This window comes from Brevibacillus schisleri (assembly GCF_055685845.1).
The window spans coordinates 3,289,293-3,519,978 of the sequence record NZ_JBVNDM010000001.1 but is presented as its reverse complement, the minus strand read 5'-3'; the positions used below and the strand labels follow the sequence as shown (position 1 = coordinate 3,519,978).

The window sequence follows — 230,686 nt, the reverse complement described above, 5'->3', positions numbered from 1 at the left end:
TTGAGAATCGGGAATAATTACTTATGTTCATCCGGTAACGACGTTTCTATATTATAACATAGTATCCAGAAGGGGAGTAGCGATATGACGATTCAAGGTAAATGGGCGCTCATCACGGGAGCTTCTTCCGGTATTGGAGAGCAATTCGCGAGACAACTGGCCAAACAAGGCAGCCATTTAGTACTCGTAGCCCAATCGAAGGGCAAGCTTGAGAGTCTGGCATCAGAGCTCAGAAAGATGTATAGCATCAAAGCCGAGGTTATCGCTATGGATCTTGCGAAAGAGGGCGCACCCAGCGAGTTATATCAGCAATGTCGACTTTTGAAAGTGGATATCGAACTGCTGGTCAACAATGCAGGCTTTGCTACGCATGGTTTGTTTGAACAAGTGTCAGGCAAGCGTCAACATGAAGAAGTTATGCTCAATGTCGCCGCTGTTGTAGATATGACCCACTTGTTTTTACCGGACATGTTGCGCAAAAGCTCAGGTACAGTTATCAATGTTGCTTCAACCGCCGGATTTCAACCACTTCCCTATATGGCCGTATATGGGGCAACGAAAGCTTTCGTCCTGTCGTTTACTCAAGCGTTATGGTTTGAAAACTGCAACCGCGGCATTAAATTCTTCGCACTTTGTCCCGGTGCGACGGACACGAGTTTCTTTAATGTCGTAGGAGCGGAAGAAGCCTCCGTCGGAAAGAAAGACACTCCGGAAAGAGTCGTAGAGGTTGCACTTCGTGCGTTGAAGGAAGGGAAAGTGTACGTCGTTCCGGGTGTGCAGAATTATCTCGGGGCGCAGTTATCGCGATTCATTACACGAAAACAAAGTCTTCGGCTTGTTGGAAGCATGATTCGTCCGCGTGAAGGATCCAGCAGCAATAATAAGAATCCGGGTAATCAATCTGATCTTGCAGGGAGGACAATTCGATGAAAGCTATACAGCTGAAAAACGGCTTCGGCTTCGAGGAATTAACCATAACGGAACTAGACATACCAACGCCAGGACCTAAGGAGGTACTGATCCGCATGAGGGCAGCTTCTCTCAATTACCGTGATCTAGTGGTCCTCAGCGGATTAATGCCGATCGAAGTCAAATTTCCCTTCATTCCATTATCAGACGGAGCGGGAGAAATTGTAGCCGTTGGCCAAGGAGTAACAAGGTTCCAGGTCGGACACCGAGTAGCGGGTAATTTTCAACAGCGATTCATTGCCGGCAGCCCAAGACCTGGGGTGTTAGAAGAAAGCCTGGGGGGGCCGTTGAACGGAATAGCGGCCGAGTATGTCGTTCTACATGAAGACGGAGTCGTCCCTATTCCCGATCACCTCACTTATGAGGAGGCCTCAACCTTACCGATCGCGGCATTAACCGCATGGAGCATGCTAATCGAATAGGGCGGTTTGCAAGCGGGTGATACCGTGCTGCTGCAAGGAACGGGCGGGGTATCCATCTTTGGGCTTCAATTCTCGCTTATGGCCGGAGCACGAGCCATCATCACGTCGAGCAGCAACGCCAAGCTGGAACGAGCAAAAGCTCTTGGCGCATGGCAAACGATCAATTATTTGGAAGCTCCCGATTGGGATAAGGCGGCGTTAGAGTTGACTGGCTGCGGCGTCGATCATGTTCTGGATGTTGGAGGAGCGGCAACGATGGGAAATCCATAAATGCGCTTCGCACTGGAGGGACCTTGAGTATGGTCGGGTTCTTATCGGGCTTGACCATTCCGGAATACGATGTCACCAGCATTTTGCAGAAAGCAGCAACTGTTCGCGGCAGTCAAGTCGGCAACCGAGATCACTTCGAAAAGATGAATCGGGCGATTGCCCATCATCGTTTATATCCCGTCATCGACCATGTATTCCCGCTGGCCCGAATTGGAGAAGCATTCGCGCTCTTGGCTGAAGGAAAGCAATATTTCGGTAAAATCGTAGTCCAAATCTAAAATCTCACTTATATGAAAAAGGAGACACACTAATGCCTAATATACAAGTTCGATCCGTTAAATCTACTGAAGGCGTGAATCGTCCTAAACGCTCACTACGTGCTAAGATTTGCAGATGGGGGCTATCGGTGCTCGTTCTAGGAATACTCGTTTTCTTGCTTGTACCTTCACCGATCAAACCGGCAAAATGGTCAGCACCGACGGCCCCCTCTTTTGAGGAAGCGGGTCCGTGGAAACAAAACAATAAACTCAGCCCAGCTCAGCTTGTGACTGATGCCCCTCAATTCCCTGAATTCATTACATTCGATAAAGAAGGTCAGCTATATACAGGAGATTCAGATGGGAAGATTTACAAGGTTCCTTTCGATGCAGAGGGAAATCCGCAAAAAGCCCAAATGTTTGCAGACACCATTGGAACACCTAATGGGCTTATATTCGATGCCAAAGGCGATTTGATCGTTACTGATGTCAAGAGGGGACTGCTGTCTATTAACCCATCCGGGAGCATAGAGGTATTGGCGGATCAAGTGGACGGTAAGCCGATCTATCTAGCTAACGAGCTTGATATTGCCAAGGACGGCTCCATTTATTTTTCTGATACTTCGAATTATGGTAGTGTGACCTTCAAAGAAATTGCCGAGAACAAGCCGCATGGACGTTTGCTGAAGTACGATCCAAAGACCAAGCAAACGACCGTCCTGTTAGAAGGCCTTTATTTTGCAAACGGAGTTGCCTTGTCTGCGGATGAAGATTTTGTGCTTGTGGCGGAATCGTATCATTATCAATTGACCAGATACTGGCTTAAAGGACCGAAGAAGGGTACATCTGATATTTTCGTAGACAATCTCGCAGGTTTTCCAGACAACATTACGCGTGATGATCAAGGCCATTTCTGGGTCGGTATCTTCACGACTCGCATTTCTTTTGTAGATCAGATGCATAGCAACCCTTGGTTAGCCAGTACCATGGCCAAGTTGCCGGAGTCGCTGCTTAGCGGTGCAAGCGCACCGGCGAAGCATGGGCTTGCTATGGAGCTCAGCCCGCAGGGAGAGCTTATCGGAAGCTGGCATGATCCGGAAGGCAAACTGTATGGCGTAACTACGGCTGTAAGCCATAACGGATATTTATATATAGGAACGGCACCGGGAGGCAGCAAGGGTGTTCATCGCGTGCTTTTAACAAAATAATGTTGGAATTTGGGAGGGTGCGAAATGAATCTGGATGATTTAGAGCTATCTTGGAATGCGAAGGAGAGTCTGATCGGCAAAGTGGCCTTGGTGACAGGCGAAAGCGTTACCAAATACGGTGTTAACGCCATAGCGTCTGCGTTACGTTTGGAGACAATCGATCAGGGGATTCGCGTTACGACGATTCAACCCGGGGCGGTGGCAACGGAATTTTCTCAGGTGGCCGGGTATTCCGAGGATGAAATTCGCGCGTTTTCTTCGAAAGTCCTGCCGTTACATCCCGATGACGTTGCAGAGGCGGCGCTCTATGCACTGGAGCAACCTGAGCATGTCAACATTCCAGAACTGACCATTATGCCTTCAAAGCAAACCCAGCGGTTCAAATAATTAACCAAGAAAGTAACGCACTGATGACAAAGAATTGCGGGCTTTCGAGGTAGGATTCGTAGCTGACCATCTTCAAAGAATCTTACCTTCAGCTCGTTCAACGACATTACGGACCAAAGTTGGTTGCCCAATTAAGTGCCCTTAATTTTTTCGCCGATAGACCCGTTAAGCTGAACCGTACCACAAGTAACGGAAATGTTGATCAACTAACGGGTTCGATAGCTCAATAAACCAGGCCAGTCTAACACTTTATTTTTGTGATTTTGACTGGCCTTTTTGTATGGAAGGATTGAATAGTCTAATACCTATTTTTCTAAGGTAAAGAGCTTTCTTAGACAGTAATAGCAACCAAATCAACAACATCAGTCTAATACTTTATTTTCTTTGAACAGTCAGTACAAACCCAATTTATGGGAAAATAGGCGAACGAGATAGGCGGAAAATCCATAACGTAAAGTGTGTGAAAGCCAATGAAGGAGGGAATTTATGTACGGGTGGTATCCACAAGAGGGTTATTATCCAATTTCAGCGGGAGAAGGTAGACACTACAACAATTACGAATTGCTGAGACATATTGCCAGATTAGAACGACATCTGGCGGAGGTACAAGAGGCCATGTCAGCATGTACAAAAAAGAATGGTGGATTAAAAAAGGATTTAGAAGTGGTCAGACAGCAGAGCTCAGTGCAAACTCAAAATGATCAAACTTATCAACAGCCAGGAGTAGATAAAGTAAATGTCAAATGTATAGGAGCTACAGAGTCATCCGTAACCTTTGAAATATCAGGAAGAAGATTAACATTTGACAGCGATTATTATGGTAATTATGTAGGCGAGTATACTCCTGGAAAAGAGTACGTAGCCATGGGGGATTATGGAGCGGGGCAAATCTATCTAACCATTAAGGATGATAATGAAATTTGGCATACATTTAGATATTCACGTATCCAATCGTAATTGATAAGATGTGCTCATAGATTGCTTTTTGATTCTTGTCGAGTGATATAACCAAGGATACTGACTGCGTCTGCCAGAAAATGCTTATGTCACTCGACATTGTACACATTTTGAGATTTGCAAGGTAAGCAAATAGTTAGTCCCAACCAAAAAGTGGCAGACTGATGACATTTTGAATGTAATTGTACGCCTGAGTTAGGATGAATTGTATGTAGTCGTTGGAAAAAAATAATGTTTATGGTAGTATTGATATACAGATAAACGATCCAGTAGTGCCTTACGAGCTGGCACAAGGCATTTCTCAATTCAATATTTAGATAAATTTCTAAATATCTAAAAATGATGTATGAAAGTAGGATCGATTGATTATGTCAATGAATTATGCATTTAAGGCACTCTCTGATCCCACAAGAAGAAAAATTCTTGACCTGTTGAGGGAGAAAGATATGACGGCTGGAGAAATAGCTGACCATTTTCAAATGACAAAGCCCAGCATCTCCCACCACCTCAATTTGTTGAAACAGGCACAAATGGTTTACGACGAACGAAAAGGGCAAAACATCTATTACTCACTGAATACGACTGTTTTTCAAGACTTATTAAAATGGTTTATCCAATTTCATTAGAAAGTGAGGGAATCACATGAATAAATCCAATTTGTCTATCTTGTTTTTTTTCATCAGTGTTGTCTTAGGCGTAATTTGTTATCCCTCCATGCCAGATCAGATGGTCATTCATTGGGGACCAAATGGCGAACCGAATGGTTTTGCGCCAAAGCTTGTGGGTGTAACTTTTATTCCGGTTGTGATGCTGTTTCTTTTCGTGGCTGTTCGCAGTCAAAAACAGTATTACAAAAAGTTCCAAAGCAGTCACGATACCATCTTGCATACATTAATGATCGTACTTCTCGTCATCCATAGCGTGATCATCGCATATGGATATGGGTATATGTTAAATATTGGGATATTTGTAACCCTTATTTTAGGAATTCTCTTTGTAACGATAGGGAATTTCATGCCTCGGTTTCGACATAACTATCTGATTGGGATACGCACGCCATGGTCACTCGCTAGTGAAGAGGTCTGGAAAAATACCCACCTGTTGAGTTCCCGTGTGTTCTTCATCGGAGGAATCCTCATCATGCTCACTTCATTCTTACCAACAACCATCCATTACATCCTCATGCTGATCATTGTGTTGGTGACCATTCTGATTTCGATTGGAAGCAGTCGGTACTATTACAAAAAAACAGGAAGGGGAAAGTAAAATGAAAAACTTGAAAATAGCATTTCTATTATCGTTGGTGAGCGCTATCGGTTTTATCGCAGCTATTCCTTATTTGCTGGCAATTGGCGGGGATGCATTAGCCATGGTACCTATCCCGCTGCCGGTGGCAATGACAATTTTTGTCTTGCAGGGAACCATCATGGCGTTTATGTTTTCATGGATTGGATTGACCTTCGCAACCAAGGTTGGGATGGATGCCCCTGTCCTTCGGAAGTGGTTATATAAAACGGGCGGAGAGTCCTTTAACAAAAAGGGAATCATTCAAGCAGTCATCTTTGGATTTGCAGCAACAGGTCTTCTCCTCTTACTGGAATTCGCTGTTTTCCAACCATTACTGCCAATCTTGGCAGAAAAAGCCCAAAACGTAGAAGTATCGGTTTGGGCAGGGATTCTGACATCCATTCAAGGCGGCGTATACGAAGAAGTCATGGTTCGCTTGTTCATGATGACCATGATCGTGTGGATTTGTAGCAAGCTATTCGGACGTAATTCTTCTCCTAAGCCCTGGATGTACTGGACAGGGATCATTGGGGCGGCCCTTATATTTGGGCTTGGTCATCTCCCTGCGGCAAATGTTTATTTTGGTGAGATTACCCCGCTGTTGTTCATTCGCACACTTGCCCTTAACGGGGTGGCAGGAATCTTATTCGGTTACCTCTACTGGAAGCGCGGTCTGGAGTATGCAATGATTGCGCACGCGATAGGGGATATCATCCTTCATGGTTTCATCAAATAAGACCGCTTCCCACACGATTTTGTGAGGGTAGAAAACATACAATTTCTTTACATTTGGAGACGTTATTCAAGAAAGTAGATCAAAAACCCCGTCGGAAGATGGTTTTTGGTCTTCTTTCTGTTTGGTAAAAGAGCGAAACAGAAAACAAATTTTAATTTTTATGGAAATTTATTGAATACGGTAAAAATGAGGGGTAATATAGAGGATGGAATTTATTAGGAATGAGGGGGGCATGCCTTGCGTTTTCTAACGAATTTTTCTCTCAGAAACTCCACAGCTATTATTATTATGAGCCTGCTTATCGTAGTCAGCGGAATTATTGCTGCCATGTCTCTCAAGGTAGAGAACATGCCGGATATCACTTTCCCAGTGCTTCTAGTCAATACTACTTATCCGGATGCATCTCCAGAAGATGTTCTCGATGATGTAACGAAGCCATTGGAACGTGAAGTTGGGCATGTAACAGGCGTTAAGGCAGTGGAGTCTTACTCAAGCAACAATAGTTCCACGCTACAGGTCTACTTGGAGACGGGTTCAGATGTACAAGCAGTCAGGGACGAGCTGGAAAGAAAAATCTCCAGTATTGCGCTTCCCAGCAAAGTAAACAGACCACAAGTAATGATTCAGGGCTTCAGCAATCAACCCGTCTATTATCTGTTTGTGACAGGACAGGATAAGGAGAGTGGACTCGATCATTTTGACAACGACGTAAAAGAAACCGTGCTCAAGGAGTTAGAAGGTATTGAAAGTGTTGATAAAGTATCAACAATAGGCGGGCAATTCAAAGAAATGAAAATCCTGCCAAAGGTCGATGCGCTTAACTACTATGGAATCTCTCCATTGCAGCTGAAACAGCTTTTACTTGACAATCACGTAGCGCTGCCAATCGGTTCGATCACCGAGGATGGGGAAGAGCGCATTATTCGCGTGGTAAGCCGTTACCTTAATGTGGATGATATTCGAAACACGAAGATTTTCCTCCCAAGTGACCCCACAAATGGGCTTACCTACGTCAGGCTTGGCGATATCGCTGAGGTCAACTTTGATGAAGTCGTTAATTCGATCAGCCGCTATAACGGCAAGAATGGAATTAACATCAATATTTACAAAACACGTGACGCCAATGCGGTAGAAACCGGTGATGCGATTAACGCAAAATTATCCCGTTTGAAAGAAGAGTACCCGGACTTAACCTTTACCACGATTTATGACACTTCTGTCGACATCAAGAATTCGATTAACGGCATGCTCAAGGAAGGCTTGCTTGGAGCTATTATGGCTTCTGTAGTCATTTTGTTCTTTTTGCGTCATGTAAAAGCAACCCTCATCGTCCTAGTCTCTATCCCGACATCCATCCTAGTAAGTCTGATTTTCATGTCCTGGATGGGGATTACTCTCAATATGATCACACTATTTGGGATGGCAGTGGCTGTAGGACGAGTTGTGGATGACAGTATCGTCGTTATCGAGAATATTTTCCGCCATTTGCAATTGAACAAAGAACGCAAGGAAAACCTGATTCAAATTGCCACCCACGAAATGCTACATGCCATTACCTCATCGACTTTTACGACAACCGCCGTATTTTTACCTATTGTGTTTGTTGGAGGGATGATCGGAGAAGTATTCCGCCCATTTGCTCTAACGGTTGTATGTTCGCTGTTTGCCTCACTATTAGTAGCCGTGACGATTGTTCCACTGTTAGCCAAGTTGATGATCTTAAAAGACCACAACATCAAGGAATATGAACATGGGAAAGGGTCTGACGCGTACAGGAAGTTATTAAAATGGTCACTCAACCGCAAGCCCGCTGTCGGATTTCTGTCACTCGTTCTATTTGTCGCAAGTCTGGCGCTTCTCCCGTATATGAAATACGGATTGTTCCCCGATCCGGAAGCGAAGTACATATTCGCACAAGTAACAATGCCAAAAGGTACACAACTAGATGGACTCGATCAAACGGTTGCCCAGGTCGAAAGTAAATTGATGGAGCAGCCTGAAGTAGAGTACATAGAGATCAATCTTGGCTCTGAAAATGAAGCAGAAATCCGTCAATCGAATCAGGCCCTACTGCTAATCAAAATAGGGCAAGATGTGAATCTCGACCAAACCATCAAGAAATTTGAGGGAATCGTCAAACCGATGATTCCGCTAGGATCTGAAATGGCCTTGACGAAACCTGGTAGCAGCGATACCAACAAGTTCAAGGTGATCCTGTATGGACCAGATCTGGTTCGCTTGAAAGAGGCAAGCGAAATTGTCAAATCAAACTTGAAGGTAAGTCCCCTGTTGACCAACGTGAAGGACAATCTGAACGATTTCAAAAATGAAGTTGTCATCAAAGTCGATAGAGACAAAGCCTCGGAACTGGGAGTTTCCCCTGTACAGGTGGCTCAAGAGGTCAACCTCCTGGTCTCGGATACCCGAATTGGCAAGATCAAAGTCGACGACAAAGACTATAGTCTCTTCTTTGGTCTCGGTGAAAACCATGCGAAATCGCTAGAGGAACTGAACAATATCTACATCCAAACGCCAAGCAAGCAACAGGTTCGTTTGGTGGACTTTGCCGAGATTGATCAAGAAAAAGTTCAATCACAAATCATGCGCAAGGACGAAAAACAATTCGTACAAATTACAGCAGATATCACGAGTGACAACAAAGGAGGAGCGAGTAATTTCCTGTTTGCGATGTTGCAAGCGGAAAAATTGCCCGCCGGAGTTACACTGTCATCTGAAGGCGTCTCAAGCGACATGGAAAAAAGCTTTAAAGATATGCTTTTAGCCATTGGTGCAGCGATTTTTATCGTCTACATCGTCATGCTCATCACGTTTGGTAATGCTACAGCTCCGCTCGCGATTCTACTGTCCTTGCCACTTGCTGTGATCGGCGGATTATTTGGCCTGTTCATTTCGGATACCGTTCTCGATATAACGGCACTTATCGGCTTTTTGATGCTGGTCGGAATCGTTGTTACGAATGCAATCGTGTACGTGGACAATATTCAGCAGCGAAGACTGGAAGGGACTTCTATGCGAGAGGCAGTTGTTGAAGCTGGCGTTACCCGCGTACGCCCCATTATTATGACGGCTGTCGCGACAGTCAGCGCACTCTTGCCACTTTACCTTGGCTTTTCGGAAGGAGCCTTGATGACCAAAAGCTTAGCGATTGTGGTCATTGGCGGACTCGTTACTTCGACGATCCTGACCTTATTCGTGGTTCCTATCGGGTATGAATTACTGTATCGGATCAAAAAAGAGTTTTTTGCCCCTGATACCAAAGAAGCGGAGATCGAGCCAAGTGAGGATATGTTTATTTCCGTGCTGAGAAGTTTACGCGATATGAAAAAGTCTGGGTAAGGCAGAGGGAGGAGTTTACGAAAAATGAAGAAGACGAAGCTAATCAGCTCAGGCGTGGCATGTCTTTTAGGCTTGACCATCATCACAGGATGCAGTTCACAATCCGTAGACAATACCAATTCGAAAGAAGGAAGAACATCAAACGAAAGCCAGTCCAGTCCTGAGGTTGAAACCATTAAAGTGGAGAATTCCGTTGATGTTCAAGTAGAGGAAGTCATAGAAGGAGAACTCAAAGACTCCGGTAGATTGCTGGCGGAGGTATTCGCTAACACGGATGTGAGTATTTACGGCAAAACTACCGGAACCGTCTCGCAAATCCTGGTGAAAAAAGGGGACACCGTAAAAAAAGGACAAGTCATCGGAAAGCTGGATCAAACCGAAGCGCAATTGAAACTGCGCCAAGCGGAGGCGGCATTAGCAGTCGCCAAGGCAAATCTAGAGTATTCCAACAAAATGGGGACGTCTGGCGAATTGGCAAACAGCCAACTGAAGCAGGCGGAGCAAACCTTTGCGAGTGTCAAGCGAACGATGGAACAAGGCTTGACGCTGGCGCAGGCAAATTACAACCGCTCGAAAAAGCTGTTTGAAGAGAAAGCTTTGTCCAAAGGTGAGCTTGAGAATGCAGAAAACGCATATCTGCAAGCAAAAAACCAGTATCAAAGCCAGCTGGACCAGGCGCAAACTGCTTTACTTAATGCCAGGTCGCAAGTGAATACAGCCGATAAAAATGGACGAGTCACGCAAGCAAGTGTGCAACAGGGACAGGTTGAAGTAGACATTTCCAGGAATGCGTTGGAAAACACGCTGATCAAATCAACAATTGACGGCATTGTCACCGATATCCAAGTCCAAGAAGGCGATACGATTAATCCGCAAAAGCCTGTTGCAACCGTCATTAACCTTGACCCGATGATTGTGAAGGTGAACGTATCCGAAAAATCGTTGGCAAGCTTCCAAAAAGGAACACAACTAAATTTGCAGGTTCCCTCTCAAAATATCAAGGTCAAGGGCAGTATTACCTACGTGGGACTAAAGGCTGCTGACCAATCTAAGCTTTTCCCGGTGGAAATAGAAGTGCCAAATCCAAAAGGTACGCTACTTCCCGGAATGAAGGCAGAAGTCTCTTCAAGCCACGGACAAGCAGGGATTCTCATACCGACAGATGCCATCCTTGAGCGAAATGGGAAATCAGTAGCCTACGTTGTGAATGGCGAGAGAGTAGCTGAGAAGGAAATCTCGATTGCTTCGAAAGGAACGGAGAAGACGCTTATCGGTTCCGGAGTGAAACCAGGAGACAAGGTAGTGATCAAGGGACAATCCCAATTAAAAGATCAGGCAAAAATTCGCATTGTTCCCTAAGGAATAACGAGGAGGATACCTATGCAAAAGATGAACGTTTCCCAGAACCGATGGCTACTCTCTGCAAAAATGACAGCAGAGGCAGAAGTGCTATTATTTTGCTTTCACTATGCTGGCGGTCACGCTGGTATTTATCGGGATTGGCAAAAAAAGCTGCCCGTTCAGATTGGCGTTTGTCCTGTGCAGCTTCCCGGCAGAAGTAATCGCTTCTTAGAGCCTTGTTACACGGATTTGTCTGTAATGATTCGTGATTTGGCAGAAGCGCTCCTTCCCTATCTAAATCGACCGTTTGCCTTCTTTGGACATAGCATGGGAACGCTGGTTAGCTTTGAGCTGGCCAGATATTTACGCAAACATTACAACCTTAAACCGCAGCACCTGTTTGCATCGGGATACCATGCCCCGCATCTGCCAGATCCGGGTGAAGCCATCCATCATCTCCCAGATCAAGAGTTTCTGGAGGGCGTACGAACAATGAATGGCACGCCAAAGGAAATTTTTGAGGACAAGGAGATTCTGCATATGCTTCTCCCTACGCTTCGGGCCGATTTCTCGATATGCGAGACGTATCGCTATCAAGATGGGGAGCCGCTGGAGTTTGGAGTGACGGCCATTGGTGGTTGGCAGGACCCGGATTTTTCCGTAACACATCTCGAAGCCTGGAGAGAACATACCAACGCTTCTTTTCAAACGCACATACTGGAAGGCGACCATTTTTTCATCCATTCTCACCAGGACCAAGTCATTTCTATTGTCGGGTCAACTCTTCAAAATTATCTTGCCGGGTATAGGGGGATAGGATGATGACAGGAAAAGCAACGCGAGAGGGGACACAGCGCCTAGCACAGGCCAATCCCCATCTTTTCTATAAGCAATTTGGCAGCTTCGATGTGTGGATCAGTCAGGTTGGATTCGGAACGTACCGGATTGATGAACAGGATGAGCAGTACCAGCAGGCACTCCGCAAAGCGCTGCTCGAAGGAATTAACTTGATTGACACGAGTAGTATGTATACAAATGGCAGCGCGGAGAAAGTCATCGGTCATGTGCTGAAGCAGCTGATCAGTGAAGAAAAAATAAAGCGGGAAGAGCTAGTAATCGTGTCCAAGGCCGGTATCGTCCAAGGCGAAGATTCCGAGGAGACGACGAAGAGGACAGCGGAAGGAAAACCGTATCAAGACTTCACGACGGTGCACGAAGGAATGTCGATATGTATCCACCCAGAGTACCTTCAAGACCAGCTGACACGTAGCCTGCAGCGCTTGCAGGTGGACACGATTGATTGCTACATGCTGCACAATCCAGAGTGGTATTTGCTATGGGCCAAAATGAAGAAGATTAAACAACAGGAAGCGTATGATGAATTATTAGAGCGAATGGAGAAGGCTTTTCGACATCTGGAGAAAGAAGTCGAATCAGGTCGGATTCAATGCTATGGTGTCAGTGCCAATTCGTTTGGCAGCAATGTCAAGGAATTTGATTTTGTTGCGCTAGATACCCTTTGGGACATTGCAGAAAAGATTACACCAAATCACCATTTTCGCGTCATCCAGTTTCCAATGAACATGTACGAATCTGGTGCCATACTGGAAAAAAGTCATGCGCAAGGCAAGAGTGCCTTGTTATTTGCCAAGGAAAAGGGACTTGGTGTCATGACCAACCGGACGTTAGATGTGACAGCGAAGGATAAAATCTTCCGCCTGACGAACATCCAACTGGATCTGAGCTCGGTCATTGATGAAAAAGAAGCTACTCGTCGAATCAAGGATTGTCTGAATCGTGTAGATGATGTAGAGGATCAGATCGTCTATCGCGTCTTGCCATTACTGAAAATGGAGAAAGAAGATGTGAAAGAGCTGAAGAAAAAAATATCATCTGGTGCTACACTCCGCAAATACTGGAAAAAGCTATACTCTGCCACAAATGTGCAAAATGTGAGAAACTTCTTGTTTGAGCCGGTCATTGAAGATATTCGTAATACGATTAAAAAACATGATGGCTTGGACGACCAGACACAGCAATGGCTGGATACCTACAAGGCAGCTCTCATGGAGACAGCTGAAGCCTTGAAGAGCTACTACGCCCCCAAAGACTACCAGCGTTCACTGGATATCTCGAAAGAGCTGACGAGGGTGAAGCCGCATTTAATGACAACAGATAACCTCAGTCAAGCAGCGATTAGAACGATGCGCGCCACTCCAGAGGTACACAGCGTCCTCGTGGGGATGAGACGTGAGCATTATGTAGAGGATGTACTCATAGAATTGAAGAGACCTTTAGATACGATCATGCAAGAAGAAGACTGGCACACGATGACCCAAACCCTTAAAGCAATTATTAGCTAAAAACAATACCCAAATAGTAAAACCACCTTATGGAATCGTGTAACAACAACGATTTCATAAGGTGGTTATTTTTCATACTTTCGGTTATTTCCACTTGCTGATGATATGCTCGCGATCAAACACTTTAATACTTGTCTGGAACAAGATCAGGGCAACCACCGCACAAAGCGTAACCATTCCCAAATAGATTACCGGATTGCTCATCATGGAAAGGAAGATGACCTGACTGACAGCAAGTCCGATGATCGGCAGAACCAGTATGGCACCAAATTGTTGGGCTGCTGCGACGTTGTCAACTTTGGAGGAAACAATGACGCTCATGGATACACTGATGATCGAAATAAATGGGACCAGGAGGAGCATCGCGAGAATAAATACGATGGAAAAATACTCGCTGGCATTGTCAAAGGTTGCAAAGATGAACCCTAGAAAGATTAGCTGGACCACCCAGGTCAGAGCGATGGAAGGCAAGGAGTAAGCTAGGACCTTACCAAGCAAAAACTCCTTGGTGGAAATCGGGGTGACCAGTACGCTTTCCAATGTTCCTGTCATTTTTTCCATGATGATGCTCGTCGTGGCGAATGTTAAGGGGATCATCGCCGGTACGATCAGGAACAAGAGGAAATAGAAGCGGGCAATGGCAATATGACCATCTTCACCTGCCATGTTAAGGAGGGGATTAGTCAATTTCATCAGGTTAAGGATGAACTCCATCTTACCGTTTTGGGCAAATACTGTGGTGATCAGAGCGACAACCAATATAACGAATGGTGCAGCAAGATTCGTAATCAATACGGAGCGTGCTGCGAAAAGCTCCTTCCATTCCCGGATAATAACAAATCCCGGCATCCTAGATCGCCTCCTTTTCTTGGTTCAACAAGCTGAGATAGGAGTCCTCCAGTGACACGGAGATGGGTGCTATGTAATTGACCGTAATATCCGCTGCGACCAGCTTTTTGATCAACTGTGGGTTCGAGTCCTTCGGATTGGCTACCCTCAGGTGGAACTGGTCTTCGGTGCGCTTATACGTCTCTACTTCCTCGGCGGCTTTAATAATCTGTTCCGACTTATGCGTATCCGCTCCTACGTCAAGAAGCACATTGTAGGTGGTCCACTCCTCGCGGAACTTCTGTGGGGTCGTTAAACGAATTACTTCACCCTTAATGATGGCGAACTCATGACATAACTCATCAATTTCTGCCAGGATATGTGAGCAAAAGATGATCGTCTTTCCAGACGCAGCCCACTCGCGAATCAGGTCTTTCAGCTTCCGAGTGCTGACAGGGTCGAGATTGGCTGTGACCTCGTCTAAGAAAAGCACCTCAGGATCGTGTAATATCGCGCAAACAATCGAAAGTTTTTGTTTCATTCCTTTTGACAATCTGCCAGCAGGATCGTTTCTTCTGTCCCACAAATCGAACTGCCGTAGCAAATACTCGATTCGTGAAGCCCGCTTCGCTTTGGGCATCTGATAGCAGGAGGCGAAGAATTCCAGGTTGTCCAACAGAGAAAGCTTGTCATACACCCCGGGAGATTCTGTTACACAACCAATTTTTTTGCGAATCTCTTCTTTATTTTTGCTGATTTGGTGACCGAGGATGGTAACTTCTCCTGACGTAGGCTCAATAAGGCAGGACAGGATTCGAAGGGAAGTTGTTTTTCCAGCTCCATTGGGTCCAAGTAGACCAAAAATTGTACCTTTGGGAATCGAGAGGGAAATGCCATCGAGAACTTTTTTGTCTCCAAATGATTTTTTGAGATCCTTAATGACGATTGCAGGCTCCATAAAAAAATCCCCTTTCCTAAGATTTCTCTGTGACTCCAATTGCGTGTGCAGTACTCATATCGTAACCTTTTTATCCAATTCGGAATATTAAAAGACTGTAAAAGTGATGCATTAATTACAAAACTCGCCAGAAACAACTGGAGATGGAGACACAGAGGCAATTTCATTTCAGAGTGAAATGTCATGTTGACCGAAGAGTAGCGTTGAAAACGGAAGTTGTCAGAAAATGTCAGTTTTTACCAGTGCTAAACTTACCTCCTTTCATCGCTCAAAACTAGCAGAGTAGCGCCTTTTGGCGTTCTTTCCTCTAATTGTTGGGCACAAAAAAATAAAAAAATTTACACACAACTACTTGCAGAAAACCATATTTTTGAGTTATATGTAAAATCATGTAACAAAAAGTAAAAAAGTGGCACAACTTCCATCTAGGATGATTTTCAATCGAAGTCAACTTTTTGTCAACGAAATTATGAGAAATGCTGGTGATGTTTTTTTGAGAATACTATTCCTAACAACATTCATGAGCAAAGAAAACAGGATTGTCCAGTACTTGGAATCAAGAAACCACGAAGTCATCGTGTGGACGAAAAAATGGGACCAACAAACCGAATATTTTGAAGAAGTCGATTACGTTGTCAGTTACGCGTACGGCTATATTCTGGGTAAGGAAATCGTTTCCCATTTCAAAGGGCGCATTCTCAATCTACATACATCCCTCTTGCCCTGGAACAAGGGGAGAGACCCTGTTTTCTGGAGTATTTGGGATGAGACACCAAAAGGGGTTACGCTCCACCTCATAGACGAGAACATCGATACAGGCAATATTCTTGTTCAGGAAGAGATTTCTTTTGATGAAGAAGATACACTGATCGATTGTTACAACAAAGCGAATCAGGTGATTGAAGACCTGTTCATCCGAGAGTGGGAGAACATTGTCAGTGGGCGGATCACACCATTTCCGCAACCATCTGGTGGAACGATTCACTACAAAAAAGACCGAGATTTCTACAAAAACCTGAATATGACCACCATAAAAGAACTGCTGGCCTTAAAGCGTTTTTGTGGGGAACGAACACAAGTGGAGAAGCAGAGCGATAAAACCTATCATCAGTTGTTTGAACGACAAGTCGAAGTGTCACCGGACAGTCTAGCAGTTGTCTATCAAGACCAGTCCCTGACATACAAACAGCTTAATGAGCGAGCCAATCAGCTAGCCCATAACCTTTGTGCCAAAGGAATTAAGCCCGACGATCTTGTGCCGCTCATGATGGACAGATCACTGGATATGCTGGTGAGTATTCTCGCCGTTCTAAAGGCTGGAGCAGCATATCTCCCAATCGATCTGGATTATCCGGATGAACGAATTGCTTATATGTTAAACGACAGTGGTGCACCCGTTTTATTGACACAGACTCCGCTTACAGAGAAGGCGAAAAGCATCTGCGAAGTAGAAGTGATCGATGTGTGTGACCCTGGTAGCTTCAGCGACAGAAGAGAGAATCTACCACATTTCAATCGATCAACAGATCTCGTCTATGTCATGTATACATCGGGATCGACAGGCTTGGCGAAAGGCGTCATGATCGAGCATCGCAACTTGGTAAACTTTTGTGAATGGCATCGCCAGTACTTCGAAGTGAGCTCTGCAGACAAAGCCCTTGTCTATTCCAGTTTTGCATTTGACGGATCTGCCTTAGATATTTTTCCCTATCTGCTCACGGGCGCTTTGTTACACATCGTGCCAACTGCACTGAAGTATGATTTGATTGCCTTGAATGATTATTGTAACCAAGAAGGTATTACGATCAGCTTTTTTCCGACAGGAGCAGCAGAACAGTTCATGCAGATGGATAATCGTTCTTTTCGAGTGATGATCACAGGCGGGGATGTACTAAAAAGGGTTGAACGGCGCGGTGCTTACAAGCTTTACAACTTGTATGGTCCGACAGAATGCACGATTGGTGCTACTACTTTTGAGGTGGACAAGCAATACCAGAGTATTCCGATTGGCAAGCCTATCGCTCATACTTACATCCTCATTTTGGACGAAAAGCTGGCATTGCAGCCGATTGGGGTAGCGGGCGAGGTATTTATCCTCGGTGAAGCGTTGGGACGAGGATATGTGAACCGACCAGATTTGACCGCTGAAAAATACATCATTCATCCGCAGACGGGTGAGCGCATGTACCGCACGGGAGATAGAGCACGCTGGTTGCCTGACGGGAACATCGAGTTTTTGGGCCGCCTCGACAATTTGGTAAAAATTCGCGGATATCGAATCGAGCCAGGAGAAATTGAGCCTTTCCTCATGAATCATCCGAAGGTCGAAATGGCAACCGTTATCGCCAAAGAACGGAAGGATGGCCGCAAATTCTTAGTTAGCTATTATGTTGCTCCTGATGAAATCCCTTTTCACGAGCTGAGGGAATGGCTCGGAAATGATCTTCCTGATTACATGATCCCGACGCACTTTGTTCGCATGGAGACTCTACCGCTCACCACGAATGGAAAGGTAGATAAGCGGGCGCTGCCAGATGTACAGGGAGATGAAGAGCTGCTGAGGGAGTATTATGTCGGGCCTACTGATGAGCTTGAACAACAATTGGCTCACGCGTGGAGCAGCGTGCTAGGAATTTTGCAGGTGGGAATCGACGACCATTTTCTTGAATGCGGTGGGGACTCGATCAAGGCCATGCAGCTCATTTCCCAGTTCAAGAATATCGGTTTCGATTTGAGATATGACCAGCTTTTTAAGCATCCAACGATTCGCCAATTGAAACGTTTGTTCACAGAGCAAGAGCAGACCAACCTACAACCATTGCAGGAGCTGAGCGAACAACAGGAATACGAAACATCCGCGGTGGAGAAACGAATGTACATCATCCAGCAGCAGGATGTCGAGTCGATTGCATACAATGTGACATTCACGGTTGACTTTCCCCATTCCGTAGATGTGGAGCATATCCAGATGGCCTTGCAGGAGCTGGTGATGCGTCACGAAGGATTACGAAGCACGTATCACATGTATCATGACGAAATCGTAAAGCGAATTGTCACGTTCGCCGAACTATCCTTTGTCCGTCAGACGGGTGTAGAAGAGGTCCTGCACAGTCTACTTGCAGAGCACATCAAGCCATTCGATTTGGCAAAGGCGCCATTGCTCCGGGCTGGAATCATTGAAACTCCTGACAAAAAGGTTCTCTGGCTCGACTCCCATCACATCCTCATGGATGGATTATCCAAGTCGATTTTGTTACGGGAATTACAGACTTTACTCGAACGACAGCAGCTTCTCCCTTTACAGAGTACCTATAAGTCGTTTGCGCACTGGCAAAATGAATGGCATGCAAGCGAGGAATACAAACAGCAAGCTGCTTACTGGAAAACCCTTCTTGAGGGCGAGCTTCCTGTTGTCCAGCTTCCTACACGAAAACGTCCACCGCAGCTGACATTTGATGGGGCTACGATCACGTATCGCGCAAACAAAGAACTCACGAGAAAGCTCAAGACCACCGCAACCAAACATGATGGAACCCTCTATATGCTGATGCTCACCATCGTATCTGTCTGGCTATCCAAGATGAATAACGACAGCGAGCAAGTCATACTAGGTACCGTAACAGATGGAAGACAGCATCCAGATACGCGAGAGATACTTGGGATGTTCGTGAATACCTTGCCACTTCTACTCTCAATTGATCATGAAGAAAGCTTCTTACATAACCTCCAACAGGTGAAGCAAGAGCTTTTGTCCGCTTTGCAAAACCAGTACGTTCCCTTTGAAAAAATTCTCGAAGGCTCCGGCGCAAGACGCGACGGGAATCGTCATCCCCTGTTTGATGTGATGTTCATGATGCAAAGCGCATCGGAGACAGGGTTGGAAAATCACACACGTCATATCAATAACAGGATTAGCAAGTTCGACCTGACACTAGAAGCAGTGGAGCGGGAGAACGAGCTGCAGATTGTTTTTGAATACAACACACAGTTGTTTGATGAAAGCATGATCCACCGCATGATTGCGCAGTTTGAACATCTCCTTTTGCAAGCTGTTCACGGCTTGGAGGAGCAAGTTAAAACGTTTGAACTAATGCCCCAAGAGCAACGCCTCGATTTGTTACTAGGGGTAAACGATACATCCAAAACATACCCCAGCAAATTGATCATGCAGTTGTTAGAAGAATGGGCGACTGCTACACCGGACAAGATCGCATTGGTACTCGGCGAACAGTGCATGACGTATCGAGAGCTGAACGAACGAGCAAACCAACTGGCACATACCCTCCGAACAAAAGGGGTGCAACCAGACGATCTGGTGATGCTTATAGCGGAACGATCCTTCGAGATGATAGTGGCCATTTTCGCCGTATTGAAAGCAGGTGGAGCCTATCTGCCGATCGATCCGAACAGTCCGTCTGACCGAATTTCCTACATTTTCACAGACAGTGGGGCCAAGCTGGTGGTAGCACAGTCCCGTTTCGTTGAAAAAGCAAGCTTTACAGCGAATGTTATGGATTTGAATAGCGAGAGTAGCTTTTCCCCAGATACAAGCAATCTACCATTGGTTAACATGCCGGATGACCTCGTGTATGTCATGTACACATCGGGTTCAACCGGGAAGCCAAAAGGCGTGATGATTGAACACGGGGGACTGCTCAATGTACTCCATGCCATGCAGGATGAATATCCACTTACGTGTGAAGATGCAATCCTGCTGAAGACGACCTACATTTTTGATATCTCTGTAGCCGAAATTTTCGGGTGGATTCCTGGGAATGGAAAGTTAGTCATTCTCGAGCCAGAGGCGGAAAAGAACCCCAAAGCAATATGGCAGGCCGTAGTCAAAGACGGGGTCACCCACATCAATTTCGTGCCATCCATGTTGATTCCGTTCGTCGAATATCTGGAGGGGCGAAACGAAGCCAACCGATTGAGGTACATCCTTGCTTGCGGGGAAGCGATGCCGGATGATCTCGTGCCAAAGGTGTATGAAGTACTGCCGGAGGTGAAATTGGAAAACATCTACGGGCCAACAGAAGCGACCATCTATACGTCCCGTTATTCGCTCGCAAAAGACTCACTGGAGAGTCCTGTCCCTATCGGAAAGCCACTGCCCAACTATCGAATGTACATCGTCAATCAGTACGGACAGTTGCAGCCGATAGGCGTTCCAGGCGAACTCTGTATCGCTGGAATAAGCTTGGCGAGAGGATATTTGAATAACGAAGAGCTGACCGCGGAAAAGTTTGTTGCCCATCCATTAGAGGCTGGAAAGCGTATCTATCGCACTGGTGACCTGGCACGTTATCGTGAGGATGGCAACATCGAGTATCTCGGACGGATGGACCATCAGGTGAAAATTCGTGGATACCGCATCGAGTTGGATGAAATTCGAAGCAAACTGATTCAGGAAGAGTCCATTGATGATGCGGTGGTTATGGCCCGAGTGGACCAGAACAATCAGGCATACTTATGCGCCTATCTGCTTTCCGGGAAGGAATGGACAGTCAGTCAATTGCGCGACTTGCTTCGCCGTGATTTGCCAGAATATATGATACCTGCCCACTTCGTTCTCATGAAGGAGTTTCCCCTTACATCCAACGGCAAGCTAGATCGCAAGGCTCTGCCCGAACCGGATGGAAGTGTGAGAAGCGAAGTGGAATATGTAGCACCCCACTCTGAAATGGAAAAGATTCTTGCCGGAATTTGGGGAGAAGTACTTGGCATCGAGAGAGTAGGGATTCAAGACAGCTTTTTCGAGCTTGGTGGGGATTCAATCAAGGGTTTGCAGATCGCGTCTCGTCTGCAACGGATGAATCTCATGATGGCAGTCAATCATCTGTTTAAATATCCAACGATCGAACGAATGGCACCGCTTATCATTTCCGAGAGTATCAATTTCGATCAGGGACTGGTTACAGGGCCTGTCTTACTTACACCGATCCAGCACTACTTCTTTGAACGGATTACATCAAGCAGACAGCACTGGAATCAAGCAATGATGGTTTTCAGCCGAGAGGGCTTTCATAGCGAACTACTGATGGAGTCTCTCCATGCGCTAGTCCTTCATCATGATGCCCTGCGCATGAGCTTTACCGAATCGGATGAGGGAATTGTCCAATTGAATCGGGGCGACGAGAATAATCTGTTTGTATTCCAGGTGTTTGATTTTACAGAAGAGCTGAATGCTCGAAACAAAGTGGAAGAAGAAGCAAACCGTCTGCAAGCCAGTATGAATTTACAAGAGGGACCTCTGGTTCAAGTAGCGCTCTTCAAGACCAGAGTAGGTGACCATCTGCTTTTTGCGATTCACCATCTGGTTGTTGACGGTGTGTCCTGGCGAATCCTTCTGGAAGACTTCCGAATCGCCTATCAGCAAGTAGCCTCAGGTAATCCAATTGCTATAACGGAAAAAACACATTCTTATCAAAAATGGGCGAAAGAGCTGAAAACCTTTGCCGATAGCAAGAAGCTTGTCAATGAACTAGCTTATTGGAAAAAAGTCGAATCCATTCCGTGTCCTCCCTTACCAAAGGATCAGGAGACCATTTATCAGACCGAAATGGAGACGATAACAGCGTCGGTTCGTTTCTCCAAAACGGAGACGGAACAATTACTGCGCCATACAAATCACGCCTACCAAACGGAAACGCAAGAGATCTTGTTGACTGCCTTGGGAATGGCAATGCAGGAATGGACAGGGGCAAACGATGTAAAGGTCTTTTTGGAAGGACATGGACGTGAAGAAATTGTTAAAGGCTTGAATGTATCCCGTACGGTAGGTTGGTTCACTTCCCTTTTCCCTGTCGTGCTGCCTGTAGCCAAATCGGGCCAATTGGGGGAGCAGATCAAGCTGGTCAAAGAAACGATGCGTGCCATTCCTAATAAAGGAATCGGGTATGCCATCCTAAAGCATCTCACAGATTCCGAGCACAAACGAGACATCCATTTCACACGCCAACCCGAGGTTGTGTTCAATTATCTGGGACAGTACGATGCCGATCTGGACAATGAGCTTTTCACATTATCGGATCTACCAGAGGGTAGAGTACTAGGCCCTCATGCCGAGCGCATGCACCCGCTCGATATCTATGCCAAGATTATCGGTGGAGAGCTGGTTATCTATTTGAATTACAATCGCCATGAGTATCACAAAACGACGATAGACAAGCTCATGGGACTCTATCAATTTCATTTGAACGCTATTATTTTTCATTGTATAGAAAAGAAAGATTCTGAGTTAACACCGAGTGATTTCGTGGACAAGAAGCTCTCTCTGGAAGAACTCGACGACATTATGGACTTGATAGGCGATTTGTAAGTAAATGTACCTCAGGAGGAGAGTAGACGTGTCAAGTAAAAAGATCGCCAATATATATCCGTTATCTCCCATGCAGGAGGGAATGTTATTTCATTCCCTCCTGGACGAAGGAACAGAGTCCTATTTTGAACAATTGCGCTTTACCATTAGAGGATTCATCGATCCAGCTATTCTCGAACAAAGCTTAAACGCGCTGATCGCGCGACACGATATTCTCCGAACTGTCTTTATCCTTGAGAAGGTTCAGAAGCCACGACAAATTGTACTCAAGGAAAGAAAGACAAACGTTCAGGTGATAGATATCACACACCTCTCTGAAGACGAGCAAGCTATCTTTTTGGAGGATTATGCTAAAAGAGAACGTCAGAAAAACTTTGATTTGGCAAAAGATGTGCTCATTCGCCTCACTCTTATCCAAACTTCTTCTGACGCATATACCCTGATCTGGAGTCACCATCACATTTTGTTAGACGGCTGGTGCATTCCGATTGTGTTACATGACTTTTTCCAAATCTATCAACAAGTAAAAGACGAGCAACCAGTAAATCTCGGCCAAGTTTATCCGTACAGTAAGTACATAAGCTGGTTAGGGGAACAGGATGCAGAAGAAGCAAAAGACAACTGGTCACGGTATTTAAGTGACTATGAGCCGAGCACATTTATTCAAAAGCAGGGTACCGGAATCAAATACAATCAAGCAGAGCTGGTCTTCACGATTAGTCAGTCGTTGACGACCGAGTTGAATCATATCGCAAGACAATTGCAAGTAACGGTAAACAACCTCTTTCGTACAATCTGGGGTCTCATGTTGCAGCGCCAAAGCAATATCGATGATGTTGTATTCGGATCGGTTGTCTCTGGCCGTCCAATCGATATCCCGAACGTCGAGCAGATGGTTGGACTTTTCATCAATACCGTACCGATCCGTGTTCAAATGAGAGACAATCAAACGTTTTCTGATCTGGTGAAACAAGTACAAGAAGAGTCAAGCTCGCTGGAAAAATATCATTATCTTTCTCTCGCGGACATTCAAAAAAATCAACAACTGATCGATCATATTATTCTGTTCCAAAACTATCCGATGGGCGCAGAGCTTTTGACCCGTCTGAATCAATATAACCAAGAATTCACTCTCACAAAGCTGCATGCCTTTGAACAAACCAACTACGACCTAAACATCATGGTCACCTCAGACGATACCCTCACAGTTACGTATTTATACAATGCATCCGTATTGACTGAGGATCAACTCCAACACCTCAATCAACAACTCATTACTATCATGACGCAAGTGACAAATACACCAGATATCCTTCTAAAAAATCTAGAAATAATCAATTCCGAAGAGAAGCATCTTCAGCTTCATACTTTTAATGATACATATCGCCATTATCCCGTTGATTATCTGATTCACCAGATTTTTGAAGATCGTGCAGAGAAACAACCACATCACATTGCGCTGGTCATGGGAGAGCAAAAGCTTACGTATCGTGAGCTAAACGAAAAAGCAAATCAACTTGCTACATTTTTACGTGCAAAAGGGGTCGGGCCAGAAAGTATTGTCAGCTTGCTCACAGAACGCTCAGCGGAAATGATCATTGCCATTCTTGCGATTTTTAAAGCAGGCGGCGCATATTTACCAATCGACCCGGCTCACCCGAAGGAACGCATCGAATACATTTTCCAAGACAGCGGCAGCGTGCTGCTTCTTACAAAAAAACGCTTTTTAGAGACAATTGATTTTGCTGATCGGATCTTTGATCTGGAGGCGGATGAGCTTTATCAGGGAGCACCGGGTAATCTTGCAAATGTAGCCCAAACGAGTAATCTTGCATACGTCATCTACACATCGGGTTCGACAGGCAAACCGAAAGGCGTCATGATCGAGCATGCGAGTCTATTGAACCAAATCTTCGCACTGCAAGAGCAATATCCGCTTCAAGAAAAAGATGCGTATTTGTTAAAAACGACTTATACCTTCGACGTATCCGTCGCAGAAATCTTCGGTTGGATTCTCGGTAACGGCAGACTGGTGATTCTCGAACCTGGCGCAGAGAAAGAACCTGACAAAATTTGGGAATCCATCGTTAATTATGACGTAACTCACGTCAATTTTGTTCCATCTATGCTCATTCTTTTTGTCGAGTATCTCGAGGGGCGAAAAGAGGCAAACCGACTGCGATACATCATGGCTGCCGGGGAAGCAATGCCGAATGATCTTGCGTCAAGAGTATATCAAGTATTGCCAGAAGTGAAAGTGGAGAACATCTATGGTCCGACAGAAGCTACCATTTATGCTTCCTGCTACTCACTCACTGCAGACTTGATAGAAAATCCTGTGCCTATTGGAAAGCCTTTGGCCAACTACCAAATGCATATCGTCAATCAACATGGGCAGTTACAGCCAATCGGGGTTCCTGGTGAATTATGCATCGCCGGAGCTGGCTTGGCGAGGGGATATTTAAATAATGAAGAAATGACGAACGAAAAGTTTGTTCCCCATCCATTTGAAGCAGGCAAGCGCATGTACCGGACAGGCGACCTGGCTCGTTATCGCAAGGATGGGAACATTGAATACCTCGGACGCATTGACCATCAAGTGAAAATTCGTGGCTTCCGGATCGAGTTGAACGAAATTCGTAGCCGGTTGATCGAAGAAGAATCGATTCGCGATGCAGTGGTAGTGGCACAAACAGATCATAACCATCAAGCGTATCTATGCGCCTATATTATCGGCGATCAGATGTGGACTGTTGCCTCATTACGTACACTGCTTCGCCAAACGCTGCCTGATTACATGGTTCCGTCTCATTTCATTCAAATGGAAGAGTTCCCTCTGACCTCGAGCGGCAAAATTGATCGCAAAGCCTTGCCGCTTCCAGATGGCGATGTGCAAACAGGCAACGCGTACAGTGCGCCGCGCAATCCGATTGAGGAATTGCTCGCCCGAATTTGGGAGGAGGTCCTTGGTGTATCACGAGTCGGGATTCACGATAATTTTTTCGAATTGGGCGGGCATTCGCTTTTAGCGACACAATTGCTGTCCCGTACATCCAAGGTATTTCAGACCCAGCTCCAGATGCGTGAGATTTTTACCTATCAGACAGTAGCAGAATTGGCTGAACGAATTCAAATCACTCGCCAAGGTGCTGAGCCGACAAAGCAAAGCCCGATCAAACCGTTTTCCTTGGACAGTACTCAAGAGTTACCACTGTCTTTCGCCCAACAACGTCTATGGTTCCTTGATCAACTGATCCCGAATAGCGCCATGTACAACATTCCGGTCGGATTCCGTCTGCGTGGAGCAGTCGATACGAGTGTAATCGAACGGGCATTGAATGAAATGATCAACCGACATGAATCACTTCGAACAACGGTGAAGGACATAGAAGGACGAGCGGTCCAAGTGATTCATACACAGGTACATTTTCCACTTCCTGTCACTGACCTGCGAGACATGCCAGCAGCGGAAAAAGACGCTATCTGGATGAATATGGTAGAAGAAGATGGCGCAACTCCATTCCAACTGGATCAATGGCCGTTGATGCGGGCAGCGTTGATCCTACTGGAGGAAGAAGAGTCCGTTCTCTGGATAAATATGCATCACATCATCTCAGACGGTTGGTCCATGGATGTATTGGTGAACGAGCTAAGTACCATCTATGAAGCATTCGTCAAAGAAGCAGAAGTACCGCTTGCCGATTTACCCATTCAATATCGGGATTACGCAGTCTGGCAACGAGAGAATTGGCAAGGCAATGTATGGGAGCAGCAGCTCAGTTATTGGAAAAAGAAGCTCGGACAAAGTGAACCGCTTTTGCCCCTTCCGACCGATCGTCCACGGACAGTCGTACAAAGCTATCGCGGTGACAATTATTCATTCTACGTGCCGAGTGAAGTAGGGCAAAAGCTACGCGAGCTAGGAAGACAAGAAGGCGCGACGCTGTTCATGACGCTCTTAGCAGCATTCAAGCACTTCATGTACCGTTATACACATACCACAGATATTCTGATCGGAACACCTGTTGCTGGACGTAATCGTCAGGAAATAGAAAACCTGATCGGATTCTTTGTCAACATGCTGGTTCTTCGAACGGACCTGTCGAACGACCCTACATTCGTTGAACTGTTGCGACGTGTTCGTGAGACGGCATTTGATGCTTTTGCCAATCAGGATATTCCTTTTGAAAAATTGGTCGATGAATTACAAATTGAGCGCAGTCTCAGCTACTCACCACTTTTCCAGGTACTTTTCTCCGTACAGGGAATGTCAACGGGTGTACGTAAAGGCGAGACGATCTCCATTACACCTAATGAAGTCAGTCTCAACAAGACGACCAAATTTGATTTGACTCTCACGATGATTGAAGACGAGGATGACGGACTCAAGGGTGTGTTTGAATACAGTACAGATCTATTTGATCGTACGACGATTGAGCGCATGGCAGAGCATTTCCGCAATCTTTTGCAAGCTGTTGCGACCAATCCAGCGCAGAAAATAACAGAAGTTGAACTGTTAGGCGATGGGGAGCAAGATCAGCTGCTCGTCGGTTGGAATGATACTGAGGTTGATTATTCCCGCGATCTTTGTGTGCATGAACTAGTTGCCGAGATCGCACAAAACTTGCCTGATCAGCTTGCAGTTTCAGGTGAGCAAGGTGCAATCACCTATGCAGAGCTGGATGCCAAGGCCAATCAGCTCGCTCATTTCCTGGTAAAACATGGGATTTGCTCGGAAAACTTGGTAGGAATTTGCGTGGAGCGTTCCATCGAGATGTTGATCGGTCAACTCGCCATTCTCAAAGCAGGTGCTGCTTATGTGCCAATGGACCCTGCTTACCCGCAAGAACGACTCGCTTTTATGATCAAGAACGCTCAGATGTCTTTGGTCTTAACCCAAGAGCGGTTGGTAGGTGCGTTACCAGAAGGCTCTGCAACGTTCCTTTGCTTGGATCGAGATTGGGATGTAATGGCTACGATGAGTTCGGTTGCGCCGGCGGTTACGACGAAAGCTGAACAGCTCGCCTATGTTATCTATACGTCAGGTTCAACAGGAACGCCAAAGGGAGTCGAGATCGAGCACCGATCACTCTTGAATCTAATCCATTGGCATCAGCGAGCGTACAACGTAAACGCTGCTGACCGTGCATCACAAATAGCTGGTACAGCTTTTGATGCTTCAGTATGGGAGATTTGGCCGTATTTGACGGCGGGTGCTACGATTTGCCTGCCGCAGGAAGAGATTCGTCTCGTACCGGACAAACTGCGTGATTGGATAGTCGAATCTGGCATCACGATAAGCTTTTTACCGACACCCTTGGCAGAGAGTCTGCTTACGTTGAATTGGCCAGCTGAATCAGCATTGCGCTACATGTTGACGGGTGGAGATACTTTGCACCAGTACCCGTCTGCGGATCTACCGTTTACGCTAGTAAACCAGTATGGCCCAACAGAAAATACCGTCGTTGCTACTGCTGGCATCGTGCCCGTGCAGGGAGAACGAGAAGCGGCACCTTCCATTGGACGTCCCATTGACAACGTATCTGTCTATGTACTCGACGCAAGCAGAAAGCCTGTGCCTGTAGGAGTTGTCGGGGAGCTTTACATCGCGGGGAAAAGCTTGGCTCGCGGCTATCTGAATCGACCTGACCTGACGGAAGCCAGTTTTGTACCGAATCCGTTCTCTACAGATGAAGGGGCACGGATGTATCGAACTGGCGACTTGGTTCGATATTTGGCAGATGGAAGTTTGGAGTTTATTGGACGAGCAGATGATCAAGTAAGCATTCGCGGATTCAGGGTTGAGCTAGGGGAAATTGAGTCGGCTTTGTATGCACATGCAGCTGTTTCGGAAGCAGTGGTGATCGTCAGGGAGGATTTGACGCCTGGTGTCAAACGACTGGTGGCTTATGCCGTGCTTCATGAGGGAGAAGAGGTACAGACGAATGAATTGCGTCAGTCTTTGAAAGATAGACTTCCAGACTACATGGTGCCATCTGTCATCATACTGATGGATGCTCTGCCTCTCACTCCTAATGGAAAGGTTGACCGCCGTGCTTTGCCGTTACCTGATACTGTGCGGGCCCAATGGGAAGATGGCTTTGTTGCTCCACAAACGGAAATAGAACACAAGCTGGCCGAAATCTGGCAAGGAGTTCTAGGTGTAGAGTCAATCGGGATTCACGATAACTTTTTCGAACTGGGCGGCGACTCGATATTGACGATTCAGATTGTCGCGCGTGCCAATCAGGTGGGCATCCGATTTACACCAAAGCACTTGTTTGACTCTCAAACATTGGCAGAATTGGCTGCAAGTGTAGTAGTTCTTGAGGATGCACCACAAGTGCATAGGGAGCAGGGGGTTGTTACAGGCGAATTGCCTCTGACACCCATTCAGACGTGGTTCTTTGAGCAGGACATTTGCCATGTCAACCACTGGAATCAATCTGTCATGCTTGCTGTGCGTGAAGAAATGGATGCGAGTTTGTTAGCAAAAGCTTTTGCGGCGATTCTTGCACACCATGATGCCTTGCGCCTGCGTTTTCGGAACGTCAACGGAAAATGGGAGCAATATCATGATGTCGTTTCGGATGAGGATGTATTTCAGGTAGTAGATTTGACGACGGCTGTACGTGAAACGGAAATAGAGGAAAAAATGCAAGCCATTGCAGACGAGCTACAAGAAAGTCTGGATATCGAAAAAGGACCATTGCTTCGTGCTGCATACTTCCAATGCGAGGACAAACAGCGTTTGTTCATTGCGATTCATCATCTCGCTGTCGATGGGGTTTCCTGGCGAATTATTCTGGAAGACTTGCAAACAGCCTATCAACAATTGATAGAGTTGCAACAGATGAATTTGCCTCAGAAGACGACTTCTTTTAAACGTTGGTCAGAACAGTTGACACAGTACGCAGAGCAAAGCGTAGTCGACGAATACTGGGCGACTCTCGATACCAGTCATGTAGTAAACCTGCCTGTTGACCATCCGAATGGAAAGAACACAGAAGGTCTGGCCGTTCAAGTAAAGGTAAAGCTGGGCGCGGACGAGACACGTGCCTTGTTGCAGGAGGTACCAGCTGCTTACCGTACCCAGATTAACGATGTGTTACTCAGTGCTTTGATCCGAGCCTATAACAACTGGACGGGGCAACAGACACTTTATGTTTCAGTAGAGGGACACGGGCGTGAAGAGATTATCGATGGCGTGGACATTTCCCGAACAGTAGGCTGGTTCACAAGCATGTACCCGGTCTTGCTGGAAATGGAGCCACATACGCCTTGGGGTTCCCTGATAAAATCAGTCAAAGAACAATTGCGCTCGATTCCTGACAAAGGGATTGGCTACGGCATTCATCGTTATTTAAGCAAAAATGAACAGACGATAAATACCCTGCAAGCTTATCGGCAACCAGAGATTAGCTTCAATTATTTAGGACAATTTGATCAGGATCAAACGGCTGATTCTTCCTTGTTCCAGATCATTCCGAACTGGTCAGCATCCAATTTGAGCAGGGATGAAGCCCGAATCCATACACTTGATTTCCAGAGCATGGTGGCGGGAGATCAGTTAGAAATGACCTGGACGTACAGTGGCGATATGTACGAACAACAAACGATTGAAGAGCTCGCTCGTGACTATGTGCAATCATTGCAAGCGATTGTTGCCCATTGTCGCTCTGAAGAGGCAGGTGGCTTTACACCTTCTGATTTCGCGTTGGCGGAGTTGAATCAAACAAGCCTCGACAAGTTCATCGGAAACAATCGTCTGATCGAGAACATTTACACACTCACTCCGTTACAAGAGGGGATGCTGTTCCACTCTCTTTATGAGCAAGCAGGCGGGGACTACGTCGTTCAACTGGTCGTGAATTTGGATCACTTGAATGTGGCGATGTTTTCAGATGCATGGCAAAAAGTTGTCGAGCGTCATGCCATCCTCCGAACCTCCTTCTTATGGAGCGGATTAGAAAAACCACATCAGGTTGTTCATACAAAAGTAACAGCACATATCGAACATCTGGACTGGAGTCACTCACCGAAAGAAAAGCAAGAAGCGAACTTACAAACGTATCTCGAACAAGATCGCAAGCGAGGCTTTGATCTCGCTCACCCGCCATTGATGCGCTGGTCGTTAATTCGTCTCAATTCGAAAACCAGTCAGCTCGTTTGGAGCTTTCACCATATGTTGTTGGATGGTTGGAGTACTCCGATCGTCCTAAACGATTGGATGGCCTATTATCAGGCATCTGTTGATGGTACCAAAGCAGAACTGCCTGTCGCTCCTCCGTTTTCCACTTATATTGCCTGGTTAAAGCAGCAGAGTCTTGAGGCATCAGAGCAGTATTGGCGAAAACATCTGCGTGGCTTCCGTACAGCAACTCCTCTTAGCATGGGGAAACCGGGTGGAAGGGCTGTGCAACAAAAAGAATACGCAGATCAAATGATACTTTTATCGAAGGAAACAACTGCGAGTCTGCAAACTTTTGCCCGTAAGCATCAACTAACGTTGAATACGCTAGTCCAAGGTGCGTGGGCGTTGATTTTAAGTCGTTACGCAGGTGAGTCGGAAGTAGTATTTGGGACAACCAATCTGGGACGTCCTGCAGATTTGCGTGGAGTGGACTCCATGGTGGGGCTCTTTATCAACACGCTGCCTGTTCGCGTGCTTTTCTCAGAACAAATGACGGTGATCGACTGGCTGCAGAACATCCAACAGGAACAGAGTGAGATTCGTCAGTACGAGTTCACACCGCTCGTTGACATTCAAAGCTGGAGCGAAGTGCCGCTCGGACAGGCGTTGTTTGACAGCATACTCGTTTTCGAGAACTACATGTCTGGTGCAAATACAAATGCGAATACAGACATGTCACTAAACGCAATCAAAGCAGTTGAGCAGACGAACTATCCATTGACATTGGTGGCGGCGCCTGGCGAAGAGCTATTGCTCAAGCTGATTTATGAAACAAATCGATTCGATCAGATCACCATGGATAAGGTATTGGCTCAATTGATCAAAGTATTAGAGTCCATAATGGCTCAGCCTACGGATCATCTCTCTGCCATTTCATTCATCACAGACGAGGAACGCCACAAGCTGTTAGTGGAGTGGAACGCAACAGAAACGGAATACGCTCGTGACGCGGTAATGCACCAGCTATTTGAAGCACAAGTAGTCGCAACACCGGATGCAGAGGCTTTAATCGTCGGAGAAGAAAGACTGACGTACGCGGAGCTGAACCGCCGAGCAAACCAGCTGGCTCACTATCTGCGGGCGCAAGGAATCGGTCCAGAGGTCTTGGTGGCTGTTCTCATGGAACGTACGACCGAAATGATCGTTGCAATGCTGGGCATTCTCAAAGCTGGTGGCGCGTATGTACCGATTGATCCCGCGTATCCACAAGAGAGAATCGGTTATACGCTGGAGGATTCGCAAGCGGCAATCCTGTTGACCCAAGGAAGCCTGCTATCCATGCTACCTGAACATACAGCACAAGTGATCTGCCTGGATCGTGACTGGGAGGCTATCGCAGAGCAAAGCGAGGAGAACCTGCTTAAGCTGGTAGAGCCAACGAACCTTTCGTATGTCATATACACCTCGGGCTCGACAGGTCTACCTAAAGGGGTAGCGATTCAGCACAGTAGTGTCATTGCCTTCATCGCGTGGGCGAAAACGGTCTTTTCCGCAGAAGAAATGAGTGGGGTGCTCGCGTCGACTTCTATCTGCTTCGATTTGTCAGTCTATGAAATATTCGTGACCTTAGCCTACGGAGGCAAAGTCATTTTGGCTGACAACGCGTTGCATTTGCCGAGCCTACCAGCAGTCAATGAAGTGACATTGATCAATACCGTCCCATCTGCCGCCAAAGAACTCGTGCGGATGAACGCAATCCCAGCGACGGTAAAAGTGGTCAACTTAGCTGGAGAACCACTGCCAAACACATTGGCACAAAGTCTATATGCATTGGAGCATGTAGAAAAAGTCTTTAATCTATATGGACCGTCTGAAGATACGACGTACTCCACGTATGTACAGGTCACCAAAGGCGCCACGTCAGAACCGACAATTGGCCGTCCTTTGTCCAACACACAAGCGTATATTCTCGATGCCAACCTACAACCAGTACCGTTGGGCTTACCTGGGGAACTGTATCTTGGTGGTGACGGCTTGGCTCGTGGGTACCTAAATCGCCCAGAGCTGACGGCAGAACGATTCTTGTCCAACCCATTCCACGCTGACCCGCAAGCGCGGATGTACGGCACCGGTGACTTGGTCCGTTATCTCCCAGATGGACAAATCGAGTATTTGGGACGGATTGACCATCAGGTGAAGATTCGTGGCTATCGGATCGAGTTGGGAGAGCTGGAGGCTGTCCTTCGCACCCATCCGGCTGTCAAGGAAGCCGTGGTGATGGCAAGAGAAGACAAGCAGGGTGACAAACGTTTGGCGGCATATGTAACGACAAGAGAGGAAAGTAGCGAAGAGGCTACTGACTTAGCCGTCTGGGCAAAAGCAAAATTGCCAGAGTTTATGGTTCCATCCGTCTTTGTCTGGCTGGACGCAATGCCACTCACACCGAACGGCAAGATCGACCGGAAGCAACTGCCAGAGCCGGAGTGGGGGCAGATGGCTTCTACCCAAGAGTATGTAGCCCCACGCAACCAAAAGGAGGAGCTGGTCGCCACCATCTGGTCGCAAGTGCTCGGTATCGAAAAGGTCGGCGTTCATGATAACTTCTTCGAGTTAGGCGGGCATTCTCTCTTAGCGACACGGGTCATTTCCCGACTTCGTGAGATGTTTGCAGGAGAAGTACCCATCCGTACGCTTTTCGAAAACCCAACGGTTGCAAAACTGTCCGAAGCACTTGGAAGCTTTTCACAGGAAACAATAGGAACTGCGATCGAACCTGTTTCACGGGAAGGTCATCTGCCATTGTCTTTTGCGCAGCAACGTCTGTGGTTCCTGGATCGCCTGATGCCAGACAGCGCCTTGTACAACATTCCGTCCGCGATGCGATTGCATGGAGATCTGAATATAGAGGCTTGGAACAACAGCTTACAAGTACTGATCCAGCGCCACGAAAGCTTGCGGACAACCTTTGACCACGTAGATGGGCAAGCCGTGCAAATCATTCACCCTTACCAAGAGCAGTCGCTACGCGTAATCGACTTGCGCGAGCTACCAGCAGACGAGTGCGAAGCAGAAACACAGCGTTTGGCAGGAATCGAGGCAGCTACGCCATTCAACCTGAGCGAAGGTCCGTTGTTCCGTACCACCTTGATCCGTATAAGCGAGCAAGAGGCGGTCTTCTTATTTAACATGCACCATATCATTTTCGATGGCTGGTCAATCGGTATTTTCATCAAAGAAATGAGAGCACTGTACGAAGCATTTGTTTACGGAAAAGAACCTGGATTAGTCGATCTGACATTGCAGTATGCGGATTACTCTGTATGGCAACGGAAGTGGATGGAAGAAGATGTGCTTACGCGACAGCTAGCGTACTGGAAAGAAAAGCTAGTCGATGCCGAACCACTATTGGTTTTGCCGACAGATCGTCCGCGTCCATCCGTTCAAAGCCATGCTGGCGCGATGTATACCTTTACGCTTTCAGCTGAACTGTTAGAAAAATTGAGTATGCTCAGCCGTGAAGAAGGATCGACGCTGTTCATGACCTTGCTGTCTGCCTTCCAAACTTTGCTCTACCGCTACAGTGGACAGGAAGACATTCTCGTCGGAAGCCCGGTTGCAGGACGAAATCGGGAGGAGATCGAGTCACTCATCGGTTTCTTCATTAACACATTGGTGCTACGTACGGATATGTCAGGGGAACCGACTTTCCGTGACTTGCTGGCAAGAGTGAAGGAGACAGCGCTAGAAGCCTATGCTCATCAGGACTTACCGTTTGAAAAATTGGTCGATGAACTGGCGCTAGAGCGTAGTCTCAGCTACTCGCCGCTGTTCCAAGTGATGTTTGTCCTCCAGAACTTCCAACTAGATTTAGACGAAAAGGCTGGCATACGCGTATCGGAATTCGATATGGACAAACACCTTGTCACTGCGAAGTTCGATCTGACGTTGACGATGGCTGAAAGACCAAACGGTTTGATTGCGACATTTGAATACAATACAGCGCTGTTTAATGAAACGACGATCGTGCGTATGTCACAGCACTTCCATCACTTACTCGAAGCCATCGTTCAGATGCCGGAGCAGACCATTACCCAATTGCCGCTTTTGCCTCAGGCAGAGCGGGAGCAGTTGCTGGTGGAATGGAACGACACCACGACGGCTTACCCACGGGATCAACGCGTCGATCAATTGTTCCAGCAGATCGCGATGCGTTACCCGGATCGTATTGCGGTGGTAACGGGAGACCAGAGTCTCACCTACACCCAATTGGAGACACGAGCCAACCAAGTGGCCAACTACCTGCAAAAACAAGGCGTTCGCCCAGGTTCACTCGTTGGTATTTGCGTAAAGCGCTCGCTCAAAATGCTGATCGGGGTGCTCGGGATTCTCAAAGCTGGTGGGGCTTACGTACCGCTCGATTCAGATTATCCGAAGGAACGTCTGGCATACATGATGGACGACGCTCGAGTCACCGTTTTGCTCACACAGGAGCAACTTCTACCGTCACTCCCATCCAGTGAGCATACTGTGATTTGTCTGGATCGCGACTGGGCGATGATAGCCGAAGAAAGTGAAAGTGCACCTGACATTGACACTACAGCGGAAAGTCTCGCTTACGTGATCTACACCTCAGGCTCTACCGGGTTGCCAAAAGGAACGCTTGTCATCCATCGCGGCATTGTCCGTCTCGTCAAAGAAACCGACTACGTGACGATCACAGAGCAGGATGTTTTCCTGCAAGCATCGACAGTATCGTTCGACGCGGCGACCTTTGAGATTTGGGGCAGCTTGCTGAATGGGGCAAAGCTGGTGCTGATGCCGCCTGATCTGCCTTCCCTGGAAGAGCTGGGACAAGCCATTCAGGCGCACAAGGTTACGACGCTTTGGCTGACGGCGGGACTGTTCACACTGATGGTGGATCATCACAAAGAATCGCTGACAGGGGTTCGCCAACTGCTCGTGGGTGGAGATGTCGTCTCGGTTCCTCACGTAAGAAAAGCGTTGGAAGTAGAAGGACTCACGATAATCAACGGGTATGGTCCAACGGAGAACACGACATTCACCTGCTGCTATCCAGTCACGGAGTTGCCAGAGACGATCAGTTCATTCCCAATTGGCCGTCCGATCAAGAATACGACTGTGTACGTACTGGACAGCAACATGCAGCCCGTCCCGATTGGTGTAACAGGTGAGCTGTACATTGGCGGAGATGGTCTGGCGCAAGGATATTTGAATCGCCCTGATTTGACGGAAGAACGCTTTGTACCCAACCCGTTCTCAACCGATCCGCAGGCACGACTTTATCGGACGGGTGACCTGGTTCGTTACCTGCCAGATGGCCTTATCGAATTCATCGGCCGAATCGATAATCAGGTAAAAGTCCGCGGATTCCGCATCGAGCTGAATGAAGTAGAGGCAGTATTAGCCAAACATCCTGCTCTTGCTGCATCCGTCGTCATTGTCCGCGAAGATGAACCGGGCAAGAAACAGCTCGTCGCTTATGCGGTCAAGCAAGCTGAGCAAGAGATTGACACAGCCGAGCTGCGCCAGCACTTCAAAGCGCATGTTCCGGATTATATGGTGCCATCTGCTTTCGTCATGCTGGATGAATTGCCGCTTACGCCAAACGGGAAAGTAGACCGTCGGGCCCTGCCAAAACCTGACTATGCGCACTCAAGTGATGAGCATTACGTGGCACCACATACCTTGATCGAGCGCAAGCTGTCTGAGATTTGGCAAGACGTTCTCAGAATCGAAGAAATCAGTATCAACGCTAACTTCTTCGAACTCGGAGGAGACTCGATCCTGAGTATCCAAATCGTCTCACGGGCTAACCAAGCAGGGATTCGTCTTACACCTAAACAGATCTTTGAAAACCAAACAATCGCTGAACTGGCAGCTCTTGTTTCCACAACTGGAAACGGGGAAAGTGCTATTCAACTGGCGGAACAAGGCCTCGTGATTGGCAATGTGTTGCTTACGCCAATCCAGAAGTGGTTCTTTGCCGCTAATCAACCGTCCATCCATCACTGGAATCAATCCTTCTTGTTGACAGTCGAGGAGCCGGTTGATACGAGCGCATTGGAGCGTGCCATTGCCGAGTTGCTTGCACACCACGATGCTTTACGCATGCGTTATACCAACAACGACGGCATATGGTCACAACACATCGAGGGCTTGGGCGAACCTGTACCTTTCCATTCGGTTGATTTGTCTGGCATCGCAGCAGAGGAACAATTCGCGCGATTGGAAGAAATTGCAGGCGAGAAGCAGGCAAGTCTCAACATCACAGAAGGCCCGATGTTCCGAGCAGTGTACTTCCATCTTGGAAAAGAACGCGCGGGACGACTCCTGCTCGTTATTCATCACTTGGTAGTCGATGGGGTATCCTGGCGTATTTTGCTGGAAGACTTGCAGTTGGCCTATGAGCAAGCGGTGAATGGTCAGGCGGTGCATTTCCCGTCAAAAACGACGTCGTTTAAGGCATGGGCTGAACAGTTACACGCTTATGCCAAGACTGATTCGCTTGATAAGGAAAAAGCCTTTTGGGCAAATCAAGCGTATGAAGTGGATCCACTTCCTGTCGACCGTACGTATGAGCCAGCTCAAAACATCGAGGCATACACGAAACAGATTACATTGACGCTGACCGCCGAAGAGACGCGCAACTTGCTTCACGAAACGCTCCCTTCCTACCGTCTGCAAATCAATGACGTATTGCTTGCTTCCTTAGCAAAAGCGTTGAATCGATGGACAGGAAAAGAGAAGATGGTCGTTACGCTGGAAGGACATGGACGCGAGGAGATTATCGAGGGGGCAGATTTATCCCATACGGTTGGCTGGTTCACAAGTATGTACCCGATACAGATTTCTATCGAGCAAGAAAAACCTTGGGGGCATACGCTGAAGGCAGTCAAGGAACAGCTCCGCCAGATTCCAAATAAGGGTGTCGGCTATGGAATTTTGCGCTATCTAAGTGATGATCTCGAGCTACAACACCAACTGAACGCCCAACTTAAACCGCAAATCAGCTTTAACTACCTCGGGCAATTTGACCAGACCGTGGCGGTTTCCTCTACATTTGGCATAGCGTCTGAACGGAGTGGAGCCAATCTTGCCCCTGATTCGATTCGAGAGAACTTGCTCGATATCATTAGTGCGGTGACAGGAGATCAGCTACACGTCACCTGGTTGTACAACGAAAACATCCATGACGAACAGACGATTGCGGCGGTTGCTGATCATTACATGGAAGCACTGCGGGAGATTATGACTTACACCCAATCGGCAGAAGAAATCGGCTACACACCGTCAGACTTCCCGCTGGCTAATCTAAGTCAGCAGTCAATCGACAAATACATCGCTTCGGATCGTCAGCTCGAAAATGTATACTTGCTGACCCCATTGCAAGAGGGGATGCTTTTCCACTCCCTGTATGAACAAGAGGGCGGCGATTATGTTGTACAGTTCCTCATGACAGTGCGAGATATTAGCTTGACAGCATTCGAGCAAGCTTGGCAGAGAATCGTCGACCGTCATTCGATTCTTCGTACCTCCTTTATCTGGGAAGGCTTGGAACAACCGCATCAAATCGTTCGAAAACAAGTAAAAGTAAGCGTGGAAAAAATCGACCTACGCCATGTGGATGCCGATAAGCAGGAAGCTGAAATCCAATCGTATATAGCAAAAGACCGGGTGCGAAACTTCCAGCTTAATCAGGCGCCATTAATGCGGTGGACATTGTTTTCCACAAACGATAATACGTATCGCTTCTTATGGAGTTTCCATCATATCTTGCTAGATGGTTGGAGTATGCCACTTGTCTTGCAAGATTGGCAAGCAAGTTATCAAGCGATCGATAAAGGCGTAGAAGAAAAATTAGAAGCAGTCCAACCATTCAGTCGCTATATCGCATGGCTCCATAAGCAAGATAAACAAGTTGCGGAGCGCTATTGGCGCGAGCAGTTAAAAGGATTTTACGAATCAACGCCACTTGCTATGGGAAAAGCAGGCAGTCATGCCATACAGCCTAAAGCCTACAGAGATCGCACCGTTTCCTTATCCAAGGAAGTAACGGAGCATCTGCAAGCTTTTGCCCGCAGGCAGCAGTTGACGCTAAATACGTTGGTGCAAGGGGCATGGGCACTCATCCTGAGCGGTTACAGCGGATCAGACGATGTTGTCTTTGGAACGACGGTTTCTGGTCGTCCAGCAGAGCTGCCAGGAGTGGAAAACATGGTAGGACTCTTTATTAATACGCTACCTGTCCGCGTCATGTTTGACTCAAGCCAAACGATTCAGGAATGGTTACAACACCTGCAAAAGACACAATTAGACATCCGCCAGTATGAATACACACCACTTGTAAACGTCCAGGGCTGGAGTGAGGTTCCACATGGACAATCGTTGTTCGATAGTATTCTCGTTTTTGAGAACTACCTGAATAGCACAAGTGAGGGATCAGATTCCGGTGTGTCGCTGAGTGAAGTCGAAGCAGTGGAGCAAACCAATTACCCATTGACATTGGTGGTAGCTCCTGGCGATGAACTTGCTCTCAAATTGATCTATGAGCAAGGACGTTTTGATCCGGAAGTGATTGTGAAAGTATTGGAACAGATGTCTCAGGTTCTACAAGCCCTAACTGCACAAGCGAAACAGCCGTTGACTACACTTTCATTTATTACAGACGAGGAACGCCACAAGCTGTTAGTGGAGTGGAACGCAACAGAAACGGAATACGCTCGTGACGCGGTAATGCACCAGCTATTTGAAGCACAAGTAGTCGCAACACCGGATGCAGAGGCTTTAATCGTCGGAGAAGAAAGACTGACGTACGCGGAGCTGAACCGCCGAGCAAACCAGCTGGCTCACTATCTGCGGGCGCAAGGAATCGGTCCAGAGGTCTTGGTGGCTGTTCTCATGGAACGTACGACCGAAATGATCGTTGCAATGCTGGGCATTCTCAAAGCTGGTGGCGCGTATGTACCGATTGATCCCGCGTATCCACAAGAGAGAATCGGTTATACGCTGGAGGATTCGCAAGCGGCAATCCTGTTGACCCAAGGAAGCCTGCTATCCATGCTGCCTGCACAGACAGCACAAGTAATCTGCCTGGATCGTGACTGGGAGGCTATCGCAGAGCAAAGCGAAGAAAACCTGCCGAATTTAGTGGCACCAACGAACCTTTCCTATGTCATTTACACCTCGGGCTCGACAGGTCTACCTAAAGGGGTAGCGATTCAGCACAGTAGTGTCATTGCCTTCATCGCGTGGGCGAAAACGGTCTTTTCCGCAGAAGAAATGAGTGGGGTGCTCGCGTCGACTTCTATCTGCTTCGATCTGTCAGTCTATGAAATATTCGTGACCTTAGCCTACGGAGGCAAAGTCATTTTGGCTGACAACGCATTGCATTTGCCGAGCCTACCAGCAGTCAATGAAGTGACATTGATCAATACCGTTCCATCTGCCGCCAAAGAACTCGTGCGGATGAACGCGATCCCGACAACGGTACGAGTGGTCAACTTAGCTGGAGAGCCACTGCCAAACACATTGGCGCAAAGTCTGTACGCGCTGGGGCATGTGGAAAAAGTCTTCAATCTTTATGGTCCGTCTGAGGATACGACCTACTCCACGTATGTACAGGTCACCAAAGGCGCGACGTCAGAACCGACAATCGGTCGTCCATTGTCCAACACACAAGCGTATATTCTCGATGCCAACCTACAGCCTGTACCGTTGGGCTTACCTGGGGAACTGTATCTTGGTGGTGACGGCTTGGCTCGTGGGTACCTAAATCGCCCAGAGCTGACGGCAGAACGATTCTTGTCCAACCCATTCCACGCTGACCCGCAAGCGCGGATGTACGGCACCGGTGACTTGGTCCGTTATCTCCCAGATGGACAAATCGAGTACTTGGGACGGATTGACCATCAGGTGAAGATTCGTGGCTATCGGATCGAGTTGGGAGAGCTGGAGGCTGTCCTTCGCACCCATCCGGCTGTCAAGGAAGCTGTGGTGATGGCAAGAGAAGACAAGCAGGGTGACAAACGTTTGGCGGCATATGTAACGACAAGAGAGGAAAGTAGCGAAGAGGCCACTGACTTAGCCGTCTGGGCAAAAGCAAAATTGCCAGAGTTTATGGTTCCATCCGTCTTTGTCTGGCTGGACACTATGCCGCTCACACCGAACGGCAAGATTGACCGGAAGCAGCTGCCAGAGCCGGAGTGGGGCCAAATGGCTTCTACCCAAGAGTATGTAGCGCCACGCAACCAAACGGAGGAGCTGGTCGCCACCATCTGGTCGCAAGTGCTCGGTATCGAAAAAGTCGGCGTTCATGATAACTTCTTCGAGTTAGGCGGGCATTCTCTCTTAGCGACGCGGGTCATTTCCCGTCTTCGTGAGATGTTTGCAGGAGAAGTACCGATCCGTACGCTTTTCGAAAACCCAACGGTTGCAAAACTGTCCGAAGCACTTGGAAGCTTGTCACAGGAAACAATAGGAACTGCGATCGAACCTGTTTCACGGGAAGGTCATCTGCCATTGTCTTTTGCGCAGCAACGTCTGTGGTTCCTGGATCGTCTGATGCCAGACAGTGCTTTGTACAACATCCCGTCCGCCATGCGATTGCATGGAGACCTGAATATAGAGGCGTGGAACAAGAGCTTGCAGGTACTTATCCAGCGCCACGAAAGCTTGCGGACAACCTTTGACCACGTAGATGGGCAAGCCGTGCAAATCATTCACCCTTACCAAGAACAGCCGCTACGTGTAATCGACTTGCGCGAGCTACCAGCAGACGAGTGCGAAGCAGAAACACAGCGTTTGGCAGGAATCGAGGCAGCTACGCCATTCAACCTGAGCGAAGGTCCGTTGTTCCGTACCACCTTGATTCGCGTAAGCGAGCAAGAAACGGTCTTCCTTTTGAACATGCATCACATCATCTCTGACGGTTGGTCGATGGGCGTATTCATTCGCGAATGGTTCACTTCCTATGAAGCGATTAGCCAAAACGACTTACCCGCATTGGTTGATTTGCCTGTACAGTATGCAGACTACGCGGTTTGGCAACGGGATTGGCTCCAAGGTTCGGTATTAGACGAACAGCTTTCTTACTGGAGTGAAAAATTAAGTGGTGCTGAACCGCTTCTGACCCTACCGACAGACCGTTCACGTCCAGCTGTACAAACGTACGAGGGAGCGATTTACTCAACAACCCTCGCAGGTGAACTTCTCGACAAATTACAAACACTTAGCCGTAAAGAAGAATCGACGCTGTTCATGACCTTACTAGCTGCGTTCCAAACTCTGCTCTACCGCTACAGTGGACAGGAAGACATCCTCGTCGGAAGCCCTGTCGCAGGACGCAATAGACCAGAGACGGAACAATTGATTGGATTCTTCATTAATACAATGGTGCTCCGTACGAACATGTCAGGGGAACCGACATTCCGTGACTTGCTGGCAAGAGTGAAGGAGACGGCGCTAGAAGCCTATGCTCATCAGGACTTACCATTTGAAAAATTGGTCGATGAACTGGCGCTAGAGCGTAGTCTCAGCTACTCGCCACTGTTCCAAGTGATGTTTGTCCTCCAGAACTTCCAACTAGATTTAGACGAACAGGCTGGCATACGCGTATCGGAATTCGATATGGACAAACACCTCGTCACCGCCAAATATGACCTGACGTTGACGATGGCAGAAAAACAAGACGGATTGATCGCGACGTTTGAGTACAATACAGCGCTGTTTGATGAAACGACGATCGTACGTATGTCACAGCACTTCCAGCACTTGCTCGAAGCCATCGTTCAGATACCGGAGCAGACCATTACCCAATTGCCGCTTTTGCCTCAGGCAGAACGAGAGCAGTTGCTGGTGGAATGGAACGACACCACGACGGCTTACCCACGGGAGCAACGCGTGGATCAATTGTTCCAGCAGACCGCGATGCGTTACCCGAATCAAATTGCAGTGGTAGCGGGAGACCAGAGCCTCACCTACTCCCAGTTAGAATCACGAGCCAATCAAGTGGCCAACTACCTGCAAAAACAAGGCGTTTGCCCAGGTTCACTTGTTGGTATCTGCGTGAAGCGTTCGCTGGAAATGCTGATCGGGGTGCTCGGGATTCTCAAAGCTGGTGGGGCTTATGTACCGCTCGATTCGGATTATCCGAAAGAACGTCTGGCATACATGATGGGCGACGCTCACGTTACTGTTTTGCTCACACAGGAGCAGCTACTACCGTCACTCCCATCTGGAGAGCATGCAGTCATTTGTCTGGATCGCGACTGGGCGATGATTGCCGATGAAAGTGAACAGGCACCTGACATTGACACTACAGCGGAAAGTCTCGCTTACGTGATCTACACCTCAGGCTCTACCGGGTTGCCAAAAGGAACGCTTGTCATCCATCGCGGCATTGTCCGTCTCGTCAAAGAAACCGACTACGTGACGATCACAGAGCAGGATGTTTTCCTGCAAGCATCGACAGTATCGTTCGACGCGGCGACCTTTGAGATTTGGGGCAGCTTGCTGAATGGGGCAAAGCTGGTGCTGATGCCGCCTGATCTGCCTTCCCTGGAAGAGCTGGGACAAGCCATTCAGGCGCACAAGGTTACGACGCTTTGGCTAACGGCGGGATTGTTCACGCTGATGGTAGATCATCACAAAGAATCGCTGACAGGGGTTCGCCAACTGCTCGTGGGTGGAGATGTCGTCTCGGTTCCTCACGTAAGAAAAGCGTTGGAACTCGAAGGACTCACGATAATCAACGGGTATGGTCCAACGGAGAACACGACATTCACCTGCTGCTATCCAGTCACGGAGTTGCCAGAGACGATCAGTTCATTCCCAATTGGCCGTCCGATCAAGAATACGACTGTGTATGTACTGGATAGCAACATGCAGCCCGTCCCGATTGGTGTAACAGGTGAGCTGTACATTGGCGGAGATGGTCTGGCGCAAGGATATTTGAATCGCCCTGATTTGACGGAAGAACGCTTTGTACCCAACCCGTTCTCAACCGATCCGCAGGCACGACTTTATCGGACGGGTGACCTGGTTCGTTACCTGCCAGATGGCCTTATCGAATTCATCGGCCGAATCGACAATCAGGTAAAAGTCCGCGGATTCCGCATCGAGCTGAGTGAAGTAGAGGCAGTATTAGCCAAACACCCTGCTCTTGCCGCATCCGTCGTCATTGTCCGCGAAGATGAACCGGGCAAGAAACAGCTCGTCGCTTATGCGGTCAAGCAAGCCGAGCAAGAGGTTGACACAGCCGAGCTGCGCCAACATTTCAAAGCACATGTTCCGGATTATATGGTGCCATCTGCTTTCGTCATGCTAGATGAATTGCCGCTTACGCCAAATGGGAAAGTAGACAGAAAAGCACTTCCAGAACCTGTCTATGATCGCGGGCAAGATGTTGATTCGTTTACAGAGGCTACCAACCTCATCGAACAAAAACTGGTGGAAATATGGTGCGGCGTTCTGCGAATGGATCGCATCGGCATTCACGATAACTTTTTTGAGCTTGGGGGCGACTCCATTCTCAGTATTCAAATCGTCGCACGTGCAAACAAAGCTGGCATTCAACTGACTCCGAAGAATCTTTTTGACCATCAAACGATTGCAGAGTTGGCAAAGGTTGCAGGCCAAAGCACGAAAGTGGAAGCAGAACAAGGAATGGTCACAGGTGAAGCTCCACTATTGCCGATCCAAAAATGGTTCTTCGAGCAAGAGCAACCAACACCACATCACTGGAACCAATCGATGCTCCTGCAAGTGAACGAACAATTGGACGAAGAGCATCTGGAGCAAGCCATTACCCACCTGCTCGCTCACCACGACGCACTCCGCCTGCGTTATACCTACACAGATGGCCAGTGGAAGCAGACACACGCAGAGGTCGAATCGGAAGTTTTGCTCGTGGTGGAGGATCTTAGCATGGTCTCGCCAGCTCAGCACATGAGAAGAATCGAAAAACTTTCAAACCAAGCACAAGCGAGCCTAGATTTGGAAAACGGACCGCTCATGAAGATCATCTATTTCGATCTCGGGTATGATCGACCTGGCCGTTTGCTGATTGTCATCCACCATTTGGCGGTAGACGGGGTATCGTGGCGAGTTCTGATCGAAGACTTGCAAACCGCATACAGACAGGCTGCGGATGGAACAGAGATTCACTTGCCAGCAAAGACAACCTCCTACAAAGCATGGGCAGAAAAAATGAATGAGTACGCATCTTCTGAACGTATTGTCTCTGAAAAGGAGTACTGGGTAGCTGCAGCAGACGAGATGATGTCAACTACAACGCCAATCCATGACAGTGAGCCGAACACAGAAGGGAACTGCCGGACGATTACGATTGCAATGGAGGAGCAAGAGACAGAAACCCTGCTACAAAAAGTACCGTCCCGTTACCGCGCGCAAATCAATGATGTTCTATTGACCGCGTTAGCATTGGCACACGCCAAATGGACGGGAGAACAAGCCCTACTAGTCAACCTAGAAGGTCACGGTCGTGAAGAATTGTTCTCGGAGGTCGATCTCTCTCGAACGGTCGGCTGGTTTACGTCCATGTATCCACTTTTGATTCGACTGGATCAGAACATGTCTCAGGAAGATGCGCTGGTAAGAGTCAAAGAGAAGCTTCAACAAATTCCGAACAAAGGGCTTGGATACGGCATCCTGCGCTACCTGACGAAAGATAATGAGGCATCCGAAAAGCTAGCGGCTATTCCGCAACCACCGATTAGCTTCAACTACCTAGGACAATTCAATCAGGCGGGAGAAGGAGATTCCCTGTTTGGATTTGCGGAAGGAGAAAGAGGCTCCAACATCAGTCCGGACAACAGAAGGGCTCATCTGATTGATGTGGTAGGGGCAGTCACAGGAGGCAAGCTGAACCTAAGCTTCCTCTACAGCGAGTCATTGCATAGCGAAGCAAGCATCGAGACTTTCGCTCGTCATTTCACGGAAATCCTGCGTTCACTGATACAAGCGGAGAAACAAAGCTATAGAGCCGAAGACTTCGAGGATGCAGACTTGAGTCAGATGGCGTTAAACAAGGTACTCTCCAAGCTGAAGAAAAGAAAGGGGAATTAATCCAATGGGGGATTTTACTGATCTATACACCTTATCCCCGCTGCAAGAAGGGATGTTGTTCCATTCGCTGTACTCAGAGGGTTCAGCCTATATGGTACAGAACATTGCCATTCTTACAGGCGAGCTTGATATCGTCAACTTTGAAAAAGCCTGGAACAAAGTGGTTCAAAGACATTCCATTTTGCGTACTGGATTCCTTTGGGAGGAAGTAGAGAAGCCACTTCAGGTGGTCTTCGAAAGTGTTCCTTTTTCCATACACCAGGAAGACTGGTCACATCGCACTGATGAAGAGCAACAAACCATGCTGACATCGTTTTTGCAAACAGAAAAAGAGGCGGGCTTCGACTTGAGCGAAGCCCCCCTCATGCGAGTGACGGTCATCAAAAAGGCCAAAGATGTGCACCAGTTCATCTGGACCTTTCATCATTTGCTCTTGGATGGATGGAGTAGCCCCATTCTTTTTCAGGAAGTCCTCGATTTCTATGAGGCGTACTGCCAAGGCAAGGACTTGAGACTTCCACAGCCAAAGCCATTCAAAGATTATATCTCCTGGCTTCGCCGTCAGGACAACAAGGAGTCTGAAAAATTCTGGCGCGAGTTCCTAGCGTCCGTCGAGAGTCCCACACCTCTTCCCTTTGAATCTTATCCCTTGCAAGGTTCAGAAGAGGAAAAAGGGATTCATGAATCGACTCGAACCTTGACAGATGAAGTCTCAAAAGCTCTCTTAAAATTATCTCGAACATATAAGGTAACGATCAACACCATCGTGCAGGGAGCGTGGGCCATTCTCCTCAGCCGTTTGAGCGGGGAAGAAAGCGTGGTATACGGCGTAACTGGTTCCGGGCGCCCAAGCGACCTGCCGGGTGTAGAGCAGATGGTTGGAATGTTTATCAACACGTTGCCGATGAAAACGAAAGTCGAGCCTGAGCAAACGTTGGATCAGTGGTTCAAAGAGTTGCAGGATCAGCAATCGAGAGTCCGCCAATATGAATACTCGCCATTGGTGGATATCCAGGGCTGGACGGATGTACCGCGTGGACTACCACTGTTTGAAAGTATCTTCGTTTTTGAGAACTATCCGCTGGGAGAAGGAGAAGAGAAGGAATTCGGTTTTTCCATCTCCAATGTACAGCACTTCCAAGAGGTGGATAACCCGCTCACGATTGTCGGGGTTCCGGGTGAGCAGTTTAGCATCAAAATGATATACAGGACTGACCGCTTTGAGCAGGCGGCAATCGAACGAACACTTGACCAAATGGCATCCATTTTAATGGCCATCGTCGAGAATCCAAAACAACGCCTGTCCGCTATCTCTTTTCTCAGTCAAGAAGAAAGACAACATCTACTAGTCGGGCTAAACGATACGAAGAGCGATTACCCTCGGGAAAAAACCGTTCCCCAGCTGTTTACCGAAACAGCGGCCCAATACCCAGACCATATCGCCGTCGTTGCGGGAGAAGAACAGTTGACTTACGCAGAGCTGGAGGTAAAAGCCAATCAGCTTGCCCACTACTTGCAAAAGCAAGGAGTAGGAACAGGTACTTTTGTCGGGCTTTGCGTAGAGCGCTCGTTAGATATGCTCGTGGGTATGCTCGGGATTCTCAAAGCAGGTGGAGCGTATGTGCCACTCGACCCTGCGTACCCAGAAGAACGTCTGGCTTTCATGCTAGCAGATGCCCAAATATCCATTTTATTGACGCAGGAGCATTTGGCTGACAAGTGGCAAGGACAAGAACTTACCATTCTCAATCTCGACCATGCTGGGGAAAAATGGGCAGATGAAAGCACACTTGCTCCCCAAGTAGATATGGCAGCCGACAGCCTCGCTTATGTCATTTACACTTCAGGTTCAACTGGTACACCAAAAGGAGTGCTAGTCGTCCATCGCGGGATTGTTCGCCTGATCAAAAACACGAACTACGTGACCATTACCGAAGAGGACGTGTTCCTGCAAGCCTCTACCGTATCGTTTGATGCTGCTACCTTTGAAATTTGGGGGGCGTTGTTAAACGGAGCGAAGCTGGTGTTGATGCCGCCACATCAGCCTTCACTCGATGAACTGGGAGAGACGATTCAGAATCACAAGGTGACGACACTTTGGCTAACGGCTGGTCTGTTCACGGTCATGGTTGACCACAAGGTGGAGTACTTGCGTGGCGTGAGCCAGCTACTTGTTGGTGGGGATGTTGTCTCTGCATCTCATGTACGGAAGGTACTTTCACTTGGCGGGATCACGGTGATTAACGGCTATGGCCCGACGGAAAACACGACGTTTACTTGCTGCAATCCCGTCACGGAGCTTGCGGAAGGAGTCAACTCCTTCCCAATCGGCCGACCGATCAGCAATACCACGGTGTACGTATTGGACAAACATCAACAGCCTGTCCCTCTAGGTGCAGCCGGCGAATTATTTATAGGCGGAGATGGTCTCGCTCTAGGCTATTTGAACAATCCAGAGCTAACCGCAGAGCGTTTTGTGGAGAATCCCTTTGATCCACAAGGAGGTTCTCGCCTGTATCGCACTGGTGACTTGGTTCGTTATTTAGCTGATGGCACGCTTGCGTTTATCGGTCGTATCGACAACCAAGTAAAAATCCGCGGCTTCCGGATCGAATTAGGTGAGGTGGAAGCAGCACTCAGCTTGCATCCGTCTGTGAACGAAGTTGTAGTCATGGTCCGTGAGATGAAGTCGGGCGAGAAGCATGTAACGGCGTATTTTACCGTTTCAGGAGACAACACGCTCGAAACTTCTGATTTACGTGCATGGACAAAAACAAAGTTGCCAGAATTTATGAGGCCATCATTTTATATTTTCCTTGATGCGATGCCTTTGACGGCAAATGGAAAAATCGACCGCAAACGATTGCCGGAACCGGAATGGACAAATCCTGCTTCCGACAAAGGCTACATGGAGCCGCGCAATCAGGTAGAAGAACTGATTGCCAACATTTGGTCGCAGGTGCTCGGAGTCGAAAAAGTAGGGATTCACGATAACTTTTTCGAGCTGGGTGGACATTCACTTTTGGCGACACGAGTCATTTCACGCCTGAGAGAGGCGTTTGGAATAGAGCAAACGGTACGCTCCATTTTTGAACATCCGACCATTGCAGCATGGAGTGAACAAGGAGCAGCCCTTCATTTGGGAGAGAAAGAAGCGATTGGTGGATCGATTCAGCCTGTTTCAAGACAGAACAATCTGCCGTTGTCTTTTGCCCAACAGCGATTGTGGTTCTTTGATCAATTCATGCCAGGTAGCCCGATGTATAACATCCCATCTGCCCTCCGCTTGCAAGGCGAACTCGACGTAGTGGCATGGGAGAAGAGTTTACAGGCGATCATTTTGCGTCACGAAAGCTTGCGTACCACGTTCCACGAAATAGACGGACAATCCATACAAGTGATTCATCCGCAGATCGACTGGAAAATGGACATTCTGGACTTACGCGACCTACCAGCTGAGAAGAAAGAACAAGAGATAGAGCAGTTGGCCGAAGCAGAAGCGGCCCGAGCATTTACTCTCGGACAAGGACCGCTGATACGCGCGACGATGATCCAAACAGATGATCACGCATATGTCTTCTTGATCAACATGCACCATATCATCTCTGATGGTTGGTCGATGGGCATCTTCTATCGCGAATTGCTTGCCAATTATGAAGCCTTCCGTAAGCAAGAAACACTAGAGCTAGCTGAACTACCGATTCAATATGCGGATTTTGCCTCATGGCAGCGTGAATGGCTGGAAGGCGAACGCTTAGAGCAGCAGGCTACTTATTGGAAAGAAAAACTGAGTGGGGCAGAACCGCTTCTAGCACTGCCGACTGACCGTTCGCGCCCTGCTTTGCAATCCTATAAAGGAGCCATTTACACCAGGACCTTTTCCGCGGACTTGCTTACTAAATTGAAAGTACTTAGCCAGGAGTCCAATTCTACCTTGTTTATGACATTGCTGGCTGCCTTCCAAATCCTTCTATACCGCTATAGTGGTCAAGAAGACATCGTTGTGGGAAGTCCGGTAGCAGGACGCAATCGGCAAGAAACCGAGAATTTGATCGGATTCTTCGTCAACACGTTGGCGCTCCGAACCAACGTAACAGGAGATGTAACCTTTACGGAATTACTGGCACGCGTTCGCGAAACAGCGTTGGAGGCCTATGCACATCAAGATTTACCTTTTGAAAAATTAGTCGATGAGCTACAGCTAGAGCGTAGCCTCAGCTACTCGCAGTTGTTCCAGGTCATGTTTGTCCTGCAAAACTTCCCGCTGGAGGAAGCAGTAGCGTCCGGCATTCAGCTCACACCATTGGATTCTGAGCGACATTTGACGACCTCCAAGTTTGACCTCACATTGACAATGAGAGAGCAGGCAGACGGACTCGTGGCTTCCTTTGAGTACAGCACAGATTTGTTCGACAGATTGACGATCGAGCGGATGACTGGACATTTGCAAAATCTGCTTGAGGCAATCATCTCTCAACCAGAGGAGTCGATTGAAAAACTTGATCTTCTAAGGGAGAGCGAACGAAATAAACAGGTGGTAGAGCTTAACAACACAGCGAGCGAATACCCTCGGGAAAAAAACGTTCCCCAACTGTTTGCCGAAACAGCGGCCCAATACCCAGATCGTATCGCTGTCGTTGCGGGAGAAGAGCAGTTGACCTACGCCGAGCTAGAGGCCAAAGCCAATCAGCTCGCCCACTACTTGCAAAAGCAAGGAGTAGAAGCAGGTACTTTTGTCGGGCTTTGCGTAGAGCGTTCGTTAGATATGCTCGTGGGTATGCTCGGGATTCTCAAAGCAGGTGGAGCGTATGTGCCACTCGACCCTGCGTATCCAGAAGAACGTTTGGCTTTCATGCTGGCAGATGCCCAGATTTCCATTTTATTGACACAGGAGCATTTGGCTGACAAGTGGCAGGGTCAAGAGCTTACCATTCTCAATCTCGACCATGCTGCGGAACAATGGGCGGAGGAAAGCACGCTTGCTCCCCAAGTAGATATGACAGCCGACAGCCTTGCCTACGTTATTTACACATCAGGTTCAACAGGTACACCAAAAGGAGTGCTAGTCGTTCATCGCGGGATTGTTCGCCTGATCAAAAACACGAACTACATGACCATCACGGAAGAGGACGTGTTCCTGCAAGCCTCTACCGTATCGTTTGATGCTGCTACCTTTGAAATTTGGGGGGCGTTGTTAAACGGAGCGAAGCTGGTGTTGATGCCGCCACATCAGCCTTCACTCGATGAACTGGGAGAGACGATTCAGAATCACAAGGTGACGACACTTTGGCTGACGGCTGGTCTGTTCACGGTCATGGTTGACCACAAGGTGGAGTACTTGCGTGGCGTGAGCCAGCTACTTGTCGGTGGGGATGTTGTCTCTGCATCCCATGTACGGAAGGTACTTTCACTGGGCGGTATCACGGTGATTAACGGATATGGCCCGACGGAAAACACGACGTTTACTTGCTGCAATCCCGTCACGGAGCTTCCAGAAGGAGTCAACTCCTTCCCGATCGGCCGACCGATCAGCAATACCACTGTGTACGTATTGGACAAACATCAACAGCCTGTCCCTCTGGGTGCAGCAGGAGAATTATATATAGGCGGAGATGGCCTCGCTCTAGGCTATTTGAACAATCCGGAGCTAACCGCAGAACGTTTTGTGGAGAATCCGTTTGATCCACAAGGAGGTTCTCGCCTGTACCGCACTGGTGACTTGGTTCGTTATCTACCTGATGGCACGATTGAGTTTATCGGGCGTATTGACAACCAAGTAAAAATCCGTGGCTTCCGCATTGAGCTAGGCGAAATCGAGACCGTACTGCAGAGCCACCCGGCTGTAAAAGAAACCGTACTCATGGTGAGAGAGGAAACTCCTGGGGACAAGCGCTTAGCCGCCTACCTCGTTTTTGCAGAAGAAAAAGAGGTTACTCACATCGAGATGCGATCTTATCTCAAGGATAAGTTGCCTGAGTACATGATCCCATCTGCGTTTGTGAATATGGACAGCTTCCCGCTGACACCAAACGGTAAAGTGGATCGGCGGGCACTACCAATCCCTGACTATTCCCGAAATGAGGCGGATAGCGGTTATGTAGCACCTGCAACGGATCTGGAAGTGAAATTGGCAGAAATCTGGAAAAGTGTGCTGGGTGTTGCGAACATCGGTATCTACGACAACTTTTTCGAATTGGGTGGCGACTCCATTCTCAGTATCCAGATCGTCGCGAGAGCCAATCATTCCGGAATTCGCTTCACACCTAAGCAACTTTTTGAAAATCAGACCATTGCAGAATTGCTACGTGTTGTTACTGATTTTAACCAGGAAACGGATACAACATGGAAAAATGAACAGGGCACTGTTACTGGAAATGTACCGCTCACTCCCATCCAAAAATGGTTCTTTGACTCCAATCAACCGTCGCTGCACCACTGGAATCAGTCGGTACTTCTGACTGTTCAGCAACCAGTAGACCTTATTGTCCTGGAGCAAACAATTGAGAGCCTGCTGGCCCATCATGATGCGTTGCGTATGCGCTTTTCACACCATGACGGCATGTGGACACAAATGATGGAAGGTCTAGAAGAGAATGTTCCATTCCGTAGCGTGGATCTTTCTCATCTCCCTAAACTGGAACAGGAGTCTAGGCTGGAGGAAATTTCACAAGAAGTACAAGCGAGCCTAAATATCACGGAAGGTCCCATCGTACAGGCTGTGTACTTCAACATGGGCGAAGAGCAAGCTGGCCGACTGCTGCTCGTCATTCACCACTTAGTTGTTGACGGTGTATCGTGGCGTATTTTGCTGGAGGATTTGCAACATACCTATGATCAAATAGCGAGTGGTCATGACGTACAAATGCCAGCAAAGACGACTTCGTTCAAGATGTGGGCTGAGCAATTAGTCGCGTATGCCAATTCAGAAGCCATCCAGCAAGAAAAAGAGTACTGGCTCAAACAAGATCAAGAGGCGAATCCGCTCCCGATTGATCACCTTTATGAACCGAGCCAGAACACGGAAGCGACAACCAAACAAGTAACGTTCTCTTTAGATGCAGAAGAAACCCGTGCTCTGTTGCAGGAAACACTTTCTCCTTACCGTTTAAAAATAAACGATGTCTTACTCGCTGCCTTAACAAAAGCAATGCATCGCTGGACAGGAAAACAGACGTTATCTTTCCATCTCGAGGGGCATGGACGCGAAGATATTTTGGAAGGAGCAGATTTATCCCGCACAATTGGCTGGTTTACGAGTATGTATCCTGTACAACTTACACTTGACCAGACAAAAACGTGGAGTGAACTGCTAAAAGCGGTCAAAGAACAGCTTCGAGCCATTCCGAAAAATGGAGTTGGCTATGGTATCCTGCACTACTTACGTCAGGATGACGAACTGAAAGAGCAGTTGAAGTCTCGAATGAAGCCAGAGATCAGCTTCAACTACCTCGGTCAGTTTGATCAAGTCGTTTCGTCAAATGCTAAATTTGGCATGGCTGCTGAATCGAGAGGCTCGAATCTTGCACCTGATTCCATTCGCGGGCATTTAATCGATGTAAACAGCGTCATTTCCGGAGAACAACTGCATGTCACTTGGTTTTACAACGAAAACATCCACGAGAAAACTACGGTGGAAGCAGTTGCTCGTGATTATATGGACGCCTTGCGTGAGATTATGGCACATTGCCGCTCCGAAGAAGCAGGGGGTTATACTCCTTCTGACTTCCCGTTATCCCGTCTGGATCAGCGTACAATCGACACATATGTGGGTAGAGATCGTTCCATCGAGAACATCTATCCACTGACGCCGTTGCAGGAAGGCATGCTTTTCCATTCCCTGTACGAGCAAGAGGGCGGAGACTATGTGGTTCAGTTCTCCATGACGATCCATCATTTGCACGTCGATGCACTCCAGCAAGCATGGCAAAAAGTCATCGATCGTCATTCCATTCTGCGTACCTCGTTTATCTGGGATGGAGTAGTCAATCCGCATCAAATTGTCCGCAAGCATGTACGGGTGACAGTTGATGAAAGAGATCTGCGACATTTACCGACGGATAAACAGAAAGCAGCGCTAGACGAATTTTTGGAAGAGGATCGGAAGCGGAACTTCTCGATTACAGAACCACCTCTCATGCGTTTGACTTTGTTTAGGATTAGCAACGAAGCGTATCGCTTTATCTGGAGCTTCCACCACGTATTGCTGGACGGCTGGAGCTTGCCGCTCGTCTTAAAAGACTGGTTTGCCGCTTATCTAGCGCTGGCAGATGGAAAAGACATTCAGCTTGGGGCTGTACAGCCATTTTCCCAGTATGTAGCGTGGATTCAGCGCCAAGACCTGCAAGCTGCGGAACATTTCTGGCGCAACCATTTGAAGGGGATATACGGGCCGACACAAATCAATCTCGGACAAGCTCACCAATCCATGGGTGAACCAAAAACCTACGACGAGCGCATTATCCGATTCTCGGCCGAGTTTACCGAACAGCTGCAATCATTTGCCCGTCAGCATCAGGTAACGCTGAATACCTTTATACAAAGTGCGTGGGGCATGATCCTTGGAGCTTACAGTGGGGAAGCAGATGTCGTATTCGGGGCAACTGGTTCAGGACGTCCAGCCGATTTGCATGGCGTAGAAAATATGGTGGGTCTGTTCATTAATACGCTCCCGGTTCGAATCACAATCGATCCAAGCAAAACCGTTCGGGTATGGCTGCGCGAATTGCAAGAAATGCAATTGGAGATTCGCCAATATGAGTACACGCCGCTGGTTGACATCCAAAGCTGGAGCGAATTCGAGCGCAACACCTCTCTGTTCGAAAGTATTTTTATCTTTGAGAACTACCCGATCGATGAGTCTGTGAAAGAAGCGGACATCAGTATTCAGATTTCTGATGTAGACTCTGCGGAGCAAACAAACTATCCACTTACCGTAGTATGTGGGCCTGGCAAAGAATTTGTCCTCAAAATCGTTTTTGATCAAAACCGATTCGATCATGTACGGATCGAACGTGTGCTAGAGCAAATGACGCTTCTGCTCCAATCGATGATAGCAAATCCTGATCAACCTCTGGCTAATGTGTGCATGATCAGCGAAAGCGAACAGGAGCAGGTTTTGGTCGAGTGGAACGATACGAAGGTCGATTATCCAACCGGGCTTTGCATTCATCAAGCATTTGAACAACAAGTACAAAAGACGCCAGATGCGATCGGACTCATGTACAAAGAGATGGAAATGACGTATGCCGAGCTGAATCAGCGAGCGAACCAATTGGCGCATCATCTCCTTGCCCAAGGCGTGAAACCAGATACACTCGTCGGGATTTGCATCGAGCGCTCTCCTGAGATTATCGTCGGGATTCTCGGTGTGATGAAAGCAGGTGCCGCTTATGTTCCAATCGATCCGGCACATCCGCTAGAGCGTATTGCCTACATGATCGAGGATTCGCAGGCAAACATCGTGTTGACCCAGCAATCTCTGGCAAACCAATTGCTCACAACGAAGGCCCAGGTAATTTGCCTTGATAGTAATGCGCTTGAGAATGAACCTGTTCATGATGTGATGTGTGGGGTTACCGAACAAAATCTTGCCTATGTCATTTACACATCTGGTTCCACTGGCTTGCCAAAAGGCGTGATGGTCGAACACCAAAGTGCGATGAATATGGCTCATTACCTGGTGGAGTTGTTCCAAGTCCAGTCGTCTAGCCGCGTCTTACAGTTATGTTCGTTCAGCTTCGACGTATCTGTCGCTGAGATCGTCATGGCTTTGATTTCGGGTGCGACCCTAGTCATTGAGGATCGAGAAATGCTCATGCCAGGTCCTGAACTCATCACGGTCTTGCAAGAAAAACAAATCACGACTGTGATGACGGTACCCGCTGTACTTGCGGCATTACCTGACGCCGACCTACCTGATCTGAAGACACTCGTGATCGGTGGCGAAGCACCAAGCTATGAGCTCATCACTCGCTATGCAAATCATCGTCAATTTTTCAATTGCTACGGTCCAACGGAGGCAACCGTTTGCACCACGCTGATGCTTATGGATACAAATCTGGCGAACACGCCAATTGGCCGTCCTATCGCCAACGCGACCATCTACGTATTAGATGCCAATCTAAAGCCGGTCCCTATTGGCGTACCAGGTGAGCTGTACATTGGTGGAAAAGGCTTGGCACGCGGTTACTGGAATCGTCCAGAGCTTACAGCGGAACGCTTTATCACTCATCCGTTTGGAGTGGAAGGCGAACGTCTTTATCGCACAGGCGATCAGGTGCGCTATCTGCCAGACGGTAACCTTGAATTCCTAGGTCGTATCGATAATCAGGTGAAAATTCGCGGCTTCCGCATCGAATTAGGCGAAATCGAAAACGCATTGAGAAAGCACGATGCGATTCGGGAAGCTGTCATTACCGTACGAGACAATCGCTTGGCCGCTTATCTGATTGCAATAGGTGAAGAGAAGCCAGCTACAGAGGAGCTCGCTCTCTATCTGAAAGAAACATTGCCAGATTACATGATTCCAGCAGGTATGGTCTGGATGGAGGCGATTCCGCTTACCGTCAACGGAAAGGTAGACCACCGGGCACTGCCCACACCAGATTGGGGACTTTTGACCACACAACAGGCGTATGTCGCACCTCGCACACCAACAGAAGAAATAGTGGCGAACATTTGGACACAGGTGCTTTCTGTTGAGCAAGTCGGGATTCACGACGATTTCTTTGCGCGTGGGGGACATTCCCTCCTAGCTACCCAAGCGATTTCCCGTATGCGTCAAGCTTTTGGCGTAAACATGCCGCTTCGTACGCTGTTTGATTATCCGACAACGGCAGCGATTAGCGAAAAAATAACGGCATTGTTACAGGGGGAAGCGGGTCTCACTGACATCCCGCTCGTGCCAGTGTCGCGTGAGGAACACTTGCCGCTCTCGTTTGCACAACAACGTTTGTGGTTCTTGGACAAGCTGCTGCCAGACAGTTCCGTCTACAATATCCCAACTGCTGTTCGTCTGATGGGTGAGCTGGAAGTTGAGGCGTGGGAACGTAGTCTGAAGCTGATCATCCAACGTCATGAGAGCTTGCGTACAACTTTCTCTGATAGCAATGGGGAAGCCGTTCAAGTCATTCACCCGCAGATTGAGTGGAACATGGAACGAATCGACTTACGGGACTGGAACGAAGAGGAGCGAGAAGCCGAAGTATTGCGTCTCGCCATAGAAGATGCAGAACAATCGTTTCATCTCAATCAAGGGCCGTTATTGCGTGCAAAACTGATTTGCATGGATGAACAAGCGTATGTATTTTTGCTCAATTTACACCACATCATTGCGGATGGCTGGTCCATGAGTGTATTCATGGGTGAGTTAGTCTCCATCTACGAAGCGTTATCTGCTGGGGAAACACCACCTCTTGCCGAAATGCCGCTGCAATATGCAGACTATGCCACATGGCAACGCAACTGGTTGCAAGGTGAGGTATTGGAGCAACAATTGGCGTACTGGAAAAAACAATTAGGCGATGCGGAACCACTTCTGAGATTGCCGACAGATCGTCCACGCCCTGCCGTTCAGAGCCATAAAGGGGCGATGCACACGATTAAGCTCTCAGAAAAACTGCTTGCCGATCTAAAAGCGCTCAGCCGTGAAGAGGGATCAACCTTATTCATGACCTTGCTAGCTGCCTTTCAGACCCTGCTCTATCGCTACAGTGGTCAAAAAGACATCCTTGTTGGGAGTCCGGTCGCAGGACGAAATAGACAGGAACTGGAGTCACTTATTGGTTTCTTCATTAACACCTTGGTAATGCGTACAGACATGTCTGGGGAACCGAACTTCCGAGACTTGCTAGCAAAAGTACGAGAGACTGCACTGGAGGCTTATGCGCATCAAGACCTGCCATTTGAAAAACTGGTAGATGAACTGGAGCTGGAACGAAGTCTAAGCTACTCACCGTTGTTCCAAGTGATGTTTGTCCTGCAAAACATCCCGATGGAAGTACAAGAATTGTCCCAGATTCGCATCGAACCTTTCCACCGAGGTCAGGAGGGCGTAAGCGTCAAATTTGACATCACCTTGACCACCGTAGAGGCACCAGATGGACTAATCGCAACGTTCGAGTACAATACCGATCTTTTTGATCCAGCAACGATCGAGCGCATGGGGAACCATTTCGCCAGCCTGCTAGAGGCGATTTCGGTAAATCCGATGCAACCAGTCACAGACATCCCTCTCCTGAGCGATAGGGAAAGGGAGCAGCTTCTCCATCAATGGAATGATACAAATGTACCTTTTGAACCTGAAACATGCGTGCATGAAATTGTTGCACGGATAGCACAAGAATTGCCAAATCAATTAGCCGTTGTTTCCGAAGAAGGGCAAATCACCTATGCAGAACTGGATGCCAAAGCGAATCAGGTGGCGAACTACCTGCAAAAACAGGGAGTATCCTCCGAAACACTTGTCGGTATCTGCGTAGAACGTTCGATCGATATGCTCATCGGTCAACTGGGAATTCTTAAAGCTGGCGGTGCTTATGTCCCAATGGACACAGCTTATCCACAGGAGCGTCTTGCTTTCATGATGAAAGATGCCAATATGCCAGTTGTAGTAACCCAAGAACGACTGTTAGGGCGATTGCCAGAAGGAACGGCATCATTCATCTGCTTGGATCGTGATTGGCATATCATTTCGGAAGAGAGCAGCGAGGCGCCGACCGCAGCAATGACAACAGAGAATCTGGCGTATGTCATCTATACGTCTGGCTCTACTGGAACGCCAAAAGGGGTAGAGATCGAACACGCCGCCTTGTTAAATCTGATTTGCTGGCACCAGCGGTCGTACAGCGTAGATTCAAATGATCGAGCTTCACAAATCGCAGGGACAGCCTTTGATGCATCTGTTTGGGAAATCTGGCCGTACCTGACAAAGGGAGCAACACTTTATCTCCCATCAGAAGATATTCGTCTGGTACCAGAGGAACTAAGAGATTGGCTTGTTGCATCGGGTATCACGATTAGCTTTTTGCCAACGCCTTTGGCAGAAAGGCTGCTTACCTTGGAATGGCCTATCGACACGAAGCTGCGGTATATGCTCACAGGGGGCGACAAGCTACACGATTACCCACCAGCAACCATGCCGTTTACTCTTGTAAACCAATACGGTCCAACCGAAAACGCGGTTGTTGCCACAGCAGGCGTCGTTCCACCAGAAGCTGCTCATGTTTTCGCACCATCAATAGGACGGCCAATAGACAATGTACAGGTATACGTCCTGGATGAAAAGCGAAATCCTGTGCCAATTGGGGTAGCCGGAGAGCTCTATATCGCGGGAGACAGCTTGGCACGGGGCTATCTGAAGCGCCCTGATCTAACCAAAGAGCGGTTCGTAGCCAATCCATACTCACAAAAACCGGGAGCACGCATGTACCGAACGGGAGACCTGGTTCGTTACCTGCCAGATGGAAGCATAGATTTCATTGGTCGCGCAGATGATCAGGTGAGCATCCGAGGATTCCGGGTCGAACTGGGCGAAATTGAAACCGCTCTGTACACGCATCCTGCGGTAAAAGAAACCATCGTCCTCGTACGTGAGGATATGCCGGGCGTAAAACGACTCGCTGCCTACGTGGTACTCGGAGAAAAACAAGAGATTCAAGCAAGTGACTTCCGTAGCTATCTGAAGGAAAAGCTTCCTGAGTATATGGTACCAGCTGCATTTGTCGTCATGGATAACCTACCTCTGACGCCAAACGGTAAGGTAGACCGACAAGCATTGCCTGTACCTGATTTCTTACACAATGAAACAGAAGGCAGTTTTGCTGCTCCTACAACTGCTATTGAGGCTACGCTTGCAGATATATGGAAAAAAGTCCTAGGTGTTGACAATGTTGGTATCTATGACAACTTTTTCGAGCTTGGTGGAGACTCCATTTTGAGTATCCAAATTGTTTCTCGAGCCAATCAGGCTGGAATTCGTTTGACACCGAAACAGCTCTTGAGAAATCAAACCATCGCGGAACTGGCAAGTGTCGTGACAACGACTGACGGCATACAAACAGGAAAAGTCCAAGCAGAACAAGGAATCTTGACGGGAGAGGTGCCGCTCACGCCAATTCAATCGTGGTTCTTCACGACTGAACAACCGTCGATCCATCATTGGAACCAATCCTTGCTTTTGACGGTGCAACAACCCGTTGACCTGACCGTTCTAGAGCGTGTCATCGAGAGCCTGCTCAGGCATCATGACGCATTACGTATGCGTTATACCCAGTCGGACCAAGGCTGGACCCAACATATGGAGGGACTTCCTGAGACCATTCCATTCCGTAGCGTGGACCTGTCCGCTGTTCTAGAAGAAGAACAAGCCGATCGTCTGGAGCAAATCGCAAACGAGGTGCAATCAAGTCTACATGTTAGTGAAGGACCCGTTTTCCAAGCCGTATACTTCCATCTTGGCGCGGACCTACCTGGCCGTCTGCTGATTGTTGCCCACCATCTGGTGATTGACGGTGTGTCCTGGCGTATTTTGCTAGAGGATCTGCAAGCTGCTTATGAGCAGCTGGTAAACGATGAGCCGGTACAATTCCCAGCGAAAACGACTTCATTCAAGTCGTGGGCAGAGCAATTGCAATCCTATGCGAATTCCGAAGTGATCGAGCCGGAAAAAGCGTTCTGGCTGGGCCAAAGTGATGAAGTGAGTCCACTTCCCATTGACCGTGCTTTCGAGCCAAGCCAAAACACAGATGCAACCTCCAAGCAAGTCAGTCTTGCACTTACTATTGAAGAAACTCGCGCGTTGTTGCAGGATACGCTTTCGCCTTACCGTCTACAAATCAATGATGTATTGCTTACTGCTTTAACCAAAGCAATGAATCGTTGGACAGGTGAAAAGAGAGTAGCCGTTCATCTAGAAGGGCACGGACGTGAAGAAATTATCGAAGGAGCAGACTTATCCCGTACCGTCGGCTGGTTTACGAGCATTTACCCGGTACAGCTTTCAATTGATCCGTCGAAGCCGTGGGGTGACGCGTTGAAAGCGGTCAAGGAACAGCTTCGTCGTATTCCAACGAAAGGTGTCGGCTACGGCATCCTTCAATACCTCAGTCAGGATGAGGAGTTGAAAAACCGTCTAAGTGAAAAGCCGAAGCCAGAAATCAGCTTCAACTACCTTGGACAGTTTGATCAGATGGTTCAAGCCGAATCGAGATTTGGCATGGCGCAAGAATCAAGAGGCTCCAATCTGGGGAAAGACACCATACGCCAGCACCTGATTGATGTAAACAGTGTCATAACCGGGGAACAACTCCATGTTACGTGGATCTATAGCGAAAACATTCACGAGGAAAGCACGATTCAAGAGCTTGCTTGCAACTATCTGGAAGCTTTACGCGAGATCATTGCGCACTGCCAGTCCGAAGAAGCAGGCGGCTATACGCCATCTGACTTCCCACTTGCGCGAATGGATCAACGGGCTATCGACAAGCACCTGGGACAGGATCGCCTGATCGAGAACGTCTATCCACTCAGTCCATTGCAAGGTGGCATGCTGTTCCACTCCCTGTACGAGCAGGAGGGGGGAGACTATATTGTTCACTTCGCCATGACGATGGAGGGCTTGCACGTTGAAGCGTTTGAACAGGCGTGGCAAAAAGTAGTGGATCGCCATCCGATTCTACGTACCTACTTTGTTTGGGAAGGTTTAGAGGCGCACCAAATTGTACGCAAACAAGTAAAAGCAACTGTAGAAAAAATCGACCTGCGTCATTTAACAACGGAGCAGCAAAAAACCGAACTGGCTGTCTATCTAGAAGCTGATCGCAGACGAAACTTCGAGATTGCGTCACCACCACTCATGCGTTGGACGCTGTTCCACTTGCGTGAGGGAATCTATCGCTTCACTTGGAGCTTCCACCATGTATTGCTTGATGGTTGGAGCGTCCCGATTGTACTAAAAGACTGGTTTAGTGCTTATGTGTCCATAGCAGAAGATAAAGAGGTTTCGTACAGCTTCGTTCAACCGTTCTCTGCGTACATCGATTGGGTACAACGCCAAGACTTGAGTACTGCCGAACATTTTTGGCGCGAACAGCTTAAAGGCTTCCACGAGTCGACACCATTAGCGATGAGTAACCAATCAGGCGGCAGGGATCATATGCCGAAAGTGTACGAAGAGAAAGAAATTCGCTTATCGGCGGAGATGACTTCACGTTTGCAAGCCTTTGTCCGTACACATCAGTTGACCTTAAATACGCTTGTCCAAGGAGCATGGGCTCTCATCCTGAGCCGATACAGCGCAACGGATGATGTCGTCTTCGGAGCAACCGTTTCTGGTCGTCCGGCTGATCTGCCTACGGTAGAGGGCATGGTAGGTCTCTTCATCAACACCCTGCCGATTCGGGTTTGGATCGATGCGAACAAATCGGTGCGGGAATGGCTACGTGAGATTCAAGAACATCAAGTGGAGCTTCGCCAGTTTGAGTACACGCCGTTGGTTGACATCCAAGGCTGGAGTGAAATGGCGCGTAATACCGCCCTGTTCGAAAGCATCTTCATTTTCGAGAACTACCCGATTGGTGAATCGGTACAAGCTGAACATAATGAGCTGCAATTATCTGACGTGGAGACGATGGAACAAACGAATTATCCAATCACCGTCGTCTGCGGTCCGGGTAAAGAGTTCATCCTCAAGATCAAGTACGACCAGAGCCGATTCGCGTCTGAAAATATCGAACGTGTTCTGCACCAGATGTCTTACTTGCTCGAATCCATGATGGCAAAACCTGAACAGTGCCTCGCAGAGGTGTCGATGATCAGTGAAAGCGAGCTCCAGCAGGTAGTAGTCGAATGGAATGACACGCGCGTGGATTATCCGACCCAGCTTTGCATCCATCAGGCATTTGAGAAACAAGTGGAAAAGACACCTGATGCGATTGCCCTCGTCTACAAGAAGATGGAGCTGACCTATGCCGAGCTGAACAACCGTGCAAACCAGCTGGCACACAGGCTGATTGCATCGGGTGTGAAACCGGATAAGCTAGTTGGCATTTGCGTCGAGCGTTCTTTCGAGATGATCATCGCATTCCTCGGCGTGATGAAAGCTGGTGCTGCTTATGTACCTATTGATCCGGCGCATCCGCAAGATCGCATTGCCTACATGATCGAAGATTCGCAAGCGAACATTTTGTTGACGCAGGTATCGCTGAAAGATATGATACCATTTTCTTCCAAACAGGTCATTTGCCTCGATAGCGATGAACTGGCAAATGAGCCTACCACAAACGTGGATAGCGGCGTCAATGAGCATCATCTCGCTTACGTGATCTATACTTCTGGATCAACCGGATTGCCGAAAGGGGTAATGGTCGAGCACCACTCCGTTGTCAATTTAACACATGCTCTGATCCATTCGTTCCAAATCGATCCGACGAGCCGGGTTTTGCAATTCACATCCTTTAGTTTCGATGTTTCAGTCTCCGAGATCGCTATGACCCTGCTGGCTGGAGCCACGCTCGTCATGGAGGATCGTGAATTACTTTTACCTGGTCCGGAATTGATCCAAGTCCTACAGGAACAGCGCATCACGACCGTGACAATGGCTTCCTCTGTCGTATCGGCCTTGCCACAAGCGGATTTGCCAGACCTGAAGACGCTGATTGTCGGTGGGGAAGCGTTAAGTCGTGAGCTTGTTGCCCGTCATGCCACGGATCGCCAGTTCTTTAACTGCTACGGACCAACGGAAACAACCGTCACTGCTACTCTCACACGTTGTGAGAATAACGGCCAAAATCCAACAATCGGCCGACCTATCGCCAATGTGGAAGTGTATGTACTGGATGCATACCTGCAACCTGTGGCAATAGGTGTACCAGGAGAGCTCTACATCGGCGGAAAAGGAATAGCCAGAGGGTACTGGAATCGTCCTGAGCTTACGGAAGAACGCTTTATCAATCATCACTTCGGCAAGGAAGGAGAACGCCTCTACCGGACTGGGGACCTGGTTCGCTATACGGAAGACGGGCAGCTCGAATTCCTCGGACGAATCGACGACCAAGTCAAAATTCGCGGTTATCGAATCGAGCTGGGCGAAATCGAGAATAGGCTGAGACACCATCCAGCCGTTCAGAATGTCGTCGTTATCGCGCGTGAGGATCGAGAAGGAGACAAGCGTTTGACGGCTTACCTCGTTGGAGCAAATGAACAACAACCGGGTGATGCTGAGCTTATCCACTACCTGAAAGAGACCCTACCAGAATACATGGTTCCTACAGGTTACGTTTGGATGGCAGAGATTCCACTCACGGTCAACGGGAAAGTAAATCGCCGCGCTCTTCCCGTACCGGATTGGGGACAAGGGGAGAAAGAGAAGGAATATGTGGCACCACGTACACCAACCGAGGAAATCGTTGCCCATATTTGGTCGCAGGTTCTTTCCGTTGAGGGAATGGGAATCCACGATGACTTCTTTCAACTGGGTGGACATTCGCTCTTGGCTACCCAAACCGTTTCCCGCTTAAAAGAAGCATTTGGTGTGGAAGTACCGCTCCGTACCTTGTTCGAAAACCCTAGCGTGGCACAAATGAGCGAAAAGTTAACGGGTCTACTGGAAGCCAAATCGAATGTTGCCAGCATTCCACTCGCACCTGTTTCTCGCGACCAGCATCTACCGCTCTCCTTTGCACAGCAACGCTTGTGGTTCTTGGATCGCTTAATGCCGGACAGCGCCTTGTACAACATCCCGTCTGCCATGCGGATGCAAGGACACCTCAACATTCATGCATGGGAACGCAGCCTGCAGATGATTATCGGGCGACACGAGAGCTTGCGAACAACCTTCACTGACATCAACGGGGAAGCGATACAAGTCATTCATCCCGAAATCGCGTGGAGCATGGGCAAGATTGATTTGCGTGAGCTACCAGAAGAGGAGCGAGACACCCAGGTACATCGCCTGGAGAGAGAAGAGGCAGCCAAGCCATTTGATCTACGTACAGGACCGTTACTGCGGGCCACGATCATCCAGATTGGCGAAGAGAATTTCGTCTTCCTGCTAAATATGCACCATATCGTATCTGACGGCTGGTCGATGAACATTTTCATACGAGAGCTGGTTACGATCTATGAAGCGCTTTGCAAGGAAGAGACGCCACAACTCACGGACATGCCACTACAGTATGCAGATTTTGCAGCTTGGCAGCGTGAATGGCTACAAGGTGAAGCGTTGGAGCAACAGCTCGCATACTGGAAAGCAAAATTGAGTGGTAGTGAGCCGCTATTGGCCTTACCGACAGATCGTCCGCGTCCACCTGTACAAACCTATAATGGAGCCTTACACACGACGAGCTTCCCAATTGAGCTTGTGGAAAAATTACACTCGCTCAGCAGACAAGAAGGCGCCACGCTCTTTATGACCTTGCTCGCTGCCTTCCAAATCCTGCTTCATCGGTACAGCGGTCAAGACGATATTATCGTCGGAAGTCCGGTTGCTGGACGCAATAGACAAGAAACGGAATCATTAATTGGCTTCTTCATCAACACGTTGGCGATGAGAACTGATATGTCTGGCGCTCCAACCTTCCGTGAACTACTTACGAGAGTGCGCGAGTCTGCACTGGAAGCCTATACCCATCAAGACCTGCCCTTTGAAAAGTTAATAGATGAGCTGGAGTTGGAACGTAGCCTAAGCTATTCGCCACTCTACCAAGTCATGTTCGCACTGCAAAACTTCAACATGCAGACGCATGAACTGGAGGGCATTCAGATTGCACCGTTTGAAAGCCAAAACCAAGAAGTGATGTCCAAATACGACATCAGCTTGACTATGGCAGAAACGCCAAACGGCATGATCGCTACGTTTGATTACAATACAGATTTGTTCGACCAAACAACGATGGAGAGAATGGTGAATCATTTCCATCATGTACTAGAGGGAATCGTCGCCCAACCTGATCGATCGATCATGGCGCTACCATTGCTACGTCCGAATGAACGTGAACAGCTGATACTTGGGTGGAACAACACAGCTGCAACATACACGTATGAAAAGACAGTACATGAGCTAGTCGCCGAAATGACAAGGGAAATGCCGAATCAACTGGCAGTCGTCTCCAAGGAAGGCTCGCTCACCTATGCAGAGCTGGATTCGAAAGCGAATCAACTGGCGAACTACTTACAACAACAGGGGATTACGTCAGAGACTCTCGTTGGTATTTGTGTCGAACGTTCCGTCGAGATGCTGATCGGCCAATTAGGGATTCTCAAAGCAGGCGGTGCGTTTGTTCCGATGGATCCATCTTATCCAAAGGAACGCCTTGCCTTCATGATGGATGACACGAACATGCCGATCGTCTTGACCCAGGAACGCTTGCTGGAAGCATTGCCAACAGGTGATGCAACGTTTATTTGTCTCGATATCGATTGGGATTTGATTGCCAGTGAGAGCACAGAATCACCCGAAATCACGACGACAACGAACAATCTCGCTTATGTCATTTACACCTCTGGTTCTACCGGAACACCAAAAGGAGTGGAAATCGAGCAACGCGCTCTATTGAATCTCATCAATTGGCACCAGAACGCTTACAACGTCACGCCAGAAGATAGAGCATCACAAATCGCCGGAACAGCCTTCGATGCCGCTGTCTGGGAAATCTGGCCTTATTTGACGGCTGGAGCCACATTGTATCTGCCACAAGAAGAGATTCGTCTGGTACCGGAAAAACTGCGTGATTGGCTCGTCGACTCAAGAATCACAATCAGCTTCCTGCCAACGCCATTAGCAGAGAGCTTGCTATCTATTGAATGGCCGTCCGATGCAGATTTGCGCTACATGCTAACAGGCGGTGACAAACTGCATCACTATCCATCGGCACAACTGCCATTTACATTGGTAAATCAGTATGGGCCAACGGAAAATGCCGTCGTAGCTACAGCAGGCATCGTTCCTGTACAAGCTGGTCAGATCGCAGCCCCAACAATCGGACGCCCAATCGACAATGTGCAAGTATACGTTCTTGATGCAAATCTGCAACCTGTGCCGATCGGTGTTGCAGGCGAACTGTACATCGCCGGGATCAGCTTGGCTCGCGGGTATCTAAAACGTCCTGATCTGACCCAAGAACGCTTTGTCGAAAATCCGTTCGCACACATACGAGGGGCAAAAATGTACCGCACAGGAGATCTTGTCCGCTACCTGCCGGACGGCAACATCGAGTTTATCGGTCGTGCCGACGATCAGGTGAGTATCCGTGGTTTCCGTGTCGAGTTGGGCGAGATTGAAACCGCCCTGTACACGCACCCTTCTGTCAAAGAAACGATCGTCCTTGCCCGTGAAGACATGCCAGGTGTGAAACGTCTGGCGGCGTATGTCGTGCTAGAAGAAGGGGTAGAGGACCAAGTGGGCAACTACGACAGCTACCTGAAAGAACTATTGCCGGAGTACATGGTGCCGTCCGCATTCGTAATCATGGATGCTCTACCACTCACTCCAAATGGCAAAGTAGACCGTCGTGCATTACCTATACCGGAGTACAGAGTGAGTAATGGAGAATTCGTTGCTCCGGAGACGTTTGTCGAGCGAGTATTGGCAGAAATATGGAAAAAGGTTCTAGGAGTAGAGCAAGTCGGAATTCACGATAACTTCTTCGAACTCGGTGGTGATTCGATTCTGAGCATTCAGATCGTGGCCCGCGCAGCCCAATCTGGAATTCGCTTGTCACCGAAGCTCTTGTTCGAAAATCAGTCGATTGCCGAGTTGACACAAGCTCTCGGGGAGTCGGTTAACATTTTCGCCGAACAAGGCATTGTCACTGGGGAAGTGCCACTCCTGCCGATTCAACGCTGGTTCTTCGAGCAAAAATTGGCAAATCGCAACCACTGGAACCAATCTGTACTTTTAACTGTTAAACCGATCGATCCAGAAATTTTGAGACAAGCTTTCTATCACTTGCTCGGACATCATGATGCCCTCCGCCTCCGTTTCTACCATCAGGATGGAAAATGGAAGCAAATCCACGAGGAATGGACAGATATCATTCCATTTACCGTAGAGGAATTGGGTCATTTGCCGCATGAAGAGCAAGTCAAGCGAATCGGGGAAATCTCTGAGGAAGCCCAGGCAAGCTTGCATCTCTCGGAAGGTCCGTTGCTCCGTGCCGTCTACTTCGATTTGGGCAGTGAACAGGAAGGACGCTTGCTTATCGTCATTCACCACTTGGCAGTCGATGGTGTGTCTTGGCGCATCATCACGGAAGACTTGAATAAGGCCAGCACCCAACTGCTACAAGGCAAACAAGTGCAACTACCGCCAAAAACCAGTTCCTACAAGTATTGGGCTGAAAAATTGACGGAGTACGCACAATCAGACAGCCTGCGAGAGGAAGCCGATTATTGGTTAAGTAGCCTCGATACAGAAGTAAACGCTCTGCCAAAAGATTATGAGAACGGAAAGAACCGAGAGCTTACTGCCAAGATGGTTTCTGTTGCCCTTACGCAGGAAGAAACCAAAGTGCTCTTACAGGAATTGCCTTCGATCTACCAAACGCAGATCAATGACGTCTTGCTCACTGCATTGGCAGAAGCGATCTTCGTATGGACCGGAAATCAAACCTCCCTCGTCCATTTGGAAGGGCACGGACGTGAAGAGCTCTTCGATGATGTCGATCTTTCCCGTACCTTGGGGTGGTTCACGAGCATGTATACCATCCTCTTGGATACAAGGAAAACTACCTCGCTCAAAGAAGCGCTACAAACGACCAAAGAACAGCTGCGTAGCATTCCGAACAAGGGAATCGGCTATGGCGTTCTCCGTTACCTGAACGAGGAAATGACGGAAACGTTCAAGTCTTTGCCAAAAGCGGAGATCAGCTTCAACTACCTTGGTCAGCTTGATCAGTCAGTCGATGACACAGAATCCATGTTTGGCTTTGCAAACGAAGCGAGGGGCGACAACTTCAACCGCAACTCAGAACGTCAGCACCTACTGGATTTCGGTAGCTCTGTCGTCGGGGGACAATTGATTGTAACGATCGCCTTCAGTGAAGAGATTTATCGCAAGGAAACTGTCAAAGATTTAGCGGAATACTATGTAAACGCACTACGACAATTGATCGAGCTAGGTCAGACGGAAACGGCCGCAACCTCAACAACAAGTGATCTGTCCGAATTCGGTTGGGATGATGAAGAGATTGCCGACCTACTTGATCTCATCCAAGACAAGTAATGAATCAAAACTGCATAGAGGCGTCAACCACGGCGCCTCTATGGCAAATTTTTTATGGGAGTGGGCAGGAGAAGATGAATAACATTGAAACGTATTATCCCGTTACTCCTTTGCAGCAAGGTCTCATTTTCCACAGCTTGTTGGAACCAGAGTCCGGAGCCTATATCGTACAGATGGGGTTGAAGCTGCAAGGTCCCTTGAACATTCCGTTATTCGAACAGGCATGGCAATGCCTCGTGGACAGACACGCTATTTTTCGCACCAGATTTATTGGCGGTAAAGTAAAAGAATACGTCCAGGTTGTCTTAAAAGAGTTGAAGGTTTCCCTGGTGGAACATGACATTATTCATCTTTCCTCCTCCGAACAAGAATCGTTTCTTCATACCTTTACCAAAGATGATCGCAAACGTGGTTTCAATATCGAAGAAGCGCCGTTGATGAGATTAAATATATTCCATTTAAGTAGTAATACCTTTCATTTTTCGTGGACATTGCACCACGTGCTGATAGACGGATGGAGTATGCCGCTAGTCTTCGGGGAAGTGTTTGCGGCGTACAATATGCTATGCAAAGGGCAGCCTGTGCAGTTTCCTCCGGTTAAATCTTACCGTGACTACATCGTCTGGCTGAAAAAGCAGGACTTGAAGCAAGCGGAGGCGTTTTGGCGCACGTATCTACAAGGCTTTACGGAAACTACACCACTTTCATTCGGTCGAGCGTATAAAAATCCGTACCTTGATCAGAAAAATTATCGGGAGCTAGATCTGACTGTTTCCGAGGAAATCTCCAAATCATTACAGACATTGGCTCGTCAACATCGCCTGACAGTCAACACGATTGTGCAAGGCGCTTGGGCACTTCTGTTGAATCGCTACAGTGGGCAGGACGACATTATTTTCGGTGCCACTGTATCCGGACGTCCTGCCGATTTGCCCGGGGTCGAGACAATGATTGGTCTGTTTATTAATACACTCCCTGTCCGTGTGCAGGTAAAAGCGGAGGAGAGCGTAATCAATTGGCTCAAATCGCTGCAACAACAGCAAGCCGACTTCCGCCAGTACGAATATACCCCACTCGTGGAAATTCAGGGCTGGAGCGACTTGCAGCGTGGACAATCTCTGTTTGAGAGTATTCTCGTCTTTGAAAACACTCCTGTCGGTAATGCTAGCGGCGGCGGTGGAGAGAGTGAGCTTTCGATCGTGGATGTACATTCCGAGGAGCAAACCAATTATCCATTTACCTTGGTTGCGGCGTCAGGCAAAACAATCGACATCAAAGTCAAATTTGATGAAAGTCAGTTTGAGCAATCGTCAATTGAGCGAGTTCTGGATCAGCTTCATTCACTTCTGATCTCTATCGCCAAAAACGCTAAGCAACGGATTGCTGACCTTTCGATGATCAGCGAAAACGAACGTGAACAGGTTCTCGTTCAGTGGAACCAGACGGCGGAGGAATATCCGAGCGGCCTGTGCGTTCATCAGGCGTTTGAACAACAAGTGGAGAAATCACCAGATGCGATTGCCGTTACCTATAAAAATGTAGAGCTCACCTACAAGGAACTAAATGAGCGAGCAAACCAACTGGCCCATCAGCTCGTGAGTAAAGGGGTAAAACCGGATACACTCGTCGGCATTTGCGTGCATCGTTCCCCTGAAATGATCATCGGTATACTCGGCGTCTTAAAATCGGGAGCTGCCTACGTACCGATTGACCCGGCTTACCCGCAAGAACGCATCGCCTATATGATCGAGGATTCGCAAACAAGTGTGCTCCTGACCCAGCAGTCTCTCATGGACATCTTGCCAGCGACACAGGCGACTGTCATTTGTATAGACAGCCATCCTTTAACAAATAAACCTATCGCCAACGTTGCTTGCAAGGTCACAGAACATAATCTTGCCTACGTCATCTATACGTCTGGTTCAACAGGACAGCCTAAAGGGGTAATGGTAGAGCACCACAGTGTGATAAACATGGCTCACGCCTTGATCCATTCGTTTGATATTCAGCCAACGAGTCGTGTGCTGCAATTTACCTCGTTTAGCTTCGACGTATCGGTGTCCGAGATTGTAATGGCCTTACTCGCTGGTGCGACGCTAGTTATCGAGGATCGAGAGTCTCTTTTGCCAGGCCCTGAACTGATCCAAGTATTGCAAGAACAACGCATTACCACCGTATCCATGGTTTCTTCGGTACTGGCAGCACTGCCTGAAGCTGACCTGCCTGATCTACGAACCTTAATTGTAGGCGGAGAAGCTCCGAGTCGTGAGCTCGTGGCACGCTATGCAGCAAATCGTCAGTTCTTCAACTGCTACGGTCCAACGGAAGCAACCGTCTGCTCCACAATGATGCGCTGCCAGGCTGGCATGAGCAATCCGCCTATCGGTCGACCCATTGCCAACGCGACGATGTACGTTTTGGATGCAAATAGACAGCCCGTGCCTATCGGCGTACCAGGTGAACTGTATATCGGGGGAAAAGGCTTGGCTCGCGGCTACTGGAATCGTCCAGAACAAACAGAGGAGCGCTTTATCACTCATCCGTTCGGAAAAGAAGGGGAGCTACTCTATCGGACGGGCGACCTGGTTCGCTATCTGGAAGACGGCAACCTCGAATTCCTTGGACGTATGGATGATCAAGTCAAAATTCGCGGTTTCCGCATTGAATTGGGTGAAATTGAAAATTCGCTCAGACAGCATCCTGCCGTCCATGAAGCTGTGGTCATCGTCCGTGAAGAAAAAGCGGGAGGCAAACGCTTGGCCGCCTATCTGGTAGCAACGGGCGACATGCCAACCGCGGAGGAACTCGTTCTTTTCCTGAAAGAATCCTTGCCTGAATACATGATACCAGCAGGCTTTGTATGGCTAGAGACGATTCCGCTCACGGTTAATGGAAAAGTAGACAGACGAGCACTACCAGCACCAGATTGGGGACAACTTTCCACGCAGCGTACTTACGTTGCCCCCCGTACTCCTACAGAAGAGTTGGTAGCCAACATCTGGTCGCAGGTTCTCTCGGTAGAACGAATCGGCAGCTACGACGATTTCTTTGAGCTTGGAGGCCATTCTCTTTTAGCAACGCAAACCATCTCCCGCTTAAAAGAAGCGTTTAGCGTAGATTTACCGCTCCGTGCTTTATTTGAATATTCGACAGTCAACCGACTCAGCGAATTGATTGTATCCATGAACGAGGACAAATCTGGACTCGCAAGCATTCCGCTCGTACCCGTTTCACGTGATCGACATTTGCCGCTTTCGTTTGCACAGCAGCGCTTATGGTTCTTTGACCGATTGATGCCAAACAGTTCGCTCTATAACATCCCAACTGCCGTTCGCTTGCAAGGAGAGCTAAACATAGAAGCGCTCGAACAAAGTTTGCAAATGATTATCTGCCGTCACGAGAGCTTGCGTACAACGTTCTCCGACATCAACGGGGAAGCCGTTGCGGTCATTCATCCAGAGATGGATTGGAAACTGAGCAGAATGGATATACGAGAGCTGCCAGATGATAGACGAGACGAAGAAGGACAACGCTTGACCAAAGAAGACGCGAACAAGCCGTTTGACCTCGTCACAGGCCCGCTCATGCGTGCGACGATTATTCAAACAGGCGAGCAGGATTTCATCTTCCTTCTAAACGTGCACCATATCATCGCCGATGGTTGGTCAGCGGGTGTTTTACTGAGCGAATTATTTACCTGCTATCAGGCATTTAGCAAATCAGAAGTTCCGCAACTTACCGACCTGCCTATACAATACGCAGATTATGCGGCATGGCAGCGTGAATGGCTTACAGGAGATGTATTGGAAAAGCAACTGTCCTACTGGCGTGCAAAGCTGGGTGGAGCAGAACCGCTTCTCGCCTTGCCAACAGATCGTCCCCGTCCTGCTGTTCAGTCCTATGAAGGAAGCAGTATCACACTGATGTATGACAAAGAATTGATGACGAATCTGCTTTCTTTGAGCAAACGCGAAGGTACGACGTTGTTTATGACGTTGCTCGCCGCTTTCCAAGTATTTTTGTATCGATATACAGGACAGGACGATATCCTCGTCGGTACTCCTGTAGCAGGACGCAGTCACCAGGAGACAGAAGCATTAATTGGATTTTTCATCAACACATTGGCGATACGAACAGATTTGTCAGGAGACCCTAGCTTCAGAGAGGTACTTAGCCGTGTGCGGGAAACAGCCTTGGGAGCCTATTCCCATCAAGATCTACCCTTTGAAAAGCTCGTAGACGAGCTGCAATTAGAGCGCAGTCTCAGTTACTCGCCATTGTTCCAAGTGATGTTTGTTCTGCAAAATATTCCGGTTCAGGTAGAAGCACTTGACGGAATTCGCATTTTGCCACCAAAAGGGGATCAACAGGTAGAGACAACCAAGTTTGATCTCACCTTGACGATGGCAGAGACGACAGAGGGTTTGTCCGCAACATTCGAGTACAACACCTCTCTCTTTAATCAGCATACAGTAGAACGAATGATCGAACATTTTACCCAGCTGCTCAAAGCCGTTGCCGCCAACGCGAATCAAGCCATCACCACTCTACAGTTGATGGGAGAAACGGAGCAGCATCAGGTCGTAACGGAATGGAACAACACTGTAATTGCCTACTCCAAGGATCGTTGTGTGCATGAACTGGTGGAACAGATCGCTCATGAAATGCCCAACCAACAGGCTGTTCTCACACACGACCAATCCATTACCTATGCGGAATTGAATGCCAAAGCGAATCAACTGGCGCATTTTCTGCAAAAACAGGGAATCGGTCAGGAAAATTTGGTAGGGATCTGCGTTGAGCGTTCTATCGAGATGCTGATTGGACAACTGGCTATCATGAAAGCTGGTGGTGCCTACGTACCAATGGACCCAGCGTATCCAAAGGATCGTCTCGCCTTCATGATGCAGGATGCAGGTATGTCGATTGTACTTACCCAAGCCAGACTGGCAGAAAAGCTCCCAGCGGGTACGAGTCAATTGATTTGCCTGGACACAGACTGGGAGTCGATCGCCCAAGAAAGTACGACGACTCCAATGAACTTGACTACGACGAACCAGCTTGCTTACGTCATCTACACATCTGGTTCGACGGGTACGCCAAAAGGGGTTGAGATTGAGCACGCCGCGCTTCTCAATTTAATTTCTTGGCATCAACGCGTATATCATGTCACGTCCTCAGATCGAGCCTCGCAGATCTCCGGGACGGCATTTGACGCATCTGTTTGGGAAATTTGGCCGTATTTAACAAAAGGAGCCACACTTTATTTGCCAGAAGAGGATATCCGCCTCATACCGGAAAAACTACGTGATTGGCTCATCCATTCTGAGATCACGATCAGCTTTTTGCCGACGCCTTTAACAGAGAGCTTGCTGGCTCTGAATTGGCCAAGCCATACTAAGCTTCGTTATATGCTGACAGGAGGAGACAAGCTCCATCACTATCCAAGTGCGAATCTGCCGTTTACCCTGGTGAACCAATACGGTCCAACCGAAAATGCAGTTGTTGCAACAGCAGGTATCGTTCCGGTAGGGGCAGGACAAAGCTTTGCACCATCCATCGGTCGTCCGATTGACAATGTGCAAGTCTATATTCTCGATGCGCGGATGCAGCCTGTACCTGTAGGAGTCACTGGTGAGCTATACATTGGTGGAAGTTCCTTGGCACGCGGCTACCTGAACCGTCCCGAACTGACACAAGAGCGCTTTGTCGCTCATCCTTTTAGTGAGATAGAAGGGGCACGTCTCTACCGTACAGGGGATTTGGTGCGCTACCTGGAGGACGGCAGCATTGAGTTCATTGGTCGTGCAGATGATCAGACAAGCATTCGGGGATTCCGCGTCGAGCTAGGCGAAGTAGAAACAGCCATTCTCGCTCACCCTGCGGTAAAAGAAGCAGTGGTTACTGTCTGCACGGATCATCAAGGAACGAAGCGCCTTGCCTCTTACTTGGTTTTGGAAGAGGGCACGGAGGCTGCCACAAGCGACATCCGCAAAGAGCTAAAGGAAGTACTGCCTGATTACATGATTCCTGCGTTTTTCATTCCGTTAGCATATCTGCCGCTCACACCAAACGGAAAGGTAGATCGTAAAAATTTACCTGCACCTGATTTCAATCGTCCTGAGTTGGAAGGGAAATTCGTCTCACCAACAACGGAAAAGGAGCAACACCTTGCCGCGATATGGAAAGAAGTTCTCGGTATTGACCAAATTGGCATACACGATAATTTCTTCGAGCTTGGCGGTGATTCGATTCTCAGTATCCAGATTGTGTCACGTGCCAATCAATCAGGTCTAAGGCTCACTCCGAAGCAATTATTCGAGTACCAAACCATCGCTGAATTAGCAGAAGTCGTAGAGGAAAAAGAAGCGATCCTTGCTGAACAAGGTCCGATTATCGGCGAATTGCCGCTCTTGCCGATTCAGAAGTGGTTCTTCCAGCTTCCGTTGAAGAACAGACATCACTGGAATCAATCCGTGCTGCTCTCCATTCAGGCAGGCATTGATCAGGGGGCACTGAAACAGGCGGTAGGACACTTGCTCGATCAACACGATGCTTTACGCATGCGCTATACACAGACAGAGCTCGGCTGGAAGCAAGAGATGGATGCGCCAAGAAATACGATTCCATTCCGGATCGAAAATCTGTCCCACCTTACACCAGATGAACAATTCAAGGCCATCGAAAAGATTGCCGATGAGACGCAGGCAAGTCTGAATTTGTTTGAAGGGCATGTGGTTCAGTCCGTTTATTTCGATTTGGGTCAAAACAAACCCAATCGTCTTTTGATCGTCGCCCATCACTTAGTCATAGACGGAGTATCGTGGCGCATCATTCTCGAGGACTTGCAAAACGCCTATCAACAAATTGCCGCAGGGCAAGAGGTGAAACTACCAGCGAAAACGACATCCTATAAAGAATGGGCGGAAGAACTGGAGCGCTACGCGAATTCAGATGCTTTGGAAAACGAAAAAAGATACTGGATGACCAAAACCTCTGTCGATTCAGCACAACTACCTGTGGACGTGGCAGAAGCTGGTGAAAATACAGAAGCAACGACAAAGTCCGTCAGCGCTACATTGACCAACGAAGAAACCAAAGCACTACTGCAAAACGTCCCGCAGGCATACCGCACCCAGATCAATGACGTCCTGCTAACCGCTTTGGCGAAGTCACTTACTCGATGGACGGGTAATCGATCTGTCTTCGTAAACGTAGAAGGGCATGGCCGTGAAGAATTGTCAGAGAGAATCGATCTGTCCCGTACCATCGGCTGGTTCACCAGCATGTATCCGGTGCACCTTCAATGGGACGAAACATTCTCCGTCGGAAAAGCACTTTTGACGACCAAAGAAGAACTACGTGCGATCCCAAACAAAGGGCTTGGTTATGGCGTTCTTCGTTACCTCCATGCGGATCAGAATACTGTCGATGAAATATCCCGCATCCAATCACAAGTGCTGTTCAACTACATGGGCAAAATCGATCAAATTGTCGATGGCGAATCCTTATTTGGCGGGGCACCTGAGTCCAGCGGTTCCAACCTGAGCCAAGACGCTAGAAGACACCACCTGATCGACGTAAATGCTGTCGTTGCAGGGGAACAACTACATGTGACTTGGCGATACAGTGAGAACATTCATCTAGAGAGCACGATTACAGCAGTCGCGAGGGACTTCATGGATGCGCTTCGTGAGATTATTGCCCATTGTGCGACAGAGGAAGCTGGCGGTTACTCCCCATCCGATTTTCCTCTGGCTGAATTGGATCAGAAGAGCATCGACAAACATATCGGTTCTGACCGACATATCGAGGATATCTATACACTTTCTCCGCTCCAACAGGGGATGCTGTTCCACTCCCTGTATGCAAGCGACAGCGGGGATTACGTCGTACAATTTGCGATTGATTTCAAAAACCTGAATGTGCCGGTGTTCGAACAAGCATGGCAAAAAGTGATGGACCGCCATTCCATTCTAAGAACTCACTTCGTTTGGGAAGGTTTGAATCAAGCGCACCAAATTGTCCGCAAAGAGGTTAAGGTATCTCTTCGTCAGGAAGATTGGCGCCATCTGCATTCGGATGTACAGGATGAGATGTTTACTGCTTTTCTGGAGGAAGACCGTAGACGAAGCTTCGATATTACACATGTACCCTTGTCACGATGGGTTGTCTTCCGAACAGGAGAAGAAAGATATCGTTTCGTTTGGAGCTTCCATCACGTTCTTCTTGATGGTTGGAGCGTTCCTTTGGTACTGAATGAACTGTTTGCCTATTATGCCGCGATCAGCGAAGGCCAAGAAGTTAAGCTTGGACATCCTCAGCCGTTTTCCCAGTACATTGCTTGGTTGAAACGTCAGGATATGCAGGAAGCCAAGCGCTTCTGGGTAGACCAACTAAAAGGCTTCCACGAGCCAACCAGCTTGGGAATGAGCAAAGCAGTAGTCACCGCGGGTCCGAAGCAATACGAAGAGAAGAGCGTCCTCCTGTCAGAAGAGACAAGCGAGCACTTGCAAAAATTCGTACGCGATCACCAGTTAACACTCAATACCGTGGTACAAGCGGCGTGGGGCTGGATTTTGGGAAGCTACAGCGGGGAAGAGGAAGTCATTTTTGGTGCGACAGGTTCAGGTCGTCCGGCAGACCTCTCCCATGTTGAGACAATCGTAGGCTCCTTCATTAATACCTTACCTGTCCGGATATCCTTGCAGCCGAACGCGACGGTGCTAGAGTGGCTGAGAGATTTGCAGCATAGACAGTTAGAAATACGCCAATATGAATACACTCCGCTGTTCGACATTCAGGGATGGAGCGAACTGCCGCGTGGATCTGCCCTGTTTGAATCGATACTCGTATTTGAGAATTATCCGGCTGTACAAGCAACAGGGCAAGAAACAGAAGAGTCCAGTTCAACTTCGTCCAGTGTTTCTTTGGAAATACACGACGTAGCAGCTGTCGAACAAACAAATTATCCACTTACCTTGGTTGCAGCACCAGGCAAGCAAGTGGCCATCAAACTCAAGTATGAACAAAACCGTTTTGATGACGCGATGATCGATCGGGTTTTGAACCAAATCACCGAACTCATGGTCACGATGAGCAAGTCTCCAGAGATGCATCTGGGTGACGTGACATTGATAGACGATGTCGAGCGCGAGCAGGTACTCATCGATTGGAATCGCACGGAGAAGGAGTATCCACGCGAACTTTGCATCCATCAGGCATTTGAACAACAAGTCGCGAAAACTCCTGAAAATGTGGCCCTTGAGTTTAAACAACAAGCCATGACTTATGCGGAGCTGAACCAAAGAGCGAACCAGTTGGCGCACCTGCTTCTCGCTCAAGGCGTGCAGCCTGATACGACAGTTGCGATCTGCGTGGAGCGCTCCATGGAAATGATCATTGGCATTCTTGGTGTATTAAAAGCGGGAGCAGCCTATGTGCCGGTTGATCCAGCTCATCCCGAAGAAAGAATGGCCTTCATGCTGGAAGATTCACAAGCAGCTGTCGTGCTGACACAAGTGAGACTTGCCGAGCCATTCACAAAAACGAACGCGAAAGTCATCTGCATGGATGAAGAAGAACTGTTCTACGAGCAGATGTCCGTAGAAAACGCACAAAGCGGTGTCGTAGCAACCAATCTCGCCTATGTCATCTACACATCCGGTACCACTGGGTTGCCAAAAGGGGTAGCTGTTGAACATCGCAGTGTGATGAATATGGTGCAGGCTTACATGAACTACTTCGAAATAAACGAATCCAGCCGTGTCCTGCAATTTACGTCATTTGGTTTCGACGTTTCCATTTCCGAGATTTTACAGGCCCTGCTCTCTGGGGGAACGTTAGTCATCGAAGATCGTGAGTCGCTAGTACCGGGACCAGACCTCGTTCGCACTCTTCGTGAACGCCGCATCACCAAGGTATCAATGGCATCTTCGGTACTCGCTTCACTACCTGTTGAAGAGTACCCGGATCTGGTTTGCCTTGAGGTCGGCGGAGACGCATGCAGCCGCGAACTGGTTGCCCACTATGCAAAAGGACGAAAATTTTATAACTGCTACGGACCGACAGAAGCAACAGTTGGTACGGTCATTGCTCGATTAACGGATGCTGACCATGCCCCAACGATTGGTCGTCCATTCCCGAATACCAAGCTGTACGTGTTAGATCGAAATCTACAGCCAGTTCCTATCGGTGTTCCGGGAGAGCTGTACATTGGTGGCGAGAGTCTATCGCGTGGATATTGGAATCGTCCAGAGCTTACAGCAGAGCGTTTTATTCCGAATCCATTCGGTAATCCGGGAGAACGCCTCTATCGAACAGGCGACCTTGTTCGCTACCTGCCAGATGGCAACGTGGACTACATCGGTCGTGTCGATGATCAGGTAAAAATCCGTGGGTTCCGTATCGAGTTAGGCGAAATTGCAGAGGCATTGAGACAACATGCAGGAATCAAAGAAGTAGTCGTTATCGCGCGAGAAGCTCGACCTGGTGACAAACGATTGGTAGCCTATCTGACCCATGCTTTGGAGCAAGAGACATCCATAGACGAAATCAAGCTCTGGCTCAAAGAGAAGCTTCCCGAGTACATGATCCCGTCGCATTTCATGTGGCTTCCGGAAATTCGCCTTACGGTCAACGGAAAAATTGACCGCAAAGCATTACCTACGCCAGACTGGGGCCAGCTAACAGCCGTATATGTTGCGCCACGTACCCCAGTAGAAGAAATGGTCGCTAACGTCTTTGCTGAAATCCTTTCCATCGAGAAAGTGGGCGTACACGACAACTTTTTCGAGTTAGGCGGACACTCCCTGCTCGCAACGCAGACCGTTTCTCGCCTGCGGGAAATCTTTGGGGTAGAGTTGCAAATTCGTACGTTGTTTGAGTACCCAACAGTCGAAGGGCTTAGTGAACAGCTGGTTATGCTCACCAAGCAAACATCCATCAAGATGGCTCCACCAATTGTAAAAGTATCTCGCAAAGAACCGCTCCCATTGTCATTTACCCAGCAGCGTTTGTGGTTCCTGGAGCAGTTCACGCAAGGAAGCTCAGTCAACAATATTCCATCCTTCCTACGGATTCAGGGAGACCTCAGCCTATTGGCTTGGGAAGAAAGCTTGAAAGCTATCATACAGCGTCACGAGAGCTTGCGTACTCGCTTTGAGGTTCGTGACGGACGTCCTGTTCAAGTGATTCACCCTGAGGACGACTGGGTAATGAACCAAACCGATCTGCGTGGTTTGGATCCAGCGAAACGAGAAGCAGAAGTCAAACGCCTAGCTGAAGAGGTTACACTCGAGCCATTTGACCTGACCAAAGGTCCGTTGCTCCGTGCCAATCTGGTTCAGCTCGACGAAAAAGACTTTGTGTTCCTGTTCGTGATGCATCATATTGCAGCAGACGGTTGGTCGATGGGAATTTTGTTGAGCGAATTAATGACCAATTACAAAGCATTTAGTCAAGGAGAGGCATCACCATTTACGGAATTGCCGATCCAATATGCAGATTTTGCCGTCTGGCAGCGTGAATGGTTAAGTGGAGAGGTGCTTGATGGACAGCTCGAGTATTGGAGAGAAAAACTCAAGGGCAGCGAACCATTACTGCAACTGCCAACAGATCGACCGCGTCCACCTGTACAGACATACGAAGGAGAAAAGCTCTCCGTTCAGTTTGGAGCCGACCTCTTGGAAGAATTGCGTAATCTGAGTGGAAAAGAAACGACGACACTCTTCATGACATTGGTTGCAGCCTTCCAAACGCTGTTGTACCGCTATACGAATCAAGAAGATATTCTCGTCGGAACACCGATTGCGGGACGTAACAAACAGGAAACGGAGCAATTGATCGGTTATTTCATCAATACACTTGTTTTACGCACGGATATGTCAGGTCAACCAAGCTTCCGCGAATTGCTTGCACGCGTTCGTGAAACAGCTCTAGGGGCATATGCAAACCAAGACGTTCCATTTGAAAAATTGTTAGATGAGCTGCAGCTGGAGCGTAGCATGAGCTACTCGCCACTCTTCCAGGTGATGTTTATTCTGCAAAACATCCCGATGCAGGTAGATCCTGTTGATGATATTCAGATAAGCAGCTTTGATGTGGGTGCGGAGGCCGTCACCTCGAAGTTCGATTTGACGGTGACCATGGTGGAGACATCAGCCGGTCTCATCGCTACCTTGGAGTACAACAAGGCGCTGTTTGATCACAGTACGATCGTTCGAATGGTTGATCATTTCCACAAGCTACTGGAAGAAATCATTGCCAACCCGGATCAGTCAATTATCTTGCTACCGCTCATGCGTGAGGAAGAGGAACAACGACTCATTACGGAATGGAATCGTACGGAAGCGCCATACCCGAAAGAAAAATGCGTTTATGAAATGATCGAGGACATGGTGGCGAAAGCCCCGGACAACATTGCTCTCATCGTAGGAGATCAAACGACTACCTACGGGGAATTGAACAGACAAGCGAACAAGCTGGCTCATTATTTACGCAAGCAAGGAGTAGGACCGGAAGTACTCGTCGGTGTCTGCGCACAGCGGACAACCGAGATGATGATTGGACTTTTGGCCATTATGAAAGCTGGCGGGGCCTATGTGCCAATCGACCCAAGCTACCCGGCGGATCGCATTGCCTACATCATCGAACACTCACAAGTTCCAGTCTTATTAACACAAGAAAAACTGGTGCCAACTCTGCCTGAGCACAACGCCAAAGTGATCTGCCTGGACAATGATTGGAAAGCAGTTGCCGACGAAAGCGAGGAGAACCCGACCAAGCTTGGAAATTCCGACAATTTGATCTATGTCATCTACACGTCCGGTTCTACAGGCAATCCAAAAGGAGTAGCGCTCGAGCATCGCAGTGTCAGCTACTTCCTATCGTGGGCACATGACACGTTCACACCAGAGGAGATGAGTGGCGTACTGTTCTCCACGTCAATCTGCTTTGACTTGTCTGTCTACGAAATGTTCGCAACACTGACCATGGGTGGCAAAGTTATCATGGCGGAAAATGCATTACAATTGCCATCCTTGCCAGCAGCCGACCAGGTGACACTGATCAACACCGTACCATCAGCAGCGATGGAGCTGGTGCGTATGAATGGGATTCCAGCGTCGGTGCGCGTCATGAACCTATGCGGTGAGCCACTTTCTAACAAGCTGGCACAGGAATTGTATGCCTTTGAAAACGTAGAAAAAGTCTTTAACCTCTACGGACCGACAGAGGATACCGTTTACTCTACACACTCCATCGTGAAAAAAGGAGCCGTCAGCGAACCACTGATCGGACGACCGCAGTTCAATACGCAAGTTTTTGTATTAGATAGTCATCGCAAACCAGTTCCAGTAGGGGTACCGGGAGAATTGTACCTCAGTGGATCGGGCTTAGCACGTGGCTATCTCCACCGCCCCGATCTGACCATGGAACGGTTTGTCCAGAATCCGTTCCGTGGGCCAGGGGAGAGAATGTACCGGACGGGAGATCTCGTACGCTATTTGCCAGATGGGAATCTTCAGTTTATGGGACGTGTTGATTACCAGGTCAAAATCCGCGGCTATCGTATCGAGTTGGGCGAAATCGAATCTGTTCTGAGACACCACCCTGAAGTCAAGGAAGTCGTGCTAGTCGCTCGTGAAGACAGAGAAGGGGACAAACGTCTAGTAGCGTACATCGTGTTCGAAGAGAATCACACAAGTTCGTCTCATGACCTGAACCACTTCCTGACTGACAAGCTTCCAGCCTATATGATCCCGCAACACTTTATGATCATGGAAAGCTTACCGAAGACGCCAAACGGTAAACTGGATCGCAAAGCGCTACCGAAGCCGGAATACGATCGCTCGGAATCAGGTGTTGAATACCAAGCGCCGCAAACGCCAGTCGAGATTATGTTGCATACGCACTGGGCTTCCGTACTCGAAATGGACAAAATCGGAGTACACGACAACTTCTTCGAGATTGGTGGTCACTCATTGCTCGCTACCCAGCTTATCTTCAAGGTTCGCGAAGAGCTACAGCTTGAGGTACCGCTGCGAATCCTGTTTGAGACCCCGACCATTGCGGGTATGGCCAAGACCATCGAGGAAATTCTCAAACACGGTCTTTCTGCTGTTTCCCATGACATCGATGCAAAGGATCTCAAGGATGAAGTCGTACTCGATCCTACGATTCAGGCTGAACATCCGTACGAGGGTGATCCAAGTCAGTTCCAAGCGGCCTTATTGACAGGAGCCACTGGTTTCCTTGGTGCATTCTTGTTGCGTGACCTGCTACAGATGACAGACGCTGACATTTACTGCCTCGTTCGAGCTTCTGACGAAGAGGAAGGAATGGCACGACTACGCCAAACATTAGAGCTATACGAGTTATGGAATGAGGAGCAGGCGCATCGGATCATCCCTGTCATCGGTGATTTGGCAAAGCCACGACTGAATCTGTCCGAAGATCAGTTCTCCGAGCTAGCTGAAAAAGTGGATGTGCTCTACCACAACGGTGCTCTCGTTAACTTTGTCTATCCGTACGCAGCCTTGAAGAAAGCAAACGTACTTGGGACGGAGGAAATCCTTCGCCTCGCTGTGGCCAAAAAGACCAAGCCTGTGCATTTCGTCTCCACGATTTTCACGTTTGCATCCGAAGAAACAGAAGAATCCATGGCCTTCCGCGAAGAGGACATGCCAGAGAACAGTCGCGTCCTCACTTCCGGTTATACACAGAGCAAGTGGGTAGCCGAGCATCTCGTCAATCTCGCTCGCGAACGCGGCATTCCAGCGGCGATATACCGTTGCGGACGGATGACTGGGGACAGCGAAACAGGAGCATGCCAGAAGGACGATCTGATGTGGAGAATTGCAGCCGGGATAATAGATTTGGGCAAAGCTCCTGACATGAACGGCGATCTGGACATGATGCCAGTTGACTTTGCAAGTAAGGGAATCGTTCATCTCTCCATGACCGAGCAGAGCTTGAGCGAAAACTTCCACTTGCTCAACCCGAACTCAACCGATTACGAAGACCTGATTTCGGCGATTGAAGACAGAGGATTTGTATTGGAACGAGTCACCATGGATGAGTGGATTGAGGCGGTGCAAGAGGATACCAAAGAAAAAGGCAATGAGGCCAACTCAGCCGCTCCGCTCGGCAATCTGTTCACAGACGGCCACACAAGCAGAGGAAGTGTAGTCTATATAGGCAATAAAACGACACGTTTACTGCGTCAAAACGACATTGATTGCCCGGAAATTGACGAGGAAGTTTTCGGTAAAGTCCTTGATTACTTTATCAGAAGCGGCCAACTAAAATTACCGGAGCAAGCCCTGCAATAAAAAAATAATGCCCATCCGTCACCTCATTATCATGGTGGCGGGTGGGAAAATAACCAAAATAGTGATAAACTTTAAAATAACTACAAATATTGGAGGTTTTATCCATGCCATTTGACATTCAGCTACTTGCACCTATCATTGCTATTCAATTGATCCTAGCAGTTATCGCATTAATCGACTTGGCTCGACGTGAAGCATACCGCGTTGCAGGTGGAAAAAAATGGCCATGGGCTCTCGGCATTATCTTTATAAATACCTTGGGTCCGATCGTGTATTTCTTTGTAGGCAGAAAAGACTAGCTCAAGAGAACCGAGGAAAGGGTTGACATTCTTTGCGAGTTATCGAATGTGAAGGCCTCACAAAGGAATATAAAGAGCATAAAGCGTTAAAGAACGTAACCTTTTCCGTCGATGGCATCGGTTGTGTCGGTTTTCTTGGGGGGAATGGTGCCGGGAAAACGACGACTATTCGCATCCTAACCGGATTGGCTGCACCGACCGGAGGAAAAGTGAAAGTGGTAGGCTACGACGTCGTGACTGACCGCAATAAAGTCACAAGTGAAGTAGGGTATTGTCCACAAATCCCTGCCTTTTATAACTACATGACAGCGACAGAGTGGATGCATTGGGTGGGCAAACTTTATGGATTGGACAAGCACACAATTGCGCAGCGGACGGATGAACTCTTGGAGTTATGCGGAATCAATGAGGCGAGGAACCGACCAATAAGCGGTTACAGTGGAGGGATGAAGCAGCGTCTGGGTATTGCCCAGGCGCTCATCCACAACCCCAAGCTACTCGTTTTGGACGAGCCCGTTTCCGCGCTGGACCCCATGGGCAGATATGACGTCTTATTGCTAATAGAAAAGTTGAAACAACATATGACAGTTTTTATGTCGACTCACATTTTGGATGACATCGAAAGAATCGCCGACCACATCGTCATCATCAAGGACGGTACGGTGGTGCTGTCGTCCAGTTTGGATCAGCTGCGAGCAAACCATGTGGAGCCACTGATTGAATTCAAGCTTGATCAACAAGACATAGATTTAACCGATGTATTGAATGGGCTAACCTGGATCAGGGAATGGAACCTAGACGGCGGTATTTACAAAGTTCTCATCAATGACATGGAAAAAGCCAAGGCACTCCTGCCGCACATTCTTTTGGAAACTGGCGGGACACTGGCGTATTATCGCTTGTCCGCATCGACCCTCGAAGATATTTTCCTAAAGGTTGTGAATAACTGATGACTTCCCACCCAATGATCAGAAAAGAATTTAATGAATTGGTCAAAACCTACAAGATTCTCATCATTCCGATTGTGTTTATTGCCTTAATGATTACACAACCGATTACGATGAAAATGCTCCCTGATATTTTGGCCAATTCCACTGGACTGCCAGAAGGGGCCGTCATCAAAATTCCAACCCCGTCTGCGCCGGAAGTACTCTCGACGGCGATTAGCAAATTCAGCTCACTCGGCACGTTTGTGCTAATCCTTATCGTCATGGGGTCCATTGCCGGAGAGAAAGCCTCAGGCGTAGCATCCATGGTATTCGTCAAGCCCATCAGTCGAGCTAAATACTATCTCGCCAAAGCCATTACCTACTACACGTTAACAATGGCAAGCATGCTAATCGGAATGGGGATAACTGCCTATTATACGGAGATCCTTTTCGGAAAACTAGATTGGACCCATGTATGGATCGGTACGTTGATGTACATACCGAATCTATTCCTTGTCGTCACAACAACGCTATGCGCCTCCAGCTTTTTTAGCAATGCTGTTGGTGCCGGTGGGGCCTCGCTGGTATTCAATATCCTGATCTTCACTGTTCCACAATTTCTCGGTAAATTTTTGGATATGGTGTCACCAGGTGGATTGTCAAATGCGGCGATGATGGTAATTCAAGAAAACTCAACGCTGGCCCAAGCATTCATCACAGGGTTACCGGGCCTCGCAGGTGTCTTTACACTCAACATCGTATTTTTCTTTATGGGCTGGTACTTTTTAGAGCGATCAGAAATCTAAAGAGGAGGCGTAGAAATGGAACATTTTTGGCTGATCTGGTTGGTTAGTGTACTGTGCGCTCTATGCACGATACCTATTCAATCCAACGTGATTCGCCAACAAGTACAGCTACAAGCCGCCATCTATTCTACTAACAAAGTCCCGCCTGTTTCTGTCATGGTTGCGATTATGATCATTCAGAGTTGTATATTTTTGGCTCTGGCGACTGCGATAGGTCTATGGCTCATGCCTTCCACTGGTCTTCGACTCTGGATTCTCGATCACTGGGTGTCCAGAGCGGGGCTGCCTTTTTCCATCTGGTCTTTTTGGACTGTATCGATTGGTTCAGGTATCGTGGTAGGTCTCTTGGTAAAATGGGTGGACCGTTCTTTCTTTCAACAACACATAACCACAATAATGGGTAAAGAACCGATTTCATCAAGATTCTTCGGCTTTCTCTCGTCATTTTACGGAGGGGTTTGCGAAGAAGTGCTCATGCGTCTAGGGGTTATGACTGTTGTCGTCTTTTTGGCACAGAAGATGGGATGGCTGGGAAGTTCCTATTGGCTGGGCATCTATGTGGCCGCCATTGTTTTCGCGGTATCCCACCTTCCAACCAATTACATGACGTACGGAAAAGGTACCGTGGTCACCGTATGGACGTTGTTGCTAAACTGTATCTTGGGCATCTTGTTTGGCTTCCTATATTGGCAATACGGTTTAGAAGCTGCGATCATCAGTCATTTTAGCGCTGACATCGTACTACATGTGATCTTGAAAAATAAAACGATAGAAAGTAGGAGAAGCAAATGATCGTTGTAACAACAGAAAACATTCCAGGATATCGTGTCGTTGAAGTGAAAGGAACAACATTCGGCTTAATCGTTCGAGCACGCGGAATTGGCGGAGACATCATGGCAGGTCTTCGTTCAGTCGTTGGCGGAGAAATCAAGGAGTACACGGTGCTTCTGGAGGACGCGCGCAAGCAGGCACTTGACCGCATGATAAAAAACGCAACGGCCATGGGAGCTAACGCTGTGGTCATGTGTCGTTACGACTCTGGAAATATGGGAAATATGGGGGAAGTTGTCGCATACGGTACAGCAGTTGTCATTGAAAAGGTGTAAGGAATGATTTATATCATTTCCTACATCGTTTTTCAGGTCTTGCTTCTCATCATTTTGCTAATCATCTCGAAAATCAAGGACAAGCGACTGCACCAAGACCACGGCGAAATCGTCCCGCCTGGATTTGAGCCGACGAATGAAGTGACGATCGATCCGGTAACGCAGGAAAAACGTCGTGTATACTTCAATCCGAAGACCGGGGATCGCTATTACAAAATTGAAAAATAAGCGATGAGAAGAACTGTCCAGTTCATGGGGCAGGAAAAAATGTTGTTAGCAGAATATTAGTAGAAACGAGCCAAATCTTGTTAGTCGACAAGATTTGGCTTTTGTTGTGCGCCCGTAATGGAAGGTATCTCGAATATCGACTTGAAGCTGAGCCATATTGTGACGACCGCAAAGTCATGATAACATTCTAAAAAATATCTTTTGGAGAGATAGAGGGCGAGAGGTCATTAGCATGGCGAAAACGATACTGATTGTGGAAGACCAGCAGGTTTTGCGAGAGATTATGAAGGAATACTTGATGGACGAGGGATACGAAGTACTGGAAGCGGAGGACGGAAGTCAGGCTCTGAGGTTATTTCAAGAGCATGAAGTGCATTTGATCATTCTGGACGTTATGCTGCCAGAATTGGACGGGTGGTCGGTATGCAGACGCATTCGCAAAGTTTCCAACGTCCCCATTCTGATGTTAACAGCTCGTTCGGATGAGGATGACACGTTGCTTGGGTTCGAGCTCGGGGCGGACGATTATGTGGTGAAACCGTGCAGTCCTCCCATCCTGCTGGCACGCTCCAAACGGTTGCTGGAAAACCGACAAATGCACGAACCGGGGGATATGTTGTCCGGCGGGGGGATTACAATTCACTTGCCGTCCCGAACCGTTTCGATTGAGGGTAAGAATTATAGCCTGACGCACACGGAATATGAAATTTTGGCCTACTTGATGAAAAACAAAGGTATCATCCTCTCTAGAGAACAGCTCATTATAAAAATCTGGGGTTACGACTTTGTCGGCGAGGATCGTACGCTCAGCAGCCATGTTCGGAATTTGCGTTCCAAGCTGGGAGATCATGCGAAGCATATCGTCACGGTTGTTCGTTCCGGTTATAAATTCGAGGAGCGACCATGAGAACAAGCATTGTACGCAAGCTGTTTCTGCTCACGACCGGATTATGCCTGTCTGTGATCGCGAGCATTTTTATCGGACAAACCGTATTTTTCGAGCAGTATTATGTTCATCAAAAGGTAGAAAAGGTGAAGGAAGCCCTTCAATCCTATCGGCAAAACGAGTTGACTCATGACGGGGCTTCCCAGGATGAAGTCAGGAAGGAACAGGAGTTTTATCAAAAGACGAATGCCTGGTTCGCTCGATTGGATGATAGAGGCCAGTTGAAATACACGGACGATTTCCAGATGGAGGTCCGTCTGGAGGACTCAGACATCATCCCCGCTCTTTCTGGCAAGTCGATTGTCGTTCCGTTGTACACGGTCATGGATGTGGAGGATGTAAGCTCCGATAACCCCTTCTTAGATACTTATGTGAAAGCGGGACAACAGATTGCCATGGAAGGGATCATGTTCGATAATCAATGGTTTGCGCAACGGATCGGGAGGAGTGTCTCCAATCTCAGGGAGGAAGATCAACTGGAGAATCAGCAGCTCGTCAAAAAAGAGTATGAGGTCGTCCCGAGATTCAAGAGTGGCACCGAATACCATGAACGGTATCCCAGCGTTTTGTTTCGCGGAACCATCACACAGGTCCGAAAACCGCAAGGCGCGGATGTATCCCGCTATATGAACCGCCTATTTCTTGAACGGGTGAAAGCTTTTCAAGCGGATCTTCTCTACGGAGATGTTGTGGAGCAAACAAGCAACATAACGGACTACCAAGAGAACAATATCGATTACAAAATATTCGTTGAGCGCGTGACCGATCAAACAGGGAAACCCGCTTATCTGTTTGCCATGACATCACTGCAGCCCGTAAACGAAGCGGCGGAGATCATGCGAAGTTATTACGGCTACATCCTTGCGGGTACCTTGCTGCTCGTTCTGCTCGCCTCCTTCTATTACTCCCGCAGAATAGCAGCTCCTTTGCTCCGCATGGACGACATGACGCAAAAAATGGCCAAGCTAGACTTCTCTGAAAAAATTCCGATCAAGACAGAGGATGAGATCGGTAGCCTGTCACGGAATATTAATCGGCTTTCGGATATGCTGCATGCCCATATTGTCCGGCTGGAGCAGGATATTGAGAAAGAAAAGCGGCTAGAGCAAACCCGCAAAGAATTTATAGCGGGCGTGTCGCATGAGCTGAAAACTCCGCTCAGCATCATGGAAAGCTGCCTGTACGTTTTGAAGGATAAGGCGGACAGCCCGAAGCGTGACTACTATTTTGCTGCGATGGAAGATGAAGTGCAGAAGATGAACCTGCTGATTACCGATATGCTGGAATTGGCAAAATATGAATCCGGTACGTATAGAATGCAGATGGATTCGTTCCGGATTGATGTGCTACTGGAGAAAAGCTGCGTAAAGTTGGCACCGGATCTCGCCGGCAAGCAGTTACAGTTGCATCACCGTTTAGTCCCAGTTGAAGTCATCGCCAATCAGCATCGAATCGAGCAGGTGATCGTGAATTTCCTGACAAACGCCATACGCTACACCCCGGAACAAGAGGATATTGTCATCTCGACGGTTGAAGGGGAGGATACCGTCAAGATTTGCATCGAAAACAAAGGCGTCCAGATTCCTGCCGAGCAGCTGGAGAAGATATGGGATCGCTTCTACCGAGTTGAGCATTCCCGCAACCGTTCGACCGGAGGAACCGGATTGGGCCTGGCGATCTCCAAGCAGATATTAGAACTGCATGGGGCGGACTATGGGGCAATGAATACGGACGAAGGCGTCTTGTTCTATTTTGAATTGAAGAAAACGAAAGTGTAGAACTTCGGTTCTGCACTTTTTTTATTGCATTTCTACCCAATCTGCAACTGATCTGCATCTGATCTTGATATTCGACGATTACTCTTTACCTTGTTCAAGAAGAAAGGGGAAAGATGAAAGTGCAAAAGAAACTGATGGGTATTACACTGTTCGCCATGGTCGCCTTAACGGTTGCGGCATGTGGCACCAATGGACAACCACAACCACCCGCTTCCGAGATTACCAGACAAGCTGGTGACATCTCCACTCCGGAGCAAACCTCATATGCATCACTGTATCAAACAAGCGTTTTTCTCGGAGATTCGATTACGGAGGGATTGTCTTACCATGATGTGTTGAAAGAGGAGAACGTGCTGGCAGGTGCAGGGAAAACGGCTGAATTCGCGCTGGAAGATGTGGGCGAATTGGTCAAGCGAAAGCCCGAGCATATTTTTATCCAGCTGGGTTCGGACGACATTTTATGGCCGACCGATCATCCCAAGGAATATTCGTTATCGTACTACGCCCAATTGATCGAGCGCATCAAAGAAAGGCTCCCTGAGGCGACCATCACGATATTATCCGTTACACCGGTTACGGCCAAGGCAGAAAAAGCGGAGCCCCGCTATCAAAATATCGGCGACTACAATAAGGGATTGAAAGAGCTGGCAAGCAAGGTAAAAGTCGGATACATCGATGTGTCGTCAATTGTCGCCGATCATCCTAACATGTACGATGAGGACGGCATTCATTTCCAGGCCAAGTTTTATCCGATCCTGCTCGATTACGTAAAAGATGAGCTGGCGCGTATGGAGAGCGCAAAATAACGGCGCGGGAGGAAACGAACGTTGGTATTCAGCAGTCTGATTTTTCTGTTTCAATTTTTGCCCGCTGTGCTGCTCGTTTATTATTTGTCGCCCAATAAGCTGAGAAATGCTGTTCTGTTCGTAGCGAGCCTCATCTTTTATGCATGGGGCGAACCGGTATATATCATCCTCATGATTTTTACAACGGTATTTGATTATATCAACGGGCTTGTGATCGACAAGTACAGACACCGCAAGCCGATCGCCAGAGCAGTGTTGTTCATTTCCATCTGCGGTAGTTTGGCGATTCTCGGTTTCTTCAAATATGCCGGGTTTGTCGTTTCGAATGTGAATGATCTATTCGGTCTGCATACACAGGTGGCTGATCTGCCACTACCCGTCGGTATTTCCTTTTATACATTCCAAACGATGTCCTATGTAGTGGATGTATACCTTGGTAAAGTGCCGGCACAACGAAATTTCGTCGCTTTCGGCACGTACGTCACGATGTTTCCTCAACTGGTCGCAGGTCCGATCGTCAAATACGGAGATATTGCGGAGCAGCTGGTCTTTCGTAAAGTGACCCTGGAGAGTTTCGGCGAAGGAGCGGAATGGTTCATCCGGGGATTGGCCAAAAAAGTGCTGCTCGCCAACAATATCGGACTCTTATGGACCAATGTGAAGTCGACGCCGATGGAGGAATTGACGGTCCTTTCCGCATGGTTCGGCATTTTGGCGTTTACGTTTCAAATTTATTTTGATTTCAGCGGGTATTCGGATATGGCCCGCGGGCTCGGCAAAATGTTCGGTTTCGAATTCCCGGAAAACTTCAAGTATCCGTATATTTCTCAAAGCGTCACAGAATTTTGGCGCAGATGGCATATTTCCCTCGGTTCCTGGTTCCGGGAGTATGTCTATATCCCGCTCGGTGGCAACCGGTTTGGCTTGGGCAAGCAGTTCCGTAACCTCTTGATCGTATGGTTTTTAACTGGACTGTGGCATGGGGCGAGCTGGAACTTTATCGTATGGGGTTTGTATTTCGGCTGTTTCGTTGTGTTTGAGAAGCTGTTTTTGCTGAAATGGCTAAAGCATTGGCCGAACTGGGGAGGACATCTCTACACGCTGCTGATTGTCATTGTCGGGTGGGTCTTTTTTGAATTCGAACATTTACCTTCTGCGTGGATGTTCATCAGTACGATGTTTGGTTTCGGAGCGCACGAATGGGTGGATCGCCAGGCGCTCTATGAACTGACGACGTATGGGGGATTGCTCGTTCTGTTGGCCTTGTGCGCGACACCGCTACCAAGGAAAGTATGGGAGCAAATTAAAACGCGATGGAATTCGGTAGGCATGATCGCAGCTCTAGCATTTTCTATCATTAGCTTGGTTTTGTCGTCCGCTTATTTGGTCTTTGAGGATTACAATCCATTCTTATATTTTCGGTTTTGAGAGGAGGGGGAGGCCTTGACCAACTATGACAAATGGACACGAGCTGTGGTGGGCTTGTTGTTCTTGCTATTTATCCTCGTGGTGGCCGTTTTGAACATACTGACCCCTGATCAGGCGTTCTCGGAATCGGAAAACAGGGTGCTAGAAAAGAAGCCGCCATTTTCACTACGATCACTGCTGGCGGGGAAGTTCACTTCTGATTACGAGGCTTATATCACCGATCAATTTGCTTTCCGGGACGTTTGGATCGGGCTAAAAACGGATGCAGATCGTGTTATGGGCAAAAAGGACAGCAACGGCGTTTATCTGGGCAAGGATGGATACCTGATTCAACATTTCTCATCACCGCTCGATGCCGAGGTGAATGACAGGGTTCAGGCCATTCAGTCGATTCACCAGACAACGCTCGACCTTCGCAAGTACATCATGCTGGTACCAACCGCCGCGTTGCTTCAGGATAAACTACCTGCCTACGCACCAATGGGCGACGAGTATGCTGCACTCAATCGAGTTCGGCAATCGCTTCCATCTGATATTCGCTTCGTTGATGTCTATCCCGCGCTGTATGCCGGACCCGAAGATGCCATTTTTTATAAAACAGATCATCATTGGACAAGCAAGGGCGCTTATTATGCATATCGGGTGTTGTGCAAGCAGATGGGGATTGTTCCAAAAGACGAAGCTGCGTTCAACATTCGACAGGTGACGGATGCATTCTACGGATCACTCTATTCGAAAAGCGGCTTTCGTCATCTACAGCCCGATCGTATCGATCTCTATCTGCCGAAGGAGGAAAGCAAAAAGAAGGTGGAGTATGTGGACGAAGGACGTATTGCGGATTCCTTGTACCAGATGGATAATCTGTCCAAAAAGGATAAGTATACAGTATTCCTGAACGGCAACCATGCACTGGTACGAATCACAACGGACCATCCGGACGGGAGGAAGCTGCTAGTAGTGAAAGATTCGTACGCCAATAGCCTGATTCCCTTTCTGGCTGAACACTTCGCGGAGATTGATGTTGTAGACCTTCGATATTATGAGGAATCCGTAGCAAAGCTCATCCAAGATCGGCAGTTTCACGACATGCTATTCCTTTACAATGTCAAAACGTTTTTTGAAGACACCTTTATTCTGAACATCATGGAGTGAATGGAATGAAGCGATTTTTGTTTGGACTACTTATGTTTGCAATTGGAATGGGAATGTTGACCGGATGCTCCAGTGACGGCGGGACTTCCGAAGAACTTTCGGCCGCCGAAGTGGGAGAAAGAATTCAACAAACCGTAAGCTTACAGAATATGAATCAGGGGGATCTGACGAAACTGCAAAAGTTGTATCAGATCGAGGCAGACAAAGTGGAGAATTTCATTCTGTACACGGCTTCATCCAATGTAAAAGCGGATGAACTGGCAGTTATCAAAGTCAAAGATGCGAGCGATACCGAACATGTAATAGAGAAAATACAACAACGGATCGAGGCCCAAACAATCAAATTGAAAGACTATCGCCCAGAGGAGTATTTTCTTATCGAAAAGCATGTTTTGAAAACGAGTGGGCCGTTTATTTTATTCGCGGTGTCGAAAGACGTGGGTCAAATAGAATCTGTGTTTGACGAAGCTTTGAAGTAAATGTCTGGTGAAAATAATGTTTTAGACTGGAGTTGTTAATCTAACGCGGTAGTTTAAGACCTTGGAAATAAAGTCTTAGACTACCGCTTGTGTTTTGCTTGTTATTCAAATTAATGTTGTCGAAATCGTCTCGCATCCGTTGAATAATGCAAAATTTTGAAAACAATTGTTCAAAGCTGTTCGCAATTGCTTTGTTGGCTTTATGTCGTTCTCGTACCAGATGTTTTTAACAACAAGCGTCCCGGCTTTTCGTTCCACGATTACCTCGGCTCGTCCGATGAAGCTCTCTCCGTACAATAGAGGCAGCACATAATAGCCGAATTTCCGTTTGATTGCAGGCGTGTAAATCTCCCAAGTATAATCGAAGCCAAACAATTTGTTGATCAGCTTTCTGTCCCATATCAAATTGTCTAGCGGAGCAATCAGCTCGCAGCGTAATTTCGGCGCTGGATTTTGCTGGACGGCTTCAATAAGCGGCAAATCCTCCGTGCGACAGTATAGCGTATCCTTCATTTGTTCTACGGTAACAGCAACAATGCGATCTTCGTGTAACAGTTGGCGGAAAACCTCGTTGCGCTGCTCCGCTTTCAATCCCCATATATTCAGCCAGGCATCGGATGCGCGATTCCATAAAAGGCCAACAGCGCCGATTCGACGCAGTACCCGCCACTTGTGATGCTCAAGTTCGTCCTCCAGCGGTTCCGGCGCATTCAGCAGGTTTGGCGCTATGTACTTCCCGGCAATATCGTAATATTTACGCGTTCCTTTTTTATGATGGATAATCAACTCGCCTGTCGAGTACATCTGCTCTAGCACCGATCGCGATGTATTGTTTCCACCGCTCCAGTGGATGGCCGATTGCCAAGTGAAATCTCCATCCAATTTCAGTTCATCCGAACTTAGCGTACCGTGATTTTGGATATGAGTCCGTACTTGCGCTGTCAAAACCTCCATTTCGGGATAGCGCTTGGCATGTTGTCGGGCGGCTTGCCTGTATCGCTCAAAATACGGCCAGTCCTCGACAGGGATAATAGCCAGATTCTTGTCGGGATAATCGATCAGGAATCTATCTTGATAAAGCAACTCGTCGAGCATATTCTTGGTAAATCCTTTAATTCGCGACTGCAGAACCAGTTCGGCGTTTTTTCCGCAAACATCGATGGGATCATATTGAATACAGCCGACCTGCCGCACAAAATCCATTACGCCCTGCTTTCCGGTAAATTGATATTCGCCCAACAGCCCGTGTTTCATTAACAGAAATTGCCGTGCTTGGCGGTTCGTCAATTGGATCATGTACGCGTCGACTCCTTAACGAAACAAACGGGAGCAGCTTGCACATGCTGATGGATGGCGAAGTTGCTTATCACAATAAAGTTACGATTTGCTTCTTGCCATAATGGCGGTATCCATTGGGGAGCTTCAGGAGCAAACCCCTTTCCTAATTTTCCAATAATCGAAAATTGCTCTTTTTCAACGATGTCAACCACGCCTATTCCCCCTATCTGTAGGAAAATACACAAAATACGAACTAATGTTCCTGTTACATTTTACCATTGTCTGAATCATAAAAACAAGAGCCATTGAAAAATAACTGCCCGTTAGTTAAATTACTTGCCGCCAGTACCTTTAACTATAAAAGGACTCATCCTGATTTTTACAGGGTGGGTTCTTCTCTGACTTATCATCGTTATATTCGAATCGAACTGTAACCTTTTAGAATTTCAAACGAATAACGTAAATGAAAACATTCCCAGGGGGTACGAAGATGAGAATGATGAATCGAGCTATCCTGTCATTAATCGCTGCTTCTGTAGTAGCGACAACGCCGGCGTGGATGGCTGAACCGGGTTTCGCGGAAGGAACAACAAAAGCTGTTGATCCAACAATATTAGACAATATTAACAAGACAGTAGATAAATTATCCAAGGCACTTCCCTATATGAAAGAATTGCCTAATCAAACGATGGCTATTAATGAAAAAAGCGGTGTGGTCGTTGTCACACGAACAAATAAAGCTGACAGATCCGCGCCGCAGTTGACCATCTATTTGGATAGGAGAAGCGGAGAAGTAAACAGCTTCGATTTGGAAGTGGAAGTTCCCAACAAAGAAGACAATTTTTCTTTGGAGGTCCAAAAGGAAAAAGCGCAGACATTTCTGAAGGAATTATTCGGGCAGCTGGCAACGGAGCTGCAATTCGATGAGAGTGAATCGAAGAGAGTAAATGAAGTGGTATTTAGAAGAGTGATCAATGGCGTCCCTTATCTAAACCAGAATGTATTTGTTGATGTGAACTCACAGGGGCAAATTGTCAGCTTAAACAAAGACGAAAATGGCTCTTACCTTGTCGATGTCTCTAAGTTCCCCGAACCAACGAAGGCTATTTCGTTAGAACAAGCGGAAAAAGCCCTGACTAGCATGATGAAGCTCGTATATCGTCTGGGGCCAGCAGGTAACGATCCCGTTTTAACCTATCAACCCATGTGGTCCGGTTATATGGATGCCCAGACCGGCACTTCGCTGGAGACGAGGAGTGCACAATTTCAACCTTTACCAGGTCAGTTGTCCCCGGCCATCCCGCTAACCCCTGGCAATCAAAAATTAATGGCCAAAAACAAAGATGAGGCTGTTGCTCTTTTGAAGAGCATCGTCGGTTTTGATTCTAGCGGAACAGCTTTTTCGGAACAGAGCTTCTCTGACCGCATGCGTGAAGGCATGAAGGAATTTAGATGGCAAAAAGGTGAACAGAGCGGTTTTGTGATTGTTCAGGAGAAAACAGGGCAAGTAACGTCAGTAGGTGTGGAAGCAAAGACGAAGATTGAACGCAAAGTTACTAGAAAAGTGACGCGTGAAGACGCTCAAAAGACTGCTGTTCAGCTTTTGCAAACTTATTTGAACACGGATACCAAAATGATTGTATCAGAAGTCAATAGCTACTATTGGCAAGGGGATCATTACACTTTTACGTTTTATCCAACCGTTCACGATATCCCGATCATTGATCAAACCTATACAGTCACGATTCATGGCGAAACAGGCAAGCCAGTGCAAATGAGTGGGGAATTTGGACACAGTAAGCTGAACTTGCCCACCCCCAACAAAGCAGTAAGTGCTGAACAGGCAGCAAAAGAGTACCTCAAGTATCATCCGCTTAAACTGGTATACATGAAGCCTATCATTGGCGGACAAAAAGCTGAACTTCCCGTCCTTGCCTACATAGCAGAGCGAAATGAACAAGCAGGAGACAGCATCGATGCTTTTAAAGGTCAAATCATCCAGCATAAAGAATGAGTAATCAAGTGCTTGCTTCTTAAGAAAACGAGAAGCAAGCACTTGTTTTTAGAAGGGGAGGGAGCCGGATGCAGTGAAAACGGTAACCCTATTCGCTACCGTTTTCATTCGGACCTACTTATCTTACACGGATAAACACCAAAACATTATCTCTTGATAACACACGTTGGAACCCGTTATTCAAAAGACAACGTGCAGCTGGACCCACACGTCTACCAATCATTAAAAATCGGTTGCATGGTGCGGCACTTCCAATGATGCTAACGTCGCGAATAATTCGCCTCCGTACGCCATGCACTACGGTACGTCTGAAAAGGATCACTACTACGTCAGTCATATTTATCACCTCGCTTCTCTCTGCATGGTATAGAGGATGCAAATGGGGGAAGCTTGGCAACTGATACGAGCCTGCAGGAAATGAAAATGTGCGAAACTATTCTTCTGCTCCATTCTTATGTTTTAATGAGAAAAGAAAAATGCAGTCGAGTAGCTATGGAAGAGGGATAACATGAAGCGTCTAACGATCGGCTTGTTTGCCCATGTGGATGCGGGCAAAACTACTTTCGCCGAACAGTTGCTATACCATACGAACAGCATCCGGTCGCGGGGCCGGGTGGATCATCAAGATGCCTTTTTGGATAGCCACGATATCGAGAGGAAAAGAGGCATTACCGTGTTCGCCGATCAGGCGGTTATGCACCATCAGGGTGACGTTTATTATTTGATCGACACACCAGGACACGTCGATTTTTCTTCTGAGATGGAGCGGGCGATCAGCGTAATGGATTACGCTATCGTGATTGTTAGTGCGGTAGAAGGTGTTCAGGGTCATACCGAGACAGTTTGGCAGTTGTTGCGCAAACATCGGATACCGACATTTTTCTTTATCAATAAAACAGATCGGATCGGCGCGGATGCCAGCAGGACGGAAGAGGAGATACGCAGTCAGTTGACAGGGGATGTCTGTTCCATCAAGGACAGCTTCGCCAACGGTATCGTCGCTGAGGGGCTACGAGAGATGCTGACGGAGCGGAACGACTCATTGCTAGAAGCGTTCTTAGAGGAAAGAGAGGATCAAGCTTTTTGGCTGGATGCCTTGCAGGAGATGATACGGGAAGGGCGTCTTTTTCCCTGCGCTTACGGCTCGGCACTACAAGATGATGGCGTTTTAGAATTCCTGAATCAACTGTCCTTGTTGACGACCGCGTCCTACGACGAGACAGCTCCATTCGGAGGGCGCATTTATAAAATTCGACACGCAGCAAACGGATTGAGACTAACGTTCGTCAAAGCGCTGAGTGGCAACCTAAGGGTACGGGAGCTGCTCAGCTATGAGAGCGGTGGAGTTCGATACGAAGAGAAGATTACACAAATCTTATTGTTTACGGGTAGAAAATCGCACTCGGTTGAACAAGTAACTGCTGGCGATTTGTTCGCGGTCGTCGGCTTGTCCGAGGCCGAAGCTGGTCAAGGGGTGGGGCTCTACTCAGACAATTTTGCTTATGAAACCGAGCCGACGCTACAGTCGAAAGTACAGTTTGATGCTTCGCTTCACGTGCAGCAAGTGCTAGGTGCGTTTCGCATTCTAAATGCGGAGGACCCGTCTTTGAATGTGGTTTGGGAAGAGAGTTTGCAAGAGATTCACATTCGCGTCATGGGTTTGATCCAATTAGAAGTGCTGGAGCAGGTGGTGAAGGAACGCTTCGGTTTCGATGTCTCTTTCGGTCAACCGGAAATCTTGTATAAAGAAACGATAAAGTCTGCTGTGACAGGATATGGACATTTCGAGCCGCTCAGGCATTACGCGGAAGTGCACCTCCTGCTTGAACCGGGAGAGCGAGGCAGCGGGATCCACTTCACTAGTGTATGTCATCCTGATGAACTGAGTTTGAACTATCAGAATCTGGTTCAGTCTCATCTCTACGAACGGGAGCATCATGGGCTATTGACAGGCATGCCGGTCACTGACATGAAAATTACGCTCCTAAGGGGTCGTGCGCATAACGAACATACGCATGGGGGTGACTTCCGTGAGGCCACCTTCCGCGCGCTGCGTCAGGGGTTGGAGAAAGCGGAGAATATGCTGTTAGAACCTTATTATGACTTCAAAATAAAGGTGGGAATGAACGAGATGGGGAGGGTATTGTCGGATGTTCAGCGCGCCTCCGGTTCGTTCGAGCCACCGCAGATGTCGGACACGCATGCGATCATTACAGGAAGGGTGCCCGTAGCAACATTCATGAATTACAGCACCGAATTCGCTTCTTTTACGCATGGACGCGGTAGCATCCGCTGTGTATTTGGGGGATACGATCGCTGCCATAACGCGGAGGAAGTGCTTGAAAGGAAAAGCTATGAAAAGGACGCAGATCCTGTTTATACATCCTCTTCGATCTTTTGCGCAAGGGGGGCAGGCTACTCGGTGCCGTGGGACGAGGCAGAAGTAAAGATGCATCTGCTCTAAGCAGAACCGAGCAGGGCTGTACCAAGAGTTTCAAAGGATATATAGAATGCAGATGGGGCGAGCCTGAGGAGGCTTCGCCCTATTTACATTGGATGCGAGAATAAACCCGACGCAATCCCTCTATATTCACAACTCGGATGACACTACGTCCAGAAAGCTCAATCAAGCCTTGCTGGCGCCATTTCTGCAAAGTCTTGTTCACTGTCATGCGAGACGTATCAATATAGCGTGCAAAAGACATCTGATCAATAGGGATATGATTACTTCCGTGCACAGCTACCAGCTTGAGCAGATAATTCGCCATCGCAAGCTCTATTGGACTGTCAGTGAACGCGATGATTTCAGCCAGGAGACGGAGCTTATCGATTTGTGAATGGGTGAAGATCACGGCCGACTGTGGGTGGTCTTGACATATGCGTGATAAGTCCTCGTCGGAGAAAAAGTGAATGACGGAAGGAGAGGTCGTTATGGCTGATGTTAGGTATGAGCCGTTGTAAGCGCCGTGCTCCCCAAACAACCCACCTGTGGGAATGTAATCGATAGACCGCTCATGCCCGTTCTCAGATAAAAGAGTGATCTTTACGCTCCCTTTGTCTAGATAATAAAATCCAGTCCCCACATCGCCTTGATGGTAGATCGTTGTGTGTTTTCCCATTTCGATCTTCTTGCCATACATAAGGTACGGAGTCCACTGATAGCGAAGACAGGCCATTGTGACCACCTTTCACACTGATTTGCTTTTGCTTACACTGTGCGAGCAGTGTGTGCCTTGAATGGTGGAGGCTTTAGCATATCTGGGCGTTTGACGACAAAGGATCGGTTTTTGATTTCAATGATGCCCTGTTCCTTCCATGCCTTCAGGATTTTGTAGACAGTGATACGGGTGAGGCCAGCACATTCAGCCAGCTCTTGTTGAGTGAGGGGAACCTCGTGGTTTTTAAAGTCTTCGCAAATGTTGAGGAGGAGACGAGCGATTTGCTCTTCTGAAGTCAGCGCTTTCATGTTGATGGCGGTAAGAAGAATCCGCATTTTTTGATTGATTGTTTGCGTGAAAAGAGACAAAAGTTCGGGGCGTGCCTTCAGCATTTCGAGGAATTGCAAACAGGAGAAATGGTAGACGACTGCATTCTTGACAGCGATAGCCGTGGTGAAATGAGGTTGTTGATCCAGCGTTTGGAGTCCCATGATTTGACCAGGGACGACGATGTTCACCAGACGATCTTTCCCCTTGTAGGTAGAGGTCACAATCTTCACTAGTCCCTTATGAAGATAATAAAAGCCTTCTCCGATCGTCTCTTGCTTATAGATCGCTGTTTTTCCTTTCACAAATTGGCGCGTGCCGTATTCTAAAAGGGTTTCCCATTTTAAATCCGTTTCAAAAGAGGATACCATTATCACCGCTCCTTTCCTCATCAATGATCAGGCTCTTCCCATCAACTAATATTAAGTCTCAATTTTCTGAACTTACCCCTCTTGATTATATGAAAATAAAAAGCTCCTTACCAATCTTTCAACGTGAAAATGACGTGCATTCGAAAGAAAAACAGAAATGATGTTAATTCGTTTACACATCCTCAGTTACCCATGAATCAGGTGAGCAGTGTTTTACATTTTTCTGTCGTGATGTTAAGTGGGTTACATTTTTCAGAAAAGGCAGACATTATAATGCGGTTTAAGAACAAAAACGGCTCTACCAACAAAAATCTACAGGGAGGAATTTGGGTGGGAATCCGTACAGGTGACCAATACATCCGGGGCTTGGGATCACGGCAACCGGAGATTTGGCTGCAAGGCAGATTGGTGACAAACGTATGTGAGGAAGCTGTTTTTCGACAGCCGATTCAGGAAATAGCCAAATTGTATGACATGCAGCATGACGAGAGGTACCAGGACAAGATTACGCATATTTGTCAGGAGACCGGTGAGCGAGTGAACAACGCCTTTCTCGTTGCAAAGACCCCTGAGGAATTGCAGGCGAAACGAGTCTTGTACGAAACCTATGCGGAAGCCACTTTTGGCTTGATGGGAAGAACGCCCGATTTTCTCAATGTCGTCTTGACGTCGCTTTACAGCAATGCGTCTTTCTTGGAAAGGTACAACCCGCAATGGGCGGAAAATGTGAAAAATTATTACAAGTATGTGCGCGACCAAGACCTTTTTTTAACGCATGCCATTATCAATCCGCAAAATGACCGCAGCAAGTCCTCGCACGAACAAAACGATGCCTACACCCATTTGGGGGCAGTAGAGGAGACGCCGGAAGGGCTGATTGTCAAAGGAGCGAAAATGCTCGCGACACTGGCGCCGATCACGGATGAAGTCATCATTTACTCGTTCCCTGGGTTCCAGCCAGGAGATGAGCGTTACGCCTTGGCATTTGCCATTCCGATTGACACGCCTGGCTTGCGCATCATTTGTAGAGAGCCCATGCAGGATGGAATTCGTTCCATTTATGACCATCCTTTGGCATCACGCTTCGAAGAAATGGATGCTCTTCTTGTCTTTCATGACGTACTCGTACCTTGGGATCGCTTATTCCTTTACAACAATGTAGAAGCGGCCAACCTGCTTTATCCAAAGACAGGGATTGGTCAGCAGCCGGCGCACCAAACAGGGGTGAGAGGACTGTTGAAACTCCAATTTGCCACAGAAGTTGCCATGCGGTTGGCAGACTCCATCGGGGTAGACGTCTATCCGAATGTCCAAAACCATCTCGGGGAGCTAGCGCAATCGCTGGAATCGGTCAGAGCGCTCCTAAGGACAGCTGAGCTGGACTACGAGACCTTGCCGTCTGGTGAGCTCATGCCGGGTTACGTACAGCTCGAAACCATTCGCGGACTGCTTCCGAAGCTGTACCCGCGAGCGATCGAAGTCATCCAGATTATTGGAGCAGGCGGATTTCTCATGTCCCCGACTGACTCTGATATGGAGCATCCCGATTTAACGGAGGATATGGAAAAGTTTTATGCGGGACGAAAGGGTATCTCTGGTACAGATCGGGTTCGCCTGTTTAAGCTCGCTTGGGACCTGTGCGGGGAAGCCTTCGGACAGCGTTTGTTGCAATATGAACGGTACTATACGGGTGATCCGGTGCGGAAATTGATGATTTTTTACAACAACTATAAGAAGTCTCATGCCTGTACGATGGTGGATGGTGCGCTCAGCGTTTTTGCTACCAAAACGGCATCGCAGACGAAGCAGGTTCTTTAAACAAATAAAAACAGGGAGGGTATAGAGCATGCTTACATTGGCACCGATCCATTTGTGGAAGTTTATCGAGGATCACAACGATCAGCTCAAGCCACCAGTGAATAACAAAGTGATTTGGAAAGATGCAGAACTAATGGTCATGGTAGTGGGAGGACCGAATAAACGGCGGGATTTTCACATTGATCCATCCGAAGAAGTCTTTTACCAGCTCAAGGGCGATTGCTTTGTCGAGATCATCAATCAGGATGGAAAGCGTGAGATCATCACAGTAAAAGAAGGCGAAATGTTCCTTCTTCCTGCGAATGTCCCGCATTCCCCACACAGAATTGCGGATACGATCGGACTCGTGATTGAGCGCAACAGAAATGAGGGAGAACTGGAGGACTTTGCTTGGTTCTGTGAAAACTGCGACCACGAAATGCATCGCGTACGGATTCAACTGACCAACATAGAGGTGCAGGTAAAAGAAGCGATTGAAGGCTTCAACAGCAATCTGGAGCTGCGGACATGCCAAAAATGTGGGCACATCATGTCTCCGGAAGCGAGTGAGTGGAAATGCGAGTAGACTTCCATACCCACATTATTCCAGAGGATCTTCCCAACCTGGCTGAACGCTTTCATGGAGAGCGCTGGCCAGTTCTGCACCGCACTTGCACATGCGGGGCAACTATCATGGTCGGAGGAAAAGTCTTTCGCGAAGTGACAGATCAAGTGTGGGATCCCCAAAAACGGATTCATGACATGCAGCAGGAAGGCGTGGATAGGCAGGTGTTGTCACCCATTCCCGTCACGTTTTCCTACTGGGCCAAGGCAGCCGAAGCGGAAGTGATGGCGCGGATTCAAAACGATTTTATCGCAGAGACGGTCAACCAGCATCCGAAGTATTTCATCGGATTGGGTACTGTTCCCTTGCAAGATACCGAGGCAGCCATTCGGGAAATGGATCGCTGCATGCACGAGCTCGGCCTGAGAGGGATTGAAATCGGTACCAACATAAATGGCAACAATCTGGACGACCCGGGACTGATTCCTTTTTTTGAAAGGTGTCAGACATGGGATGTGCCGCTCTTCGTACATCCATGGGAGACACTGGGGAGAGAACGGATGCCGCGGCACAACCTGATGTACACCGTCGGGATGCCAAGCGAGACAGCGCTTGCCGCAGCAAGTCTTATCCTGGGAGGCGTGATCGAGAGGTTTCCGCGCCTGAAAATCTGCTTTGCCCATGGCGGCGGCTCTTTTCCTTATATTCTACCCCGGCTGGACCAAGGCTGGAAGGTATGGCCGCATCTGCGTCTGACCGAACAACCGCCTAGTGTGTACGCAAAACAATTCTACTTTGATTCCTTGACGTACGACCCACTGAACATCCATTACATGATAAAGCGCTTTGGCGAAGATAAAATCATGATGGGATCGGATTATCCCTTCCTGCTTCGTGAAACACCTCCCGGGGAAGTCATCGATCATACATGGGAGCTGACGGATGGACAGAAACGGGCGTTGCTGGGTGAAAACGCGCTACGCTTCCTGAACATAAAGGAGATGAACGGACTGTGAAGCATCAGACGGAAACGCCTGAGCAACGTCTACAGGCTATGGGTCTAGCCCTGCCCGAACCGAGACAGCCGGCCGGTAATTATGTCAGTTGTGTCCTAGCGGGCAATCTCCTCTTTCTGGCAGGCCAAGGGACAAACGAATATCGAGGGAAGCTGGGACAGGATGTCACGATAGAGGAGGGCTACCTAGCTGCCAGACAGTGCATGCTCAATCTGCTGGCTGTTGCCAAGCATGAGCTAGGGGAGCTGGGGAGAGTCAAACGAGTGGTCAAAATTCTCGGATTCGTTAACAGCGATCCAGCTTTCATAGATCAGCCTACAGTCATGAATGGGGCATCCGATTTGTTGGTGGAGCTATTCGGCGACAAAGGCAGGCATGGGCGGTCCGCTGTAGGAATGGCCCAGCTCCCGCTAAATAACGCCGTAGAAGTAGAGATGATCTTGGAAATCGAGAATTAGGAGGATTCCCATGAGTCAGACCGTCAAGGAAAACTATATACGAAAAGACGCCAAGCTATTCATAGACGGCGATTACGTGGACGCTGTTTCCGGTGAAACCTTCGATACAATCAACCCAGCGACAAATCTCAAGCTGGCTTCTGTGGCTAATGCAAGTGAGACGGATGTAAAAAGAGCGATCGACGTGGCGCAGCGTACGTTTGAGTCAGGCGTTTGGAGTGAGATGCCTGTAGATGAGCGCGCCAAGATTCTCTGCAAAATGGCTGACCTGGTGATGGAGCGTGTGGACGAACTCGCTTTGGTGGAGACGCTCGATGTCGGCAAACCAATCAAAGAAAGTCGGGGCTTCGATATTCCGAGGGCGGCGGCAAATTTGCGATTTTTTGCCGAAATGGCCAAATACATGGTCCATGAGCATTATGAAATGCGCCATTTTATGTCCTACGCCAAATATGCTCCGGCAGGTGTGACAAGTCTGATCATTCCATGGAATTTGCCCTTCATGCAGATGACCTGGAAAGCATCGGCGGCTTTAGCGGCAGGAAATACCGTCGTTGTAAAGCCAGCCTCGTACACGCCTCTCTCGGCGGTGATGCTCGGAGAAATTGCCAATGAAGCAGGTCTGCCACCTGGTGTGCTCAACATCCTCACTGGTCCGGGCGGGACTGTCGGGACGGCGATGACGACGCATCCCCATGTGCGCCGGATCTCTTTTGTAGGAGAATCTAGCACCGGCAAGACCGTCATGCAGAATGCCGCTTCGAACCTGATTCCAGTATCGCTCGAATTGGGAGGTAAATCAGCCAATATCGTGTTTGAGGATGCCGATCTTGATGAAGCGGTAAAAGGGTCGGTCGAGGCGATATTCCGCAACCAGGGCGAGATTTGTCTGGCAGGATCGCGATTGTTGGTGCAACAGAGCATATATGAAGAGTTTCTGGACAGATTTGTGGCGGCTGTTCAAAGGATCAAGGTGGGAAACCCGCTGGAACCAGACACAGATATGGGTGCGTTGGTTTCCCGCAGTCACTTGGAGACGGTGGAGCACTACATCCAGATCGGACTGGAAGAAGGAGCAAAGCTTGGTCACGGCGGAAAACGGCTCAGCGCGCTGGGTGACGGCAATTTCCTAGAGCCAACCGTTCTTTATGATGTAGACAACAAAATGAGGGTAGCGCAGGAAGAGATTTTTGGTCCGGTCATCGTAATCATTCCATTTCGTACAGAAGAAGACGCTATTCGAATCGCCAATGATTCGGCTTACGGCCTGGCAGGTGTGGTTTGGACCAACGACCTGCGGCGCGCACATCGCGTAGCTGATCGAGTACAGTCAGGTCTTTTATGGATCAATTGCTGGTATGTGCGGGATTTGCGTACTCCGTTTGGCGGTGCCAAGGACAGCGGGATTGGCCGTGAAGGTGGGCATCACAGCTTCGAATTCTACTCCGAGGTAAAAACTGTCACCATGAAATTATAGCGAGAAGAACAAATCAGGGAGGGAGCCGTGTGGACATAGAAAAAATCACGCGATTCGCCGATCATTTAGCGTCGGCGAGTCGTGAAGGCGTAGGAGTCGCGCCACTCACTTTACTGGATCCGAAAATCACCGAAATAGAGGCATATCACATTCAATTGAAGACGATTGAGCGAAAAGTGAAAGAAGGCGCGAGGATTACAGGGAAGAAAGTCGGTCTGACCTCTCGTGCCATGCAGATATTGCTTGGCGTGGAACAGCCAGACTATGGACATCTATTGGACGACATGGTCGTGGAAAACAACGGTGAACTGCCTTTCGAGCATGTCCTTTCGCCAAAGGTAGAAGCAGAAATCGCCTTCCTGCTGAAGCGCGATCTGGAAGGACCACATGTAACCATCTATGACGTCTTGATGGCAACAGAATATGTAATCCCCGCCTTGGAAATCGTGGACAGCCGTATAGCCAACTGGCAAATCAAACTCGAAGACACCATTGCGGACAATGCATCGTCGGGCTTCTACGTGCTAGGTGGACATCCCGTGAAACCGCAAGATCTGGATCTTCCTCTGGTGGGGATGGCGTTTTATAAAAATCAGGAGCTGGTCAATACCGGTGTGGGTGCCGCCGCATTGGGCAATCCCGCATCCTGTGTGGCGTGGTTAGCGAACAAGCTGCACGAATTAGGAATTACACTTAAAGCGGGAGAAATCATTTTGTCCGGTGCATTATCGGCTGCGGTTGAAGCTAAGCCTGGCGATGTATTTCATGCACGGATTGCTGGACTTGGTTCCGTAGGAGTCAGGTTTGGTAAGTAAAAAATAGGAAAGGAGTGCCTGTATGAAGAAAGTAAAAGTAGCCATTCTGGGGTCGGGTAACATCGGGACAGACCTGATGACCAAGCTGGGAAAGTCGCCCGTGCTTGAACTGACGTCCATGATTGGAATCGATCACGATTCGGATGGTCTGCGTAGAGCAAAGGCTGCTGGATACTACGTATTTGACGGCGGATTACAACCGTTTTTGGAAAGCGGTGCGGAACTTGCGGATATCGTCTTTGACGCTACGTCAGCCAAAGCTCATATTCTGCATGCCAAGGCGCTCCGGGAGGCAGGAAAGTTCGCCATCGATCTGACGCCTGCTGCTGTGGGGCCCTACGTAGTACCATCTGTGAATCTCGATGCGCATTTGAATGAAACGAACATCAATCTGATCACATGCGGCGGCCAAGCTACGATTCCGATCATTCATGCGATAGGGAGTGTGAGTCCAGTCAGTTACGCAGAGATCGTGGCCACTATTTCCAGTAAAAGCGCGGGTCCTGGCACACGTTCCAACATCGATGAATTTACGGAGACGACCGCACAAGGTATCGAAGCGATCGGTGGAGCGAAGAAAGGCAAGGCGATCATCATCCTGAATCCGGCGGAACCGCCAATCCTGATGAGGGATACGGTCTATGCCGTAGTGGACGAAGGTGCGGACCGACAGGCGGTCGTGAAGGCTATTCACCAGACCGTTGCATATATTCAATCATACGTTCCTGGTTACCGCCTGCGCTCAGAACCGATCTTTGATGAAAACAAGATCACCGTTTTTTTGGAAGTGGAAGGCGCGGGTGACTACCTCCCTACTTATTCAGGCAATCTGGATATCATGACGGCGACAGCGGTAAAGGTAGCAGAGGAATATGCCAAGCATGTTGTCGGCATCGGCACGAGTATGTAGCTATAGCCATGAATGAAAGGAGGGACCGCAAATGACTCGTGATATTGTGATCACTGAGGTAGCGCTTCGAGATGGAAGCCATGCGATCAATCACCAGTTTACCGTGGAGCAAGTAGTCGAGGTGGCCCGTGCATTAGATGAAGCGAACGTACCGTACATTGAAGTCTCCCATGGAGACGGATTGGCGGGATCGTCCATGCAGTATGGGCTATCCAGGACCCCTGAACTGGAGCTGATCGAAGCTGCCGTTTCCGTTTGTAAACAAGCGAAAGTGGGCGTGCTCCTGCTGCCGGGAATCGGCACGATCAAAGATTTGAAGACGGCTGCAGCGCTGGGGGTAGGCATGGCAAGAATCGCCACACATGCGACCGAAGCGGACGTCTCGGCTCAGCATATTTATCAGGCGAAAGAGCTTGGCTTGACGACAGCTGGCTTTTTGATGATGGCGCATACGGCTGCTCCGGAAAAACTGGCGGAGCAAGCTGGACTCATGCAAAGCTATGGAACCGATGTCGTGTACATCGTCGATTCAGCTGGCGCTCTGCTACCTGATCAAGCAGGGGAACGAGTCCGAGCATTGAAGCAATGTCTGCATGTTCCCGTTGGCTTCCACGCACACAACAATTTGTCTTTAGCCATGGCCAATACGCTCGTTGCCATTCAAGAGGGTGCCACCTGGATTGACGGCAGTGTTCGATGCCTGGGTGCAGGTGCGGGCAATACACAAACCGAGGTTCTTCTTGCTGTATTGGATCGTATGGGCATTCAGACAGGCGTCGATCTGTACAAAATGATGGACCTGGCAGAGGATATCGTTTCGCCGATTCTTCAAGTATCACAGGAGATTACCAGAGACGCCCTGGTTCTCGGATACGCGGGTGTCTATTCCAGCTTCCGGCTTCATGCTGAGCGTGCAGCCAGGAAATTCGGCATCGACTCCCGAGATATTTTGATCGAGCTGGGACGACGAAAGGTCGTGGGCGGACAAGAAGACATGATCGTCGATGTCGCAGCGGAAGTCGCCCAAGGGTACAGCTCTACCAAAATCAAATAGGGGGTGATCAGCGTGCAATCGGAACTACTGTACAAAAGGTTGGCTCAGAAGCTGGTGAATGCGGAGTTGAATAGAGAGGTGGTCGTGAAACTGACGGCTGAATACCCTGAGCTGACCGTGGAAGATGGATATCGTATTCAAGATGAGTTGGTCTCCCTCAAGCTTGAGCAGGGACATCGAATCTTTGCCTCTAAAATGGGTTTGACCAGTCAGGCAAAAATGAAGCAAATGAATGTGCACGAACCGATTCGTGGCTACATTTTTGACTATATGAATATCGAGGACGGCATTCTGCCGATCAATGAATTGATTCATCCCAAAGTGGAAGCGGAAATCGCCTTTGTTTTGCTTGAGGATTTGGAAGGACCAGGCATCACGGAGGCTGATGTCCTGGCAGTCACTGATTATGTAGTTCCCGCACTAGAGATTATCGATAGCAGGTATGCGCAGTTCCAGTTTTCCTTGCCGGATGTGATTGCCGACAATACTTCATCTTCACGTGTGTTTATCGGATCGACCTGGAGAAAGCCTGATGAACTTGAACTCGATTTGGTTGGCGTTACTCTTTCGATCAATGGCGAGCTCAAAGACTTGGGCGCTGGTGCGGCGGTTCTCGGTCATCCAGCCCACGCGGTCGCGATGCTTGCGAACATGCTTGCTCGCGAAGGACGTAAGCTGCACAAGGGAGATTTGATATTGTCCGGGGGCATTACCGGTTCCCACCAGCTACGGGAAGGGGATGTGGTAGTCGCCAAATGGGGTGGCCTCGGAAGCATTGAGTTTGTGGTGAAAACGAGATAAGCAGTAAGGCAAAGAGCCGAGAAGAATGCACGGAGTCATCTCATCCCGTATTCTTTCGGCTCCTTTTTGTGTTGGGAAGCGAATCCCCTTATGAATCATCTTGACAGTCAGCAAAAGTAGGCGTTATTATCTAACTAACGATAGGTAGAAAATGGTGAAAAAATGAATAAAAGCGAAGCAACACGACAAAAAATTCTTGAAACGACTACATGGTTGATCGGGCAGTATGGAATTGAAAAAGCTTCCCTTTCCATGATTGCTCAGTCTGTAGGCATACAGAAGCCATCCATCTATTATTATTACGCTTCGAAAGAGGAACTAATAGACGCTGTATTCGCATGGATTTTAGATGGATATAGTTTTGAACAATACTTTCACATTCATGAGTATACCAAAAAGAATTTTGTAGAGAAGATGGTTCGTGATGGCTTGCAATTGCTAGGTGAAGAGCCTACAGATGCACAAATGCTTGTTGTACAGGTATTAAATGAGTTTCTTTTATATGGAAACCGAGAATCTTCCCATAGTAAAGAGTACCGATTAAAAATTAAGGCCATTCAGGAAGGCTTTATTGACGGTTTTTTTCGATTACTACAAAAAGGTGAAGAATTTGGTCACACTGATTCAAAAGGATTACGTGAAAAAGCATGTGTATTGGCGTTAACACTCGATAACTTATCAAACTATCCGCTGATCGGCATTCAACTAGATGTATCAGCTGTATGGAGAGAAACCGTTACAAGTGTATTATCTAAAAAAGGAGACTGTAAATGAGCAAGAATCATACAATATTACATTTTTCAAAAACGGATAAGGTTATCTTGTGGCTTGGTTTCCCGCTTATCGGTTTAGTGTTCGGCTGGTTTCTTCCGAGTATTGCTAAATGGGGCAGCTCTTTGCCATGGGTACCCTTCCAGGGACCCTTACAACTAATTGCAGCCTATAATGGAGCATGGGTAGGCATTGTTACGATGATCCTTGGTCTGATTGCGGGTATTGCCTTGACTCTACTCTCTTTCCATGAAAGCTTAGAAACGTCTGTATATGATGATAAGGTTACATGTAAACTTCGAGATGATGAAATTCTTTTTAAAAAGAAGGATATTTCCCTTGTATTTATGGATAAAAAGCAATTGGTGTTTTTAGGTCATGATGAGAAGGAACTATTTCGTTCTAAGCAAGAGCTTACGAAAAACACAGTAGGTGCTGCATTTAGAAAGCATGATTATGCTTGGAGCGATACGGACCCATTTCAACATGATTTTAAAATATGGGTTGTGGATTCTCCTGACCTATCTCCTGCTGCGAATGCTCTATTAAAAGCAAGGGAAATAGCCATTGAAAAAGGAAATGATAAAGAAGCTTTCCAATTGGCTCAAGAACTTTGGAAACTAAAAGTATCCGTAAAAGAAAAGGACAAAAGGCAATATTACCGATAAAAACTAGCAGGTATTTCAATATTCTCGATTTATGAGGCTGAGCAGGTTAAACTGCTTGGCCTCAATTTCATTTTCGAATATCTACAAAAACGCCTGGTAACACGGGCGTTTTTTGTTTGTGCGAGGGGGAAGTGTTGTGTGATAACATGGAAAATATTGCGGTACTATTCTTGTAGAGAGAAAATTACATCGGCGTATATGGAAAGGGGAGAAGGAAATGTCCACGATTGAACAGATTACCGAGCATATCTTGATTATGCATGCAAGTCATGACACGGATCGCCCCATCCTAGCAGCCATTACAGGGGAAAGAAAAACTCTCTTGATTGATGCTGGAAATTCACCGGCGCATGCCGCGTTATTTCGTCAGGAGTTGCAAAGGCTTGGCGTTCGTCTTCCAGATCTGCTCATACTGACTCATTGGCACTGGGATCATACATTCGGAATGTCAGAATGGGATCTACCTACCATCGCGCAGGCAAAAACGGCACATTCATTGAGCAAGCTGATGGGGCTGAATTGGTCGGATGAAGTCATGGAACAGCTCTGTACGGAGAAGATCATCAATGCCAGCACGATGGCGAACATCAAAAAAGAGTACGGTATGAACCGGGACTTGATCCGAATCGTCGAGCCGGATATCCTATTCGATGAATCGATCACGATCGACATTGGTGGCGTGACATGTCAGGTGAACCGTGTCGGAGGAGATCATTCGGAAGATTCGTGCTATTTGTACGTAAAAGAGGATCAAACTCTGTTCTTGGGAGATGCCTTGGGTCCCTCTGTTTATGGCGGACCGCGCAGTTATACAGCCTCCCGTTTTCTGCGCGTGTTGAAGCAAGCGTACCAGTCTGAAGCAATCCTTTTCGTGGAATCGCACGGCCGGCCATTGGATCGAGCTGCCTTTCAAAAGGAGCTCAGTGATTGGGAGCAGCTAGCTCTGCTCACAGAGCAATACGGTCAAAACAGAGAACAGATCGTAAGCGAGATGTGTACCTTCCTTCAGGTGTCAGAGCTTCCTCATGAATTTTCAGAAGCTCTCGAATGGTTCATGGTAGGAGCTGCCTACCAATGATTCGATTCATCGAGCTTACCGCGGCAACCATTCGGTGATTTTTGCCATTCAGAACGGTCTAGTCAACTACAACTTTTTATCAGACCGGCTCGTATCCACTTTGAAGTGCACCCCTTAAAGTAGGTATTGGAAAAACCTCCTTGGTTTTACCGATGAACTTTAGGGGGTGCATTTTTATGGAAGATAATAGGGAAAAGGGTAGTTTAAATCCCGTTGAATGACTAATAAACAAGTGACCCAGTATTTATACCTTTTGGTCTAATTAAAGGTGGAGCGGAAGATATCGATTCTTACAATCCGTTTTCTTGGTATGAACAAATGAGAAAGGAATCACCTGTTTACTATGATGAAAGAGCTAAAGTATGGAATGTGTTTCTTTATGATGATGTCAAAAAGAGTCTTAGACGATAAGGAATATTTCTCAAGTAAATCTCCTCGTTTACCTGGAAGTTCCATCAGTTAAACATTGATTAATACTGACCCTCCTCAACATACTGATCTTCGTTCTATCGTTAATCGAGCATTCACCCCGAGAGTGATGAAGGAATGGGAACTCCAAAACATATTGATAGGTTTAAAGAATGGTCAGACATTCTTGTCATGTCACCGAAGAGCATCAGCAAAGAAGATGTAGAAGAATTAATGAAGATAAAACGAAAGGCCGAGAAAGAATTAGAGGAATTTTTTGAAAGCATGATCGATGAAAAGAGAACTAATCTGGGTAATGATTTGATCTCAATCCTCATACGTGCAGAAGATGAAGGAGTTAAAATTTCTGAGGACGAATTGGTTCCTTTCTGCAATCTTTTGTTGGTCGCAGGAAATGAAACAACAACCAACCTAATCTCGAATGCCGTATTTAGCATCATAGAAAATCACGGGTTTTATGAGGAAGTAAGAAAGAATCCTTCGCTGGTACCGCAAATGGTCGAAGAAGTGCTGCGGTATCGTTCACCTGCTCAAGTATTAAGACGTATCGTTACCAAAGAAACAGAAATCGGTGGTCAAAGGTTACAAAAAGGTGAGGTTGTAGTACCTTGGCTCGGATCAGCCAATCGAGATGAGAAGAAGTCCACAAGGTTTTACGGTTGATCCAATTGACAATAGTGCCGTATATGGTTTGAAAAGTTTCCCCGTAATCGTACGTGGATAAAGAATTAGGTTCGTTCACTTAATGGAAGGGGGCCAGATGGTCCCTTTTATTATTCAATGACCAAATCCCACATCAGATTCATCTATTGTATCGATCCTACTAATGGAATTTGGTATATCAGGAACAGTCAGATCTTGTTATAATGGATGTTCAAATTTTAATTGGATGATAAAAAGGATCAGCGACATGAGGTGGTATCATGTTAAAACGGTTATTTGTTTCAGGATACAAGGCTCACGAGCTTGGAATATTTAATGAAAAAAATCCGGGATTAGCAATTATAAAGAAAGCACTGAAGCGGGAGCTCGTAAGATTCCTTGAGGAAGAGTTGGAATGGGTCATCATATCAGGTCAACTCGGGGTAGAAATGTGGGCAGCCGAAACTGTTCTGGAATTAAAGAGGGAGTATCCACATCTAAAACTGGCTGTAATTACTCCATTTTTGAATCAAGAGGAAAAGTGGAAAGAAGAAACCCAGGATTACTACCGAAATATTGTGACGCAAGCCGATTATATCAATAGTGTCTATCAAACAACTTACCAAGGAGTTTGGCAGCTTGGAGAGAAAGACAAATTTTTGCTATCGAATTCAGATGGGATCTTGTTAGTTTACGATGAAGAAAACGAAGGCTCCCCGAAGTTTTTAAGTAAGCTTGCCGCAAATAAAGCGGATAGTAGCGATTATCAGTTGTTTCGAATTAACGCATATGACTTACAGGCCATTGCAGAGGAACAGCAGCAAGAATTATACAATGACTACTTCTAATCAAACAGCGACAAACCTATGTTATTTAGTCCCAAATTTCCTCTCCCAATGTAGAAAATTTATTGGCATTCATGGGGCATAGCTTCTTCAAAATAGGAAACTTAGAACGAATTTATATAACTCTTGATTAAGTTTTTACTTTTATCTGAGGCAACCTATAACGGCAGATTCCGAATTTCGAAAGCGAAAAATACAGAGAAGAGCTATAGCATTCATCTGAATATGAACGGCAGGGTTAATTTGAGGTGACACAGCACCGGTTTTACTTGCTGGCCAAAACGTTGTCTTTGATTATTCAAATTTTAATCAAATGGATTTCTAGGAGCTTGTCGCACCGCGACAGCTCCTTTTGCATTTTTCGCTGATAGCCTCGCACCGGAGCATCTGTTTGTCTCAGGATGTACTCTGCCTCATCTGGGGAGATCAGTAAATCTGCCTGCAATTATGGATCAAAACCATTGCTCAACGACGTTTTTGTGAGAATAAACTTGTCTACCTGGCTTATACTACAAGCAGGAAAAAAAGAATACGATAATGCGGTATTCCAAACGATGGTAAAACACAAAATTCTTGAAAATGCGGCTACTATCGCTAACCTGCGCATGAATCATTCTTATCTGCATGTACGCTATTGCCAACGGTATCGAAGGGGAGAAGTATAATGGGAAGTAAATGGATGTCTTTTGACATCGGATCATTTACGGGTACAATGACAGCCATTCTATTTTCAGGAATTCTAGCGCTTATGTTTTCCAGGTCGTTGCTGCAATGGATCATTGGCCGGTTCACGAAGCGGCTCATGAATGAACGGTATCCCGAAAACATTTGGGAAATGGTAACGGCTTTGACTCGCCTGCCACCAAGAATTTTGATTGAAAATAGCTTGCGAGCTTCAGAAGGGGCCGTCATTGAAAGACCGTTTGGGAGTCCGCGTAAATTTCTTACTTACGACGGACTTATCTTTTCACCGGCACAACTGGCTACGTTAGTCACCCCTGAAGATGTAGATATAGATATGCGGATTACCATCGGACCTCAGGCAAAAAAACCTTTGTCGCTGGAAATACCCATTATGGCAGGGGGAATGGGGTATGGAATTGGTGTGTCAGAGAAAACAAAGATAGCGATTGCAAAAGGAACTGCTGCAGTCGGCACATTAACAAATACGGGTGAAGGGGGGTTTTTACCCGAAGAGAGACAAAACGCCAAACATCTAATTATTCAATACCACAGCGGTAAGTGGTCAAAAGAGCCAGAAATTCTCAAACAGGCCGATGCAATCGAAATCCATATCGGGCAAGGAGCTATTGCTGGTGCGGGGAGTTTTATCCCTTCGGAGTACGTTCAGGGAAGAGCCAGAAAAATCTTGAAAGTGGAGAATGATGATTATGTCGTGATTCCTTCCAGGCATAAGGATATCAATAAACCGCAAGATCTTCGCAAAGTAGTTGATCATCTGCGCGCCCTTACTGGTGGAATCCCCATTGGAGTTAAAATATGTGCAAGCGCAAAGATTGAAGCCGATTTAGAAGTCGCCATTTTTGCAGGGGTTGATTTTGTGAGCATCGATGGCGGACAGGCAGGATCTAAGGGTGGACCTCCCATCCTGGAGGACGATTTTGGAATTCCCACCATTTATGCCGTTTCACGTGCCGTACATTACTTACAAAAACGCGGGGTGAAGGAAAAAATCACCTTGTTAAGCGGAGGAGGATACTTCACGCCATCTGATTGCTTGAAAGCATTTGCGTTGGGTGTTGATGGTGTCTATATGGGGACGGCACTCCTTTGGGCGATGACGCATGATCAGGTAACAAAAGCAATTCCTTGGGAACCTCCTACTCAACTTGTTTTTTACCCAGGAAGTTTAACTGCTCAATTTGATGAGCAAGAAGCAGCAAAGTATTTAGAGAACTTTCTTACGTCTTTTGTGGAGGAAATGAAAGTCGCGATTCTTGCATTGGGAAAAACATCTGTTCATCAAGTTGGCGTAGATGATCTTGCAGCCCTCGATGAATTGACGAGCAAGGTAACAAAAGTTCCTCTTGCCTATGAACCGTATATCCTGTCCAAAGAGTTTATGGACTCGCTTTTGGTTCCGAGCGAGGATGACACTGGTCAATTGAGGCCTGATCCCTCCGAACAGAGTAATGAAAGCAAGAAGAAGCAGTTTTTCTTAAAACATAGAAACCGCTTGAAAGCAACGCAGACCAGATTGGATTAACGTAGTTGGGAGGATTCATTCTATGCTGTGAGTGCGAATGCATTCACAGCTTTTTAAGTGTAGAAGTTCCTGTATCCCATTAATTAACTGACCTATTCATATATTCGCAACATCAGTCGGTCCTCCACGTTGTATGCGAGCAGGTCGCATAAATTGCCTTGCCCGTCACCTTTCTAAAAGATAGATCTATTAAAACCAAATTGAGGAGACGAGCGCAAAAATCACCCTTTTGGGTAATAGGCAGCATTTTCAGCTTTTGTCATAATAAAGCTCAAGCAAGCACCCGTATGGATGGGGGAGGGGGGCGGCTAGCTATCTGATTGTCTGCGATTCTACTTTCTTTCGAAGGGGTTGTTCATTTGGTGGCTCCGGATACGGTTTATTTGAATGGACAGATTTATTGTGTAGTTCCGCGCTATCGCTACGTTAAGGCAGTAGCGGTGAAAGAGGGAAGTTCGTTGGAGTGGGGAGTAACGCCGAAATCAAGTCGCTGATCTCTCTAACAACCGAAGTAGTTGATTTAAAAGGAAAGACGGTCTTACCTGGCTTGCATGATATGCACATACATGCGTTTCCACGTTAAATGAATGCCACCTTCCACGCGAATCTCATAAGTCAGTAACAGACATCTTGGAGTGCGGTCACATCCATCGCGATGAAAGTGGAGAGCCAACAGGAGTCTGGATCGAGCTGCCTGCGATACAGCTTGTCGCCAAACATATTCCCAAAGGCGATGAGCAAGATCCTTTTGAAGCAATGAAGTGGATCGTGAACCAGCCAAGGAAAGAAAAGAGGAAACCAAGTAAAGATCGCTTGGTTTCCTCTTTTTTTATTTACTGTAGAAGTGAGGTTTGCTGATTGGCTGGTGCAGAAAGTTGATTTGGATCTGCCATACCGAGTTTTACTCTCATGTCAGCATTGAGCTTATCCATCTCTTGGATGAAGTTTTTGCTAGAATCGATAATTCTCCGATTTGAATCTTCGGTAATTTGGATTGCGCTATACACATCATTAAATGCCTGCTGCAGCTTATTGATTGCGATACTTGGCTGTTCCAGCATCGAGGTGATTTCTTGTGTATTCTGTTTTAAGCTTTGAGCATTGGCTACCAGCATATCCTCAATGGCCTGATTGGTATTTTGTACAGCTTCGATTACCTTCTTCTGATTATTCAAGGCCAAGTGAATGGCAGCGGACACTGTGACCACGTTTTGCGTCATCGTAATCGCGTTAAAGACAGCTTCATCCAACTTTTCGTTATTGTCCGCAATAACATCAACAGAAGCGATGGATTGTTGTAAAATGTTGATCATTTGACTCATATTTTTTACTCTTGTTACGACTTTGACCATTGCTTTTTCAAATTCGGGTTTGCGATGTTGATTTTCAGGCTTATTGCTTTCCACTTCAAGCATCTCAAGCAACTTGTTACCGAAGTAAATCCGTTTCTCTAATTCATAAATATTTTCACCGGATTTTTTCTTAATGTATTTCAAGTTAATGACATCTTCTTTTAACTTGTCACTGCCATTAAGCAAGGAGGCAATGATGTTATCAATTTGCGTACGAACGGATTCATATTTTCGAATGTATTGGGAAATCGGGTTTTTCCCTAAGATTCTGTTGAAGAGATTGCTGATCCCACCGCTTTGAAAGATTTTATTCGGATTCAATTCTTCTGTGCAGGAACGAAGTTTTAAGAGTGTATTCGGAATCTCATTGTTTTTCCCTTCCATTAGATCTTTCACAGGTCTTTTTAGAATTTCGAGAGATTCAGCGGCATTTCGTTGGGTGCTTTCGCCCAAATTACCCAGCTGCTCCAAAATTGAATCCATCTGACTTTGATTATCCGTTTGCAGCTGGCGCACCACATTTTCTGCTTCAGATTGGATCTTGATGATGTCTTCTTGTTTAACTAATTGGATAGCCTGTGTCGTCATTGCTATAACACGCTCCTTAAAGGTGATTAGTAAATTTCTTTGGCATTATATTTTTCGGTAATGAGAGTAAGCTTTCTCTCCAACTCATAGATGTCGTGTTGTTCAATGGATGTAGAGATCACTTTCAGCTTTAGGTTGATATCACGGAGACCGTCTAATAATTTTCGTCTATTCTTTAGCTTATTTTCAACACTCAGCCTCAAGAAGGGGTTGATGACACTATTCAAGTCCTTCATGACGAGCATTTTAATATCATGCTTCGTTTGCGCACTACCGAGCGTTTCTATGTAGGGGAGGAGAGTATCGATCTTGGAACAAAGGTTTATTGTCTTTTCGGATATTTCATCATCGAGGTTGCGCTTTTCATTTTCGTTAATCACAATTTCCTTAATAACTTGTAGATACTCTCGTATTTCTGATGAATAGGTAGATTCCAGTTCCTTTTTCGTTTGTTCACTCCCCGCTTCAGTAGAAGTAATTCTCTGGTCCGGTTCTGGTACCGTAATTCCACTGAATCGCTGCTCTTTCTTTTCACCTAAGACAAACCCTATGGCTGCTGTTAGCAACGGTATGGCTAACATGATAAAAGTTGGAAGTATTGTGGATGCAAGTAAAGCTAATAAGTATCCCGTTATAGCACCAAGGAATGCATATCTTTTTCTGTATCTAACTCTTTTTTTCATCATTTATCCTCTCTTTCTTACTTGTTTGTCGGAAACCTTGTACCCCATATATAACATGACAAAAAAATATGTAAAGATGTCTATTTCGACTTTCGACAATAAATTCTCAAATAAGAGAGCCATTAATAGGGGAGCAATGGGTTGGGTTCCCTATATATCCTTGATTTTAGCATTTTATGGTACAATTTGTTTAATAGATTCTACATATTTCTATAGATCAACTAAAAGTCTGTACATAATTAAAGGAAGTGATCTTCGTGTCTATTGATTTGAAAAAGAAAGCAGAAGAGAACTTTATTAGTCTGAAGAAAAAGGCTGATGAAGCCATTTCTAAAGTCGGTTTGAATGGTCAAACAGCTCGGGTCGCACTAGCTATTGATATTTCTGGTTCGATGCATACTCTATACAAAAATGGAGTAGTCCAACGAGCTGTTGAACGTTTGCTTGCGCTTGGTGTGAAGTTTGATGATAATCGCTCGATTGACATCTTTCTGTTTGGCAAAAATGATTACGAAGTAGGAGAACTGTCTGAAAGGGATTTTTTCAACTACGTAAATGATCGCATTGTCAAGAAATATCAACTTGAGGGCTATACAAATTACGCGGGGGTAATGAAGCGCATCACGAAAAAGTATTACCCACAAGCTTTTGAGGGTTCCTCTACCGGTGGAGGGTTCTTCGGAAAGCTATTTGGTGGGCAAAAGTTTTCAATTGACCAGAATGCGTATAAAGCGCATTACCAGAATAGTGAACCAGTATACGTTTACTTTCTTACAGATGGGGATAATGGCGATAAGGATGAAACGGAATCAGTAATTCGAGAAGCATCCAAATTGGGCATCTTTTGGCAATTCGTTGGGATCGGAAATGAAAAATTTCAATTTTTGAATAAGTTCGATAACCTTCAGGGACGATTTATCGATAACGCAAACTTCTTTACTTGGGTCTGTCAAGATTTTTGTGTAAACTCAATCAACCGATATATGAAAAGGTTTCATCCCCCTAATTGGGACCTCTTTTTCGAAGCCAATAGAGTCAAGGGCGTAAGGCGAAGCGAACCCTTGACGCATTGGTGGAGAGAAAGATAATCCCTTCGGGGATGAAGCCTTTCATTTGTTACCGAATGTACGGCTGTACTCGATCTTCAAAGAAAACGGATAGCTGCAAGAGAATCTGTCCCCAGTTCTGGACGCGTCCCGTCCACTTTCGCAGAACATCCATGGTCACGAGATATAGCATCTTCAGAAGGGCATCGTCTGTGGGAAACATGGCTTTTCCCTTTGTCACTTTTCGGAGCTGTCGATGATAACTCTCGATGACGTTGGTTGTATAGATCAGCTTTCGAATCTCTGGGGGATATTTAAAGAAAGTCGCAATCTCATCCCAGTTATTTCGCCAGGAACGAACCATCAAGGGATATTTACTGCCCCAGGCTTGTTCAAATTGCTCGAGTTCTTCCAATGCAGCTTGCTCCGTTGGAGCCTTATAGATGGGTTTCAGTTCGGACGTAATCTTTTTTAGATCCTTATAGGAAACATACTTGATGGAGTTTCGGATTTGATGGATGACACATTTCTGAATCTCCGTCTTCGGATAACATGCTGAAATGGCTTCTGTAAAGCCTCGAAGGTTATCGACGCTCGTAATGAGAATATCCTGCACTCCACGATTTCTCAGTTCATTGAGTACATGCAGCCAGAATTTTGCTGATTCATTCTCCCCAATCCAGATCCCGAGCACATCTTTATGACCGTCAAGGTCAATACCAATGACCATATAGGCGGCTTTATTGACGATAGCTCCGTCCTGTTTTACCTTAAAGTGAATGGCGTCAAGGAAAACAACAGCATAAACCGCTTGTAAGGGGCGATTTTGCCACTCTTTGATCATCGGTACAATCTTATTCGTTACATTGGATATGAGCGTTGGTGAGACTTCGATGCCATAGAGCTGTTGCAGATGGTCTTGGATATCGCGTGTGGATACGCCTTTGGCATAGAGGGCGAGAATTTGATCTTCGATCCCTGTCACATTGGATTGATGTTTCTTTACAATGTTCGGCTCAAAATCACCCTCTCGATCTCGAGGGACTTGGATGTCAACATCCCCGTACTCAGAACGGACGGTTTTCTTGCTATACCCATTGCGGCTGTTGGTTGTCCGCTTGTTTTTCATGTCATGCTTGGCGTATCCAAGAGAGGACTCGATTTCAGCTTCCAGCATTTCTTGGATCGTGTCTGCGAATAGATCCTTTAACGCTGACTGCACGTCGTCCACTGACTTCATGTTTTTCTCTTTGATCCACTGCTTGATCTGCTCTTTTGACATCATAAAAATCTCCCAACCTTTCTACTCCTAATTGTAGTTTAGAGGTTGAGAGTTTACACAAAATATTTTACAGACTCCTTTACTTGCACCGATCTTGATCGGATCTCAGACGAGGAGTTGTTCAAACGTTCTCTTGCCGAGTTCCCATCGTATCTCACGAAAGCTCGTTCCAAAGGCTTAATTAAATAGGAACAAATCGAGACCAGCTCAAATTTAAATTTGGCTGGTTTTTTTGTTCATGCACGCCCCGTTACTGAGAGTTATATCCCCTCTGGAATCGATCAACAAAACTTCACATAATAGCCACATCAATAGCTCTTGTGAGTCATTCTACCTTCCTTGGCCGCTCTATATAATTTGGGCATAGAAAATTGTTCCTTACTTGCATTTGCAGATGATGGTTTGCCGCAAATCCATGCTAAAGCATGAACGATGATAGGGGGAGTATTTATGCAACCTTGGAAGATCGGTATCTTGTTGTTTGACGATGTTGAAGTGCTTGACTTTGCGGGTCCGTTTGAAGTGTTTTCCGTGACGGCACTGAATCGCGGTCAAACGAATGAATGTAAGCCCTTCAAAGTAACCACGATTTCGGAATCAGGTCATTTTATCACAGCGAGAAACGGTTTAAAGGTGATTCCCGACTATAGCATACATACCGCTCCTGCGTATGATTTGCTAGTTATTCCGGGAGGGGCAGGAATCAGGCGTGAGATCCACAACAAAGTATTGCTCGATTGGATCCGTAAGCACTCTGAAGAGGTTCAATGGATGACATCCGTTTGCACAGGTGCTTTGCTACTGGCCGAGGCCGGATTGCTCGATGGTAAACGTGCGACAACTCATTGGGCAAGCCTAGATAGCATGAGAAGCGAATACCCCAAAGTAACTGTCGTCGAAGGTGTCAAATTTGTCGATGAGGATCGGATCGTCACTTCCGGAGGCATTTCTGCGGGCATCCATATGGCCTTTCATATGGTAAGTCGATTGCTCGGAACGAAAGTAGCAGCAGATACGGCAAAATTCATGGAATACGATATTCGCTTTGACGAGCATGGAGCTAGTCCTTCCATCCAAAAAGCTGAATGAAAGTAGGAATGCAAATGAAAAGTAAGATTACGTTTGCGCTGCTGAGTCTTATATTGTTGCTCGCTGTAATCGGTTGTAGTTCCTATTCGAACCATGACGGTCATCCAGACAACACGTCGTCTTCCAACCCACAGCCTTTTTTCACCTTTACTGACGATACAGGACAAGAGGTTGTTTTAGTGAAAAAACCAGAACGCGTTGTCATTCTGAATACAGAGGTGCTTGGTCTATTCTACCAGCTTGGGGGTGCAGCGATCGCACGAGCAAAAGCATCGGGAACGCCCGTACCAGATGCGGCTAAAGCGGCCGAGGATATCGGGGAAATTAACCAGCTTAGCTTGGAAAAAGTCACAAGCTTGCAGCCAGATCTTGTAATCGGCACAATTGTTAGAATACAACAAAACGATTCAAGAGTACTACTTGCAGCGGACTGGCGGAGAGAGAAGCGATACTTGGACAGGCCAAATGGCAGCAATGCTGTCCAAACCTACTAGAATGTTTATTAAGGAATTTGTGGAGAAACAAGGATTTCATAGACGTTAACAGAGAAACGCTGCCGTTGAAGCAGCGTTTTTTCTTGGCTAACTTCCTGGGCCCGGTCAACATTATCACGTTCTGATGGCTGGGCTTACTCATCATCCGTTATTAATACGCAAGCTTATTAATTTTGGATACGAATCAGATCTTAGAGAGGATTCATTAAATAATATAAACTTACTTTCACAAATCCCCGCTTCTGTAACAGATGTTGAAGTGTATAAACTATTACAGCTAGTTGATCGATCTATTAGGATTACAATGTGATGTTGTATTTTTGGACTATCTCCAATACATTAATCGAAATGACGATTTTAATTAAGAACAATTTCAGAATATTTGTTAAAGTGTATGTTTTCAAACAGAAGTTCACTAATATCAAAGAAAAACAATTGAATAATTTGTGATAAAAACATCAATGTGAGAAATAGGGAACTGGAACGTTCTGCAAAAAATGGATCTGAATCAACAAGAGGGATCCATTTGTTTAATTGACACGGGTTTCGGGGCTGCCCGTAAAGGTATACTTTGTCACCTGGAGAATAGTACGCCAGATTTGATGCTGTAGGGTACCAGACGACGGGGGTCTTTCCAAAATTTTTGTAAACCAAGGCAATTTTGTCTTGATGATATCTTCGAAAGCCCAAAAAGCTTTCTCGGTATGAGAGCCTTTACTAACAAACCACTCACCTACATCAACTCCCCCCAAGGTTGCGGTGTAGCAAGATCTGTATATTGGGTATATGCATACCAAAAATTCACGTCTTCATTTTCTACTTTCCTTCCCCTTGAAGTGCAAAGGTTTTAACCCTAATTTCCCTTTGCTCTATGTCGGCAGTGGCCATAAGACCAATCTGCCCCTTTATGGAATGATTAGGCAGGTTTTCGCTGTATAGTACTTTTGTTAACATGTGGGCGTCAGACAGTTCCTCTTTCTTTTTGTATTTGAGTAGTTATGCCGGCTATTAAGTATTAGAGAACACAAGTTATTTTCTAGGTTAACTTTGAGTCCGAAAATGCACGACCACAATATTTGTAGTAGAGGAAATCGGATAGACATCCCATTTACTTGCTTGGTGAATGATTCAAAAGCAGCCGTGTCGGCTATTTTTATTGATTGGTCTTTATTATCCCTTTAGCCTGCTGTTTGCCCGTTTCCAGGAGGCTGTCGCTAAGCTTAGAATCATTAACCGACCGAGCTAGCACAAGCGTTCCAACCATCATGCTAAGAACTGCACTCCCAGTGGATTTATTGATTTGTGCCAGAGTGGAAATAAAATCAATCATCCGTTGCAGTTCGCGGGTGAAGACTTGACGCACCTCTTCGGTTGATCTGGATATCTCACTGGAAAGAGCGGGGAGAATGCAACCCATCTCAGTTTGATCACGATGATACGTACTTAAATAATAATCGATAACCGTATCGATCTTAGGTTTTCCCTCCTCCTTCTCAGCTGCTTTCTGCAAAAGTGATATCGTATCGCTTATGGCATATTGGCACGTTTCCGAGACTAGTTGTTCTTTATTGTCAAAGTGTGAATAGAATCCCCCATGGGTCAGACCGACTCCTTTCATAATGAACGGAATGCTGATGTCGCGTATTCCATTTGTACGAAACGCTTTGGCGGCACTTTCGATGATACGGCCCCGAACTTTGATCTTATGGCCTTCAGGATAGGGCATTGCAGTCACCTCTTCACATCTAAATTCATATTTAAAAATATTATAATCGTCATAATTTAACACGTCAATTTCTAGGGAACTATTGACCGCTTCAAAATATGATGATAATAATATATTACGATCATAATATTTTATTTAGGGAGGCGCAAGGGAGATGAGCGAGCTTAAACGGATAGATACTTTGGTCATTGGCTCAGGTCCGGGTGGTTATGCGGCTGCGGTGCGCTCGGCGCAGCTTGGAATGACGACGGTCGTTGTCGAACGCGCTCAAATTGGCGGAGTGTGCACGAATATAGGCTGTATTCCTTCCAAATCGTTGATAGCGGAAGCACACCGCTACAATTTGCACAGTCAATGGAATCATGCGGTCGCCTCGGTATCCTTTGAGGAGGCTCAAGCGTTCAAACAAGCGGTCGTAAACAAACAGTCCGGTGGAGTGCATTACTTGTTAAGAAGTGCTGGAGTAACGATTCTCGAGGGGGAGGCAAGCTTTATTGACCAGCATACAGTTGTGATGAAAGGACCGGAAACGGAACAATTGATTTCATTTAAATACGCAATATTGGCAACGGGTTCTCGTCCGATAGAGTTGCAGGCTTTGCCATTCGGCGATCGTATTTTGTCTTCCACAGAAGCGCTGTCGCTTTCTCAACTTCCAGCCAGTCTGGTCGTTATAGGCGGGGGATATATTGGCGTGGAGCTGGGACAAATGTTTGCCAAATTCGGCACCAAGGTGACGATTCTCGAGGGAGGAGAACAAGTGCTGCCCGGGTTTGAGGCGGACCTTACAGCTCTTGTAGGAAGGCAATTGAACACAGACGGCGTAACCATCATTACGGGGGCGAAAGCCGTTAAAGCTGAACAGGATACGGAAGGGATTACCCTCCACTATTTAAAAAACGATGAAGAGCATCTTGTTCGCGCTGAATATGCGTTAGTGACTGTCGGAAGAAAACCGAATACGGACGGGAGCTTGGGGCTGGACCGTATCGGATTGCCGACAACGAGCAGAGGATTGATAGAAACAGACGAACAATGCAGAACGGCGATTCCGCATATTTTCGCAATAGGCGATATTGCAAACGGACCTGCACTTGCCCATAAGGCTTCTTATGAAGCCAAGGTTGCGGCGGAAGCCATTGCGGGCGAGCCTTCTGCCGTCGATTACAAAGCGATTCCGCTTGTCGTTTTTTCCGAGCCGGAGTTGGCGAGCGTCGGGTTAACCGAAACGGAGTGCAAGGCAAAAGCGATTCCGGTTGTCGTTGGGAAATCTTCATTTTCGATAAACGGCAGAGCGTTGGCGCTGAAAGCGGCAGTAGGGTTTGTCAAAGTGGTCGCCGATCCGGTGTCAGGCATCGTCATGGGCGCGCAAATCGTTGGGGCAGAGGCGTCAACTCTCATTTCAGAGCTTGCATTGGCGATTGAGATGGGAGCAACCGTGGAGGATTTGGCGATGACTATCCATCCCCATCCCACCATGGGAGAAGTGATCATGGAGGCTGCCGGCAACGCAGCAAAAAAAACACAAGAAAATAAACAAAATACAGTCTAGGGACAATCAAGATAGGTAGAACGGGACAATGAAGCTTAAAATAGGTTTATATTTTGGTATCGCAATCTTACTTGTTGCAGGAGGCCTGCTTCTTACCGTAAAAGGGAAAGATGCCGTCAGCCAGGCGGAGTACAGAAAACAAGCAGTACTTGAAGCGGAGCAGAAAACGGTCTTCTACGACAAGGGGCTGTGGTCAGTTCTCCATATGTACGTTGCTTAAACCATCGGCCACTTTGGTTATTGGATCAGGTCCCGAAGGCTATGTGGCGGCGTTGCATCCAGCCACATCCTCTCCACTTTCAGCTATTTCCGTCATTTTCTGTTCCTATTTGACGGCTAAAATATGATTATTATAATATTTTAGGGCACATGTTTTACGGGAGTGATAGGCATGTCTTATACCCAAACACACAAAATGAAAGTTCGTGAAAAAATCGTGGGAAGTGCTGCAGATGCATTCCGCAAGAAAGGCATTAAAGAGGTGAGCGTGCCGCAAATTATGAAGGGTGCAGGTTTAACGCATGGCGGATTTTACGCTCACTTTGCGAATAAAGATCAGCTTGTCGCCGAAACGTGCAGGAAAGCGATTGGAGAAACGATTGCTCTGCTGAAAAGCGTTGCGGATCATAAGGAGGATGATTCGAAAATACAAACAGTCATCGATTATTACCTAAGCACAACTCGCCGGGACAAGTTGGAAAAAAGCTGTATTCTCCCCACTTTGTCCAGTGAAATCTCACGCTCTTCCGATGAGATCCGAGAGACATTTACGGAAGAGTTCACCCGGTTCATTTCCTTCATTTCCGGAATGGTTGGAAACAACGATCAGAAAAGCATGGCTATCATTAGTGCTATGGTTGGCTCTCTGCTGCTTGCCCGTTCGGTAAATAACGCCGAATTAAGCCAGAACATTCTGGATGCAAGCAAACTTTATTCCAAGGCTCTTGTCTTTATCACAACATCTTCATAAAGGAGTTGTACAAAGTGTCAAAATCGACAATGAATGACCATACGACTGTTAAGATGTACCGCATGAAACTGGAAGCAGCTCACGGAACCCATAGTACTCCTGTTGATACGCAATGGCTGCGTGATCTATGTCTGTAAGCAGGAGCGGACGATGTCGGATTCGTTTCAATTGGCAGAACTGAACTCGATGACCAGCGCAAAGACATTATGAGTCTGTTTCCCGAGGCGAGGACACTGATCAGTTTCGTCTGCAAAATGAACCGTGAACCTTTGCGTTCAACAGCAAGGTCCATTGCCAATGCGGAATTTCATCATGTCATCGATGATGTGACGCATATCGGACATCAAATTGTGAAGGAGCTTGAAGCACAAGGCGTCAAAGCATTGAATCCACCGGCAGGGTTTCCGATGGAGGTCACAAGTACCGGCAAGGCATGGGTCATCTCGCTGACGGTCACTTTAATTTCTCTGCCTGTTATACACACAACTATCGAGAATTTTCCGGCGGCTTCACCGATTGGGTAGAAACCATTACCGACAGTAAAAATTCAAAAGAATACAGAGCGAAAGTCAATGACGCAGAGACGGCTTCCATGTGGCATAGCCTCTCTTTTGGAGCCAACTATAAAGCAGCCTACTGTTTATCCGTTTGTCCTGCCGGAGAAGATGTGATTGGCCCTTTTCTTGCCGATCGCAAGAATTTTTTCCAGGAAGTTGCTAAACCGCTGCAGGATAAAAAGGAAATGGTGTATGTCGTACCGAGATCCGACGCAGAGGAGTATGTCAGAAAGCATTTTCCTCATAAACAAGTGCGGCTGGTGAGCAATGGCTTACGCACGAAATCAATACGCGCATTTTTGGCAGGGGTACCCCATATGTTTAAAGAAATCAAGCAAAAGATTTAGCGGCTACCTATCATTTTACATTTACTGGAGAAGAAGAAGCTCAAGCAACGGTTGTCATTCAGAACAAGACTATTTCTGTAAAAGTGGGACATATTGGGGATGCTGATTTCCAGCTTATTGCGGACAGTCAAACATGGATCTGCTCAAAGCTTTCAGCAGATCCTTCCCTCCATAGACATGGGACTGAACTATTCACAAGAAGGTTCACGTAAAGAAGAGATCGAATGAGAACAAAAGTTCACATGTAGAAATTAACTACGAGAGGAACCAATATGGTTCTGGTGAAAAATATGACAGCCATCGTAATTTTAGTAGTGGTACGGAGTGGATATTGACTTTGCTGTGCATATCCGCAATTTAAACTAGCAAATGATTCACTTATGTCGAAATGCGGTTTACCAAAGATGGTATAAAGCGATTGACGGATTTGGAAAACCGACACAAAGATTTCTTCTTGGCAAAGTGAGAACAGTATTGCACAAATAGTAATAATTTGGGAGAGAAACCACGATGAAAAAAAATATAGCAACCATCGTTATTTTAATAGTGATAGCAGCTTTAGGTGGGATTGGGCTTCTACTAGGTGGAAAAGATGCTGTTTCACTCGCCATGCAGCAAAAAGGCAGTATTGTAACCGCTGAACAAATTAATGTTTCGTTCCAGCAGGTGGGTGGAAAGGTAACAAATGTTGCTGTACAGGAAGAGATGGAAGTAAAAAGAGGGGACGTAATGCTTCAGTTAGATCCCACTGACGTCAACCTGCAAATTGCGAAAGTAACATCAGACATTCAATCGACAGATATAAGGATCAAACAGATGCAGGATTCCATTCGAATTGGTGAACAGAAGATAGAAACCCAAGAGAGTCAAGCGTCTCTTGGGATTCGGAGTGCTCAAACGGCTGAAAGCAAAATTTTAGAAGGAACCAGAAAGGAAGAACTGGAAAAGCAGCGCCTGGCTGTTGATACGGCAAGTGAATCCTTGAAAAACGCTCAGACCAATTATGATCGGATCCACTCATTATATGAAAGCGGTGCGGTTCCAAAAGCATCCTTGGATACGGCTTACCTTCAAGTAACCAGTGCGCAAAATTCATTGAAACAACAGGATGAAACATATCGCCAAATGAGTAGAGGTGCACAACAACAAGATAAAGATCTGGCACGCCAGGCGACGGAAAAAGCAATGCTGGGTTTGGAAGTGGTCGCACAGTCTAAAGCGGAATTACAAAACAGCGCAATGGGAATCGACTTGTTAATCAAATCAAGAGAAGCCTTGCAAATTCAACTGGAGTCGCTTCGCGTTCAAAAAGATCGTCTGACTCTTCGTGCGCCTCATGATGGAAAGATTGTCAAAGTAATCCCCAAAACGGGTGAGAACGTTTCCGCTGGTGTTCCAGTTATCTTGTTAGAGACGAACCAGATATACTACGACTTTTATGTGGATGAGACCCAGGCTGCGAAGTTCAAGGTTGGTCAATCGGTTGCTGGTCACTTGGTATCGACTGATCAGGATATAACCGGGATGATTAAATTTATTACGGCCGCGCCCCAGTTTGCGAGTCTCCGAATGAGCAGAGAAAAAGGTCAATCCGATCTGAATACCTTTCAGATCCGCGTATATCCTGAACGTACAAAAAACATTCTCCCGGGAATGACCATTGAGGTGAATATAAAGTGAGGGCTTTTCTTGAAGAATGGAATTTGATGTTAAGTGGCAAATTTGTTCGAAAAGCAATCCTTACCCCTCTAATTATTTCGGTTTTCTTTGGGTATGTATTTAGCAACAATCAAATTGTCAAGACACCCATAGCGATCATAGACGAGGATAATAGTTTATACAGCCAACAACTGATTAACAGGGTAAACGCTTCCCAATATATTGATGTAAAGACAATTCTTCACCAGGATGTTGATCCTGAGGTGCTTCTCTCCAATGAAAAGTACATAGCGGTGATCTATCTCCCGCACGGATTGGAGCAGAACCGTTACCAGGGCAAGCAGTCCAACATCGGCTTTCTGGTAGATTATTCGGTCCCATCTGCTACAGGAAATTTACGCTCAGCTATGACGGAAATCATCTCAATTGAGAATAGCACGGCTCCAACAGTAGGGAAATTGAAAGCGTTGGGATTGGCCGATGATCAGATCTCGGCTACGATTTCCAACCTTGCGCTTCAGCAGCGGTTCCTATTTAATCCGACGAACGATAATCTGAATTTTATAGGCATCGGTTATATCACCATTATTTCTTTAGGAATCATTTATGGACAAACCCTCACCATCGTTCCACGTTTACGGGTTGAAGGTAGGCTGGCAGATGATTTGAAGCAGCCAATCGGTTTATTGTTGAGAGTTGTGCCTTACACGATCGTCTACATGATAGCCATGATTTTTACGTTAGCAGCGCTTAAACAAATCGGGGGCATGCGTTTTGTTGCAAGCCCATTGGAATATATAGTACCCCTTGGATTATTTTGTTTAGTGAGCGCATGGCTTGGAATGTTGATAGGCTGGACTGCCAAGCATCCGCTTAGTGCTGCTGGTAGGGCTCAGATACTGATCTCGCCTGCGTTCTTGTTATCTGGTGTGCTTTCCCCCATAATCCTCTTTCCACAGCCCATCCAAATCATGAGCAATCTGATCCCGGCAACATGGTACTTCAAAATCTTCCGTGGAATGGGTCTTCGTGGCGGAAACATGATGTACTATTGGGAAGAGCTTGGGGTGTTTCTTCTAATGTTAGCGGTTATTTTTGTTTTCTTGACCTTGCTAATTACGCGGGAGCTCAAGAAACGAAATCAGACCAAAACTGAAGAAACCTCAGAAGAAAGAGAGCCAAGTGAGAATCTCAGCATGAGAGAGCAAGTCACCTGACAGTGGGGCTTCAGGTTTGCTGGAGCAAGTGGTGTTGTTGGACGCTTTTTACTTCCGACAATAATACAAGCAGGTCACGAAGTGATCGGAATGACTCGTCGAGAGGAACAAGGACAGGCGATCGAAAAATTAGGAGCAAAAGCTGTTATTACAGATGTGTTTGATCGGGAGCAGATCGTAAACATCATAAGGGGGTACCGCCAACAAAGTGCGGATTTTGTACGCTAAGCCCTGATTGACAGAAAAAAGGCCGGTATCCTGTACGCTAAGGAAAACCGGCTTCTTCGTTACTCTTTCTTTTTCAATTCCTCGATCTGCTGCTCATATTCTTTTTCCTGCTTTTTTAAATCTTCTTCATGTTCCTTTCTGATCCGCTCGATCCGTTCATAAAGAGCCTGAATTCTTGTCGTAGATTCTTCATTTGCTTTTTGAAGCTTGTCCTGGAACTCCGTACGCAGAAGTACCGCTGAATGCAACCTGCCGGATCATCTTGGAAAAGTATTTGGCGGACTTGTCTCCAGATAGTCCGTATTTATTCCCATCGAAAAAAACTGGTGACCGTTTAACTGAACGTACTTTACGACATCTCATTCAAAAATACATGAAGTTAGCTCGATTAGAAGGATTGAGTGCTCACGATTTACGCCATCGATTCGGCTATGTCATGGCCGACAACACTCCATTACATCGGTTAGCGCAAATTATGGGGCACGACAGCTTAGATACAACAATGATTTACGTCAAAGCAACACGTGCTGATTTACAATCCGAAGTAGAAAAAATAGCTTAGCAATAATATGAAAGGATGAGCAGTGTATGCCGGTTAGAGGGAGAGAATTACTAACACCAGACGAAAGAAATGAACTCATGAGGATTCGTCCAGACATGAGTGAATGGGAACTCGCTACCTAAGCAAACATTTCTGTCTAAAGCTTAAAAGACCATTGAGGCGGAGAGGAGAGCGTACGGAACGTTAAAAAAGGAGAGTTTCACCTTCATACACCCCGCTTCTTAATCTGAAAACTGTCTTGAAGTCAGCCTGCAGTGGAAACTGTCGGCTAGCTTCATTGTGTATTTATTCAACATTTCTGGCAGATTAGCTGTGAACAGCTTCCCTCATACCAATTAAAGGAAATCATGCATATTTCGTCGAAATTTATCTGTAGATTTAAGTCGAATATAAGGTGTTCTTTTAAGTCTCCAAGTGGGGGTGAACTACTCCCCTAGAAATAGACAGTATTTAAAAAGAGCCTGTTGCAAATTAAGCAGCAATGAGATGATTTCTGGTTTCATCAGGAGTCATCTTTTTTAATGTCCACTGATAACGCTCTGAATTGTAATAGGTTACATATTCGTTGACGCGTTGACGCAACTCTTGAAGTGAAACACAGTCCTTATATTCGAGTTCGTCTTTCATATGACCGAAGAACGATTCCATTGAAGCGTTGTCCCAGCAGTTACCTTTGCGAGACATCGACTGCTTAAAACCAGCCTCAGCAATAAGGCGCCTCGTTGTAAGATGAGTGTAGTGCATTCCTTGATCCGAATGAAAAATAGCATCAGGATGGACGTTACCGTCCAATCGTTTGATTAATAAGTCTAGTGTCCGTTTCACTAGTGATAACTCCAATGTCGAAGACAGATAGTGTGCCAAAATCTGTTTGGTCGCCCCATCTTTTACGCAAGACAAATATGCCCATTGACCAGTACCATAGCGCAAATAAGTAATGTCAGTAAGTAGAACCTTCTCGGGTATACCTTGATCAAACTGACGTTTAAGTAGGTTTGGGCATGTGCGGTGTTCCTGAGTAGCCTTGGCCATTTTTCGATACGGATTCGCTTTCCGAATAAGAGTGACTAGCTTAAACTTTTGCATAAGACGACGAATCTTTTTATGATTCATCACGACACCGTTCATTCGCTCCAATCTCATTTTAATGACCAGCACTCCTGCTCTCCCTTTTCGAGTTTCGAAATGCTCCTTGATGAGCAGGAAGTCTCGTTCGTCGGCTTCTTCTCGAATTTGTCGCTGTTCCTCAGCACTACACCAGCGATAATAGCCACTTGAGCTCACTTCAGCAATCTGGCATAGATAACGGGTTACACGCTTCAAGCCATGTTTACGAAGAACTATGCTAATAAGCTGAAAGCGCTCGGGAGACGATAACGTCTTATTGGTTTGTCTTTCGAGCGCTTCTAGCTTTTTTAAAAGTTCGTTCTCTGCTTCCAGAAGCCTAATTCGTGCTTCAGCACGTCTCAGTTTTTCTTTTGCTGATAATTCTCCCTCTGACTTTCTACCGGTGCTCCCCTTGCCTCTGCGCTCCTCAATTAATCCAGCTTCACCAAAAGTCGTACATACTTTTCTCCATCGATGTAAGCATTTTTTTGGTGTATGACGACCCATTATTTCTAAGGGGAAACCTGCCTGAAGAAATATCTCAATCGGCGTTTGTCCCTCTCGATATGCCTGTACAGCGGTAAATTTGAACATAGGAGAATACGTGATGTTTTTCCCTGTTACTCGAAGTACATTTTGATTTTTTTCTAACATATGTATCTCATGTTCCGTAAAACTTATTCTGTTTTTACTCATCTAACATATCCCCACTCATTTCTCGTTAATGATGATTAAAACACAAAAAACCGTTAGACGGTCACTTTTTTCAAAGTGTCCATCTAACGGGTAGTAGTTCAGGGTGTCCTAAACGGTCTTCTTTTTTTGCGTTTACTGAAATGTAAATTAGACATAACAACCGTTCAGCAAATATTACCGTATCTCACTCATTTTGGTAAAATAAAGCTGGTAAATTCTATATAAAGACTTATTGATGAGGAAAAATGTAGGTTATGAATAGAAACTTACGTTATGTTGCTTTTATTGATATCCTAGGATTTCGAAATATCGTTAAGCAGTTTAAAGGGCGTGTTGCCGACCTCGGAACAGAGTTACCCAATATATTTAGGGCAGATATTTTTGCAGCACTTACGGGTGAAAATGTAATTCCTAAACCGAAGAATATGACAGTGAGAGTTTCCATATACAGGGGCGAACCTCGTGATAGGGATCTTTATTTTAAAGAAGGTACGCCTCTCCGAGTAAAAGCGTCAGAAGTAAAACATATATCCATTCGAGTTTATCTACCAGGGAAACCTGAATCAGTTTTTTCCTATGCTTACGGTGAAATCCCAAACCTTACAAGAGTAATTACTATGCTCAAATAATACGGATGTATGGATGACTGGATAGTTTGAATCGGATTGATGAATAGAAATCATCATGAGAGTATAAGGCATTAGAAATATATACAACTTACCCAAGGCATAAGAAATAATCTGTATCGAAAAGCACGTGTAACCATTTGGTCGCAAGGTGTTATTAAATTAAACAAAACTGCACTTCAAAATCCATGGTATTAAATCAAAATGCCACTCCTGAGAAAAGTGTTCAAGAAAGGAATTAAAAATGATCGGAAGAATTAGTGGCGGACCAGTCAGACCAACCCTCGGAGAGATTTATCAATTGGTATTTCTAATTTTATTACAGCAGGCCAACCAATTGGAAACATTCGTACAACTGGACAAACAACCGGGATACATTTACATTTCGAGGTTCTTCTAGCAGGGGGGGTACACCTTGAACAAAAGATTGTGCAATGCTACCATAATATTAAATACAAAATATTATGTTGATTGAGGTGAACGATGATTACTCGCAAATACGACTCATTAAAAGACCACGTATACAAATATATTGCTTCGCGAATCCAGAATGGAACATTGCTGCCAAATCACAAGATTAATGAAGCAGAGATCTGTGAAAAGCTGGAGGTCAGCAGGACTCCCGTTCGGGAAGCACTCATCCAGTTGTCCTCGGATAATCTCCTGGAGTATATTCCGAGACGCGGCTTTCTCGTAAAGGAACTAAATACGAAAGAAAAGTTGGATGTATTCGCCGTCATTGGTTCATTGGATGCCTTGGCTGCACGGTTGTCAATGGAGTTTATCACGGACAGTGATATGTCCATGATGGAGGAGTATATACGGAAAATTGATGTGTCGATCCAAGAGAACAATTACGATGATTATCAAAAATATCAAACCGCTTTCCATAAGGTGTACATCGACAAGTGCAACAACCATACACTGATTACGATGATGGAATCATTGCAAAATAGTTTTATTCGGCAGTCCTATTTGAGCAACGACTCGGAAAAACTGTATGTCATCCTAAAACAAATGAACGACCAACATAAACAGATCTTGCGTTATTTTAAAGAACGAGATTCAGATGCTTTGGCGAACTTGATCCAATTCCATCACTGGAAGATTGAGCATCCTGAGATGATTTAATAGAAATAAGTTTGACTGGTCAGTCGACAAGAGTAGTAACAACTCTTGTCGTTTTTTTTAAAATAAAAAAAATAAGACTATTGTGTTTTTTAGAAACGAATAATACAATACAAAATATACAATATACTAAACATAAAAAACATCACGAATGTTCATCATTGAACAGGAGGTGTTCACCAATAATTATATTATATATTGTATATTCTTTACATGAGTTAAGTTATTTCTGCAAAGGTGGAGGCAAAAATGAAAAAAATCGATAATTCCAACAGTCTAATGGGTACAAAAACGGTTTGGGCTGGCGAAAAGGAGTTTATGGCTTTTGGTTCTACACAAGTCCCTGTCGTGTTAAGTGTAGCTTATGGATATGATGATGTGGATGAATGGTATGACGTAGCGATCGGGAATAAACCGGGCCATATATACAATCGCATGACCAACCCAACTGTTCAGGCCTTTGAAGAAAAACTGAGAACGCTGGAAGGGGCCGAGCGAGCAATAGCGTTTTCATCCGGCATGGCTGCGATCAGCAGTACTTTGTATACATTTTTACGACCAGGTGACAGGGTGGTCTCAATAAAAGATACGTACGGTGGTACGAACAAAATTTTCACTGAATTTTTGCCCAATATTAATGTTGATGTTGTTTTGTGCAACACCGGCAATCAAGAAGAAATTGAAACAGAAATTCAAAAGGGCTGCCAGTTACTTTATTTGGAATCACCAACGAATCCGACATTGAAAATTGTGGACATCGAGCATTTGGCCAAGCTAGCAAAATCAGTCGGGGCATTGGTTGTTATCGATAATACGATTGCGACCCCTATAAATCAAAATCCGCTTCTACTCGGTGTTGATCTCGTTATTCACAGCGCCACCAAATTTTTAAGCGGGCATGCGGACGCATTGGGCGGAGTCGTTTGCGGTTCTCAGCAGTTGATGGAAAAAGTGTATCACTACAGAGAAATAAATGGAGCAACGATGGATCCTTGGTCCGCCTACCTCATTTTGCGGGGGATGAAAACATTAAAGCTCAGGGTAGAGCAGCAAGCGAAAAGCGCGATGGAAGTTGCCCGATTCCTGCAAAAACAAGAGTGCGTGGAAGCTGTCTATTATCCGGGATTAGAAAGCCACAAAAATCATGAGGTCGCCAAACGGCAGATGAGTGGATTCGGGGGTATTCTTAGTTTTGTTCTGAAAGGTGAAATGGAGGCGATTAAAGTTTTTCTGCCTCATTTGCGGTTAGGAAACCGGGCGGGAAATTTGGGTGCTGTCGAGACGATTTATGGCCCAGCTAGGACGACCAGCCATGTGGAATGCACGCTTGAGGAGAGGATGGCCTTGGGGATTTCTGAAGGATTGGTTCGTATGTCGGTTGGGATTGAAGATACGGAAGATTTGATTTCGGATCTCGAACAGGCATTGAACTATTTGGCTTCACAGATGAACAAAACAGCATTGTAGGAGGATCGAATCAGAATGACACACAAAGTAGCATTACTCGGTTTTGGAGTGGTAGGACAAGGATTGGCGGAAATTTTGGAAACGAAAGCGGACGCTTTATACGCAAATGTAGGTTTCGAGGCGAAAGTAGTAGCGATTTCTGATCTGATGAAAGGCTCCCTCTATCATCCAGACGGTCTGGATCTCTCTTTGGCTTTACGTATTGTGGGCGAAACGGGCAGTTTGCAGAGCTACCCTGATACCCCTGGCTTAATCAAAGGCTGGGACAGCTTTCAAACGATTAGGGAAAGCAATGCGGATACGATCGTAGAAATGACGTTCACGGATATTAAAACAGGTCAGCCAGCGATCGATCATTGTAAGGCTGCCTTTGAAAGTAAGAAAAATATCGTGATGAGCAACAAGGGACCCGTTTCTCTGGCATTCCGAGAGTTGGAGACAGTAGCAAAACAAAACGGGGTTCGCTGGTGCTATGAAGGAACAGTTATGAGTGGAACGCCATCCATCCGTATGCCACTCGTTTCATTGGTAGGTAACGACATCTCCGAAATTCGCGGAATTCTCAATGGAACAACAAACTATATCCTCACTAGGATGGAGGAAGGATTGACCTATGAGGACGCCTTGGCAGAAGCGCAATCTCTCGGGTATGCAGAGGCAGATCCGCGAAACGATGTCGAAGGCTTTGATGCTCAATATAAAGTAACGATTTTGGCAAACACGATCATGAACGCTCATATTCAAAGAGACGAGATCGCGCGTGAAGGAATTTCGAAACTTACCCCACAAGACATTCAATGGGCAAAAGAAAATAAGAAAAGATGGAAGCTGATCGCACGAGTTGTTAAAGAAGGGGAGCATGTAATGGCAAAGGTTGGTCCCGAAGCAATCCCGTTAACCGACCCGTTGGCAGGCGTATTAGGGGCGCAAAACGCGATCACCTATCACTGCGATTTGGCAGGTCCGATTACGCTTATCGGTGCAGGAGCTGGGCGCACAGAGACTGGCTTCTCTATTCTCATTGATTTGATCAACATTAGCCGTGGCCAATTGTAGGGCAAAAGAAATTCGACTGGAGGTCTATACTTGATGATGACGGAAACTTTCATTAAAAAAAAGATGTTTCTAGCTGGGAAGTGGGTATCCCGCGATAAAGAAATGAACGTTCATAATCCGCATGATAATAGCATCATTGCAACGGTGCCGGCTGCTAATGAGGACGACGTACTATTCGCCATTGAAGAGGCAAAAGATGGACAAACGATAGCGGCGGCCATTCCAGTGCATGAGCGGATGGCTATCATCCATCGTGCCGCTGATTGGATTTCCGAGAACAAAGAACTATATGCGAAGGTCATTGCTCTTGAGGGAAGTAAAACGATCCGGGAAGCAAGAAAGGAAGTAAGGCGTTGTGTAGAGACATTGCGGATCAGTGCGGAAGAAGCGAGACGAATTTACGGAGAAACGATACAATTTGACCAAATGCCAGGCAGCGAAAATCGCGTCGGCTATTACTACCGTTTTCCGGTTGGCATCATTACTGCCATCACACCGTTTAACGATCCGTTGAACCTCGTCGCACACAAAATCGGACCCGCGATTGCTGCTGGAAATGCCATTATTGTCAAACCTGCGCCAACGACACCTTTGAGTGCCTTGCTGCTTGCAGAAGCATTTGATAGAGCGGGACTTCCTCCGAAGGTGCTCTCCATTATTACTGGCTTTACGAATGACATGGGGGAGGCATTAATCACTCATCCGGCAATTCGAATGATTTCGTTTACAGGTGGGCTAGCTACTGGAGAAGCGATCATGAAAAAAGCCGGGCTAAAAAAGATGAGCATGGAGCTAGGCTCCAACTCACCCGTCATCGTCTTGAAAGATGCTGATTTGGAACTAGCGGTAGAGTCGTCTGTGTCGGGTGCGTTTTGGGCAGCTGGTCAAAATTGTCTAGGAGTACAGCGCATTTATGCACAGGAGGAAATTTATGATGAATTCGTTGATCGGTTCGTCACGCTTACGAAACAATACCGAGTCGGAGACAAATTATCGGAAGAAACCGATATGGGTCCCATGATCTCGGAAAACGAAGCGAAACGAGTTGAGAATTGGGTGACTGAAGCGGTGCAGAAAGGTGCGACGCTGCTTTGCGGGGGGATACGTAACGGTGCCTATTACGAACCGACCGTATTAATCAATGTGCCGGCGAATTGCAAGATTGCGAAGGATGAAGTATTTGGTCCGGTCGTCTCTATTTTCAAGGTCGCGGATTTGGATACTGCTATACGTGAAGCGAACCAAGTACCTTTCGGACTTCAAGCTGGCATTTTCACACGTGAAGTGGACAAGGCATTTTCTGCTATTTACAAACTAGAAGTGGGAGGTGTTATGATTAACGATAGTTCTGATTACCGTATCGATGCGATGCCGTTCGGTGGCGTGAAAGGATCAGGAATCGGTCGTGAGGGAATTGCCTTTGCCCTGCAAGAAATGACCGAACCGAAAGTAGTATGCTTCAGACTTTTAACGTAACAGGGAACCGCCATGCCTGAAAAACATTCATTTCACTAAGGGGTGGAACAACATGAGACACATGAATGAAAAAGGTCAGACCGAACTACGTCGTACGATGAAAAGCAGACATTTGTTTATGATCTCCCTGGGAGGGGTAATTGGCACAGGGCTGTTTTTAAGCTCTGGCTATACCCTGAATCAGGCAGGTCCTGGGGGAGCGCTTCTTGCTTATCTGGTGGGTGGCTTAATCATGTATCTTGTCATGTTGTGCCTAGGGGAGTTATCAGTTGCCATGCCTGTAACCGGCTCTTTTCAAACCTACGCCACTAAATATATCGGGCCAGCAACCGGATTTACAGTAGGATGGATGTATTGGCTGACGTGGGTGGTTACAGTAGGCTCTGAATTTACAGCGTCTGGTCTTTTGATGCAGCGATGGTTTCCGGACACCTCTGTGTGGATGTGGAGCGCTATTTTTGGTGGAGTGATCTTTATAGCAAACGCGCTTTCCGTCAAGTTTTTTGCAGAAACTGAATTTTGGTTCGCAGGTGTGAAGGTCATTGCGATTATTTTGTTCATCATTTTGGGCGGCGCTGCGATGTTCGGATTTCTTCCATTGAAAACGGGATCACCCGCTCCCATGTTGTCTAATTTTTTTGGAGAGGGCGGTCTTATCCCGAACGGATTTCTCCCTGTAGTGATGACGATGATCTCCGTCAACTTTGCCTTCTCGGGAACGGAGCTAATCGGGATCACTGCTGGGGAAAGCGAAAACCCGGAGAAGAGTATCCCCCGTACGATGACGAACATTGTTTGGCGAACGATGATATTCTTTATCGGTGCCATTTTTGTACTAGCTGGTTTAATTCCGTGGAGAGAAGCTGGCGTTATTGAAAGCCCGTTTGTCTTGGTCTTTGACAACATCGGGGTGCCTTACGCGGCCGATATTATGAATTTTGTCATTATTACGGCATTGCTTTCCGTAGCTAACTCGGGCTTGTATGCCTCAACCCGCATGCTGTGGGCTCTTTCGAAAGAAAAAATGATCAGCCATCGACTGGGGAGAGTAAATTCCAAAGGTGTACCGATGAATGCTTTGATCATTAGCATGTTGATTGCGTGTTTATCGCTTCTGTCCAGTGTGTTTGCTGCTGACACGGTATATCTCGTTCTTGTTTCGATTTCTGGTTTTGCCGTAGTTGTTGTCTGGATGGCAATTGCAGCGTCCCAATTTATGTTTCGTAAGCGTTTTCTTGAGGAAAACAATGATATCAACGATTTGAAATACCGCACGCCTCTGTACCCGCTTGTACCGATTGCCGCTTTTGGTTTATGCCTCGCATCTTGTGTCGGACTTGCTTTTGACCCAAGTCAACGGATTGCGATCTATTGCGGTATAGCATTTATGGCTGGTTGCTACTTATTTTACTATATCAAAAATCGCAAAAAGCAAATCACCAAAACCAGCGACTCTATTGAGGATGTAATGGAAATGAAAAATAGAACGAGAGTAGGTTCGGCGTACGATGAATCCGATTGCAACGATTTTAGAGAAATTTCCGATGATGATCCTCGATGGCGCCATGGCCACTGAGCTTGAGCGTCACGGATGCAATCTGAACGATAGCCTATGGTCAGCAAAAGTGCTGATGGAAAATCCCGAGTTAATTAAACGTGTGCATACGGAGTATTTTTTGGCGGGGGCTGACTGCGCGATCACGGCCAGCTATCAGGCTTCGGTGGAAGGATTTGTCCGGCGGGGAATGAGCCAGAGGGATGCGCTTCTTCTCATTCAGGCGTCCGTTCAGATAGCCGTACAAGCACGGGATGAATTTTGGGAAAACTCAGATGGCCGCCTGGATCGGCCAAAGCCTATTGTAGCTGCTTCAGTCGGTCCGTATGGTGCTTATTTGGCTGATGGCTCCGAATACCGAGGAGCTTATGAACTGAGCGAAGAGGAACTGATCGATTTCCACAGGCCTAGGATGAAAGCACTGATTGATGCAGGCGCCGATATACTTGCCTGCGAAACGATACCATGCTTGAGCGAAGCCAGAGCACTTGTCAGACTTCTGGAAGAATTTCCTGGAGTTTATGCGTGGATCAGCTTCAGTGCAAAAGACGAACTGCATATATCAGACGGCACATCGATCACGGAATGTGCAATATGGCTAGATAAAAAAGAGCAAATAGCCGCTTTGGGCATTAACTGCACGTCGCCCAGGAATATTCCTAGGCTTGTTCAGGAAATACGCAGTTGCACAATGAAGCCGATCGTCGTATATCCGAATGCAGGGGAGCGGTATGACCCGACAACCAAGACGTGGTACGGAGCATCTTCTAGAGAAGGCTATGGCAACAATGCCCTTGAATGGTATGAATCTGGCGCCCGATTAATCGGCGGCTGCTGCAGAACAAAACCGGAAGACATAAAGGCCATCGCTGATTGGGCGAGGAAGTAATGATGATAGGACCTCATCGGACGACGATGAGGCTTTTTCTTTTGTAGATCGTGTAAATCATCCTCGTATTCGATCCTATTGCACAAAATAATAATTATGTGTAATAGGTTGAAGTCATTTTTCTTAATCTAATCTTGCTGAATAAATAATTTTGTAGGAAATGTTGTTTTCCTACAGGGGTTTGTACTACGGTGACAACAATTTCTTTTAATTAAGATGTTACTAGATGATCTATTGTAAATCGAAAATTACGCATACCAACGGTTCGGCGAATACGTAGCCCATAATCATTGTTATCTGGCCCAACATGATCAAATCTACTAAACTATAAAACTGTACATCTAAGCCCGATAATGTTTATTATCGGGGCAGGCTGTCGAGAAAGTCGACAGCCATTTTTATTTCACTTAGTTTTAATACGACACCGAGTTAATTTGTTATAATTCTTATAATTACATTTTATAGTAGGTGATAATTGTGCTTACCTCCAATGATAAAAATCCGCAAATGCATTACGAATTTGTGTGCCTTGATGAATTGGTCCCAGAAGACCATTTATTAAGAGTCATCCAGAAACATATAGATTTCTCCTTCATCCGGGAAAAAGTACGTCAATATTATTGCGAGGATAACGGTAGACCTTCCATTGATCCTATTGTTTTATTTAAAATGATTTTCATTGGATACCTTTACGGTATCCGCTCAGAGAGGCAGCTCGAAAAAGAAATCCAGACTAATATCGCCTATCGTTGGTTTCTTGGCCTTTCTTTAACAGATCGAGTTCCAGATCACACAACAATCAGTTGGAATCGTCGAACCCGTTTTAAAAATACAAATGTTTTTCAGGAGATTTTTGATGAAATTGTGCGCTTGGCGATTCAGCATCGAATGGTCGCTGGCCGTGTATTGATAAGTGATTCTACGCATCTTAAAGCAAATGCGAATAAACGAAAATTTAAGAAGCATGTCATCGAGAAAACGAGTCGTGCCTATCTCAAAGATTTAGAGGTAGCAATTAATGAAGACCGTGAGGTACATGGAAAAAAGGATTGAAGCCTAGAGAGGGTGTGAAGGAAGAAAAGGAAATCAAGGTGAGTACCACTGATCCGGAAAGTGGCTACATGGTTCGAGACAGCAAGCCCGAAGGCTTTTTCTATCTCGATCACCGGACTGTCGATCATAAGTACAATATTATTACCGATGTCCATGTCACTGCTGGCAATGTCCATGATTCCGTTCCTTACATAGATAGGCTGAATCTCCAAATCGAGAAGTTTGGGTTTCAGGATACAATTGAAGCTATTGCATTAGATGCTGGTTATTTAACTACTCCAATCTGCAAGGCACTTCACGATATAAATGTATTTGCTGTCATCGGTCATCGTGCCTTTACACCTGTTAAAGGTCTTTTTGCTAAATGGCGCTTTAAATATGATCTGGAGTGCGATGTGTACACATGTCCTCAAAAACATACGCTTACTTATTCGACTACCGATCGAAACGGATACAGGATGTATAAGTCCAATAAAGAAATATGTAAAACTTGTCCAAGGCTTTCTGAGTGTACCCGATCTAAAAATCACCAAAAGGTGATAAGCAGGCACGTTTGGGAAGAGAGTAAGGAATGGGTTCGACAGAACCGTTTAAGTAAATGGGGAAATATTTATATAGATTAAGATACCAAACCATAGAGCGAAGCTTTGCAGATGCTAAAGAACTGCATGGGCTTCGCTATTGTAGGTTACGCGGACGCGAAAATGTCCAAGAGCAAGTATTGATGACAGCAACAGTACAAAACATTAAAAGGATAGCACTACACCTAGCGAAAGCAAGTTAGGTGCAGGCTATCCTTTTTTCAGCACTTCGTGCTGGAACAATACCAAAAGAAATCCCCCAAAAGGGGGTTTCTCTTCAGTCTGGCCCGATAATGTTTATTATCGGGGTTTTTTACTTCTTTGGCTCTGTCCTTAGGGAGGAGGGAAAGTGAAATAAGCTGCGCTTGAACCAGTTTACTTATGTGCATAATAATCCTTCGATGTTTATTGGCACTTCAAGAAGATGCATCGTTCCAATCAAAAGCCAACCTATAAAAGGATATCAACTGCATGGCAAACAACCGATTCGCTAGGAACGCCCACATCACTTTCAGTCCTGCAGATGGAACTTTCAAGATTGTTGGGGTTGAGAATGACGAAAACCGAAAAACTCAGCAGCAGATAGAGCGTAATCAATTCTAGAAGAATGGAGTCATGTAGAGATTGTCTTAGGTATTGGAATTTATATAGAAATGTGGAAAAAGCTTGAAAAAAGTTGCCTGACCCATTAAAATATCGTTAAAAGAAACACGGACACTTACTCACAAAAATAGAACATAGGATGAAATGAGAGATTTATTAGTGCAGATAAGCCCTATTTCAATCTAAAAAATATAGCAACCTGAGTGAATCTATTGAAGCTTAGGCACATTAGAGGAATGAAGGGGTCATACGGGAAAGTGAGCACGAGTGTATTATCTGGAAAATACACGAAGTGGCGGAGCTTTGCCGTTTTTTTGTTGAATCGAAAACCAAAAAGGTTTTCACGAGATGGAGGAATTGCTATACATGGATTCATTATGTTTTTACCAGTTAACCCATCCCCAGAAGAGAATTTGGTTGATCGAGCAGATATATCCCCAAACCCCCTTGCATAATATTGGTGGAACCGTAAAAATAAAAGGGCCTGTTCAATTTTCAATACTTGAAAAGGCTATACACCTCTTCATTCGAAGGCATGAAGGATTACGTTTAAGATTTGTTAACCAAATGGGGGAGATCCAGCAATTTGTGAGTCATCTTGAGGATATCCCATTAGATTTTAGAGATTTCACTTTGTACAATGAACCACATAAGGAATTTGAGAATTGGGTAGAAACGGAAGCGAGAAAGCCATTCGTCATCGAAAACGAAAGGCTTTTTTATTTTGCCATGTTTCGAATTTCAGACAGTGAGAATGGATATTTGGCCAAGTTTCACCATATAATCGCAGATGGATGGTCGATCAATATTATGACCGATCATATTCGAGAAATCTATAGCAAACTTTTGCGCGAAGAGGAAGTAGGAGAGCATCAATCTCCCACTTACTTGACGTACATCGACCACGAGCGAGATTATCTTTCGTCGGATCGGTACCGGAAAAACAAAGTATTTTGGAATGAGAAGTTTCGAGTCCTACCTGATTCGTTTTTGGAAAAAAGTTCTGACGACTTAGCGGGAAACCGCATCACATATGAATGGAACCCTAATCTTTCTGCTCAAATCAAAGCGTGGGCCAAAGCCAATAAGTGGTCGTTGAATACAGTTTTGGTAGGCTTGTATTTGCTGTATGTTCACAAGATGACTGGTCAAGACGATCTCGTGATAGGCACACCTGTAATCAATCGATCTGGTAAACAGCAAAAGAGCATGTTTGGCATGTTTACCAGTACGATGCCGTTTCGGTTTACTATTGAGCCTGGCTGGTCAGTTACGGAAATGATAGATGCGGTCAACAGCGAGCTGCAGGATTGTTTTTTTCATCAACGCTATCCGTATGACCTGTTGATCCAGGACATGGAGCTAAAGAAGAAGGGTTACAACCAATTGTTTGATGTATGTGTCAATTATTACAACACGACACTCGATAACGAATGGGAAGGACATCCGGTCGAGAATGTTGAGTTCTACAGCGGGTCCCAGATTTATTCCATGCAGATGGTGATAAAGGAATGGTCGGATTCAGGCAGCATCAGCATTAGCTTTGACTACAAAATGAACGATTACACCGAAGAGCAAATCCATGATCTGTTCGTTCGTCTGACTACGCTGATCCAAAAAATTGTGTCCAATCCCAATGATGAAATCAGGCAGCTTACGGTTTTCTACGAGGATGAGTATAAAAAACTAGTTGAAGACTATAACGATACCGCTGCACCTTATCCGAGGGACAAAACAATTTACCAGCTGTTTGAAGAACAAGTGGAAAAATCACCAGACAAGATCGCGATTCAAAATGGCAAAGAGTGGCTGACTTATCGGCAACTGAACGAGAAGGCCAATCAGCTTGCCAGATATTTGAGGGAACAAGGGATCGGACCAGAAAAAATTGTGGGCATGCTGACCACACATTCTATGGAAACCATGATTGGGATTATCGGCATTGGAAAAGCCGGCGGAGCCTTCATGCCAATTGATCCTGATAATCCAACTGAGCGGATACGGTATATTTTGCAAAGCTCCGGCACAAAAATCTTGCTAACGAATGTGGCTGTCATGGACGAGTTTGGTTTCGACGGACAGATCATCAGCCTAACGGACGTCAACTACGATCATTATCCATCATCCAATATCCTAGTAGAGAGTAAGCCTTCGGAGTTGGCTTACATGATCTATACATCTGGTTCTACCGGAAGGCCGAAGGGAACGATGGTTGAGCACCGCGGGCTTGTCAACTATATATACTGGGCGAAGAAAATGTACGTCAAACACGAGGACGAGATGTTCGCGCTCTACTCCTCTTTAGCATTCGACCTGACAATTACCTCTGTTTTTACTCCATTGATCTGTGGAGGAACAGTTCTGGTTTATAGCCAAACAGAAGACGAGTATGTGCTGTTCCGCATTTTAAAAGAAAACAAAGCGTCGATCATCAAGCTCACGCCTTCTCATTTGTCCTTGGTGCTGGATCGGGACAACAGGAATAGCTCCGTGAAAAGATTTATTGTTGGCGGCGAAAATCTGAAGGTTAGCCTTGCCAATAGCGTATATGACAGCTTTGGAGGCAATATAGAGATCTTGAATGAATATGGGCCAACCGAGACGGTGGTTGGATGTATGATTCACTCTTATGATGTTGAGAGTGACACGAGAGTATCGGTGCCAATTGGCAAACCTGCCGATAATGTCTGCATTTACGTATTGGACAAAAACATGGATCCTGTTCCGACATACGCTGTGGGTGAAATCTATATTTCAGGAGATGGAGTGGCTAGAGGGTACCATCACAATCCTGAACTTACCAAGGAGAAATTCTTGAACGATCCATTCGCTATCGGCAAGCGGATGTATAAGACGGGAGACCTGGGAAGATTCTTACCGGATGGCAAGCTGGAGTACTTGGGGAGGGGCGACCAGCAAATCAAGATCAGGGGACATCGGGTTGAGCTAGGAGAAATAGAAACCCAGTTGATCCAGCACCCGCAGGTAAAAGACGCTGTTGTCTTGGATCGGGAGGACAAGAACAAGAATGTCATCCTATGTGCCTATTACGTTGCAAAAGGTAATATCTCCACTGATGACTTGAAGCAGCATCTTGGACAACAATTGCCGATTTACCTTATTCCACAGCATTTTATAGAAGTAGAAGAAATCCCGCTAACAGCAAATGGAAAGGTCGACACGCGTTTATTGGCAGAAACGGAACTGCCATTGACGCAAAATACAGAATATACGACTTATTCAACCGAAAAAGAAAAGCAGTTCATCCAGACAGTAGAAGAAGTCCTAGGAGTTGAAAAGATAGGGAGGAAGCACAACTTCTATCATTTGGGCGGGGACTCTATCAAGGCCATTCAGATAGCGTCGAAACTGAATGTCAAAGGCTACCGGATAAAAATAAAAGAGATGCTGTCAACCCCCATTCTGGAAGAGATGGCTTTGCTCGTTGACGAGGTTCCGCTGGTTGTTATTGATCAGGGATTAGCCGAGGGAAGTATATTACCTGCGCCAATCGTATCGTGGCTTTTTTCCCAGAAATTCCCCAAGCCGCATCATTATCATCAGTGTGTCTTGGTGGAAATCAATCAGGGGATTACGGTTGAGATCCTAGAAAGAACACTCTTCAAGCTAATCGAACATCATGACGGCTTGCGAATAAACGCCAAGTCTAACCTAGGCGAGTTGTTTTACAATAATAACCACCTTCTTGATCTGCCTAGGATCAAAGAGCTTGATTTCACAGGCTTTTCTCATTCCGAGCAGTCAGACAAGCTGATGGAGGTTGCCTACGAACTCGCTGATAGCGCTGATATATTCCAGGATCTTTTGTTAAAAGCATGTGTAATCGATGTTGGAAGCTCGCGGAATATTCTGCTTGTGGCCCATCACTTGTTGGTAGACGGCGTGTCCTGGCGAATCATTGTAGAAGATTTAAACACGTTGCTAAAACAAATCAGTCTTGGACAAGATGCGTTGCTCCCTCCAAAGACGCATTCCTATCAGAAATGGACGGAGTTCCTTCAGAGCTATTGGAGAGAAGAGGGCGAAAAAGAATCTGGGTATTGGCAGACTATACTGCAAAAGTTCACTCCTTTTCCTGTTGACCATGATCTCGGTGTAGATAGTATAGCGAGCAGTTGTACGCTCTCAGCCGAGATCAGTAAGCAGGAAACGCTTGCCCTCTTGTCGGAAGCCAATGTTTCCTACAATACAGAACCGATCGATTTGTTGCTTGCGTCTTTGCTGTTGACCATCAAAGAATATACGAGAAGTACGGATATCCTGATCGAGACGGAAGGGCATGGGCGAGAACAGATAGAGGACACGTTGGACATTACCAGGACGGTCGGATGGTTTACCAGTCTCTATCCATTGGGCATCTCCTTAACCGATGGTAGTCTGTCCCAACAAATCAAGCACGTCAAAGAGGAACGGAGAAAGGTACCAAATAACGGCATCGGTTATGGAATATCACGCTACCTTGCAAAGTCTATCCGATATCTTTCACCCAAGACGATTAGGTTTAATTATCTGGGGGAGTTTACACAAGAGTTTGAAGGTGGATATGTAAAATTGTTGGGGGGTTCTGTCCAGCAAAGCACAAGTCAAGACAATCCGCTGACTTGTTTAATCGATTTGAATTGCTTTATTTTGGATAGCCGTTTGCAAATACGGCTGACCTTTAGCCGGAATAAATATAAGGATAGCAGCATGGAACAATTTTTGGCTCATTTTAAAAGGCAGCTTGGTGAGATCATCCTGTACTGCAGTCAGAAAGAGTCGAAAGAGTTTACTCCTTCCGATTTTGAAACGGTAGAAATTTCGCAGGAAGAGTTAGACAATCTCTTCATTTGAGGGCGGAAAATTTGTGATGAGAGGTTAATTTTATGAGAAAAGGGATCTCGGCATGGCTTGTTTTGCTTCTGCTCACCATGATTTTCCCCCTGCAGCTACAGGCAGAAACGGCAGTAGAAGGTAGTTTGAGTAAAGAAGAAATCGCATCAATCGAATCGTGGATTGACCAAAAAATGCAGGATGGCAAGATCCCGGGAGCCTCCGTTGTCATAGTAAAAGGGGAACAAACCGTCTACAACCGAGGGTTTGGTTATACGGATTTGGCAGCAAAGAGCCCGGTGACCTCACAAACTTTATTCGAGCTTGGGTCCACCACCAAGGCGTTTACGGGTCTGGCGATATTGTCGCTGGAGGAACAAGGATTACTCAATCTGAAAGATCCTGTGCAAAAGTACCTCCCTTGGTTTCAGGTGAAGGATGCTGAAGGAAATACGCCAGAAATCACATTGGAGCAACTGCTCCATCATACAAGCGGAATTCCTTTTCATACGATTGGTGAGATTCCAGTCGGCGAAGAGTCTGACGCGCTGGAGCGAACCGTCCGCAAAGTCGTAGGGCAGACATTGGACTTTTCCCCCGGAGAAAGATTTCTTTATGCTTCCATGAACTACGATGTACTAGGTTTGGTCATTGAAAAAGTAACGGGTGAGCCTTTTGAACAGTATGTGAAAGACAACGTGTTGACGCCGATTGGACTCAATCACTCTTATTTGTTCCGAAGTGAAGCCGAACGGCATGAGATGGCAAAAGGCTATAAAATCGGGTTTTTGGGGGCGAGAGAATACCAGGCTCCTGTGTATCGCGGCAATACGCCAGCCGGATATATCATTTCCAATAGCGATGACATGGCAATCTGGCTCAAAAGTCAGCTAGGCTCGATTACAAATAATAATGTGAGCAGCGGGTTGATTAATCGGTCCCATCAGCCGGATCGTTCCGTTTTTCCGAATATAGATAGTTCCTCGTATGCGGCGGGTTGGTTCGTCTACCAAAAAGGCAGTGGCGAACTCTCTCATGGCGGAAGCAATCCGAATTACTCTTCCTCAGTAGTAATACGTCCGGGGGAGAAACTCGGAGTAGCGGTATTAACGAATATCAACTCTGCCCACACGCAGGCAATGGGCCAAGGAATCATGGAAATCCTGCGACAAAAGAAACCACCGGAAAATGTTTCCGATCTCTACAGCAGTGTGGATAAAGTGTCGGTTGCCATCCTGTGCATTGCGATACCGTTGATCCTGCTTACTGCATGGTTTGCCATTGTTGCGCTTGGCGAAATCGCCCGAAAAAAGAGGATGCGATCCCGGGGATTCGGGAAAAATGCGTATCGATTTGTGCTGTTGCTTCTGTGTCTGGGGCTGTCAGGGTATTGCTTTTATCAAATTCCTTCGGTTTTATTTGACGGGGTCTCATGGGACTTCGTCGACGTTTGGGCACCTTCAAGTTTTGTCATCGCCATTCAAAGCTTATTTGTCGGGATTGTTTTGTTTGCGTTCTATTACTTCATAACGGTGGTCTTTCCAAAATCGCATGATCGCACCTTTTTTCCCATTATCGTCCTTAGTACGGTGAGTGGATTGGGCAATGCCTTGATAATTTTTATCATTAACGAGGCGCTTAACCATACCGACCGGTTTCAGGGCGGATTGCTATCCTTTTTTGTGATGGGAATCGTCATCTATGTTTTTGGACAAAGATTGGTACGGGCTAAACTGATTACGATTACAAATGAGATGGTTTTCCAAAAGAGAACGGAGTTGATTGATAAAATACTGAAATCTCCGTATCAAAATATTGAAACCATTGAAAAAGAACGAATCTATTCCGTGTTGAACAACGATACAGAAACGATAAGCGGTGTGTCCAACATCCTCATTTTCGGGGTCACCAGTTTGGTTACGTTGCTGTGCTGTTTCATCTATTTAGGGATGGTCAATATTTACGGATTACTGATTTCCATTTTCGTTATTATGGTCGCTGCCGGCCTTTATTTTATGGCAGGAAGGTACGCCAATCGCGTCTGGGAAGAAACCAGGGATATTCAAAACACGTTTTTCAAGTTCATTAATCACATGATTGGCGGTTTCAAGGAGCTTAGCATCCACAAAGGTAAAAAAGGACAATTTCAGGAGGAGCTGCAGGAAAGCTGTGACACGTACCGGACTAAACGGATTCAGGGAGATTTGAGCTTCGCCAATGTATTTGTTATGGGCGAACTTTTGTTTACCTTTGTGATCGGGGTCGTTGCGTTTGTTTTTCCTGTCGTCTTTGATGACATTGCAAACAGTTCCTTACGAGCGTATATCTTTGTGTTTTTGTATATGACAAGTCCTGTTCACGGCGTTTTGGACGCGATCCCTAATTTTATTCGGGTCAGGATTAGCTGGAACCGATTAAACGAATTGTCGAGGCAGTTGGAAACAGGTGAGACAACACAATCAGAGCGAGTCAAAGAGGCACCACCTGCAAGCGAGATCATTCACTTAGAGGCCAAAGATGTTGAATATCATTACAAAAACCAAGAGGGAGAACAGTTTACAGTCGGGCCCGTTAATCTGAGCTTCCATTCCGGGCAAGTCACCTTCATTACAGGAGGAAACGGGAGCGGAAAATCAACTCTGGGTAAACTGTTGGTAGGGTTGTACAAACCTGACCAAGGTGAAATTTTAATGAATGGTCAGCAACTGGAAGAGTTAAGTCAAAATTTTGCGGCCATATTCAGCGATTTTCACCTCTTTGAAAAGATGTATGGCATCGACGTGAAAATGAAAGAACAAGAAATTCAAGAATATTTGCTGAAATTAGGCATGGACCATAAGCTGCAAATCCAGCATGGAGGATTCAGTACCGTCAATCTGTCCACGGGACAAAGAAAAAGATTGGCCTTGCTTATCAGTTGTATGGAGGATCGACCTATCTATTTCTTTGACGAATGGGCTGCCGATCAGGACCCTGAGTTCAGAGAATATTTCTACTATAATCTCATCCCTGAGATGAAACAAAAAGGAAAATGCGTCATTGCCATTACCCATGACGATAGGTATTTCCATGTAGCCGATCAACTTTTAAAAATGGAAGTTGGTCAAATTACCCATGAACAGTTGAAACAGCATGTGTAACAGAACAGAGGATCTCCTAATCTGACAAGGGAGAGGAGAGAGAGAAAAAAGCCATAGGATAGAATGATTTCGTTAAGCCCTCCACTACAAAAAAAGGATGATTGTTGAAGATGAAAACATTCGAATCGATTGGGATTATCGGAGCAGGGATTATGGGATCGGATTTGACCTTGGATCTGGCGAGTCATGGATACCGTGTCATTTTGAAGGACCTGCATCCCGACATTTTGGAAAAAGCAAAACAGAAGATGAGAGAAGATTTTAAGCTTGTAAAGCTGATGAAAAAAGAGATTCCAGTAAAAGACATTGAGCAAGTGCTTTCCAATGTTGTGTTTACTACAACTTACGACGATTTTTATACCGTTCCCTTCGTGATTGAAAACATCACGGAAAATTGGGAGGCAAAAAAGCAAGTCTACCTAGAATTGAAAGAACATTGCCCTCAAGACACGATATATGGAGTCAACACAAGCTGCATCTCCATCACCAAGGTTGGCTCACTGCTTCCCAAGCCGGAAAATGTTATCGGGATGCACTTCATGAATCCTGTGCCACTTAAGCAGATGGTAGAGATCATCAAAGGCTACTATACCTCCGAACAAACCATCCAAACGATCAAAAACTTTCTGGAGTCGATCGACAAAAAGCCTGTGCTGGTCAATGATTCCCCGGGTTTTGTGACGAACCGCGTGCTGATGCTGATGATCAATGAATGTATTTGGGCGATTCATGATCAAGTGGCGACGCCTCAGGACCTCGACAAAATATTCCGATTAGGATTTAGCCATAAAATGGGACCGTTAGCGACTGCTGATTTGATCGGATTGGACACTATTTTACACTCGATTGAAGTTTTGTATGAGAGCTTTAACGACCCTAAATATCGTCCATGCCCGCTGTTAGTCAAAATGGTAGATGCTGGACTACTCGGAAAGAAAAGCGGAAAAGGATTCTTTGATTACACGGCTGGATTGGCACAAACTACCAGGTAGTTTTAAGTGGATCAAATCGAAATTCGAGTAAAGGAACATGCAGATGGATATTAAAAATGGGGTTAAATGTGTAGTCTGGGATTTAGACAATACAATTTGGAATGGCGTTTTATCGGAAGGGGACGATGTAGCCTTAAACCCTCGGATCAAAGAAATATTGGAACAACTTGATCAGAGGGGCATTTTGCAATCGATTGCGAGTAAAAACAATTATGATGACGCGATGCGCAAGCTGAAAGAATTTGAGATTGACCGCTATTTTCTTTACCCGCAAATTCATTGGGAGCCCAAGTCAAAATCCGTAGGGATTATCCAGCAGTCGATTAATATTGGGATGGATACCCTTTTGTTTATCGATGATCAGCCCTTTGAACTGGATGAAGTGAAAAGCGTACATGAATCTATCAATTGTGTCCACGTCGACCGATATACAGAGTTGTTGTCCCACCCTTCGTTGACTCCAGCTTTCATTACAGAAGATTCGAAAAAAAGGCGGGAAATGTATCTACAAGACATTCAGCGCAAGCAGGAGGAGGAATCCTTCACAGGGACAAACGAAGAATTTTTAAAAACGTTAGACATGAAGTTTATCATCAGCGAGGCGCAGGAAGATTGCTTGAAACGCGCAGAAGAGCTAACGGTTCGCACCAATCAATTGAACTCGACGGGACGGATTTACAGCTACGATGAGCTCAATTATTTCCGAAATTCACCCGACCACAAATTATATGTCTGCGAGCTCACAGATAAATACGGGTCATACGGGAAAATAGGAATCGCATTGGTTGAAATAACCGAAACTCATTGGCATATCAAATTGCTTATTATGTCGTGCAGAGTGATTTCCAGAGGTGTTGGTACCGTATTGCTAACCCATATCATGCAGCAGGCACAGCTAGCCAACAAGAGACTGCTAGCTGACTTTAAAAATACGGAGAGAAACAAGATGATGTATGTATCCTATCGCTTTTCTAATTTCAAGGAAGTCTCCAAAGAAGAAGACGGCTTTGTCATTTTGGAAAACGATTTGACCCAGATACAAAAGTTTCCCCCTTACATCAATGTTCTCGTTCAGTAATCACAATGAAAACCCCAAAAAAAGGAGCGTTTACTTATGCAACTTCATGAACAAATTCGTGAGTTTATTCTGGCTAATCTGGTCGTATTCGATGATGATGTTGATTTCACGAATGACGACAATATTTTTGAGCTCGGCTTCGTCAATTCATTGTTTGCCATGAAACTCGTCACTTTCATTGAGAGCGAGTTTCGCTTGACCATCGAAAGCGACGAAATGGAAATTTCGAATTTCAATACCATTAACAATATCGTGAACTTTATCCAGTCAAAATCGGTTTATAAATGAGTGAAGAAAATGATTTATACGACGAAAAATACAAGTGCAGATTTTGATTGGACCGAGTACTTTACCAGGTTACACAACGGGGAGATCCCAAGTCTCGATACGCATATCTATTTTCAAAACATCCGTCATTTGTTAAGTGAAAATGCTCACTTATTAGGATTGGTGCTCGGTGACGTGCTGCGAAAGCTTTTAAGAGGCGTTCAGATCAAGACTGAGCCAAGAATGCTTGAGCTTGGTGCGGGTACCGGATTTTTGACGCGTCTTTTGCTTACCATGTACCAAGGGAGCGGGGTTTTGGTAGATAATTGCCAAACCTCCTTCGACGCCTATAACAAGATAGCGGATAAACATGCCGATCATATTACTTATGTACTCCAAGATCTGTTTACGTTAGAGCTGGCAGAAACGTTTGATGTTGTTTGCAGTTTTGGCTTGATTGAACATTTTAAAGAGAAGAACGAAATCTTGTCCGTACATAAACAATTTTGTAAAGAAGATGGACATATGATTTTGGTCGTTCCCATGGATAGCTTTTTGACTCGGGCCTATTACGAGGTTCACCCTGAAATCAACTTGGGATACAGAGAGCTATTGACCAAGAAGACTGCACTGGAGCAGCTCAGAGCTAGCGGTTTGGAGCCGATTCGCGCAGAAGTCAGTCAGGGCTATGTCTACGATTTTTTGGCGATTTTATGTAAATGATAGAAGGTTTTCTTTTTCGAAAGGATGCGGAATTAGACTCAGTCATAATCACATTTTATATGATGGGGATTGAATGAAAATGAAGATAACAAGCCCGCATAGCATTCTTGAAGAAGTAAGACAATTTGCAGACGAAGAAATTAGGCCATATGCTACTGATTTTGAAAAGCAACAAGCACTCCCAAGGGAACTAATCAAAAAAATGGGGAACAAACGATATTTGGCTGCAAGCTTTTCTGAGCAATATGGGGGCTTGCAGCTGCACCCGCTTGAATATGGGAGTATGGTTGAAGAGATTGGCAAAGGCGCTTTGTCTGCTGCGATGCTCCTCACGGTTACAACCGGATTGGTAGGCGAAACACTCATCCGCTGGGGGACCGAGTACCAAAAAAAACAGTACGTTCTTCCCATCGCGAGCGGGGAGAAGATCGGTGCTTTTGCGTTGACTGAGCCGGGCGTGGGAAGCGGTGCGAAGGATGTGCAAACCTCTTACGAAAAAGTAGGCGACAAATATCGGATAACGGGGCGCAAGAAATGGATATCGTTCGGAGAGATTGCCGACTTTTTTATTGTCATAGCGTCGGACTCATCGGGGAATGGCATCAGTGCCTTTATCGTCGACCGTGAACAAGAGGGAGTTCGCGTTCAAAAGATACAGGGGCTGCTCTCTTGTGCAGCTTCACAGCTTGCGGATATTGAATTGACGAACGTAGAAGTGGGCAGCGAGAGGCTGATCGGCAAGGAAGGAATGGGCTTCACGGGTGTTGCCAACTTCGCTCTGGATCAAGGAAGATTTAATGTCGCCTGGATGGGCGTCGGGTTGGCACAGGAGGCGTTGGAAGTAATGGTTACGTACGCGAGAAAAAGAACCCAATCCGGAGAGAAAATCTTTAACTTTCAACTAATCAAAGGCATCATTGGAGACGCGACTACGAACGTTCATGCTGCCCGTTCGCTATGCAAGGAGGCTGCTCGGATGCGTGCGGATAATCACCCTGATGCGATCGTACAAACGACAATGGCGAAATACTTTTCGTCAGTGGTGGCCAACAAGGTTGCCTCCGATGCAGTTCAAGTCCTCGGCGCTAATGGTTGCTGCAACCTCTATCCGGTAGAACGGCTTTTTCGAGAGGCGAAAGTACTGGAGATCATTGAAGGGTCTTCTCAAATTCAGCAGCAAATCATTGCGATGCATGCTGCAAATAGACATTATCAGCCTAAGAGGGTTACGGAACTATGAAAAAATTAGATGCCAATCAAGTCAGCGACATCATTTCTCTTAGTCCGATGCAAGAAGGAATGCTGTTTCATTACTTAAAAGAACCAGACAGCTCGCTATATTTCGAACAAATCAGCTTGCATATTTCCTCAGATGTAAATGTTACTGCTTTTCAACAGGCTTGGCAGCACGTCGTCTCAGTAAACGAGATGCTACGTGCCGTTTTTCGATGGGAAGGGGTAAAAGAGCCTCTTCTCATCATCGTAAAAGAGGTACAAGACTTTCTACGAGTCATTGATGTATCGGAACAGACGCGAGAGGACCGTAACGCATTTGTGGCAAAAATACTGGACGAGGATCGAGAAAACAAGTTTGATTTGAGGGAAGGTGCGTTTCGAATCAGCCTGTACAAATTGGGTGACGAAGACTTTCAACTGATCATGAGTCATCACCATATTCTGTTTGACGGATGGAGTACGGGCATCCTTTTGTCTGAATTTATAGAGGCGTACCAACAACTGCTGGATCAGCGTCAGCTGTCCGTTCCCTCGAAAAGGAAAGGTAAAGACTATATCAAATGGATCCAGAAAAAAGACAAAACTGAGCAAGAAAGCTTCTGGACCACATATCTGCAAGACGTAAATCCGGTCTGGCTTCAGGAGATCATTCCAGCGAATCGCGCTAGCAGTCAGGATGATGAGGGGAAAAAGCAGATCCGTCTGGAACTACCTCAGTCACTACACGATGAAATCAAGCGCCAAGGAAAGCACTCAGTTAGTTGTTATCTGTATGGGGCTTGGGCGTTGCTGCACTATTTTTATACAGACAGCAAAGATGTAGTTTTTGGAACGACCATCTCAGGGAGGGAAGAGTCTCTCGAGGGAATCGGTGAGATGGTGGGTTTATTTATCAATACGTTGCCACTTAGAATGGCGATCGATCCAGATGAATCTCTCCAGGCATTTTTGGAAAAGGTGTTTGCCTCCATGAATGCTCGAAAACACTTTAGTTCTACCCCATTGCGGGATATAAAAAAATACAGTGCGTTGCCGTTTGAAAAAGAGCTATTTGATGCAATTCTTGTCATTGAAAATTATCCGCTTCAACATCATTCGAATAATCGGAATATTGTTATTGATTCCTTTTCATATAGAGAAGAAACCAATTATCCGCTCACGATCTTTATCACGCTGTGGAATTCGATTCAGTTTGTTGTCGACTATGACAATCGCATCTATAGCGAGACATTCGTAGAGGAACTATGTGCGCGCTATCAGACGATACTTTCTTGGCTTGTAGAACAGCCGCTTGCAAGCATTCGCGCTGTTGACTTTCTCTTTCCCGAAGAAAAACAGAAGCTGCTGTATGAGTGGAATGATACAAAAGTGTGGGTGCCATCCGAGAAAAGCATCTCACAGTTATTTGAAGAGCAGGTATGTAAAACACCGGATCGTATTGCACTTATATACCAAGACCAATGCTTCACGTATCGGCAAATCAATGAGCAAGCGAATCAGTTGGCAATTTTATTACGGGATGTGGACATTCACTCCAACCAGTGCGTGGGTCTGTTCATGGACAGGAGGCCAGAACTGTTAATCGCCATGCTCGGAATATTAAAAGCCGGCGGCGCCTATGTGCCAATTGATCCGATGCTGCCACTCGAACGTTGCTCGACGATGCTTGACGACGGGCATGTAAAAGTAGTGATTTCCGAGCAGAAATACGGCGATATACTAGCTGCTCTTCAAGCGAAGTGTCCAGCTTTCCAAACCGTTGTGTGCATGGATCATACAGAGAGCGAAGGGTATTATGGCTTGCAAGACATACAGCAACGCGCGCGGGAAGTGACAATTGCTCCGCCTTCGTCGGGTGATCTGGCTTATGTGATTTATACATCCGGATCGACAGGGGTTCCCAAGGGTGTGATGATCACACACGAAAACGTCGTGAATTTCATCTACGGAATGGAAAAAGAGATCGGTTTTGAGCCTGATCATGCCATACTCGCTCTCACTACTTATTCTTTTGATATTTTTGTCCTGGAATCATTGGCGCCGCTATGTCTTGGAATGAAAATCGTATTGGCGAACGATATTGCGCTAAAGGACCCAGATGAAATAATGCGATTGATCGAAGCCAATTCGGTTACGATTCTCCAAGCGACTCCATCTCGGATGAAAATGCTTGTGAATTCATCACGTGCTAACAGCCTGCAGCAATTGAAAAAGATATTGATCGGCGGAGAAGGACTGCCGGAACATTTATATCAATCTTTGCGCGAAATAACTAAGCAGCCGATTTACAATGTCTATGGCCCGACTGAAACGACTGTGTGGTCTACTGTCCACCTGCTTGATGAATCGATTGCCATCGGAAAACCTATTGCCAATACGGGAATCTATCTCTTGTCGAAAGAGAGGACATTGCGCCCGCTCGGGTACCCGGGTGAACTGTGCATCTCAGGAAAAGGAGTGGCGAAGGGATACTTAAACCAGCCTCTACTCACTGAGGAAAAATTTATACCTCATCCATTTCAACCAGGCGAAAAATTATATTCTACGGGTGATTATGCCTATTGGCTGCCAGATGGAACGTTGCAGTTTGTTGGACGAAAAGACGATCAGGTCAAAATCAGGGGACATCGCATAGAAATTGCCGAGGTTGAAAGCACCCTGAAAAAATTTCCGTCAGTAAAAGATGCCGTTGTCATAGAGATAAAAGAAAAGAATGATTCGGCTCTGGCTGCGTATATGGTCATCGATGGCGATTTCAACTGGGCAGATTGTAAAGATTTTCTAAAGGACAAGCTGTCTTATTACGCCATTCCGTCTTTTTACTACCGTATACAAGCAATTCCGTACACCAGCAATTTGAAAGTGGATCGAAAAGCTTTGGTACAGCTCCAAAAAAATCCATTGAATGTTTCGGAAAAGACAGTTGAACCAAGGAGCGAGCTGGAAACAAAGATTGCTCAGATATGGAAAAAAGTACTGAAAATCGAGCGAGTGGGCATACACGACCGATTCTTTGATGTCGGAGGCGACTCGATCAAAGTCATTTATTTGTGTAATGAATTGAAAGCCGAATTCAATACGGAAGTTTCGATACAGACTATTTTCACCTATCCGACGATTTATGATTTCGCAAAATACTTCCATGCGAAAACCAAGGTTCACAGCATGACTACCCATACAAAAGATAAAAAGCCTAAAATCGTCCCGCTTCAAGCCATAGACATTCAAGACACGGATGTTGCCATCATTGGGATGGCTGGCCGATTTCCAGGAGCGGCTGACAAAGAGCAGTTTTGGAGCAACTTGGTGAACGGAACGGAAACAATCAAGTTTTATACGGATGAAGAAATGCAGGCATTCGGCATCGATCGCGAGTTGTTGAACAACCCCCATTTTGTTAAAGCAAAGGGGAAACTGGAGGATATCGATTGTTTTGATGCAGATTTCTTTGGATATACGGTTACAGAGGCCAAGCAGATGGACCCACAAATTCGCTTGCTTCATGAGTGTGCTTGGCATGCCTTGGAAGATGCAGGATATGAACCTGAAGCTTACCCAGGCCCCATCGGTCTATATGTCGGCTCCTCCTACAATATATACTGGGTTCCCGAAAAGTTTTCACCGTCTCTTTATGCCTCCGATCAATTTCAAATTTATCATGTTAACAGCAATTCATTTGCAACACTGATTGCGTATCGCATGAATTTGAGGGGTCCAGCTATCACGGTCCAAGCAGCTTGCTCCACTTCGCTGATTGCCGTCGATCGTGCCTACAAAGATTTGCTTTTTGGAGAGTGTGACATAGCAATAGCAGGAGCGGCTACAGTTTCTTTGCTGGACGAGATGGGGTATATCCACCAGGAGGGAATGATTTTATCAAGGGATGGACATTGCAGAGCCTTTGATAAAAAAGCATCAGGCACGGTGACCGGAAATGGCGTGGGGCTTGTCGTATTAAAACGATTGAAGGATGCACTTGCAGATGGGGATCATATCTATTCGGTTGTGAAGTCTTCTGCGGTAAATAATGATGGAAACCGTAAAGTGGGGTACTCCGCCCCGAGTGTTGAAGGACAAGCAGCTGTCATCCAGAAAGCAATCCAACGCTCCGGACTCGGGTCTACACAGCTCCATTATATTGAAGCTCATGGGACTGGAACGATTTTGGGTGATCCCGTTGAAATCGAAGGACTCAAAATGGCCTTTGATACGGATAAGAAAAACTATTGCGGAATTGGCTCCGTCAAGACGAATATCGGACATTTGGAAGCAGCGGCAGGGATTGCGGGTTTAATGAAAACATCCTTGTCGCTGAAGAACCGGATGATTCCGCCTACAATCAATTTTGATGAGGTCAATCCGCAAATCGATTTTCAGAATTCTCCTTTTTACCCGCACACGCAACTTCGTGACTTGCGAAGGGAAGATTTGTTCCCACTTCGGGCTGGTGTGAGTTCCTTTGGACAGGGCGGGAGCAACGCCCATGTGATTCTGGAAGAAGCTCCGCCCGTTATAAAGACGCCGACGAAAAGACGATTCCAAATCATAACGTTATCCGCGGAAAACGATACGGCGTTGAAGAAGATAAAAGGGCAGATTCGAGAGAATTTCCAGCGCAACCACAACATTCATTTAGCCGATGCAGCTTACACGTTGAAGGTAGGACGGAAGCGTTTTTCGCACCGCTCTGTATTCCTTTGTTCGGAAGTGAGACAGGCTATTGAAATATTAACGGAGAAGGACTCACGAAAGTCATTGGATTTCGTGGCTTCCGAACAAACGCCTTCCATTGTATTTATGTTTACGGGTCAAGGCGCGGAATACGTGAACATGGCCCTGGATCTTTACCGACACGAGACGATTTTTCGAGAGAAGTTGGATGAATGCTTCACGATTTTGCAAAAAATCTCTGGTGTCCGGTATCAAGACTATCTGTATCCAGAAAAGGCTGACAACCAAACAGGAACGGATATTCATAGACAGAGCATTTCCCAGCCTCTTCACTTTGCCGTTGAGTATTCTATGGCTTTGATGCTGATGGAGTGGCATATAACTCCTCTGAGCATGATCGGATACAGCATAGGGGAGTATGTGGCAGCGTGCCTAGCTGGAGTTTTCTCGCTGGAAGACGCCCTGTTTTTAACCTATCACAGGGGACGGCTGATGGAGGGACTTCCTGAAGGGACTATGCTAACGGTGCCGTTGCCGGAATTGGAATTGCTGGGCATGCTTCCAAATAAACTGTCGATCGCAGCAGTGAACGATGAGTCTTGTGTTGTCTCCGGGAGCAAGGAGGATATTGCCAAATTCCAATCTTCGCTGAAGCAAAACAAGATCATAAGCATGCGGCTTGCTATTTCGCATGCCGGCCATTCCAAGACGCTGGATTTCATGATGGCAGACCTAAGTGAATACGTTCGCAGCATTTCGTACCATCCACCTGTTATTCCGTTTTTCTCCAGTTTGACAGGTAATGCAATCACACCTGAGGAAGCTGTCGATCCCGAATATTGGCTTCGTCATTTGCGCGAACCTGTTCGTTTTGTGGAAGGGATTAAGAAGCTGGCAATGCATGATCATACCTTGTTTATCGAGATAGGGCCGGGACGAAATCTGTGCACGCTTGCGAAGAGGTTTTTGTATCCTGAGCGCAATCAACAGATTCTCGATACGATTCGAGTTGAGCAAATGAAAGTAGCGGATGATGAATTCTTTTTAAAGACAGTTGCACAATTATGGTTATATGGAATCGACATTGACTGGAAACGGTTTTACGGAGAAGAAAAGCGTAGGAGAGTTTCTCTGCCAGGATACCCGTTTGAAAAAAAGCGTTACTGGATAAACAATTTCCGTTTCGACACAAGCAGCCACGGCAAGCGGGTGAGTGCCAACGAGAAGCCGTTGCTTGGACAAGACCCCGTTTCGATTCAAGCCGTGCACAAGTTTACAACGAAAGAAGGAGCCATCGTTTCTCAGGTAGTATCCGAAATCATCGGAGGACCTCATGTTGGGGAAGATGATGATCTGTTTGAATCAGGATTTGATTCGCTTAAAGTCATTTCACTTGTCTCCAAAATGACAGATACGTTTCAAGTGCATTTGACGATGCAAGAGGTATTCGAGCATCCTACGATCCGGGAACTGGTGCCGCTAATCATGCAAAAAACGCCGCAGACGGCAGTCGTGATCCCCAAAGCAAAGGAAGCGCCGCACTACCCGGTATCATCCCAGCAAAAAAGGCTGTATGCCCTACAGCAATTTGATGAGAACAGTACAGCATACAACATCCCGGGTGTGTTCCTCCTGCATGGAATAGTCGATCGGGAACGATTGCAGGCTGCATGCGATGGATTGCTGCAACGGCATGAAGCTCTGCGGACGTGTTTTGAGCTGATCGGACAAGATCTGGTGCAAAAAATCGTTCCAGAAGCCTCTTTTGCGATTGAATATGTGGAGATGCCGGGGACAAGTGTAGAGGAGACATTGGAGGGCTTCAGTCGCCCGTTCGCACTGGACCAAGCACCGTTGCTGCGAATTCGCCTGGTCTGCGTAGAAAAAGAACGCCATGTCATGCTGATCGATATGCATCACATCATTTCTGACGGACTGTCGAGTGAACGGCTGGTTAGTGATTTTCTGGCCTATTACGATGGGCAGATCTTGGGGGACCCAAAGATTCAATACAAAGACTTCGCTGTATGGCAGCAAAGCAGGGACACAGCATTTTGGCAAAAGGAAGCAGATTTTTGGTTACAGCAATATAAGGACGGCTACGAAACACTTGATTTGCCGACCGATTACCGGCGTCCTTCGATCAAAAATTTTGCCGGGTCGATTAGTCGGTTTGTTTTGGCGGATGAGAAGGCTGCTGCACTCCGAGAGTTTTGCCGCACGCAACAACTAACGCCGTTTATGCTGCTGTTTGGCTGCTTCTCCATCCTGCTGGCCAAATACAGTGGTCAAAATGAAATCCTGATCGGAACCCCGGTTGCCGGTCGTTTCGGTGTGGAGACTGAGGAGACTGTCGGGGCTTTTGTTAATACACTCGCACTGAGAAGCTACCCAGAAGGGGGCAAGCGCGTAGTTGATTACCTGCAAGAGCTGAAAGCGTACTGCCTGCAAGCATTTGAGCATCAATGCTATCCTTTTGAAGAGCTTGTGCAACAAATCGAGAAGGAACGAGATCTCAGTCGTAATCCTCTGTTTGACACGATGTTTACGTGGGAACAGCGGGATCGCAGCCAATTGATTATCCATGGAGTAGATGTGAACCGTTATGACTTCCACAGCGGCATCGCCAAGTTTGACCTGATGATGCAAACGTGGGAAGAGCAAGAGGAGTTAGGATTTGCCATCGAGTACGCGACCGCGCTGTTTACTGCATCCACAGTTGAGCGCATGGGAAGACATTTCCAGCAGACCGTCGACGAAATTTTGCAGTCCCCTGACCAACAAATCAGGGAGATTGGTTTGATTTCAGCGGAAGAAGAGCACCTGCTCCGTGAAGGGTTTAACCAGACACAGGTGAATGAGGACTGGAGCCAAAGCGTCATTGCTCTTATCGAGGAACAGGCCAGTGTGCGGGGCCATGAAAGTGCAGTTGTGTGGGAAGGGCAGAGCCTGACATACCGCGAGTTGAACGAACGGGCGAATCAGGTCGCTCGATGTTTACTCGAACAAGGTTGCGAGAAAAATCAGATTGTGGGCATCATGGCAGAACGCTCCTTTGCCATGATCATTGGGTTGCTCGCCATTGAAAAGGCGGGATGTGCTTATCTGCCCATCGATCCCACTACCCCAGCGGAGCGAATCCAGTATATGGTCGAAGACAGTGGAATCCGCATCGTCTTGAGCCATGCGGGACTTGTTGGCATAGCAAACGCTGCGGGCGTAGGCGTCTATGATTTGGAAGATGCCGCGCGATACGCGGGTTATGAGTGTACCAATCCAGGCATACAGCTTCATCCCGATGATTTGGCCTATGTGCTCTATACATCGGGCTCCACAGGTAATCCGAAAGGCGTCCTTTTAACCCATGGCGGTATGGCAAACCGATTGCGCTGGATGGCCGATCAATACGGGATGGATGACAAGGAGGTCGTGCTGCAAAAGACCACCTATACGTTTGATGTTTCCGTGTGGGAGCTGTTTCTCCCGCTCATGATCGGCGGGGTATTATGCTTGGCGAAGCCGGGGGGAGAAAAAGATCCCGATTATCTCTACAACCTCATCTGCGAGCAGGAGGTTACGACGCTGCATTTTGTGCCTTCCTTGCTCGCAGGGTTCCTTCATGCGCTGCCGGAAGCAGCTTCCTTTTCCCGATTGAAGCGCTGCATCTGCAGTGGTGAAGAGCTGAGCATCGAAGTAAAGGATCGCTTCTTCCGAAAAATGCCGGGAGTGGAATTGCACAATCTGTACGGCCCTACCGAGGCGTCCATTGACGTCAGCTACTATGAGGTTCAAGAAGAAGACCAGCTCATCCCTATCGGCAAGCCAGTGGCAAATACCCGCTTGTACATCGTCACGGAAGAGGGCGGATTTGCGCCGATTGGCGTTCCGGGAGAGCTGTGCATAGCAGGTGTCCAAGTGGCGAAAGGCTATCTCAACCGTCCAGAGCTGACAGCGGAAAAATTCAAGGAGCTGCCGATTCTTCCAGGAGAGCGGCTGTACTTCACGGGAGATTTAGCCCGTTGGCTAGAAGACGGGAACATTGCCTATTTGGGCAGAAAAGATACGCAGATCAAGCTGCGGGGCTTCCGGATCGAATTGGGAGAAATTGAATCGGCTATTCAAGCTTATGCAGACCAAATCGAAACAGTTGCAGTACTCAGCCAAGGGACGCAGGCTGAGAGCAAGGTACTGTGCGCTTATTTTAGCGCCAAGGACAAGATCGATATAGACAAGCTGAGGGCATATTTGCAACGACATTTGCCGGTGTACATGGTTCCCGTCCATTACCAACAGCTCGATGCGCTCCCTTATACCTCCAGCGGAAAGATCGATAGAAAATCGTTGCCGCAAGTAACAGTAAGCGACAACATAGAAATGCCATCTCCTGAAATCTTTAGGAGGAAAGAAGGACAGCTTCTGGTTTCCATTTTTAAAGAGACGCTAAACATTGAGAACCTTTCCTCCACAGATCATTTTTTTGAATTGGGAGGCAATTCGTTAGCAGCAATTGTATTAAAATCAAAGATTTCCGCAGCCTTCCAAGTGCAGTTGACGATGCAGGAGGTGTTCGAGCATCCTACGATCCGGGAACTGGTGCCGCTCATTCTGCAAAAAACGCCGCAGACGGCAGTCGTGATTCCAAAAGTATCGGAAGCGCCGTACTACCCGGTATCATCCCAGCAAAAAAGGCTGTATGCTCTACAGCAATTTGATGAGAGCAGTACGGCATATAACATCCCGGGTGTGTTCGTCCTGCAAGGAATGGTGGATCGGGAACGTTTCGAGGCTGCGTGCGATGGATTACTACAACGGCATGAAGCGCTGCGGACGTATTTTGAGCTGATCGGACAAGATCTAGTGCAAAAAATCGTACCGGATGCATCTTTTGCCATTGAATATGCGGAGATGTTGGGAGCAAGTGTAGATGAGACGCTAGAAGGCTTTGTTCGTCCGTTTTCGCTGGACCAAGCACCGTTGCTGCGAATTCGCCTGGTCTGCGTAGAAAAAGAACGCAATGTCATGCTGATCGATATGCATCACATCATTTCCGACGGGCTGTCGATTGAACGGCTGGTGAATGATTTTCTAGCCTATTACGATGGACAGACCTTGGGCGAACCAAAGATTCAGTACAAAGACTTCGCCGTTTGGCAGCAAAGCAGAGACACAGCATTTTGGCAAAAGGAAGCGGATTTCTGGTTACAGCAATACAGGGACGGCTACGAAACGGTTGATTTGCCGACTGATTACCGTCGTCCTTCGATCAAAAATTTCTCTGGAGCGCTTAGTTGGTTTGTCTTGGAGAATGAGAAGGCTGCTGCACTTCGGGAGTTTTGCCGTACGCAGCAACTGACGCCGTATATGCTGCTGTTTGGCTGCTTCTCCATCCTGTTGGCCAAATATAGTGGTCAAAATGAAATCATGATCGGAACCCCGGTTGCTGGTCGTTTCGGTGTGGAGACTGAGGAGACTGTCGGGGCTTTCGTTAATACGCTCGCACTGAGAAGCTACCCGGAAGGGGACAAGCGCGTAGTTGATTACCTGCAAGAGCTGAAAGCGCACTGTCTGCAAGCGTTTGAGCATCAAAGCTATCCATTTGAGGAGCTTGTGCAGCAAATCGAGAAGGAACGAGATCTCAGCCGCAATCCTCTGTTTGACACGATGTTTACGTGGGAACAGCGGGATCGCAGCCAATTGATCATCCGTGGTTTGGATGTCCAACGTTATGACTTCCACAGCGGCATCGCCAAGTTTGACCTGATGATGCAAACGTGGGAAGAGCAAGGGAAGATAGGATTTGCCATCGAGTACGCGACTGCGCTGTTTACTGCATCCACAGTTGAGCGCATGGGCAGACGTTTCCAGCAGATCGTCGACGAAATTTTGCAGTTCCCTGACCAACAAATCAGGAAGATTGGTTTGATTTCTGTGGAAGAAGAGCACCTGCTTCGAGAAGGGTTCAACCAAACGCAGGTGAATGAGGACTGGAGCCAAAGCGTCATTGCTCTTATCGAGGAACAGGCCAGTGTGCGGGGCCGTGAAAGTGCAGTTGTGTGGGAAGGGCAGAGCCTGACATACCGCGAGTTAAACGAACGGGCGAATCAGGTCGCTCGATTCTTGCTTGAACAAGGTTGCGAGAAAAATCAGATTGTGGGCATCATAGCAGAACGCTCTTTTGCCATGATCATTGGATTGCTCGCCATTGAAAAGGCGGGATGTGCTTATCTTCCCATCGATCCCGCTACTCCAGGAGAGCGAATTCAGTACTTGCTCGAAGACAGTGGAATCCGTATCGTCCTGAGCCATACAGAGTTGATTGACAAAGTCCCTTCTATGGGAATTACAGAGATTGCCGTCTATGATTTGGAAGATACAGCCCGATACGCCGGTTTTGAGTGTACCAATCCAGGCATACAGCTTCATCCCGATGATTTGGCCTATGTGCTCTACACATCGGGCTCCACAGGTAATCCGAAAGGCGTCCTTTTGACCCATGGCGGTATGGCAAATCGATTGCGCTGGATGGCCGATCAATACGGGATGGACGACAAGGAGGTCGTGCTGCAAAAGACCACCTATACGTTTGATGTTTCCGTGTGGGAGCTGTTTCTCCCGCTCATGATCGGCGGGGTATTATGCTTGGCGAAGCCGGGGGGAGAAAAAGATCCCGACTATCTCTACAACCTCATCTGCGAGCAGGAGGTTACGACGTTGCATTTTGTGCCTTCCATGCTGGCAGGGTTCCTTCATGCGCTGCCGGAAGCAGCTTCCTTTTCCCAATTGAAGCGATGCGTCTGCAGCGGTGAAGAGTTGAGCATCGAAGTAAAGGATCGCTTCTTCCGAAAAATGCCGGGAGTGGAATTGCACAATCTGTACGGCCCTACTGAGGCTTCAATTGACGTCAGCTATTATGAGGTTCAAGAAGAAGACCAACTCATCCCTATCGGCAAACCAGTGGCGAATACCCGCTTGTACATCGTCACGGAAGAGGGCAGATTCGCACCGATTGGCGTTCCGGGAGAGCTGTGCATAGCAGGTGTTCAGGTGGCGAAAGGCTATCTCAACCGTCCAGAGCTGACAGCGGAAAAATTCAAGGAGCTGCCGATTCTTCCAGGAGAGCGGCTGTACTTCACGGGAGATTTAGCCCGCTGGCTAGAAGACGGGAACATTGCCTATTTGGGCAGAAAAGATACACAAATCAAGCTGCGGGGTTTCCGGATCGAATTGGGCGAAATTGAATCGGCTATTCAAGCTTATACAGACCAAATCGAAACAGTTGCAGTACTCAGCCAGGGGACGCAGGCTGAGAGCAAGGTACTGTGCACGTATTTTAGCGCCAAGGACAAGATAGATACAGGGAAGCTGAAGACACATTTGCAACGGCATTTGCCCGTGTACATGGTTCCCGTCCATTACCAGCAGCTCGATTCGCTCCCTTATACCTCCAGCGGAAAAATTGACAGAAAATCGCTGTCACGTATCCAAGTGGGCTTGGAAAAAGAGAAAGTGGTTCTTCCCAAAACCGAGATGGAAAAACAATTGTCACTCCTCTGGAAAGAAGTATTGCAGATCGACAAGGTCAGCATACGTGATGACTTCTTCCAGATTGGAGGCAATTCCCTCAGTGTCATCCACTTGCATAAGCTGCTGATAGAAAAGATAGATCAAGACATTTCGATAGCCAATCTGTACAGGTATCGAACCATCGAATCTTTCCTGACTTATGTAAACCAGAAAACAAATGCAGACAGTCTGCAATCGATTCCAGAGCCAAGGCGTAGAGAGTTGTTGCTTCAGGGTAATGCCAAAAGATCACAACGATTATCAAAAAGAAAAGGGATAAATAGTGATGAGTAAACAACTAAACGGACTCGAGATTGCCATTATTGGCATGGCGGGAAGATTCCCGGGAGCGCAGGACATCGAAGGCTTTTGGAGCAATCTGGTAAATGGTAAAGAAACGATCACGTTTTTTTCCCAGGAGGAACTGGCAGATAGTGAAATGGACCCGGAAATGCTTTCTCGTCCAGACTATGTTCGGGCAAAAGGCTACCTGGAGAACTGTGAACGTTTTGACGCTTCATTTTTTAACTATTCTCCTCTTGAAGCCGAGGTAATGGACCCACAAGTTCGTATTTTTCATGAATGTGTCTGGGAAGCGCTTGAGGATGCAGGATATTGTGCTGACACTTACTCGGGCTTGATCGGAATGTATGCGGGAGCTGCCAGTAATCTTTATTGGCAGTCCCTTTCTTTTTTATCCGACAGCTCAAAGTTGCTCGGACCATTTTCGGCTAACCAGTTAGCAAACAAAGATTTTATGTCCATGCAAATCTCGCATCGGCTGAATCTAAAAGGACCGAGTATTACCGTCAATACAGCCTGCTCCACATCGCTAGTGGCTGTCCATCTTGCCGCACAGGCATTGTTAAACGGTGAATGCGATATTGCCTTGGCAGGGGGTGTCAGCGTCTCTTTGCCATTGAAGTCGGGTTATCAGTATCAGGAGGGCATGATCTTGTCTCCGGATGGACATTGCAGGCCGTTTGACGAGGATGGCGAAGGATCAGTACCAGGCAATGGGGCGGGAGTCGTCGTTTTGAAACGATATGAGGAAGCAGTTGCCGATGGAGATCATATCTATGCGGTGATAAAGGGCTCCGCGATTAATAACGATGGAACCCGAAAAAGCGCCTATACTGCTCCGAGTATCGAAGGGCAAGTTGAGGTGATCCAAACGGCGCAGCAACTGGCTGAGGTTGATTTTGAGAGCATTCAGTTTGTAGAGACACACGGCACAGGTACCATACTGGGGGACCCGATTGAACTGGAAGCGTTACGTACGGCCTTTGGCAGCGGTGAAGGGGTATGTAGGATCGGTTCGGTAAAATCTAACATCGGCCATCTCGATGTTGCTGCAGGGGTAGCGGGCCTTATCAAAGCAACGCTAAGTTTGCAGCATAAATTATTGCCTCCAACCCTGCACTTCAAAAAGCTGAATCCAAAAATCGATCTGTCCGATTCTCCCTTTGTGATTAATTCCAAGCTGATCGATTTATCCACAGTCAGCGACACACTGCGGGCAGGAGTGAGCTCCTTCGGGATAGGAGGCACCAATGCGCATGTCATTCTGGAAGAAGCACCCTCTTTATTAAAGTCGTCAAAGGGCAGAGGATCTCAGCTCATCCTGATTTCAGCTAAAAGCGAAAGTGCTTTGGATCAGTCCAGCAAAAATCTGTCCGACTATATCCGCAATAACCCGGATGTCTCATTGGCTGATTTGGCGTTTACCCTTCAGATCGGAAGAAAAGCCTTCGAGCACAGACGCTTTGTCGTTGCCAACCACACCGATGAATTGGCTGACATTTTAGAAACGGTTGGAAACGAAAAAGGAAAGCGTTCACGGAAAATTTTTACCAGTGCTATCGATCAGACAGATAAGAAAATCGTCTTCATGTTTCCAGGGTTGGGCAATCAATATGTAGAGATGGGACTCGGATTATATCGTTTCGAGCCATTATTTAAGAAAGAGCTGGATCACTGCTTTGATATTTTGGACCGTTACCTGGATGTGTCCATAAAAGAATGGATTTTTCCGCAAACAGATTGGGAACAAGCCACCCAAAAAATCAAGCAGATCGATATCAGCCAACTGGTCGTATTCATTTTTGAATACGCGCTTGGGAAGTATCTGATGGAGCTTGGCGTCAAACCTGCTTATATGATCGGCTACAGCTTTGGGGAATTTGCCGCCGCCTGCCTGGCAGGTGTTTTTTCACTGGAAGACGCCATTCGCGTGATTATTAGAAGAGGGCAGCTCATAAAGCTGACGGAAGAGGGAGCCATGCTCAGTGTCCCGATGACAGAAGCAGAGTTGGTGCCATTGCTTCCCGCGAATCTCTCCTTATGTATCGTCAATGGACCATCGTGCGTTGTGGGGGGAACCAAGGAAACGGTAGAGCAGTTTGAGGAACAGCTAAAAGCGTTGCGGCAAATATGTATTCGGTTGGACACTTCCCATGCGCTTCACTCCGATTTAATGAAGCCGATCAAGCAAGCATTTGCAGAGGAGATGAAGCAGATTCCGTTACACCCGCCACTCATCTCTTTTATTTCCAACATGACCGGTGACTGGATTACTGCCGAGGAGGCAACAGACCCAGACTACTGGGCGAGACAACTGACTGATCCAATCCGATTTGCTCGCGGCTTGCAAGAAATTTTGCAAGAAGACGCGCTAACCTTTATTGAAGTGGGACCTGACCGGAACCTAAGTGCGCTTCTGCGCTATTTTATTCAACGTGATTCGTCACATACGATTCTCAATATAATTCGAAACCCACAGGAAAAAGTAGACGATTTGTATTACCTGTACACCCGTTTGGGGCAGGTTTGGGGAGCAGGTCATGCCATTGATTGGATGAAGCTGTACCAATATGAGAAGCGAAATCGACTATCTTTGCCAACCTATCCATTTGAGCGCGAATATCATTGGTTGGATGGTAATCCGTTTCACAAGTTGAACGACAAGCAAACCGCCAGAAAATTGATAATGCAAAAAAAGCCGCACATCGAGGATTGGTTTTATGCCCCTCTTTGGCAGCAAAAGGTATTGCCTCCCAATGCCAAACTGGCTGATCAGCAGACTTTTCTTGTGTTTGCCAATCGGGATTCGTTAAGCTGTGAGGTCATTCGGGAGCTGTCGTCTACTGGTCACATCCCAATCGTCATCTATGAGGGCGTTGAATTTGCAATCGACGAACGTGCTTATACGGTGAATCCGACTTCCTCTTCGGATTACGAAAAACTATTTGTCAGCCTGACAGAGAACAACATTCAAATCGATCATGTACTCCATTTGTGGAGTGCAGGGCATAAATCAATCGCACCTTTGGATGTTTTAGCTTTTCACAAGACGCAGCAAACTGGTTTTTATAGCATCATGTATATCGTTCGTTGCATACAGCGTTATGACAGGCACAGAGTCATCCGTCTGGCAGTTGTGACGAATGAAACGGTAGCCGTCACCGGGCAGGAAACGTTGTTCCCGGAGTATTCTCCGCTCATTGGGTTAGGCCATGTCATTCCGCAAGAATTGCAAAACATTCGTCATTTGACTGTAGATATTCAGTCCGCTGCGCTTGAAGCTGCGGAAGATGCAAAGCGGATGGCACAAATGGTGGTGGAAGAGTTTGCACACGAGGTTTCGGATCGATTGATTGCTTATCGCCATCTCCAGAGATGGGTTCCGAGCTATCAACCGATCAAGCTATCAGAAGCGAAGACGGATCCTTTTCGAAAAAACGGCGTGTATGTCATTACTGGCGGAGCAGGCATGATCGGTTGGATTATAGGCAGTTATCTGGCCAAACAGTATCAGGCTACGATTGCGATTATCCAAAGGTCGTTCCCATTGAAACAGGAGTGGGCAGACTGGCTGATGAGCCATCCTGAAGATGACCCGCGGAGCATGAGAATCCGCGAGATGTTGGAAGCAGAGCAATTGGGAGCCACCATAGAAGTTTATAGAGGACAGGTCGATGACTACCCGCAGATGTCCCATATCATTGCTGAGATCGAAGCAACTCATGGAAGTATTCATGGCGTCTTCCATTGTGCAGCAAACATGGGGGATCAATTTTTGAATCCGATCGATCAGTTAAATGAGGACCTCTGCCAAACCATTTTTAAGCCCAAAATAGATGGATTGCTTGTACTCGACCAAGTCTTGGAACAAAAATCGCTTGATTTCTGTCTGCTCATGTCTTCGACGGCAGCTGTGTTAGGCGGATATGGCTTTGCCGCGTACTCGGCAGCGAATGTCTTCATGGATTCCTATACGAATAAGAGAAATAAGCAACGCAGCGTAAAATGGAAAACCATTGATTGGGAGGCTTGGCGGAATCACGAAAAGGTCGAGATAGGGTACCAGTCATCGATCGGTGATCTGGCCATGACCCCGGAAGAAGGGATCGAAGCTCTTCGTCGGGTGCTATCAGTCGACCGCTATCACCATCTTGTCCACTCTCCCGGTGATTTGGAAATGCGGCTGGATCAATGGATTCGGTTTCAGGGGAGTCCTGAAGGAAATGCTGTAACAGTCAAAAGCGCACGTAAAAAACGGAAAAATACTTCTTCCATGGTTGATTATGAAAAGCCGTCCAATCAACTCGAGCAAAGAATAGCGGAAATTTGGGAGGAGTTTTTGGGAATCCAGGAGATCAGCACACATGATAATTTTTTTGATTTGGGAGCCACCTCACTAACGCTGATACGCATGAAATCTATATTGGACGAAGAATTGAATAGACAAATCCCGATTGTCGATCTTTTTGCCAACCCTACTATTTCTAGTTTGGCGAAAAGAATCCAGCAAGACGAAAACGATGCAAATGATGAATTCGAGGAAAAAAGGTTGAAAGAACGGGAAGTCGTTGGAAGAGACCTTTTAACTAAACAATTACATTTAAGGAAGAAGGAGTGAGGTGATCCATGGATAATTAAATGGCAAGACAGTTCCCCATAAACTAAAAAAGGTGATTAATTGTGAACGCAATCTTAGACCTAGACATTACCCCCCTTCATCATGAATCAAGAAATTGCAAAGAGGACACCATCGTTACAGTCGCTTCTTGGTGGAAGCGTGACTATGAACTTATGTTTTTAGAATCGTGGGGGTTTACATTCGACTTATCACAATGGAAAAATTCAGGGAAGCTATACCAGAGCATTACGTCAGGCATTGGAGACATGCTGACTTTGTTGAAGCAAGTTCATGGCATCGAAATTATTGTTATGGGGAATATGTCCTTGCAGGATACAATCGCTATTGTGGAAAGCGAGCTGAAAGAATCTAGGCCGGTTGCCTTTGATTTGGATTCCTATTATTGTCAGTGGAGTCATGGTTACCAGAAATACCATTCCATTCATACCGGTTTAATCGTAGGGGTGGATCAGGAGAATCATTGCTATACGCTAGTAGATTGCTTTTATGAAAAGAAAAATGTAACGATTCCGATCGAACATTGTTTTAAGCATGAATACAGAGGGATTGCGTTATTCCGAAAACTTCCAAATGCTATCGAAGGCGTTGAATGGAAACAACTCATCATGCAAGCATTGAGCCGGACACTCTTTCAGAATCAAGAAACGAATTCATTTGATATGATGAGAAGTTTTGCCGAAGTTTTGGAGCACTTGCCTACTGTCGAGGACGAGTTTAACGGATCAAAGGAGGTATGGATGTCTCCTTTGTTAACCGTATTGTACTCGATTAGTAACGGCAGAAAACATTTTTCAACCGCATTGCAATATGTGAAAACAAAGTACCAGGTAGATGACTTAGTTCCATTGATCAATGATCTAGCATATGCTGCGGCACAGTGGAGCACTATCTTATCGATGATTACCAAAGCATATTATCAATCGAGTGACAACCAATTGATACAGCGAGCTGCTAGTAAAATACGAATGGTAGCAGAACTGGAAGAAACGATTGCCGTAAAGCTACGATCCATTTGTGAAGAACGACCACAGAATAATCAGGTAGATGAAAAAGCAGAGCATGGGAAAACGGCTACTGAGCACAGAAAGATGAAATACATTGATATCTCGGATTATTGCAATAATAAAGGGGTCAGTCAGTTGGTTTCCCCTGCTTATAGAGCAGATTTGACTCTGATGGGCGAGTATTTTTTGATCGATCAACTGCCGGATCAGACGATATGGGACGTAGAAGGGATGAAATTTTCTCTTTCTGCGTTTGGCGAGAATATAAACGATAATATCTCTTGTGCTGGGCAAGACATGAAGGTTCCTGAAGGCTATTATTCGAGCATCATGCTCTTAGGATGTTCAGAGTGCGGAAGTTACGCGGAGAGAATTGAGATCTTGTATGAAGACAACGAAGTTAGCTATATTCCAATCCAATTTACCGATTGGTATTTGGAGCCGATATTTGGTGAAACAACAGCATGGGTAGGAAAAGGCGTGCAGCGTAAAGGGGGAGAGGTCAAAATTTTGGAGTTCCCCGTGAGGCTGTTGGTACAAAAATACGAACTGAATCAGCGAAAAAAAATATTGCGTATAAAGTTGCCCGATTGTCCAAATATACATATCTTTGCCATGACCTTGATGGCAGAGGAATAAGCATGCCCGGAAAAGCTGCTGCTTAGATATGAAACCAAGAGAAAAGGAGGGTAACCATGAATGAGGACACACGAACAGGGTTAGAGGTCGCCATCATTGGAATGTCGGGTGCTTTTCCGGGGGCCAAAGACCTTGAGCAGTTTTTTCAAAACGTCAAGAATGGCGTAGAGAGTATCTCTTTTTTTTCAAATAAAGAATTAGAAGAGGCCGGAGTTCTAGCAGAAGTGTACAAAAGGAAGGACTTCGTGAAAGCAAAAGGATATCTTGACGAGAGTGATTATTTCGATCATAACTTTTTCGGTTATACGCCAAATGAAGCGCAATATATGGACCCACAGACCCGATTGTTGCACGAGCATACATGGAAAGCACTCGAGGATGCGGGTTATCCTCCAGGAGTGACAAATGACTCCATTGGTGTATATGTGGGGGGGCGTCCCCACTTTCGCTGGGAGGCGTTATCGATATCCGCAGGCTCTCACAACGGAGCTGAGGAGTTTGAAATCGCCCACTTGAATGACAAAGATTTAATGAGCACAAGAGTATCCTATAAACTGCATTTGACCGGACCCAGCTATACCTTGTTTACTGCGTGTTCCACGTCATTGGTTGCTGTTCACGTAGCTTGTCAAGGGGTGGTCAGTGGTGAGTGCGACCTCGCAGTAGCAGGCGGAGTATCCATCACTACCCCCAGCAAATATGGATACATCTATCAGGATGGGATGATTTTGTCATCAGACGGTCATTGTCGGGCTTTTGATGCCAACTCCACGGGAACAGTTGTGGGCAATGGAATCGGATTGGTGATTTTAAAGCGCTTGGAAGATGCCTTGCGCGATAAGGACCATATTTATGCGGTCATTAAAGGGACTGCAATCAATAACGATGGCAACCGCAAAGTCGGATACACCGCTCCAAGCGTAGACGGACAAGTAGAAGTCATTCGGGCTGCTCATCGTGTGGCCGCCGTGGATCCGACCACGATCAGTTACATCGAGGCACACGGAACCGGGACAGCGTTAGGTGATCCGATTGAAGTCAAAGCGCTGACCAAAGCTTTTCAAACAGGCAGAAAAAATTACTGTGGGCTTGGCTCAGTCAAAACGAATATCGGTCACCTCGACAGCGCAGCCGGGATTGCGGGGTTGATCAAGACAGTATTGGCGATTGACAACAAGTGTTTGCTGCCTACTTTGCACTTTTCCAAGCCGAATCAAAATCTTGAGCTGGAAAATACCCCTTTTTATCTGGTAGACCAAGCAACAGAATGGGTTAATTCAACAGGACTTCTACGAGCGGGTGTCAGTTCTTTTGGAGTGGGTGGAACGAATGCGCATGTTGTGTTGGAAGAAGCACCATCCCCACGGAGCGTTCAGGCAGAAGCAGACCAGAGCAAGCTTTTGGTATTCTCCGCAAAGACAGAAGAAGAGCTGGATCACGCGATTGACGACTTTGTCAAATATGCAAAAGGAAATCCAGGTGCAGACCTTTCCGCCATCGCGTATACCTTGCAAATGGGACGGGCGCATTTTTCCTATCGCCGGCATGTGGCTTGCGCAACTATTCAAGATGCATGCGTAGCACTGCGCTCGAAAAGTATGCAAGCCATTGGCACGGAAACGAAGAAGGCAGTCCTGCAAACATATTTTGTATTTTCCGAAATAGATCCCAAAAGAGCAGCTACTCTTTATCAAGCGGGTTTACGTAACACGTATTGCCATGAAGATTTTGAAGCACTCTTGCTTCAAACATGCGAGATACTGGGAATCACAAAAACGACTTTGTTCGATGTGAAAAGTCAGGCTCAACACGAGCAGATTCTGCCCTTTCTCTTCCAACTGGCATTATCCAAATGGTTGAGCCGAATCGGAGTACAACCTACAGTTGTTATGGGAGTGGGAATCGGAGAGTATGTCGCAAGTTGTCTCGCCGATGTTTTCTCGCTAGAAGATGCATTGATGTTGGTAGAAAAAAGAGGGCAGCTCCTGGATGAACTGAGGGGGAACGAAGACGATCTGTTTTTGCTGGAGGCACTCCAGGCGGAGCTGTTTGAAGCATTTCACTTTACACACCTCTCTCAGCCTTCCATACCTGTGATGTCTTACGATACGGGGAAAACGATTTCCCACGAAGTGATCCTGCCAGACTACTGGGTGAACCGTTTAGGAGAGAGCGTTAACCGACAAGGCTCACTTGTAGCATGGCAGGAAACGGGCGCCAAAGCCCAAAAGCTTCTTTTTGGGACAGATGGCGCAGCAATCGAAAACGAAAGCCAGTCTACTTCTCTTTCTCTTTTGCAAGGAAATTCCGGGTTCGAGCATCAGCTTCTTGAATCGATTGGTCACTTATGGTCAAATGGCTGCGCAATAAAATGGGAAGAGATGAACAAGCATCAAAGAAAATCTCGCATTTCTCTGCCGACCTATCCTTTTACGCGGAAAAAATATGGGGTAGAAGCCCAGCAACTCAGAAAACTGACAAATCTGTTGAAGGACCAAGACGATAGCGAGATTGTCAAGAAGAAACCCGAAGATTGGCTGTACATTCCATCGTGGACACGTTCAGATGACAAGGAGACAGCAAAGGAGCTCCCTCCTTGTTTATTTGTTGTTTTCGCTACACAAGATCCCGAAGTAATCGATTGGATCGAACAAATTAAAAATTCAGGCCATACAGTCGTCTGTATCGAAATGGGAGAAGTATTTACACACCATGGGGGAGAGACCTATACAGTAAACCCTGATAGTCAAGACGATCTGGTCAAACTCTTAAAGAAGCTGCCTATTCCAGACGACAGGCCTCTGAAGATAGTTCATTTCTGGTGCTTCCAGCATGAGGCTGAGGCTCCCAATCGACAATGGGAAGCGCAAGAATGGAATCGGTTAGGCTACCACACGTTATTGAACCTAGCCCGAGCAATTGGACAGCTTCAGCTACAGCAAACAATTGCCATCGACATCGTGGCTAGCGAAGTTTTTGAAGTCATCGGAGATGAGACTGTCGTACCAGCTAAGGCTACACTGTTAGGTCCAGTTCGCGTCATCCCCAAAGAATATGATCATATCGTTTGCAGGTTGATCGATGCCGACCGCCGCAAAAATCAGCATGTAATCCGAATGTTACTGCAGCAGGTGGACAATCAAGAGGGCGTAAATGATCTGATTGCTATTCGACATGCGTACATCTGGGAGCCTGCGTACAAGCAAATTCATCTGTCGACATCTGTTACTACGACGACTTCTCAACGGCTCAAGCAGGGTGGAGTCTATGTTATTACCGGGGGCCTGGGAGCAATTGGACTACATGTAGCAAAATTTTTGGCCCAAAAATATCAAGCGACGCTGATTTTGATCAACCGTTCGCATTTTTTGCCTGAAACAGAGTGGGATAACTGGCATGAACTTCATGGAGAAGAGGACCCTGTAAGCAAAAAAATTTCAATCCTGCGGGAGCTGAAGGCTTCGGCCAAGAAAGTCCACCTGTATCAAGCAGACATAACGGATGAAAGTCAAATCTCGCAGATTCTTAACGACATTCTGGAGAAAAACAAGGCGATCAACGGTATTATCCATATAGCTGGTGTTCCCGATGGAGCTGTCATTCAGAGAAGAACCAGAGAGATGTGTGAATCCGTGTTTGCGACAAAGGTTTATGGAACCGCGGTCTTGCAAAAAGTGATTGAACAGTTGACACTGCCTATCGACTTCCTTTTGCTCTTTTCCTCATTGAGCTCGGTACTTGCTCCGACAGCACAGGTCGCGTACAGTGCAGCTAATGCCTTTCTGGATGCTTTTTCCAGGGCGAATACTAAAAAGGGTTTCTTCACACAAACAATTAATTGGGATACGTGGGAAGATACCGGAATGGCGAGCCTTTCATCATCATTTCGTCCAGACAGCTCTGTGCTTCCTGGAATTTCGTATAAGGAGATGGAGCACCCATTCTTCCAGTATTTCGTGAAAGAAAATACGGGGCGTACGACTTTCGTTTCTCATTTTCAGACGAACAAAGACTGGGTTTTGGATGAACATCGGGTAGGAGACAAAGCCGTGCTCCCAGGGACTTGTTATGTGGAAATGGCATGCGCCGCCTATGAAGCTTTGAACCCCAACTTAGAAACTGCCATGCACATCCAAGATGTGTATTTTTTGACGCCACTTGTATTGCAAGACGGCGCCGATATTTATGTCCGAACCGTATTGGTACGAGAAAATAACGGTTATCAGTTTACGATCGAAAGTGATTCGGGCACACAAAACGCTAGCTGGATCACACATGCACGCGGTCATATTGGCGTAGGGCGCATCCATCCACGTGATTATCAACTCACGGCCATCAGCGATGCCTGCGATCAAAACAATTATGGCAAAAACGATTACAATAACCTGCGGGAAAGTAAATTGACGTACGGGCCACGCTGGAACAGCTATTGCTGGGGGAAATTCACTTCACAGCAAGGACTGTCTCTTATCGAGCTGCCACAAGAGTTTGTGGGGGATGTAGTTTCGTATCATTTCCATCCGGCTATCATCGACGTTGCTTTGGTTCATATGGATCATGCCAAAACGAGCGACGGCGAATACGTACCGTTTTCGTTCAAAAGCATCATAATCTACGGAAAAGTTCCGGAAAAAGTGTACAGTCATATTCGTAGCCAGTCAGGGACTCAACCGACCAACAAAATCGTGGAGTTTGATCTGACGATTATGGATGAACAGGGGAGGGGCATCATTGAAATAGAGGGCTACCAGGTGGCAGCAGTCAGCTCGGATCATCAGACAGACAGCCTGGGCCTGCCGATGGTTAAGACAGTCCCTGACCGCTCGGAAGAAGAATCGCTATCTAATTCGGTCACGTCGTTGACTCCAGAAGAAGGACTCATGCTTTTTCATACTGCACTCGCTACTGAGTATCACCAACTCATCGTATCAACAGTAGATTTGCCGAAACGCCTCGAAGCATACAAACAGGAGAAAGTCACCCCATTTGATCAAAGCAGCAGCTTGTCTTCTGCGTTCGACAAGACTGTTGCCAACAAACTGAGCCTATCGCTAGAAGAAGTGGAAGGGATCATCACAAGTATTTGGCAGGCTGTGTTGGGCCATGAACATATTTCCGGTGACGCTGACTTTTTTGAGCTTGGGGGAGACTCGCTAAAAGTATTGACGGTTGCCGAGCGACTGTACCAAGCAAGCAACATAAAAATCCCGATCACGGTATTTTTTCATTCAACCACAGTGGAAAAGCTGGCGGGATACATTATGGATACGTATCATATCGCACAGGAATATACGGGGATCAAGAAAACTGCTCCGCAAGCATACTATCCTTTGTCTTCTGCGCAAAAACGGCTGTTTTTCCAGCAGCAGGTTCAACCAGATAACATCGCTTACAACATTCCAGAAATTACCTACATGGAAGGAGATTTTGATCTTGGCAAATTGCAATACGCCTTTGAGCAGGTCATTCAGAGGCACGCCATCTTACGGACAGGCTTTGACGTCATAGATGGCGAAATTGTACAGATCATTGTAGACAAGGTTGAATTACAAGTGGAGTACAAAGTTATGGCGGAAGGGGAAGTACAACAGGCGGTTGAACAATTTATGCAGCCTTTTGACTTGCGGCACCCTCCTTTAATGCGTGTAAAAGTGATCCGGTACGATACACAAAAATATGTATGGCTATTTGATATCCACCATATTGTCGCGGATAATATCTCCGTTTCGATTTTGCAGAACGAGTTGATCCAGTTCTATAATGGTCAGTCCGAGGAGCTGCATGCCGTCACGTTGAATTATGTCGATTTTGTTGCGTGGCAAAATGAAATGATTAGACGAGGGGAATATGACAAACAAACAGAGTACTGGCTCCAACAATTATCTGGTAAAGTGCAGGAGGCATTGCTTCCAACCGATTTTCCACGACCGTCTGTGCTAAGCTATCGCGGCGATATTTATTCGTTCTATATGGAAGTAGAGTTAACTGCGAAGCTGAAAGCGGGCATGAAGCTAAATACGACAACTTTGTTTATGAACATGCTGGCTATCTTCAATGTATTACTGCAGAAATATACAGGGCAAGAAGAGATGATTATTGGAGCAAGCCTCGCCGGAAGAAATCACGTTGATCTGGCACAAATGGTTGGTATGTTTGCCAATGTGCTGCCTTTCTATTCTCGGCTTGAGACAAGCGCAAGCTTTCAGGATTATGTAGCGGAAGTAAAAGAGAAAAGTTTACAACTGTTTGAGAATCAGGATGTGCAATTTGAAATTTTGGTGGAAAAATTGGGGCTGACTCATCAGTTAAGTACCCATCCATTGTTTACCGTCATGCTTGTGCTGCCAGATTTCAAGCCAGCCGAAATTACGATGAATCAAGTCCGACTCAAGCGTTATCCTTTCCGTAATCCTTCATCGAAATTCGATCTGACCCTCTGGGTGTACGATTATGATCACCGTATCGAGTTGCGAATGGAATATTCGACAGATTTATTTACCCGTAAAACGATCAAAACAATGACCGGCCATTTTCTGGACATTGCCAAGCAAGTGGTCGAGAATCCGGACATGTTGGTTAAAGACATCATACTGGATGCAGGTCTTGTGAAAGCAAGTGCAGAAGCAATGCTACATGATGGAAACGATTTCGTTTTCTAAGCAATCGAAAGCATAGGGGTGGTAGCGTATGGGAGGTAATTTCTATACGAACGTGTCATATTTAAATGACGTATATAAAAAAGAGTATGAGTATTGGCAGGAAAAGATGGCAGGCACGGTAGAGAAGAGCTGCTTTTTTGACGGCAAAAAAGACGCTCAAGGGCCAGAGCCTCGTATGGAATCGATAGACTATTCCCTCCCAGGTGATTATGCCAATCGACTGGTAAAAATAAGTAACCAATCCGATGCTAGATTGCATGTATTGCTTCTGGCGTATACTGCCATATTGCTGATGAAGCATACGGGACAAGCAGATATTGTGTTGGGCACAAGCATCTACCGACAACAAGCGGAAGAGGAGTTTATCAATACCATACTTCCGATTCGGATAACGGTCACCGATGAAATGAGTCTGATTGACGTGATCAGCGAAGTCAAACAAATCGTTTCAGAAGCGATCGAACATCAAAACTATCCAATCGAGTTAATCTTGAAAAACGGCAATCAAGATTTGGACTTTCTAGACGTCTCCGTTATTTTAGAAAACATTCAAGATCCGCAATATCTCGCCAGGGCGTCTTCCAATCTTGTCCTGGTGTTTGACAGGAAGCTGGAAGAACTCAGTGCTCGCATTCATTACAATGCCTCGCTCTACCATAAAGAGATGGTCGAGGTTCTGATGGAGCACTTATTAGTTTTGTTGGAAAATTCGATTAATAATCCGAAAGCACCTCTGAAAGAGCTCACCATCCTCACAAAGAGAGATTGGGAGATACTCACGCAGATCAATGAGACGGCTGCCCATTTTCCGGAAAAGGCGACCATCCCGTCTCTTTTTGAGGAATGTGTCAGAACCTATCCGAACCATACAGCAGTTGTTTTTGAAAAAGAGCAGTTGTCTTATGAACAATTGAATCAAAAAGCGAATCAATTGGCCCATTATTTACGGGAGCGAGGAGTAACCACGGAATCAATCGTTGCTCTTCTCATGCCGCCTTCTATAGAAATGCTCATAGGCATCTTAGCCATAGGAAAAGCGGGGGGCGCGTACTTGCCGATCGACCCGGGCCTTCCAGCACACAGAATCGAATATATGTTAAAAGACAGCCAGACTGCACATATCCTCACACAAACATCACAGGAGCTCGTCAGCCATTTTAGCGGTGAAGTGATGTTTGTCGACGATAACAAGCTGCTTCTTTATCCCGATACCAATCTTGAGCCCGTTCATGATCCGAATCATCTGGCCTACATTATTTATACTTCCGGAACAACAGGTAACCCCAAAGGAGTCATGATCGAGCACAGAAATGTGGTTCGTTTGTTTTTCCATGAAAATAACAGGTTTGATTTTACCTGTCACGATACTTGGGTGCTGTTTCACTCGTTCGGTTTCGATTTTTCTGTTTGGGAGATTTTCGGGGCATTGCTTCATGGAGGCAAGTTGGTGGTGCTCCCCCATTTGCAAAAAAGAGATTACCGGCAATTGGTACAGCGATTAAGAGAAGAAAAGGTAACGATTTGGAACCAGACTCCCTCTTCCTTTTACCAGTTTATCGAGGAAGAGCTGAAAACGCCTGACACAGGACTCTGCTTGCGGTATGTCATTTTTGGCGGGGAGGCTCTGCTGCCTGCGAAGCTTGCTGCCTGGCATGACAAATATCCCGAGACCAAACTGATCAATATGTACGGCATCACGGAAACGACCGTCCATACGACCTATAAAGAAGTGACCTCACAACAGATTCAAGAGAATAAGAAGCTGATCGGCGTCCCTTTTTCTACTGTCCAATTGTATGTATGTAACCGACAAGGCGAAACAGTGCCAATCGGAGTCGTCGGGGAAATGTGGATTGGCGGCGAAGGACTCGCTCGTGGCTATTTAAACAACCCTGAATTGACGAAGGAACGGTTTCAGCTTCGCCAGATTGGAGACCGGATGGAACGCCTCTATTGCTCCGGCGATTTGGGTAGGTATTTGCCCAATGGGGAAGTAGAATACATTGGGCGCCGTGACAAACAGGTGAAAATCCGCGGATTTCGGATCGAACTGGATGAAGTGCGTTCTCATCTTTTAACCATGGAGGCTATTCAAGAGGCAGTGGTGATGGCGCGGGAAATCGAAGAAGATACCAAAATTCTTTGTGCCTATGTGGTAATGAAAGAGAAGAAGGAAGAGCACTTCGATCCGGTGGAAATTAGACAATATCTACAAACGCGGGTCGCCGATTATATGATTCCGTCCTTTATCCTTCAGCTCGGCAGCATACCGTTAACGATTAATGGAAAAGTGGATGATACCCAACTCCGCCAAATGGAATTCAAGCAGAGCGGAAAGCATGAATTCGTTCAACCGAACACGGATATGGAAAAAAAGATAGCCGAGGTGTGGAGCAAGGTTCTCAGAACCGATCCAATCGGTATTCATTCTACGATCTTTGATTTAGGTGGAACTTCTTTTGATGTGATTAAAATCAGCAAGGAATTGACTGATCAGTTAGGGCAAGAGATATCAGTCGTCACGCTGTTCACTTACCCCACTGTCAGCATGCTAGCAAAGGTATTGGAAGCTGAGGTCACAGTCCAGAAGTTGCAGGTCGACGCCCGACTCGATTCTATCGAAGAAGGGAAAAGAACGAGATTGCAAAAATTACGTCTGTTAAAAAAGTAGGGATGATATGGGACACCAATACAATGGTTTGGAAATTGCAGTAATCGGCCTGTCGGGGAGATTTCCAGGAGCGAACACGATTGCGGCGTACTGGGAAAACTTGAAAAATGGGGTTCATTCCATCCAAACATTTTCGGAAGCCGAGCTAATCGAGGCTGGTGTAGATCCGAAAGCAATCAATAGTGAAGAATACGTCAAGGCAAAGGGGTATCTGGAGAGCGGGAATCGCTTTGATGCCCATTTTTTTGATTATACGCCACTGGAAGCGGAGCTCATGGACCCGCAAATGAAAGTCTTTCATGAGTGCATCTGGGAAGCACTGGAGGATGCCGGCTATGCTGCCCAGGTTGACCAAAAGCTAATTGGTCTATTCGCAGGAGCTTCCCCGAATCATATGTGGGAAGGGCTTATGAGCCTGTCAGGAAAAAGTGAAGCTATCGGTCACTGGGCAGCCACCCAGCTCGTGGATAAAGACTATTTGAGCTTGCGGATCGCTCATAAATTAAATCTCAAAGGACCTGCCTTGACGATTTATACCGCTTGCTCGACTTCGCTAGTTGCTGTTCATATGGCGGCTCAATCGCTCCTGAACGGCGAATGCGATATGGCTTTGGCTGGCGGGGTTACTGTCACTCTGCCTGGAAAAAGCGGGTATGTTTATCAGGAAGGGATGATCTTATCTCCAGACGGAAAATGCAAGGCGTTTGATGCAAACGGAAAGGGCATCGTTGGCGGAGATGGAGCAGGAGTTGTCGTATTAAAGAGATTGCAAGATGCCATAGACGATCGTGATCAGATATATGCAGTGATCAAAGGCTCCGCTATCAACAATGACGGTATGCAAAAAAACGGGTTTACAGCGCCGAGCACCCTCGGACAAGCGGAAGTAATCCGAACCGCTCTCAAAGTTGCGGAAGTGACGTCAGAGAGCGTTGATTACATTGAATGCCATGGTACAGGGACACCGCTTGGCGATCCCATTGAGCTGGAAGCCCTAGAGCTCGCCTATCAACCTTCTCAGAAGCATTCGTGCGCACTTGGCTCGGTAAAGGCAAACATTGGACATTTGGATAGCGCAGCCGGAATCGCTTCCTTCATCAAAACAGTGCTGTCTATCAAGCATCGAATGCTTCCGCCTTCCCTGCATTTTCAAACTCCGAATCCTCATTTAAACGTGATTGAAAAGGGGTTTTACATCAACGATAAGCTGACAGAATGGAAGAAAACGCACGAGCCTATCCGGGCGGGGATCAGCGCTTTTGGAATCGGGGGGACAAATGCTCATGTGATTATCGAGGAAGCCCCAGCCTCGCCAGAATCAACTACTGGACGGAAATGGCAACTGATTCTGCTCTCTGCAAAAACAGAGCACTCCCTGGAGCGATATAAGCAAAATGTTGAGGACTATATGCATGCAAATCCGGATGTGCGTCTTGAAGATATTGCCTATTCGCTACAGGTGGGCCGTAAGCATTTTCCGTTTCGAGATGTAGCACTTTGCAACCCGACAGTAGCGGAACCGGTCCGCTTTTCAGCGGGCAAGTGTAAGGCGGGTCTAGCAAAGCAGAATCTTCCTGTCATTTTCGTGTACCCTGATTTTTCCGATGACAACTGGGGAGATAGTAAATTTGCAGAAATCGTCCAATTATGTCAAGAAGAGCCTACGGTCAAACGAATCATAGAGCAAGCGCTGCTCCTCCTGAATCGGCAAACATCAGGACGAGCGGATACGCTAACAACGGAGCACCTGCGCGAGGAAAAGTATGGCGACGTTGTGCGCTTTATTCTCTACTATGCCATTACGATGTTGTTCAGAGAATGGGGCATCAAGCCGGAGGGCACGCTTGGATACGGAAAGGGCAAACTGGTGGTCGATTGCTTGACCGGCGGTCTTTCCTTCGAAGAGGCTATCTTCGCACTGGTAGATAAACCGGCGCTTGACACCTTTGTCCACTCGGAGAACAATCGAGACATTTCCAATCCAGAAGCCATTTATATGTACTTTGGTTCAACCAAAGATGAGCAGACGAGCAGTAAGCAAATGGAAACCGATACGATACATATTTGGCTGGAGAAGATGAATTCGTATACCATCCTGAATGCCTTAGGGACCATGTGGCTGTATGGCAACGAAATAGATTGGAATGAATTTTATAAACACGAGCAGCGAAATCGCGTCTCCTTGCCCACCTATTCATTTGAACCCCAGGAATTCCCGGTAGAGAAGGACCTGTTCCAATTTGAGCAGTTCACCAGTCGTCATCTGCACAGCGAGAGCAATACGGTCAAAAGGAGGGAAGACATCCGCAAGTGGTTTTATGTACCTGCTTGGGAGAGCTCCCATCTGCCAAGCTATGCGGAGGGAAGCTATTCTCATGGCGCGGCCTGGCTTATTTTCAATGACAAGACAGGTTTGGGAGAAGCGTTGTCCAACGAGTTAAGGGAACATGACGTTAGGTATATCCTTGTCGATCAAGCGGAGCACTTCCAAAAAGTAGCGACGGACCATTACATGGTAAATCCGCAAAATCCGAAAGAATTAGACCGCTTGTTGGAAAATCTAGAGGTAGTACCGGAGTACATCTGCTATCTTTGGGCGGTGACTCCTCCTATCGAGCCAGAGTTGGCAGTCGTTGACTCCAGTCAGCAGTTGTTTCTCTACAACCTCTTACAGATTGCCCAATACATAGGAAGCAAGGCCGGCAACAAAGATACTCGGTTACAAATCGTGACAAACGGGTTGTATTCCGTTACCCAAGAAGAACAGATATGCCCGATGAAGGCGGTATTGCTAGGGGCAAGTAAGATCATTCCTTACGAGTACCCTGGTAGCAAGGTTTGCACTGTCGATATCGAGCTTTCAGAAGGAAACAACCTGCAAAATAGTTACATGGCTTCAAAATTGATTCGGGAATTTCATTTTGATTTTCCGCACAAGCAAGTGGCTTATCGTGGCAAAAGCAGGTGGATTGAATCGGTTCGAGAGCCTGTCCTAGTGAAACAACCCGGAAAGCTGGTACTCCTGAAGGAGAACCTTGTCTGCTTGATCACAGGCGGATTAGGAGGAATGGGCTTTGCCATGGCAGAGTATTTGGCCAGACAGTATAAAGCCCGGCTGGTTTTAGTGGGACGTTCCCCTTTTCCTCCTAGACAGGAATGGGAGCAATGGCTGAAGGAAAAACCTGATCATAGGCTATCAAACACCATTCGTACGATCCTGTCATTGGAACAGGCAGGGGCAATGATCAACGTATACAGCGTGGACATCTCTGATTACTCCTCCATGCAAAAAGTCATTCATGAAGCGGAAGCGCAGTTTGGGCCAATTACTGGTATCTTGCACACAGCGGGAGTCCCGGATTATGCAGGCGTCATTCAAAGAAGAACAAAAGAAATGACGGACCCAATCCTACGACCCAAGGTACAGGGAACCATCGTGCTGGATACGCTTTTTATGGGGCGAACGCTCGATTTCTTTCTATTGTTTTCGTCGATCGGCAACTACATTTACGGACGCAAATTCGGCCAAGTGGGATATAACGCAGCAAATGAATTTTTGGATGCGTTCGTCGCTTATCGCTTGCAGAATCGACCTGGCTTTACGGCGTCCATCAACTGGAACGATTGGGCGAAAGTAGGGATGTCTGTCACTGCCATGAAAAAAAATCGCGGCATGAACAGGCAAGTCAACGAGCGGCAGTTTGAGGAAGAAGCGATTACACCGCAAAACGGTGTAGAAGTGCTGCAATATATTCTGGAAAACCAATTCACTCGGGCCATAGTCTCTGTCCTTGATCTTCCTGCCTTGATGGAGGAAAGCAATCAGCTTCGCGAAGAATCCATCCTGGAAAAAGAAGCAGCAGTAGCTGCCCAAACAGAACTGATTTCCACCAAAATCAGCAGGAAAATGCTGTCCGAAGCAGAGCTGGAGCAGACCATAGAGGACATATGGCGTAGTGTATTGGGAACTACATCGATTGGCAGTGATGAGGACTTTTTTAGCCTGGGAGGGGATTCGCTTAAAGCCATTACGATTATTGCCCTTCTCTATAAAAAACTGGATGTAAGACTCCCTCTACCGACTTTTTTCAACAAGCCTACAATTCGAGACATCGCTCGTTTTATTCGCGAGGCAGACCGAACGGATTTTTCACAGATTAAAAAGGCAGTGAAAAAACCGGGATATCCGTTGACTTCCGGGCAAAAAAGACTTTATTTTCTCAGTCAAATGGAAGTTGAGAATAAGCAGTACAACAATATTATTGCGTTGCGTGTGAAGGGGACGCTGTCCTACGAAAAATTGGAAAAAAGCTTGAATGAGCTCATCCGCAGGCATGAAAGCTTGCGCACTTCGTTCCAACGAATTGATGGGGAACTGTTACAGGTTATCCATGAACCTTTCTTATTTACCCCTGATTACAGGGAAATCAATGAACCAATAAACGACGCACACATCGAAGCGTGGATACAATCCTTTGATTTAGAGGTTGCTCCTGCATGGAAGGTGGGGATTTTTAAAGAGAGTGAGCAAAGTCATCTTCTTGTCTTTAATATCCACCATATCATCACAGATGGCACATCCAATGCGATCCTGATCGAAGAGTTTACTACTCTTTACCAAAATGATGTACAGTCGGCAGGATTGGCTGCCTTATCAATTCAGTACAAGGATTATGCTGAATGGCAAAAGGAAAAGACAACACTTGACAGCCATCAAGCTGACCAGAAGTATTGGACAGACATGTTTACTGGAGAAATTCCGTTGCTAGATTTACCGACAGATTTTTCTCGTCCAGCATTCAAAACCTACCGCGGAAGCATGGAGATGTTTTCTATACCGAAAAATCAGGCAGAAGAAATAAAGAAAATGGCTGCCGCTCATGAAGTGACGCTTTATATGGTGTTGCTTGCTGCTTGGAAAGTTCTTTTGGCAAAGCTGAGCGATCAGGAAGATATAATCGTAGGAATTCCTACTTCGGGCAGGAATCACAGCGATATCCAAAATGTGGTGGGCATGTTTGTTCAGACGCTGCCAGTCAGAAGTTTTGTAAGCAAAGAAATGACCTTTGCAGAACTGCTAAGTGAGCTCAAAGTGAATATGTCCCATGCGCTGGAGCATCAAGATTATCCATTTGAAGAGCTCGTCAGCCAGGTGGAGCTTTCTCGAGATTTTGGCCGAAATCCTCTGTTTGATGTGATGTTTACATTTCAAAACGCCCGTCATCAGGGGAGCAGCGCCCACGTCCCGTTTGAGGGAGTGCAAATAGAGCCGTATTCATTTAAAGCAAACTCATCTCGGTTTGATTTGACATTGGACGGCGAGGAACGGGAGGGCAAGCTGTTTTTTACTGTAGAGTATTCTACTGATTTGTTTACAAAAGAAACTGTCGCCCGTTTTATTCGCTATTTCCAAAAGATCATGCACGAGGTGCTCGCCCAGCCAAAGCGAAAAATTAGCCATATTCAATTGGTGGATGCCCAAGAGCTGGAGCTATTGTTGGCTGGGTTTAATCAGACATCGGGTGAATATCCAGAGCATCTTCTGGTGCACCAGCTTTTTGAGACGATGGTTGAAAAGCAACCGGACAAGCCAGCAGTAACTTTCCAAAATCAAACGATGACGTACCGTGAGCTAAACGGAAGAGCCAATCAAGTGGCCCATACACTAAAATCGCATGGTATCGGTCCCAATAAGTTGGTTGCCCTCATTACCACCCGTTCGTTCGATATGATGGTTGGACTCTTGGCTATTAGCAAAGCGGGTGGGGCGTATTTGCCTGTCGATCCGAGCCTGCCATCCAACAGAATTGCTTACATGCTCGAAGACGGCCAAGTGCAAGTTATTTTGACCAATACAACTGTGGAGACAACAGACGATCGCAAGGTCATTGACATGCGCGATCCACAAATTCATATGAACCCCCTTGATTCGCTGCAGATTGAGAATAACAGCAGAGATGTAGCGTATTGCATGTATACCTCGGGAACAACCGGCTTTCCCAAAGGGATTTTAATCGAGCATCGGGCGTTAATGAATTTCCTGCACGGAATCACGGATGTACTGACCTTGCGGGAAACTGAGAGATTTTTATCGTTAACAACAGTTTCTTTCGATATTTTCTGGTTAGAGAGTATCCTGCCGCTTTTAACCGGTCATCATGTAGTCATTGCCGATGAAGAGAGTCAGCGAGATATTCGTTCGTTAGCCAGCCTAGTCAGAAGCGAGGAAATTACGGTGATGCAAACCACACCGTCACGGTTAAAACTGTTGTTGGCTGAGCCGGATTTAGCGGAGCAGCTGAGTCGCTTGCGTTACTTGCTGATCGGGGGAGAAGCTTTGCCGCTTTCGGTGGCAAAGCAAGCGCTGAGATTGTTGGAAAATGGACGCGTCTACAACCTTTATGGCCCTACAGAAACGACGATTTGGTCCACGATTGAGGAAGTGACGGAAGATCATCCGGTCACGATCGGCAGACCGCTCAAGAATACCCAAGTCTATATCCTCAACCAGGAGATGGTCCCGCAGCCAATCGGGGTTCCTGGCATGCTGTATATCGGTGGACACGGTTTAGCGCGGGGTTATCAGAACAAACCGGAGCTGTCCCATGAGAAATTTACGGAAAACCCGTTTCGGCCAGGCGAAAAAATTTATGGTACTGGTGACATGGCAAGATGGACGGCGAACGGCTTGATCGAATATTTGGGAAGAAAAGATTTTCAGGTGAAAATACGGGGCTATCGAATTGAAATGAGTGAAATTGAAAAGCTGCTTGATGCCCACCCTGCTATTGAAAAAGCAGTCGTCCATGTACAACAAGATGCTCATCACGAGCAAATGCTTATCGCCTATTTCACATCTGCCCATGCTGAATCTAGCTATGAACTCCGCGAGTATTTGCGTAAACTTGTCCCAGAATATATGATTCCTCAATCCTTCATGAGGATAGAGAAGATTCCCCTTACGATCAATGGCAAGATTGACTGGAAGTCGCTGCCGTCGGTAACTGGGGTAGTGGAGGAGCAAAAGGACCTTGTCGGACCGAGTGACGAGGTGGAAGCGAAGCTATATGAAATTTGGCAGAAAGTGTTGCGAATCGAAAACTTTGGAGTTCGGGAAAGATTTTTTGAATTAGGCGGAAATTCCATCCAAATCATGCAGCTTGTGTATGAAATTAACAATTGTTTCTCTGGTTCCTTACAGTTTAAACACTTTATCGAACTACAAACCGTCGAGGCGATTGCCCGTTTTATCCGAGAATCGATTCAGGAAGAGCGGGAGTCAGAATTGCCGGTACTGACACCTGACTTTAGTCAAATGCATGAACCATTTCCTTTAACGAATGTCCAAATGGCCTATTATTTGGGCAGAAGCAGCAGGTTTGAGTTAGGCGGGATTTCTACACATGCGTATCAAGAGGTCGTAACGACGCTCGATATTTATCGACTTAATCATTGCTTGAATATTTTGATTCGCAGGCATCCCGCGCTTCGGACGATCTTTTTGGAAGACGCCCGTCAGCAGATTATGGCAGAAGTACCCGAATACCGCATAGACATACGCGATCTGCAGGCTTGCGGAAATGTTGAAAAAACCGAGACGATCAAGAAAGAAAGAGAGCGGATGTCCCACGCTATTTTCCGTCCGGATCAATGGCCTCTATTTGAAATCAAAGCGTTTCGCTTGTCTGAGCAAGAGAGTCTTTTATGCCTCAGTTTTGATTTGCTCATCATGGATGCCTATAGTCTGGAGATCTTAGGAAAAGAAATACAAGAGCTTTATCAGGACGATGCAGCGAAGCTCGATGATTTGTCTATTTCCTTTCGGGATTATATGATCGGTTATCAACAATTAAAAAACAGCAAGTGGTACTCGCAAGACAAGGAGTACTGGATGGCCAAGCTGCCCGATTTCCCACTAGCTCCAGAAATTCCGTTACGGGTCCAACCCATGCACGTTAAAAATCCGTATTTTCAAAGAAAATCAAAACGATATGCGGAGAAGAGCTGGCAGCAGTTAAAGAAAGTTGCCCAGAAGCACAATTTGACCCCTTCGACTGTTTTGTGCACGGCGTATACAGAGGTCCTGGCGAATTGGAGCAATCAAGTGGCATTCAGCCTCAATTTGACGTTGTTTAATCGACTCCCGATGCACCCGGATGTGTACAAACTCATCGGAGATTTTACTTCCTTGATTGTAGTTGACGTGCATTTGAATCCGAACGATTCGTTCTGGGAGAAAGCAGGCAAAGTTCAGCAAACGCTGATGGAGGCGCTCGCTCATCGCCATTTTGATGGAATTGATCTGATGCGGGAAATCAGTAAGCAAAGAGAAATGAGCAACAAAGCCCTCATGCCGGTCGTTTTTACTAGTGCTTTGTTTGAAAATGGAGACAGCGGCCAACAAGCTGATGGTCTTGTGGAGAATTCATCCGAAAGGGAGAACCAAACAAACGGAATTACACAAACTTCTCAAGTCTATCTGGATAATCAGGTGGCGCTCATCAATGGAAACATGGTAATCAACTGGGACTATATCGTTGAATTGTTTGATCCTGTGGTGATCGATACCATGTTTGAACAGTATTTGGCCAGAATCGATGCCATTTTGAACGATGAAGCCGAAAAACAGCTGGCCTGGGTATCCGAGACCGACAAAGAAGCAATTTTCACATACAACGATACTGCCACTCCTATACCGAGAAAAACGTTGCACGGGCTGTTTGAAGAAACGGTTGCACAAACCCCCTATGCCGTGGCGATAGAAGATGCACAGCAGTGCATCACTTACCTAGACCTTGACGAGCAAGCAAACAAAGTGGCTAATTACTTGCAGCAAATCGGTGTAGGCGCGGGAGACCTAATTGGCGTTATTGCCAAACGGGAAATAGTCACCGTTGCACATCTGTTAGGCGTCCTAAAAAGCGGTGCCGCCTATGTGCCTATTGACCCTGACTACCCGTTAGAGCGCGTAGATTACATTCAGAGACACAGTCAATGCAAACTCGTGTTGGAACCTGATTTTTACGTGAAGAACGAGATCGATCGCTATCCAAAGAACCATCAATCATTCGCCGAACAGAGGGAGCACCTGGCATACGTTATTTACACATCGGGAAGCACAGGGAATCCCAAAGGGGTCATGATCAGACACGAAGCTGCAGCCAATACCGTTCTGGATATCAATCAAAAGTTTGAGGTTGCGACCCACGATCGTATTCTAGGTGTGTCTTCCCTCTGCTTTGATTTGTCCGTCTATGATATTTTTGGAGCATTCGCAGCAGGAGCTACGCTCGTGCTGGTGAAAGATCAGAAGAACATGACACAGCTTGCCGACACCCTAACAGACAAAAAAATAACGATATGGAATTCTGTCCCTGCCATTATGGATCGGGTGGTAGCGGAGAAAAAGGACCGTGGCAGCGAAGATAGTGATGGACAGCTTCGTCTTGTGATGCTGAGCGGCGACTGGATTCCTCTTACATTGCCGACAACGATCAATAAAACGTTCCCTTCCGCGAAAGTAGTCAGTCTAGGTGGAGCTACAGAGGCTTCCATTTGGTCGATTTATTATCCGATCGACGAGGTAGATCCCCAATGGAAGAGCATCTATTATGGAAAACCGTTAGCTAACCAGCAGTTCTATGTACTCAATTCGCAGAGGCAACTTTGCCCGATTGCAGTGCCGGGTGAACTTTACATTGGGGGGAAAGGGGTTGCGGACGGTTATCTTCATGATGCGGAAAAGACCAATCAATCCTTTATTCATCATCCAGAATTCGGATATGTCTATAAAACGGGGGATTATGGAGTATTGCACCGCAATGGGCTGATCGAATTTTTGGGAAGAAAGGATCAGCAGGTAAAAATTGGCGGTTATAGAATAGAATTAGGAGAAATCGAATCACGGTTGCTAAGTATAGAAGCGGTGAGAAATGCGGTTGTTTTGGTGGCGGGGGAGGCAGACAAACGGTTGTATGCGTATCTCGTGCCAGAAACAGCGCCGCAGGACCAAGAAACATTTATGAATGAGATCAGGACAAGCTTGGCTAAAGCCTTGCCGGATTACATGATACCGTATCACTTTATTATCGTGGAACAATTGCCGCTGACCGCCAATGGGAAAGTAGATATGCAAACTCTCCTGAAGCTGAAGCCAACCAGCACAAGCAACGGCACAGCATACGTAGCTCCTCGGAACGTAGCGGAAGAGAAGATTGTCAACGTGATTCAAGAGGTTTTGGAAACCGATCATGTAGGCGTGCTCGACAACTTTTTTGAGATGGGTATGAATTCCATCCAAATCGGAATGATTAACACCAAGCTGAAACAGGTATTTGAAAGGGAAATCCCAATTCTCACCATGTTTGAGTACGCGAATATTAACGCGCTTGCCTCTTATTTGACAGGAGACAGTCACGACCAACAGGATGAAGAGCAGGACGAAACCATGGTTGCCCGGAACCAAGGAAGAGAACGGATCAAACAAAGAAACGCCAAAAGAAGGAGGACGCCTGAAAGTGAATAAAGCCGAACTGCTGCAATATTATACGAAATTTACTCCTTACACGGATCCCGGCGAATACGGCTATCTCTTTCATGAGTTGCCCCGAGGCTTGCCAGAACTTTGTCACCTCATCAAATGCCAATTGATTCACCCCTCAATGATAAAAAAAGTAAGACATTCGCTTACGCATTATACAAAAAACGAAGACGAGAAATTTTATCAGGTAACAGAAATGCTTGAGGCTCTGGTAGAACGCAACGCAGATGGCATTACGTTTGACCGATTGCCTAGTGAGAGATTACTTATTTCTTGCCGATTCCATTCTTTGCTCCTGATTTCTATGCTTCGCTCCCAAGGGATCCCGGTGCGCTGCCGCGTCGGATTTGCAAGCTACCTTTCCGAGAATCACCGAAAATATATCGATCACTGGATTTGCGAAGTGTGGGATGATACCGAGAAACGATGGATCAGAGTAGACCCCGATTTGGAACTCATCAATATTCAGGGCGATGAGTTCCTGATGGCGGGTGATGCCTGGTTGATGGCTCGTGACAAAGAAATCAATCCACAGCTATTTGGGGTCAAGAAATCTTGGGGGATGCACTATATTAGAAATAATCTCTGCTATGACCTGAATGCCATTCTCGGCAACGAATTAAGATACTGGGATTATCCTCCGCTATGCCAAAAAGAGATGGACGAGATGGACTGGGAAGAGTTGCAATTACTCGATGAGATCGCTCTTTATTTGCAAGACCCCGATGAAAATCACGATCAACTGCAAGCATTGTTTTTGGAGCATGATTTCCTTCATTTCAAGGGATAAGGCAATTGTTCGAAAAAACTCTAAGCGGTGATAGATGATGGATAAATTGAAGAAGTATATTTACGAGCTGGTTGCAGCCAAGAAACTATCGGCCAAAGAAGCGACGGAATACATCGTGAGCCTGCAAAAAGCGAACGAAACATTGAGCGATGAGGTCGCGATTATCGGCATATCTGGACGATTTCCTAAGGCGAATACAGTGCAGGAGTTTTGGGAAAATATTCGCGCGGGAAGAGAATGCCTTGATGACTTTCCTGTCCATCGCTTGGAAGATGGACGGGCCCTATTTTCCGATCAGCGATTTGATCACAAGCGCTTTAAAAAAGGCGGCTATTTGGATGAAATCAGTTTCTTCGATGCAGACATGTTTCGCATATCACCGAAGGAAGCTATGTCCATGGAGCCTTATCAACGAATTATGCTGGAACTTGCCTATGAGACCTTACTCAATGCCGGTTATGAGACACGGGATATCATAGGATCAAAGACAGGCGTATTTATCGGGAAAGATCATGTCACTGGGATTGAATACCGTAATTATGTGAGCCCGGATATTTTTAGCTTGACCGGCTCGTGGCCGGGGATATTAGCAAGTAGAATCTCTTATGCCTACAATCTGAAAGGACCGAGCATTGTCTTTGATACGTCGTGTTCTTCCGGGTTGGTAGGCGTTCATTTTGCTTGCGAATCTCTGCGTAGAAATGAATGTGAGATGGCATTTGTGGGCGGCATCAGCGGCCTTTTCTATTTTCCTCCAATCAAGGAGGACGGATCACTGGATCAAGTTGAATCCGCCGAAGAAATGATTCGTGCGTTTGACAAAGATGCAAAGGGCACTGTATGGGGCGAGGGTGGCGGAGGGCTGCTTCTGAAGCCGTTGTCCAAGGCGCTCGCAGACAACGACATGATTTACGCGATCATAAAAGGCAGCGGGATCAACAACAACGGGCTCTCCAAAGGTATTACGGCTCCAAATGGGGAGGCGCAGGAAGAGCTTCTGAAAAGCGTGTGGAAACAAGCGCAGATCGATCCTGAGACCATTCGGTACATTGAAGCCCACGGAACAGGTACCGTGTTAGGGGATTCCATCGAATTGCAATCCATTATGAATGCCTTTCAATCCTTTACGACCAAAAAACAGTTTTGTGGTGTGGGCTCAGTCAAAACGAACGTTGGGCATTTGGTTGGGGCTTCAGGGATTGTCTCTCTGATCAAAGCGGTCATGATGCTGAAACATGGCGAAATCCCGCCTTCGCTTCATTTTCAAACACCCAGCCCTTACATTGACTTGGCAAACTCAGCTTTATTCGTCAATGATGTGCGAACAAAATTGGAGCAAAAGGATTATCCAACTCGGATCGGGATTAACTCGTTTGGATTTAGTGGGACCAATTGCCATATTCTCATCGAGGAACCACAAAGGCTCGTACGTCAAAGCTACCACGGGCAAGACTGCTATATGCTGGTTTTATCAGCAAGTAGTGAGCAGAAACTGCTGGAGTCGGTCAAGGAGTACCAACAGTTTTTATTGGCAAACCGTAACGTACACTTAAGCGATCTGTGCTTTACAGCGAGCACTTCCCGTAATCATTACACCCACCGAGTATCGATTATTTTCCACAGCTACCAAGATCTTTTGGTGAAATTGAACGGGATGAAAGCAGTAAACCGTGTATCCGAATGGAGTGAAAATCCTGACATTGGCTACCAGAGGCATGAGGTAGTGCCGGACAATAAGCAGGCCGTAGAGGCGTGGGAAATCCGGGAAGGTGAGAAAAAGTTTTTAGACAGACAAGCAAACGAAGCAATCAAGGAACTGATCGAGAAAAATGTGGACGAAAAGCTGATCTGGGGACAGGTTGCACAACTTTACATGAAAGGTGCTAGCATTGACTGGACAAAGCTTTATCGAGGCGGTCATAAGCTGCCTCTGCCTGGAAATATACTGGAGCGGCAAAAATTTTGGCCGGTTGAAGCAAAGCCAAAGAAAATGGAAGAAGACCTCTATTATAAGTCTGTCTGGATGGAAGAAACCCTTCCTACCTCTGACCTCGATCAGGAAACGGATGACAATACGATTTTGCTGATTGTCGATGAGGCGGATACGGCCAAGTGGCACCCGCATTTATTTGAAAAACTGCAAGCAAAGCGATTGATCATGGTAGAGATAGGAACACACTCTTTGCAAGTGACCCATGATCACTTCAAAGTTGCGCGTACGTATGAGGATATAGCTGGATTCTGCGCGCAGCTCGATATTTCGTCACTGGATCAGATTCTCTTTATGGCTCCGACTACCCATGATCTGTCTGAGTCGTGGAAGGAATTTCAATCGTCCATGAATCAAACAGCCGGGTCTTTGCTACTTTTTACCAAAGCGCTGCACATGACTGGAAAGCTGACAAAAGAAATAGATGTTGCTTTAATCACGCAGAATGCCCAAGTGGTGCAGATGACCGATGCGATCTGCAACCCTTTTCACCATATGCTCATCGGACTGGGGAAATCCATTCGCCAGGAGAACTACTGTCTGAATATACGTAATATTGATTGCAACCCTGACAACTTTCAGTTAGATCTCCTGTTAGCCGAAATTCAGCGAAGAAGCACACATTACTCGGTGGCGTTGCGTCAAGGCCGCTGTTATATCGAGGTCATTCAAAAAGCAGATGGCACAGGCATACAAGAAGATGAAACAACAATCGAAGCAGGCGATGTCTTCTTAATCACCGGTGGATTGGGCCAACTGGGAACAGAAGTTTGCAAGTATCTGAGCCAAAAAAATAAAGTAAAGCTGATTGTCCTAGGAAGGACGATGCTTCCGGACAAAGAGGCATGGCCAGCTATTATTCGGGAACAGTCGGACAAAGATTTGGTGGATAAAATTAATGTGGTACTTGCCGTTGAGGCTTTGGGCTCTGTGCTTGACTACCATTGTGTGGACATATGCAACGAAACAGAAATGAAACGTTTGGTTCAGAACATTCAGGAGACAAATGGGCAGCTTAATGGAATTATTCATTGTGCGGGGGTTGGAGTTGGCGACATAGAAGATTTTGGTATGAGCGAGCAAGAATTTGAACGCAGACATGCCGTGAAAACGTATGGAAGCTGGCTGTTATACACGCTCACGAAAGAGATGAACAAAGGCTTTACCATGTTCTTTTCGTCTGCTGTTTCTGTCACGGGGGGACGGGGTTCCCTTAGTTATGCCACAGGGAATGCCTTTTTGGACGGATTAGCCGAAGCAATCAAGCGACAAGGGAAAAAAGTCATCTCTATCAACTGGGCTACGTGGGAAGCGACTGCTTCCAAGCTTTCCATGCAAGAAGAGAGACACGTTTTCCGTTTTCTTTCTACCCATCAGGCCATGCAAGCACTCGATCATATTCTCCGCAGACAAATGTTCCGGACAATCGTCGGCAAACTCAATCATGCAAATGAGCTGTTGGAGCTCGAACACGTATGGCCATTCCGTTTGGCAGATGAAGTGAAGCAAGAATTGTTCAAAGAGACTGCAAAACCGGGACGCGTTATCACTGCCACATCTGTGACACTTAAAGAGCAGGACGGATATACAGCGACCCAAAAAGAGTTGGCACAATTATGGGCGGAGGTTCTTGGGCTAACCGCTATCAGCTTGTTCGACACTTTCCATCAATTGGGCGGTGATTCGATCCACGCTGCACAACTGTATAAGCAGTGGAACGAAAAATACCCAGGCACGCTTCATGTCGCAGATATCTACATGTACCCAACCATTTTTGAAATGGCCAATTACTTGGATAGCAAAAAGACACCGCAGCCTGCTGAGCTTACGATTGAATCCATCCTAGAAGGGTACAAGCAGAGTAGGTACTCGAAGGATGAGACAAAGAGATTATTGGCAGAATGGAATACGTTATCAACGGGACAGACTCTACAGTCCGGACAAAATGACGAATACGCGATTATCGGATACGCATGTAAATTTCCACAGGCAGAGAATGCAGAGAAATTTTGGACAAATTTAATTTCGGGTATCAATGCTGTACGACCGTTTCCTGCCTCCAGAAGAAAAGATACGGATCAGTATCTAACCGAAAACCAAACATACTGCCAAGGCGGTTATCTGGAGAATATCGATAGCTTTGATTCAAGATTTTTTCATATAGCTCCCAAAGAGGCAGAATTGATGGACCCTGAACAACGCCTCCTTTTGGAGAATGTGTATGAAGCCATTGAGAACAGCGGTCTTGGCGGGAAAAATCTTTTTGGAACCGAAACGGGTGTTTACATCGGCAAGGATACGACCGGACGCAATGAATACAACAACATGATCGACATTCAGCATCCATTGAAAGTAACTTCTGGATCGACTGGCATTCTGGCAAGTCGGATCGCTTACTTTCTGAATTTAAATGGTCCCTGCTTGGTTGTGGATACAGCATGCTCCTCCAGTCTGGCCGCCATGTGCTTGGCCACGCAAGCGTTGAAGCAGGGACAAATTGATGTGGCTATTGTTGCGGGGGTTTCATTGGCGTATCTTCCTACACAGCACAATCCCCTGATTGATTCTGCAGACGAAACAATTCGTCCTTTTGATGCCGGAGCAAACGGAACAATGTGGGGAGAAGGAGTAGGTACCATCGTGCTGAAGCGCTTGGATCAGGCTGTACAGGATAAGCACGTGATACACGCTGTTGTCAAAGGCTCCGCCATGAATAATAACGGAGCATCAAACGGAATCACTGCACCGAATGCCGAGGCGCAGGAAAAAGCATTGGTAGAGGCTTGGAAGACAGCCAATATCGATCCCGAAACGATTTCGTATATCGAAGCACATGCCACTGGAACCAAATTGGGTGACCCGATTGAGATGAAGGGTATTTCCAATGCCTTCCGTAGATTTACGAATAAAAAGCAATTTTGCGGTGTGGGCACGGTAAAAGCCAACATCGGTCACTTGGTGGGGGCCTCGGGGATGGCTTCCGTCATAAAGATGATTCTGGCATTTAAATATAAGCAATTGCCCCCGGCAGCACACTTTAAGCATCCGAATCCGTTCATTGAATTTGCGGATTCTCCTATTTTTATCAATGACAAGCTACAGGAGTGGAACGTATCAGGCACACCGCGCAGATGCGGAATCAGTTCCTTTGGGTTCAGTGGGACGAATTGCCATATTCTGTTGGAAGAACCGCCTCTCTCTGCTGTGGAGAACGAATGCAATCAAGGCTGGAACCTTCTGACTTTGTCGGCGAAAACGAAATCAGCTTTACGTGCACTGATCAGCCGCTACACCAAATATCTCAACATGACGAAGGCCGTCGATTCTAAAAATCTATGCTATACAGCCAACACAACTCGTGGACACTATGAGCACCGGGTGGCCATCCTCTTTAAGCACCAGGCCGAACTCCGAGAAAAATGCAGATCCTTGGATGGGAAAGGGCTTGAAAATACGAACGGAGCAGAGGAAGGAATCTATTACAAGGTGAGCCAAGTCATCCTAGACCAAAATGACCAGTGTGAAAACGGGTTGCTAGAGGAAGAAAAATTAAAACGGAACGCGATTGCAGAAAGAACCATTCAGCAGTATATAGCAAATGACTCTGCTTTCACACTGCAAAGCTTGCAAAACATCGCCATGATGTACACAGATGGGGCAGATATCAACTGGCATAGCCTTTATCCGAGAGAGCAGCATCAAATCATCGAATTGCCAGCTTATTCGTATGATTCGGTTCGTCATTGGATTGGGACACAGAAACAAGAAAGCTCTAAGCAAAAGGACACCTATTATCACTTACGGTGGATACGTGACGACAAAGAGCCATTGAATCAAGTAGGCAAATGCAACGGAACCTGGCTGTTTTTGGGAGGAACTGGGCAATGGAGTCAGTCAATGCTCCAAGAGATAAGAGGGCGTGAAATCGATCTTATCGAGGTTAGTTCTGGTCCAGCCTTTCAAAAATTCAGTGATCATCACTACCAGATCGGCTCGAAAGAAGATTATCCAGTCTTGCTGAAGGAGCTGATGAACCGAAACATCCGAAACATTATCCACTGCATGAGCGTGGTAGATGAGGAGATTGAGTGTGCAGAAGACTTACATGCACTAGAGAACAAGGGAGTTTACAGCTTCTATCGTCTTGTATGTGAAATGCTGAACCAGTCGTACAATCAGGAAATCAATCTGTATGTCATTGGCGACCATACTTTCTCGGTGACCAAGCATGAATCGATCCTGAAGCCCCAGCACGCCGTACTGTTTGGAATGGCGAAAGTAATACCGCAGGAGTATTCACAGTTGAAATGCCGATGCATCGATATAGATAGCGATACTTCCCCAGTGATTATCTGGAAAGAAATTTGTGCAGACAAAGAAGACTTCCAGGTGGCGTATCGGCATAATGTCCGGTACATCGAACATTTGGAAGAACAGATGCTGTGCAATACAGAGCTCCAGGACATATCCATCAAGGAAAACGGCATCTATCTGGTTACGGGTGGACTCGGCGATATTGGACTGAAGGTTGCTCAGTATCTCAGTACGAAAAACTCGGTTCACCTATGCTTGCTCGGAAGAAACGTATTGCCTCCGCGAGAGCAATGGACTGACATTGTCCGAGATCAGTCCCATTCCAAAGTGGCAAGCCAAATAGATATGATCCGCAGAATAGAGAAAAATGGGTCCAGTGTAGAAGTATATGCGGTTGATATTGCCAATGAAAGCAAGTTGGCAGATGTTTTGGAAACCGTCCGCCATCAACACGGAGCTATCCATGGTCTATTCCACTGCGCCGGGGTGGCAGGCAAAGGTTTACTGATCAACAAAGAACATGCACAGATGAAGCAAGTGCTAGATCCAAAGGTCATCGGTACCTGGTTGCTGGACCGTTACACTCAGGGAGATCAGCTCGACTTTTTCGTTATGTTTTCATCTGTCACTAGTCTGTTGGGCGGGATTGGACAGGCTGATTATACGGCTGCAAATGCCTATTTGGACGTTTATAGTGACTACAGGCAAGCCAAAGGTCAAAAAAGCGTAACCATTAATTGGCCTGCATGGAACGATACTGGAATGGCGGCGAAATACCGTATTAAGAAAGAGGCTTCTCCGTTTCATGGTATCCATCCGGATCAAGCGATCGACATTTTGGATTCGATTTTAGCGCGCAAGCTCCCCCGCGTCATCGTCGGTGAAATGAACGAAGCACATTTCCGCACGTACAGCTATCACTTGCCTTTTAGCATCTCACCAGGAATCAGGAGAATGGTCACACAGCCTGTTGAATTCGAGACAATTGAATACCAGCAGATTGTACCTATTCTGAAAGGCAGAAATAATCACAGATACAGCGATATCGAAACCCAACTAGCCTCTATTTGGCAAAAAGTATTGGGAATACCGGAAGCGAATGTGTACCAGTCTTTTCAAGAGGCAGGAGGAAACTCCATTCTGGCGACAAGTCTCGTAAAAGAAATCGATCAGTTGTACCCTGGCCGCATCAACATTGCAACGTTGTTTGCCTATCCTTCCATAGCGAAGATGGCTGAATATCTCGAGAACAAACCGAGTCAATACGGACCGTCTCAGAATAATGGCGAGGTCCAGAGCGAGAACATCCCTTTGCAGGACAAGCTGGCCGACTTTATCAAGGGTGATATTTCAATGGAGAATATATTGGACTACTTAGACAAGAAAGAGTGGGGAGAAGAAGATGAGTAGCCGAAAAGAGATGAATGACAGCATTTTGCAGCTACTGAAATCTGGACATCTCAATCAGGATATGGCACTTTCCATTCTGGAAAAGCTGAATCGCAATCCAGAGCGAAAGTATCAGCAGGATATTGCTGTGATTGGAATGGCATGCCGCTTCCCCGGAGCAAACACCCCCCAGGAGTTTTGGGATAATCTAGTCCAAGGGGTTAACAGCATAGGGTATTTTCCAGAAGAACGATTGCAGGATTTGTCTGGCTTTATTCCAGAATTGGAAGAGCTGCTGGCGAGCTCCAATCATCAAGCTGGCTACCTCGATCAAATTTCCCGATTCGATCACCCTTTTTTCCATATCGGACATAAAGAAGCGATGGCAATGGAACCGTATCAGCGACTTTTTCTGGAGACCGCCTATCATGCAATCGAGGACGCAGGGTACGGGGGAGCCAGACTGAAACATTCCAACACGGGAGTATTTGTGGGACTGGAGACCGCCTATCAATCCCATTATCGTTCCCTGTTGCAAAACGAGGATATTTCTTCCCTCGTCGGTTCCTTGGTAGGACTTTTGTCCAATCGAATCTCTTATTTCCTGGACTTGCGCGGGCCTGCTTTCGTTCTCAATACGGCATGCTCATCGGGCCTTGTAGCCTTACACCAGGCATGCACGGCATTGGCGAATAAGGAATGCGAAATGGCGCTGGTCGGTGGCGTGAATATGATGGTGATTCCACAAGTTACCGGGAAGCTGAATGATTTGGAGACTTCTGACGGAAGAGTGAAGGCGTTTGACAAAAATGCGGACGGAACGATTTGGAGCGAGGGAATGACAGCTCTGATGCTCAAACCGTTAGGGAGGGCAAGGGAGGATCGTGACCCGATCTATGCGGTAATCAAGGGAAGCGGCGTCAATGCAGATGGCGCTTCCAACGGATTAACGGCCCCCAATCCAGAAGCCGAGACCCAATTGTTTATCCGTACGTGGGAAAAAGCAAAAATCGATCCGCTGTCCATCTCCTATGTCGAAGCGCATGGTACAGGTACTTTATTGGGGGATTCTATTGAATTGCAGGCGATCAACGATGCTTTTCGAAAATATACGTCGGAAACGCACATTTGCGGGATTGGCTCTGTCAAGACAAACATTGGACATACCGTCGCGGCATCAGGGTTAGCATCGCTGATAAAGGTCGTGCTTGCTCTCAAACATAAGAAGATCCCTGCTACCCTGCATTATCAGTCTCCGAATCCTTTTGTCGACCCAGAAAACTCCGCAGTCGAGATCGTTACCGAGCTGAGAGACTGGAAGCGGGAGGATAGCTTGCTCCGAGCAGGTGTCAACTCTTTTGGTTTCAGTGGTACCAATTGCCACATCATTCTAGAAGAGGCTCCCGAACTAGACCGGCCAGAGACGGAGATTTTGCCGCCTTTTCATCTCTTAACGATTTCAGCCAATAGCCTAAACTCACTCGATGCGTTGATTAAAGCCTACAATTCCTATTTGCAAGCACATGAATCCATTGATCTTGAAGACCTTTGCTACACAGCGAACACTGGCAGAGGCCAATATGAGAACAGAGTCGCGCTGGTGTTCAGTTCAAGAGACGAACTGATGCAGCAATTGCTACAAGTAGATTTATCGGGACAAGACTTGGCGAAGGGAAAAGGAATCTATATCCACGTAGGCGCTGAAGTCAACCGTGACGTCAGCTCTCGTACAAACCTTTCTGCTATTGGAGACTTAACAGAGATTGGAAGAGAGAATTTCCAGACAAGAGCATCGCTTGAAAGGCTAGCAGAGCAATACGTTCACGGAATGTCGATCCCTTGGGAGACCCTGTACCGTGAGCAGCGGCAAAAGCTGAACTTGCCTGTTTATCCATTTGATCCAATCAAAGTCTGGCCGGTAGTGGACAAGAAAGCGAGTGTCGGCTTACCGTTAGAATCAGGCAAAGTGGATACGAACGAAGCGTTATCGGCAGGAGATCATGCCCTCTATCACAGCATTCAGTGGGTGCCACTGGCCGCATTGTCTTCACAAGCGGAAAAGAAGGAAAGTGTGCTGGTCATTACGGATTCTACCGATTGGGGTAACGATTTAGCCGAGATCATAACTTCGCAGAGCATGCATATGGTGCATGCCCGATTGACGACAGCCTACAGCAGGGTGAACGCCTCACAGTATTGTCTTACCGTTTCCGAAGCGGATTTTGACCAGCTTATCCGTGATACAGGCCAGCTAGCACTGAGCAAAATCGTCTTTGCCGTCGGGTATGCATCCGTCTCCGAAAGTGCTGGGGACAGCCTGGATGCGCTGTTTTATCTGACAAAGGCACTGGTGAAAAATCAATTTAACCCCCTCGAGATTGTACTGGTAGGAAAAAACGCCCAGCGGGTCCTCCCTGTCGATCAAGCAGTCCATCCGCATTTTGCAGCCCTATTCGGATTGGGAAAAGTCATTCGGGAAGAGTATAGCGGGCTTCATTGCAAGTGTATCGACTTTGATGATGGAACACTTGTCAGCGATGTCGTGTCAGAAGCACTAGGAAATGCCGAGCATTATCAAATCGCGCTTCGTTCGGGAGACAGATACCATCCCCAACTCACACCGTTGGACTTGCCGACAGTCGATGAGGGTGGTATTCGCTTCAAGGATCAAGGGGTGTATGTCATTACAGGTGGCACCGGGGGAATTGGTCTGGAGCTCGCTAAGAATATTGCTCTGCAATACAAAGTAAAGCTGATCCTACTCAGCCGTACAAAATTACCCCAGCGTGCATCGTGGGACGAGTTCAGCCAGCAAGATCAAGTAGGAAGTCTACTTCACCATCTGAAAAGCTTGGAGAGCAATGGTTCTGAGGTATATACATACAGCGCTGATGTAGCCAACCTGGACGAAATTGCCCCGGTCATCCGCGACATTTATCGCATCCATGGCAAAATTGACGGCATCATCCATGCAGCTGGCTTACCGGGAAGCGGCATGCTGATTGAAAAGGATGGAACAGCTTTTTCTGCTGGGGTCTCGGCCAAAATCAGCGGTACTCAAAATCTATATATGCTAACCCTCGAGAATCCGCCCGATTTTCTCGTTTTGTTCTCTTCGATCGCATCTGTGGTCGGAGGAATTTACTTAGGGGATTATGTGGCGGCTAATTCCTACTTGGACGCTTTTTCCGGGATATCGAGCTCGCCTACACGGATCATGACCATCAATTGGACAACCTGGATGAATACTGGTATGGCGAAAAATGCAGGTACCAACCTCGATGTTGCTTTTCGCTCGCTCACATCTCGTCGAGCGATCATGGCATTCGAGCAGGTCATCCAAAAAAATCTGTCAAACGTCGTGGTTGGGGAAATCAACACGGACAATGACATGTTCTGGAACAATTCGTTGCCGATAGCATTAGCGCCTTCGATTCGAGAGAGAATCAAGTCGCCAGAGGTTGAAATAAAAGTACAGCTGACGGGAAGAACGATTGACGCTTATACCGATATCGAAAATCAGATTGCGCATATTTGGGGAAACATCTTCCGGCTGCCAACCATTGATATTCACGATCAGTTCTATGATTTAGGTGGCACCTCTATCATGGGCATCAAGATCGCCAACCGGATCAATGAAGAGTGCCAAGTAACCTTGACGGTTCAGGATGTGTTTACGTATTTGACCATTCCTGCATTAGCCGAGTTTGTGCAGCAAAAGCAACAGGAAAAGAGCGGTGGGGGAACTCAGTTAAGAAGGGAGGCTTCCATAGAAAAAAGCGTCATGCCGCTGTCGCATGCCCAAAGGCGAATATGGTTTTTGCAAAAGATGAATCCCGATCTTGTTGCCTACAACTTACCCTTTATCCGCACCTACGACATGGCGATTGACGTTGCGCTTTTAGAGCGGGCTGTCTCGTACCTGGCTGCAAGGCACCTGTTATTGCGCACAAGATTTACACTCCAAGACGGAATTCCGGTTCAGGTAGCGCTACCTGAGTATCACCCTACTATCCAGGTTATTGACCTATCCGAACAATCGGATCAAGAGCTTTTACTGGAAAAAAACATCTATACCCAAAAAATGAAGCCGTTCGATTTAGAATCTCCTCCTTACCGTATCTATCTCTACCAGCTTGGCAAGGAGAGATTTTGCCTCTACGTCAATTTCCACCATATTTTAACGGACGGCTGGAGCATTGATATTTTTTACAGGGAACTATTCGGCATTTACCAATCGTTCTTGCATCAGCAACCCCCAAGACTGGCCGAAGCGAAGCACGATTACTTTGATTGGATCATGGAACAAAAAGAATGGGAGAACAGCAAGGAGTTTCTCGAGCACGAAAATTACTGGCTAAGAGAGCTGGCCAAACCATTGCCGACTTTGCATTTGCCCACTGACAAAAAACGACCGTCCGTGCAAACATACAACGGCAGCTATCATAAATTCGAGATTAGCGGGGAGCTTTATGAAAAGCTCAAAAAACACGTCGAGAATCAGCAGATTACGTATAACAATTTCTTACTAAGCGCTTACTTCCTGTTGTTGCACAAGCTGTCTCAGGACCAGGACATTATTGTCGGTGTGCCTACTGCTGGAAGAAATCAAAAGAAATGGGAAGAGGTAGTAGGGATCTTTATCAACACCTTGTGTATTCGTGTTCCGTTTCATGAGATCTCCAGTTTTTCTCAGTTACAAAATACCGTGAAGCAAAAAATTTGGTCAGCGATCGACAAAGCACAATACCCATTTGATTTGCTAGTTGAAAAGGTAAATCCGGAGCGGGATTTATCCAGAAATCCCATCTACAATGTGCTGTTCCAATTCTTTGATAAATTGCATTTGGAAAATGACGGGATCAGTCAATTTGAATTGAGCTGCCTCGCAAAAGAAACCGATCAACGTATCGAGATTTCGTTTGAGTACAATTCGGACTTGTATTCTGAAAGCACGATCCGGCAGTTTGCACACTTTTTCCTACATATTCTCGCACAAGTTGTGGAACGCCCTGAAATTTCCATTAAAGAGATTACTTTGCTGACAGATCCAGAGCAAGTCGAGCTGCTACACCATTTCCACGGCGGTCAAGTAGACTGGCAAGATCTACTGCCGATTCACAAGCAATTTGAAGTCCAGGCGCAAAAAACACCGAATGCCATCGCGTTAGTATTCGAAGACCAGCAAATCACGTATAAAACGTTAAACGAAAAGGCCAACCAGCTCGCTTGGCTACTGATGAACAAGGGTGTCGGTACCAATGTGCCAGTCGGTATTTTCGTGGACAGAGGCTTCCAGACAGTGGTTGGCATCTTGGCGATTTTGAAAGCCGGAGGCGCTTATGTGCCACTCGACCCGAGTTATCCGGAAGAGAGAATCAGTTATATTCTCGCAAACAGTGGAGCCAAACTGTTGTTGTCAGAAAACAGCTTGATGGAGAAGCTGGGACGGATCGAAGAGGACCAACAGATTGATATCATCAATCTGAGCACGACCATAGAACGAAGTGTTGTGAACCAGACGTATCTTGTTGATTGGGAGCAGGAACTGTCCATCCTAAATCCACCGACCGAAAGCCATGAATCTGATTGGATGTATATCATGTACACCTCTGGCTCAACCGGCAAGCCAAAAGGCGTACTGGTTACTCATTCCAACGTTCATAATTTTCTTGCCTGGGGCATCGAGCAATTCCAATTGAGAACAGATGATGTCTTCATGCTGGTCACTTCCATCAGTTTTGATATATCCGTCTTTGAAATATTCGGCGCATTACTGAGTGGGGGTCGACTTTGCATCGTTTCCCAAGACAGTATGAAGGATATGGACCGATTACTCGCGTATATGGAGGCCAACCAGGTTTCAATCTGGCATTCTGTCCCGAGCTTAATGGTGCAGCTTTCCACTTTTCTGACATACAACAAAGAACAGTACGATCATCTTTCCGTTTTTCATCGACTCAGATACTTGATGCTGGGTGGAGAAGCGTGGAGCTCTACATTGGCTAAACAGGTACAGGAACTTTTTCCGCGTGCTGAAATCCACAACATGTATGGTCCGACAGAGACGACGATCTGGATTTCCAGTTACAAGGTGAAGCCAGGAACGGACTCTCCATATGGTGCCGTACTTATTGGCAAACCGATCACCAATAATCAAATCTTCATCTTGGATCCATACGACAATCTTTGCCCACCTGGTGTGATCGGCGAAATCTACATAGCTGGTCTAAATGTGACAAAGGGCTACTTCCGGGATGAAGAAAAAACAAGACAAGCCTTTATCCCGCAAGCCAACGGCCAACTTTGCTACAAGACTGGCGATCTGGGTAGATACCTGCCAGATGGCAACATCGAATTTATAGGCAGAAGAGATCAGTTGGTAAAAGTAAGGGGTTATCGAATTGAGCTCGGTGAGATCGAGCTTGCACTCAAGGACATAGGGGCTCTGCAACAAATTGCCGTGACGACCGTAAAAGACGGCGAAACGAGCAAAATTGTTTGCTACTATACGGCTAGGAAGCCTCTACCGATGGGGCAGTTAAAGGAATACGCGAGAAAGAAACTGCCTGAATACATGATTCCCGCACAATTTTTCCTTGTGGATCATTTTTTATTGACCCCGAACGGCAAGATGGACTGGAAATCAATGGCGCTGTATTGCCAAAATACGGATGTCAGCCCAGCTCCTTCGGAAGTTCGAGATGAAGTTGATAAAAAGCTGGTAGAGATATGGAGACAACTGCTTGGTTCCCCAAAAATCGGGATTCATGAAAACTTCTTTGATATTGGCGGAAATTCTTTACTAATCGTTCAATTACAAGAGATGATCAAAGCGGAACTGTCACAAGAGATGTCGATTGTGGACCTTTTCCAATATACGACGATTGAAAAGCTGGCGAATCACATCAAAGAAAATACTGTAAACAGATCAAGCGTTGAAACTGGACAAAAAAGAGCAGAACTGCGGAAAAGACTAAGAACCATGCGAAGCTAACGATCAGCTTTTGTGAAAGGAAAATCGGAATGGAAAATGATCATGTTCTGAGTTCGAAAATTGCCATCATCGGAATGGCCGGAAAATTTCCACGAGCGGAAAATATTCAGCAATACTGGAACAACTTGATCGACGGCGTGGAAGGGATTCAATTTTTCACAAAAGAGGAATTGCTGGAGTCGGGAGTAGACGAGGCTCTGATCGATAGGCCAGATTATGTACGAGCTAGTGGTCGATTACAAGATATTGAATGGTTTGACGCAGCCTTTTTCCAATATACACCGAGAGAAACCGAAATTATTGATCCTCAGCAACGCTTGTTCCTGGAATACGCATGGAATGCTATGGAAGATGCTGGGCATAGCATATCTCAATTCGATGGAGCGGTTGGCGTTTTCGCTGGGATCGGGGCCAATAAATATTTGACCCAAGTGGTGAGTCGTACCGACTTGCTCCGCATTTTAGACCATCGACAAATCGAAGTGGCAAATGATAAGGATTTCTTGACTACACGGGTCTCTTACAAATTGAATTTGACGGGACCCAGTCTTTCCATTCAGACTGCTTGTTCTTCTTCTATGGTAAGTGTGCACTTGGCCTGCCAAAGCTTGCTGAACGGGGAGTGCGATATGGCTTTGGCAGGAGGCGTATCCATTCAGTTTCTGAGCAAGCATGGCTACCTGTACAAGCAGGGAGGCATCGAGTCTCCGGATGGACACTGCCGCTGTTTCGATGAAAAAGCAGAAGGAACGGTATTCGGTGATGGCGTTGGGGTGATTGTGCTCAAAAGGCTAGAAGAAGCGATTCAAGACAAGGATCATATCTACGCAGTCATTAGCGGTTCAGCGATTAACAATGACGGGGCAGGAAAAGTGGGATATACCGCTCCTGGATTTGAAGGGCAAATTCAAGTGATTTCCGAAGCGATGGAAGTTGCAGGCGTGACCCCCCACGATATCGGTTATCTGGAAGCGCATGGCACGGGGACGAAGTTGGGGGATCGGGTAGAGATTGCCGCACTCAAGGAAGTTTTCAAAGATCGAGACCTCGACGATCCATGCTATATAGGGTCTGTCAAAGCGAATATTGGACATTTAAACACTGCTTCCGGCATCGCAGGCTTAATCAAGGCAGTTCTCGCTATCAAACACGAGACGATCCCGCCATTGCTTCATCTTCAAAATCCAAATCCGCAGCTCGAATTGGAAAGAAGTCCATTTCAGTTGAATAAGAGCCCGGTGAAATGGAACGCGGTTATCAGGAAAAGAGTGGCAGGCGTCAGTTCTTTTGGGATCGGAGGGACAAATGCTCATGTGATTGTCGAAGAGGCCCCTGAGACTCGGTCCCAAGAAGAGAAGAAAGAGTGGAATTTACTTACGATTTCGGGGAAAACGAGTCAGGCCAGACAGCGAAACTATGAGAATATTTTGGCTTATCTCAAAGAAAATCCGGAAGCAGACGTATCTCAAGTAGCTTACACACTTCAAGCAGGCAGAGAGCACTTCGAGTTTCGCGGGATTGTGCTTTGCAATCATCAAGTGCAGAAGCCCAATACAATTGAGCTTCCGCTAGTTCTAACGGAGAAGGAAGAAGAACAGGAAGAAAAATCGGTTGTCTTCATATTTTCCGCTCAAGGGACCGAGTATGTAAATATGGCTCGTGACTTGTATCAGCTGATCCCATTCTTTCGGGAAACGATGGATCGAGGCTTTCGGCTGGTCGAGCGACTGTTTCATCTGGATATAAAAAAGAAGATGTACCCAGATAATCATAATCGGGATCAAGCGGAAATGATCCAGCATGATCCACTCCATGGAACAATTGCGCTATTCCTTCTTGAATACGCATTAGCGCAATTATGGCGGCATTGGGGAGTGGTACCAAAAGCAATGGCAGGGGATTGGCTAGGAGAATACGTGAGTGCGTGTCTGGCAAACGTCTTTGCTTGGGAAGACGCTTTGAAGCTGTTATTTTTCCGAGGGGATATTCACGAAGACATGGTCCTACGCAAACCGACCATCCCGTTTCTGTCGAATAGAAGCAACACGTGGATAACCGAGGAGCAAGCGACATCCCTCGACTATTGGCGAGAGCTGATCAACTTCTCTAATCAATTGTCTGCAGGCTTGACCATGTTAGCCAAAGTGAGAAAGCCTGTCTTTTTAGAAATTGGTCCAGGGAAAAAAGGATGTGAATTGCTGGCCGAGAATGAACACTTACAATCAGAGCCGTTACTGCATTCCTTTCTTGCTGAAAAAGACAGCGAAAGCGCCTATAAAACGATGCTTTACTCATTAGGGCGGTTGTGGCTGTATAAAACAAACGTCAACTGGAAAAATTTCCATACGTCACAGCACCCAAGACGGCTCTCTTTGCCAACCTACTCCTTTGAGAAACAATACTATTGGATTGACAGCGCCTTCGATTCCCATGTTGATACGCTTCATCAGGAAAAGCATTGTCCCCCATCCACGCTCTCGATAAAACAAGGGGACCAATTCGTCCAGCATGACGATGCCAGTTATACGCTAAATGCTTTCCAAATGCAACAACTGGAAAAGCTATTGGCTAGCTTTTCTCCTGACCCCTCACTCGTAAAGTTGGCACCACCCGCAATTGATTATCGAAAAGAGCAGCAGCCGCACGAACAAAAGTATGAAGACATTGCCTCTGTGTTGTGCAAAATTTTGGAGGAGCTACTAGGGAAAAGCCCGATAGGCATCCAAGATGACTTTTTTGATTTGGGTGGTGACTCGGTGATAGCCATCCAATTTGCTTCCCGTCTCAAAGAACTCCAGATCGAGATTTCCTCTGAATTACTCTTTGATTATCCGACTATGGAGGAATTGGCGAAGCAGATTCGCATGAAACGCGATAACCCTTCGTCCCCGGAAGTGATGCCGACAGAAGTCCCGGGCATTCAGTATTACTATGTGGACAAAGCTGATCAGGAAATTTTGATGAACGTAGTAAATGCAGCAGAAGTTGAAAGCGTCTATCCGCTTTCCTTCATGCAACTATTGGTCTTAAACCACAATATTATCCATGCACGACAAGGCACCGTCAATTTGCTGTCCTTTCCGATCGCAGAAGAGCTTCGTCTTGATCTTTTCGAGATGGCATGGCAAAAAGTAATCAACCGTCATTCTTTGTTGCGAACAGGTTTTATATGGAGAAGGATTTCGCATCCAGTTCAATTTGTCAAAAGGCATGTAGACGTATCGATAGACGTGCTGGATTGGACGGAGCTTTCCGAGGAGGACCAAAAGCTTGCTTTGACGGAATTCATTGCGATGGAACGACAAAAGAGCTTTAGCGTGGATGCGGTTCCGCAAATGCGTTTTCATCTTATCCAATACTGCAAGGCCGCCTATCAATTTGTATGGTCCTACCAAAATTCGCTTTTTGATGGATGGAGCATGAATATCATTCTGCAAGAAGTATGGGGAAACTATCATCTAGGCGAATCTCTTATCAGCCAACCAGATAGGCCCGCGACTCCGTTCCTGGAATATGTCAAATGGCAAAAAACAAAAGATGATCACGAAGCCAAACAATTTTGGACAGAGGAGCTACAACAGTTCCGTTATCAGGATCAACTTGTGCAAGCTCCCACGAGCAGTCAGAGTACCTTTGTCAGTGCTGTGAAAAGTGTTGATCTTGCACAGGACGAGGTCTATACTGTAAGAGAATTTACCAGAAAAAACCAAATAACGATAAATACGGTAGTCCTAGGAGCTTGGGGTTTGGCGCAAGCGCGGCTGTTGGAAAAGCATGATGTGATGATTGGAATGATTACATCGGGAAGAGTACCGGAAATCGATCAAATGGACAAAATGGTCGGATTGTTTACAAATAGCTTGCCAGTCCGGTTGATCTACGACGAGGCAGACCACATCAGAGAGTGGTTTGTGGCATTGCAAAAAAAGCTGGTGAAAATCAGACGTTACGAGCACATTACTTTGCAGCAAATCACCTATTGGTCGCAGATTCCGCTTGATTTTTTACAGACGGTGATCAATACACGAAGCTTGGTTTATACCCAATCTCCTTTTCAGACGAGCCAGGCTTCCGAACTTGGGGAGCAAAAGCATTTGCAGGGTGACAGTGTCGGTCAGCTTCACCTTCCGCTGCGTATTTTTGTTAACCCGGGAGAGGAACGCTTAACGATCCGAGCGGAATACGACAGTAACCAATTTGCCCATGATGTTATCACGCAACTCCTGCAGGAAGTAAAGCGTCTGGTAGTTACCATCCCAAAAGCTGATGCGATGCAAGATTTGTGGATACCGTCAAAAAATCAATTTTATTAGGGCACATGCCTGGCGGGAGACTGATCAACGATATGAAGATTGCCATTGTAAATGGACCGAATATGAATCTGATCGGGATGCGGGAAACACAATTTTATGGGGCAGTCACGTGGAAGCAAATCGAAGACAGACTACGTGAGCTGGCTGACGAATTACAAGTCGATGTCCTCTTTTTTCAATCCAACCATGAAGGTGAAATTACAGACTTTATTCAGCAACACCTACACGACCTTGATGGCGTGGTCTTGAATCCTGCGGGCTATTCCAAAACCGGATACTCCATACTGGATGCTTTGACCTCCATCGGTATTCCCTATATCGAGGTGCATATGTCCAACATTTTTGAAAGAGGCGGTTGGCATGCGGAATCGATTTTTTTCGAAAACGCCATCGGACATGTGATCGGCTTGAAGGCCAACGTTTATGAGTTGGGCTTGCGAGGCATCAGTCAGTACGTACAGGAAAAACAAACATAGAACAGCAGGAAGGAATGGGGAACTGGTGCAAATTGAAGTCTACAACGCAAAGCTTCACAACTTAAAAAACATTACAACAACGATTCCCAAACATCAGTTCATCGTAGTCACAGGAGTTAGCGGCTCAGGAAAATCAAGTTTTATTTTCGACACCTTGCATCATGAAGGGCAGCGAATTTATTTGGAGGCGCTGGGTATTGCGCATGATGTCCTGCACTATGATTCATTTGACATGATTCAAGGGCTAAGTCCGACGATTGCCGTGCAACAGAGGACCGTGAGCAATCTGAATCCGCGATCGGTTGTAGGCTCAGTCACGCGTATTCTTAACTTGCTGGCTATCATTTATGCCCAAGAGGGACAACGAGCAGGCGAAGTCGCCGATCCGCAAAAACCAAGTGAATATGTACCAGGCATCTTTATGTTTAACTCCCCCCATGGTTCCTGCCCAACATGCGGGGGGAGAGGATACGTTTCTGAGGTAAACATCGAAAAAATTTTGCCGCCTGCCAATGAAACGATTGAACGCTGGCATCAGTTCGCCTACCAATTTCCCCAACCAAAAAAAGAGGAAAAGGAGTACGTTTCCAAAAGGCTGGAAAATTTCACGAAACACTTTGGGTTGAGCCCGGATACTCTTTTTATAGAATTATCGCGTGAAGCCAAGGAAACGTTCTTGCATTATCGACCAAAGCGGACGCAAAGCAAGGGTCACCTGATCTTTTATGGGGTCAGTGTAGTCATTGAGGAAAAGTTGAAAAAGATCAACACGCAGCAAATAGCAGACCTTCAGACAACGCGACCGTGCACCCGGTGCGCGGGGTTTCGGTTAGGAAAGCAAGCACTCTCGATCACCATCAATAACAAGCATATCGGCCAGCTTTGCCAAATGAATGTTGGGGAGTTGATGACATTTTTCCAGCATTATCTGGCAGCGAGGCCACATACCCCCTTTATTACCCATTTGATCAATGAGATCCTCCGTAAACTGAATTGTCTCGAGACAGTAGGCTTGTCCTATTTGAACCTGTATCGAGAAATCCCGACACTTAGCGGAGGGGAGACCCAGAGACTGCACATTATGTCTCATTTATCAGCAAAGGTCGATTCAATCATCTATATTTTTGATGAGCCGACCGCTGGCTTGCACGAAAAGGAAAAAGAAAAGATTATCGAAAGCTTTCATCGATTAAAGCAACAGGAAAATACGGTTATTGTCGTAGAGCATGACGAAAGCGTGATCAAGCATGCCGACTACATTATGGACTTTGGGCCTTTGGCCGGACAACTAGGCGGTTCGATTGTTTATCAAGGAAACTACTCCGACTTTCTTGATTCGACTAATTCGATAACGGCTCAGTATTTGCGCGAGAAAAAGCATCCTCGTAAAGAATATACTAGCCGTGTGGATACGCCCGCCTCTACATTGTCGATCAAGAATGCGCGCACGAATAATCTGAAAAACATCGACGTCTCTATTCCGTTGCATGCCATCGTAGGTGTCAGTGGCTTATCAGGTAGTGGCAAAAGCTCCTTGGTAATTGATACGCTCATTCCCAAACTTCAGGCCTCCTTGAAAGCAAAAGCGACCAAACAAAAGACAGTAATGGAAGATGAAGACGAGCACGAAAACGATTTCGTACATACGCATGCCGATGCCAAATTGGAAGGCGCCGAAAATATTGATGGATGCATTGTGGTCACACAAAAGCTGGCACGACGTCATGAGAATTCTTGTGTAGCAACGTTCTTAGGCGTGTGGGATCATATTCGGCATATTTTTTCCACACAGGAGGAGGCAATCGCCCTTCAGTTCACGCGCAGCTCTTTTTCATTTAACTCGACAGGCTCATGCACAGTTTGCAATGGTCACGGCTACATAAAAAGATGGCTGGGTCAACTTGTGTTTAGCGACCAATGTCTAGCTTGCCAAGGGAAAAGATTCAAGCCTGAAGTGATGAAGGTACGGTACAAAGAACGCACGATTTCCGACATATTAGAGATGTCCATCTCTGAAGCGCACGAATTTTTCCGCGATCACGCTAAAATTAGCAAGATGCTGGGCACGATTGAAGAGCTGGGTATGGGATATATCCTCATTGGGCAGAGCCTCACTACGTTAAGCGGGGGAGAAGCACAGCGATTAAAATTGGCCAGAGAGCTGGGAAAAGGCAGCAAGGGAAGCTACCTGTACATTTTGGATGAACCGACTGTTGGACTCAGTTATTATGACACCGAAAAGTTACTGGTCATTCTGGGCAAATTGGTAGAGAACGGGCATTCAGTCTTGCTCATTGAGCACGATCCTTACGTGCTCGCTTATTGCGACTATCTCATAGAGCTTGGCCCCGGTGCAGGAAACAAAGGGGGAGAGGTGATCGCGAAAGGATCACCTGAGGAGATCAAACAGCTAACTTGCTCCATGATCGGTCCTTTTTTGGAATAGAAGGAAGAGTTTATTCGTGTAGGTTTGATTTGATCCTAATTCGATACGAAAAGAGGAGATGCTTGTGGAGAGTGTAATGCTGCCAGTTGTGCAACCGCCCATTTTCGGCTATCAATTTTTTGCCTTTCCTCTGTGTATTGTATTAAAGGACGAAAGAAGCCTGCCTTGGTTATACAGCAATTTCATCCAGGTCTGCTTCGACAAGCGCCCGAACCCACCTGTCCCGTTTACTTTTTACATCCATGACTACAAGTTGAATCCATGGCTTCACGTTGAACATTTTGAGAGAGGCACGATAAGCATCGTCCAAAGGAATATCGTAGATTTTGTTCGCGATTGTCTTTTGGACGGCTACTATGTTTACCTCAATGTAGATGAGTATTACATCCCAGAGCGCAAAGTCTATCAAAAAAGTAATCTCTCTCACGATGTACTCATACATGGGGTCGATCTTCAGGAGAATACCTTTCAGTTGCTTGGCTTTACGGATAAAGAGACGTTTGCTTCGACGAGTGTGTCCTTCCGAAACTTTGAACTGGCTTACGACAGCATAGACCAGATTGATCACCAGACGGTTTGCAATCGCATTTATTTGTATAAATACAAGGAATCGGGAGAGTATGATTTTGATTTGACATTGGTTCAGGAAACGCTAGAAGAGTATCTGTATTCAAAAAATACCTCAACACGATTTCGCATGGTTTCCAAGCCTTGGAACCATTGTGCCTACGGCTTGGAAACATATCAGTGCCTGCAAGACTATTACCAGCACCTGCTCGAGGGAAAGACCCATTTTGATGTTCGTCACGTTCACACCTTGTGGGAGCACAAAAGATTGATGGTATCCCGCATCAAATATATGCAGGAAAACACTAGCTACCTGAATTCGTCCCATCAGATTTATGAGGGTTATTCAGAAATAGAGCGTAAAGCGCGAAATACGCGCAATCTTATGCTGAAATTTTATATGCAGCAGGAAGAAGAAACCCTTCATAAAATCATGAGATACCTTGATGAAATAGCCGCTCAGGAAGCAATGGTGATGGAAAAGCTTTTGACGTTGTTGCGCAGACACGAACCGAAGTTGCTTTAAACCTTCGTGTTTCTTCAATCTTTTTATAAAGGAGGAAATTTGTATGATAACCAAAAACGAAATCGAAGAAAAATTGGTGAGCATCTACATGAAACAGATGCAAGAGCTTCAAATTAGTCCGGATAACTTGCAACAAAGCGGGATTGATTTCTCGTCCCAGGAAATCCGCTTACAAGATGTCGGAATTAACTCGCTTGGATTTATTCGACTGGTGGTTGCGGTTGAAAATGAATTTGGATTTCAGTTTGAAGATGACATGCTGAATGTCGAACTTTTTCAAACCATCCAAGAATTGATTACGTATATAGATGGGAAAGTAAAGCAGCAATCTATTTAATTTGGAAGGTGGGAATGTATATGAAGTTTTATGCAGATTTACCGATGTGGCTTCATTATAATGACAAGAATCAACTCCACCTCATTCACGAATCCGCAAAATTATTAGAGGAGAATGGGTTTGCAGGGTCCCTGCTTTTTTATCAGCATACTACGCTTGATCCATGGATTGTTGCCACTGGCACCTTACAAGCTACAAACAATCATCTGCCGATCATCGCATTGCAGCCAAATACAATTCCTCCGTTCTCCGCTGCCAAAATGATACATTCGCTAGTCCACTTGTACGGGCGCAAAGTAGCGCTAAATTTAATACCTGGTCAATCGCCATCCGAGCTTAGCCAAGTCAATGATACTGTACCGGCCGAGGAACGCTTCGATCGCTTAGTGGAATACATAGAGATATTGCGGTCATTACTTCAGTCAAATGACCCTTTAACATACAGAGGCAAATACTACACGTACAATGAGTTGCAAGTCTTTGCGCAAGTGGATGAGGATTTGAGACCGATTATTTTTATGCCAGGGGCCTCCTCCTTATTTCAAAAAGCTGCCCTCCAATCGGTTGATGTAGCTATTCAATTAGCAAGTCCCATCTCTCAGCTTGTCAAAAGCTTTGACATTCTTTATGACTCGCATGTGGAATTATGTTGTCGACTTGGCATTATCGCACGTCCAACGTCTCAGGAAGCCATCGAAGTGGCAAAAGAGGAAGTCCCCATGCGATTTATGCAGATTGTGAAGAAGCAGGGAAGAGCGGCAGGATTTTATACAGAAGAAGAAGAGCGTATCTATTTTCCTACCGAACAAGGCAAGGCTTTTCGCGGGCCATTATTGGTTGGCTCCTACGATGAGGTAGCAAGTTATTTTCGGAGGTACAAGGACCTCGGGATTAAACATATCATTTTTAGTTGCATTCGTTCGGTTGAAGATCTGCAGCACGTAAAAGAGGTATTAAATCGAGCAGAGATGGTCGGGATGACCTAGCCTACAAAACGGCAATAGAAACGGGAACATGGTAAAGGAGCTAGAAAGACATGGCGATTTATAGAGAGCATGGTTTAGGAACGATACGCCAATCTGCTACCACAAAGAAGATATAAGTGAAAATGACATCGTGGTATTCCCCGAGTTCAGCGTTCCATTCCTTCCACAAAAATTTCTAGTCAGAAATAAAGTGATTTTTAACCAAGGTTGTTATCACACGTTCAATAATCTTCCGCTTCCAGTCGTATTATTAAGAAATAGGTTATCGTCCTATTACCACAAAGAAGAAGTTATCTATATGCTGAAAATCAGAGATGCTTTAAAAGGGTGGGAACTTACCCCTATTTACGAAAAGCCTCATAAAGAAGTAGCGAGAATCCTCAGAGAAGCATCCATTTTCTTAAGCTTCGGAACGCAAGAAGGATTTTACTTGCCCGCGGCTGAAGCGATGGCGTGTGGTTGTATCGTGATTGGGTACAGTGGTTTGGTTTGTAGAGAGTATTTTCAACCAGATTTTAGTTAGCCCATATCGAATGGGGATGTTTTACAGTTCGCACTTGTAGTCGAACGGGCTATCGAGCAGTTTAATAAATCCAACGATATTTTTATGGAAAAGTCAATCAAAGCTAGCAACTATATTCAAAAGAACTACTCACTCGATAAAGAAGAAAAGAGTATAGTAGAAGCTTGGAATCAGATTCTTTCATTAATTAGTGTACGTGATTCGTATCCACATTCGTACTCACATCCTTCATCCCCATTTCAATGATGTTGTATTGTGTGAGAAATAGAAACAGTCCGTCAATTGCATTGACAAGGGTGAAAGCGTGGGGTAGTATATTTGTAAGCTTTCCAGATAAAAGAAATTTTGTTATTTTGAGATAGATAAGATGCGCGGAGATTTTAGAAAGGTAATTTTATTCGGTAAAGTTATCTTTCTAAAATTTGTTTGTCATGAAACCTTTCCTGCCAGAAGGAATGCATGGGAAAGTTTTTTTATCCTCCTTAATAACAACCTGATGCATTTTATTGAAGCTTAGGCACATTAGAATAAGTCAGGGGTCATACGACATGAAGTAGTGTATACGCCTTCGATACACGAAATGGCGAAGCTATGCCCTTCAAGACGGTTTATTACTACAAGTGGTTTGAATAAAGGGGAAAACGCAGTGGAAAACAACAACAGCTCTGATTACATGAAGTTATTTTGCTTGCCCTACGCAGGTGGTTCGGCCACTGTTTTTAGCAAGTGGAGACGAGAGCTGGACCCAAGAATTGAGCTGCTTCCGGTAGAGTTGGCGGGGAGAGGAAGGCGTTTTAAAGAACCGTTCTACCCTTCCTTGCCCGACGGTGTAAAAGACGTTTCCTCCTACATAATGGAGCAGATTGGAGACAGCGAGTATTCGTTGTTTGGGCACAGTATGGGATCTCTTTACATCTGTGAGCTTATGAAACAAATACGAAAAAATGGCTGGAGAAAGCCGCGGCATCTATTTTTATCTGGCATGTATCCTCCACATATTCGGGACAAAAAAAAGATCCATCATTTGCCGGATGAAGAATTCATACAGGAAATCATACAGCTTGGCGGTACCCCCAAAGAAGTAGCAGAGAACAAAGAGCTTATGGAAATTTTCACTCCTGTCCTGAGGGGTGATTATAAAAATGTAGAAGAGTATTTTTTGGTGGCAGATCAAGATACTTGGGATATCGATATGACTGTCCTGACGGGAGATGATGATAACCTCGTAACTTTGGATGATATTAACCAGTGGAGAAAATATACGAGCCAATCATGTACGATCGTAACTCTCCAGGGTGGACACTTCTTTATCAATGAGGAAGAAGAAAAGGTTATCGATATTATTAATAAAACGCTAACTGCATAAGACGTGTACTGTAAGTAGCTAACCCTTGCCAATAATTGGTCGAGAGTTAGCTTTTTTCTGCTGTATACAAATTTGAAAAGGGAAATGGGAGTTTATCATGGGGTATAAATATGACGATCAGACGTATACAGGGTTAGAGATTGCTGTCGTTGGCATGGATTGTAAATTTCCAAAAGCCGAGGATGTCCACCAATTTTGGGACAATCTCAAGAATGGAGTCGAAGGGGTATCTTTCTTTTCGGATGAGGAAATGATTCAATCCGGAATCGATCCAGCTCTATGCAACGATCCGAATTATGTGAAAGCAAAAGGGTATCTGGAAGGGATAGACTATTTTGATTCTACCTTCTTTGATTATACTCCCCGTGAAGCAACCGTACTGGACCCGCAAATTAGAGTTTTTCACGAAGTGGTAATGAACGCCTTGGAAAATGCGGGCTATAATCCTGAAACGTACAAGGGACAAATCGGTCTGTACGCAGGAAGTACCGAAAATGTGAATTGGCTGCTGAGACAGTTGCTGGTTGATGAGAACCCCACTTTCAATTTAAGCTTTCGCGAGTATTTATGTACGTCCATTTCCTACAAATTAAAGTTGAAGGGTCCAAGCGTCTCCGTACTAAGCGCATGCTCAACGTCATTGGTTGCGGTTCATCTCGCCAGCCAGGCATTATTAAACGGCGAATGCAGCATAGCGATTGCGGGCGGCGTACACATTTCCCTTCCGTCCAAAAAAGGCTATTACTATTCCGATGATCTCATTTACTCGCCCGATGGTCATTGTCGGGCGTTTGATGTCTCTTCGACAGGAACGCTCGTTAGTGACGGAGCAGGAGTCGTCGTCTTGAAAACATTGCAGGACGCGATAAAAGACCAGGACCATATTTATGCCATTATAAAAGGATCGGCGATCAATAACGACGGGCATCGCAAAGCGGGTTTTTCCGCGCCTAGTATTCCGGGACAAAAAGAAGTCATCGAGGCAGCTCTCCATATGGCGGAGGTAGATGCGGAATCAATCACGATGCTGGAAGCTCATGGGACAGGGACCAAGATCGGTGATGCCATCGAAGTGGAAGCTCTCAAAAGAGCGTATCAAACGAATAAAAAAGCATACTGCGCCATCGGTTCGGTTAAATCAAGTATTGGGCATCTGAATGAAGCGGCTGGTATTGCAGGCTTGATCAAAACGATTCTTTCGTTGGCAAACAGGCAAATTCCGCCGTCTCTTCATGTTTTGAACCCGAATCCTAAAATAGAGTTTGAGAATACTCCTTTTTTTGTAAATCATTCTTTGATGGATTGGCATACGACAGATCATCCTCGACGAGCAGCAGTCAGCTCCTTTGGAATTGGCGGAACGAATGCACATGTAATCCTTGAGGAAGCGCCAATGCTTGAAAAGCAAACGGCCACGGATGAACCTCAATTGTTTGTCTTTTCTGCCAAAACAGAAACCGCTTTGCAGCAGCAGATCAACCGCTTCAAAAACCACTTGAAACAACAGCCTGATCTTGACCTGCGCGATGCGGCTTATACGCTTCAGGTAGGGAGATTGGCTTTGTCAAATCGTTTTTATTTGATTGCCGAAAGCTTCCAGGAGCTTTTCCATCAGTTAGATACGAAAAAGCTTTGGGTCAGAACACCGGAAAAAGGGGGAAAATCTATCCTCTACCTCATTCCGGAAATTTCCGGAGATCTACAAAGCGTTCAATTGGCCCTCTCGTTATACCAAAAGCATCGGCTGTTTCGAGAGGAAGTCACGCAATGCCTCAGCAAAATAGGTTCGAACAGTAAGGTCGATTTACGCCAATTGTTCGATCCAGGTGAAAAAGGGAGTCTGCAACTTCAAGCGATTCATTTTCTTTTTGCTTATGCTTTTGCAAAAGTAATGTCTACTTACCATGAGCAACCCTTTGGCATACTTGGCTTCAAAAGTGGAAATTTGGTAGCCGCCACTCTAGCGGAAGCCGTGGCTATCGAGCATTCGTTTGCGGCATTCATGGATAATGAGATCACAGCGATTACGGAAAACCAGATTCGCCAGCCTCGGATTCCCATGTTTTCTCCTGTAAATGGCGAAAAGCTTTTCAGAGAACAATTGAAGGACCGAACTTTTTGGAGTACAGTACTGAATACTTCGCATTCAATACCAAAAGGGGTTTTCACTCTCTTCCAAACCCCGAAGATGGTGGTGGCTTTCCTAGGAAATAAACAAAATGGAATTGGTGATCACACAGATTTGCCCATCCACGAGTGGATTTCTTTATGTACGAGTAGCATGGAAGACAGACCCTCGGAAGCCTTTGTTTTGAAATGGATCGGGGAATTATGGAGTTCGGGAGTAAGCATCCATTGGGAAGCTTTACATAAAAAGGGGGCTAAAGGACGCATCCCTTTGCCTACTTATCCTTTTGAGCGGAATCGCTACTTTTTGGATGATGACCCGGTACAGATCGGGAAAACTTTCCTGCAACAGGTCAAGGAACAATCATTGGTCCAAAAGGGCGTATCAGATTGGTATTACGTGCCGACATGGAAAAGAGGTGCTCTTTCCAGTTTGCCTACTGGGAAAACGAAACAGCGATCAGCTATCATTTTCCATGATGTAGAGCTGAATGCGACGATTTTGGAAGCGTGCAAACGGCATTATAAAGAGCCGTTTTTTGTAGCACGCGGGTGTCCTCCTGTCTCTGAGGCGGATAACGGTTATCTGTTAGGAGAAACGAGTAAAAGAGGCTTCAGCGATATTTTACAAGCATACTATCAGAAAACCAAAAACGAACCGGATGCGATCCTCTACTTTTCCCTTTTCCAGGATGATTTCATGGAAGAGGATCAGATGCAGGCCGAACGTATACTGGAAGAAACTTATTATGGCTTTCTGCATCTCGTCCAGGCACTAGATGAAATCAAAGGCTCTACGGCGATTCAACTCTCTGTCGTTGCGAATCGTCTTTTTGACGTGCTTGGCGATGAAGAGATTAACCCTTGGAAAGCAACATTGCTGGGTTTAGTCCGTGGCATTCCATTGGAATTTCCTGATAGGAACTGCCAGTTGATTGATATTTCTGGCCAGGAGCAGCTAGTCGCCTCTGGAATGGTCGAGACGCTTTTGCGCGAAATGGAAGGTAGTCAAGAGGACCTGTTTGCTTTGCGAGGAAAATCAAAATGGCTTCATCTCTATGAGCGTACATCTTTGGAAACCTATTCAACCCTGAAGCTTATAGACGGGGGCACTTACCTGATTTCTGGGGGTACAGGTGGAATTGGATTGGAGTTGGCCGCTTATATCGCCAGTCACTGTAAGTCCAGTATTATTCTGCTTGGACGATCATTCTTTCCTGCGAAGGATGAGTGGGGGAAATGGCTCCGAGATCACGGAAAGCAAGACCCCATCTCAGCCAAGATCAAACGGATTCAGGAGATCGAACGAAGCGGCGCACAAATTTACGTCTACCAGGCGGATGTTTCTGATTTCTCTGCTCTTTCCTCGACTCTGTATCGTGCTCAGGAGGAAGTTGGCCCCGTTCAAGGTGTGATTCATGCGGCAGGACTTCCGGGCAGCGGCCTTATCCAGCAGATAAGCAAGGAGACGATGCACCAGGTCATCATGTCCAAGACAATGGGATGCATCAACTTAAATCGACTTCTGCGGGAAAACAACTTGGACTTTTTCGTGCTGTGCTCGTCTATCAGTACGATTTCCCCGATTATCGGGCAGTCTGATTATAATGCCGCCAATGCCTTTTTAGATGCGTATGCCGAGTATTGTAACCGGGAAGGGAAGCAGGCAATCACCAATGTGAAATGGGATGTTTGGAAAAATGTAGGGATGGCGGTACAGTCTGGGTTATCGACCGCTCCTAGAAAAGAGCTTGAACATCCACTCTTTGAATACCGTTTTCAGGCGGGTGACAAAGAACTGTTCTATTCAAAACTAAGTCTGCATCGTCACTGGGTCTTGCAGGATCATCGTACCAATGAACATGGAGTACTATCAGGAACGACATTGCTTGAAATGGTTCGGGAAGCCGCTGATAACAGTATGCTGAAAAAGCCTTATCTCCTCCGACAAGTGCATTTCCACACGCCGATAACCGTGCGCGAGGAAGAGGAAAAAGAAGTCTTGCTCCTTTTCACTAAAAACAAGGAAAGCTATGACTTTATCATATACAGTCGTTTTCAGCATGACGAGCATACGTGGATTCCTCATGTTACCGGCACAATTGAAGCTACCCAGCAGTCTGCGAGCACGATGGATGTGGAAGCTTTGAAGGAAAGCTGTGGAGACAAGCATGTGCTGTTTACCGAAGCGGATCATCAAAAGCATGGAGGATATCTGAATTTCGGGAAGAGATGGCGCAATATTCGCGAAGTCATGGCGGGGTCAGATGAAGGGGTAGCCATCATTGAGTTGCCTGAAACGTATCAAGCCGATCTGGACGATTATCATCTGCATCCCGGTATGCTGGATACAGCGACAAGCTTTTTGCTCGGCTTTCTCAATAAACAGAAGATGTTTATTCCCTTGTCCTACGAATCAATTGCCGTCTATGGCAAAATGCCGCGCTGCATATACAGCTACAGCAAATATTTGGACAGCCGTTTTCCGCAGGAGGACTTGGCGAGTTTCGATATTCAGATCATGGATGAGTTTGGAAATGTGATCATTGATATCCGCAACTATACCGTAATCGCGATATCCGAATCTGTTGCAGACCGGATCAGTGACGGAAAAAAGCAAAGCATACAGATTAATCTAGATAAATGGATGAACGCTGATGCTCACGGGGACGATTCCAGCCCGATCGGAATCTTGCCGGAAGAGGGGCGTGAAATATTTGGAAAAATACTGACGTCTGGTGTTTCCAACCTGATCATTTCTACGATCGACATTGAAACCCGTTTACGCAAAAGCCATCACAGCACGGCTAATGGATGGAACGGATATGAACAGTCAGTAAGCAAAAAGATTCAGGCAAAACGACCATCATTGTCTGTAGAGTATGTTCCTCCCCAAACGGATATCGAAAAAGCGCTGTGTGCCATTTATGAAAACTATTTAGGAATGGCTCCTATTGGTATCGCAGATGACTTTTTTGAGCTGGGTGGAGATTCTCTCAAGGCGATACATGTTAGCACGAACATCAGAAAACAGTTTGATAGCAATATCACGTTGACGGATTTATTCCAGTATAAAACGATCAAAAACGTAGCTGAATTCATCAAAAGCAATAACCAAGTCGGACAATATCAAATAGCACCCGCCGAGGTTCAACCACACTACAAGACATCGCTTGCACAAAGACGCATCTTTTTCTTACAGGGCCTGATGCCAGATACGGTGGGGTACAATGAATCGACTGCCGTTTTGCTGGAAGGGCCGATTCATCTTAGAAAAATTGAAGAGATATTTGCCAAAATGATTGAGCGGCACGAAAGCTTACGCACTTCGTTTCAGGTACTGGAAGGTGAGATTGTCCAAATTGTACACCCCCGTATTGACTTCGAAGTGATTTGCTTGGAGTCCAATGAACATTCGGTTGAGCAAGATCTCGAGAAGTTTATTCAACCGTTCGATCTGGCGAGGGCGCCTCTTTTCCGGGTCGGATTAATCAAAATTGGAGAACAAAAGAGTATTCTGGCAGTGGACATCCATCATATTATTTCGGATGGAACATCCATTAGCTTATTGGTGAAAGATTTTTCTGAATTGTACAGGAACGTTTCGCTTCCTCCATTGAACGTCCAGTATAAGGATTACGCGGAGTGGCAATACGACTTTTCACGGTCAACCGCTTATCGGGCACAAGAGGCCTATTGGTTGAATAAGTTGGGGGGAGCATTGCCTGTCCTGCAGTTGCCGTCGGACTTCCCTCGCCCGGCATCCCTTAGTTTCCATGGTGATCGGATTAGTCTGGAGCTTGATCAACAATTGAGTGAGGGAATCAAGAAGTTTTCTCAGGAGAATCAGGTCACCTGGTTTATGACGATGTTGGCTGCGTATTATGCATGGCTGGCGAGACTCAGTGGGGACTCGGATATCCTGGTAGGAATTCCGCAAGCAGGCCGAAACCATGATGAGCTGAAAGAGATCGTAGGCATGTTTGTCAATTCCCTTGTTCTGCGTAATAAGCCAGAGAGGGAGAAAAGCTTCCTTGAATTGCTTCACGAAGTAAAAGCGAGTTTATTGGAAGCGTTGGAAAATCAGGATTTTCAAATCGAACAGATATTTGATCAACTAGATTTTAAGCGTGACCCAAGCCGTACATTCTTATATGATACGATCTTCAATTACCAGAGCATGAAGAATCAGACGGAAAGTGAAGGAACGTATTACGAGGACATAAAGTTATCGGCCTACCCGGTCACGGTAAAAACAACAAAAGCGGATCTGAATATTCATTTATACGAAACTGCCGCAGGGATTTATCTGGAATGTTACTACAGGACGGACTTGTTCAAGCAGGAGACAGTCCAATACATGTTTACCGAGTACCGCAAATTGCTTGAATGCATCATCCAAAAACCCAACCTGCAGATTGGCGAATTGCCAATATTGAAACAGAGCGAGGGCTTGCACAGGGAGAATGGTGTTGTGCCGCTTTGCAAGTACCAGCCCTTTTCTTTCAAGGAGTCTACTGCCGCTCTTGTAAAACGGTTTGAAGAGCAGGTTGCCACCTATCCGAATCATATCGCTGTCAAACATAACTTCGATACTTTGGAATATGGACAGCTCAATGCAAAAGTAAATCAGATTGCCCGAAAAATTTTAGAGCACTGCTCTCCAGAAAGCGTACAAACACCAGTTGCCCTTTTATTTGGGAACACACTCGAAATGGTAGTTGCCTTGATGGGTGCGTTGAAGGCAGGGGTTCCGTTCGTGCCGCTGGATCGAAGTGCTCCAATTGAGCGGTTGGCTTATATGATCGGCGATGCGCAATCGAGCATTCTTTTGACCGATTCGGAAAACATAATCTTGGCTGGTGAAGTTGTAATGAAGATCAACCAGGAAATCCAAACGATCAATTTGACTGACGGAACCAGTAACATTTCAGAAGAGAATTTGGATCTAAGCATAGAAGGCGAAGAAATTGCATTTATCCTCTATACTTCCGGCTCGACAGGAAGACCGAAGGGGGTCATGCAGAGCTATCAAAACGTCTATTACTATCTCTCGCAGTTCACCCAGGTATTGAAGGTCCATCAGCGTGATCATATCGCATTGTTGACATCGTACAGTCATGCGATCGGCATCTTGGATATATTGGGAAGCTTGTTAAATGGGGCTACTTTGCATCTCTATGACATCAAGCTGGACGGTAGTATGACGCGATTCGCCAATTGGTTAAATCAGGAACGAATTACATTGTTCCACTCCGTTCCATCCGTGTTCCGCTTTTTTATGAAGAACCTGGATGACGGCATACGGCTTCCTCATATTCGCATGGTTTTATTAGGAGGAGAGGTCGTGTCCGGCACGGATTTTGAGTTGTACAAACAAAAACACGCGGATGACTGCTTGTTTGTCAATTTCCTGGGTTGTTCGGAATTGATGGTCATTTCGTTTTTCATCATGAACAAGGATATGGCAGTCCATCCTGCAAAAATTCCAGCCGGGTATGTCGTCGATGGCATAAATTTGCGCATACTTAACGAAAACAACCAGGAAGTGAGTATTTACGAAGCCGGACAACTCTACTATCAAAGCGAGTACCTCACTCCTGGGTACTGGAACCGCGCAGAAGAAACAGAGAAGGCTTTTGCATACGATTTGCAAACAGGTAAGGGTCGATTGTTCCGAAGCGGAGACTACGGCAGATTATTGCCAGATGGTTGCTTGGAATACAACGGCAGAAACGATTCCCAGTTGAAAATCAGAGGCTACAGGGTTGATTTGAATGAAGTAGAAAGCGTCATCGATGGATTGGATTGTATGGTAAAGAGTGTTGTTAAATCAACCGAGGATGCGAACAACGAACCGGTCATCGTTTCTTACTACGTATTG

At 46.5% G+C, this 230,686-nt stretch carries 102 protein-coding genes and 4 pseudogenes (1 of these 106 running past the window's edge); 94 read left to right on the top strand and 12 right to left on the bottom strand.

All coding sequences use genetic code 11. From position 1 onward, the window contains the following. Window positions 1–84: 84 nt before the first annotated feature. From ACUUHJ_RS16450 to ACUUHJ_RS16385, 14 genes are all read left to right on the top strand, one after another. Window positions 85–930, top strand: a complete 846-nt coding sequence (locus ACUUHJ_RS16450; protein ID WP_472299379.1) for an SDR family NAD(P)-dependent oxidoreductase — start codon at window positions 85–87, stop codon at window positions 928–930. Beyond that, window positions 927–1,391 (top strand): alcohol dehydrogenase catalytic domain-containing protein, encoded by a 465-nt coding sequence (locus tag ACUUHJ_RS16445; RefSeq protein WP_289678005.1) that lies wholly within the window; start codon window positions 927–929, stop codon window positions 1,389–1,391. Before ACUUHJ_RS16450 ends, ACUUHJ_RS16445 begins: the two co-directional genes overlap by 4 nt. Before the next feature lie 24 nt (window positions 1,392–1,415). Further along, window positions 1,416–1,661: a zinc-binding dehydrogenase gene (locus tag ACUUHJ_RS16440; protein ID WP_289678006.1), complete on the top strand. Its 246-nt coding sequence runs from the start codon at window positions 1,416–1,418 to the stop codon at window positions 1,659–1,661. A 29-nt stretch (window positions 1,662–1,690) separates the two neighbouring features. Beyond that, window positions 1,691–1,939, top strand: a complete 249-nt coding sequence (locus tag ACUUHJ_RS16435) for a zinc-binding dehydrogenase (protein ID WP_289678007.1) — start codon at window positions 1,691–1,693, stop codon at window positions 1,937–1,939. Between the two features lie 32 nt (window positions 1,940–1,971). Continuing rightward, window positions 1,972–3,126 (top strand): SMP-30/gluconolactonase/LRE family protein, encoded by a 1,155-nt coding sequence (locus ACUUHJ_RS16430; protein WP_289678008.1) that lies wholly within the window; start codon window positions 1,972–1,974, stop codon window positions 3,124–3,126. Between the two features lie 24 nt (window positions 3,127–3,150). Beyond that, window positions 3,151–3,513 carry a hypothetical protein gene (locus ACUUHJ_RS16425; protein WP_472299378.1) on the top strand — a complete coding sequence of 121 codons (363 nt, stop codon included), beginning with the start codon at window positions 3,151–3,153 and terminating at the stop codon, window positions 3,511–3,513. Window positions 3,514–3,999: 486 nt separating this feature from the next. Further along, window positions 4,000–4,470, top strand: a complete 471-nt coding sequence (locus tag ACUUHJ_RS16420; protein ID WP_289678010.1) for a hypothetical protein — start codon at window positions 4,000–4,002, stop codon at window positions 4,468–4,470. Window positions 4,471–4,838: 368 nt separating this feature from the next. Continuing rightward, a complete protein-coding gene (locus ACUUHJ_RS16415) occupies window positions 4,839–5,096 on the top strand; it encodes an autorepressor SdpR family transcription factor (protein WP_429855330.1) in 258 nt (85 codons plus the stop codon). A 16-nt stretch (window positions 5,097–5,112) separates the two neighbouring features. After that, entirely contained in the window at window positions 5,113–5,736 is a 624-nt protein-coding gene (locus tag ACUUHJ_RS16410; protein ID WP_015891180.1) for an SdpI family protein, read from the top strand. A 1-nt stretch (window position 5,737) separates the two neighbouring features. Then, window positions 5,738–6,493 (top strand): CPBP family intramembrane glutamic endopeptidase, encoded by a 756-nt coding sequence (locus ACUUHJ_RS16405; protein ID WP_472299377.1) that lies wholly within the window; start codon window positions 5,738–5,740, stop codon window positions 6,491–6,493. A gap of 237 nt (window positions 6,494–6,730) precedes the next feature. Continuing rightward, window positions 6,731–9,850, top strand: coding sequence for an efflux RND transporter permease subunit (locus ACUUHJ_RS16400; protein WP_472299376.1), 3,120 nt, complete (start codon window positions 6,731–6,733; stop codon window positions 9,848–9,850). 24 nt (window positions 9,851–9,874) lie between these two features. Further along, complete coding sequence (locus ACUUHJ_RS16395) at window positions 9,875–11,209, top strand: efflux RND transporter periplasmic adaptor subunit (protein WP_289678014.1); 1,335 nt, start codon at window positions 9,875–9,877, stop codon at window positions 11,207–11,209. Between the two features lie 21 nt (window positions 11,210–11,230). Next, window positions 11,231–12,013 carry a linear gramicidin aldoreductase LgrE gene (gene lgrE, locus ACUUHJ_RS16390; RefSeq protein WP_289678015.1) on the top strand — a complete coding sequence of 261 codons (783 nt, stop codon included), beginning with the start codon at window positions 11,231–11,233 and terminating at the stop codon, window positions 12,011–12,013. Beyond that, window positions 12,010–13,554, top strand: a complete 1,545-nt coding sequence (locus ACUUHJ_RS16385; RefSeq protein WP_142495885.1) for an aldo/keto reductase — start codon at window positions 12,010–12,012, stop codon at window positions 13,552–13,554. The genes lgrE and ACUUHJ_RS16385 overlap by 4 nt, the downstream gene beginning before the upstream one ends. A gap of 84 nt (window positions 13,555–13,638) precedes the next feature. Here ACUUHJ_RS16385 and ACUUHJ_RS16380 read toward each other — a convergent pair whose 3' ends face one another. Further along, window positions 13,639–14,403, bottom strand: coding sequence for an ABC transporter permease (locus ACUUHJ_RS16380; protein WP_015891186.1), 765 nt, complete (start codon window positions 14,401–14,403; stop codon window positions 13,639–13,641). A 1-nt stretch (window position 14,404) separates the two neighbouring features. Continuing rightward, window positions 14,405–15,340, bottom strand: a complete 936-nt coding sequence (locus ACUUHJ_RS16375) for an ABC transporter ATP-binding protein (protein ID WP_289678016.1) — start codon at window positions 15,338–15,340, stop codon at window positions 14,405–14,407. A gap of 493 nt (window positions 15,341–15,833) precedes the next feature. Here ACUUHJ_RS16375 and lgrA point away from each other — a divergent pair, with 493 nt between their 5' ends. The 16 genes from lgrA (at window position 15,834) to ACUUHJ_RS16295 (ending at window position 94,407) form a co-directional block, all read left to right on the top strand. Further along, the gene (gene lgrA, locus ACUUHJ_RS16370; RefSeq protein ID WP_472299375.1) at window positions 15,834–22,661 is read left to right on the top strand and encodes a linear gramicidin non-ribosomal peptide synthetase LgrA; all 6,828 of its coding nucleotides are present in this window, start codon (window positions 15,834–15,836) and stop codon (window positions 22,659–22,661) included. 4 nt (window positions 22,662–22,665) lie between these two features. Further along, complete coding sequence (gene lgrB, locus ACUUHJ_RS16365; RefSeq protein WP_472299374.1) at window positions 22,666–45,900, top strand: linear gramicidin non-ribosomal peptide synthetase LgrB; 23,235 nt, start codon at window positions 22,666–22,668, stop codon at window positions 45,898–45,900. Window positions 45,901–45,904: 4 nt separating this feature from the next. Beyond that, window positions 45,905–69,118: a linear gramicidin non-ribosomal peptide synthetase LgrC gene (lgrC, locus tag ACUUHJ_RS16360; RefSeq protein ID WP_472299373.1), complete on the top strand. Its 23,214-nt coding sequence runs from the start codon at window positions 45,905–45,907 to the stop codon at window positions 69,116–69,118. Between the two features lie 74 nt (window positions 69,119–69,192). Next, a complete protein-coding gene (gene lgrD / locus ACUUHJ_RS16355; protein WP_472299372.1) occupies window positions 69,193–84,450 on the top strand; it encodes a linear gramicidin non-ribosomal peptide synthetase LgrD in 15,258 nt (5,085 codons plus the stop codon). A 104-nt stretch (window positions 84,451–84,554) separates the two neighbouring features. Further along, window positions 84,555–84,749 (top strand): PLD nuclease N-terminal domain-containing protein, encoded by a 195-nt coding sequence (locus ACUUHJ_RS16350; RefSeq protein ID WP_007729128.1) that lies wholly within the window; start codon window positions 84,555–84,557, stop codon window positions 84,747–84,749. Window positions 84,750–84,781: 32 nt separating this feature from the next. Continuing rightward, window positions 84,782–85,699: an ABC transporter ATP-binding protein gene (locus tag ACUUHJ_RS16345; RefSeq protein WP_472299371.1), complete on the top strand. Its 918-nt coding sequence runs from the start codon at window positions 84,782–84,784 to the stop codon at window positions 85,697–85,699. Beyond that, a complete protein-coding gene (locus ACUUHJ_RS16340) occupies window positions 85,699–86,484 on the top strand; it encodes an ABC transporter permease (protein WP_015891248.1) in 786 nt (261 codons plus the stop codon). Before ACUUHJ_RS16345 ends, ACUUHJ_RS16340 begins: the two co-directional genes overlap by 1 nt. A 15-nt stretch (window positions 86,485–86,499) precedes the next feature. After that, the gene (locus tag ACUUHJ_RS16335; protein WP_472299370.1) at window positions 86,500–87,276 is read left to right on the top strand and encodes a CPBP family glutamic-type intramembrane protease; all 777 of its coding nucleotides are present in this window, start codon (window positions 86,500–86,502) and stop codon (window positions 87,274–87,276) included. Then, complete coding sequence (locus ACUUHJ_RS16330) at window positions 87,273–87,590, top strand: heavy metal-binding domain-containing protein (protein ID WP_015891250.1); 318 nt, start codon at window positions 87,273–87,275, stop codon at window positions 87,588–87,590. Before ACUUHJ_RS16335 ends, ACUUHJ_RS16330 begins: the two co-directional genes overlap by 4 nt. 3 nt (window positions 87,591–87,593) lie before the next feature. Further along, window positions 87,594–87,818, top strand: a complete 225-nt coding sequence (locus tag ACUUHJ_RS16325; protein WP_173605963.1) for a hypothetical protein — start codon at window positions 87,594–87,596, stop codon at window positions 87,816–87,818. A 232-nt stretch (window positions 87,819–88,050) separates the two neighbouring features. After that, window positions 88,051–88,725, top strand: a complete 675-nt coding sequence (locus ACUUHJ_RS16320) for a response regulator transcription factor (protein WP_472299369.1) — start codon at window positions 88,051–88,053, stop codon at window positions 88,723–88,725. Beyond that, window positions 88,722–90,542 (top strand): sensor histidine kinase, encoded by a 1,821-nt coding sequence (locus ACUUHJ_RS16315; protein ID WP_472299368.1) that lies wholly within the window; start codon window positions 88,722–88,724, stop codon window positions 90,540–90,542. The genes ACUUHJ_RS16320 and ACUUHJ_RS16315 overlap by 4 nt, the downstream gene beginning before the upstream one ends. 113 nt (window positions 90,543–90,655) lie before the next feature. Beyond that, complete coding sequence (locus ACUUHJ_RS16310) at window positions 90,656–91,348, top strand: GDSL-type esterase/lipase family protein (protein WP_472299367.1); 693 nt, start codon at window positions 90,656–90,658, stop codon at window positions 91,346–91,348. A 21-nt stretch (window positions 91,349–91,369) separates the two neighbouring features. Next, complete coding sequence (locus tag ACUUHJ_RS16305) at window positions 91,370–92,776, top strand: MBOAT family O-acyltransferase (protein ID WP_472299366.1); 1,407 nt, start codon at window positions 91,370–91,372, stop codon at window positions 92,774–92,776. Between the two features lie 15 nt (window positions 92,777–92,791). Further along, entirely contained in the window at window positions 92,792–93,928 is a 1,137-nt protein-coding gene (locus tag ACUUHJ_RS16300; protein ID WP_472299365.1) for a DHHW family protein, read from the top strand. A gap of 5 nt (window positions 93,929–93,933) precedes the next feature. Next, window positions 93,934–94,407: a DUF4358 domain-containing protein gene (locus tag ACUUHJ_RS16295; protein WP_472299364.1), complete on the top strand. Its 474-nt coding sequence runs from the start codon at window positions 93,934–93,936 to the stop codon at window positions 94,405–94,407. Window positions 94,408–94,512: 105 nt separating this feature from the next. On the opposite strand, the gene ACUUHJ_RS16290 is transcribed toward ACUUHJ_RS16295, so the two are convergent. After that, window positions 94,513–95,703, bottom strand: a complete 1,191-nt coding sequence (locus tag ACUUHJ_RS16290) for a winged helix-turn-helix domain-containing protein (protein ID WP_472299363.1) — start codon at window positions 95,701–95,703, stop codon at window positions 94,513–94,515. Further along, window positions 95,700–95,897 (bottom strand): hypothetical protein, encoded by a 198-nt coding sequence (locus ACUUHJ_RS16285; protein WP_289672828.1) that lies wholly within the window; start codon window positions 95,895–95,897, stop codon window positions 95,700–95,702. The genes ACUUHJ_RS16290 and ACUUHJ_RS16285 overlap by 4 nt, the downstream gene beginning before the upstream one ends. A gap of 278 nt (window positions 95,898–96,175) precedes the next feature. Here ACUUHJ_RS16285 and ACUUHJ_RS16280 point away from each other — a divergent pair, with 278 nt between their 5' ends. Next, window positions 96,176–97,699 carry a YcdB/YcdC domain-containing protein gene (locus ACUUHJ_RS16280; protein WP_472299362.1) on the top strand — a complete coding sequence of 508 codons (1,524 nt, stop codon included), beginning with the start codon at window positions 96,176–96,178 and terminating at the stop codon, window positions 97,697–97,699. Window positions 97,700–98,207: 508 nt separating this feature from the next. After that, entirely contained in the window at window positions 98,208–100,163 is a 1,956-nt protein-coding gene (locus tag ACUUHJ_RS16275) for a GTP-binding protein (protein ID WP_472299361.1), read from the top strand. Window positions 100,164–100,242: 79 nt separating this feature from the next. On the opposite strand, the gene ACUUHJ_RS16270 is transcribed toward ACUUHJ_RS16275, so the two are convergent. Both ACUUHJ_RS16270 and ACUUHJ_RS16265 read right to left on the bottom strand, forming a co-directional pair. Beyond that, window positions 100,243–100,875, bottom strand: coding sequence for a Crp/Fnr family transcriptional regulator (locus ACUUHJ_RS16270; RefSeq protein ID WP_472299360.1), 633 nt, complete (start codon window positions 100,873–100,875; stop codon window positions 100,243–100,245). A 32-nt stretch (window positions 100,876–100,907) separates the two neighbouring features. Next, a complete protein-coding gene (locus ACUUHJ_RS16265) occupies window positions 100,908–101,555 on the bottom strand; it encodes a Crp/Fnr family transcriptional regulator (protein ID WP_289672836.1) in 648 nt (215 codons plus the stop codon). Between the two features lie 330 nt (window positions 101,556–101,885). Between ACUUHJ_RS16265 and ACUUHJ_RS16260 the strand changes: the two genes are divergently transcribed. The 16 genes from ACUUHJ_RS16260 to ACUUHJ_RS16185 all read left to right on the top strand — a co-directional run bounded on the left by ACUUHJ_RS16260 (window position 101,886) and on the right by ACUUHJ_RS16185 (window position 117,602). Continuing rightward, window positions 101,886–103,373 carry a 4-hydroxyphenylacetate 3-hydroxylase family protein gene (locus ACUUHJ_RS16260; RefSeq protein ID WP_472299359.1) on the top strand — a complete coding sequence of 496 codons (1,488 nt, stop codon included), beginning with the start codon at window positions 101,886–101,888 and terminating at the stop codon, window positions 103,371–103,373. A 28-nt stretch (window positions 103,374–103,401) separates the two neighbouring features. Further along, window positions 103,402–103,938, top strand: coding sequence for a 3-hydroxyanthranilate 3,4-dioxygenase (locus ACUUHJ_RS16255; protein ID WP_472299358.1), 537 nt, complete (start codon window positions 103,402–103,404; stop codon window positions 103,936–103,938). Continuing rightward, window positions 103,929–104,933, top strand: coding sequence for an amidohydrolase family protein (locus tag ACUUHJ_RS16250; RefSeq protein ID WP_472301204.1), 1,005 nt, complete (start codon window positions 103,929–103,931; stop codon window positions 104,931–104,933). The genes ACUUHJ_RS16255 and ACUUHJ_RS16250 overlap by 10 nt, the downstream gene beginning before the upstream one ends. After that, window positions 104,930–105,391 (top strand): RidA family protein, encoded by a 462-nt coding sequence (locus tag ACUUHJ_RS16245; protein WP_472299357.1) that lies wholly within the window; start codon window positions 104,930–104,932, stop codon window positions 105,389–105,391. The genes ACUUHJ_RS16250 and ACUUHJ_RS16245 overlap by 4 nt, the downstream gene beginning before the upstream one ends. A 10-nt stretch (window positions 105,392–105,401) precedes the next feature. Further along, complete coding sequence (locus ACUUHJ_RS16240; protein WP_472299356.1) at window positions 105,402–106,868, top strand: aldehyde dehydrogenase; 1,467 nt, start codon at window positions 105,402–105,404, stop codon at window positions 106,866–106,868. A gap of 29 nt (window positions 106,869–106,897) precedes the next feature. Further along, window positions 106,898–107,683 (top strand): 2-keto-4-pentenoate hydratase, encoded by a 786-nt coding sequence (locus ACUUHJ_RS16235; protein WP_289672843.1) that lies wholly within the window; start codon window positions 106,898–106,900, stop codon window positions 107,681–107,683. A 22-nt stretch (window positions 107,684–107,705) separates the two neighbouring features. Beyond that, window positions 107,706–108,593 carry an acetaldehyde dehydrogenase (acetylating) gene (locus ACUUHJ_RS16230; protein ID WP_472299355.1) on the top strand — a complete coding sequence of 296 codons (888 nt, stop codon included), beginning with the start codon at window positions 107,706–107,708 and terminating at the stop codon, window positions 108,591–108,593. A 31-nt stretch (window positions 108,594–108,624) separates the two neighbouring features. Beyond that, complete coding sequence (dmpG, locus tag ACUUHJ_RS16225; protein WP_472299354.1) at window positions 108,625–109,647, top strand: 4-hydroxy-2-oxovalerate aldolase; 1,023 nt, start codon at window positions 108,625–108,627, stop codon at window positions 109,645–109,647. A gap of 12 nt (window positions 109,648–109,659) precedes the next feature. Beyond that, a complete protein-coding gene (locus tag ACUUHJ_RS16220) occupies window positions 109,660–110,448 on the top strand; it encodes a 2-keto-4-pentenoate hydratase (RefSeq protein ID WP_472299353.1) in 789 nt (262 codons plus the stop codon). A gap of 162 nt (window positions 110,449–110,610) precedes the next feature. Continuing rightward, window positions 110,611–111,222: a TetR/AcrR family transcriptional regulator gene (locus ACUUHJ_RS16215; RefSeq protein WP_289672851.1), complete on the top strand. Its 612-nt coding sequence runs from the start codon at window positions 110,611–110,613 to the stop codon at window positions 111,220–111,222. Then, a complete protein-coding gene (locus ACUUHJ_RS16210; protein WP_289672854.1) occupies window positions 111,219–111,887 on the top strand; it encodes a YqeB family protein in 669 nt (222 codons plus the stop codon). Before ACUUHJ_RS16215 ends, ACUUHJ_RS16210 begins: the two co-directional genes overlap by 4 nt. 217 nt (window positions 111,888–112,104) lie before the next feature. Then, window positions 112,105–112,965 (top strand): MBL fold metallo-hydrolase, encoded by an 861-nt coding sequence (locus tag ACUUHJ_RS16205; protein ID WP_472299352.1) that lies wholly within the window; start codon window positions 112,105–112,107, stop codon window positions 112,963–112,965. A 546-nt stretch (window positions 112,966–113,511) separates the two neighbouring features. Next, entirely contained in the window at window positions 113,512–114,057 is a 546-nt protein-coding gene (locus ACUUHJ_RS16200; protein WP_472299351.1) for a cytochrome P450, read from the top strand. A gap of 260 nt (window positions 114,058–114,317) precedes the next feature. Continuing rightward, entirely contained in the window at window positions 114,318–114,884 is a 567-nt protein-coding gene (locus ACUUHJ_RS16195; RefSeq protein ID WP_472299350.1) for an SLOG family protein, read from the top strand. A gap of 661 nt (window positions 114,885–115,545) precedes the next feature. Then, window positions 115,546–117,108: an FMN-binding glutamate synthase family protein gene (locus ACUUHJ_RS16190; RefSeq protein WP_472299349.1), complete on the top strand. Its 1,563-nt coding sequence runs from the start codon at window positions 115,546–115,548 to the stop codon at window positions 117,106–117,108. A 359-nt stretch (window positions 117,109–117,467) separates the two neighbouring features. Then, on the top strand, window positions 117,468–117,602 hold the full coding sequence (locus tag ACUUHJ_RS16185; protein ID WP_472299348.1) for a hypothetical protein: 135 nt from the start codon (window positions 117,468–117,470) through the stop codon (window positions 117,600–117,602). A gap of 339 nt (window positions 117,603–117,941) precedes the next feature. Here ACUUHJ_RS16185 and ACUUHJ_RS16180 read toward each other — a convergent pair whose 3' ends face one another. Both ACUUHJ_RS16180 and ACUUHJ_RS16175 read right to left on the bottom strand, forming a co-directional pair. Beyond that, window positions 117,942–119,048 (bottom strand): toxic anion resistance protein, encoded by a 1,107-nt coding sequence (locus ACUUHJ_RS16180; protein ID WP_472299347.1) that lies wholly within the window; start codon window positions 119,046–119,048, stop codon window positions 117,942–117,944. Between the two features lie 26 nt (window positions 119,049–119,074). Next, complete coding sequence (locus ACUUHJ_RS16175) at window positions 119,075–119,734, bottom strand: UPF0016 family protein (RefSeq protein ID WP_472299346.1); 660 nt, start codon at window positions 119,732–119,734, stop codon at window positions 119,075–119,077. Between the two features lie 254 nt (window positions 119,735–119,988). Between ACUUHJ_RS16175 and ACUUHJ_RS16170 the strand changes: the two genes are divergently transcribed. Further along, a complete protein-coding gene (locus ACUUHJ_RS16170; protein ID WP_472299345.1) occupies window positions 119,989–120,819 on the top strand; it encodes a VWA domain-containing protein in 831 nt (276 codons plus the stop codon). A 28-nt stretch (window positions 120,820–120,847) separates the two neighbouring features. On the opposite strand, the gene ACUUHJ_RS16165 is transcribed toward ACUUHJ_RS16170, so the two are convergent. Further along, on the bottom strand, window positions 120,848–122,062 hold the full coding sequence (locus ACUUHJ_RS16165; RefSeq protein WP_289673754.1) for an IS256 family transposase: 1,215 nt from the start codon (window positions 122,060–122,062) through the stop codon (window positions 120,848–120,850). A 447-nt stretch (window positions 122,063–122,509) separates the two neighbouring features. Here ACUUHJ_RS16165 and ACUUHJ_RS16160 point away from each other — a divergent pair, with 447 nt between their 5' ends. Both ACUUHJ_RS16160 and ACUUHJ_RS16155 read left to right on the top strand, forming a co-directional pair. Then, a complete protein-coding gene (locus ACUUHJ_RS16160) occupies window positions 122,510–123,148 on the top strand; it encodes a DJ-1/PfpI family protein (protein ID WP_472299344.1) in 639 nt (212 codons plus the stop codon). Window positions 123,149–123,162: 14 nt separating this feature from the next. Continuing rightward, on the top strand, window positions 123,163–123,642 hold the full coding sequence (locus tag ACUUHJ_RS16155) for an ABC transporter substrate-binding protein (protein ID WP_472299343.1): 480 nt from the start codon (window positions 123,163–123,165) through the stop codon (window positions 123,640–123,642). A 1,153-nt stretch (window positions 123,643–124,795) separates the two neighbouring features. Here the strand turns inward: ACUUHJ_RS16155 and ACUUHJ_RS16150 are convergent. Next, on the bottom strand, window positions 124,796–125,368 hold the full coding sequence (locus ACUUHJ_RS16150; RefSeq protein ID WP_289672873.1) for a TetR/AcrR family transcriptional regulator: 573 nt from the start codon (window positions 125,366–125,368) through the stop codon (window positions 124,796–124,798). A 154-nt stretch (window positions 125,369–125,522) separates the two neighbouring features. Between ACUUHJ_RS16150 and lpdA the strand changes: the two genes are divergently transcribed. The 9 genes and pseudogenes from lpdA to ACUUHJ_RS16105 form a co-directional block, all read left to right on the top strand. After that, the gene (gene lpdA, locus ACUUHJ_RS16145) at window positions 125,523–126,920 is read left to right on the top strand and encodes a dihydrolipoyl dehydrogenase (protein WP_472299342.1); all 1,398 of its coding nucleotides are present in this window, start codon (window positions 125,523–125,525) and stop codon (window positions 126,918–126,920) included. 28 nt (window positions 126,921–126,948) lie between these two features. Beyond that, a complete protein-coding gene (locus ACUUHJ_RS16140; RefSeq protein WP_289672877.1) occupies window positions 126,949–127,140 on the top strand; it encodes a hypothetical protein in 192 nt (63 codons plus the stop codon). A 171-nt stretch (window positions 127,141–127,311) separates the two neighbouring features. Beyond that, window positions 127,312–127,890, top strand: coding sequence for a TetR/AcrR family transcriptional regulator (locus ACUUHJ_RS16135; RefSeq protein ID WP_289672879.1), 579 nt, complete (start codon window positions 127,312–127,314; stop codon window positions 127,888–127,890). A gap of 14 nt (window positions 127,891–127,904) precedes the next feature. Beyond that, window positions 127,905–128,027 carry a hypothetical protein gene (locus ACUUHJ_RS16130; protein WP_289672881.1) on the top strand — a complete coding sequence of 41 codons (123 nt, stop codon included), beginning with the start codon at window positions 127,905–127,907 and terminating at the stop codon, window positions 128,025–128,027. Between the two features lie 296 nt (window positions 128,028–128,323). Next, complete coding sequence (locus tag ACUUHJ_RS16125; protein WP_472299341.1) at window positions 128,324–128,794, top strand: hypothetical protein; 471 nt, start codon at window positions 128,324–128,326, stop codon at window positions 128,792–128,794. Between the two features lie 41 nt (window positions 128,795–128,835). Then, window positions 128,836–129,006, top strand: a pseudogene (locus ACUUHJ_RS16120) (hypothetical protein); the annotation flags it as partial. A 298-nt stretch (window positions 129,007–129,304) separates the two neighbouring features. Continuing rightward, window positions 129,305–130,474, top strand: a complete 1,170-nt coding sequence (locus ACUUHJ_RS16115; protein WP_472299340.1) for an HlyD family secretion protein — start codon at window positions 129,305–129,307, stop codon at window positions 130,472–130,474. After that, the gene (locus ACUUHJ_RS16110) at window positions 130,471–131,670 is read left to right on the top strand and encodes an ABC transporter permease (RefSeq protein ID WP_472299339.1); all 1,200 of its coding nucleotides are present in this window, start codon (window positions 130,471–130,473) and stop codon (window positions 131,668–131,670) included. Before ACUUHJ_RS16115 ends, ACUUHJ_RS16110 begins: the two co-directional genes overlap by 4 nt. A gap of 30 nt (window positions 131,671–131,700) precedes the next feature. After that, window positions 131,701–131,898: pseudogene (locus tag ACUUHJ_RS16105) on the top strand (NAD-dependent epimerase/dehydratase family protein); the annotation flags it as partial. Between the two features lie 59 nt (window positions 131,899–131,957). Here ACUUHJ_RS16105 and ACUUHJ_RS16100 read toward each other — a convergent pair. Beyond that, window positions 131,958–132,146, bottom strand: a complete 189-nt coding sequence (locus ACUUHJ_RS16100) for a hypothetical protein (RefSeq protein ID WP_289678181.1) — start codon at window positions 132,144–132,146, stop codon at window positions 131,958–131,960. On the opposite strand from ACUUHJ_RS16100, the pseudogene ACUUHJ_RS16095 reads away from it, so the two are divergent. Beyond that, window positions 132,128–132,460 (top strand): annotated as a pseudogene (locus ACUUHJ_RS16095) (tyrosine-type recombinase/integrase); the annotation flags it as partial. The gene ACUUHJ_RS16100 and the pseudogene ACUUHJ_RS16095 overlap by 19 nt on opposite strands. Window positions 132,461–132,931: 471 nt before the next feature. Here the strand turns inward: ACUUHJ_RS16095 and ACUUHJ_RS16090 are convergent. Next, window positions 132,932–134,221: an IS3 family transposase gene (locus tag ACUUHJ_RS16090; RefSeq protein WP_289673973.1), complete on the bottom strand. Its 1,290-nt coding sequence runs from the start codon at window positions 134,219–134,221 to the stop codon at window positions 132,932–132,934. A gap of 296 nt (window positions 134,222–134,517) precedes the next feature. Between ACUUHJ_RS16090 and ACUUHJ_RS16085 the strand changes: the two genes are divergently transcribed. From ACUUHJ_RS16085 to ACUUHJ_RS15925, 33 genes and pseudogenes are all read left to right on the top strand, one after another. After that, window positions 134,518–134,892, top strand: coding sequence for a hypothetical protein (locus tag ACUUHJ_RS16085; protein ID WP_289672889.1), 375 nt, complete (start codon window positions 134,518–134,520; stop codon window positions 134,890–134,892). Window positions 134,893–135,372: 480 nt separating this feature from the next. Then, window positions 135,373–136,020, top strand: a complete 648-nt coding sequence (locus ACUUHJ_RS16080; RefSeq protein ID WP_015891312.1) for a GntR family transcriptional regulator — start codon at window positions 135,373–135,375, stop codon at window positions 136,018–136,020. A gap of 246 nt (window positions 136,021–136,266) precedes the next feature. After that, entirely contained in the window at window positions 136,267–137,484 is a 1,218-nt protein-coding gene (locus ACUUHJ_RS16075) for a cystathionine gamma-synthase family protein (RefSeq protein ID WP_289672891.1), read from the top strand. A gap of 15 nt (window positions 137,485–137,499) precedes the next feature. Then, complete coding sequence (locus tag ACUUHJ_RS16070) at window positions 137,500–138,540, top strand: homoserine dehydrogenase (RefSeq protein WP_472299338.1); 1,041 nt, start codon at window positions 137,500–137,502, stop codon at window positions 138,538–138,540. A gap of 33 nt (window positions 138,541–138,573) precedes the next feature. Then, window positions 138,574–140,016, top strand: coding sequence for an aldehyde dehydrogenase family protein (locus ACUUHJ_RS16065; protein ID WP_015891315.1), 1,443 nt, complete (start codon window positions 138,574–138,576; stop codon window positions 140,014–140,016). A gap of 52 nt (window positions 140,017–140,068) precedes the next feature. Continuing rightward, a complete protein-coding gene (locus ACUUHJ_RS16060; RefSeq protein ID WP_289672897.1) occupies window positions 140,069–141,592 on the top strand; it encodes an amino acid permease in 1,524 nt (507 codons plus the stop codon). Beyond that, a complete protein-coding gene (gene mmuM / locus ACUUHJ_RS16055) occupies window positions 141,525–142,460 on the top strand; it encodes a homocysteine S-methyltransferase (RefSeq protein ID WP_472299337.1) in 936 nt (311 codons plus the stop codon). The genes ACUUHJ_RS16060 and mmuM overlap by 68 nt, the downstream gene beginning before the upstream one ends. A 507-nt stretch (window positions 142,461–142,967) precedes the next feature. Then, a pseudogene (locus ACUUHJ_RS16050) lies at window positions 142,968–144,297 on the top strand (IS1182 family transposase). A 748-nt stretch (window positions 144,298–145,045) separates the two neighbouring features. Further along, window positions 145,046–149,551 (top strand): amino acid adenylation domain-containing protein, encoded by a 4,506-nt coding sequence (locus ACUUHJ_RS16045; RefSeq protein ID WP_472299336.1) that lies wholly within the window; start codon window positions 145,046–145,048, stop codon window positions 149,549–149,551. 32 nt (window positions 149,552–149,583) lie between these two features. Then, window positions 149,584–152,670, top strand: coding sequence for a cyclic peptide export ABC transporter (locus ACUUHJ_RS16040; protein ID WP_472299335.1), 3,087 nt, complete (start codon window positions 149,584–149,586; stop codon window positions 152,668–152,670). A gap of 110 nt (window positions 152,671–152,780) precedes the next feature. Further along, window positions 152,781–153,662 (top strand): 3-hydroxyacyl-CoA dehydrogenase family protein, encoded by an 882-nt coding sequence (locus tag ACUUHJ_RS16035; RefSeq protein WP_472299334.1) that lies wholly within the window; start codon window positions 152,781–152,783, stop codon window positions 153,660–153,662. 43 nt (window positions 153,663–153,705) lie between these two features. Next, window positions 153,706–154,740, top strand: coding sequence for an HAD-IIIC family phosphatase (locus tag ACUUHJ_RS16030; protein WP_056487510.1), 1,035 nt, complete (start codon window positions 153,706–153,708; stop codon window positions 154,738–154,740). Window positions 154,741–154,776: 36 nt separating this feature from the next. Beyond that, window positions 154,777–155,028 (top strand): phosphopantetheine-binding protein, encoded by a 252-nt coding sequence (locus ACUUHJ_RS16025; RefSeq protein ID WP_047069454.1) that lies wholly within the window; start codon window positions 154,777–154,779, stop codon window positions 155,026–155,028. A 9-nt stretch (window positions 155,029–155,037) separates the two neighbouring features. Further along, a complete protein-coding gene (locus ACUUHJ_RS16020) occupies window positions 155,038–155,730 on the top strand; it encodes an SAM-dependent methyltransferase (RefSeq protein WP_088907631.1) in 693 nt (230 codons plus the stop codon). Between the two features lie 79 nt (window positions 155,731–155,809). After that, complete coding sequence (locus tag ACUUHJ_RS16015) at window positions 155,810–156,970, top strand: acyl-CoA dehydrogenase family protein (RefSeq protein ID WP_472301203.1); 1,161 nt, start codon at window positions 155,810–155,812, stop codon at window positions 156,968–156,970. Next, window positions 156,967–169,494 carry an amino acid adenylation domain-containing protein gene (locus ACUUHJ_RS16010; protein WP_472299333.1) on the top strand — a complete coding sequence of 4,176 codons (12,528 nt, stop codon included), beginning with the start codon at window positions 156,967–156,969 and terminating at the stop codon, window positions 169,492–169,494. The genes ACUUHJ_RS16015 and ACUUHJ_RS16010 overlap by 4 nt, the downstream gene beginning before the upstream one ends. Further along, window positions 169,487–174,121, top strand: a complete 4,635-nt coding sequence (locus ACUUHJ_RS16005; RefSeq protein ID WP_472299332.1) for a beta-ketoacyl synthase N-terminal-like domain-containing protein — start codon at window positions 169,487–169,489, stop codon at window positions 174,119–174,121. The genes ACUUHJ_RS16010 and ACUUHJ_RS16005 overlap by 8 nt, the downstream gene beginning before the upstream one ends. 62 nt (window positions 174,122–174,183) lie before the next feature. Further along, a complete protein-coding gene (locus ACUUHJ_RS16000; protein ID WP_472299331.1) occupies window positions 174,184–175,785 on the top strand; it encodes a hypothetical protein in 1,602 nt (533 codons plus the stop codon). A 56-nt stretch (window positions 175,786–175,841) separates the two neighbouring features. Continuing rightward, a complete protein-coding gene (locus ACUUHJ_RS15995; protein WP_472299330.1) occupies window positions 175,842–182,444 on the top strand; it encodes an SDR family NAD(P)-dependent oxidoreductase in 6,603 nt (2,200 codons plus the stop codon). A gap of 28 nt (window positions 182,445–182,472) precedes the next feature. Continuing rightward, window positions 182,473–185,115, top strand: coding sequence for a non-ribosomal peptide synthetase (locus ACUUHJ_RS15990; RefSeq protein ID WP_472299329.1), 2,643 nt, complete (start codon window positions 182,473–182,475; stop codon window positions 185,113–185,115). 7 nt (window positions 185,116–185,122) lie between these two features. Then, on the top strand, window positions 185,123–195,640 hold the full coding sequence (locus ACUUHJ_RS15985; protein WP_472299328.1) for an amino acid adenylation domain-containing protein: 10,518 nt from the start codon (window positions 185,123–185,125) through the stop codon (window positions 195,638–195,640). Continuing rightward, a complete protein-coding gene (locus tag ACUUHJ_RS15980; protein ID WP_472299327.1) occupies window positions 195,633–196,445 on the top strand; it encodes a transglutaminase-like domain-containing protein in 813 nt (270 codons plus the stop codon). The genes ACUUHJ_RS15985 and ACUUHJ_RS15980 overlap by 8 nt, the downstream gene beginning before the upstream one ends. A 34-nt stretch (window positions 196,446–196,479) precedes the next feature. Further along, window positions 196,480–204,159, top strand: coding sequence for an SDR family NAD(P)-dependent oxidoreductase (locus tag ACUUHJ_RS15975; protein ID WP_472299326.1), 7,680 nt, complete (start codon window positions 196,480–196,482; stop codon window positions 204,157–204,159). After that, complete coding sequence (locus ACUUHJ_RS15970; RefSeq protein ID WP_472299325.1) at window positions 204,152–211,135, top strand: amino acid adenylation domain-containing protein; 6,984 nt, start codon at window positions 204,152–204,154, stop codon at window positions 211,133–211,135. Before ACUUHJ_RS15975 ends, ACUUHJ_RS15970 begins: the two co-directional genes overlap by 8 nt. A 29-nt stretch (window positions 211,136–211,164) precedes the next feature. Beyond that, complete coding sequence (locus ACUUHJ_RS15965; RefSeq protein WP_472299324.1) at window positions 211,165–215,448, top strand: beta-ketoacyl synthase N-terminal-like domain-containing protein; 4,284 nt, start codon at window positions 211,165–211,167, stop codon at window positions 215,446–215,448. 32 nt (window positions 215,449–215,480) lie between these two features. After that, window positions 215,481–215,924 (top strand): type II 3-dehydroquinate dehydratase, encoded by a 444-nt coding sequence (locus tag ACUUHJ_RS15960; protein ID WP_472299323.1) that lies wholly within the window; start codon window positions 215,481–215,483, stop codon window positions 215,922–215,924. A gap of 25 nt (window positions 215,925–215,949) precedes the next feature. Continuing rightward, window positions 215,950–218,370, top strand: a complete 2,421-nt coding sequence (locus tag ACUUHJ_RS15955) for an excinuclease ABC subunit UvrA (protein WP_472299322.1) — start codon at window positions 215,950–215,952, stop codon at window positions 218,368–218,370. Window positions 218,371–218,428: 58 nt separating this feature from the next. Then, window positions 218,429–219,463 (top strand): hypothetical protein, encoded by a 1,035-nt coding sequence (locus tag ACUUHJ_RS15950; RefSeq protein WP_253721082.1) that lies wholly within the window; start codon window positions 218,429–218,431, stop codon window positions 219,461–219,463. Between the two features lie 43 nt (window positions 219,464–219,506). Next, window positions 219,507–219,800: an acyl carrier protein gene (locus tag ACUUHJ_RS15945; RefSeq protein ID WP_472299321.1), complete on the top strand. Its 294-nt coding sequence runs from the start codon at window positions 219,507–219,509 to the stop codon at window positions 219,798–219,800. A gap of 20 nt (window positions 219,801–219,820) precedes the next feature. Beyond that, window positions 219,821–220,786, top strand: a complete 966-nt coding sequence (locus ACUUHJ_RS15940; RefSeq protein WP_429820062.1) for an LLM class flavin-dependent oxidoreductase — start codon at window positions 219,821–219,823, stop codon at window positions 220,784–220,786. 298 nt (window positions 220,787–221,084) lie between these two features. Beyond that, complete coding sequence (locus tag ACUUHJ_RS15935; RefSeq protein ID WP_429820060.1) at window positions 221,085–221,309, top strand: glycosyltransferase; 225 nt, start codon at window positions 221,085–221,087, stop codon at window positions 221,307–221,309. 646 nt (window positions 221,310–221,955) lie between these two features. Beyond that, on the top strand, window positions 221,956–222,675 hold the full coding sequence (locus tag ACUUHJ_RS15930) for a thioesterase II family protein (protein ID WP_472299320.1): 720 nt from the start codon (window positions 221,956–221,958) through the stop codon (window positions 222,673–222,675). 97 nt (window positions 222,676–222,772) lie between these two features. Continuing rightward, window positions 222,773–230,686, top strand: the 5' portion of a protein-coding gene (locus ACUUHJ_RS15925; protein WP_472299319.1) for an SDR family NAD(P)-dependent oxidoreductase. 489 nt of this gene lie beyond the right edge of the window; the window shows 7,914 of its 8,403 coding nt (coding positions 1–7,914); it begins with the start codon at window positions 222,773–222,775; its stop codon lies off the right edge, out of view.

Coding starts and splice junctions, on each gene's coding strand:
- ACUUHJ_RS16280 (WP_472299362.1), top strand. CDS start 96,176: ATGAGAATGATGAATCGAGCTATCCTGTCATTAATCGCTGCTTCTGTA.
- ACUUHJ_RS16175 (WP_472299346.1), bottom strand. CDS start 119,734: ATGATGAAAAAAAGAGTTAGATACAGAAAAAGATATGCATTCCTTGGT.
- ACUUHJ_RS16240 (WP_472299356.1), top strand. CDS start 105,402: ATGAGTCAGACCGTCAAGGAAAACTATATACGAAAAGACGCCAAGCTA.
- ACUUHJ_RS15970 (WP_472299325.1), top strand. CDS start 204,152: ATGAGTAGCCGAAAAGAGATGAATGACAGCATTTTGCAGCTACTGAAA.
- lpdA (WP_472299342.1), top strand. CDS start 125,523: ATGAGCGAGCTTAAACGGATAGATACTTTGGTCATTGGCTCAGGTCCG.
- ACUUHJ_RS16025 (WP_047069454.1), top strand. CDS start 154,777: ATGCAACTTCATGAACAAATTCGTGAGTTTATTCTGGCTAATCTGGTC.
- ACUUHJ_RS16290 (WP_472299363.1), bottom strand. CDS start 95,703: ATGATCCAATTGACGAACCGCCAAGCACGGCAATTTCTGTTAATGAAA.
- ACUUHJ_RS16045 (WP_472299336.1), top strand. CDS start 145,046: ATGGAGGAATTGCTATACATGGATTCATTATGTTTTTACCAGTTAACC.
- ACUUHJ_RS16020 (WP_088907631.1), top strand. CDS start 155,038: ATGATTTATACGACGAAAAATACAAGTGCAGATTTTGATTGGACCGAG.
- lgrB (WP_472299374.1), top strand. CDS start 22,666: ATGTACCTCAGGAGGAGAGTAGACGTGTCAAGTAAAAAGATCGCCAAT.
- ACUUHJ_RS16060 (WP_289672897.1), top strand. CDS start 140,069: ATGAGACACATGAATGAAAAAGGTCAGACCGAACTACGTCGTACGATG.
- ACUUHJ_RS16010 (WP_472299333.1), top strand. CDS start 156,967: ATGAAAAAATTAGATGCCAATCAAGTCAGCGACATCATTTCTCTTAGT.
- ACUUHJ_RS16150 (WP_289672873.1), bottom strand. CDS start 125,368: ATGCCCTATCCTGAAGGCCATAAGATCAAAGTTCGGGGCCGTATCATC.
- ACUUHJ_RS15960 (WP_472299323.1), top strand. CDS start 215,481: ATGAAGATTGCCATTGTAAATGGACCGAATATGAATCTGATCGGGATG.
- ACUUHJ_RS16310 (WP_472299367.1), top strand. CDS start 90,656: ATGAAAGTGCAAAAGAAACTGATGGGTATTACACTGTTCGCCATGGTC.
- ACUUHJ_RS16200 (WP_472299351.1), top strand. CDS start 113,512: ATGGGAACTCCAAAACATATTGATAGGTTTAAAGAATGGTCAGACATT.
- ACUUHJ_RS16375 (WP_289678016.1), bottom strand. CDS start 15,340: ATGGAGCCTGCAATCGTCATTAAGGATCTCAAAAAATCATTTGGAGAC.
- ACUUHJ_RS16210 (WP_289672854.1), top strand. CDS start 111,219: ATGAGCAAGAATCATACAATATTACATTTTTCAAAAACGGATAAGGTT.
- ACUUHJ_RS16340 (WP_015891248.1), top strand. CDS start 85,699: ATGACTTCCCACCCAATGATCAGAAAAGAATTTAATGAATTGGTCAAA.
- ACUUHJ_RS15975 (WP_472299326.1), top strand. CDS start 196,480: ATGATGGATAAATTGAAGAAGTATATTTACGAGCTGGTTGCAGCCAAG.
- ACUUHJ_RS16160 (WP_472299344.1), top strand. CDS start 122,510: ATGCAACCTTGGAAGATCGGTATCTTGTTGTTTGACGATGTTGAAGTG.
- ACUUHJ_RS16425 (WP_472299378.1), top strand. CDS start 3,151: ATGAATCTGGATGATTTAGAGCTATCTTGGAATGCGAAGGAGAGTCTG.
- ACUUHJ_RS15995 (WP_472299330.1), top strand. CDS start 175,842: ATGAATGAGGACACACGAACAGGGTTAGAGGTCGCCATCATTGGAATG.
- ACUUHJ_RS16420 (WP_289678010.1), top strand. CDS start 4,000: ATGTACGGGTGGTATCCACAAGAGGGTTATTATCCAATTTCAGCGGGA.
- ACUUHJ_RS16125 (WP_472299341.1), top strand. CDS start 128,324: ATGGGTCATCTCGCTGACGGTCACTTTAATTTCTCTGCCTGTTATACA.
- ACUUHJ_RS16035 (WP_472299334.1), top strand. CDS start 152,781: ATGAAAACATTCGAATCGATTGGGATTATCGGAGCAGGGATTATGGGA.
- ACUUHJ_RS16315 (WP_472299368.1), top strand. CDS start 88,722: ATGAGAACAAGCATTGTACGCAAGCTGTTTCTGCTCACGACCGGATTA.
- ACUUHJ_RS16335 (WP_472299370.1), top strand. CDS start 86,500: ATGGAACATTTTTGGCTGATCTGGTTGGTTAGTGTACTGTGCGCTCTA.
- ACUUHJ_RS15950 (WP_253721082.1), top strand. CDS start 218,429: ATGCTTGTGGAGAGTGTAATGCTGCCAGTTGTGCAACCGCCCATTTTC.
- ACUUHJ_RS16005 (WP_472299332.1), top strand. CDS start 169,487: ATGAGTAAACAACTAAACGGACTCGAGATTGCCATTATTGGCATGGCG.
- ACUUHJ_RS15965 (WP_472299324.1), top strand. CDS start 211,165: ATGGAAAATGATCATGTTCTGAGTTCGAAAATTGCCATCATCGGAATG.
- ACUUHJ_RS16325 (WP_173605963.1), top strand. CDS start 87,594: ATGATTTATATCATTTCCTACATCGTTTTTCAGGTCTTGCTTCTCATC.
- lgrE (WP_289678015.1), top strand. CDS start 11,231: ATGCAAAAGATGAACGTTTCCCAGAACCGATGGCTACTCTCTGCAAAA.
- ACUUHJ_RS16230 (WP_472299355.1), top strand. CDS start 107,706: ATGAAGAAAGTAAAAGTAGCCATTCTGGGGTCGGGTAACATCGGGACA.
- ACUUHJ_RS16075 (WP_289672891.1), top strand. CDS start 136,267: ATGAAAAAAATCGATAATTCCAACAGTCTAATGGGTACAAAAACGGTT.
- ACUUHJ_RS16070 (WP_472299338.1), top strand. CDS start 137,500: ATGACACACAAAGTAGCATTACTCGGTTTTGGAGTGGTAGGACAAGGA.
- ACUUHJ_RS16255 (WP_472299358.1), top strand. CDS start 103,402: ATGCTTACATTGGCACCGATCCATTTGTGGAAGTTTATCGAGGATCAC.
- ACUUHJ_RS16190 (WP_472299349.1), top strand. CDS start 115,546: ATGGGAAGTAAATGGATGTCTTTTGACATCGGATCATTTACGGGTACA.
- ACUUHJ_RS16380 (WP_015891186.1), bottom strand. CDS start 14,403: ATGCCGGGATTTGTTATTATCCGGGAATGGAAGGAGCTTTTCGCAGCA.
- ACUUHJ_RS16015 (WP_472301203.1), top strand. CDS start 155,810: ATGAAGATAACAAGCCCGCATAGCATTCTTGAAGAAGTAAGACAATTT.
- lgrC (WP_472299373.1), top strand. CDS start 45,905: ATGGGGGATTTTACTGATCTATACACCTTATCCCCGCTGCAAGAAGGG.
- ACUUHJ_RS16180 (WP_472299347.1), bottom strand. CDS start 119,048: ATGACGACACAGGCTATCCAATTAGTTAAACAAGAAGACATCATCAAG.
- ACUUHJ_RS16275 (WP_472299361.1), top strand. CDS start 98,208: ATGAAGCGTCTAACGATCGGCTTGTTTGCCCATGTGGATGCGGGCAAA.
- lgrD (WP_472299372.1), top strand. CDS start 69,193: ATGAATAACATTGAAACGTATTATCCCGTTACTCCTTTGCAGCAAGGT.
- ACUUHJ_RS16405 (WP_472299377.1), top strand. CDS start 5,738: ATGAAAAACTTGAAAATAGCATTTCTATTATCGTTGGTGAGCGCTATC.
- ACUUHJ_RS16215 (WP_289672851.1), top strand. CDS start 110,611: ATGAATAAAAGCGAAGCAACACGACAAAAAATTCTTGAAACGACTACA.
- ACUUHJ_RS15935 (WP_429820060.1), top strand. CDS start 221,085: ATGCTGAAAATCAGAGATGCTTTAAAAGGGTGGGAACTTACCCCTATT.
- ACUUHJ_RS16350 (WP_007729128.1), top strand. CDS start 84,555: ATGCCATTTGACATTCAGCTACTTGCACCTATCATTGCTATTCAATTG.
- ACUUHJ_RS16415 (WP_429855330.1), top strand. CDS start 4,839: ATGTCAATGAATTATGCATTTAAGGCACTCTCTGATCCCACAAGAAGA.
- ACUUHJ_RS16155 (WP_472299343.1), top strand. CDS start 123,163: ATGAAAAGTAAGATTACGTTTGCGCTGCTGAGTCTTATATTGTTGCTC.
- ACUUHJ_RS16435 (WP_289678007.1), top strand. CDS start 1,691: ATGGTCGGGTTCTTATCGGGCTTGACCATTCCGGAATACGATGTCACC.
- ACUUHJ_RS16445 (WP_289678005.1), top strand. CDS start 927: ATGAAAGCTATACAGCTGAAAAACGGCTTCGGCTTCGAGGAATTAACC.
- ACUUHJ_RS16085 (WP_289672889.1), top strand. CDS start 134,518: ATGAATAGAAACTTACGTTATGTTGCTTTTATTGATATCCTAGGATTT.
- dmpG (WP_472299354.1), top strand. CDS start 108,625: ATGACTCGTGATATTGTGATCACTGAGGTAGCGCTTCGAGATGGAAGC.
- ACUUHJ_RS16195 (WP_472299350.1), top strand. CDS start 114,318: ATGTTAAAACGGTTATTTGTTTCAGGATACAAGGCTCACGAGCTTGGA.
- ACUUHJ_RS15990 (WP_472299329.1), top strand. CDS start 182,473: ATGGGAGGTAATTTCTATACGAACGTGTCATATTTAAATGACGTATAT.
- ACUUHJ_RS16450 (WP_472299379.1), top strand. CDS start 85: ATGACGATTCAAGGTAAATGGGCGCTCATCACGGGAGCTTCTTCCGGT.
- ACUUHJ_RS16165 (WP_289673754.1), bottom strand. CDS start 122,062: ATGATGTCAAAAGAGCAGATCAAGCAGTGGATCAAAGAGAAAAACATG.
- ACUUHJ_RS16270 (WP_472299360.1), bottom strand. CDS start 100,875: ATGGCCTGTCTTCGCTATCAGTGGACTCCGTACCTTATGTATGGCAAG.
- ACUUHJ_RS16115 (WP_472299340.1), top strand. CDS start 129,305: ATGAAAAAAAATATAGCAACCATCGTTATTTTAATAGTGATAGCAGCT.
- ACUUHJ_RS16385 (WP_142495885.1), top strand. CDS start 12,010: ATGATGACAGGAAAAGCAACGCGAGAGGGGACACAGCGCCTAGCACAG.
- mmuM (WP_472299337.1), top strand. CDS start 141,525: ATGAATCCGATTGCAACGATTTTAGAGAAATTTCCGATGATGATCCTC.
- ACUUHJ_RS16410 (WP_015891180.1), top strand. CDS start 5,113: ATGAATAAATCCAATTTGTCTATCTTGTTTTTTTTCATCAGTGTTGTC.
- ACUUHJ_RS16090 (WP_289673973.1), bottom strand. CDS start 134,221: ATGTTAGAAAAAAATCAAAATGTACTTCGAGTAACAGGGAAAAACATC.
- ACUUHJ_RS16135 (WP_289672879.1), top strand. CDS start 127,312: ATGTCTTATACCCAAACACACAAAATGAAAGTTCGTGAAAAAATCGTG.
- ACUUHJ_RS16140 (WP_289672877.1), top strand. CDS start 126,949: ATGAAGCTTAAAATAGGTTTATATTTTGGTATCGCAATCTTACTTGTT.
- ACUUHJ_RS16205 (WP_472299352.1), top strand. CDS start 112,105: ATGTCCACGATTGAACAGATTACCGAGCATATCTTGATTATGCATGCA.
- ACUUHJ_RS16080 (WP_015891312.1), top strand. CDS start 135,373: ATGATTACTCGCAAATACGACTCATTAAAAGACCACGTATACAAATAT.
- ACUUHJ_RS15985 (WP_472299328.1), top strand. CDS start 185,123: ATGGGACACCAATACAATGGTTTGGAAATTGCAGTAATCGGCCTGTCG.
- ACUUHJ_RS16330 (WP_015891250.1), top strand. CDS start 87,273: ATGATCGTTGTAACAACAGAAAACATTCCAGGATATCGTGTCGTTGAA.
- ACUUHJ_RS16265 (WP_289672836.1), bottom strand. CDS start 101,555: ATGGTATCCTCTTTTGAAACGGATTTAAAATGGGAAACCCTTTTAGAA.
- ACUUHJ_RS16295 (WP_472299364.1), top strand. CDS start 93,934: ATGAAGCGATTTTTGTTTGGACTACTTATGTTTGCAATTGGAATGGGA.
- ACUUHJ_RS15940 (WP_429820062.1), top strand. CDS start 219,821: ATGAAGTTTTATGCAGATTTACCGATGTGGCTTCATTATAATGACAAG.
- ACUUHJ_RS15945 (WP_472299321.1), top strand. CDS start 219,507: ATGATAACCAAAAACGAAATCGAAGAAAAATTGGTGAGCATCTACATG.
- ACUUHJ_RS16250 (WP_472301204.1), top strand. CDS start 103,929: ATGCGAGTAGACTTCCATACCCACATTATTCCAGAGGATCTTCCCAAC.
- ACUUHJ_RS16430 (WP_289678008.1), top strand. CDS start 1,972: ATGCCTAATATACAAGTTCGATCCGTTAAATCTACTGAAGGCGTGAAT.
- ACUUHJ_RS16320 (WP_472299369.1), top strand. CDS start 88,051: ATGGCGAAAACGATACTGATTGTGGAAGACCAGCAGGTTTTGCGAGAG.
- ACUUHJ_RS16030 (WP_056487510.1), top strand. CDS start 153,706: ATGGATATTAAAAATGGGGTTAAATGTGTAGTCTGGGATTTAGACAAT.
- ACUUHJ_RS16065 (WP_015891315.1), top strand. CDS start 138,574: ATGATGACGGAAACTTTCATTAAAAAAAAGATGTTTCTAGCTGGGAAG.
- ACUUHJ_RS16395 (WP_289678014.1), top strand. CDS start 9,875: ATGAAGAAGACGAAGCTAATCAGCTCAGGCGTGGCATGTCTTTTAGGC.
- ACUUHJ_RS16040 (WP_472299335.1), top strand. CDS start 149,584: ATGAGAAAAGGGATCTCGGCATGGCTTGTTTTGCTTCTGCTCACCATG.